Raw genomic sequence first — 230686 nt, 5'->3', positions numbered from 1 at the left:
ACCACAAGCGTGCAGGCGAGGGGGATACCGGCCCGAACACGGGGGGCATGGGAGCCTATGCGCCCGTCTCCATCGCGACGCCGGAGTTGCTCGAGCGTATCGCGCGGGAGATCCTGCGCCCGACGGTGGCGGCCATGGCCGAGGAGGGACGGCCCTTCCGCGGGCTTCTCTACGCCGGCCTCATGCTCACGGACGACGGGCCACGCGTGGTGGAGTTCAACTGTCGCTTCGGCGACCCGGAGACCCAGGTCGTCCTGCCGTTGCTGGAGAGCTCGCTGCTCGAGCCGATGCTGGCGATCGCGAGCGGAGAGGGGCTCACCGGCTGGGAGCGCGATGGTCTCCGCTGGCGCGCGGGCGCCGCGGTGACCACCGTCGTGGCGGCGGATGGTTACCCCGGCTCCTACCCGAAAGGGATGGAGGTGGTCATCCCCCCGGAAGTCACCGAAGCCGGTGACCTGCTCGTTCTCCACGCCGGCACGGCGCAGCACGACGGGAAGCTGGTCACGACGGGCGGGCGCATCCTGGCGGTGACCGCTCTGGCGCCTACGGTACGCGAGGCCGCTGCCCGTAGCCGGTGGGGCGCGGAGCGGATCCGCATCGACCGGAGCTTCTTCCGCCGGGATATCGCCTGGCGGGAGATCGAGCGAACCGGCTCTTTCTTCTGAAAGAGTTGAGGAACGTTGCCCGAGCTACCCGAAGTCGAGACCATCGTCCGGGACCTGCAGCGGCTGGTGCGCGGTGCGACCATCCGGCGCGTCGAGGTGTTCCGTCCGGACCTGGTGCGCGGAGACGCTCGGGAATTCGAGGCCGCGCTGCGAGGCCGGAAGATCAAATCCGTCTCGCGCCGGGCGAAGAACATCGTTGTGGACCTGGGCGACGACCGGCTTATCGTCAACTTGGGGATGACGGGGAATCTTCTGGCTGTTCCCGCCGACGCGCCCCTCCCCGACTACCTCGGCGTTCGCTTCGACCTGGACCGTGGCCGACGCATGCTCTATCGCGATGTGCGCCGCTTCGGCCGGCTGGAGCTGGTACCCGCCGACGAGTGGGAGAAGCGAGAGAAGAAGCTCGGTATCGAGCCGCTGGGCCCCGACTTCACTCCCGAGCTGCTCTACGAGCTGACACGAAAGTCGAACACCGCCATCAAGACCTGGTTGATGGACCAGAAGCGCGTTGTCGGCGTGGGAAACATCTACGCCAGCGAGGCGCTGTTTCGTGCCGGCATCGATCCCAGAAAGAAGGCGCGCACGCTCACCCGCCCCCGGGCGCGCCGCCTGCACGCGGGGATCCGGGAAGTGCTTCAGGAGGCGATCGATTTTCGCGGAACCACCATCCTCGACTATCGCGACGCCAACGGAGAGCAGGGGGCGTTCGCTCGTCGGCTGAAGGTGTACGACCGGGAGGGCGAGCCCTGCTTCAACTGTGGTACGCCGATTCGACGCATCGTCCAGGGCGGTCGCTCCACCTTCTTCTGTCCCACCTGCCAGCGCTAGCGCGGGCTTCCATCTGCAGACTTTCGCCCCTTCGACGGCACGTCTATCTTCGCCGGGTTCGGTTTTTCTTCACCAGGGAGCGAGAGTGTCAGCAGTCGTCGTCCCCCCTTCCGCCACCCTGCGCGAGCAGGTACGCCAGTCCGCTCGGAACCTCCCCGGAACGTACCGGATGATCGGAGAGGACGGTGAGGTCCTCTACGTAGGAAAGTCGAAAGCCATTCGGACTAGGCTGCTCTCCTACTTCCGCGCCCGAGAGGGTGAGAAGGCCTACCGCCTGGTGCGCGAGGCCAGCCGGGTCGAGTTCGACTACGAGCCGAACGAGTTCGCCGCGCTCCTCCGCGAGCTACGGTTGATCAAGCGCTACCGGCCGCGCTACAACGTTCGCTACCGGCGCGATGCGCTCTACAGCTTCCTCAAGCTGACGAGCGACGGGGCGCCGCGCCTCTTCGTCGTTCGCCAGGTCGCGGACGATGCCGCGACTTACTTCGGACCTTTTCGCGGCGGCCGTCGCATCGCCGACGGGGTGCGCGAGCTGAACGACGCGCTCGGCCTGCGGGACTGTGCCCAATCGGTGCCCATCCACTACGCCGATCAGGGCGAGCTCTTTCCGATCGAGCGGACCCCGCGATGTCATCGCTTCGAGCTGTCGCTCTGCGCCGGCCCGTGCGCGGGCGGTTGCACGCGAGCGGAGTATGCGCGCCTGGTGGAGCTCGCCAGGGCGTTCCTCGACGGGATCGGCAACGAGCCCATCCGGCGCATCGAGGAGCGAATGCGGGCCGCGGTCGAGCGGTGGGACTTCGAGCATGCCGCTGCCCTGCGCGACCGTCTCATGCGGCTGGAGATGCTCCGCGAAGAATTCGGACGGCTGCGGGAAGCACTCGAGAACCTCACCTTTCGCTACGTCCTGCCCGGCGTGAACGGAGACGACCGGCTGTACCTCGTTCGTCGCGGAACCGTCCGCGCGGAGATGCCCTATCCCCGCAGCCGGAAGGAGCGCCAACGGGCAGACCGGATCGCCCGGGAAATTCTGGAGGCGCCCGAGCCCCGCGGCACCATGGTCTCCACCCGCAAGGTGGAGGAGATCCTGCTGCTGGCGCACTGGTTCCGCACCAGGCCGGAGGAACTGAGCCGCACCGCGCCTCTAGACGGGCCTACGCCGCCCGCGCGCCGGCGTGCCATCAAGGGACTGTCCGCCCGTTCCCGAGCAGCGGAGGGTGGCATGTGCGTTGCTCCCACCCCGGCGCTCACTCTCCCATAAGGATCCTTACGCGTGACCGCGCGCCCGTGATGAATCGATTGCACCTTCTCCTGGCGATCACTGCTCTGGTCCTCGGCGGGTGCGGCTCGGAGGCCGAGCCGGCTGAAGAAACGGCGGAGGGTGGCGCCGGTCTGCCGGTCTATCCCTGGGACACGCTTCCTCCCGAATCGATCTACGGGGCCACGCCTGTGGAGAACCTCCGCGTGACCCCGGTCGAGCTGCACGTGCTCGGCATTCCGCCCGGATGGGACGGAATGCGGATCGCCGCGATCTCCGACCTGCAGCTCGACCTCTGGAGCGGAAACCGGGAAGTGGCGGCGGCCGCCATCCGCAGAGCCGTCGCGGAGCAACCCGACGTGGTAGTCCTGCTGGGCGACTACCTGGGGAACGGCACCGATCCGACCGCGCTGCGCGAGCTGCTCCGCCCACTATCCGGCGTGTCCACCTTCGCGGTGCTGGGGGATCGCGACGTGCGCAGCGACAGCCTGGCGGCGCGGATCGCCGCCACGCTGTCCGAGGCCGGAGTGCGGGTGCTCCGCAACGAGACTGCGATCCTGGAGCACGGCGGCGATTCCGCCGCCGTCGTGGGGGTTGATGCGGAGCTCCTGGGTGAATCGGTCGGCGAACAGGCCTATGTTCTCGGTCAGCTGGGATCGGGGACGCGCGTGGGCTTCCTGATCTCACACAACCCGGTGCTGGGTGCGCGGGCCGATAATGACAGGGTTCCCGCCGTGCTGGCGGGCGGGGTGTTCTGCGGCGACGTAGAGGTGCCCGGAACGCCTCGCCTGAGCTGGCTCAACTCAGAGGCGATTCCCTCGGCTGTGGTGGAAGGAGCGGAACGGCTCTACCGGATCGGCCAGATGGTCATGTTCGTGACCTGCGGGACAGGGTACGGCTTCATCCCCGTCCGCTTCGGAGCGCCGCCGGAAGTGGCCATCGTCACCCTCCGCAGCGTCGAAGCGGAAACCGCGGGCGAGGATGCCCGCGATGCAGCCGTCGATACCCTTCTGGAGCAGTACGAATCCTCCCTGGAAGACACGACGAGCAACTGAGTCGCTTCGCCGGCTCCAAGGGCGCGCCTACCGCTGCGGCACCCTGCACTCCGGCCACTCCTCGACGGCGCGGGCGCGCGACAGCTTCTCCGGATGCTCCGACGCCAGGTAGGCGAGCATGGCGACGAAGCGTGCGTTCCGACGCACCTCGTCCAGCGCGATCTTGTCGAAGGTGTCCAGCTCGGTGTGCCAGGTGTACGTCCCGTAGTCCCAGTCGCCGGAACGGAGGAAGAAGGCAGGTGCGCCTCGGCAGATGAACGAAGAGTGATCACTCGTCCCGCCGCTCGGCGTTCCCGGCGAGATCAGCTCGATCCCCTCCGCCAGGTCACCCGGCATCTGCGCGAGCCACTGCTCGAAGACCGGCGCGACCTCCGCAAACCCCTCCATGAAGATCCGCTCGATCGGGCCGGTCCCGTTGTCCTGGTTGAGCGCCACCTGAATGCCCGCCACGATCTCGGGGTGATCCGCGGCAAACGCCGCGGAGCCATGGATCCCCTGCTCTTCCCCGCTCCAGTGCCCGGCAATGATGGTCCGGCGGGGATGCGGATAGACCTCCTTCAGGATCCGCATCGCTTCCATCATCACCACCGTGCCTGTGCCGTTGTCGGTCGCACCCGAGGCGCCGTCCCACGAGTCGAGGTGCGCCGACAGGATCACGTACTCGTCGGGAAGCTCGGTCCCCGGAATCGTCGCGATGGTGTTGGCGACCTGGACCGGCCCCAGGAACTCGGCCTCGGCTTCGATCCGAATGACGGGGCCCTGACCGCGTTCCGCCAGGCGGAAGAGGAGGCCGTAGTCCTCGCACGACAGGTTGATCATGGGGATGAGGTCGCTCCCCATCCCGTGCAGCCGCGTGGCGCCCCAACCCCCCGTCCAGTCGGTGGTCAGCACAGCCGTGGCACCGGCCTCCGCGAGCATGGAGATCAGTCGAGGCAAATCGACTCCGGCGGAGGCAAGCCGAGCCTCCCAGCGGGCCTCCGCCTCCGCCGCAGCATCCTCGACGCGGGCGCTGGCCTCCTCTCCGCCCCAGCGCTCCCAGCTTTCCGCCGGACGGCAGGTGACCGGTGCCGCGTCCAGCAGTACGGCACGCCCACGGACACCCGCCAGCCACGCTTCCAGCTCCGCTTTGCGGGCCACCTCGGGAAACTGCACGACCTTGGCAGTGCGTGGACCGTTCGTCGGAGCGCTCCACGGGTGAAGCATGGCCCGCAGGGTCTTCACGCGAGGCTCCAGCAGGTCTACGTGCGTCACGCCGCGGCGCCACCCCGGCCAGGTCCCGTATGGCTCGATCCGCACGCCGATGCCCCACTCGCGGTAGCGCTCCGCCACCCACTCGTTCGCGGCCTGCATCCCCGGGGTTCCCGTGAGCCGCGGACCGATCGAATCGGTTAGTGCCTGCGCCAGCTCCTCGACGCGCGAGTCCTCCATCGCCACGCTGTCGATTGCCGCCAGGATCGGATCTGCCGCCACCCCCTGCTGTGCACCGAGCCGCGCCGGAAGCAGTGCCGCGCCCGCGAGGAGTGCCATACCGGCGATCGCCCGGAGCCCACCGGAGCCAGCGAACGGCACCATCGTCATCGCCTCTCCGCCTGCAGCAACACGAGTTCGGCGTCCGCCCCCGCCTCTCCGACTGTCGCGATCGCGACGGTCACCGGCTGCCGGAAGCGGCGCGGGCCGGCACTACCCGGGTTGATTGCCAGGGTGGAGCCGACCCGCTCGATCACTGCCTCGTGGGTGTGCCCGAAAACGACCAGCCCGGCATCCGGGTAGGCACGCGCAACGCGCGTCGGGTTCGGGGAACCGAACTGGTGACCATGGATCACCACCACCTCCACTCCCCCGAGGCTGACCCTGGCTACTTCCGGAACGCGTGCACGCAGCCCGAAGCCATCCGTATTGCCCCAGACCGCGGTCACCGGAGCGATCGCCTCCAGCTCCGTGAGAAGGTCGGGCGGGCCGACGTCACCGCCGTGCAGAATGTGATCGGCACCGCTGAAGAGCTCGAACACCTCCGGTCGCAACATTCCGTGCGTGTCGGAGATGACGCCGATCTTCACGGCTTCGCCTCCTCGCCCTGCGACCACCGCCGCGTCAACCTGTGCTCGATCCCGAGATGGTCAAGGATCCGGGCGACGACGAAGCCTACCAGGTCGTCGATGGAGGTGGGGTGATTGTAGAACCCCGGGGCCGCCGGGAGGATGGTCGCTCCTGCCCGCGCCAGGCGCGTCATGTTCTCCAGGTGGATCAGTGAGAGAGGGGTCTCGCGCGGCACCAGGATGAGCGGACGCCGCTCCTTCAGGGTGACGTCGGCCGCGCGTTCCACGAGGTCACGGCTCGTTCCGGCGGCAATGGACCCCAGTGTGCCCATCGAACAGGGGCAGATCACCATGCCGCGGGAGGGGGCGCTCCCTGAGGCGGGCGTGGCTCCGCGGTTCGAGGACTCGTACAGCTCGACCCGGCTCCAGTCTCCCGTGGCCGCTTGCAGCGCCGCGACATCCGCGATTCCCGCCTCCTCCTCGAGCAGGCGCCAGCCGTAGTTGGAGACCATCAGCCGCACCGGCACCTGGAGCTCATTGAGCGCGCGCAGCAGGCGCACAGCATAGGGCGCCCCGGAAGCGCCCGTAACAGCGAGGTGGACCGGGGCGGATGACGAAGCGCTCACGCCAGCAGACGCTCCACCAGAACGAGCACGGCGAGGACCACCGAGATCACTCCGTTCACGTTGAAGAAGGCGGCGTCGATACGCGAGAGGTCATCGGGGGCGACCAGGCTCTGCTCGTAAACGAGCATCGCGCCGCAGATCGCCAACCCGAGGGCATACAGCACTCCGAGCTCCGCGAAAAGCAGTCCTGTGGCGACGAACAAGGCGAAGCAGAGGAAGTGGAGGAACCGCGAAATGCGGATTGCATTGCGAGCACCGAAGGCGGCAGGAACCGACTTCAGGCCGTGCTCCCGATCGAAAGCCTCATCCTGCAGCGAATAGAGGATGTCGAAGCCGGCAACCCAGCAGAGCACCGCCCCGGCGAGCGTGAGGAGCCCCGGTACGGCGTCGCCCCACCCACCTGCAATGGCCAGGTACGCTCCCACCGGCGCAATCGCCAGCGCAAAGCCGAGTACCAGGTGCGCCCAGCGAGTGAATCGCTTGGTATAGGAGTAGAAGAAGACCCAGGCCAGGGCGAAAGGTGCAAGTAGCAGGCAGAGCCGATTGAGCATCCCCGCGCTCAGCAGGAAGAGCACGCTCGCGACAGCCACCGCCGCCGACGCCTGACGCACACTGAGACGCCCGGCGGGAATCTCGCGAAGCCGCGTGCGCGGGTTCAGCGCGTCTACCCGCCGGTCCACGATCCGGTTGAACCCCATCGCCGCGAAGCGCGCCGAGGTGAAGGCCAGCAGAATCCACCCGAGGTCCGCCAGGTTCACCGGAAAGCGATAGCTGGCCAGAATAGCCCCCACCACCGCAAACGGCAGCGCGAACACGGTGTGCGGCAACTTCACCAGGTTGGAGTAGTCTACGAGGCGCCCCGCGCCGCGTAGAGTCTGGCCTTCAACTATATTCTGGCGCATTCCTCAACCTTCGTGCGTTCTTCTCAAGCCGTGCCCGGCGCAGCGAACTGCGAATTACGAATTATGAATTACGAATTACGAGCTAGGAACTTCAAGCTCGTGCTTCCGAGGTGACCCTGGCGAGCCAGCTCTGTTCCACGAATTCGGGAAGCAATTGATACCGCGAGCTGTACACAACGTCGTAATTCGTAATTCGTAATTGCTACCGCCTCTCGATCCCCAGCTCCCCCCAGTATCCCGCCACCCTCTCCTTCACCGCCGGGTCCATCTCGATCAGGTCGGGCCAGCGGCGGGTGAAGCCTTCCTCCGGCCACTTGCGGGTGCCGTCGATGCCCATCTTGCTCCCGAAGGAGGGGAATTGGGAGGCGTGATCGAGGTCGTCGACCGGACCGCGGGTGAAGTACACGTCCCGCGCCGGGTCGATGTTCCCCAGGGCGTACCACCACGCCTCGGTGACGTTCTGCACGTCGATCCCCTCGTCCACGACGACGATCACCTTCGCCAGCGACATCAGCCCCATCCCCCAGAGGCCATTCATCACCTTGTAGGCGTGCCCCGGGTACTCCTTGCGGATGCTGACCAGCACGAGGTTGTGGAAGACGCCCTCCGGCGGCATGTGATAGTCCACGATCTCGGGCATGGTGAGCTGCGCCAGCGGCAGGAAGATGCGCTCGGTCGCACCCCCCAGATAGACGTCTTCGACCGGCGGACGCCCGACCAGGGTAGCCGGATAGATCGGCTCCCTGCGCATCGTGACGGTGGTCACGTGGAAGGTCGGGTACGGCTCCTCCAGGGTATAGAAGCCGGTGTGATCGCCGAACGGCCCCTCGATCGCCAGCGGCTCCGTCGTGTCGACATATCCCTCGAGCACGATCTCCGCCTCTGCAGGAATGTCGAGGTCGGCGGTGAGCGCCCGGGCGGTGGCGACCGGCTCTCGCCGCAGGAAGCCGCCGAAGAGGAACTCGCTGATCCCCGGCGGAAGCGGGGCCGTGGGGGTATACATCGTCGCCGGATCGCCCCCCAGCGCCACTACCACCGGCATCCGCTTCTCTCCCCGCTTCTTCCAGGCGCGGTAGTGTGCCGCACCACCCTTGTGCTGCTGCCAGTGCATGCCGGTGGTGGTCGGTCCGAAGACCTGCATGCGGTACATACCGATGTTCTGCGCGCCGGTCTCCGGGTCCCGGGTCATTACCATCGGCATGGTGATGAAGGGGCCGCCATCCTGCGGCCAGGTGCGCAGCACCGGCAGGAGCCGGGTGAGGTCGAATTCGCCCTCGCGCAGCACCACTTCCTGGCAGGGGGGCGAGCCGCGATAGCGTCGAGGAGGGACCTTGGCGAGCTCCAGCAGGCGTGGGAGCATCTGCACCTTCCCCCAGAGGCCCTTGGGAACCTCGGGCTTCATGAGGGTCCGAATCCGCTCCGCGTGCTCGGAGAGATCCTCAACCCCGAGCGCTGCCGAGATCCGGCCCCACGATCCAAAGGTGTTGATGGCCACGGGGATCGAGCTCTCGCTGCCGTCCTGCAGCACTGGCCTCTCAAAAAGCAGCGCCGGTCCACCCCCCGGGAGCTTCATGGTCCGGTCGGCGATCTCCGCCATCTCCAGGTCCACAGAGACCGGACGCTTGATGCGGACGAGCTCGCCGCTCCGGTCCAGGTGCTCGATGAACTCGCGCAGATTCTGAAAGATCTTCATTCCGTCCAGGCCACTCCCCACAGAGATGGCCCTCGAGGTTAGATGAAGTTCCCGACGACGATCAGGATCCCGTACGTCACGTAGGCCACGCCGCCGAGCGTGAGCATTCGTCTGGCCAGGAGCATCTGGCGCAGCCCGATCGGATCGAAGAAGCGCTCCGGCTCTCGCAGCGCCCGCAGCGAAACCGTCACGCCCGGCAGCGTGTGTCGGCCCCAGGCGCGCACCTGGAGGAAGCCGGAAGCGGCACAGCAGAAGACGAAGGAAAACAGCAGCAGCGTCGAGACAAACCGGAACAGCGCATCCATCAGGCTCGATTCCCCCAGTGCAGCGCCGCGATCCCCCCGCTGAGCCGGCGGTACCCGACCGACTCGAAGCCGGCGTCCGCCATCATCTCGGCGAGACGCGGCGGCTCGGGGAAGTTCAGCACCGATTCGGGCAGGTACGAATAGGCCGAATCGTGCCTGGATATCAGCGACCCCACGGCGGGGAGGATGCGGCGGAAATACAGAAAGTAGAGAGCGCGGAAGGGCTGCCACGACGGGGTGGTGAACTCGAGGATCACCAGACGTCCACCGGGCTTGAGCACCCGCGCCATTTCGGCCAGACCGGCATCCAGGTCGGCCAGGTTGCGCACCCCGAAGCCCACTGTGGCACCGTCGAAGGTAGCATCGGGGTACGGAAGGGAGAGTGCGTCGGCGCACACGCGCTGCACGGGCAGCCGCTCGATCTTGTGCCCCCCGAGCTGCAACATGGCAAACGTGAAGTCGCTGCCGATCACGCGACCGGCGAACCCGGGCCGGCGCGCAAGCTCGCACGCCAGATCCAGTGTTCCTGCGCAGTTGTCGAGATAGATTCCCTTCGGGGCCCGCTCCCACTGCAACTCATCCACCGCGCGGCGGCGCCAGAGCTTGTCGACGTTGAGCGAGAGCAGGTGATTCAGCAGGTCGTACCGCGGCGCGATGGACGAGAACATACGGCGAACGTGGTCCGCCTTTTCTTCCGCCGGGGGGAGCACGGAAGCTCGATCTGGGTTCGACATCGCGATGGACAAGTCGGTACGGTAAAATGAGCTGGCAAGCTACCCGCCCGCGCCGGGCGGGGCAAGCCGAGCCGCTCTTCATCGGTCGCTGAAACCTCCCGCAATGGAGCTCCGTACGGTGGGACGACTCGCGACCGAGAATGCGATCGTTGAATTTGGCACTCATCCAGGCCACCGACCACGACCTCGTCGCCCTCGCTGCCTCCGGGAGTGAGAAGGCGTATCGGGAGCTGCTCGACCGTTACCAGCGGCCGGTGTTCTCGCTCATCTATCGGATGGTGCGCGATCGGGAGAGGGCCGAAGACCTGGCGCAGGAGACGTTCGTCAAGGTCTTCAACCACATTGGCAGCTTCAACCCGAAGTACAAGTTCTCGAGCTGGATCTTCAAGATCGCGAGCAACCTGACGATCGACGCGATCCGCAAGAAAGATCTCGAGACCGTCTCGCTAGACGGCTCCCGCAACGCCTCGACGCAGGACGAGATCGACGCGACGCGGATCACGGTGGAGTCGCGTGACGAAAACCCGGAAGAGTTTCTCGAGGCGAAGGAGCTCGGGCAGGAGATCGAGCGCGCCATCGGGGAGCTGCGGCCCGAGTACCGAACGGCCATCCTCCTGCGCCACGTAGAAGGGCGCCCGTACGAGGAAATTGCCGAAATCATGGGGATCCCCCTCGGCACGGTGAAGACCTACATCCACCGGGCGCGCGGGGAGCTGAGGGAGACGCTTGCGCATTTGCGAATCAACACCTGAAACCGATGCGTAAGCTTTTCGTAGGGTTGCACATGAACGTAGCACCTCATGCCCGGGAGAGGATCCGTGCCTAACACCGTGGCACACCTGACCGACGCGGCGATCGAGCAGCTCGCCGACGGCTTCCTGACCGGGGAGGAACTGGTCAAAGCCGAGGCGCACCTGGCGACGTGCTCGCTCTGCGCCAGCAAGCTGGAAGCGTCGAAGGCGCTCATCGAAGCGCTTGCGGCGCTCCCGCGTTTTGCGCCTTCGCCCGGGTTCGCCGACGAGGTCATGGCAAGAGTCCGGGTCTCACCGCGGGCCAGCCCCGTCTTCGCCTGGGTGAGGCACTGGCGGCCGGAATCCCGTCGCGGGTGGACGCTGCTGATTACGGCGTTGCTCGCCCCGATGCTGCCGTTGTTGGGGGTTGCGATCTGGGTGGCCAACAGTCCTGTGCTCACCGCGGGCGCGGTGGCTGGCTGGACCTGGACCCAGATCCGCTCGTTCATCCTGGACATCGGCGCCACCCTGGCGACTTGGGGAACGCAGGTCGGGGTCCCGGGATGGCTCCAGGGAGTCTACCAGATGGTGCTGAGTGTCCCCGCCATCGCATTGATCGTCGCGCTCATCATCCTGGCCGTCGCGATCCCGCTCTCCGCGTGGTCGCTCGTTCGGCTGGTCCGCACGCCGACCGGAAACGTGACTTATGCGAACTGAACGCCTGAGGACGGTCATCCTGCTGGCCGCGCTTCTCGCCTGTCCTGGCCTGACGCGCGCCGCCTCCGCCCAGGAGAGCCAGGCCCCGGCACCGCCGGCCCCGTCTTCCGCTGCAATGGTCCCGCAGCAGCAGGCGGCACCCGCCCCGCTCGGGGAGGAGCGGCGTCCGAGCGCCGTGATCACCGGCGATCACACGGTCGCGCCCGGCGAGTCGGTCGATGACCTGGTGGTGGTCGGTGGCGACCTGCACGTCGAGGGAGAGATCAGGGGTGACGCGGTCGTGGTCGGCGGCGACCTGGTGCTGGAGAGCACCGGATCGGTGCTCGGCAACGCCGTGGTTACCGGCGGGGAGATCGTGCAGAACGGCGGCCGGGTGCGCGGTGAGATGAGGGTGGTGAGCGGCGATATCGAGGGGCTCGAAGAGGCTCTCGCGATCCCCGGGCCGCGAGGCAGGAACTTCGAGATTGCTGATCACGAAGGACGGCACTTCGAGCGGGATCACGACTTCGGCTTGTTCCGCTCGATCCGGCACGGCTTTGCGGGGATCCTGAGCACCCTTGCTTTCGGCCTGGTGCTCGCCGGTGTGGGATCGCTGCTGATCTTCTACGGGCAGCGTTACCTGGAGACGGTGAGCGACACGATCCGGACGTCGACCGTGCGGGCCGGAGGAGTCGGACTGGCGGCACTCTTCCTGGTCGTCCCGGCCTTCGTGGTGCTGGTGGTGGCGCTGGCCGTTTCGATCATCGGCATTCCTTTCCTCCTGGTGGCGGTGCCACTGTATCCGCTCGCCATTGCGGCGGCGGCGGCTTTCGGGTTGCTGGCGGCCGCACACGCCCTGGGGGAGCGCACCGCCGAGCAGCGGCGTGACGTCTACGACCTACGGTACCGGAACTCGTACGCCTATCTCTTCACCGGGTTGGGGATGCTGCTGGCGCCCCTGCTGGCCGCGGACCTGATCTCGATGACCGGCTTCCTCAACTTCATCGGAGTGCTGCTCAAGCTGGTGACCTGGGTGGCAATCTGGATCGCGACCACGATCGGTTTCGGCGCCGTGATTCTCTCCCGGTTCGGTACGCAACGCGGCTTCATCCAACCCGCGCCGACGGATGCGCCGCTCGAGCCGGATCCGCTCTTCGAGGACGACACCACGCCACGGGGTTCGGATGTCTGACATGCGTCGGCGCGGCCGCCTGCTGGTGGCGGCCGCGATCGCTTTCACTGCCGCCACGCACGCGGCCGCCCTGCACGGGCAGACGATGCGGACGCTCACCTCGTCGCGTCAGCTCTGGGACGAAGAGCCCCTGACGGTGGAAGTGGAGTACGGTGCTGGCACTCTGGAGGTCCGGCCGCTGCAGGATCAGGATCTACTCTATCGCATGGAGATGCGCTACGACGCGGAGCGGGTCTCCCCCGTGGCGGAATTCGATACTGCCCGGCGCGTGCTGGAGCTCGGCTCGCGCTTTCATCGTCGCGGAGGTCCGGACCACGAGAAATCGAAAGCAGAGATCGAGCTGACCGATCGGGTGCCCCTGGATCTCGGGCTACATTTCGGTGCGGGTTCGGCGGAGATGGATCTGGGCGGACTGCGCATCCAGAATCTCCAGCTCGAAACGGGTGCCAGTGAGACCACCCTGCGCATCGGCACGCCCAATCCCATCGCAGCGAGGCGGGTGGAGCTGAAGGCCGGCGCGGCGGAGCTGAACGTGGTGGGGCTCGGAAACCTCCGCGCCGAGGAGCTCGTATTTCAGGGAGGCGTGGGCTCCACGACGCTGGACTTCAGCGGTGCCTGGAACCGCAACGCGACGGCACATGTGCAGATGGGTATGGGCGAGGTGGTGCTGCGCTTCCCGCGAAGCCTCGGGGTGCGGATCGATCGCAGCTCGTTCCTGACCAGCTTCGACGCGGAAGGGTTCCAGCGTCGCGACGATGCCTACTTCAGCGACAATTGGAATAGCGCCTCCCATCAGCTGACGGTCGACGTGGAGGCGGCGTTCGGCGCAGTGGAAATCGAGTGGATCGACTGATCCCGGTGGGGACTGTCCGCCGGCAAACGGTGCAACGAAGGATCAAACGATGCTGACTGCAATTCTGACCTTGCTGGCCATCGGCCTTGTCGGGGTCGTCGCGCTGTGGATGATCTTCACGGTGCTGGGCTTCGTCTTCTCGCTGGTCTTCGGGGGTATTGCCTTCCTCCTGTTCAAGGTGCTCCCACTCCTGGTGGTCGGCTGGCTCGTGCTGAAGCTGGTCGGCCGCTCCCGGTGCCACCACCACCGGCTCAGCGCGTCGGACCAGAAGTGGTTGGATGGGGAGTGAGAGGGGGTTAGCCGTTGTACGTTATTCGTTATCCGTTATCCGTTGTCGGTTATCCGTTCGGACCTGCAATCTGGCCTCGACGCACAGTCCAGTAAGAAAAAGGACCGGTCACCGCTCCGGAGTGGCCAGTCCTTTTCTATTCGCCTGCTGTCCGACTCTCGCGGATTGAAGCCGACTCACTCGTCGGAGCGGATAACGGATAACGGATAACCGATAATGACCGATAACCGATACCGCCTCACCCCCGCGCTTCCAACGCGCTCGCCACCCGATCCGCAATCTCGCGCAGCGCCCTGCCGGCCGCGGAGTCGGGCGAGGCGAGGACGGTGGGGTGGCCCGTATCGCCCCCCTCGCGAACCGCCATCTCGAGCGGAATCCGACCGAGGAACGGCACCTCGGCGACGCGCGCGAGCTCCTCGCCGCCGCCGCGCCCGAAGAGGTCGTACTCAGTGCCGCAGCAGGGACAGACGAACCCCGCCATGTTCTCCACCACACCGAGCACCGGCGTGTTCACCCGCTCGAACATCTTGATGGCGCGGCGAACGTCGCCGGTGGAGACGTCCTGCGGTGTGGTCACCATGACGGCTCCGTCGACGTCCACCGTCTGAGCCAGCGAGAGCTGCGCGTCGCCGGTGCCGGGCGGCATGTCGACCACCAGCAGATCCAGCTTTCCCCACTCGACCTGCTCCAGGAACTGCTTCAGGATCCCGGAGATCATGGGACCGCGCATGATGGCCGGCTGCGCCTCCTCCAGCAGCAGTCCCAGGCTCATGATGCGGATGCCGTGTACCTCCAGGGGCTCGATCTTCTCCGCCCCCTTGCTCCCGGTGACGCGTGGTCGACGGTGCTCACCCAGCATGGTGGGCACGTTGGGACCGTAGATGTCGGCGTCCAGGAGGCCAACCCGGCGGCCGTTCGCTCCGAGTGCCGCCGCCAGGTTCACGGCCACCGTGCTCTTGCCCACACCCCCCTTCCCCGAGCTGACCGCGATCACCCGATCGAAGTTCGCGCGTAGCCGCGCGGCCGGCTTCGGAGCGGGCACCGTCCCCGGCTTCAGGCCGGGCTTGGGAACCGCCGGCCCGCGCCGCGTCGGACCTCCGGCGGCGGGAAGGGCCACATCGATCTTCACCTTCCGCACACCCTCGACCGCCTCCGCCGCCGCCCTGGCCGACCGGACCAGCGTGCCCGGATCCTCGGCCTGGAGGGCGAATCGGAAGCGCACCATGCCGTCTTCGCTGGCCTGGAGGTCCCGAACGCGACCCGTCGAGACCACGTCCTCGCCGCGCGCATCGCGAACCTGCGTCAGGGCGGCTGCGACACGGCGCAGGAGCTGTTCACCCGTGGGGTTCATCTATGTGATACCTTCATTCGAAAGCGAACGCGCCGACGATCGCCCGACCGTCGGGACCCCGCTGCGGTCGAGGGGAAGCTAACAGCGCTACAGGACAAAGCAAAACGCCGGCGCTCCAGAGCGCCGGCGGCAAGGTGAAGCTGGACTTGCAAAGCGGATCAGACCGCCTGGACTTCGCTCACTTCGGGGACCATCGCCCGGATCCGCCGCTCGATGCCACGCTTCACCGTCAACGAGGAGATCGGACACGCGCCACACGCCCCGGTCAGACGGAGTTGAAGGACACCATCCTCATCCAGGCTGACGAATTCCACGTCGCCGCCGTCGATCTGCAGTGCCGGGCGGATCGTGTCGAGCGTGCTCTCGATCCGATCTCGAAGGCTGGCTGGCGCTTCGGCCGGGGGAAGCGGGTTGATCATGGCGTGAAATCTAGCCTCGACAGGCCCCGGAGGTCAAGTTTACGGATCCCCGAAGCCCGTTCCTTGCAAGGTTTAGGGCCATTCGCACGAGTCCCTGAGGGCGTGCGCCCCGGGCCGACCTCTGGGGCCGCCTCTGTTCGAATGAGGAGAGCCGATGAGTAGCATTCCCAAGCTTCCGATACCGGTGAACGAGCCGGTGAACAGCTATGCGCCAGGCACGCCCCAGCGTGACGCACTGAAGGCCGCGCTGGACCGGATGGCGGGTGAGCACCTCGACATTCCGCTGATCATCGGCGGGGAGGAGGTCCGCACCGGCGATCTCGGTCGGGCCGTGATGCCTCATGCGCACGCGCACGAGCTGGCAACGTGGCACCGCGCGGGTGAGGCGGAAGCGCAGCGTGCGGTGGAAGCTGCGCTCACCGCCCAGCGGGAATGGGCGAGCTGGGGGTGGGAGGACCGCGCAGCGGTGTTTCTGCGCGCGGCGGAGCTCCTTTCCACCCGGTGGCGTCCGATCCTGAACGCCGCGACCATGCTCGGCCAGAGCAAGACGGCTCACCAGGCGGAGATCGACAGCGCCTGCGAGCTGATCGACTTCTGGCGCTTCAACGTGCACTTCGCCCGCCAGATGTTCGAGGACCAGCCGAACTCGTTGCGCGGCACCTGGAACCATCTGGATTACCGGCCGCTCGAGGGGTTCGTCTATGCGGTGACGCCGTTCAACTTCACGGCCATCGCGGGGAACCTGCCCACCGCGCCAGCTCTGATGGGCAACACGGTGGTCTGGAAGCCGTCTGACAAGGCGATGCTGAGCGGCTACTACATCGTCAAGCTGTTGGAAGAGGCGGGCCTTCCGCCGGGAGTGATCAACTTCGTTCCCGGCGATCCGGTGGCGATCACCCGAGTGCTGACCTCGAGCCCGGAGCTCGCAGGAATCCATTTCACCGGCTCGACCCGCGTGTTCCAGAACATCTGGCAGCAGGTGGGTGAACGGATCTCCACCTATCGGAGCTATCCGCGGCTGGTGGGGGAGACGGGTGGGAAGGATTTCATCGTAGCCCACGCCAGCGCCGACCCGCAGGCGCTCTGCACCGCGATCGTGCGGGGCGGATACGAGTACCAGGGGCAGAAATGCTCCGCCGCCTCGCGGGTCTACATCCCCGAGTCGCTGTGGCCGCAGGTGCGCGACATCACCGTCTCCATGCTGGAGCGCGTGCGGGTAGGCGACGTGCGAGACTTCCGCAACTTCATGGGCGCGGTGATCGACCGAACCGCCTTCGACAAGATCGTCGGCTACATCGAAGACGCTCGCAGAACGGACGGGGTGGAGATCCTGTACGGAGGCGAAGCGGACGACTCGGTCGGGTATTTCATCCAGCCGACGCTGATACGGGTGACTGACCCGGGGTACCGGTTGATGCAGGAGGAGGTTTTCGGCCCGGTGGTGGCCGTGTACGTCTATCCCGACGCCCGCTGGAGCGAGACCCTCGAGCTCGTCGATCGGACTTCGCCCTATGGGCTCACCGGCGCGGTCTTCGCCAACGATCGGCGGGCGCTTCGCGAGGCGCACGTCGCGCTGCGACACGCGGCGGGCAACTTCTACATCAACGATAAGCCCACGGGGGCCGTGGTCGGTGAACAGCCCTTCGGAGGGGGGCGGGCCAGCGGGACGAACGACAAGGCCGGCTCCATCATCAACCTGTATCGGTGGGTGAACGCCCGCACCGTCAAGGAGACCTTCGCCCCGCCCCGCGACTTCGCCTATCCGTTCATGGCGGAGGAGTGACGGCGGGCAGCCTCCCGGGCTTCCACTTCGTAAGGATTGTCGTGGTAGCCGAAGCGGAGGGTGGCCAGGGTGTAGCGGAGCGGGAAGAGGGGATCGGCGCGCCACTGACGCACGTGGGCGAGCTCGTGCGCGAGCAGCTCGGGCGTGAGCCGCGCCGCGGGGTCTAAAATGATCGTGCGCCGCAGGGTGACGGCGGCAGCGGGGTAGCGTGAGCGGATCAGCAGCCCGCCGATCCGCGGCACGAGCCGTCCGCGGCGCAATCTCACGCCGTGTGGAAGGCTGTCCGGCGGCAGCTCCGCGGGCGGCTCCATGGGGTCGCCGAAAAGCAGGTTGGTAGCCCGCCGCAAGAGCCTCATTCTCCGATTCGTTCGGGTCGATCCTGGTTCTCATCACGGACGCGGAGGGAGATCGTCCCCTCCTCGTCGGTCCTGGCCACGTCGACTCCGGTGGAGCGGAGCCTGGCCAGGACAGCCGGCGCGGGATGACCGTAGCGATTGCCCCGACCGACCGAGATGACCACGAGCTCGGGATCGACAGCTTGCAGAAAGCTCGCCGAGGTGGAGGTCGCGCTGCCGTGGTGGCCCGCCTTGAGCACGTCCGCGTCCAGGTGCGCCCCATACCTGCGAATCAGCTCCCGTTCCACGTCGGATGAGGCGTCGCCAGGGAGCAGGAGCGAGAACTCACCGTAGCGGAGCAGCGCGACGGCGCTCGCCTCGTTCGTCTCCACTTCTCCGGCGAGGAGCACTCGATCAGGCCAGAGAAAGCGTAGCTCGATTCCATCCAGGCGCAACACCCGGCCATCTCGCGCGGCAAGCCATTCCGCCCCTTCGCTCTGTACCTCCTGCAGCAACTCGAGGTAGAGCTCCTTCCCGACGGCCAGGCCAGGCTCGATGATGCGCTCCACCTCCAATGCGCGCAGAACCGCCGGTGCGCCGCCGATGTGATCCAGATCGGGGTGCGTCAGGATCAGCGCTGACAACCGGCCCACACCACGGGCTCGGAAGAAGGGGACCACCCTGCGCTCCCCTGCGTCGTATTCCCTCCCTCGCGGCCCCGCATCCACGAGCAGCCAGCGTCCCCGCGGCGTGCGAACGGCAATCGCATCTCCCTGCCCCACGTCGATGAAGTGGATCTCCAGGCCGCGAGAGGAGGCGTTGACGGCGATCGGCCAGACGATGATGGCGGTGGCCGCGACGCCGGTCGCGACGGTGGCGCGGACCAGACCGCTCCCGCGCCGCACGAGCACCAGCGTGGTGCCCGCCGCGACGGTTGCGAGACCCCAGGCAAATAGATCGGCCCGGTCGACGGTGGCGTTCGCGTAGGGAGCATTGGCGGCGACCGTGGCCACCCGGTCGAGCAGATCCAGCGAGAGCCCCGCGCCGGAGGCTAGCAGGTCCGCAAGGGGCCGCACCGGCGCAGCCACCGCCGCAGCCAGCACCCCGATGAGCGCCAGGCTGGTCAGCGGAATCGCCGGCAGGTTGGAGAGGATGGCGATCGGCGCGACAGTGCCGAAGTGGTAGGCGGTGATCGGAGCGGTGGCGAGGAAGGCGGCTACGCTCACGAGGGTGGTGTCCGCGATCCACTTCCACGGAGTACCACGGGTCATGCGCGCCACCCTGCGACCGAAGATCCGCTGCCCGGCAATGATTCCGAACACGCCTGCGAAAGAGAGCTGCAGGCCGACGTCGAGGACGGCAAGAGGGTCGATGGCCAGGAGCAAGAGCGTGGTGCCCGCCGCAATGGGCAGTACGGCCGCCGGCCGCTGCAGCAGCACGGACAGCAGCGCAAGGGTCACCATCACTCCCGCTCGCGCGGCCGAGGCGGGCGCTCCGATCACGGCCAGGTAGACGGACGTCAGGCCGATGGTGCTCCAGGTGATTCGCCGGCGGGGCATGCGTAGCGCGCTCCCCAGCACCAGCAGCACGGCGGCGAAGACCGCCACATGGCTCCCGGAGATGGCCAGCAGGTGGGAAAGTCCGGCGCGAGCGAAGCGATTGCGGACTTCCGGGTCGAGGCGCTCCCTCCTCCCGAGGAGCAACGCCTCGACCATGCCGAAGTGGCGCGGGAAGATATCGTGCAGGTGGGCCTCCGTGCGCCCGCGCAACGTGAGCAGCGGATGGCGTGAGAAGGCAGGCGGCTCGATCCGGAGGCTATCGACCGAACGGAGGTAGCCGGCGCGAAACCCGTCCACCGGCCAGGGTCCACCGTTGTCGAGGCGGCGGCTGCGCACCCAGGTCCCTTCGAAGACAACGCGGCTGCCCGCGAGGGCCGCGGGCGCCCCCCACGGAAGCAGAGTCCGCACCGGTGCCCTGCACCGCTGCTCTCCTCGACGGATGACCGCGTGCTCGAGCGGTAGGAGTGGAGGGCCGTCCGCGGCCTCCCCCGGGAAGATGCCCGCTCCGAGCACCCCCTCGACCTCCACCTTCGCCTGATCCGGTAGACTGAGCCGGCAATCGGAAGAGGCCGCGCGCAGCGCCCCCAGCGATGCGCCCGCGCCGGCGAAGGCGGCAACCAGCAGCAGCTCGTGCAGGTCCTTCCCGCCACTCGGGCGGGGCGTCTGCCTCCAGCACGCCAGCAGGATGGCAGCGGTGCTCAGCCAGAGGGGAAGGGCCGGTGGAGCGAAGCGGAGTGCGGGGAGAAGACCAGCGAGGAAGACGAGGACGACAACGACGAGGGGAGGGAGGAACACAGGTCACGGAGGATAGCGCGGTGGCGGTTCCGCGTCGCCGTCGCCGCCGGGTGGCGGTGCCTCGGCAGGTGGTGCATGGGGACGCGGGGCCGACACCCAGCCGGGGGAATCGTCGCGACCCGGATCGACTCCGTCAGCCAACCGGTCTCGCTCAACAGGCGGAGACCGCCGCGGTCGATGAGGGCTATCGACCTCCGCGAACCCCGCCTCCCGGAGGGCCCGGCGCACCCGCAGGTCGTGCCGAAGCCCCACCAGGAACATGGTGACCATTCCCAGGAGAAACGCCAGGAAGATCAGCGGAACCAGCGGCACCCGGTAGAGCGTGGTGAAGCCCAGGTCGAGCGCCACCCGTTCTCCCGTGTTGAACGAAGCGAAGAGCGCCGCCAGGAGGGCGATCAGCGCCAGCGCAGCCCAACGCCACGCGAGCCTCCGGCTCATGCCACGCGCTGCTGGCTCCCGTCCCGCACCAGCTCGCCGGTAAAGGTGGCTCCCGTCGTCTCCAGCAGACGCACGTGGACGAACTGGCCCACCAGCGACAGCGGGCCCTCGAACGAAACAACCTTGTTCCCTTCCGTGCGGCCCTGCAGGCCCCCCCGCCGGGCCTCCTTCTCCACCAGCACCTCCTCCACCCGACCCAACCGCGAGCGATAGATCTCCGTCTGGATCTCGCGGTGCACGTCGATCAGCCGCCGCAGGCGCTGGTGGGCCACCTCCTCCGACAGGAACTGGTCCGCCGGAAGCCTCGTTGCGGGAGTCCCCTCCCGCGGCGAGAACCGGTACAGGTACGCGTCGTCGAAGCGAATCTCCCGCATCAGATCGAGCGTGGCCTCGAACTCCTCCTCGGTCTCGCCGGGGAAGGCGACGATCACGTCGGTGGAGAGGGCGATCTCCGGAATCGCTTCACGTACCCACGAGATCTTCTCCCGGTACTCCTCGACTGTGTACCGCCTCAGCATCCGCTTCAGGGTGCGGTTGTGACCCGACTGGACCGGCAGGTGGAGCTGGTTGCAGACGGCCGGCTCCTCCGCCATCACCTCCACCAGCTCGCGCGTGAAGTCGTTCGGATGAGGCGAGGTGAAGCGAACCCTGCGAATGCCCGGGACGCGCGCCACCTCTCGCAGCAAACGCGGGAAATCCCACCCCTGCGCCCGGTAGGAGTTGACCGTCTGCCCCAACAGCGTCACCTCCACCACGCCGCTGTCCACCAGGGCGCGGACCTCGTGCAGGATCTCCGCCGGGGCGCGGTTCTTTTCATTGCCGCGAACGTAGGGGACAATGCAGTACGTGCAGCGATAATTGCACCCGCGCTGCACCGGGACCCAGGCGGAGACGCTCGTGGTGCGCCGCGGCACCACCCCCTCGTAGTTCTCGAACGGGTCGAAGTCGAGCACCGTGAGCCCACGCTGCCCCTGGCCCATCACCGGCAGCGACCGGGAAGCGGGAGGCGGACCAGCGGACCGGGACCGCAGGGAGGCGATCGCTTCGGGCAGGCGCCGGTAGCCGTCAGGACCCATCACCAGGTCCACCCCGCCGGAGCGGCTGAGGAGATCCTCCCCCATGCGCTGGGCCATGCAGCCGGTGACTCCGATGATCACCCCGGGGCGCCCCTCCCGGTACCGCTGTAGCTGACCCACGCGCCCCAGCACCCGCTGCTCCGCGTGATCTCTCACCGCACAGGTGTTGACCAGGATCACATCGGCGTCGTCGGGGCTTTCCGCCTCGCCATAACCGTGCTCCGCCAGAATGCCCCTCATCAACTCGGTGTCGCTGAGGTTCATCTGGCAGCCGTAGGTCTCGATATACGCCTTCATCCCGGCCATTACACTCCAGGTTCTGCCGATTCACGCACCAATATAACCCGGCTCTCGGAGAGAAGCGGTTACGCCCGGGCCCAGGATCCGAAGAGGGGGAAACGTGCGCAGATCTCGCGCACCTCGCCGCGAACGCGCTCCAGCACGGCCTCGTCGTCCGGCGCGGAGACCACGGCATCGATCATCCGGGCGATCTCCCGCATCTCCGTCACGCCCAGCCCGCGCGTGGTCAGCGCCGGCGTGCCGATGCGGATCCCGGAGGTAACGAAGGGGGAGGCAGTCTCGCCCGGTACGGTGTTCTTGTTCACCGTGATCCCCGCGCGGTCCAGTGCGCGCTCGGCGTCGCGCCCGGTGATTCCCTTCCCCCGCAGGTCGACCAGCAGGAGATGGGTGTCAGTGCCACCTGAAACGAGGTCGAAACCCAGCTCCAGCAGCGCCTCGGCCAGCGCCGCCGCGTTGGCGACGACCTGCCTGATGTACTCCTTGAATTCGGGCTGCAGCGCCTCCTTGAACGACACCGCCTTGGCGGCGATGACGTGCATCAGCGGACCGCCCTGGATGCCCGGGAAGATCTGCTTGTCTACGACGCGCGCATGCTCTTCCGTGCACAGGATGAGCCCGCCCCGCGGTCCGCGCAGCGTCTTGTGCGTGGTCGAGGTGACGACGTCCGCGAACGGGACGGGGCTCGGGTGCAGCCCCGCGGCCACCAGCCCGGCGATATGCGCCATGTCGACCATCAGCCGCGCCCCGGACTCGCGCGCGATCTCGGCGAACGCCTCGAAATCCAGCGTGCGCGGATAAGCGCTGGCCCCGGCGACGATCAGCTTCGGCCGGTGCTGGAGCGCCAGATCGCGCACCTGGGCGTAATCGACCCGGTGATCGTCGGGGCGAACGCCGTAGGCGATCACATTATACAGCCGCCCGCTGAAATTCACCGGCGAACCGTGCGTCAGGTGCCCTCCCTCGGAGAGGTTCATCCCGAGGATGGTGTCGCCGGGCTCGAGCAGCGCGAAATACGCCGCCATGTTCGCCTGGGCGCCCGAATGGGGCTGCACATTGGCATGGTCGGCACCGAAGAGCTCCAGCAGCCGCTGCTGCGCGAGGCGCTCGACCTCGTCGACCACCTCGCACCCGCCGTAGTAGCGCTTGCCGGGGTACCCCTCGGCGTACTTGTTGGTCAGCACGGAGCCCATCGCCTGCAGCACCGCCTGGGAAACGAAGTTCTCCGAGGCGATCATCTCCAGCTGGTTCTCCTGCCGGTCGGCTTCCGCGACGAGGAGGTCGTGGATCTCGAAATCTGTATCGTTGAGGGCTTCCATGGTCAGCGGATCGGGTTCGCGAGGCGGCTTCGGAAGCATGGGATTTTAACCGGATCTGCCGTCGATGTCGAGAGTTGTGTCACCTCTCCGGGCGCGCACGAATGCTCATGCGTGGCGGTTCCTTGCGAACCCGGCAGGGTTACTCTATACTTGCCCTTGGTTGAAATTGATTCTCAACACGATCACAGTACATGCTCACCGCCTGGCTTCGTCGAATCACTCCTGACACGGCCCGCGAGAGGGCCCGCTGTACCGCCTGTCCACTGTCGGTGTGCCGGCGTGGAATCCGTGCGGCGGTGCTACGGATGGATTGCGAAGGTTGCGAGGCGGAGCGGCTCCGCAACCTAGGGCTCTTCGAGGGGGCCTGCGTGCGCGTCCTCGAGTCACAGGATGGCTTGCTGCTGGACGTACGCGGATCACGGGTGGCCGTCGGTGCCGCGCTCGCGTCGGTGATCACCGTGCTCCCTCTGGGCTCCTGATCGTGTCGAGGTCGTTGGCCCGGCTGCGGCCGGGGGAGAAGGGTCGGGTTACACAGATCGACGAAACCCGGCCGGCGATGAAGCGGCTCATGGATCTCGGCATCACGCGCGGGGCCACGATCGAGGTCATTCGCGCTGCCCCGCTCGGCGATCCCATCGAGGTCCGGCTGCGAGGCTTCATGCTGACACTGCGCCGCGCGGAGGCGGAGCACATCACGGTAGATGGATGAACACGGTCGGCACTGACGTTCCTGTGTCCCCATCGCCCTCGTCGACGCGAAGCTCGCGCGGCGGGGGCGATGCGCACAGGGCCGAGGCGGAGCGCCCCCTTCGGGTTGCCCTGATCGGCAATCCCAACACCGGCAAGAGCACGCTGTTCAACGCCCTCACGGGTATGCGGCAGCGGGTGGGCAACTACTCGGGGGTGACGGTGGAGCGCGTCGAAGGGCGCTACACCAGCGCCTCGGGCCGGCGGGTGCGCGTGCTCGACCTTCCCGGCACCTACAGCCTCTCCGCCAGCTCCCCCGACGAGGAGATCGCGCTGAGCGTGCTGCTCGGCCGCGCTGCGGACGTGGAGGAGCAGGATGTGGTCGTGGTGGTGGTGGATGCGCAGAACCTAGAGCGCAACCTCTTCCTCGCGAGCCAGGTGCTGGAGCTCGGGCTGCCGACGGTGATCGCCCTCAACCAGGTCGACGCTGCCGAGGCTGCCGGAATCCAGGTGGATGCGGTCGAGCTCACGCTCGAGCTGGGGGCACCGGTGGTGGCCACGGTTGCGACCCGCGGCCAGGGTCTGGACGTCCTGCGGAAAGCGATCGAGCGCGCCCCGGAGCTCCCGCGTCCGGAGCGGAAGATGGAGCTGCCGGAGGAGCTGACCGCAGCGCTCGCGCCCGTTGAGCGCTGCCTGGTCGACGCCGGACTCTCCCCCGCCGCCGCCGCAATGGAGGCGCTCCGGCTGCTGGCCGTGACCGAGATGGAGGGCCACCTGCGCGGCATCGCCGATCTTGCTGAGGTGGCTGAGGCCGCGCGGCAGGAATTGCAGGAGAAGGGCTACCATCCGCGCGCCCTCGAGGCCGAGATGCGCTACGGGTGGATCGCGGAGGTGGTGGAGCGCACGGTGCACCGGCGGACCGCACGCGGCAACTCCCTCACTGACCGGATCGACGCGGTGCTGCTCCACCGCGTGGCGGGCCCGCTGATCTTTCTCTTCCTGATGGCGATCGTCTTCCAGTCGATCTTCAGCTGGGCCGAGCCCGTCATGGGGGCGGTCGAGGGGGCGGTCGCGGGGCTGGGCAACTTGGTGGGGGCGCTGCTCCCCGAAGGAGACCTTCAGAGCCTGATCGTCGACGGAGTGATCGCGGGAGTGGGGAGCGTGGTCGTCTTCCTTCCGCAGATCGTGATCCTTTTCCTCTTCATAGGCTTCCTCGAGGACACCGGGTACATGGCCCGGGCGGCCTTCATCATGGACCGCTTCATGCGCGGCGTGGGGCTGCACGGGCGCAGCTTCATCCCCATGCTCTCGGGCTATGCCTGTGCGGTGCCGGGGATCATGGCCACGCGCACGATCGAGAACGAGAAGGACCGGCTGGTCACGATCATGGTCGTGCCGCTGATGAGCTGTAGCGCCCGGCTGCCAGTGTACACGCTGATGATCGGCACCTTCATTCCGCCGATCACCGTCGCCGGGATCTTCAACCTGCGCGGCGTCACACTCCTCTCGATGTACCTGCTGGGCACGGTGACGGCGCTCGCTGTCGCGGCCCTCTTCAAGCGCACGCTGCTGCGCGGGCCGACCCGCCCGATGATCATGGAGCTGCCGCCCTACCGGCTGCCCGATCCCAAGAGCCTGCTGCTCACTGTGTCACACCGGGCAGGGCTGTTCCTGAAGCGCGCGGGGACGATCATCCTTGCCCTCTCGATCGTCCTCTGGGCGCTGGCGACCTACCCGAAGTCGACCCCGCCGCCGACCGCCGCGCCCGAGCTGGCGCAGGAGCAGCAGCTCGCGCAGAGCTTCCTCGGTCAGGCCGGCCAGGCGGTGGCCCCACTGGTGGAGCCGCTCGGGTTCGACTGGAAGATCGGGGTTTCGATCCTCAGCTCTTTCGCTGCCCGCGAGGTCTTCGTGGCGACGATGGGGACCATCTACGGGGTGGGCGAGGCGGACGAGACCTCGTCGGCGCTGCGCGAGAAGCTGCGGACGGAAATCAATCCGCTCACCGGAGAGCCCGTCTACACCCCGCTGGTGGCAGTCGCACTGATGGTCTTCTACGTCTACGCCATGATGTGCATGAGCACCAACGCGGTGGTGGTGCGGGAGACGGGCGGAGGGCTGAAGGGATTGAAGTGGGCCGGCTTCCAGTTCGCCTACATGCTGGTGCTGGCTTACACCGCCGCCTTCCTGGTCTACCGCGGCGGCCTGGCTCTCGGATTCGGTACCTGAGGAGGAAATCGTGGACCCACAGACGGTTCAGTCGCTGATCGTCGCGCTGATCGTAGCCGGTGCCGCGCTCTTCATGGGCCTCCGCGTGTATCGCACGATCAGCACCTCGCGAGCACGGAAGAAGGCAGGCGGGTGTGGGGGAGGGTGCTGCGACTAATTTTGGATTTCGAATTTTGAATTTTGAATTGGAGGCGCGAAGCGTTCTGCTTAGGTCGTATTTCGTAATACCAGCCGCGAGGCTGGCGCCCCCTTCAATTCAAAATACAAAATTCAAACAAAATGCGTGCTCGGCGCTACGCGCCGAGCACGCTTGCTATTGCCCATCCTCCCACCAGCAGGAAGCCGGCGCAGGAGAGCCAGAGGAAGATGTCCCAGGCGAGGCCGGGGGCGAGGCGCTCGTCCAGGCGGCGATAGCGGAAGTACAGGACGGCTACGCCGAGCATGGGAAGCATGACCGCCTGGGCAACGCCGCTGGCGAGCACCATGGCCACGGGGGCGCGCACGAAGATCAGGATTCCAACAGCCACCAGTGGCCAGAGGACACTGATGATGCGCGTCCAGCGGGCGCGGGTCTCCTCCCGTCCGTCGTGCGCACCGAATAGACCGAGGCCGTCGGCGACCATCCGAGCGTTCCCGGCTGCGGCGACGAAGAAGGTCGAATAGAGAACCGCGAACGACCCCACCAGGAAGAGGGGCTGGGACCACGAGCCGAAGATAGGTGCGTACATCTCGGCCAGCGTCCGGACCATCGTTCCGCCTTCGGGATTCAACCCTACCCTCCAGAGCACGCCCGCCCCGAGCATGTAAAAGGCGACGGTTGCGAAGGTATACACGACCATCGAGACCCAGGCGTCGGTCTGCAGCACGCGGATCCACCCGCGGGCGCGCTCGGCCCAGCTCTCCGTCGTGGCGCGCGGCCCGGTCCACACGGCGTACCCCTTCTCGAGACACCAGTACGGGTACATGATCAGCTCGGCCGAGCCCAGGCCGATGATCCCGAAGGCGGCAAGAGCGGTCGCCACCGGTCTGACCCCCGGCGCCTCCGGCGGAAGCCGGAAAGCCAGGCCGGAGAAGAACTCCGCGGCACTTGCTCCCCAGACGGTCGCCTCCAGCGCGATCACGGAGATTACCGTCATCGCGGTGAACGCCATCACCAGGATGGTGGAAACCGCCTGGATGAGCCGATAGCGCCCGACGTACAGGAGGATCGCGGTGATCACGGCCACGATCACCGCCCAGAGGTAAGCGTCATTCGGCTCGGGTAGGGCGCCGGCACGCAGGGCCAGCGAATCGGCTGCCAGCTGCAACGTCTCCACGTCGCCGGCTCCGGTGCGCTGCGCCAGCGCCGCCTCCACTCTCGCTCGCGTCGCCTCGCCCTGAACCGCCCCGTAGGCTTCCCCCGCCTCGGTCAGCGGCCAGGCGATCGCCAGCGCCTGCCCCACGCCACCGACGATCCCGCCCTGCTGGGAGACGATGAGCACCGTCATCGCCGCCCAGTACCAGACGAGCCAGTTCACCCGCAGCCTGGGCCCGGGCACCTCGTCCAGGGCGCTCAGCGGTGTGCGCCCCCAGGTGATCGCGTACCGCCCCAGCTCGACCTGGGCGAAGACCTTGATCACACACCCGAGGATGATGAGCCAGAGCAGGGTGAATCCGGCCTCTGCGCCTACCTTGGTGGTCGCAATCAGCTCACCCGAGCCCACGATGGAGCCCGCGATGATCATCCCCGGGCCGAGCTTGAGCAGGGTGGAGCCGAACGTTCTGGGCGGCGATTCGATCCCGCCGGCAGCGAGCGTCGGCGCGGTCGATGGGGACGGAGATGGCGACTGGGAGTCGGTGGTGTCGTGTGGCACGGATGCTCGTCAACCGGTCTGGTAGAGGCGCGCCTGCTCGCCGTAGCGCTGCTCCAGTTCGTGCGCGAGGCGAGGATGGTCGGTAAGGCTCGGATCGTCCTCCACCAACCGCCGAGCTTCACTTCGGGCCGCGATCAGCAGCGAAGCATCGCGGGAGAGGTCGGCGAAGCGGAAGGCGGGGATTCCGGACTGTCGCTCGCCGAAGAGGTCCCCCTGGCCGCGCAGCCGGAGATCCTCTTCCGCGATGCGGAAGCCATCCTCGGTGGACGCGAACAGCCGTAGCCGCTCGATCGCCCCGGGGTGGGCCTGCAACAGCACGCAGTAGCTTTGTTCTCCCCCTCGCCCGACCCGGCCGCGCAGCTGGTGGAGCTGCGACAGCCCGAAGCGCTCGGCGTGTTCGATCACCATTACCGTCGCGTTCGGAACATCGATTCCCACCTCCACGACGCTCGTCGCTACCAGGACGTCGATCTTCCCCGCCGCAAACTCGCGCATCACCCGGTCCTTCTCCTCGCCGGGCATCTGGCCGTGCAGCAGTCCCAGGCGTAGCTCCGGGAAGACCTCGCGGCTGAGGTGCTCGAACTCGTCGGTGGCCGCCTTCAGCTGCATGGCCTCGGACTCCTCCACCAGCGGGAATACCAGGTAGGCCTGGCGTCCGGCCCGCACCTGCTCACGAACGAACTCGAGCACCGCCGTACGCGCCGAGGGCGGCCGTAGCGCCGTTCGGACCGGACGCCGCCCGGGAGGCCGTTCGTCGAGCACTGAGAGGTCGAGGTCGCCGTAGAGAGTAAGCGCCAGCGATCGCGGGATCGGGGTGGCGGACATCAGCAGGACATCCGGCTCGGGATCCCCGTCTCCGCCGCCCATCTCCGCGAGGGTGAGACGCTGACGGACGCCGAACCGGTGCTGCTCGTCCACTACTGCTAACCCGAGCCGATGGAACCGCACCCCCTCCTGGATGAGGGCGTGGGTGCCTACGACGATCTGCGCCTCGCCGCTTGCGATCGCCCTCAAGGCCTGCCGCCGCGCGGCCGCACCCATGCGACCGGTGAGCAACTGCACGCGCACCGGCAGCTCCCCCAGCAGCGACCGCAGCGTGCGGACGTGCTGCTCCGCGAGGATCTCCGTCGGCGCCATGAGCGCGGCCTGATAGCCGTTCTCCACCGCCCGGAGCATGGCCATCAGGGCGACCACCGTCTTGCCGGCACCCACGTCCCCCTGCAGCAGACGGTGCATGCGACGATCGCTCGCCATGTCCTCGCCGATCTCGCGGAGAACACGCTTCTGCGCCCGCGTCAGCTGGAAGGGAAGGTTTCGGTAGAATGGGCGCATCAACGTGTCCCGTCGCTCGAAGGCGATCCCCCTTCGCTCGACGCTCTGTTCGTGGTGCGTGCGGGCGTGCAGGAGCTGCAGGTAGAACAACTCGTCGAAAGCGAGCCGGCGCCTCCCCTGCTCCGCTTCCACCAGGCTCTCCGGGCGGTGGAGGAACCGAAGGGCGACCTCGATCGGCGGCAGCCCGTGTCTGTCCAGCACCTCGGCCGGGATGGGGTCCCCCTCCTCGGCCAGATCGCGCAGCAAATCCTCGAGGTTCGCCCGGATCAGCTTGCGCATCTGCCACTGGGGTAGGCCCTCGGTGGCGGGGTAGACCGGGAAGACAGCGCCAACCTCGGCCCCGGCGGACTCACCCGCCCTCGCCAGAATGACGTACTCGCGCGGCTGCAGCTGACGCCCATGGAAGAAGCGCACGGTCCCGGTGGCAAGCACGAGGTCGCCAGGGCGGAAAACCCGGTCGAGGAAGGGCTGCCCTGGCCAGGCACACTCGATCAGCCCGCTGCGATCGCGCAGCACCACCTGGAAGATCCGCAGCCCCTTGCGGGTGGGGAGCACCCCCTGGGAAACGATGCGTCCGACCACTGTCGCGTCCATCCCGGCCTCCAGTGTCCGGATCGGACGGATCGTGGAGGCATCCTCGTAGCGACGCGGCACGTGATACAGGACATCCCGCGCCGTCACCAACCCCAACTTCCCCAGCAACGCCGACCGCCGCGGACCGACCCCCTTCAGGAACTGGACGGGCCGGTCGAGGGGGCGGTAGGGCAACGACATCGGAGCTCGGCGCAGATTGCAGACTCTCTGAAAAATTACGAATTACGAATTACAGACGGCGGGTCTCGGAGTTCGAGGCTCGACGCCTTCCTTGGAAGGAGCCGCCAGTAAAGACAATCACCCTGCGTTGCGAGTACGAGTTTCCCGCGGCGCCCGAAATCTTCGTAATTCGTAATTCGTAATTCGTAATTCGTAATTCAAGCCGTGAGCACTTCCTCCGCAAACTCCTCGATGTCGAACGGCACCAGATCGTCGATGCCCTCGCCGACGCCGATGAATTTCACCGGGAGGTCGAACTCCTCTTTGAGGGCGACGACCACGCCGCCCTTGGCAGTGCTGTCCATCTTGGTGAGGATGAGGCCGGTGAGGTCGATCGACTCGCCGAAGGTCCGCACCTGGGCCATGGCGTTCTGGCCGACGGTCGAGTCGAGCACCAGCAGCCGCTCGTGCGGAGCACCGGGGAGCTTGCGGGCGATGACGCGCTGGATCTTCTCGAGCTCCTGCATCAGGCCGTGCTGGGTGTGCAGCCGCCCCGCGGTGTCGATGATGGCGATGTCGGCGTTGTTAGCCATGGCGGTGTCCACCGCGTCGAAGGCCACCGCGGCCGGATCCCTGCCCGGCTCGCTGCCGACGAAGTCGCACCCGACGCGCTCTGCCCATCGCTGCAGCTGGTCGATCGCTCCCGCGCGGAAGGTATCGCCCGCGGCGATGAGCGGCTTTCGTCCCTGCTGCTTGAAGCGATACGCCAGCTTGCCGATGGTGGTGGTCTTGCCGACACCGTTCACCCCGGCAATGAGGATCACCGTCGGGCCGCCGTCGAAGTTGAAGCGCAGCGCGGTGTCGGCGCGACCCGCCGAAAGAATGGCGATGATCTCGCGCCGCACGGCGTCGAGGAATTCCTGGTGCGACCGGGCTTCTCCCCTGGATGCAAGAGTCTCGACCGCACCGACCAGCCGCAGCGTGGCCGCCACCCCGAAGTCGGCGGCGATCAGTAGCTCCTCGAGGCGCTCCAGCGACCCCTCGTCGACGCCCCCCCGCGCCAGCACCGTGACATCGGTGAGCGCGACGTCGCGGATCCGCTCCCAGAGCGACTTCCTGGATTCTTCCTTCTTCTTGAATAGCCGGGACATGACTCGAATTACGAATTACGAATTGCGGGATCTGAATTTTGAATTATGAATTTTGAATTTTGAATTATGGCCTGGTTGCCTAGGTCACGGCTTGTCACCCAGATCACGACTTTGTCATTCTGAGCGAAACGAAGGATCGCGTACAAGCACGGGATCGGCCGGGATCCTTCCTCGTTCCGGACGACATAAGAATGGCCAGTAATTCGTAATTCGTAATTTTCCTGCAACCCCCTCCGACGCCGGCTCCCAAACGAAGCCCGCCCGCGGAGGGGACACCCCGCGGGCGGATACACCCGATCGGCCGGCTCGTTCTCTCAGCTTCGCAAACGCCGGAGCGCGTCGGCCACGTCGACGCGGCCCTCGTAGATCGCCTTGCCGACGATCACTCCGGCAATGCCGCCCCGCTCGCGGGCGGCGCGTCCCACGGCCTCCACGTCTTCGAGCCGCGCAACGCCGCCGGAGACGATCACCTCCAGGCCGGTCGCCTCGGCCAGCGCCAACGAGGTCTCCAGGTTCGGGCCGGCCAGCATGCCATCCCGCTCGATGTCGGTGTAGACCACGATGCGCGCCCCGCGCGCGTGAAGCAGGCGGCCGAGGTCGAAGAGATCCATCCCGCTCTCCTCGCGCCATCCCCGCACCGCCGGCCTTCGCCCGCGCGCGTCGAGGCCGACCACGGTACGTTCGACGCCCCAGCGCTGCACCGCGCGCTCGACCAGCGATGGGTCCTCCACCGCCGCGGTGCCGATCACCGCTCGACGAACCGGTCCGTCGAGCACCTCCTCGAGATCCGCCTCCGTACGAAGCCCCCCGCCCGTCTGCACCTGGAGTGGCGTGCGCTCCGCCAGCTCGCGGATGAGCCGTCGGTTGGATCCCTCACCGAAGGCGGCGTCGAGGTCCACCACGTGGAGCCATTCAGCGCCGGCCTCGGCGAATTGCTCGGCAACCCGAAACGGATCGGTATCGTAGACCGTCTCCCGCTGCGCGTCCCCTTTCTCCAGGCGCACGCAGCGACCCTGACGCAGGTCGATCGCTGGAAGGAGCACGGGCTCCTTCCGCAACTCATTCACTGGCGCGGCTCTGGATGACGTTGCGGGCATCCGCGAGCAGGACCGGCGAGCTGGTCCTGTCCAGAGCCATGATATGCGATCTGACCACAGCGGCGAACTCCGCCCGCCGCTCCGCCGGAACCGGGTCTCCCGAGAGCTGCTGGATGCTGTTGGGATCGATGGGTTTTCCGTTCTTCCGGAACTCGTAGTGGAGGTGGGGTCCGGTGGCGAGACCCGTCATGCCAACGTAGCCGATCACGTCCTCCTGCTTCACCCGGACGCCCTTACGAATCCCCTTCGCGAAGCCGCGGAGGTGTGCGTAGCGGGTGGTGTAGCCGTTCTTGTGCCGGATCTCGACCATGTTCCCGTACCCGCCCGTTCGGCCGGCGGTGATGACGGTCCCGTCGCCCACGGCCCGAACCGGCGTACCCGCGGAGGCGGAGTAATCGATGCCGTAGTGAGGGCGGCTCCGGCGCAGAATCGGGTGGAAGCGGCTCAACGAGAAAGAGGAGCTGATCCGGCGGAACTGCAGGGGGGCCTTGAGGAAGGCGCGGCGCAGCGACTCACCGTCGCGCTCGTAGTATTCGTCCGCCCCGTTCTCGCCAGGGAGACGATAGGCCTCGTAGTCGCGCCCATTGATGTGGAACTGCACCGCCAGGACGCGCCCGGAGCGGGCCGTGCCGTCGGGGCGCACGTCTCGCTCGTACAGGATCCGGAAGGTGTCTCCCTTGCGCAGGTCGCGGGAGAAATCGACCTGCCAGGCGAAGATCCGGTCCGCGAGTAGATCGGCGACCTGCTCGCGCTCTGAGCGCGGAATGTCACCCTCGCCGTGGAGAAGGGCGGAATAGAGGGAGGTAAGCACGGTTCCCGTCAGCACCGCGGTATCCTGGTAGACAGGAACCTCCTCGATCTGGCCGGTCCAGGTGTCGCCCGTCCGCTGCATGCTGAGCATCCGGTCGGCGTCGAGCTTGAATTCCATCTCGCGGACCGACCCGTCGACGTACGAGCGACGGTAGGAGATCACCGAGCCGGGGCGCATCCGACGCGGGTCCTGGTACTCCTGCAATTCCGCCAGCAGGGCACGCGCCTCATCTTCCGCCAGCCTCACCCTCGCCAGCAGCTGCGACAGCGTTTCTCCGCTGCGGAGCGTATCTTCGACGCTCACATCCACCGGGTTCGCGTGCGCGGCCGGGAGGAGCGCCGTCGCGACGGGCTTCCGCGACAGCAGGCGGTCCGGGGCGACGAAGACGCCCCCGAGCGCCACGGCGAAAGCCGCGAACACGCAGAGCGCGAGGATTCGCTGGGGATTATTCATCGAAGGATTCGTCTGTGTAGAGCGTGCCATCAATCCATCTGGCGGCGGATGAACGTCGGAATGTCGAGGTCGCTGGACTGCCTGGGCTCGACCAACCTCGTTTCCCCACTCTGATGCGCGGGCCGCGTCGTGTCGTTGTCCGAAGCGCCCAGGCCGGGCCGCAGAGGGGTGGTCCGCACGGCCGGTCGCTCCTGACGACGGCCGAAATCGGGACGGATTATGTTGTCCCGTCGATCCATCGTCGAGCTAGACTTGTCGAACCCGGTCGCGATCACCGTGACGCGCACTTCCCCATCGAGCGAGGTGTCGTGCACGGCGCCGAAGATGATCTCGGCTTCATCACCCGCCGCCTCCTGGATGATGCTGCTGATCGTCGTCACCTCATCCAACGCGAGATCCTCCCCGCCGGTGATGTTGATCAACACACCGGTAGCGCCGTGGATGGAGATGTTGTCGAGAAGCGGACTGCTGATCGCCTCCTGGGCCGCCTCCATCGCGCGGCTCTCGCCGCGCCCGAAGCCGGTGCCCATGAGGGCAGTGCCGCGGTTGCTCATGATGGAGCGAACGTCGGCAAAGTCAACATTGACTTCGCCGGTGACGCGAATGAGATCGCTGATCCCCCGCGTCGCGTTCAGCAGCACCTCGTCGGCTTTCTTCAGCGCGTCCTTGAAGGAGGTCCCCCGGCCCACCACCGAAAGGAGGCGCTCATTCGGCACCACGATCACCGTATCCACCGCCGCCTTGAGGGCCTGTAAACCCTCCTCCGCCTGCCGCATCCGCTTCTTGCCCTCGAAGAGGAAGGGCTTGGTGACGATGGCGATGGTGAGCGCTCCCATCTCGCGCGCCATCTCACCAATGATCGGAGCGGCACCGGTGCCGGTACCACCGCCCATTCCCGCCGTCACGAAGACCAGGTCCGCCCCCTCCAGGACCTTCGCGACCTCGTCGCGGCTCTCCTCCATGGCGGCGCGACCGATCTCCGGTCGGGCCCCGGCACCCAGACCGCGGGTGAGCTTCTTCCCGATCTGAACCTTCGTGCCCGACATGTTCTGCTTTAATGCCTGAGCATCGGTATTGATCGAGATGAACTCAACCCCTTCCAGGTCTTCGTGGATCATCCGGTTAACCGCGTTTCCCCCACCTCCCCCGACGCCCACTACTTTCATTCGGGCATTCCGGGTGACCGGCTCCTCGTACTCGAAGATCATCATTCCAATCCCTCCTCCGCCCGCGTGGGGTGTGCGGCAGCGGCCAGGTGAACGCTCTGCGCGCGAGAATGCCGGCTCAGAAGAAGTCGGCCAGCCACTCGCGCATCCACTTTATGACTCCGTTAACGGAAGCGGCGCCTCCGGCCCGTCCACCCGCTCCTTCTGCGAGCTCCCGCCGGGCGCCGTAGATGACCAGTCCCGCCGCTGTGGCGAATTTTGGCCTGCGCACGGTGTCGGCGAGCCCCTTCAGCCCCTCGCCCGGAGCACCTACGCGCACCGGTCCGGGGAAGCTCGCCCCCGCCAGGTCCACGATCCCCTCCAGCGACGCCCCGCCGCCCGTCAACACCACCCCCGCGCCGAGCCGGTCGGCAAAACCGCTGCGCTCGATCTCCTGGGCGACGAGGCCGAAGATCTCATCCAGACGTTGTTCGATGATGTGTGCGAGCAGCTCGCGGGCGATCTGCCGCTCCGGCGTCCCGCTGGAGGCCGGTAGCTCGAACACCTCGCGAGGATCGACCATCGATGCCCGCGCAGCACCCCAACGCTCCTTGGCGCGCGCCGCCTCGGCATAGGGGAGCGAAAGCCCCTTGACGATGTCGTTCGTGACCGTGCCGCCGCCCCAGGGGAGTGTCGCGAGGTGGCGAATCTTTCGCTCGTGAAAGACGACCAGGTCCGTGTTCCCTCCACCCAGGTCGACAAGGGCGACACCGATCTCCTTCTCGTCGTCGGAGAGCACCGCCAGTGAGCCGGCGAGCGGCTCGAACACCAGGTCCGCAACCCGGTATCCGGCCCGATCGACCGCCTTGCGAATGTTCTGGCCGGCGGTCCGGGATCGGGTGAGGATGAACACCTCCGCCTCCAGGCGCGTCCCCGCCATGCCGACCGGGTCGCGGATGCCGCCCTGGCCGTCGACCAGGTACTCCTGCGGGATCGCGTGCAGGACCTCCCGGTCCGCCGGGACCACGATTGCACGGGCGACTTCGTGCACCCGTTCGACGTCACGCGGACTGATCTCCTGCCCCCCGACGGCAACGACGCCGGCGGAGGCGCGCCCGTGGATGTGCTCCCCCGCGATGCCGGTGTAGAGGCGGTCCACGCCGATGCCGGCCATCAGCTCCGCCTCCTTTACCGCCTTGCGCACCGACTCCGTGGTGGCTTCGATATCGGTCACCACTTCGCGCCGGATGCCAGCCGTACGCGCCTGCCCGACCCCGAGGATCTTGGCCTCAAGGGTCTCGGGAGAGTCGCCCGTGATCTCGGCGATCACGGCGGCCGTCTTTGTCGATCCCAGGTCCAGCCCGGCTACGATGTGGCTCATCACGGCTTCTGTTCGATACGCGGCAGGCGCACGACGATCTGGTCCTCGAAGCGTAGATCGACTCGAGCGATCCCGCCGACCTCTTTCCCTCTCAACCGCTCCTCCAGGTCGGCCAGCACCGCGCCCAGCTCGACGAGGCGGTCGACCTGGGTGCCAGCCGGCACGACGATGTCGGCAGCGCGATGGCGGAGAAGGAGCTCGCTGCCCTCCTCGTCACGAGCGACGATCTCCGACACCTCGGCCAGGAGCGAAGGTGCGAGCCGCGTCAGGCGCTCCACCTCGGCGAGCATCGCCGGAGGGACCTCTCCGTTCTCGTATCCCCGCGCGATCGGCAGGTCCGCGGCAACCCGCGTCGGGTCGATGGGCAGTCGCTCACCTGACGCGCTCACCGGCACGAGTACGTCGTCCACCAGATAGGCGACCGGCTCGTTCTCCACGAGCTCGACCCGCAGAGTACCCGGTAGGCGCCGCGACACGGTGGCGTTCGCGATCACCGCGTGCCGCTCGAGCGCGGCCTCCCACTGCGCGGGATCGTCCCAGACGCTCTGGTCCGCCCGGATTCCGGAGGCCTGCAGAACCTCCAGGGGACTCAGCCACTCGCTCCCCCGCAGCTCGACCCGACGCACCTCGAACCCGGGGAGGGCCGGCAGAACGCGCGGAGCCGCAAAGATCCCCCCGAGCGCGGCGGCCACTGCCGCCCCGATCAGCAGGATGCGAATCGGCCTACGCACGTCTGTCCTCCCGGCCATCGCCACCGAGAGCGGCGTACAGCTCCCGCGCAGCCTCGTTCAGATCGCCTGCGCCGAGAGTCAAGCAGAGGTCCCCCGGACGCAGCTCGCGGAGCAGACACTCCACCACCTCCGCCCGATCGGGTAGGTAGTGGACCGTAGCTCCAGCTTCTGCAGCGGTCTTTACCAGCAGCTCACCGGTGACACCCTCGATCGGCCGCTCGCGCGCGGGATAGACGTCGGTGACGAAGACGAGGTCGGCCAGGGCCAGGGCCCGGCCGAATTCCGCCGCGAAATCCCTCGTGCGCGAATACAGGTGCGGCTGGAATACCGCCACCAGCCTGCGCTCCGGGAACGCGCTACGGGCAGCGCGCAGTGTAGCGGTCAGCTCCGTGGGGTGGTGCGCATAATCATCGACCACCATCACGCCGCCGGCCTCGCCGATTCGCTCGAAGCGGCGTTCGACGCCCGCATACGACTCCAGCCCCCGCGCGATCGCCGGCCACTCGATGCCCAGGTGGCGGGCCACCGCGATAGCGGCGAGTGCGTTACGGATGTTGTGGACGCCGGGAACGCGTAGCCGCACTCCGCCGAGCAGCCTCCCCTCCTCGCGCACCGCGAACCGGCTCTCCAGCCCCGAGGCACGCACCTCCTCTGCGCGCAGCATCGACCCGGCGTTCAGGCCGTAGGTCACGATCCGCGGCCCCCCGGAGGCCAGACGAGGCAGCAGTCTACCGACCCCGGCGTCGTCACCGCAACCGACGATCAGTCCGTTTCGGGGAACGCTGCTCAGGAAGGCATGGAAGGCGTCTTCGACGCCCTGGAGGGTGCCATAGATGTCGAGATGGTCCGCCTCGAGCGTCGTGACCACCGCGACGGCGGGGCGGAGGGTAAGAAACGAGCGATCGTACTCGTCCGCCTCGACCACGAACAGCTGGTCACCACCACGGCGGAGATTGCCGCCCCAGGCGGGCACCCGGCCGCCCACGAGCCCGGTGGGCTCGAGCCCGCCAGCCGCGAGCACGGAGGTGGTGAGGGCCGTGGTGGTCGTCTTGCCGTGGGTGCCGGCAACTCCCACCACCGCGCCGCGGTTCACGATCTCGCCCAGCGCCTGCGCCCGCTTCAGGACCGGGATACCCGCGGCGCGCGCCGCCTCGATTTCCGGGTGGTCGGGAGCGACGGCGGAGGTCACGATCACGGCCCCGCAGCCGGCCACGTGCTCGGGAGCATGGCCGACCTCCACCTGCACGCCGCGCTCGCGAAGCTGCCGTGCCCCCGCGGTCTCCGCCGAGTCACACCCGGTGACCCTCCCCTGCGCCTGCAGCACGAGCTCGGCGAGCGGCAGCATGCCGGCACCACCGATCCCCACGAAGTGGATCGGCTTGGTACGGGCCAGCTGAAGCAGGTCGAGGGCGGTCAATATATCACTCGCTTCCAAGGTGCGAAAAGCAGGTCAGGCTGCCTGCGGAGCCTCGAGCAACCGGTAGAGGTCGGCCACGATCTCGGCCGCGGCGTTGGGGTGACCTCGCGCTCGGGCCCGCTCGGCGAGCTCGGCGCGCCGCGCCTGGTCGGTGGCGAGGGTGAGCAGCTCGTTCCACAGGCGGCCGGGGGTCAGCTCCCGCTCCGGGAGGAGGATCGCCGCGCCAGCCCTGGCTAGAGCGGCCGCGTTGTGGTGTTGATGGTTCGCCGCCGCCGTGGGAAGCGGGATGAGCACGCTGGGGATTCCCCACGCGCACAACTCGGCCAGTGCCATCGCCCCGGCGCGGGACACGGCGGCGTCCGCGCTCGCCAGAGCAGCGGGCATCTCCTGGATGTAGGGGACCACCCGCACCCAATCACCCAGACCGAGGTCGGCCAGTCGGCCCGAGATCGAGGCATGGTGGGCGGGACCCGTCGCCCACAGCAGCTGCAGCCCCTCCGGACGCTCGCGCAGGCGCCCCGCCGCCAGCTCGCGCAGATCCGTCAGAAGCGCCTCGTTGATGGCGCGCGAGCCCTGGCTACCCCCCACCACCAGCACGACAACTCCGTCTGTGAGCCCGAACTTCGACCGGGCCTCCTCCCTGCGAATCGAGCGGTCTGGCGGGAGGATCGGGTTGCCGTTGTAGAGCACCTCTGTTCGCGGCCCGGGCGAGAGGTAGGCCTCCGCTTCGGGGAAGGCCAGGTGGACCTGGCGCGCCCGGCGCGCGAGCAGGCGCGTGGTGACCCCGGGGTAGGAGTTCTGCTCCTGCAGCGCCAGCGGCACCCCTTTCAGCAGCGCCCAACCGGCTACCGGCCCACTCGCGTAGCCACCCGTTCCCACCACGAGGTCCGGCTGGAATTCGCGGAAGATCCGTCGCAGCCCTCCGACGGAGCCGAAAAAAGCCGGGATCAATCGCCAGTTGCGCCAGGGCTGCGAGCGATGGATCGGCTCCGACGGAAGCAGCGTGTGCGGAAGGCCGCGTTCCGGCAGCACGCGCGCCTCGATGCCCCGGCGCGCCCCCACGAAGTGCACCCGCGTCTGGGGATCGCGCGCGCGAAAAGCCTCGGCCAGTGCGATCGCCGGGTAGAGATGCCCTCCGGTACCCCCTCCGGCGAACAGGATGGCGGGTGCCCGCGGAGCCGCGCTCACCGCTCTCCCTCCTCGGCGTGGCGCGCCAGGGAGAGCAGCACGCCCACCGCCGCGAAGCTCACCAGCAACCCGCTCCGTCCGTACGACATGAACGGGAGCGTAACCCCCGTCGTCGGCAGGAGCGCCAGCGCGATGCCCATGTGCAGCAGCGCCGAGACGACGATGAGGTTGGTCATCCCGATCCCCACCAGGTACCCGAACAGGTCGGGCGCCCGCGCGGCGATCCGGTAGCCGGCGACGGCAAAGCCGGTGAAGAGAAGGACGGTAAAAGCCACACCAATGAAGCCCCACTCCTCCCCGATCATGGAGAAGAGGAAGTCGTTGTGAGGTTCCGGCAGGAAGCCGAACTTCTGCTGCCCTTCCCCCAGGCCACGGCCGGTGATGCCGCCGGACCCGATCGCGATGAGCGATTGGTGGCTCTGGTAGAAGGCGGCCGGATCCGCGCTGGGGTCGAGGAAGGCGACGATCCGCTTCACCCGGTAGCTCGCCCCGCCGACCTGGTTCCACAGCAGCGGCACCGCCACGATCCCCAGCAGGATGAAGTGGCCGATACGTGCGCCGCCGGCGAAGAGGACCAGGGAGGCCAACAGGGCGAGCAGGAGCGCGGCGGAGAAGTTGGGCTGCGCGATCACGGGCGCCAGCACGATCAGCCAGACGATCAGGAACGGGAGCAGCCCTTTTCGCAACGAGTGCAGGCGCTCCTGCTTCTTCACGGTGAGCGCGGCGGTCCAGATGATGAGCGCGAGCTTCGCCAGCTCGGAGGGCTGAACGGTCACACCGACCTGCAGCCAGCGCCGCGCACCGTTCACACGCGGGGCGATCGCTTCGGTACCCGGGAGCACCACTACAAGCAGCATCAGCAAGACGACCCCCAGAAAGGGCCAGGCGATGCGCTGCAGGCGCCGATAGTCGATGCGTGCGAGCAGGGCGCAGATCAGCACTCCGGGGGCGAGACCCATGGCCTGGCGCAGCGCATAGAAGTGCGGCGGTCGCCCCTCGCTCAGTGCCATGAAGGTGCTCGCGCTGTACAGCTCGACGAGGCCGAAGGAGACAAGGAGCAACACGATGAGCATGATCGCCCCCGGCTCCCAGCGCTCGGCGCCGCGGGCGGCGAGCGGGAACACGCCGCTCTTGACGCGACTTCCGCCGGTCGCTGGCCGCAGCCTGAGCGCCGCCTGCACCGTCTTCATCGCGCGCCTCCCCGGACGAGCTCACGGAAGCGCTGGCCGCGCTCCTCGTAATCGCGGAACATGTCGTAGCTCGAGCACGCGGGTGAGAGCAGCACCGCGTCTCCGCTGCTCGCCCGCTCCCTGGCCAGCTGAACCACGGCCTCGAAATCGCCCTCCACCCGCTCGACCGGGACCTCACTCGCCAGGTCCTGTTCGATCAGCCGGGCGGCTTCGCCGTAGGCGATCACTCGCCGCACGGTGCCGGCGCGCAGCTCCGGAAGCAGCGCCCGGTAGCTCTCTCCTTTGTGCCGCCCGCCCAGCAGGAGCACGGTCGGGCGACTCATGCTGCGCAGGGCGACGCGGGTGGAAGCGATGTTGGTCGCCTTGGAATCGTTGATCCAGAGCACCCCGTCGACCTCGGCCACGGGTTCGAGCCGGTGCTCCAGCCCGGGGAAGGAAGCCAGCGCCCGCGAGATCGCCTCCGGGCTTCCGCCGACGAGGCGCACTGCCAGCGCTGCCGCCAGCGCGTTGGCCACGTTGTGGCGCCCGAGCAGCGTGAGGCGCTCCACCGGGAGGATGCGCTCCGGCTCGCCGTCCAGGCGAAGCGTGAGCCAGCCCTCGGCATCGACCCAACCACCCCGCTCCTCATCCGGCAGAGGGGAGTCGACGCGGAAATAGAAGCGCGCTCCGGTCGCGTCACCAGCCAGCTCGCGCACCGTTGGATCCTCGCCGTTCAGCACCCAGCGGCTCGCCGTGCTGGCGTTGGCGAAAAGCCTCGCCTTATCCGCGTAGTAATCCTCCACCCGTACGTACCGGTCGAGATGGTCGGGCGCCAGATTGGTCACCACGCCCACAGCGGGAACCAGGGCGGTGCTGAGGCCGAGCTGGAACGAGCTGGCCTCCACCGCCACCACCTCCGGCGCGGGGTCCAACAGCGCCACCTCCGAAAGAGCTCGCCCAATGTTGCCGCCCGCCTCCGCGCGGAAGCCGCTCTCCAGCAGGAGGTGGTGGATCAGCGCAGTGGTCGTGGTTTTACCGTTGGTCCCGGTAACCACGATCAGCGGTGCATCGATCTGCTCGGCGGCGAGCTCCAGCTCGGGGATGATCGGCTTCCCCCGCAACGCCGGCTCGCGCAGGATCGACGCGGTGGGTGGAATGCCGGGACTGAGCACGATCCGATCGCACCCGGCCAGACGGTCGAGGTCGTGCCGTCCCACATCGGCCTCGCCTCCGAGAGAGCGGATTTCCTCCGCCGCGGCCTGCAACTCGGGAGAATCACCCGCGTCGCTCGCGTAGACCCGAGCCCCGCGGGCCAGCGCCAGCCGGGCGGCGGCGCGTCCGCTACGCGCCAGCCCCAGCACCCCGATCGTCTCGCCAGTCAGCGATCGCGTCATCGAATCTTGAGGGTGGCGAACGCGATGAAGGCGAAGATGACGCCCAGAATCCAGAAACGGATGATCACCTTGCTCTCGTGCCAGCCGATCTGCTCGAAGTGATGGTGCAGCGGCGCCATGCGGAAGATCCGCCGTCCGGTGCCGGTGCGGTGCTTGGTCCACTTGAAGTAGGCGGTCTGTGAGACCACCGAGAGCGCCTCGAGCACGAAAACACCGCCGATGATGGCCAGCAGGAACTCGATCTTGAGCAGCACGGCGACCGCTCCCAGCACACCGCCGATGGCGAGCGAGCCCGTATCCCCCATGAAGACTTCGGCCGGATGGGCGTTGTACCAGAGGAAGCCCATGCACCCCCCCGCGAGCGCGATACAGAAGATCGCCAGCTCGCCGGCGCCCGGGAAATAGAAGAGGTTCAGGTAGTCGGAGGAGTCGACTCGCCCCATCAGGTAGGCGAAGATGGCAAAGGTCAGGGCGGCAATCGCGGAGAGGCCGGCGGCCAGCCCGTCCAGGCCGTCCGTCAGGTTGACCGCGTTGGAGCTACCGGTGATGATGAAGACCACGAACAGGACATACGCCCAGGGCATGAAGAAGTCGACATGCCAGGTCTTGAAGAAGGGGATCTGCGTCCAGGTGGTCGGCACGTCCGAGAACGGTACGAGGAGCAGGGCGATGCCCAGCAGCATACCGATGGAGACCTGCCCGATGATCTTGTAACGACCGACCAGCCCCTCGGTCTTCTTGCGGACGACTTTGAGGTAATCGTCCATGAAGCCGAGCGCGCCCAGCCAGACCAGCACGATCATGGCGGTGATCGTGTAGGGGTTGGTCAGGTCGGCCCACAGGATCGTAGGGATCACCGTGGCGAGCACGATGAGCACCCCGCCCATGGTGGGCGTGCCCGATTTCCCCAGGTGCGTACGCGGCCCTTCCGTCCGCACCACCTGTCCCACCTTCAGCATGCGCAGGCGCCGGATGATCGGCGGTCCCAGGTAGAAGGCGACCAGGAAGGCCGTCACCACCGCTCCCGCCGCCCGAAAGGTCTGGTAGCGGAAGAGGTTGAAGACGATGTGGTACTCCGCCAGTGGAACCAGGAAGTGGTAGAGCAATGGTTTTCCGGCTCTAGCGTGTGACGATCGGCAACTCGCGAATCACTCCCACTCCTTCCTGAGCAGCGGCAACCAGCGCTCGAGCGCCTCGCCGCGGGAGGCTTTGAGCAGGATGGTCTCGTCGCCGTTGAGACGACCGGCCAGCGCGTGATAAGCTTCGACGGGGTCGATACAACGGATGATGCGCCCGTCTCCCGGCGCCACGCCGTCGAAGGCCGCGACAAACGCCCCGGTCGCCACCACCACGTCGATCCCCTTCCCCAGGCGGTCGAGGACCCGCTCCGCGACCTGCCGGTGGAGCGCTTCGGTGTGCACCCCCATTTCCCGCATCGTTCCCAGCACGGCCACCTTCGGTCCCTCCGCCGGAAGGGATGCCAGGAGCTCGATCGCCTCCCGCACGCTCGGGGGGTTCGAGTTGTAGCAGTCGGCGAGCACCCGCAGGCTCCCGATCCGCTGCCACTCCCCGCGGAGGCGCGCGGAGGTCACCTCACCGATGCCGCGCACCGCCTCAGCCTCCGACACCTTCAGCTCGACAGCCACGCCGAGGGCCAGGAGGGCGTTGCGCACGTTGAAACGACCGGGTATGGGGAGGTGCACCGCATGACCCCGCCAGCTCCAGCGGGTGGTGCCATCCGGTAGCACCTCAATGCCATCTGCCCCCCCGTCCGGTCGGAGCTGCGCGGTCGGACCGACTCCGGCGACGCGTACCCGATCGGGGGACAGTATCTCCCTCGCGCGGCGAGGCAGCGCTTCAGGCTCTTCTGCGACGAAGGCCATGCCCTCGGGGCCGAGACCGCGCAGCGCACTGAGCTCTTCCTCCAGGACTCCCTCCAGGCTCCCGAGCTTCTCCAGGTGCTCCTCGCCAATCGAAGTCACCACCACGTAGTCCGGACGGACGATGGAGCTGAGAATGGCGATCTCTCCCGGCTCGTTCGTGCCCATCTCCACCACCAGCACCTCGGCCTCCTCCGGAGCGGCCAGGAGCGTGAGCGGGACGCCGATCTGGTTGTTCAGGTTTCCCTGGGTGGCGTGCACCTCGTAGGTGCCAGAGAGGGCCGCCCGCAGGAGATCCTTTGTGGTCGTCTTGCCGTTGCTGCCCACCACGCCGACGACCCTCGCGGCGGTGCGGTCACGACGATGCCGGGCAAGTGCGCCCAGCGCATGCAACGTATCGGCAACGACGAAGTAGTGGAGGGAGCGGGGCGCGTCCGCCGGGATGTGGCTCACCACCGCCCCGGCCGCCCCCGCCGACGCGGCTTCTGAGAGCATGGTGTGGGCATCGAAGCGCGCCCCCTTCAGAGCCACGAAGAGGTCGCCGGCCTGCAGCGTCCGCGTGTCGGTCGAGACGCGCGGGAAGACGACCTCCTCTCCCGCCGGCGCGGGAAGGTTCAGCGCCGCGGCAACTTCCGAGGCCGGCCAGGAGAAGATACTCAACGTCGATCTCCGATCTCATTCAGGATCTCGCGGATCACTTCGCGCTCGTCGAAGGGAAGCTTTTCAGTGCCGCGGATCTGATAGGTTTCGTGTCCCTTGCCGGCGAGCAGAACGATATCGTCCTCGCCGGAGGTCTGCAGAGCATACCGGATGGCCTCGCGCCGATCGATGATGCGTTCGTGTGCCGCCCCCTCCATTCCCGCCTCGATGTCGTCGGCGATCCGCTCCGGGTCCTCGGTGCGCGGATTGTCGGAGGTAACGATGACGCGATCGGCCATCCGAACGGCCACCCCTCCCATTTCCGGGCGCTTGCCTCGGTCGCGGTCGCCGCCGGCACCGAACACTACGACCAGTCGCCCCCGGACCAGGGGGCGCACGGCACCGAGGGCGCGTTCCAGGGCGTCCGGCGTGTGGGCGAAGTCGATGAGTACGGTCGGGAACCCTTCGGGCAGCGGCACCCGCTCGAGCCGACCGGGCACCTGCGGCAGCGTGCGTAGGCCTCCGGCGATCTCATCGGCGGTCCAGCCCAGCGACCAGAGGACTGCCGCGCAACCGACAGCGTTTGCGACGTTGTACGCGCCATAGAGCGGTAGCACCACCTCGGCCTGCCCGTCGGGGAGGGTCAGGAGAAACTCCATGCCCCGCGCTCCCACCCGCACAGAAGCTGCACGCACCTCGGCTTCCCCCGCCTGCAGGCCGAAACGTACGGTGCGCACCCCGGACGGCGCGCGCACGTCGGCCCAAGCCGGATCGTCAGCGTTGACAACCACCGCTCCTCCCGGCTTCACCAGCGACGCCAGCAGCAGCTTGGCGGCGCGGTACTCCTCGAGCGTGCCGTGGTAATCCAGGTGGTCGCGGCTGAGATTGGTGAAGAGGGCGGCGTCGAACCGGACTGCAGCGGCACGCGCCTGGTGCAGCGCGTGGGAGGAGACTTCCATCGCCACTGCGTCTACGGGGGTCTCCCGCAAGCGGCGCAGCCAGCGCGCAACGTCGACCGGGCCTGGCGTGGTGAGACCCTCCGTTCCCGGCAGCACCCCTCCCTCGGGCCCCACCACGCCAAGCGTCCCGATCGACGCCGCCGGCCCTCGCGCCGAGAGCAGGTGGCGCAGGATCGAGACGCTGGTGGTCTTGCCATTGGTACCCGTAACGCCAACGAGCGTCAGCTCGGTCCACGGATCGCCGAAATGCTCCGCCGCCGCGAATGCCGCCGCCCTGCGCCCGTCGACCACCTGGACCTGAGTGAGCGGAACTGCGCCATTCACCTCCTCCACCAGGGCCGCTGCCGCGCCGGCGCGCTGAACCTCACCCAGGTACCGGTGCGCGTCCGCCGTGGTCCCGCGGATCGCGCAGAAGAGGACGTCGGGACCGGCCTGCCGGGAGTCGATGGTCACCTCCCGCACCGGCACGTCAGGGGTCGATTCCGCCTCCGATGGCACACGGAGCAGACCTTCCGCCGCCAACCTGCGGGCGATCTCGCGGAGGCGGCTCACCGGTTCCTCCCCACCAGCAGAATGGTGTCGCCGATGGCGACCGTCTCGCCCGCGGCCGGCTCGGTCCACTCCACCAGACCGGAACCTCGCAGGCGCACCAGGAGACCGGCCGCGTGACTCCGCCGGGCCGCTTCACGCAACGGCAAGCCGACCAGCTGGGGCACACGCACGCTGCGAGTCGTCGTATCGGGAGCCGTCTCTGGGATGTCGTCCAGGTCGAGCACGTACGCCGGCTCCGCGGGCCGCTCGGGCGGCGTGGTCCCCCGGATCAGCGCCGAAGCGCCGGGGGTGGCGAGTGCGGTCGTGCCAACCAGCCGGGCGAGGTGAACGGCCGAGGACCGGCTGGCGAGGATCCCCTGGAGCGTCTCGCGGGTCACGGGGGCGGCAGTGAGGCCGCCGTAATAGTCGCCGCGCGGCTCGTCGATCTTGACCAGGATCACGACCTGCGGGTCCTCCACGGGGAAGTACCCGACGAAGGAAGCGGTGTAGCTACCGGGCAGGTATCTCCCATTGGGTCCTGTGCGTCGCGATGTACCGGTTTTTCCGGCAACCTTGAAGTTGTCGATCGCGGCGCGCGTGGCGGTTCCGTCCTCCACCACTTTGGCCAGCATCTCGGTTACCTGCTCGGCGGCCCATTCGGGCAGCACGCGCCGGAGCGCCCGCGGCTCCCTGCGCTCGATCACCCGCCCGCTCGCGTCACGGATCTCTCGCACCAGGTAAGGCTCCATCAGCACCCCCCCGTTCGCTACCGCGGCGTAGGCCGCGGCGAGCTGCAGGGGGGTCACCGAGATCTCGTACCCCATGGCCAGGCTGGCGGGGCTCAGGCGCGACCACTGCTGCGGCCTGCGGAGCCGTCCCGACGATTCCGAGGGATAGGCCACGCCCGTGGGCGTGCCGAAGCCATAGTCGCGCAGATAGCGGTACTGCTCGCCGGGGGTGAGCCGCGTCGCGAACTTCACGATGCCGATGTTGCTCGACTCGCGGATCACCTCCTCGAGCGAGGCCCACTCCATCGCGTGCGTGTCTGTGATCGTTCGCCCTGCGAGCGTCCATCTTCCGTTCTCCGTGTAGACCGAATCGTGGCGCGTCGCACGGCCTTCCGCGAGGAGAGCTCCAGCGAACAGCGGCTTCAACGTGGATCCGGGTTCATACGGCTCTGTAATAGCGGTCAGGGTCCGGGCCCTTCCCCCGCGGCGAGAGGCGGCGGCGAGAATCTCGCCGGTATTCACGTCGAGCAGCACCAGGTCGCCGCCGGAGGCATTGGCCTGTTCGATGGCGGTACGCAGCGCGTCGTCCGCAATCTCCTGCAGGTCCAGATCGATCGTCAGCCGCACATCCGACCCGTCAACCGGCGGGACCACCGGCAGCGAGAGCGCGGGGTGGGTTCTGCCCCGGGCGTCGCGCCGGAGCACGGAATACCCCTGAACGCCGCTGAGCACGTCGTCGAAATACTGTTCCACCCCACCCAGCGCCCGGCCGTCCCGCGTGACCACGCCGACCAGCTCGCGCCCGACCTCACCCTGCGGGTAGAAGCGCTCGAGGTCGCGCTCGAAATAGATGCCGGCCACACGTCCGACTTTCACGCGCTGCTCGGCGGAGTAGCGACCGGGCAGCACCACCCAGCGGCGTTCCGGGTCCACCGCACGCTCCGCGACGCGGCGGGAAACCCCCAGCGCCTCCACCAGGAGGTCGCGCGCCGCCTCCGCGTCGCGAAGCTCCCGCGGTGCCACGGATACACGGTAAGTCTCGTAGCTGAGAGCGAGCGGTTCCCCATCCCGGTCGTAGATGCCGCCGCGCCGGGCAGGAAGCGGGACCCGCTCCTGCTGCTGCTCCAGCGCTTCCGCCGCCCATCTTTCGTGTTCGAGCGCCTGCAGCTGGAATGCGCGTCCCAGCACAGCACCGGCGGCGAGCAGAAAAGCGCCCAACAGGAGCCAGCGGCGCAGCCGGAAGCGTGGCCAGTTCGAGGGAGGCGCGTTGTTGCGGTGCGCGCTCATTCGGCCCCCTCCGCTGGATCGAGTTTCCTGGCGGGAGCCACCGCTCCCGCGGCGGGCAGGAAGACGATCTCGTCGCCGACCGCAAGCCTCATCCCGAGCCGCTCGCGAGCTACGCGAAGCACGCGTGCCCGGCTGCGCAGTCGCTGGATGTTTCGCTGGTGTTCGATTCGCTCCGTCTCGGCCAGCTCCCGCTGGGTGGCCAGATCGCGTAACGCTGCCTCCAGCTCCAGCCCTCGTGTCTGCCGCCAGGTAACCACGAAGAGCGCGCTCAGGAGGAGCGCTAGCCAGCCTGTCGCACGCAGCCAGGTCGGCAATCGTGGCGGCTGAACAGGACGGTGGAGCCCTCGCCGACCCGTCATGCTCGCCTCCACGCTCGCAGACGCACGCTACGCGCGCGAGGGTTGCGCTCCACCTCTTCCCGGCTCGCGACGATTGGCTTGCGCGTGATCAGCTTTCCCATCGCCTTGCCGCCGCAGACGCAGACCGGGAGCTGGGGTGGGCACACACAGTCTCGGCTCCATTCCCGGAAGGATTCCTTCACCAGTCGATCCTCCAGCGAATGGTAGGAGAGCACCACGAAGGCGCCGCCACTCGCCAGCGCGTCGCGGAGGGAGGGGAGGGCGCGCTCCAGCCCCTCGATCTCCTTGTTCACCGCGATGCGAAGCGCCTGGAAGATGCGGGCGCGATCCTGGGCGGTGGGCCGGATCAGCGATCGCTCGATCGCCTCGACCAGGTGCTCGCTGCGGGTGAGCGGCTCTCGCTCGCGCATCTCCACGATGGTGCGGGCGAGCCGGCGCGCGCGGCGCTCCTCGCCGTAGCGGAAGAAGATGTTCGCGAGCTCCTCCTCGGAGAGGCGCGCGAGCAGATCGGCGGCGGTCTCCTCGCCCCGACTCGCCGCGGCCATCCGCATGTCGAGCGGCGCCCCGGCGCGAAAGGTGAAGCCACGGGCCTCCTCGTCGACCTGGTGCGAGGAGACCCCCAGGTCCAGGAGGGCTCCCTGCAACGACCCGGGCGCAATCCCTGCAGCGGCCACCGCATCGGCATACACGGCGGAGACGAGCCTCACGCGGTCGCCGAAGCGTTCCAGCCGGCGGCTTGCAGCCGCGATGGCGTCGGGATCGCGATCGACCCCGATCAACCGCGCCTCGGGGCCACGAGTGAGCAGCGCTTCGGCGTGTCCACCGCCTCCCACGGTTCCATCCAGAAAGAGTCCGCCCGCTTCCGGCCGCAGAATCTCCATTACCTCCTCGACCAGGACCGGTACGTGGTAGGAGGTCGCGTCGCTCATCAGCTCACCCGAAGATCTGCGCCGTGAACCGATCGAACTGCTGGTCCCGCTCCGCCAGCGTCGCCTCGAAACGCTGCGGATCCCAGATCTCGATGCGGTCGATCACGCCGACGAGGAGTGCCGAGTCGGTCAACCCCGCAGCGGCAAGCAGGCGCTGCGGGACCAGGATGCGACCCTGTCGATCGGGGACGACTTCGACGGCGTTGGCGGTGATGGCGAGGACGTTGGCGCGGGCCGCAGGCTGACGTCGCAGGAGCTCGAGCAGGCGTTCCTCGACGCCCGACCAGGTGTCGGCCGGGTAGAGGGTCAGCGACTGGGCGTGGACCTGGACCAGTACCAGTGGGCGCTCGTCTGTATCGCGGCGAAATGGAGCGGGCAGGCTCAGCCTCCCCTTCTCATCGATCTGATGTCGATAGCTCCCCAGGAAGCCGCTCATCCCGCGCCCATTCGGAGTTGAACCACGTCGCCCCATTCTCCCCCACTTTTCCCCACCCGAAAGCTATGGGCCGCCTGCAAGAAGTCAACCCAAGCCTTTGCGGAGCAGGTGTGGCGGAGAGAGTGAGGCGCTGAGCGAAGAGTGGGCGACCTGAAGGCCGGATCGGGTGAAGAATTTGCACGTTCGCAACGTAACCCTCAGCACGGAGTCGCAGGTGCGCATCACCTTCATCATAAACGAGTCGAACACCGACACGCTCGAGCGGCTCAGGAACAGCATCCAGGCGCGTCGCCAGGCGGGAGACGAGGTTCGGGCGCGGCTCACCTTCGAGGGCGGCGATGCGATCTGGATGGCAAGAGAGGCGTGTGAGCAGAGCTGCGATCTGTTGATCGCGGCCGGCGGAGACGGGACCATCAACGAGGTGGTCAACGGGATCGACCAGTGGATGCGGGCAAGCGGTGCCGGCCGCGAGCCGCCCCGATTGGGCATCATTCCCCTGGGCACCGCCAACGATCTCGCCGGGGCGCTGGAGATTCCCGAGGAGGTGGAAGAAGCGGTGGAGGTCGCGGTCGGCGGAGGGGAGCGGCTGATGGACGTGGCCCGAGTGGAAGGAAGGTGCTTCCTGAACGTCTCCACCGGCGGGTTCGGTGCCGAGGCGACCGAGGAGGCCTCTACCGAGGCCAAGCGGGTTCTCGGTCCGCTCGCCTATCTGGTTACCGGTGTGCGCAAGTTCGTTGCGCTGGAACCGCTCACCGCTCGGGTGAGCACCGCCGAAGGAACGATCGCCGAGGGTCGCTTCCTGCTCTTCGCGGTCGGAAACGGGCGCCGCACGGGCGGAGGCAACGTCCTCACCCCGGTCGCCGATCCGTCCGACGGCTTGCTCGACCTCTGCCTCGTCCGGGAGATGTCGCGCGTGGAGTTCCTGCGGCTCCTGCCGCAGCTGCGCGCGGGAGAGCACCTCGGACACCCCGCGGTCGTCTACCTCCAACTCCCCGCCTTCACCCTGGAATCGGACGAGGAGCTGAGCGTGAACGCGGACGGCGAGCCGATCAGCGGACGGAAATTCAGCTACGGAGTGGCGGAGTGGAAGCTGGCAGTGAAATGCTGAGGGCGGAGGCGAAAAATTACGAATTACGAATTACGAATTACTTGTCCGGCTAGCATTCCCGCGAAGCGAAGGGTCGCGTCCGGCGACGACCGCCCCGATACGCGATCCTTCCCTCGGGCCCTGCGCGATTCAGTGACAGGTCGTAATTCGTAATTCGTAATCCGTAATCCCGGGCGCGTCAGCCGGCGGCGCGGATGATGGCTTCCTGGTTCGCGATGTACTGATCGATCGAGTTCAGGAGCTGCTCTTTCTGCGCGTTCGACCCCGCTTCGACGAGCGGACGGGCGCGCTGGAAGAGCTCGAGCGCCTGGCGCGCGGGGCCAGCCGCACCGGTGCCGTTCGCCCGGGCGATCTGGTTACCCTGCTGGAAGATCGCGTATCCCTGGAAGAACAGGATCTGGGCGCGCAGCTCGCCGGTAGCGTACTGTGCGGCCATCTCCAACAGCTGCTCGGCGTCCTCATAGCGGGTCGCCTGCATCGCCTCGTTCCCCTCGGCGAAGAGCACGCGCGCCACGTTATCGGTGTTGCCGCGCTGGGCCGCCTGCTGCAGGTCCGCCAGCGCCTCCTGCTGCTGTCCCGTCTCCAGGTAGGCCATGGCCCGACGGATGTAGACGTCCTCGTAGTCCGGATCGAGCTCGATGACCCGCGTGAACGCCGGAATGGCCTCCTGGTGGCGGCCGGCGTCGGCGAGTGCGGTCGCGTACTGGTTCCAGATCGAGGCCACCGTGTCGTACTGAACGGTCGCCTGCCGAGCCATCTCCAGCGCCTGGTCGGTGCGCCCGAGACCCATGTTCACCGCGATCGCCTGGCGGATCTGAGAGATGTCGGGCTTGACGCTGTCGCTCGAGAAAGCGCGCTCGTACGCCTGCAGCGCCGCCTCGAAGTACGGACGGGCCGCATCCTCACCGCCATCGTTCGACGCCTGCTGCCCGGCCGCGGTGGCGAGGCTGAACAGGAAGCGCTGGAACTCGAGATCGCTCTGGAACTGATCCGCGACGGGCTGCAGAACCTCATAGGCGGAGAGATAGTCCCCCGCCCCGGCGATGTCGGTCGCCGCCCTCATCCGCACCTGGGCGTTGCCAGGGTTGAGCTCGAGGTAACGGTTATAGTACCCGCGCGCATCCTCGGAGCGGCCGAGGTTGCTCGCCGCCAGACCCGCTCCGAGCAGCGCATCCTGGTGCGTATTCTCGCGCTGCAGCAGCTCCTCGTACGCCGCCAGCGCCTCCTCGTAGCGCTCCAGCTGAAGGAGTGCGGTCGCCTTGCCGTAGAGGGCCGAAGTGCTCGAAGGCACCACCGCGAGCGCGCTATCACACATCGCCAGCGCCCGCTCGTACTGCTCGCTGGCCAGCTGATCGTTGCAGGCCGCTGCCTGGCGGAGGCCCTCGATCGAGGATTCCAGCGCGCTGAAGATGGAGTCGGCCAGCTCGTTCGCGTTCGCACCGGAGACGTCATCGAGACGGATCACGTCGCCGCTGGCCACGTCGATGAACTGCGCATCGGCGGAGAGGCCCGATCCACCCTGACCCAGAACCAGGTAGAGTACGTTCTGCGCTCCGAGCTGCTGAGCAAGCTGGCGGGAGGTGGTGGAGTCCAGAGCCGCGACTCCGTACTGCTGCATTGCGGCACGGATTCGCTCCACGTCCAGGGCGACGTGCGTGGGCATCCCACTGACCTGCCGTCGAAGAAGCGCAGCGACGCGCTGGGCGTCTCGCTCCGAAACGCCACCCTGCGGCGTCGGATCGGGGATCATGACCTGGTAACGGCCCCCGGCATCCTCACTGGCGGGGCCGGAGGTCGCCGTCCCCGCCGCGCAGGCGGCCGCGCCGATCGCCAGCGCCGCGCCCAGTACGGCGCGAGGAACAAAACGTCGCATTAGCCGTTTCTCCGGTCTTGAGTGAACGAATCGGAATCAGACGGACCTCGAGGGGCATGGTGCCCCGGCATGCCTAAGCACCTTCCAACGCAGGAAAAAAGCTGCGCCCACGCCGAGGATAGTGCCCCGGCGCGCGACTGCTTCATTCAGGGGAAGCCGAACCCCGAAATCTCCCACCAAGACGAGGCCAGGACGGCGGCCTCTCGGGAGTCGCTGTGGGAATTCGCGGGCGCGAGGCCGCATCCACAGCATGTGTGGAAAGAGGTGCAGCGAGGTAATATTGAACGTAACCTCCGTCCGCGCAAGTTCGAGCGCGAGACCGTACCGCCCCGTCTTGCGCCAGGTTCCGTCTCGTGATCCTGCCTGGGGAACACCTCTTGCTCTGCCCCTCGCCACCTGAAGCAGCTACCCGCGCCGGCGCCGACGTCCAGGCGCCTCCCGACACGATGCACTCCAATGCCACGAAAGATCCTGCCTGGCCGGCGCGACCCGCTGGGCGCCACCTATGACGGAAACGGGGTCAACTTCGCCCTCTTCTCCCTGAATGCCACCAAGGTGGAGCTCTGCCTCTTCTCCGCCGGGAGGCGGCCCGCAGAGAAGGAGCGCATCCCCCTTCCCGAAGTCACGGGACACGTCTGGCACGGATACCTGAAGGGTATCAGGCCGGGCCAGCTCTATGGCTACCGGGTTGATGGCCCGTACGAGCCCGGATCCGGTCTCCGCTTCAATCCCAACAAGCTCCTGATCGATCCGTACGCTCGGGCCCTGTACGGCGAAGTCGACTGGAGCCAGCCGGTCTTCAGCTATCCCCTTGGCCACCCGGACGAAGACCTCGCTTTCGACGAGGGCGATGACGCCCCGGGTGTACCCAAGGGGGTGGTGATCGCGAACGACTTCGACTGGGAGGGAGACCGGCCCCCGCGTACCCCCTGGCACCGCACGATCATCTACGAGACACACGTGCGCGGACTCACCATGCGCCACCCCGACGTACCCCGTCGACTGCGCGGCACGTACGCAGGTCTGGCCTCGCCCCACATACTCGACTACCTCACGAGTCTCGGCGTCACCGCGGTCGAGCTTCTCCCCGTACACGCCTTTCCGGACGACAGCTACCTGCTCGAGAAGGGACTACGTAACTACTGGGGCTACAACACCATCAACTTCTTCGCCCCGCAGGCGCGCTACGCCAGCGCCAAGCGGCGCGGAGAAGAGGTGCGGGAGTTCAAGGAGATGGTGAAGGCGCTCCACCGCGCCGGGCTCGAGGTGATCCTCGACGTGGTCTACAACCACACCGCCGAAGGGAACCACCTCGGACCCACCCTCTCCTTCAAGGGGATCGACAATCCCGCCTACTACCGTCTGGTGGAGGACGATCCCCGCTACTACATGGACTACACAGGCACCGGCAACAGCCTCAACGCCCAGTCACCCGAGGTGCTGAAGCTCATCATGGATTCCCTGCGCTACTGGGTGCAGGAGATGCACGTGGACGGCTTCCGCTTCGACCTCGCTTCGGCGCTGGCCCGCGAGCTGCACGACGTGGATCGATTGGGATCGTTCTTCGACGTCATCCACCAGGACCCCGTGCTGGCGGACGTAAAGCTCATCGCGGAACCCTGGGACGTGGGACCGGGCGGTTACCAGGTCGGCAACTTCCCCGTGATCTGGACCGAATGGAACGGGAAGTACCGTGATTCGGCGCGGGCGTTCTGGAAGGGGGACAGCGGCGTGATGGGCGAGCTGGGCTACCGGCTCACGGGAAGCAGCGACCTCTACAGCGAAGACGGGCGACAGCCGCACGCCAGCATCAACTTCATCACCGCCCACGACGGCTTCACCCTGGCCGACCTCGTCTCCTACAACGAGAAGCACAACGAGGCCAACGGTGAGGACAACCGGGACGGGCACAGCGACAACCTGTCCTGGAACTGCGGGGTCGAGGGACCCACGGACGACCCGGAGACGAACGCGCTCCGCGCTCGGCAGCAGCGCAACCTGCTGGCAACCCTGCTGCTCTCCCAGGGAGTACCGATGATTCTGGGCGGAGATGAGATCGGGCGAACCCAGCAAGGAAACAACAACGCGTACTGCCAGGACAACGAGATCAGCTGGTACGATTGGGACCTCGACGACCGCCGACGCGAGCTGCTGGAGTTCACCCGGCGGCTCATACGGATCCGCCATTCCCATCCCGCGTTGCGTCGTCGCAAGTTCTTCCAGGGGCGACCGATCCACGGCTCCGAGATTCACGACATCAGCTGGCTCAAGCCGGACGGGACGGAGATGACCGAAGCGGAGTGGGATGCGGCCTGGACCCGCTCGATGGCGGTCCGTCTGGGCGGAGAGGCGCTCGGTGAGCTCGATCCGAACGGTGATCCGGTGGAGGACGACAACCTGCTCGTGCTGCTCAATGCTCACCACGAGCCGATCGATTTCACCCTTCCCAAGGCCGGAGCGGGCGCGGGCTGGCAGCCTCTCATCGACACGGCGCGGACGCGGCAGCCGGAGGATGAGGACCCGATTCCCGGTGGCGAAGTCTATCGACTGGAGGCGCGAGCGCTGGCGCTCTTCAGGGAGGTCGAGCGCCGGCAGAGCCCGAGGAAGCGCTGACGCGACGACCGCGCGGTGGTGCGGATGAGCTCGAGCGGGCGGGGGCTACCGCAGACCCACCAGCTTGGCGGAAAACATCATCATGAAGCCGCAGTTTCCGCACACCAGCGAAACGGCGGGAATGTGCTCGGCGGTCATGTCCGGACCCAGGCGGGTGCTCACCGGTTGAGAAACGATTTCTCCGAGCCCCCACTGCTTCCGGCTGCACGCGGGACAGGCGGCGTTGACTCCCTTCTCCTGGAGCCAGGCGGTCATCCTGTCGACTTCCGAGTTCGTGAGCGGCATCGAGATCTCTTCCGGTCTGAGCGTGACAACGGTCGCGGGAATGGCCCACAAGAGCCGCAAGAAAGAAGCCCCGCCCGGCTCGCGCGGGGCCAACGGGGATTCATTGGAATACCTGAGCTCCAACGCCATCCCCGAGTTACAACGCCGACCAATTCCCTTGTCAGGATTTCGAGAAACTACCCTGTCAGGATTCGTAGAGTCAAGTAAAGCAGCTTTGTGGGTATACGCCCTTGCGACGATCGTGATCGCGGGATGCTCACCCCGTACGTCGGCACGGGCGGTCGAAGCGGAGGGCTCCTACCAGCCGGCGTTCGCCTACGTGTACCGGTGTGAGGACGACATCCGTGTGGTCGTGCGTGTCGAGCCGGAGAGCGTACGGCTGGAGCGGGAACTGGACGTGCGCACGCTGCCCCAGGTGATCGCTGCCTCGGGCACGCGCTACAGTGACGGTGTGGTGACTTTCTGGAGCAAGGGCCTCAGTGCGCGCTACGAGACCCCGGACGAGAAGTTCGAGCGTTGCACTGGCACCCCCGCGCAGTCGCCGTGGGAGGTCTCTCGGCTGCTCGGTTACGATCTGCGTGCGATCGGGCAGGAGCCGGGATGGCTGGTGGAGGTGGCCACCGGTCGCCGGATGCACGTGCTGGCCGACTATGGCGAGGTCGAGTTCTTTGTGGACGGGCCGGTACGGAGCGACGGCCCGGAGCGGGAGAAGGTTTACACCGGCGCGATACAGACGGGAGAGGTGGTGCTGCGGGTGCGCGAGACTCCGTGCGAGGACGTGATGAGCGGCGAGCGCTTTCCACTCACGGCGACGCTGCAGCTCGAGGGGCGGAAGTACAGTGGGTGCGCCAGGTACCTGTAATGATGGTAGCCCTTCCTATCGCCGGCTGGGGATCGATTCGCGGGCCTCTAACCCTGCACGTCCACTACGATCGACTTCCACCGCCCTTGCCGGAAGCGCGCGACGCTGAGGACGCAGCGGACCGTGTGCCCCAGCAGGATCGCGATCCAGATATCGATCGGGTCGAGCCCCACCGTCTGCTGGATGATGAAGCAGAGACCAAGCGGCACCACCACCTGCGAGATGATCGAGATGTAGAGCGGGCTCTTCGTGTCGCCGGTTCCCTGAAGCCCGCCGGTGTAGGTGAGGGCGACGGCGATGAAGAGTCCCGACAGGCTCAGGATGCGCAGCAACTGAGTACCGATCTCGATCACCGCCGGTTCGGTCATGCCGAAGAGGCCGAGCAACGCCTCGGGCATGAGCAGGAACAGGGCGCCGATGGCCGCCGCACCGCCAACGGCGATCCGCGCCGCCACGTGCACCGCGGACACCGCGCGCTCAGGCTTCCCCGCCCCGAGACTCTGACCCGCGATCGCCGCCGCCGCCCCCATCAACCCCACCGAGGTCCAGGTCACCAGCGAGAAGAGCTGCGAATAGGAGATCGCAAAGGCCGCCTGGGCAGCCGCGCTCTGGGCGAGAGAACCGATGAACGAAAGCATCAGCACGCCGCCGACGTTCATCGCAATTCCCTGGATACCGGTCGGCAGGCCGAAGCGGAAGAGCGCGCGTATGATCCCCCAGTCCGGAGCGTATCCCTGCCCACGGGGGAAGGAGATGACCCAGCTTCCGTTCTGCAGCTTCCAGAGCGAATAGACCGCCACCAGCCCCGAAGCGATCACCGTTCCCATCGCCGCGCCGGTGGTGCCGAAGGCCGGGACCGGGCCAAGTCCGGCGATGAGGACGATGTTGAGCCCCATGTTCAGCACGGTCATGGCGATTCCCAGCACCATCGGGGTCCGCGCATCGCCGGCCGACCGCAGCGCCCCGCTCAGCATGAAGAAGATCATCATGCCGACGCTGAACAGAAACATCACCCGTAGAAACGGGAGGGCTTCGGCGCGAACGGCGGGGGCAGCGTTGACAAGGTCGAGCAGCGCCGGCGAGAGGAGGTAGCCCACCGGAGCCAGCACCAGAAGAGAAATCCCCACCGCGGTCAGGAATGCCTGGAAGACCACCCGGTCGACCTTCTCGGGCTCGTCGGCACCGGCAAAGCGGGCCACCAGGACGCTCATCCCGGTGAAGAGCGAGGTGATGAAGACGATAACGACGATGAAGATCTGCCAGGCGACCCCGATGGCAGCATTAGCCTGGAAGCCGACCAGGTGGCCGACCATCACGTGATCGACCATCCCCTGGATCCCGCCGATGATGTTGGTCAACATCGCGGGCCAGGCGAGCTTCCACACCGTTGGGGCCAGCGGGCCATCGACGATGGAGCGGTCGTAGCGCCTGCCTGGAGGCGGAGAAGCGGGGGGTACGGCCGCAAGCGGGGGCGTTACCGCCCCAGAACCGGCGGGAGCCCGACCCTCTTCGGGAGTGGTTGGGCGGTGCGAATCGGTCTCGCCGGAGCGGGATTCTTCCGGCAATTTGGCCCTGGAGGCGAGATCGGCGCGGAGGTCTGCCATCGGCATTGGCGCGGGCGAACGGCCCGCAGTCGGTGGTGGCTTTAGTGCGAGGAGCCGCCTCCGGGCCGCTCCGCCAGGATCGTCAGTCGCCGGTGCCGGTTCTCGCGGGAACCGGTAGACTCACCTCCGAGCCGGCACCGGCCTCAACGGCCGCATCCATCCTGGTGCGCAGGTCCGAAGCCAGCGCGGCGCCGAGGGCTTGCTCGATCCGCTCCTGCGCGCGCCTCCAGAGTGGAAGGGCACGAGCGACCCGGTCTCGTCCAGCGTGGGTGAGCCGGGCAATCCTGACCCGGCGATCGCGCGTCGAGCGCTCGATGCGAAGAAGCCCCTGACGCGCCAAGGGGCGCAGGTTGCGCGAGAGCGTGGTGGCGTCCATGGCGAGGATCTCCGCGAGGCGATTCATCCGGGCTCCTGCCTCCCCGCCGATCGCTACCGCGTTGAGCAGCGTGAGCTGGGTCGCCTGGATCCCCAGGGGACGCAATTCCTCATCATATATCCGGGTCAGGACCCGGGAAACTCTGCGGGCGCGGAAGCACAGGCACTCGGCGGCCATCTGCTCCGCAGCGAGTCGGTAATCCATGACCATGTATATGCACCGATCCCCGGGAGGGGGGCAAGGGCGGCCGTGGCTTCGCTCAGGATCACCGGGTCGCCCCCTCGAGCTCTGACCGTAGCTCCGGCAGTTGGTTGCGCGCTCGCACTCGGGATGATCGGGAGGCCATCGCAATGAGGGGAGGCCTCACAGCGGCTGCCCGAACCCGAGGTCGTGGCCATCCAGGTCCTGGACGCCGAACTCGCGGATGCCGTACGGCTTGTCGCTGAGCCCATAGTCGATCGTTGCGCCGCGACGCACGAACTCGTCGTGCAGGACATCCGCATCATCGACCCAGAAGTAGGCGCTCCAGAGCTGGTGCACGACCTTCCAGTGCGGCACCACCTGTGTCTGCGGCGGCACCTGGCTCAGCATGACGATGATGCCGTCCCGCTTGACCATGCAGAAGTCGGGCGGATCTCCCCAGAAGCGCTCGAAGGTGAAGCCCAGGCGGTCGCGATAGTGCTCCGCGGCAGCGACGACATCGCGCACGAGCAGAACCGGCGCGACGGAAGTGATATGTGCCATGATCGTGGAGGAGTGGGGGATCAGGTGAGGCTCTGGTACTGGCGGCGGTGGTAGAGGAGCGGCGGCGCTTCCGGCCCGAGCGTGACGGATTCCACTCGCCCGACGATGATGCGGTGATCGCCACCCGCGTATTCTTCCCACAGCGCACACTCGAGCGCCGCGGGGGCGTCGATCACCACGGGACGCTCCAGGCTCTGGAAGAGCTCCGTCATCCCCGGAAGTCGCTGGGCGACCGTCCCGGCGGCGTGTTGCTGCGCGGCGGAGAGGATGCTCACCACGAACCGCTGCTCCTCGCGGAGCATGGGCAGGATGGAGGCGTGCTCACCCACGCAGGCGAGCACGAGTGGAGGCTCGAGCGAGAGAGAGGCAAAGGCGCTGACCGTGATCGCATCGATCTCCTCCCCGTCGCTGGCGGCGAGCACCGCTACACCACTCGCCCAGTGCGACAGGGCTTCCCGCATCAGCCCGGCGAAATCCCCGCCGCTCTCCGCGGAGGAGGTACGGATCGAGGCCTGAATCGGTCGACGGTTGGGACGAACCATGGCGTTCTGGCGGAAACGAGGACGTGCTCCCGGTAAGGTGCCTCCGAGGGGCGGAGGAGTCCATAGCGGTCTGCCGCATGCCTCGTAGCCTGAGCCCCGGTCACCTTGTCACCCCGTCACGCCGCCCCTCCCCTCCGCACCCGCACCAGCGTCCCCCAGGGATCTCGCGTGACGACCTCGCCGGGAGCGGGGCGCTCGACCGGGTAGCCGGCTCGCACCAGGCTCTCGGCGGTGGCCTCGACTTGCTCCGTACGTGGGAGCTCGACCGTCCATTCGAGCAGGCGCGCATCACCCTCGCCCGCGGCGCGCTCCGAGGCCGCCCAGGTGTTCACCCCGAGGTGGTGGTGGTATCCGCCGGCGGAGAGAAAGAGCGCGCCGGGGTAGCTCCAGACGACCTTGTCGAACCCGAGCGCGTCGTGGTAGAAGCTCGACGCGGACCCGAGGTCGCCCACGTGCAGGTGCACGTGCCCGATGACCGTACCGTCGGGGAGGCCGGCCCAGGGAAGATCGCCGGCCGACGCCAGTAGCTCGTGGGCACGCAGCGGCTCGGTGCTCATCCGCAGCTCACGACCTTCAGCCCGCCATGCGGAGCGCGGCCGATCGGCGTAGACCTCGATGCCGAGCCCGTCGGGATCGTGCAGGTAGACGGCCTCGCTGACCAGGTGGTCAGAGGCGCCGATTCGCTGTCGCAGGTCGCCGACGTGGCGGAGAAAGCGGCCGAGATCTTCTCTCGTGGGCAGCAGGATGGCGAAGTGGTAGAGCCCGAGCCGCCCGCGGGGCGGCACGGGCGTACTTCCGGGCCGCTCCTTCAGCACCACCAATGGACGCTGATCCTCTGCCCCGAGGGTCGCACCACTGCCGTCCTTTTCCAGCAGACGCAGCCCGATCACCTGCTGATAGTAGCGAAGTGATCGCTCGAGATCGGCCACCTGCAGTTGCACCGGCCCGAGGCGCGTGTCTGCGGGAAGCCGGTGCCCCGCGGGCGCAATCCCCCAGCCGAAATCCGGCTGCGCCCCCCCGTTCGCTCCCGGCCGTGTAGCGTCGTTCATCGTGTCCCCCCGTTGCTTGTGGCCAGGCACAAATATGTGTTGTAACACATATATTGTCAACCCGCTCGATCGGGCTGGTCCGGATGGGAAATCGGCGTGAAGCCAGGAGAAGACTCGGCGCAGATGCAGGAGGCGTGTCGGCGCGGAGAGACCGGGAGAATCGGCGTGGAAACAGAGAGGAGTCAGATCGGACTAATTAAGGCAGCCGCTGTCAATCCGGGGGCAGCGCCGCCGGATTCCAGACGACTTCCCAGAGATGCCCGTCCGGATCGGCGAAGTACCCGGCGTAGCCTCCCCAGAAGGTCTCCCCCGCTTCCTTGACGATGCGCCCACCCGCCCGCCGTGCCTCCTCCATCACCGCATCTACCTGCTCGCGGCTGGCAACGTTGTGCCCGAGGGTGAGCTCCGTCGGAGACGGTGCCCCCTCGGACACACCACTGTCGTGCGCGATGCTCCGCCTCGGCCACAATGCGAGCTGCACCCCGCCTTCCAGCTCGAAGAAGGCCACGGCTCCGTGCTCGAACTCGGTACCCACGATGCCCGGCGTCTGCCACCCGAGACCATCGCGGTAGAAGGCCACGGCGCGCTCGAGGTCGTCCACCCCGAGGGTAAGAACTGTCACGCGGGGTTTCACCGGGGATCCTCGCGCGGCTTCCCGGACTCGTCGAAATGCCCCGGTTCCGGCGGAGACTCCGGCCCGATGCCATCCGGATCGAGATGCTTCTGGGCGCGAAGAATTCGCGAATAGGCCCAGGTGGCGAGCCCGAGCACAAAGGCCCAGCTCATCACCATGAAGACGATAGCCCCGGTGCTCATACCACCGCCTCCTTACCCGCGGGAACCGCCAGCGCCGCATCCTCGACCTCCACGAATCCGGCCCGCTCGTCGTAGTTGTTGCGCTTCCAGGCCAGCCGGATCAGGAAGAGGAAGACCACCGCAAAGAACAGGATCACGCCGCGCGACATCAGGATGTACGGCATCGCCTCCGGATCGACCGGCCCGCCCCCTGCCGAGCGCTCGAGACGAAGGATCGGAATCGCGTCCGCAATCCCCCACCACCCCAGGATCACCATCAGGTAGGCCGGGGTGATCCACGTCATCACGAACTTGAAGATGGAAGGAATGCGAATGTCAGCGCCCTGGTGGATGCTACGCCAGGCATTCTCCGGCTTGAAGACCCACATGAAAAGGACCACTTCCACCACCGCCATCAACACCAGGCCGAACGTTCCGCCCCAGTAGTCCCATTCGTCCAGGAAGCCGTGCTCGAGCCAGACGATGTGCATCAAGCCGAAGCACAGCGTGACCAAGCCCATCAGCCAGGCCACTGGCTCGCGGCTAAATCCGAACTCCTCACGGAAGAAGGCCACGATCGGGGTGAGCATCGCCACCGACGAGGTGATCCCGGCAAAGAAGAGAAGCCCGAACCACATCGCCCCGAGAATGTTGCCCAGCGGGAGCTGCTGGAAGACCACCGGCATCGAAGCGAAAGCCAGGTTGAAGGAGCCGGACTGCGCCACGGCAGTCGCGCCGCTCACACCGAAGAAGACCACCGCCGCCGGGATGGCGATCGTGCCGCCGAGGACGACCTCAGCGGTCTCGTTGGTGGCCGCGGTGGCGATGCCCGACAAAGCGATGTCGTCCTTCTTGGAGAGGTAGGAGGCGTAAGCCTGCAGCGTCCCCATGCCCACCGAGAGGGTGAAGAAGATCTGCCCCGCGGCCGCCAGCCAGACCCTCGGCTCGTCCAACCGCGAGAGGTCGGGAGCGTAGATGAACTCCAGCCCCTGGAAAGCGGTTTCCCCACCCGGACCCGCCGGGAGCAACAACACCGTCACTGCCAGGACGATGGCGAAGAGGAAGAGGATCGGCATCCCGATGCGGGCGAGCCGCTCGATCCCGCCGGAGATCCCCCGCGACAGGACCCAGATGTTGATTCCGAGAGTGACCAGGAAGAACGCGAACGGGGTGTACCACGCGTGCTGGCCGCTCCCTCCGATCCCCTGGAAGGACCGCAGGTAGTCGGTCATCGCCGCCTGCGTGGTGTTCCCCCAGTAGTCCCGCGACAGCGAGAACCAGGTGAAGGCCAGCGTCCAGCTCTCGATGTAGGTGTAGTAGATCATCACCACCAGCGGGATCACCATCCCGATGACGCCGACGTACTTGGCGGCAGGATGGTGCCAGAGGGCGGCGAACATGCCCGGAATATGTCCCTTGCGAAACCGGCCGCCGTTTCGCCCGATCCCCCACTCGATCCACATCAACGGAATGCCGAGCAGGAAGAGCGCGACGAAGTAGGCGATCATGAATGAGCCGCCGCCGTTGCTGGCGGCCTGGGTGGGGAATCGCAGGAAGTTCCCCAGCCCCACGGCGTTGCCCGCCATGGCGAGAATGAGCCCGATGCGGGTTCCCCAGGCTTCGTTGGGATTCGAAGGGTTGTGACTCACTATAGAGCGCTCCGGGTGAAGGTGAGCGAGGGGTGCGGAGTACCGAGGCGAGCCACGCGTTGGAGCGGAACGTGGCACGACGACGGGGGCACCGCCGCAGAACTCCCCCTTTGCGTACGGGCAATCGCGCCAGGGCGCCTCGGGCGGAGACGCTGGCGCCGTGGGTCAACACTCGACAGGGACATGCAACGCGAATGACTGCGGAGACCTAGTGCCAGGCCGGGACGGTGATCCCCGCCACGACTCGATCGTATCGGCAGCTGACCCTGCTTCCAACAACCCGGGGCATTCCTGGCAGCAACGGCATGATCAGCAGGGCGATCGAGGTTCGAGGCACCAGGCTCCAGGCGGGCCGATTGAGTCTAAGTGGAGAAACGACAGCGAGAAAAGATGTTCCGACCGCCCCCACGCGTCAAGGAACCCCCGCCGATTCCGGGCGAGCCACGGCGGATGCGGACGCCCCGATGTACCGTTCGGCCCAGTCCAGAAAGGTCGGCCAGTTCGGCCCGGTCGTATGCCCTCCCGCGTGCTGGCGGAAGGCAATCTCCCCGTCGACGAGAGGCGTTTCCATGGGCGGAAAGGTCGAGGTACCGAGGTCCTTCTTACCCAGGCGCCGATAGACCGGTCCAGCGTGCACCGCCGCCAGGAACATCCCGCGCCCATCGACCCACTGGCCCTCGACCTGAGGAGAGCCGACGCTGACGAACACCGGCCGGGGTGCGACCAATGCGATCAGCTCGTGAGCATCGACCGGCAGATCGTTCGCGGTAAGGGGACCGGCGTACTTGAGAAAGTTCCCCGCGAACCAGTGGTATTCGCCCGATGAGGCGAGGTTCTCCACCTGCTCACCGAAGATCCGGCGCAGGATCTTGGCGCCGCCAGCGCCGGAGGACCCGATGAAGCCGATCGCGAGACGGGGCTCGTACGCCATCGCCACCAACGCCGCCTTACCGTAGCGAGAGAGCCCCTCGATCCCCACCCGCTTCGCGTCTACCGCGGAATCGGTCTCCAGGTAGTCGAGGAGCCGGCTCACGCCCCATGCCCAGGCGCGCAACGCTCCCCAGTCGTCGGACCGTCTTGACTGTCCGCGATTCGTTAGCCCGATGATTCCTTTTGTCAACCCCGCGCCATTGTCGGCCTGGTAGCTGGTTGGCACCAGCACGGCATATCCCCAGCCGCGGTCGAGGAGCTGTTGCTGCCAGGTTGGGCCCTCCGGCGCGGTACCTGGCCGCGCCGGAGGGGGTGGCCGAAACCCCGGCGGGGGGGAGAAGCCGAAGTGGATCATCACCGGCACGGGACCCGTCGCACCGCTCGGGGTCGTGAGGGTGGCATCGATCGCCACCTCGATGTCGGGATACCCGGAGTTGTCGGCGCGGCCAACCAGCTTCTTTACCACCACCCGATGGTCGCCCACCGAATCCTCGGTGACGCTCGCCACCTCCCAGCGCACCGCCGGGACATCCTCGGGCACCCGACCGTAGACCTCCCGGTCAAACAGCTCGACGATCTCCGGCCGACGGAGCTCCCACCACTCCCGTGGTGTCGTGACGCGGCGGCCGTTCTCCAGCACGAGCGGATCGGGGAGGGTATACGGCGGAACCTTCGACTCGTCGCTGTTGGCCGCGTTCGGAGCTTCGGGATTGCCCGAGGGTCCGGGCCGCAGCGAGGTGATCCCCAGCAGATCCATCATCCGCCGGTGGTCTGCGGCGGTGGCGGCGGCTATGGCGGCCCGCTCGGCCGAATCCGGCCGCTGAGCAGCGGCGGACGAGGCGGTCGCGGCAGCCAGCAGGAAGACGGATCCGAGCCGCAGGACGCAGTGAGGGCGTATGGGAGGGATCATTGGTTGTCCAGGGCGTAGGGAGGGGAGCGTAGCGCTGCTTGCCGATGGGCGATTCCCTCACCGGCGAAGATGAGCAGGGCGACCCAGACGAAACAGAAGCCGATCAGCCGCTCGGTCGTCAGCTCTTCGTCGTAGACGAAGACGCCGAGCAGGAACTGCAGGGTGGGGGCGATGTACTGCAGCACGCCCAGGACCGTCATGGAGATGAGACGTGCGCCCGAGGCGAAGAGCAGCAGGGGGATGGCCGTCGCGGCGCCCGCCAGGGCAAGCAGGAGCGAGGTCGTCGCCCCCGCGTGGGCGAAGCTGGCGCGCCCCTCCAGCTCGAGATACAGGAGATAGAGGAGCGCCGGAAGGAAGAGGACCAGCGTCTCCAGCGCCAGCCCTTCCAACGAGCTCAGCGTCGCCGTCTTTCGCAGCAGGCCGTAGAGGCCGAAGGAGAAGGCGAGTCCCAGCGCGATCCACGGCAATCGTCCGTGGTTGACGGTCAGGTATAGCACCCCCGCGGCCGCCGTCAGAAGCGCCACCGTCTGCACAGGCCGCAGCCGCTCTCGCAGGAAGACCATCCCCAGTACCACGTTCACCAGCGGATTGATGAAGTAGCCGAGGCTGGTCTCCACCACGTGATCGGCGTTGACCGCCCAGATGTAGAGGAACCAGTTGGCCGAGAGCAGCAGCGCCGAGGCCGTGAAGGTCAGCAGCACCCGCCGATCGCCCAGCACCGATCGAAGCCACCCCCAGTGACCGCGCGCGGCGAGGAGGATGGCCACGAACCCCAGCGACCAGGTCATCCGGTGCGCCAGGATCTCGTCGGCGGGGACCTGCTGCAGGCTCTTCCAGTACACCGGCAGCAACCCCCAGGCGAGGTAGGCACCGGTCGCGAAGAGCATTCCGCGCTTTCCGTCGTTCATCGATCCCCCGGGAGGGCGCGGCTCGGTCCGGAGACCGTGAACCCCGGCAGCGATCCGCCTCGTTCCGCCCTTTGTCGGTCACCCACCGTTCGACGCCGCCGCGCGTGACGTGACCACTCCACCTGCCTGGTGAATCCGAGCCCAGGCAACCATGGCACGAGGCCGCGGGTCGCGGATCCCTCAGCCGCCGGCGGGCTGAGGGAGTGACACAAGCTGGGCGGGGCCGTCTCGAGCGACGGAAACCACGAACGCCGGCGCCATTATGGGCCGGCGTCTCTTCCGTGGAAGGTCGAACGGAATGGGCGCTGAGGGATTCGAACCCCCGACCCCCTCGGTGTAAACGAGGTGCTCTGGACCAGCTGAGCTAAGCGCCCGAAAACTTTCCTCGCACTACAGGATGATGCCCAGCGGCATCAGGATCACGTATCCGAGCACCAGCAGCAGCGGGGCCGCGATCGTCGAACCGCCCGAGAGCAGGAAGAATCCCGCCACGATGGCCACCACCGCCGCCGCGAGCAGCACCCAGTTCAGCAAGCTGAACTGAACCTGTCCTTCCCCGCCCTCCGCGGGCGCCACGGATGGATTCGAGCGTGCCATGGCTGGAAGTTAACGGGAGGATGGAGGAGCAGACAAGACAAGGAGACACGAGAAGAGGAGACAAGGAGTGACGGACAGTGGACAAGGAGACGGGGTGACGGGGCGACAAGGTGAGAAGGTGATCCGTGGCGCCGGCTCCGCGCGTGCAGGGAAGCTCTGAGCGTCGGCAGCCGACTCACCCGTTCACCCGTGATGGATCTCTCACTGGACGCACCGCGTCACAAGCTTCCTGTTGCCGGTCAATCCCGAAACTCCGATTCACCGGACGGACCTCGGGAGAGATTTCGTAGAGCTTTACGCAAACTACTTCGTAAGGGTGGATCCAGGTCTCGCTCGGAAGAACAACAAGAAGAGGTTGGAGGTGTGGACCCGGACCCTTCACTTCCCCTCAAGAGAAGAACTGAAAACGTTCAAAAACAGCGAGTTCTACAATGATTTCTGCATCCCTCAGCGATTTGAGGACGCGGCAGGGCTGACCTTCGAGCCGGGTGTCGGCATGGGAACGGCCGGGGTTTACCTCCAACGATCGACCTACGGGGCCGAGCGATTCTCCGACTTCGGAGCCACCCTGCTCAGCGTTCTTCTTCCAGCATTCAAGACAGGAGTCACAGGCTGGCTGCGCATCGGACGGCAAGGCGAAGCATTCTGGAAGGTTGATCGACGAGGTTTCACAGGGTGTTCTCATCATCACGTGCGAAGGCGTCATTGCGCACGTGAATGCCCATCTGCGCCGCATACTCGAGCGGGAGCCAGAGCGTCAACCCCTTGTTGACGCGGCAAAAGCTCTCGCGACACGAGTCGATACCCGTAGTCGTCGCCCAAAGCGATCAAAGGTTCCAGAGAATCCTGCCGAGGTCGTGACTACTTCAAGCGGAGCGTACCAATTGAGGGCAGTTTTGATCGGAGAGGCCATGATGCCTACTCCAGCGGTCCCTGTAGTGGTGGACCACCTGGCACACCAGAGTCCGTCAGTGAAACAACTTCAGGAGAAATTCGGGCTTACGAAGAGACAGGCGCAGGTTGCACTACATCTCGCGCGTGGCTCTACCAATAGAGAAATCGCCGAGTCTCTGGTAATCAGCGACCACACCGCAAAACGTCACACAGAGCAGGTTTTCCTCAAACTCGGTGTGAGCTCTCGTCGCGAGGTCGCGAAGGTGTTGCAGGAAGCGGCCCTGCGCCAGGGGCGGCGTGAGGGGATGACGAGGTGAGTAGGTGCTAGCGAGCGCCGGATACTAGCCGCGCGGGACTCTACGTCAGCGTTCGCCCGTTCACCCGCTCATTCCTTGTCCCCTTGTCTCCTTGTCCCCTTGTCACCCGTCACGCCTCCCTCACTCAACCACTCCTTGTCTCCTTGTCTCCTCTTCTCCTTGTCTGCCGTCCACCTCATCCGCCCACTCCTCCACCCACTCCTCGATCTGCATCTTCCGCAGCTTCTCGCGGTTGCGGCGGCGGCGGGGCCAGGTGAGCAGCACCAGCAGGAGGGCGACCAGGCCCCAGATCACGCCCATCTGGGAGAGGGCGAGCAGCCACCCATAGCGGCGCTTCACCATCCCGCGCCAGTCGCGCTCGAACTGGGTGAGGGTGAGACCGTAGGTGCCGCGCAGGGCGGTGTCGAAGTCGCCGCTCTGGCGCCAGGCCGCGAAGAAGGCGGCAAAGGAGTCCGGGCCGCCCCGCTGGGCCAGATAGCTCACTGCGCTGGCGGAAAGCAGGTACGCCAGCCGCGCGTCGGCCTCCTCCCCCGGCCAGCCCAGCCGCAGGCTGTCCAGCGGAGGCGCGCCACCAGCCAGCAGCGCCAGACGGATCTCCCACCCCCTACCCTGGTCCCACTCCCCGGATGCCCAGGTGGCATACCCCTCGTCGAACCAGCGCGGCACGCGGCCGGGCACCGCGGCGTTGAGTGCGAGGTGCACCAGCTCGTGCCGGAGCGCGATCAGGGGGTCACCGAGAGGCGTGCGCGCGGAGGAGAAGGCTGGAAGGACGATTCTCCGCTCTGCCGGAACCGCGACGCCGGCGCTCCAGTGAGGCGCCCCGTGCGTCAGCGAATCGAAGGCGGAAGGGGTGGGGGCCAGCACCACGGTTGCCCGCGGCGCGGGCGCAGCCGGGGTGATGCCGGGCAGCCGCAGGGGCGCCGCGGCCGCGCGGAGAGTGCGCTCGGCCAGGGGGCGGTGTCCCGGCCAGAACTGAACCTCTATGGGGCCGCTGCGTAGCGACTGCAGCGCTGGATCTCCCGACGAGAGCTGTGCGGCACCCGCATTCGCAGTGGTCGCCAGCACTACCAGCGAGGCGAGCCAGAGCCAACGCCGCGTTGACCCTACGGCCGCTCGGAGCGGGCCACGCCATCGGGTGACGATGCCGGGGCGGCCCGCTCGGCCTCCCATCCGAGCGGAAGCGGCGCACCCGCCTCCGCCCGCTCGACCGCTTCCTGGCATCGCTCTCCCCACGGGTCGAAGCGGTTCACCTCGGCGCCGCGGCGCCAAGTCTCCAACGCTTGCGTGAACTGGCCTTCAAGGTAGTACGATCGCCCCATCTCCCAGTAGGCCTCCACCAGCGAGGGCCCCAGCTCGAGCGCCCGTGCCAGGAAACCGCGGCCGTCGCGGTAGAGGGCACGGCGCGTGTAGAGCATCCCCAGATAGAGATGGGCATAGAGCACTGCCTTGCGATCCGTGGCGTCCCGCGCGGCGAGGGAGAGATGCTCCAGCGCCTCGGCGAATCGACCCTCCCGTAGAGCCACGTATCCGAGACTCGCCCGTGCCAGCGCCGCAGAGGAGTTCAGGCGGAGCACCGACTCGAGTGCCTGCCGCGCCTCCTCGAGCCGATCCAGCCGCATCAGAGCCCACCCGCGCAAAGTTGCGGCATCCTCGCTGCCCGGCACCCTCTCGAGCGCCCGGTTCACCTCGGCCAGGGCATCCTCGTACCGGCAGCTGGCCAACCGGTTCCAGGCACGGTCGAGATACGTCGACACGTCCAGATCGTCGGCCCGGGCGAGCGCGGAACCGTCCGCTGGTTGAGCGGCGTCGGTCGACCCGGATGCGGCAATCGTCACGATCGAGGCGACGGAGCTTCGGTAGCGCTCACCCAGCTCCTGCACGGACTCACGTAACTCGAGCAGGCGCGCGGCAGCAGCATCCACCTCGTGGTACAGGTCGATGATTCGTCGCCGGAGCTCGCTCCGCTGCTCGGCCGGGGTCGATCGATCGAGCCGTTCGACCTCGCGCACCAGCGTCTCGTAGCGGTCCCGCAGATAATCCGCGGCAGTCATGCCGGCTCCTCTCGGGCCGACCTCCAGGCCTCCTGAACCAGGGCCTCTCCGTCGAGCCACACCACCAGTCCACCCCCGTGCTCGATCACCCCCTTCAACAGGTGGCGCGGAAAGATCTCCGGCGGATCCCGGGCGGCGTCCGTAGCCACCTCGAGTACCTCACCGGATCGGTCGACCCGCATCAGCGCCCGTCGCCCGCCAGCCTGCAGCACCAGCACCGGGGCCCGCCCCTCCTGCCGATCCTCCTCTCCCCCATACCCGAGCCACCGCGCCAGGTCCAACAACGGCAGCCCGCGCCCCTCGACCTCCTCCCAACGCGCCACCCCCTCCACGGTGGACAGCTCCACCGCGTGGACGGTCTCCGCGAGCGAAAAGGTGAGCAGACGCATCGGCTGGAATTTAAAATTCTGAATTAGTGCGGCGGGCGGCAGGAATTACGAATTACGAATTACGGGTTATAGGTAGCGGATTATGAGTTGTAGATTACGCAACCGGAAGTTCGGCCGACTGAAAAACAGACAACGGAAGCGCGGCGACCGACTCAGGCTATGGCAAGACGACCGGGATGGCCGCTGCGTCATTCAAAATGCAAAATTGCCGCGACTAATTCGTAATTCGTAATTCGTAATTCGTAATTCGTAATTCGTAATTCGTAATTCGTAGTGCCTGCATTCTTGATTCGTCATCCCTACAGTATCACGTCTCCGCGTCGGTACGAGCTCACCACCACCCGTCCGTCGGCGGCGAAGAGGCGGACGGAGCGTCCGTGGTCGCTGCCGACCTCTTCGCCGGTGACGGGGACGCCAGCCCACTCCAGGGCATCGCGGGTCGCTTCGAGGTTGCGCGCTCCGGCCGAGGCTAGCGGGGAGCTGCGGGGGCCGGAGAACATCGAGGCACCCCCGACGATCCGCGCGGTGACCCGCCGCCGATCGGCACCGCGCGCCGACATCTCGCGCAGCAGGTGGGGGACCGCCGTGGTCGCGTACTTGGCGGCCTGGCTCTCCTCGAAGGCGCGGTGCGGAGCCGGCAACAAGACGTGCGCCATCCCCGCTACCCGGACGTCGGCATCGTAGAGCAGGATGGCCACGCACGACCCCAGTCCCACGGTAACCAGCACCTCCTCTCCGGCGGCTACCGCGGCCTCCGCGACCCCGACGAAGATGGAGGGACTGTTCACTCCGGTTTCCAGAATATCCGCTGGCGGTTGCTGACCGGGCGCAGGAGCGAGCGTGTTCGGCCCAGGAGGGTCTCCACCTTGCCCAATACCAGGAAACCGCCTGGAACCAGGGCTTCGTAGAAGCGGTCGAAGATCTTCTCCTGGATGCCGCGGTCGAAGTAGATGATCACGTTGCGGCACAAGATCAGATGCTGCTCCCGCTCGGGCTCGCCCGAGATGAGGTCGCGGTGCTCGAAGCGGACGCGCTCCTGGATGCGGGCATCGAGCTGGTAGGGCGGCCCGGGCGAGAACCAGCGCTCCCGGTAGGCGGCTGGCATCTCGCCCATGGAGAGCTCGGGAAAGCTGCCGCGCCGCGCCGCGTCCAGGCTGCGGCGGTCGATGTCGGTTCCGAGCAGGTCGAAGCGCTCCAGCTCCGCGGTGCGGCCGAATCGCGCCGCCCACTCGTGGAGGAGGATGGAAGCCGAGAAGATCTCCTCGCCGCTGGCGCACCCCGCGCTCCAGATCCGCCGCGGCTCCGGGGCACCCTCGAAGAGCCGGGGGATCACTTCCTCTTCCAGGACCGCCCACATCTCCTGGTTGCGGAAGAACTTGGTGACGTTGATGGTGAGCGCGTCCAGCAACTGCTCGTACTCTACCGCGTCCCGGTCCAGAAGGGCGGCGTACCCGGCGTACGTGCTCTCCCCACGCGCGCGCATCCGCACCGCGATGCGCCGCCGCAAGCACTTGTCCTTGTAGAGGTGGCAGTTGAAGCCTCGCTCGCGTTGGATCTTCCGCTTCAACTGCTCCAGCTCCGGATCATCGTCCTTGATCATGAGGGACTGCTCGCGAGCACACGCTGCACCAGCTCCAGGTTGGTGCGGGCGATCCCGTTCTCCGGATTGAGCTCCAACGCCCGCGTCCACAGCCCGACCGCCTCTCCGCGCTCCCCCTGCTTATAGGCGATGTTGCCGAGCTTCAGGTAGACGTCGTCGCCGAGCTCCGGTCTGAGCTCGATCGCGCGGCGGTACTGCTCGGTGGCCTCCTCGTACGCTCCCCGGCGATACAGGGCGTCGCCCAGCGCCTTCCGCGCCTGCGGGAGCTCCGGCGCCTCCTCCACGGCCCGCCGGTAGAAGACTTCGGCCTCCTCCGCCACACCCGCCCGCTCCCGCAGAGCTCCCAGGTGCAGAATCAGCTCCGGAATGTGCGGATAGAGGCGCATACCTTCCTCGGCGAGCTGTCGACCCAGCTCCGGACGCCCGACGGCCGCTTCCGCCAGGGCCGCGAAGGCGAAGAAGGAAGGGGCGGGACGATCGTGTTCACCCACCGACGCCCGGTACACGCGGAAGGCCTCTACGGCCTCCCCCAGCCGCTCCGCCTTGGCGAGTAGAATCGCTCGGGAGAGCAGTGCCGGCGGGTAGTCTGGCAGCAATCGCAATCCCTCGTCCACCGCCAGCAGCGCACCGTCCACCCGGCCGAGCATCTCCAGCGCGAGCGCCAGGTTGAAGAAGGCCGAGCCCCATCGCCCGCCCTGTTCGATCACCCCCTTGAGCTGACGGAAAGCGCTCCGCGCGTCACCCGAACGCAAGGAAATCAGCCCGATATAGAAGCGGGCCGGAAGGTCGTCGGGGAGTCTCTCGAGTACGCGCTCGAATTCCCGCCGCGCCTCCTCCAACATGCCCGTTCGGTAGAAGGCGATCCCGAGGTTGCGGTGCTCCTGGGTCCGGGTCGCTGCGGACGCCGGAGGCTTGCTCTGCTTTCGCCCGGTGGCCTGCACCAGGCCGGCCTGGATCAGCCCGAATACCGCCTTGCCGACGTCGAACTCCACCAGACCCGACTCGTCGACGATGTCCTGTACGCTGCGCGTACCGTCGAGCAGGGGCAGGATCGCGCGCTGTTCCGACGAGAAATCGATCTGGGCACTTTCCACGAGTCGGTCGGTGGGGGAGAAGATGATATCCAGTGAAGGGATCTTCTTCTCGATCAGCGACCACTCGTCGACCCGACGAGCCCCCTCCAGGAGTACGCTCTCGGGGTTGATCCAGACCCGCAGCGTCCACTCCTCTGGCTGCTGGTCCGGCTCGAAGGTGAACGCGCCCTGGGTCCAGGTGAACAGAGTGTACACCGCCTCTTCGATCTGCAGGCGGATGTAACGCTCGAGCTGCTCTCGGGTGATGGTACCGCGCTCGACCAGGATCTCGCCCAGCCGGACTCCGCTGCGCGTAGTCTGAATCTCGACTGCGGCGGCGAGCTCCTCCGGGTCCACCAGCCCATTCTTGACCAGCAGGTCTCCGAGGCGGTCCCGCCGGTTGACGATGGAGGCGTAGGTGATGTGCCCGCGCTCGAAGTAGATGTATCCGAGATTGGAGCGATCGGTTACCGACAGGCAGCCCGTCTTCTGCCCTAGCGCCAGGAGTTGCAGCACGTCCGGCAGCCCCACTTCGCGCAGGTTTCCCCGTATAGCCATCAGCGCTGCTCCTCCACGATCCGGTCATCCAGAGCGAGCCAGTCCCAGGCGAGCTTCTCGCGATCCAGGAACCAGCGATCGAAGGAATCGCGGGGCAATCCGGCCGCCGCGCGTCGGACCGCGCCGGGCCGATCGGATCCGGCTGCCGTCGGGGCGTTCTCGGCGAGCAGCCGCTCCGCCTCCTGGAGCCGATCCGGATCCCGTAAGAGGAGCGGATCTACCGCCACCCCGGGCGGGAGCTCGCGGGCGATGCGCCGGAGGCGCCCGACGTCGCGCCCGAAGGAGGTCAGCAGCGCCTCGACGTCCGGCGCGGAATCGGCATCGAGTGCGGCCTCGAGCCGGCGGGTGCAGATCCCCTCCCCCTCCCAACGGAGGATCGCTTCGGCAAGCCGGCGTCTCCACGGCGCCGTCTCCACCACCGCAGCCACTGCCGTGGAGATGTCCGCGAGGAAGTCGTCGAACTCGTCGGCCTGAACGACGTGCGGCGTCATGGTGGCCACGCGGGAGACGTCCTCCAGCCGAACCTCGCGTCCCTCGAGGTCTGCGACCGCCAGCAGGCGATCGACCGCCTCCTGAATTGCCGGCACGCTGGCGAGCGGGAGCTGCGTGAGGGCCGCGGTCACGGCCTCCGGAAATGGCTGGTCGCGATTGGCGACGAGGCGCGTGACGATGGCGCGGCGAGTCGCCGGATCGGGAGAAGCGATCTCGACATTGAGCCCGCCGCTGACCCGCTCCAGGAGGGAAGGGTGCAGGTGGGGGATCGCGGCGGGAGGGGCCTCCGAGGCGATCACCAGTTGTCGCCCACGCCCGAGCATCTCGCCCGCGAGGCGGAGGAGCTCTTCCTCAGTCCGCCCCTTACCGGCGACCTGATCGAGGCCGTCCAGGAGAAGCAGGTCCACGCTGGCCATGGCGGCGCGGAAGGCCTCGAGAGTGCCCGCCGCGAGGGCGGCGGTCACACGGTCGACGAACTCCTCACCCGTCTCGTAGTGGACCCGAAGCTCGGCGTCGAACATGCGCGCGCGCTGCCCGATCGCCATCAGCAGGTGGGTCTTGCCGAGCCCCGGAGCGCCGGCAATGACCAGAGGATTGTAGATCCGCCCAGGTGCCTCCGCTGCGCGAACTGCCGCCGCGGCCGCAACTCGATTCGCCGGGCCGACGATGAAGCGCTCGAAGCTGCAGCGAGGATCGAGAGGGGTCGGCATCGCTTGTCATCGCGCCAGGCTTTCCGGACTCTGGAACCTTGCGGCGAGCCCGGCCAGCACCAGCTCGGAAACGCACTTCAGCGTCTCGAGCACCCCTTCCCCCGTCGTAGCCGACGCCCCCAGTGACCGCACGCCCCGGTAGTTGATGGTTCGCTCCATGGTCGCGATCGGCATTGCATCGGGCAGATCGCGCTTGTTGTACTGGATGCAGACGGGCACCGCGCGCGGGTCGACTCCCTGCCGGAGCAGGTTCTCCTGCAGGTTGCGGAAGCTCTCCACATTGTCCTGCTGCCGCCCCGGCTGGCTATCCGCGACGAAGACTACCCCGTCCGCCCCCTGCAGCACCAGCCGCCGCGTGGCGTCGTAATAGACCTGGCCCGGAACGGTATAGAGCTGGAAGCGGACCTGAAATCCCGAGATCCTACCCAGATCGAGAGGGAGGAAGTCGAAGAAGAGGGTCCGGTCCATCTCCGTCGCCAGCGACACGATGCGGCCACGGGTCTCCTCCGGAAGGAGACTGTGGATGTGCTGCAGATTCGTGGTCTTGCCCGATCGACCCGGACCGTAGTAGACGATCTTGCAGGTGATTTCGCGGGTCGAATAGTTGACCAGGGACATGGTCTCAGGCGGAGTTAGGGGGCACGCCGCGGCCACCACCTGAGGCAGCCGCGTCCCGCTCTCCGTGCAACCCCAGGCCGGACGCGAGATGCGCCTCGAAGGCGGCCGCGTCTCGCGCCGAGCCCGATTGCGCAGACGTCCAGTCGTGCTCCGCGCATTCGCGCAGCATCTCGTCGAAGCGCACGCGCACGAGGCCCACGTTGGTGGATCGACCGAACAACGCCACCAGGATCAGTTCGCCGGTGGGCGTGGGTATCGGCGCCAGAAATAGCTGGCGATCCCCCTGCCCCTGGTACAGCTGCTCGAACTGTCGCTGCCCCAGCATGCGGGCAATCTCGCGTGAAGCCGACTGGATGCCGGCCCCGAGCGTGGTGAGCGCCGCCAGATCGATCCCCTCGGCGCTACCGTGCCGCGCCAGAATTCGGCCGTTGCTCTCCATCAACAGCGCCAGGCGAACACGCGCCCCCCGCGCGAAGCGATCGAGCGCCTCCTGGAGGGCGTGCGGGGCCGGCGCCGGTGGACCTTCCGCGGAAAGATTTCGCCGGGCCAGGGCTAACGCGCTGGCCAGCCGCGGATCGTGCCGGTCGTGCTCGGCGGCGATCTCCAGGTGCCGGACTGCCTCGGCCCACATCCTCCGTTCCAGGTAGAGATAGCCGAGCGCCCGGCGCGCCGAGCGATGCTCCGGATCGAGGCGCAACGCGATGTCCAGCTCGTCGCAGGCGGGCTCGGGCTCCCCCAACTCCCGATAGATGCGGCCGAGCAGGACGTGCCCCTCCACGTGATCGGGGTTGCGCTCGAGCCCGCGCACGCAGAGGCGCAGGGCCACGGCGAGGCGCCCTTCTTTCCGATAGACCTCCGCCAGGGGGAGAAAGGAGGGGCTGCCGGGGTCCCTGGCGACCTCTTCCTGCCAGCGTCGGACGCGCTGTGCCTCGATCTGTGATGTCATCGAATCTCCTCCAGCAGCGCGCTGAGCTCCGTCATGAGCTGCACCGCACGCATCGCGATCTCGACGTCCCTCGGCGGGGCATCGGGCAGGCGCGAGAAGGTGGTCAGGTTCTCCCGCCCGCGCCCGAAATCGCCCAGGCGAGCCGCGGCCATTCCCAGGTGGAAGTATCCCGCCGCAAGGAGCGGATCCAGTTGCACAGCCTCCTTCAGCGCTGCAACGCCCCGCTCGATCTCTCCAGAGGCGACCAGCGCGCGCCCGTACAGCAGCCTGGCGACGCCCGACGCCGGGTGGCTCTCGCGCAGTCCTTCTGCCCGCCGGAGCGCCTCGCCGATCCTTTCCGCACGTAGCTCCGCTTCCACGCCGTCGACGGCTGCGCTCGAGGGGTCGCGCCTGGCGCCGGGGCGCGGAGCGGAGGGACGGGTCTTCAGCTCGACCACGCCTCCCGACGCCAGGCTGTACACAGCCTTGGCCACGTCGAACTCCGCGCGCCCGATCTCTCGGGCAATCTCGCGCAGTGTGCGCGAACCGTCGATCGCGGCCAGTACCTGCCATTCCCGCGGCTGCAGGTCGAGCACCCCGGCCGCTCCGGCAGCGCTGTCGACCAACGCGGGGACCAGCGATGCGTCGGGATCGCCGCTCGCCATCTCCGTCCACTCGTCGGCACGCCGCATGGATTCCATGAGCAGCGCTTCCGAGGGGATCCGAACGGGGATTCCCCCGTTCTGCGGCCGTTCGGTCTCCTCGAAGCGGAAGTGGCCGTCGCGCCAGCGGACCAGCTCGAAAACCGCCTCCTCCACCTGAAAGCGGAGCTGGCGCTGGATGTCACGTACCGGGATGCCCTGCGTCTCCGCCAGCAGAGTGCCGATTCGACGCCCCGGTTCCCGCCGCTGGGCCTCCAGGGCGGCTTCAACCTGGCGCATGGTGGCCTTTCCCGCCATCACCAGCAGGCGACCCAGCGGACTGATCTCTCCCGCCGATCGCGCGCCGACGACAAACCCCTCGTCGAAGTGGATCAGCCCCGGGCGTGGCGCTCCCTCGCCGGTAATCGACAGCGTTCCGGTCTTACGCGAGAGGTACAGGAGCTGGATGACGTCCGTGAGCGCGAGCTCACGCAGCGGACCCTCGAAGGCCATAGGTCAGTCCCGCGCGCAGCGCGCGTCGGACCCCGGGGTGGTCGAAGTCGCCGCGACCGGCTCCCTTCCTTCCCACGTGCCCGGTGCGTCTTCTCCCGCCAGCACCTCGAGCCGCTCCAGCTCCGCTACGGCCTCGCGGAAGTTCGGATCGAGGCGCACCGCGCGTCGCAGGGCGTGGATCGCATCGTCCCTTCGGCCCCACTCCTCCAGGATTCGCCCCAGCGCGAGCAGACCGGAGAGGTGGTAGGCGTCGCGGCTGAGCAGATCGACCATCAGGTCGACCGCCTCGGGATGACGGCCCTGCCGCCGACGAACCTCCGCCAGCAGCATGGCTGCGTCGGGGTAGCCCGGCAGTACCTCGAGCGCAGTCTCGCTCATTGCCGCAGCTTCCTCTTCGCGCCCCTGTTGCAGCAGGACCTCCGCCAACTCCACCCGCGCCGCCACGAAGTCGGGATCGAGCGTGAGGGCGCGGTCGAGCGCTTCCTCCGCGCCTCTCAGGTCGCCGGCGAGCCGCAGGGCGGCGCCGAGCTCGCGCCACGGCGTGGGATCCTCGGGCCGCAGAGTGGTGAGCTTACGGAACGCCTCCACTGCCGCACCCGCCTTCCGCTCGAGCAGGTACGCCTCGCCATGGCTGCGCAGTGCTTCAGCTTCGGCGCCCGCGTATGCCTCCGCCTGCCGTGCGGCCTGATGCGCATCGGCAGCACGACCCAGACGCAACAGGGCTTCGGCGCGCCCCAGCCAGATGCGGCCCAAGCGCGGGTCGCCGGGTCGGTCCTCGAGCCGCACCAGGGCAGAGTCGTAGCGCTCCAGCGCCTCGCCGAAGTACCCCTGCCCCATCAGAATCTCGGCCGCCAGCAGGGCTGCCTCCACCGGTTCGGCGCCCTGGGCCACGAGTCGGCGAACCTCTGCGGCAGCACGGGCCAGCAACCCCTTGCTCAGGTAGTCCCTCGCCAGGCGGAAGGGATCCTCCTCCGCGGCAGCGGGTGGAGGCTCCGCCGCTCTCGGAGACTGGAGCGCGCTGAAAGCGTGTGCCAGCTCCGCGGCGTCGAAGTCGAAGGTCGGAACCGCCTCTCCGGCTGCGACCCGAGAGGCGACGTCCAGCTCCGGCGCCAACACCTCGGTGAACTCGAACTGCAGGTCGATGGCGAGGCGGTAGCGCGGCGCGGGGTAATACGGATCGAGTGCGAGCGCACGCTCCGTCTCCCGGCGCGCCGCGTCGTACTCCCCCAACCGTGCCAGCACGAAGCCCAGGTGGTATCGGGCCGCCGCGGAATCGGGATCGATCTCCACCGCTCGCGCGAGGGCATTGCGAGCCTCGGCGAAGCGGTCCATCTCGCTCAGTACCCGTCCGATCCCGATCCACGCTGCCAGTGCGTTCGGATCGGCCTCGGTACCCGCGCGGTACGCCCGCAGCGCCTGCGGGAAACGGCGAGTCTGCTCCGCCAGCAACCCCAGATTGAACCAACCGTCCATCAGGCGGGGCCTGAGCTCGACCGTGCGGGCGAGACATTCCCCGGCGGCCGCCGCGTCACCGCGGTGCATCCGCACCACCGCGAGGTTGTTCCAGGCGAGCGCGTACTCGGGATCCGCCTCCAGGGCGCGGCGGTAGCAGCGTTCCGCCCCGGCGGTGTTGCCCTGGCGATGCAGAGCCACGCCGAGCTCGTTCAGCAGCTTCGGGCTGTGCGGATCTCCCTTCAGCAGCTCGCGATAGAGGGCGGCCGCCTCCTCGACCTCTCCGCGGACAAGGCGGACCTCCGCGATGGCCTGTCGCACCAGCCCCGTGTCCTCGCCCGCCGCCAGAGCCCGCTCCAGCTCGCGTAGCGCCTCCGCGTAGAGGCCACGCTGCCGATACGCGATGCCGAGGTGGTAGCCCGCCAGGTATCCGCTCTGCACCACGTCCGGGCGGGCATCGCGATTCCCCACCAGCTCGCCGTAGTGCGCGGGGTTGTAATGGTCGAGCGAGAGATTCGTTTCCGCCCGGCTGAGCGCTGGATTCAGCTGCCGCGCGCGTTCGGCGGCCTCCGCGGCGGCTCCGTCCTCTCCCAGGTCCCCCAGCACGAAAGCCAGGAGGTGATACGCATCCGCGAAGTCGGGGAGGATGCGAATGGCCTGCTCGAGGTGCTCACGGGCTTCCGCCAGCATGCCCCGGTGATACTCCAGCTCGCCGAGGTGAAATCGAAAAACGCCGCTTCCCGGATCGAGCTCGATCCCGCGGCGGAGCCACACCAGCGCGGCGTCATACCGGCCTGCCTCCTTTTCCACCCTGCCCAGCTCCAGGAGGGTCTGGAGGTCGTTCGGCGTCTCCGCCAGGATATAGCTCAGCTCCCTCGCCGCTGCGGCGTGGTCGCCGGTGCTCAGGTAGGCGCGGGCCAGCCGTCGGCGCGCGGCGGTGTCGTCCGGTGCCGTAGCGAGCCGTTCGGACAGCTCGCGGATCAGGCGGTGGTAGTATCCGGTGTTGAAATAGGCGATCTCCAGGTTCCGCTGCGCCACCTGCATCCGCGGGTCGATCTCGAGCGCGCGCTGGAACTGGATGACCGCCTCATCCAGCATTCCCTTGTTGAAGTAGAGGACACCCAGGTTGTTGTGAGCCCCCGAGTCCCCCGGGTCGATCCTCGCGGCGAGCCCGAGCAGGATCTTACGATCCCGCTCCGACAGAGGGGGCGGAGAGACCGGCGTCGGTACAGAAGGCGGCACGTCAGGCAAGCCGGATTGACTTCAAGATGACCTGGAGCGAGGGTAGATCAGGCAGGAGCAGGAAGTGACCGGCCACCGGATCACCCTCTCCCAGGGTGAACTGCGTCTCGATGCTGAACACGAAATCCTGTGCCTGGGCGAACTCGATGTAAGCGCTGGTAAGCACCGCGCCGCACTGGTCGATGACCAGGATCGGCACGGAGAGGAGCAGCATCAGCCCCATGAAATCCGACAGGGCATTCAGATAAGCCGCGCACAGGATATTGCCAGTTTCCTTCAGGGCGGACTGCTCCACCTCGCGGAACTCCTTCACCGTTCCGGTGGCACGGCGGAGAAGGCGCTCGGAGAGACGCTGCGCGGCGTTCTCGGGGAGCACCAGCAGCGTCCGCCCGGTGACATCGCCGAGCACGTGCATGAGCACGGTGGCCACCACCGCGTCGGCCGTGCCGATCAGCTCGGGGATCTCCTCGAGCCGGGCGATCTGCAGCCGCGGCACGCTGATCATGATACGCGAAGCGGTCATCTGCGACAGGGCGGTGGCGGCATGTCCGGCGCCGATGCTCGCCACTTCGCGCAGTGCGTCGAGCTGCAGCTCCTGAAGGTCCTGGATCTCGATCATCGTTCCGCGTCCTTGCGCGTGTTCAAGCCCTGGCAGAGAGATCCGCCCGCCCCGTCGCGAACGCGACGGTCCTGGCCGGATCGAGGATGAGCGAGGGGCGACCATCCGGCAGGATGGTCGCACCACCGAAGATGGGCAGAGCCCCTTCCGGGAGATCGACCGGCTTCACCACGGCCTGATGCTGTCCTTCCAGAGCCGCCACGATCAACCCTGCCTTTTCACCGCCGAACTCAACCACCACGACAGCCACATTCTCCCGACCTGGTGAACCCGAGCCGCCCGCGAAGAGGACGCGCAGGTCCAGGGCGGGGAGCGTCTCACCGCGCACCTGGAGCGAGTGCCCATCATAGTCGACCAGCTCCGCCACTTCCACCACCCCGGAGAGCGGGACGGAATAGTACGCTCCTCCGGCCTCGAAGCGCAGCGCCCGCACCAGCGTAAGTGAAAGCGGGATGCGCAGGGTGAAGGTCGCTCCCTTCCCGGCTTCGCTGCGCACCTCCAGGCTGCCACCGAGCGCCTGCGCCCTGGTCCGGACCATGTCGAGGCCCACCCCGCGCCCCGAGACATCGGTCACCCGCTCGCTGGTGGAGAATCCTGGCGTGGTGAGCAGCGCCCAGATCTCCTGGTCGCTGAGGTGTCGATCCGGCGCCTCGATGAGCCCGCGCTTCACGGCCGTGGCCAGTATCCGCTCGCGCTGCAGCCCCCGCCCGTCGTCCGCGACCTCGATCCGCACCATCGAAGCCTCCCGGATGGCGGAGAGCCGGATGCGGCCGACGCGTGGCTTGCCCGCTCTCTCCCGCTCTTCCGGTGGCTCAATGCCGTGGTCGACGGCGTTCCGAAGCAGGTGGACGAGCAGATCCGCCACCTCGTTGAGCAGCCCGCGGTCGACCTCCTCCTCCCGGCCGCTGATCTCCAGCTCGACCCGTCGATCAAGCCGCCGCGCAGCATCGCGCACCATGCGCGGGAAGCGGTCGAACACCTCCCCCACCGGGACCATGCGCAGGCGCATGATCTCCTCGCGGAGATCGTCGATGAGGCGGGAGACGCCCTCCAGCGACTCGGCCAGCTCCGGATCCGCCTCCGCCGGTTCAGCGACCGTCCTCCGCAGACGATCCCGCGCGATGATCAGCTCGCCGACCTGGTCCACCAGCGCGTCCAGACGGCTCTGGGGCACCCGAACGATCGGTCCGAGCCGCGGCGTCCGATCTTCGCGAGGTCGGGTGCGTTCCGGCTCGCCCTCGGTCGTGGCGAGGGGATTGACCTCCACCTCCGCCACCTCACCCGCCGAGCGCACCGCCGCCTCGATCTGCTCAGGCGTCGCCTCGCCGTGGATGACGAAGGCGAACGGGCCCTGCAGCTCGCCGGCCAGGATCGAGGCCTCCGGCGGCTGGATCTGCGACACCTCGCCGAGGGAGCGCGCGGCGCGCAGGACCAGCGTCGCCCGCACGGCGGGAAGCGCTGTGTCGCTCTCCAGCCGAACCTTGACCCGGTGAGCGGGTCCAGCCGACGTGGGAGCACCGGAATCCGGAGTGGCGGCTGGCCCCGCCGAGCTCGCTGGGGCCGCAGTCCGGCTTGGGGCGCCAGCCTCTACATATGCCGCGAGCCGGTCCAGCACCACCGCCGAGGCACCCTCCTCCGGGTGCTCGATGGCCCGCTCGAGAGCGTCGGCGCCCTGCAGGAGCAGGTCGATGGTGGTGGGGCCGATGGCGAGGGATCCCTGGCGCAGTCGGGCGAGCAGCTCCTCGAGCGCATGCGCCACCTCGCTCGCCGATTGGTACCCCATCGCCGCCGAGGAGCCCTTCAGCGTGTGGACCGACCGGAAGAGCTGCTCCACCACTCCCGGGCGCTCCGGGTCGCGCTCCAGCTCGAGCAGGAGCCGCGTCAGCGTTCCGAGGTGCTCTCGTGCCTCGGAATGGAAGAGCTCGCTGTACCGCGACGGGTCCATCGTCCCCGGATACCGGGCGGGAAGCTCAGGCGAGCACCCGTTGGACCGCCTCGAGCACCCGTGAAGGCTGGAACGGCTTGACCACGAAGTCGCGGGCGCCGGCCTGGATTGCTTCGATCACCAGCGCCTGCTGCCCCATCGCGCTGCACATCAGGATCTTGGCCTTGGGGTCGTCGCGAATGATCTCGCGCACGGCGTCGATCCCGCCCATGTCGGGCATCACGATGTCCATGGTGACGAGATCGGGCCGCAGCTCGCGGTACTTTTCGACTGCCTGCTGGCCGTTCTCGGCCTCGCCAACCACCTCGAAGCCTGCCTGGCGCAGGATGTCGCCGATCATCGTCCGCATGAAGATGGCGTCGTCACAGATGAGTACGGTCGAGCTCATGTTCTTCCTTCGCTTGGTTCCCCGACGCCGTGATCCTCGCCGCCAAAGAGAGGTGCGAGCACGGATTCTACTTCGATGACGCGGAGCTGCTCGTCTCCGCCACTTCCAGCCGCGAGATCGCCGCCCGCACCACTCCCCTCCTCGACGGCGGCCAACATGCCTTCGTCCTCCAGCGCCTCCGCCTGCGCCTGACTCCACCAGTCGGTGGCAAACTGCAGGACGTCACGCACCGCCAGGCCGATCTCCCTGCCCCGGAACGCGACGACCACGACCCGATGGCCCGCCGCCGTAGTGGGCGCTCCGCCCAGGGCAACTCCCAGATCCACCACGGTGAGCATCCTCCCCCGCCGGTTTGCCACCCCTGCGACAGGCCGCGGCGCGCCGGGAATGTGGGCGTAGATACGCTCCGGGAGCACCTCGACGACCAACTCGGCGGGCAGCGCTACAACTTCTTCCTGCAGCGAAACGAGCAGGAGGCGGCGCAGGGACTCGCCGGCAAGCGTATCCTCCGCGCCCTCGTCCCACGCGTCCGAAGGCGTCGTCGACAGCAGGTCGGCCCGCGCCTGCTGCGCTTCAGTCGACGGCACGAGTCCCCCCACGCGCCCATTCCGCGGCGCGAGCCAGTTCATCAGGAAGCTCGGAAACGAACCTCATCTCCTCTCCGCTTCGGGGGTGAACGAACCTCAGCTCGGTGGCGTGGAGAAACTGCCGTGGCACCCGACGAGCGAACTCCTGCGCCCAGGCACGGGCCGGTCCCGAAAATCCCCGTTCCCGCGCGGCGCCGTAAACCGGATCGCCGACAACGGGATGGCCCAGGTGCGCCAGGTGGACGCGGATCTGGTGGGTCCGCCCGGTCTCCAGGCGCGCGCGCACCAGATCCGCGGCGCGCCAGCGCTCCAGCACCCGGAAATGGGTCACAGCACGCCGTCCGCCCTCGACCACCGCCATCCGCTTCCGATCGGTCGGGTGACGTCCGATCGGAGCGTCCGTGGTCATCTCCTCCGCGGGAAGGTGGCCCCAGGCGGCTGCCACGTAGAGCCGGATTATCCGCCGCTGCCGAAGCTCGTCGGCGAGCCTCCGGTGCGCCTCGTCATTCTTGGCCACCAGCATCAACCCGGAGGTGTCCTTGTCCAGCCGGTGCACGATCCCGGGCCGGAGCACGCCCCCGATCCCGGAGAGGTCGCCCACCTCGTGGAGCAGGGCGTTGACCAGCGTACCGCCCCGGTGTCCGGGCGCGGGGTGCACGACGAGCCCCCCGGGCTTGTCGATCACGAGCAGGTCGGTGTCCTGGTAGAGAATATCGAACGGTATGGGCTCGGGCGTGAGCGGTGAGGGTTCGGGAGGGGGAATTCGGATGGAGATCCGGTCTCCCGGAGCGGGTATGTCCCGCTTGCGAGGGACATGTCCGTTGAGCAGAACCGCCCCCTCTTCGATCAGCTGTGCCACGCGCGAGCGCGAGAGGGGAAGCCGGCCGGCCAGGTACGCATCCAGGCGCGACTCGTTCTCCCCCTCAACGGTCAACTCCGTCCAGTCCTCCTCATTTGCCATGGGCTTCGTGGCGCTGCTCCTCCTTCCAGAGTGAAATGGCCAGCAGGATTGCGCCGGTGGTCACGGCGATGTCGGCGACGTTGAAGACGGGCCAGCGCAGGGCGCCGATCCCCACGTCCAGAAAGTCGACCACGCCCTGGTGGGAGCGCACACGATCGATGAGGTTCCCGATCGCTCCGCCGGTCACGCAGGCGATTGCCACCAGCCGCAACCGATCCTCCGCTGGGGTCGCCCGGTACCACAGGTACAGGACGACCACCGCCACCACCGTCAGCGCCAGGAAGATGAATCTCGAGTAGTTCCCCAGGTGCAGTCCGAACGCCGCTCCGGGATTGTAGATGTAGGTCAGTCGGAAGAAGTCCCCCAGGATAGGCACCGGGTGGTACAGCACCAGTGTCTGCTGCACCACCCACTTGGTCAATGCGTCGAGCGCGACGATGCTCCCCACCAGCGCCACGTAGAGGGTCAGCTTACCAGTGGCTTCCCGCTCCACGGTGCTCAGTGCCCCCTCCGAATCCGCCCCGTTCACCCGGCCACCCCGGCCTGCGCGCGGCTCAGCGCGATGACAGCCGGCTCACCGTCCAGGTCGATCTCCCTGGATTCGGCATGACCGAAGCTCTCGATGCCCGAGTCCACCACCTGTAGCTCGAGCGCGAGCGTTTCACCGCAGACAAAGGCGCGGTGGGTCTCCAGGGCGTGCCTCAGCTCCTCCCCGCCCTGCACCGCCAATCGGATCCGGTCCGCGACCTCCAACCCCGCATCCTTGCGCAGGCGCTGCACCCGATTCACTACCTCACGGGCCAGACCCTCCGCGCGCAGCTCGGGCGTGATAGTCGGATCGAGCGCGACCGTATACCCGCCCTCGGCCTCCACCACCAGCTCTCCCTTCGACTCCTGGACCAGCTCCACCTCCTCGCGGCTGAGTTGCACCTCCTCGCCGTCCACCTTCACGCGCAGCGTACCGCCCGCGTGGAACGCCGCCAGCGTGGAGGAGGGCAGCGCGCGGATCGCCGCGGCCACCTGCTGCGTCCGGCTGCCGAAGCGCGCCCCGATCGCTTTGAAGTTCGGACGCGCGGTGAAGGTCACCAGCTCTTCCGCCCGCCCCATGAACTCCACCCGGTGCACGTTCAGCTCGTCGCGCAGGATCGCGAGTAGATCCGGGGTCACCAGCCCGGAATCCGGTACCACGGCGTACAGAACCTCGAGCGGCTGGCGGACCCTGATGCGAACACGGTCCCGCGCCGCACGACCGAGCGTGGCGAGGGTGCGCACCGCCTCCATCCCCGCGTCGAGCTGGGGATCACGCAGTGCCTCGTCGGCCACCGGGTAGCGACAGAGGTGCGCGCTCTCTCCGGCGGCGAGGGATCGGTGCAGCCAGTCAGAGAGAAACGGGGCGAACGGCGCCGCCAGCCGCGCCACTTCCAGCAGACAGCGATGCAGCGTGGCGAAGGCGGCGCGGGTATCCTGGCTGTCGCCGCTCCCCCAGAAACGATCCCGTGAGCGTCGTACGTACCAGTTCGACAGCTCGTCGACAATGAAATCTCCCAGCGCTCGCACCGCGTGGGTGAGGTTGTAGCTCTCCAGTTGCTCCGTCATCGAGGCGGTCACCGCCGCCAGCCGAGAGAGCACCCACCGGTCCATGACCGGGCGCTGCGAGACCGGCACGTCCTTCCAGCTCGGTTGCCACCCCTCCAGGTCCGCGTACAGCGAGAAGAAGTGGTAGGTGCTGCGCAGGGTGTCGAATACCTTGCGCTGCACTTCTCGCACGGCCGCCGGATCGAAGCGCTTCGGCAACCACGGATTGGAAGAGGCGAGCAGGTACCAGCGGATGGCGTCCGCGCCGTACTGGGACAGCGCCTCCCACGGATCCACCACGTTGCCCCGTGACTTGGACATCTTCTGGCCGTCCGCGTCGAGCACGAGATCGTTCACGATCACGTTGCGGAAGGCAGGTCCACGTCCGAGCAGGGTGGAGATCGCCATCAGGGAATAGAACCACCCGCGCGTCTGATCCACCCCCTCGCAGATGAAGTCCGCGGGGAAGAAGCGCTCGGCGGTATCCCGATTCTCGAACGGATAGTGCCACTGCGCGAACGGCATGGCCCCGGAGTCGTACCAGACGTCGATCACTTCCGGGGTCCGGCGCATGGTGCCGCCGCAGTCCGGCTCGGTGCACGTCCAGGTGTACTCGTCGATGAAGGGGCGATGCGGATCGAACGGCTCCGGCAGTCCCCCGACCCGTTCGGCGAGCTGTGCGAAGGAGCCGACGAACTCCACGTGCTCAACGTTCCGGTCGCAGACCCAGGCGGGGAGCGGAGTGCCCCAGTAGCGGTTTCGCGACAGCGCCCAATCGACGTTGTTGGCGATCCATTCGCCGAAGCGCCCGGCACCCACCTCCGGCGGGTACCAGTTGACCCGCGAGTTGTTGGCGAGCAGGTCGTCGCGCACCTGGGTGGTACGGATGAACCAGGAGTCGCGCGCCATGTAGAGCAGCGGGCTGCCGCACCGCCAACAATGCGGATAGGAGTGCGATTCCCGGCCGAAGCGGAAAACGCGCCCCGCCTCCTTGAGGGCACGCACCAGCAGGTCGTCGGCCTCCTTCACGAACTTCCCGCCCACCAGCGGCAGATCCGCCTCGAACTGGCCACGATCGTCCACCGGCTGCAGGATGGGCAGCCCGTGCGCCTGGCCGACGGCGTAGTCGTCTGCCCCGAAGGCGGGGGCCAGATGCACGATGCCGGTACCGTCCTCGGCCGAAACGAAGTCCGCCCCGACCACGCGCCAGGCCCGCTCGCGGCTCTGCTCCGGAGCCGCCACCCAGTCGAAGGGTCGCACGTAGCGCAGCCCGATCAGCTCACTGCCGGGGAAGGTTCGTACGATCTCGGCGTCCTGGCCGAACAGGGCCGGCACGCGCGTGCGGGCCAGCACCAACCGCCTCCCGTCGTGCCGCACCTCGGCGTACTCCAGCTCCGGATCCACCGCGGCCGCGACATTGGAGACCAGGGTCCAGGGGGTGGTCGTCCAGACCAGCAGCGCCACCGGCTCACCCTCGGTCGCCTGGTCTTCCAGCGGGAAGGTGACGTACAGCGACGGATCGAGGACGTCCTGGTAGCCGAGCGCCACCTCGTGGCTGGACAGCCCCGTGCCACAGCGCGGGCAGTACGGGAGGATCTTGTGTCCCCGGTAGATCAGCCCGCGATCGGCGATCTGCTTCAGGCTCCACCAGATCGACTCGATGTACGAGGCGTGGTAGGTGACATACGGCCGGGAGTAGTCCAGCCAGTAGCCGATGCGCGCGGAGAAGCGCTCCCATTCCTCCGTGTAGGTGAGCACGCTCTCGCGGCAGACTTCGTTGAACCGCGCGATTCCGACCTTTTCGATCTCCGGCTTCCCGGAGATTCCCAGGCGCCTTTCCGCCTCGATCTCGACTGGCAGGCCGTGCGTATCCCAGCCGGCGATCCGTGGCACGTGGCGGCCCTGCATCGTCCAGAAACGCGCGACCACGTCCTTGATGGTGCGCGAGAACACATGGTGAATGCCCGGTCGGCCGTTGGCCGTGGGAGGTCCCTCGTAGAAAACGTACGGTTCCCCGCCCGCGTTCTGCTCCACGCTGCGGGCAAAAGTCCCCTCCTCGTTCCACGTGGCCAGGATCTCTGTCTCGAGCTCCTCGACCGACGACGGGAGGTCTCTGTATCGCTTCATTCTTTCTCTGAAGAAGCTAGGAGCTAGAAGCTAGGAGCTAGAATGCACCCTAGCTGCTGGCTCCCAGGCTGCCAAAAGTGTCTCCGAGGCGTCGATTGGTATTCTCAAAGGGTCGGAAGGAAAGCATGCCAGCTTCTAGCTTCCAGCGTCCAGCTTCCTCAACACCCCCTTCACCAGCGCCGTCAACTTGGGCTCGGCGCTTCGCGCGGTCTCCAGGATCTCCTGGAGGCTGGTCGGCCGCAGCGCGTCGGGAAGGCACGCGTCCGTGATGATCGAAAGGCCGAGCACGCGGAGCCCCGCGTGCACGGCCGCGATCACCTCGGGCACGGTAGACATCCCCACCACGTCCGCACCGATCGTCCGAAGCATACGGTACTCCGCGGCCGTCTCCAGGTTCGGACCGGGCACCGCGACGTAGACGCCGCGCCGCAGCGGTATGCGCTCTTCCAGCGCGACCTCCTGCGCCAGACGCTGCAGCTCGGGATCGTAGGCCGCCGACATGTCCGGGAACCGTGGTCCCAACTCGTCCAGGTTGGGTCCGATCAGCGGGTTGTCGCCGAGCAGGTTGATATGGTCGGCGATCAACATCACGTCGCCGGGGGACCAGAGCGGATTCATCCCCCCGCTGGCGTTCGACACGATCAACGTGTGCACGCCCAACAGCGCCATCACCCGAACCGGGAAAACGACCTGCCAGGCCGCGTACCCCTCGTAGAGGTGCAGCCGCCCCTGCATCGCCACGACCCGCTGCCCCTCCAGCCTTCCCAGCAGCAGTCGGCCGGAATGCGACTCGACGGTCGACGGCACGAAGTGGGGGATCTCCGAGTAAGGGATGGCGACGTCGACCTCGATCTCCTCGGCCAGAGCGCCCAGCCCGGTCCCGAGGACGATGCCGACCTGCGGTGAGTCGGGGCTCCTTCCCTGCACCGCGGCAACGGCCTCCCGGAGCCGGCCAAGGTGCGTCGCGGCGTCGATCATGGCTGAGCCAGATCTTCCGCCCCTCCCCGGCTGATCTCGAGCTCCGGGTCATCGGCGGCGGGGGCCGGCTCCAGAACCGTCCGCGCTGCCTCGATGCCCTCCTCCCGCGGGCGCAGCCCGTCTTTCACCCGATCTTCCTCGGCCGCCACCTCCTCGATCTGCCGCTCCAGAAAAGCTCGATAGCTGCGCAGAAAGCGGGCGCGGGCCGCGTACACCCTTCGGGTCGCCTCGGCCGCCTCCTGCGCCGTCCGGCGAGCATCCGCGACGATCCGCTCCGCCTCCACCCGGGCTTCCCGGAGCACCGCCTCCGACTCACGCGCGCTCTGCGTGCGCAGCTCCTCGCGGAGCTGCTGCGCCGCGACCAGCGCCTCGTTCATCGCCCGCTCGCGCTCCCGGTATGCGCTCAACGATTCGGAAAGCTGAGCTACCCGCTCAGAGAGGGCGGTGTTGTCCCGGAGTAGCTCCTCCATGCGGTCGGCGACCACCTCGAGGAACTGGTCAACCGTGGCGGGCTCGTAGCCGCGCAGTGCACGGGCGAAGTCACCCTTCTTCTTGCGAACGTCCAGCGGGGTCAGGTCGATCATCTCTCGCGCGCTCCAAATAGGACCGTGCCGAGTCGCACGATCGTGCTACCCTCCTCCACGGCGATCTCGTAGTCGCCGCTCATCCCCATCGAGAGGTGGAGAGGTCGATAGCCGGGCACCTGCCGGGCCGCTTCCTCGCTCAACCTCCGGGTGCGCTCGAACACCGACCGCAGAACCGCTTCAGGCGCCTCGAAGGGGGCCATCGTCATCATTCCCTCCAGGCGGATCGCTTCCATCTCCGCGATTCTGCCGATGGCGTCGACCGCCTCCTCGCTATCGAACCCGCCCTTGGTCTGTTCGCCGGAAGTGTTCACCTGCACCAGCGCACGCACGACGCGGCCCTCTTCGCGGGCGATCCGACTCAACTCCTCCGCCAGTCGCAGCGAGTCCAGGGAGTGAAGGAGATCGAAGAGAGGCAGCGCGCGCCGTACCTTGTTCCGCTGCAGGTGACCGATGAGATGCCAACGGACGCGGGGATCGTCGACGCCCCGCACCTTCTCCTCCAGCTCCTGGACACGATTCTCCGCCAGGTCGAAAATCCCGGCTGCGAGGGCCGCCCGGGCGGCCTCGACGGGATGGGTCTTGGTAACCGCGACAATGGTCACCTCCACGCCCTCCCGCCCGGATCGCGCCAACGCCGCGCCGATGCGCTCGCGAACCTCCTCCAGCCGCACCGCTAAGTCCGCATAATTCATGGCCGGATTGTAGACCTCCCCCCTAACCGACGCAAGCAGACCGGGGCCCCGGAAGGGCCCCGGTCCGGGGTACCTGAAAAGACGGCACGCCCGCGCCTCGCCGCCGTTCCCGGGCTGTCGTGGCGTGGTCGGGGAGGTCGCCAGGTTACCGCCTTGCTGCCGCGAGGCGCTGCTCGAAGTTCGTTGCGAAATTCACCCGCAATGCCCCCGCTTCGCGCAGCTCCTCGGTGATCTGGTGAATCGTCCCGTACTGCACCGACCGATCGGAGCGAATCGAGACCACCAGCCGTCCCCCCGACGCTGTGACCAGAGGAGCGACGACGTCCGCGATCTGAGGGATCGGCACGGGGGCGTCGTTGATCCATACCGCGCCGTCCGGCTCCACCCACAAGTGCAGGATGTCCTTCCGCTTCTCGTCCACCTGTTGCGTGGCGGTCGCCTCGGCCCAGTCGATCTCCCGCGGCTCCTCCTTCCGGAAGACGGTGGTCACCATGAAGAAGATCAACAGCAGGAAAGCGATATCGGCCAGGGAACTATCCGGGATCTCGCTGGCAACCTTGGACTTGCGCTTGAAGCCACCGTGGGAGATCGCCATTGCCCCTCAGTCCATCAGCTGGATGGAGTAGCGCGTCGCGCCAGCAGATCGGATTCCGTCGAGGACGTTGATCATGTCCTGGTAGGCGGCCTCGGGCGACGTCTGAATGACCGCGACGACGTTCGGGTTCCGCACGAGCTCCTGCCGCATGATCGGCTCCACCTGGCGTGCCGTGGCGGGCTGCGTCGTGGAACTGCTCCCGCGCCTGATCTGCAGGGTGCCATCCGGTTGGATCAGGAAGAAGAGCATATTGCTCACCGGGATGTCCGTCGCCGCCTCCGGACCCGGATCCGGCAAAACCACCTGCAGCCCTATGTCCTCGTCGAAGACGGTGGTCGTCAGGAAGAAGATCAGCAGGAGGAAGGCAATATCGGCCATCGAGGCGGTTGGGATCCCCTCGGTAGCCTTCACTCTTCTGCGGATGAGGGCCATGCGAGTTCCTCTCACTCCCGCTCCTTCGGAGCGGCACTGCCGCGCGACTCCCGCTCGACTCCCCGCACACCCCGATCATCTCCCTCGAGGCGCCGCCCTGCTGGTTTCGCGGTCGGCATGGCGACACCGGCCGGAGCCCCCGCAACCGCGGCGGCTCCGCCGGTGCCCGTGAGGTCCCAGACGAGATTCAGCACCGCGGCGGTGGCCTCGTCCATCTCCACGATCAACCGATCGATCCGGGTCACGAAGTAGTTATACGCCGTGTTGACCGGGATGGCGATGATGAGCCCCGCGGCGGTTGTGATCAGGGCGATCTTGATGCCCGAGGCCACCAGACTCGCCTCCACCTGGCCGGCCGCTTCGATGGCCGCGAACGCTTCGATCATCCCCCAGACCGTACCGAGGAAGCCCAGAAGCGGCGCCACCGACGCCACGGTTGCCAGCAACACCATCCCCCGCTCGAGAAACCCGAGCTCCAGCTTACCGGCGGCGTCCATTCCCTGCTCGACTTCTTCCGCAGGGCGGCCGGCGCGTAGCGGGTTCAACCCGGCGACCAGGATGGCAGCCACCGGGCCCGGCGTTCGTTCGGCTTGCTCGAGCACCTCGTCGACCCGCCCGCTCGCGGCCTTCTGCTCCATCGCTGCGAGGAGCTTCCCGGACCCCCTCTGCGCGACCCAGAGGACGTAGACCTTGGCGATCATCACGCCGAGCCCGAGGAGCGAGGCGAGCAGCAGCGGATACATCATCCAGCCGCCGTCCTTGAAAAGCTGAATCAGGCCGTACGACGTTTCCAAGGATTGCTCCAGGTGGGAGGCGACTCAGGCCGGTGCCGCGATCATCTCCGCTCCGCCCGTGGAAAGCAACTCCATCAACCGCTCGCGACCCACCCCTCGCTCCAGTCGACCCCGCACCGCGACCGAGACCGAGCTGGTCTCCTCGGATACCACGATCACCAGGGCGTCGGTCTCCTCGGAGAGGCCGAGCGCGGCCCGATGGCGCGTCCCGATCGATCGGTCGGAGACCGGGAACTGGGTCAGCGGCAGGATGGCACCAGCCGCCACGATCGTATCACCGCGGATGATGACCGCCCCGTCGTGAAGCGGCGTGTAAGGGGTGAAGATCGTCGTCAGCAGCGGCGCAGACACCCGTGCGCGCAACGGGCTCCCCGTCTCCGCGAACTCGTCCAGGCTGATTTCCCGCTCGATGGCGATGATCGCACCGACCTTGGCACGGGACAGCTCCTCGACCGCCGCCGCGATCTCCTCCGCCACCTCGCTCTCCTCCACCGGATTCAGTATCCGCAAGCGAAGAATCCGATTCTGCCCCAGCAGCGCCAGAGCGTTGCGGAGCTCGGGCTGGAAGACGATCAGAGCGGCGATGGCGCCGAATTCGAACAGGTTTTCCAGCAGGTACTGGACCAGATCGAACTGGAGGATGCGCGCGAGGAAGTAGGTTCCGACGAGGAGGAGCACACCCAGCAGGATCTGAATCGCCCGGGTGCCGGCGATGAGGACCAGGAGCCGATAGAAGACGGCCGCGACAACCAGGATCTCGATCAGATCCTGCCAGCCCGGTGCGAGGAAGCCGAAGCGCTCGAACACGTCGGTCATGCTGGGTGGGAAGCAACGCGGATGGCCTCCGCCACGGTCAGCGCCTCTCGCGCGACCCGCACATCGTGCACCCGAAAGATGCGCGCTCCCTTGAGAAGCGCCACCACACAGGCGGCCGCCGTGCCTACCGCACGTTCGGCGGGCGCGACGCCACCCAGCAGCCGCCCGATGAACGTCTTACGCGAGACCCCGACCACGATCGGGCGGCGGAGGGCATGCAGGCGCTCCAGTTGCGCAAGGAGCTGGAGATTGTGCTCCTGGTTCTTGGCGAAGCCAATCCCGGGGTCGACCACCACCGCCTCCTCCCTGATCCCCGCGTCGCGGGCCGCTTGCAGTGCGCGCTCCAGCTCTTGGCACACCTCGCCGGCAACATCGTCGTAGTGCGGATCGCGCTGCATCGTCTCCGGCGTCCCGCGCATGTGCATCAGCACCAGACCGGCACGCGACTTCGCGACCACGCCGCCCATCGCCGGATCCCGCAGGGCGGAGACGTCGTTCACCACGTCCGCGCCGGCCTCGAGCGCCGCTCCCGCCACCTCCGCCTTGCGAGTATCCACCGACACCGGCACGCTGAGCTCGGCTTTCAGCAAAGAAATGACCGGCACGACCCGCGCGATCTCCTCGCGCGGATCTACCGGTCGTGCTCCGGGTCGGGTGGACTCGCCGCCCACGTCGATCATCCCGGCGCCCTCCTCCACCATCTCCCGCGCCCGTTGCAGGGCAACCTGTGGGTCGAGATGCTGCCCACCGTCGCTGAAGGAGTCGGGGGTCACGTTGAGAACCCCCATCAGCAGCGGCTGGGTCAGGGCGATCCGCTCACGACGAATCGCCCAGATCCCCTCCTCGGGGCTCGTCGTCGCGGATACCTCCCCGGCCGGCGGCATCAGATGTCGCGGTCGCTGCTTCCTTCCCGCGCGACCGAAGGAGAGAGATCCGAAAGCCCCGGACCGGTGCTCGGATCGCTCTTCGGAGCCGCAACGACGGGCCGCTCGGGAGCGGCGCTCGGACGATTCGTGCGCACCGGTGGCAGCGGCTTACCCTCCGCGAGCATCTCCACCTGCTCGCGGTCGAGCGACTCGCGCTCCAGGAGGGCCAGCGCGATACGCTCGAGCAGGTCGCGGTTCTCCTCGAGAATCTGTCGCGCCTGCTCGTACGCCTCGTGAAGGATGCGCTTCACTTCGGCGTCGACCTGCTGGGCGGTCTGCTCGCTGATCTGCCGGCGCTGGGCGATGTCCCGGCCAAGGAAGACCTCGGTCTCGGAGTCGCCGATTGCCATCGGCCCGATCACCTCGCTCATGCCGAACTGGGTGACCATCCGCCGCGCCATCGCGGTCGCGCGCTCGATGTCGTTCCCTGCACCGGTGGTGACCTTCTCCGGGCCAAAGATCATCTCCTCCGCGACGCGGCCACCGAACAGCATCACCAGCCGCCCGAGCAGGTAATCGCGACTGTACGAGTGGCGGTCCTCCTCCGGCAACGAGGCGGTGATGCCGAGCGCCCGACCCCGCGGGATGATGGTGACCTTGTGGACCGGATCGAGCCCCGGAAGACGAAGCGCCACCACCGCGTGACCGGCCTCATGATAGGCGGTCAGCTTACGCTCGGCCTCGGAGAGTACCAGGCTCTTCCGCTCGGCGCCGAGCATCACCTTGTCTTTGGCCTCCTCGAGGTCCGCCATGTAAACCTTGTCCTTCCCCTTCCTGGCGGCGAGGAGGGCGGCCTCGTTGACGAGGTTTGCCAGGTCGGCGCCGCTCATGCCCGGGGTGCCGCGCGCGAGGAGACCCACGTCGACATCGTCGGCGGTGGGGATCTTTCGCAGGTGGACGCGCAGGATTCCCTCGCGGCCGCGCACGTCCGGCGAATCGACCACCACTTGCCGGTCGAAGCGACCCGGGCGCAGGAGCGCCGGGTCGAGCACGTCGGGGCGGTTGGTCGCGGCCAGCAGGATCACTCCGTCGTTGGCCTCGAAGCCATCCATCTCCACCAGGAGTTGGTTGAGCGTCTGCTCGCGCTCGTCGTGGCCGCCGCCCAGACCGGCTCCGCGGTGCCGACCCACCGCATCGATCTCATCGATAAAAATGATGCACGGCGCATGGGCCTTCCCCTGCTCGAAGAGGTCGCGCACACGGGAGGCGCCGACGCCCACGAACATCTCCACGAAGTCCGAACCCGACATGGAGAAGAACGGCCGTCCGGCCTCCCCTGCCACCGCCCGGCCGAGCAGGGTCTTGCCCGTACCGGGCGGGCCGACCAGCAGCGCTCCCTTGGGAATGCGACCGCCCAGGCGGGAGAACTTCTTGGGATCCTTCAGGAACTCGACGATCTCCTGCAGCTCGTACTTCGCCTCGTCCGCGCCAGCGACGTCGTCGAAGGTCACCTTGGGTGTGTCGCCGGAGAGGAGCTTCGCCTTGGACTTTCCGAACTGGAAAGCCTTGGCGCCACCGGCCTGCATCTGCCGAGCGATGAAGATCCAGAACCCGATGATGAGCAGCCACGGCAGGATGCCCAGGAAGATCGTCCACCAATCGCGGTCCGGCAGGCGCGCGTCCACGGTGACCCCGGCGGCGGCGAGCATCTCCACCAGCTGCTCTGAGTCGCGTACCGGCAGGATGGTGCGGAAATCGGTGATGTTGCCGCGAGCGCCCGCCACAGGGGAGCGCAACTCGCCCTCCACCACCGCACCGTCCACGAACACCACACGCTCGACGTTGCCCCGCTCCACCTCGCGGACCAGCTGCGAATAAGACAGCTGCTGACCCGGCTCCTGTGTGTCCATCAACTGGAACAGGACCATCGGGATCAGGAACAGAAGCACCCAGAGGGAGGCTATCTTGGAGAAGCGTCCCCAGCGGGAGTTCTTGGATCGATTGGTGTCGCGATCAGCCATATTACTTCTTTCGTGGAACGGCCGGGCGTTGGCGCGGGCGCAGCTCGCGTCTCGAGATCAGAGGCTCGCGATGAAGGGCAGGTTTCGGAAATCCTCCGAATGATCCAACCCGTAGCCGATCAGGAACTCGTTAGGGGCGTCAAAGCCGACCCAACGTGGCTCCAGCTCCAACCGGTCCGCCAGACGCTTGTGCAGCAGGGCCACCATTTCGAGCGAGCGCGGACCTCGCTCACGCAGGAGTGGAATCAATCGGTTGAGGGTGTTGCCGCTGTCGATGATGTCCTCCACCAGCAGGACGTGACGGTCCCGGAGGTCGGCTTCGGGGTCGTAGAGCAGCTTCACCTCGCCCGAGCTGGTGGTGCCCGAGCCGTAGCTGGAGGCGACGAGGAAGTCGACCTGCAACGGCCGAGCGATCGCGCGGACCAGGTCGCCGACGAAGATGAAGGAACCCTTCAACAGGCCGACCAGCAGGAGACCCTCGTCCGCTGGATAATGGGCCGTGATGTCGGCCCCCATCTCCTCTACCCGGCGCCGGATCTCGTCCTCGTCGTAGACGACACGGCGCAGCTCGCGCCCACCCGTGCGGGCGAGGACCTGCGCCGAATCAAGCATGCAACACCCGGACGATGAAGGGATCGTGCGGTACCCCACCGCCACCCGGCCGATCCGGCGGCAACCCCGCCACCCAGAGCACTTCGCCCGAGGCATCGACGAGCAGAGGCAGGCGTCTGCGTCGCGACCTCGGTACTCGCCGCTCGAGAAAGATCTTCTTCAGACTGCGTCTCCCGCTCTGGGTCCGCATCCGGTCTCCGTCTTCCCACCCCCGAACCCGCAACGGGAAGGCCAGAGACGTGACGTCGGCACGAAAGGTCCAGGAGTCCTCAGGAAAATCGCCCCGCTCGCTCCGCCCATACCGGATGCGGTAGTCCACCCCTCCGATCCGGATCGACGCTTCGCCAGCCGCATCTGCCGAGTCGATCTGAAAGCCCCGGTCCGCGGGCCCGGGCGGCCGCGTTGTGCTCAGACGGGCCCGATCGAACTCGATCTCGATCTGCAGGCGGTCGGAAAGTGGCATCACCCGGCCACTTTCGGCCCCGGTAATAAACTGAAGCGCCCTTCGGGTTCCCATCCTTCCAGGGACCACGCCGAAGCGGCGCAACAGGTTGCGAAGCACGCGAGAAGTAACGGCGGAATCATAGAGATGAAGACGATCTCTCGCAAGCAAAGGTGCGCCGTCTTCCCAGGTCACGAGATCAGCCTCGGCAGCCTTTGCCATACGCTCGAGCGCCGCCTCCGCCTCGGCCGCGATCTCCGCCAGCGAGACCAGATTTCGCCGCGCGCCCGGCGCCACGCTCCGCTCCAGCATCGGCAGGATCTGATGCCGGATGCGATTCCGCGCCGGATCGAGGCTGCGATTGGTCACGTCGGTGCGCCAGGCCAATCCACGCTCTTCAGCGTACGCCGCCAGCTCCTCGCGCCACACGCCGAGCAGGGGCCGAACCAGGTCGCCTGCGCGAGTCCTCATTCCCGCCAGGCCTCGCAGTCCCGTTCCCCGGGCGATGCGGAAGAGCACCGTCTCCGCCTGATCATCGGCGTGATGAGCGGTGAGGATCACCTCGGCCCCCGCCTTCTCCGCGCACTGCCGCAGAAACGCGTAGCGAGCATCGCGCGCCTCCTGCTCGGAGCGAGGTGGCTGCTCCAGCCGACTGCTATGGATAGGCACGCCCCAGGCCCTGCAGAGACCGCGAACCCAGCACGCATCGGCGGCGCTGTCGGGACGCATGGCGTGGTCGAGGTGGGCTGCCTCCAGTACGAGCTGTAGTCCGGCGAGGGGAAAGCGCAGCAGGTAAAGGAGGGTCACCGAGTCGCAGCCCCCCGAAAGCGCGACCAAACACCGTCGGGGCCGCGCGCCGAACCCCAGGCTGGCGAGCTGGCGCCGCACCCGAGCCTCAACCGGGTGTTCGCCTGTCATCTTCGTGGCGATGCGGTGGGGGGCGGAATCGGAGGGGATCGGAGCTGGAAACCGAGCAGGGTGGGGTCTGCCTACTCACGCACCTCGAGCTCCGAGTGCACGCCGACGACGCCATCGACATCCCAGGCATCGTCGTTCGCATAGCGGATCTCGTCGTAGCTGGGCAGCGTTCCACGCAGGGTTACGATTCCTTCCCGCACCTCCACGCTGATCGCGTCGGCGTCCACCCAGGTGTCGTAGAAGAGGGCGTCCTTCACCTCCCGCTCGATCTCGTCATCGGGGCGGCGGCGACGGCGCAGGCGCTCGTAATAGGGACCCAGACCATAGCGCTCCGGGCCATACATCCGCTGGGGATATCCGCCGGCGAAGCCCCATCCGTCCTCGTGAGGCGTCTGGAACCGCGGACGTCGCCGGCGATATCCGGTCTCCCACTCCTCGCCGGGGAAGCCCCCTCGATCATCGTAGCGACCCATGGCCTTCCTCTTCAATGCCCTGCACGTTCGCGTCGATGGCGCGCGGCCAATCGAGCAACAACCGTTCCAGGTAGCGCTCCCTCTCCTCCGCCGACGGACCGGGCGGAAGAGGCCGCCCGCAGGTGTGATGGAGAACGAGTGCCAGACGATCCGGCCGGTCGGTGACGATGCCGTCGACGCCCGCGCGGAGCAGCCAGCGCATCTCCTCCACCTCGTCGACCGTCCATACGTGAACGGGGAGGTTGAGGCGGTGCGCATCGCGGACGAAGCGTGGTGTCGGAATTACCCGGTTGCGATGGCGGAAGGGGAGCTGCAAGGCGTCCACCTCGGGCCGGTACAACGCCGCGAGCCCCAACCGGTGCAGGAGATAGAAAGCCCGCAGCTCCTGCTCGGACGCGCTGGTGGGCGCACCGTGGGCGCCGGCGGCCAGCCGCGCGGCTCGATCCTCAGCCGCCACCAGCACCCTTCCCTCCGCCCCCGCCGCGGCGATCACCTCCCGCGCTCGCGGCCCCGCCCGGGCATCCTTGATCTCGATGTTGACGCGAACCGTTGGGAAGGCCTCCAGGACCTCTGCAAGGGTGGGGATGCGAACGCCCCGATCGCGCCACGGGTGCGTCCGCCCGCCGTCCGGCGAGTAGCGGTACCCCGCGTCCAGCTCGCGCAGGGCGTCCAGGGTGTGAGCGGCGGCCGGCCCGCGGCCGTCCGTGGTGCGGTCGACATTGGCGTCGTGCAGGACGACGACCTCCCCGTCCCGCGTCGGCTGCACGTCGATCTCCAGCACGTCGCATCCCCACCAGCGCACCGCCTGCCGGAAGGCTTCCAGCGTGTTCTCGGGCGCGAGCGCGGCGCCGCCGCGATGCGCGATCAGGAGCGGCGCGCCCGCCAGGTACGGGGCGCCCGGGCGCGGACGGATCATCGATGGCGGGGAACGGTCCGAACCGGGGTGGAAGACGGATCGAGCACGGAGCCAGGATGTGAAGCGAGCATGCGGCAAGATGTCGGCGAGCGAGGGCGCCAGGCAAGCCAGGGCGCAGGCGCGGCCGATCGTCACCCTCCGCTGGTCCGCGCGCTGGTATCGGACCTGCGGACATCACCTGCTCCCACACGCCGGCGCCGGAGCATCAGCGAAAGGAGGGCATTATGACGCGACGCTTCGATGGCCGCGGCTTCGACGAGGAAGAGACCATGGAGCAGGACCCGCTCGGCGAGGACGCGTTCGACGAGGCAGGGTTCGACGATGCGGAGGACGGCGGTCCGCGCTTCGAATCCTCCGAAACCGAGGATCAGACCCCCGAGCGGCGGCCGGGACGCCTCCCCCAGAAGGTCGCCGGTGTCCCGCGCCCGGAGCAGCACCGGACCAACACGCCGAGCGCCGATCGCCCCGATTCTTCAAGGATCGTCGTGCGTGAGCGCGGTGGTCTCGCCAAGGGCGATCCGGCGGTCGGGGGGACCCGCCCGGACTGACGTCGACGCGCGGGCGAGGGGCCCTTGACAGTCCCTGTCGCCCGCGCTAAGCTCAGCTTGAGCACGAATCGCGTTCCCGGCCGGGGGAGTTGCAATGCTCGACCTGACGGAGACAGAGAAGATCCTTGTCTTTGAGGAACGCCGCTGTGCCGAGGCGCCCACGCAGCCAAAACTGCGTGGGCGTTCGTATTTTCACTCACTGAGGGGAGGTCGGACATGCTCGATTCCGGGATGATCAACAAGATCCAGAAGGCCAAGATCTATGCCGACCAGCCTGAACGGATCCACATCCGCGAGCTGCGGGTGGAGTTCGACGGCAACCACAGCCCCCATACAGTAGAGTTCCGCAACGACCACTGGCAGTGCGACTGCAGCTACTTCCGCGGCCACCACACCTGCAGCCACGTCATGGCCCTCGACCGCGTCCTCGGCGTCATGGCGCCGCATGAGGCCTGAAGGCCTAATTTTGAATTCTTAATTTTGAATTTTGAATTGCGATCTGGCGGCTCGAGCGCCCCAATTCAAATCCAAAATTCAAAATTTGAGTGAAAGAATTTGCCTCCGCCGGCGCATTGGCCGACGGAGGCAAATAGCTGGGGGGGGATTCGAACCCCCGACCTCACGATTATGAGTCGGGCGCTCTCACCAACTGAGCTACCCAGCCGCGAAGCAAACGGCCGGCCCGCCGGGCCGGCCGTCACTATAGCGGGGGCGGGATTCGAACCCGCGACCTTCGGGTTATGAGCCCGACGAGCTACCAGGCTGCTCCACCCCGCGACAGAGCCTGAAAGGTAACTCTTTAGGGCCGGATGTCAAGGCGCGGAGGCCGAATCCATGTCGACGAAGCGGTAGAGCAGCTCCCCGTCGCGGATCATCCCGAACTGCTCCCGGGCCACCGCCTCGATCGTCTCCGGGTCGTTCTCCAGGGCCTCCTCCACCACGCGGAGGGAGTCGACCTGCCGGCGCAACTCCGCCAACTCGACCTCCGCCGCCTGCAGGCGCATGCTCAGGGTGCGGAGGTCGAACAGGGAGTACTCACCGCCCCAGACGGCGTAGTACACGGCGATCGCCACCAGCGTCGCCGGAACGGCCCGGCGGGCAATGGCGCCGCCGGGCCCGGCAGGAGGGGAGCGTCTCACCGCCACAGGGCGGCACCTGGATAACGGGCCGCCTCGCCCAGGCTCTCCTCGATGCGGAGAAGCTGGTTGTACTTCGCCACCCGATCGGTCCGGCTGGCGCTGCCCGTCTTGATCTGCCCCACGCCAGTGGCCACGGCGAGATCGGCGATGAAGGTGTCCTCGGTCTCACCGGAGCGGTGCGAGATTACCGCGTTGTACCCCGCCTGGCCCGCCAGCTCGATCGCCTCCAGGGTCTCGGTGAGGGTACCGATCTGGTTCACTTTGATCAGGATCGCGTTCGCGACGCCCCGCTCGATCCCCTCGGACAGTCGGCTGCTGTTGGTGACGAAGAGATCATCGCCGACGAGCTGCGTGCTGTCGCCGATCGCGTCGGTGAGCGCCTTCCATCCGTCCCAGTCGTTCTCGTCCAGAGCGTCCTCGATCGAGCGGATCGGGTACCGCTTCACCCAGTCGGCGTAGAACTGGACCATCTCGCTGGCGGACCGCTTCTCGCCAGACGACTTGTGGAAGACGTAAGCGCCATCGCGGTGCAGCTCGGAGGCGGCGACGTCCAGCGCGAGCACCACGTCCTCGCCCGGACGGTACCCCGCCTTCTCGATCGCCTGCAGGATCACACCCAGGGCCTCCTCGTTGGTGGCTAGATCGGGCGCAAAGCCGCCCTCGTCCCCCACCGAAGTGCTCTTCTTCTGGGAGGAGAGCACCTTCTTCAGCGAGTGGAAGACCTCCACCCCCATCCGCAGCCCCTCGGAGAAGGTGTCGGCACCGATGGGCATGATCATGAACTCCTGGAAATCGACGTTGTTGGCCGCGTGGGCGCCGCCGTTCAGGATGTTCATCATCGGAACCGGTAGCATGGTCGCCATTGGACCGCCCAGGTACCGATAGAGCGGGAGGCCGGCGTCGCGCGCGGCCGCCCGGGCATTCGCAAGGGAAACCGCGAGGATCGCGTTGGCCCCCAGACGCCGCTTGTTGGGGGTGCCATCGAGCTCGATCATCGCCCGGTCGATGAGCACCTGGTCGTACGGGTTCATGCCGCGGATGGCCGGCCCGATCGACTCCTCCACGTTGGCGACGGCATCGAGCACACCCTTGCCGCCGTAGCGCTCGTCGTCACCGTCGCGGAGCTCGACCGCTTCGTGCTCACCCGTCGAAGCGCCGCTGGGCACAGCGGCCCGACCCATGATGCCGTTGCTGAGGATGACTTCGGCCTCAACGGTCGGGTTGCCCCGCGAGTCGAGGATTTCTCGAGCGTGTACGTCGGCGATCGTGATCATTCGGCTGCGTTCAAATGCGTTGATAGAAGAGCCCGACAAACTGGCGGAAGGTAGCGGGCGCCAGTGCGGAGGGTCAAGCGGCTCTCGACCGGCGTCAGGACTTCACCTTGCCCCACCCTCAAACAGCCTCCTCCAGCTCGAGCAGGATCTCCGGAAAGTCGAGGCCACCAACCTCGACCGACTGCCCCAGCACGTTCGGCAGCATCTCGGCCACGTCTCGGGGCAGGATGGGACGGCCCCTGCCAAGCCGGTCGGCCGCAGCGCCGGCGTAGTAGATCCCGAGCCCGGCGGCGTCCGCGGGCGGTAGTCCTCGCGCCATCAGCGCCCCGATCAGCCCGGCCAGAGTGTCCCCCATGCCACCGACCCCCACCCCTGAATGGCCTGTGATGTTGGCGAGGACCGGCGCGCCCGGCGCCGCGACGAGCGTGGGAGCGCCCTTCAGGAGCACCGTGCACCCGAAGCGGTCGCGCGCGGCCTCGACCGCGCCGAAGGCGTCAGCGGTGACCTCGTGAGTCTGAATCCCCAGCAGACGCCCCATCTCTCCGGGGTGCGGCGTGAGCAAGGTGCGGTCCCGCAGGCGCTCGGGAAGCAGGGTCTGGTCACTGGCGAGCAGGGTCAGCGCATCGGCGTCGAGCAGCACAGGGCACTCGGCGGCTTCCAGCATCCTGGCGAGGATCACGCGCGCGGCCTCGTCGGTCCCGATGCCCGGCCCCGCCACCAGGGCCGAGGCAGTCCGGGCGAGCTCCGCGACGTCGTCCACCTCGCGGTCGGAGAAGAGGGCTTCGGGAATTGCCGCGGCCACGGCGACCCGGATGCCCGCATGAGAGACGATCCGCACCGTACCCGCTCCCGTCCTGAGGGCCGCGTGACCGCACATGATGGGCGCGCCGCCGACGGCGTTGTGTCCGGCGAGAACGATCAGCCGGCCGGCCACGCCCTTGTGCGCGTCGGGCGGCAGCCGCTTCCAGCGGCTCGCGGCCCACTCCGCCGTGATCACGCCCGCGCCGACCGCCTCCGCCCGCAACGGCGGGAACCCCGTCTCGACCACGAAGATGCGGCCGGCGTGTACCCTTCCCGGGTGGAGCAGCAATCCCCTTTTCGGTGCGCCGAAAGTGATCGTGCACTCTGCGCGAACCGCTTCTCCCTCGACCGTCCCCCGCGTCAGGTCCACGCCCGTCGGCCCGTCCAGCGCAACCACCGGTCGACCCGCGGCATGCATGGCCCGGATGCACTCGGCCTGTGGGGGCCGGGGAGGGCCGCTGGCGCCGGTCCCGAGCAACCCGTCGACCACCACCGCGCAATCGCGGAACACGGAGACCGCATCCGCCTCCTTCGCCACGGGGATCTCCCACCCGTGCAGCAGCTCCGCGGGCAGGGCGTCCGCTCCGACGGGCACGGCGATCGCTTCCCTCCCCCAGGAGCGCAGCGAACGAAGCAAGACCACCGCGTCCCCGCCGTTGTTGCCCCGCCCCACCGCGGCACCCACCCTTCCTCGTGGGAAGAGGGCGTGGACAATCCGAGCCGCGGCCCGCCCCGCCGACTCCATCAACACCCGCTCGGGCACCCCGAGCTCCGTGATCGCCCGGTGATCCCACTCCTGCATCTGCCGGGCGGTCACGAGGGGGAGTGGCGGAGCGGGAGAGTTGTCTCGATTCATGTCACGTTCGTCGCGGAGTGCGGCGGTTCTCCACGCGACGGTGCCCACGTCGCAGAAGCGCCGTGGGCACCGTGTTCTCCTTCCCGGGCGGTTGCCCGCTTACTTGTAACTCTGCCCGATGGAACGGCCGAAACTGATCTCTCCGTTGTCGATGCGGATGTTGAAGCCGCATTCGGGGTTCTGACAAACCCAGGCTTTGAACGTGATCGGTGCCCCGTCCCGCCCGTAGTCAGAGAGGGGTAACATTTTCCCCTCACCGCATTTCTTGCATTCCGGGAACTCGAGTTCGGGCATCGTTCATCCCCTCCCTTCCACGTTGGCGATCGGCGGAGCGCCCCCGGGCACTTCCGCGTCTGAACAGATCGCGCAACCGCAAACCCCGTTCCAGGGACAAGATCAATCCTTTCCGGAGTCAGGAGATGAGCTTCCGCAGGCCGGGCCAGGGGTAGTCGCGCTCGAAGGCGAGATGGAAGTCGAAAACGGAGTCGAAATCGTCGAGCACATCCGTTTCCTGCTTGACCAGCACGCCGCATTCGACCAGGGCGAAGACGATGGCCCCCAGGTCGCGGGTGGAACGGATCCCCCAGTACTCCAGTACGGTCCGCGCCATCAAGCCCCAGCGCTCGATGGCCAGGTCGCGGCATCCCTCGGCCAGCTCGCGCCCGGTGATGTGCCGCGGCTCGTCGAGGCGCTCGATGCTGTAGTGGAGCGCCGAGAGAATAAACAGGTAAGCGGTTTCGTGATAGCAGGGATACCGCTGTTTGAGGCGGTCCATCACGGCTTCCGCCAGCAGGATCTCGCTCATTCCTTCCTCCTCCTGGCGCAAGCCGCCGGCCCGCGGCGCGTGCCAGCAGCGCCAGATCGGAAAAGTCGCTGTACGGGGAAGGGATGGCTCATCACACGCGTACCGCTGGCGCGGAAAGAATCGCCCGGCCGCCCGGCCGCCGGGCACGTCCTGCTCGGTCCAACCTAGAGGAGTGCCGGGCGAGCGTCAAGCCGAAGTCGACCCCTGGTCCGGGGCCGCGCGGTAGATGATCGTCTCACCGATCGGCTCGGCGGCGACCTCGCCCGAAGTTTGCTCGCGGAGCAGGTCGGCGAGCGCCGCCAGCGAGCCCTCGGGCGCTACCGCGCGCACCTCCGCGGCAGCCGCGGCCTCCGAGTAGCCGTGCTCGATCCCGGTCGCCCGAGCGAATTCCAGCGCCCGCATCACCGCGGCGGTGTGGCTGTAGGGGTAGCGGATGAGGATCCGTACGGCGGGAATGGCGTGCCGGCGCGGACAGGCGGCCAGTGCCGCCTGCGCGGCCTCGCCGTAGGCGCGTACGAGGCCGCCCACGCCCAGCTTGGTGCCGCCGAAGTAGCGCACGACCACCACCGCAGCGTCGACCACGCCTGCCGCGTCGATCGCGGCGAGGATCGGCCCGCCGGCGCTGCCGCTCGGCTCCCCGGCGTCGTTTGCGCGCCAGACGCCATTGCGGAGCCGCCAGGCCGAGCAGTGATGGGTTGCGTCGAAGTAGCGGCGTTGCAGCTCGCCCAGGAGCTCGCGTGCCGCTTCCTCGGAGTCCGCCGGCGCGGCGACCCCGAGGAAGCGGGAGCCGCGGACGCGGAGCTCGGCTTCGCCGCGCTCCGCCAGCGTGAGGAAGGACCCGTCAGTCGCTGCCCACCTCCGTCGGCGTGAGGTAGTACTCGAGGCCGAGGTGGGTGATCTGCTCCTCCCCCATCATCCAGCGCAGTGTGTTCTTCAGCTTGGTGTGCTGGATGAAGAGGTCGTGCTCCGGGTAGATCCCCTCCGCGTGCATCGGGCTCTTGAGGTAGAAGGAGAGCCACTCCTGGATCCCCGACATCCCCGCACGGGCGGCAAGATCGAGGAAGAGCGCCAGATCGAGGACGATGGGCGCGGCCAGGATGCTATCCCGGCAGAGGAAATCGACCTTGATCTGCATCGGGTAGTCGAGCCACCCGCGGATGTCGATGTTGTCCCACCCCTCCTTGGCGTCGCCGCGGGGCGGATAGTAGTTGATCCGCACCTTGTGGTAGACGTCGCCGTAGAGCTCCGGATAGAGCTGCGGTTGGAGGATGTATTCCAGCACGCTGAGCTTCGACTCCTCCTTGGTCTTGAACGATTCCGGATCGTCCAGGACCGCGCCGTCGCGGTTCCCCAGGATGTTGGTGGAGAACCAGCCGTCGACGCCCAGCATGCGTGCCTTCAAGCCAGGTGCGATGATGGTCTTCATCAGCGTCTGGCCGGTCTTGAAGTCCTTGCCCGCGATCGGCACGCCGTTCCGCTCGGCGAGCTCGATCATCGCCGGGAAATCCAGCGTGAGGTTGGGCGCTCCGTTCGCGAACGGCACGCCCTCGGAGAGGGCGGCGTAGGCGTACAGCATGCTCGGCGAGACCCCGGGGTCGTCGGCGTCGATCGCGGCCTCGAACGCCTCCAGCGATTGGTGAATCGCGCTGGGCTTGATGTAGATCTCCGTCGAGCCGCACCACACGACCACCAGGCGCTCGCAGTTGTTCTCCGAGCGGAAGCGTCGGATGTCAGCGCGCAGCGCCTCGACCCACTCGCGCTTCGAATCTCCCGGGATGACGTTGGTTCCCTGCAGTCGCTTCACGTACCGCTGATCGAATGCGGCGGGCATCGGCTCGATGCGCTTGAGCTGCTCGGCGATCGGCTCGATGTGGGTGTAGCGGTCGAGGACCCCGGCCTTGAGAGCTGACTCGTAGGCGTTGTCCGGGATCGGGTCCCAGGCGCCGAATACGATGTCCCGCAGAGGGGTGAGGGGGACGAAATCCCGGATCTTCGGCGTGCGCCCCTCCGAGCGCTTGCCCAGCCGGATCGTACCGTACTCGGCCAGGCTGCCGATCGGTCGCCCAAGACTGCGGCGGGCGAGCTCTACACCGGCGATGAACGTCGTCGAAACCGCGCCAAGGCCCGGAAGGAGGATACCCAGCTTTCCGGTCGCTGGCCGCGGGGTTGGTCTGTTCATGCTCTGCGTTTGCTCTGTGTTTTGGGAGACCGCTGCAGCCGCGGTCCGGCCACCGCCACTCGATCGCGGGTGACCTCCCGGCGCGTGTGCCGATAGACCCAGACTATGCGCTGGAACGCGGTGAAGTTCGTGAGGACCGCCATCAGCAGCAAGACCCCAGTCAGCACCGCACCATTCCATGCCCCGCCGAACAGCATGGCGGCGACGCCGATCAGCACGACCCGTTCCGGCCGCTGCATCAGGCCCACTTTGCAGTCGAGCCCGAGGGCCTCGGCGCGAGCGCGAGTGTACGAGACCATCAGGGAGCCGGCCAGCGCCAGGGCAACGGGATAGACCATCCAGGGGAGCGGGAAGTCCGGGTGCCCACCCCCGTAGAGCGACAGGATCCCCAGGAAGACGACGATCTCGGAGATGCGGTCCAGAGTGGAGTCGTAGAAGGAGCCGAAGACCGAGGAGAGGCCGCTACCGCGGGCCACCTGGCCGTCGAGGATGTCGAAGATCCCCCCGATAAGGACCAGGAAGCCACCGATCCGGACGTGTCCGAGGAAGAAGGCGACACCAGCGGAAATGGTCACGGCGAACCCGACGGTGGTCACCGCGTTGGGGTGAATCCCCCGGTCGATCAGACGCTGAGGGACCGGCCGAAGGAGGTTCAGGAACCCGTTCCGCAACCACCCGGGGATGAAGCTGGTCACGCAGCGCTCCGGATCAGGGAAGGATGATCCGACTCTGATCGCCGGCCTGGATCCCCTGCGCAATCTCTTCATTGATCCGCTCCATGAGCCGATCGAAGTTGGATTGCGCCGCTACGACCCCCTGGTACACCGTCATCTGCTGCAGCGTCTCGACGAGGTCCTCGTATTCCTTCTGCTGTTCCTCGTCGGGCTGCCGTCCTGACCGTAACAGGTTGGTGAGCTCGACCTCGAGCTCGGAGAGGCGATTGATGGTCGAAACCGCCTCGCGGTCGTCGGACAGCCGCTCGTTTGCGCGTTTCAGTGCCTTGTACTCATCGGTCTGCGCGATGAGCCGCCCGACCTCACGTGCGCGCTCTCTGATCTGATCCACAATCGACTCCTCTCATGTACGGGAGCCAGAACCACTGCCCCGGTGCGCCAGAACGACACGATCACGCCCGGCCAGGTCCGGCTTCACTTCCACTGCTTCGAACCCGGACGTGGCGCGGAGCAGGTCCTGCACCGCCTCTCCCTGCCCGGCCCCGATCTCCAGCGCCAACAGACCGCCCGGACTCAGATGGCGAGGCGCTTCCTCGACCAGCCGGCGGATCACCTCGAGCCCGTCCGGACCCGAGAAGAGCGCCTCGGGCGGCTCCCAATCCGCCACTTCCGGGTCAAGCGTCGGCCGCTCGAGCTCGCCCACGTAGGGCGGATTGGAAACGACGACGTCGAAGCGCTCGCCCGGGACCGGTTCGAAGAAGGGACCCTGACGGAACTCCACCCGGGCCCCCACCGCCACGCGGTTCTGCTCAGCGACCTCCAGCGCACCGGGCGAGACGTCGGTGGCCACCACGCGGCGGAACACCTGCTCCCCCTCGGTGGCCAGAGCCAGGGCGATTGCGCCAGACCCCGTACCGATGTCCAGCACGCTCAGACCGTGCCTGCCCGACCCCCACGTCAGGACGAGGTCCACCAGCACCTCGGTTTCCGGCCGGGGGATCAATACCCGCCGGTCAACGGCGAGGGTCAGGTTCCTGAAAGCGGCGTGCCCAGCAATGTACTGCAAGGGTTCGCGGCGCGCACGCCTGCGCAGCCGCTGCTTGAACTCCGCCAGCTCCTCCGGCAAAAGCGGTCGGTCGAACTGCAGGTACAGGTCGAGACGCTTCAAGCCCAGCGCGTCCGCCAGGAGCAGCTCCGCATCGAGACGCGGCTCGGGCAATCCTTTCTCCTGGAGATACTTCGAGGTCCAGCGGAGCAGAGAGAGAATCGTCCAGGCTGCCCTCACGCCGCTCTTTCCTCCTGCGAGGCGAGGCGCAGGCGCTCGATGATCTCGTCGAGGCCGCCGTCGAGCACCTGTTGCAGGGCGTGGGTGGTGTAGCCGATCCGGTGGTCGGTGACGCGGCTCTGGGGGAAGTTGTAGGTGCGGATCTTCGCCGAGCGATCACCCGTCCCCACCTGGAGGCGCCGATCGCGCGCGCGCTCCGCCTCCTGCTCGGCAATGCGAAGGTCGAGCAGTCGCGAGCGCAGCACCGCGAGCGCCTTCTCGCGGTTCTTATGCTGCGACTTTTCGTCCTGGCAGGTCACCACCAAGCCGGTCGGAAGGTGGGTGATGCGAACGGCCGAATCGGTGGTGTTCACCGACTGCCCGCCGGGCCCGGAAGAACGGTAGACATCGATCTTCAGGTCGCCCTCGTTGATCTCCACGTCCACCTCTTCGGCCTCGGGAAGCACCGCGACCGTGGCGGCAGAGGTGTGGATTCGCCCCTGGCTCTCGGTGACCGGGACCCGCTGCACCCGGTGCACGCCGGATTCGTAGCGCAGGTCGCCGTAGGCGTCTGGACCCCGCACCACGAAGATCACTTCCTTCACGCCACCCTGCGAACCCTCCGAGAGGCTGACGAGCTCCACCTTCCAGCCCCGCGACTCGGCGTAGCGGCTGTACATGCGGAAGAGGTCGCCGGCGAAGAGAGCCGCCTCGTCGCCTCCCGTTCCAGCCCGGACCTCGACCACGGCATCCCGATTGTCGAGCGGATCACGCGGGGCGAGCAGTCGCTTCAGCTGCTCCTCCAGGCGCGCCACTTCCGGCTTGAGCCGCTCCAGCTCCCCTCGGGCCAGCTCGGCGAGCTCGGCGTCCGCCCCTGCTTCCTGCAACAGAGCCCGCGCGTCGCGCTCCTCGTCTCTCGCCTGACGCCAGCGCCGGCCCGCCTCCACCACCTCCGCCAGCCGGGCGTGCTCGCGCGATACCTCCCTCAGTCGCGGCGGATCCGCGATGGTGGCCGGATCGGCGAGCAGGCTGGAGAGCTCCTCGTAGCGCTGTTCGAGTTCGCGTAGGCGATCTTCCATGGGAGACAGCTGTGACCAGCGGGTGCTGTGATGCGAATCCTCCGCGGTCTCCTCCCGCTCGGGGCGAGAGGCACCAAGAAAAATGAGCCGGGGGCTCGCCCCGGCTCGCGATCACTTCGAGGCGGTGCCGCCGCCGTAACGCTGCCGGAATCGCTCCACCCGGCCGGCGGTGTCCACCAGCTTCTGCTTCCCCGTGAAAAACGGATGACAGACGGAACAGATCTCGACGTGAATATCCGGCAGCGTCGAGCGGGTCTCGAAGGTATTCCCGCACGCGCAGTGCACCGTCGCCTTCTGATACGTGGGATGAATGTCCGGCTTCATTCCGAGCCTCCCGTTGCAGAGGTCCCGGACGGCACGCCGGGACAGACGAAGATTTCCGATCGAAGCTATTGAATATAGTGGAAAGGGCAGCGGGATGGAAGCGCCGACGGGCCTTGCGGAGAAGACCGCAAGCGAGTCGCTCCGACGGGCATCGGCTGGTCAGAACCTGACTTCTTCTCCCCGCTCCGCGGAGGTGTAAGCCGCCTCGATCAGGCGGAGCAGGACCTCCTGCTCCCTGGGAGCCGGCAGGGTCGCTTCGCCACGCACCGCCTCGGCGAAGCGGGTCAGCTCGTTGCGATAAGAGACTGTGAAGAGGTTCTCCCGTTCAGGAGGCGCATCGGGTGTGACGTCCACCACACCGCTATCGGTCTCGCGCAGTACCCTGAGCGGGGGGAGCGAACCCGAGCCCGAAGAAGCCTGCACGTTCAGGTAGAGCCGGTCGCGATCCGAAACCAGGTCCCAGGTGACCTCGAGGTTCACCACCACCCCACCCTGCAACTCGAGGACGACCATGGCGGTATGCTCCACTTCGCTGCCCTGCTCGCGGAGCATGTGCGCCACCAATCGCCGCGGTTGAGGGTAGTCGACCAGCCAGAGGCAGAGATCGAGCAGTTGAATCCCCAGGTCCATCAATGCCCCGCCACCCGCCCTGGCCCGGCGATGCCGCCAGGTCCTGCGGATCGGCCCAGCCCGCCGGTTCAGCCATCCCGCCCGCAGGTAGCCAACCGACCCGATCCGCCCGGCCGCGACCTCGTGGCGCAGGGTACTCGCGTCGGGGCGAAAACGCTGGTTCATCCCCACCATCAACCGTCCATCGGCGCCCGGGGTGGCCAGCACGCTGCGCGCTTCCTCGGCGGTGAGGGCAAGCGGCTTCTCACAGAAGACGAACTTCCCGGCGCTGAGCGCCGCTCGGACCTGCTCCCCGTGCAGGTTGCTGGGGGTGGCGATGATCACCGCCTGCACGTCATCGTCCTCCCAGACTGCTTCCACGGAGTCGAAGACCCGCGGGACGTCCAGACGCTCGGCGAGGGTGAGCGCTTTCTGCCGGTCGGCGTCAAAGAGACCGGTCAGGGTTACCCCGGGCATGCGAGAGAGGATGGGAAGATGGGCCACCTGAGCGATGGCCCCGGTGCCCACCACGGCGATCCGGATCCCCGCGGGCGGAAGCGTCACCGCGCACCTCTTCGCGCGATCGCCGCGGGCGGTGGCGGGAAGTTCCAGACACCCCCCACGAGTAGGGTCCCGTACTGCACGTCACTGGTCAACGCCAGCCGTGCCTCCGCCGAGAACTGCACCACGAAGCCCAGGTCGAGCATCACCCCACCCAGCAGATTGATGCCCGGCGCCACGGTATCGAGCAGGTCCTCGACGAAGGTGCCGTCGATCGCCTCGCCCCCCCCATTCAGCAGATGAAGACCGACGCCGGCGCCCGCATAGGGTACGAGCACCGTGGGGACGTCGGGCACCACGTGAGCGTCGAGGCTCAGCTCGAGGTCGCTCCGACGAACCTCTCCGAGATCCAGGGAGCCGGGGCAGCTACCGGGGGCGCGCCGCGAGCAGATCTCGATGAATTGAGTGGCGAGGCGGTCGACTTCTTCGTCGCGTAGCTCCGACGTCCAGTAGCGGATCGCGGGAACGATGCGAACGTGCGGGCCCGCGAAGCCCATGTCGCCGCGCAGCCCGTAGGAAACGGTGGGCTCGATGTTCCACGGAAGCACGTAGCCCACCTCCGCGCCGATGCCCCGAAACCGCAGGTTCTCGTAGTCGTAGTCCTCCAGTCTCTGAGCCGCCGCCCGGAGAGGTACCAGCAGCAGAAGCAGACCGATCAGACCCCGTCCCATCACACGCCCCCGTATCTTCGTTTTCATGGTCTTCGGGTAAGCTCCGGGTGCGGGCCTCAGTACAGGTCCAGCAACTCTACCCCGGAGTAGTAAGCTTGAAGAATGGTGCGGTAATCCTGCCCCGCCTCCGCGCGTCCCATCGCTCCCACCTGGCACATTCCGATGCCGTGCCCCCAGCCACCTCCCGTCGCGATCACTTCGACCGGGTTGCCGCTGCCGTCGCGGACGATCTCCACATCGAAGCGCGAGCTGTTGAGAATCGCGCCTTCCGGGGTTCGGAAGATCCAGCGGATGCGGTCACCACCCACGTAGAAATCGCCGGTGGTCGTGGTGATGCGCATCCGGCGAATGCGGTCGGACTCGGTCCGCTCCAGGATGCGGATATCGCGCAGCTCGCCCACCCCGCTCACGCCGGCAGGTACCGAGTCCGCCAGGGTTTGCGCGAGGATCCGGTTGAGCTCGGCGGCGCTCCAGCGCTGCGTCCAGCGGAAGCGGCTCGAAAAGTGGTCGTATGCCTGCCCGGTGCGGGGATCGACGTCGCGCACCGCTCGCAAGTACGGGACCGGATCGGCGTCCCAGACCTCGTCGATCGCGGCGGTATGCCCGCCGCAGGTGGAGTGGTAGTACGCCTCGATAGGCTGGCCTCCGTACACCAGGATCTCGCCCTCTGTCTCTCGCACGGCGCGGGACACCAGGTCGTACTCGTCCGACATCCCTCCGTAGACCTGATCCTCGACGGAGGCGAACACATCGAATCCCAGCGATTCGCGACGCCCGAGGTAGCGGACGGCGTACGTCCGCGCAGCGACCGCCTGTGCCTTGGCGGCTTCGAAGCGCTCCGGACCCACGCGACCGATCTCCCGCGGCACCACGCCCAGGAGGTAGGCCTCGAGGTCGACCCGGTTGACGACCGCCAATCGACCCGGACCGTCCGCTCGCAGGAGGAGCTCACCGCGGTACGGTCGTCCGTTGACGGATACGGCGCCACCGTCCGCAGCTCGGGCAATCAGCATCCCTTCCGGAGCCGCCACCGGCTCGCCTCCCACCCGGAGCCGCCCCACACCATCCGCGCTCACGGTAACCGAGCCGCCCGCCTGAACGCGTCGCAGCCTGCCCCCCGACGGCGTCGACAACTCCACTCCCCGCGTTCCGCCGATCTCCGCCGCGGATGTATCCACCAGCAGTCCCACCCGCACCGTCGGCTCGGCCCGCGGGAGGGCGCGGCCAGCTTCCGGCGCGGGAGCAAGGGGAGGCTCACGCCGCACGCAGGCAGCCGACGCTAACAGGAGTAGTAAGGTAGCACCCCTAACCGAGACTCTCCCGCAACGCCTCGCGAGCCCGATCGATGGTGTCGTCGACATCCGCTTCGCGGTGTTCGGTGGACAGGAAACCGGCCTCGAAGGCGGAGGGCGCGAAGAAGACGCCCCGCCTGAGCGATGCGTGGAAATAGCGTCTGAAAAGGTCGACGTCACTGGTCCGGGCCTCAGCGTAATTGCGCACCGGGCCGCGGGTGAAGAACAGCCCCCACATCGAGCCGAGGCTGCCGCCGGAGCAGTCGACCCCCAGCTCGGCCGCGTTGGCCAGCAGGCCATCCACCAGGCGCCGGGTACGTCGCTCCAGCTCGGCGTGCGGACGAAGCTCCTGAATCAGCTCGAGCTGCGCGATCCCCGCCGCCATCGCGACCGGGTTGCCCGAGAGCGTTCCCGCCTGGTACACCGGCCCCGAAGGAGCCACCTGTTGCATGATGTCGCGCCGCCCGCCGTAGGCCCCCACCGGCAGCCCGCCACCGATGACCTTGCCGAGGGTGGTGAGGTCCGGCGCGACGCCGAAACGCTCCTGCGCGCCGCCCGGCGCCACCCGGAACCCCGTCATCACCTCATCAAAGATCAGCAATGCCCCGTGGCGCTCGGTGATCGCCCGCAACCCCTCCAGAAACCCTTCGACTGGCGGAATGAAGCCGGCGTTGCCCACCACCGGCTCGACGATCACCGCGGCGATGCGATCGCCGTGGAAGGCGAAGGCGTCCTCCACCGCGTCGAGGTCGTTGAACGGAGCCGTCAGTGTAAGGCGAGAGAGCTCAGCCGGGACACCGGGCGAGTCCGGGAGGCCGAGCGTAGCCACTCCGGAGCCCGCTTTCACCAGGAAGGAGTCGCCGTGACCGTGGTAGCAACCCTCGAACTTCAACAGGAGCGGCCGACCCGTGAATCCGCGCGCCAGGCGCACGGCGGACATGGTCGCCTCCGTCCCGCTGTTGACGAAGCGGAGGAGCTCCATGGAGGGGAAGAAGGCTCGCACCAGCTCGGCCAGCCGGATCTCGGCGGGAATCGGCGTGCCATACGAGGTCCCTCGCGCCGCGGCCTCGGTCACCGCACCCACGACACGGGGATGGGCGTGCCCGAAGAGCAGCGGGCCCCAGGATAGCACGTAATCGATGTACTCGTTGCCGTCCACGTCCCACAGGCGCGCGCCCTTCCCCCGATCGACGAAAAAGGGTTCGCCCCCCACCGCGCGAAAGGCGCGCACGGGAGAGCTGACGCCACCTGGAAAGAGCTGCTGTGCCCGGTCGAAGAGGTCGTGCGAGTTGCGCTGGCTCATTCGCTCGGCCCCCGATCAGGAGCGGAAGTTCCCGAACTGCAGCTCGATGCCGAAATCCTCCTTCTTCAGCGCGGCGATCACCGCCTGCAGCTCGTCGATGGAGGGCGATTGCACCCGCACCTGATCGTCCTGGATCTGCGCCTGGACCTTCTTGAAGCCCCCGCTCTTGATCGCCTTCACGATCTCTTTCGCCTTCTCCGACGAGATGCCCTGCTGGAGGGTGATCAACTGCCGGGCCTTTCCGGCCGCCGCGGTCTCTACCTTACCGTAGTCGAGGTTACGGATGGGCACTCCACGCTTGATCAGCTTCGACTGGAGCACGTCGATCACCGCCTTGAGTCGGTATTCGTCGTCAGCGGTGAGGGTGAGCGTGCCGGCACTCCGATCGAAGTCGATCTCCGCCGTGGCACCCTTGAAGTCGTAGCGCTGAGAGATCTCCTTGCGCGCCTGGTTGACGGCGTTGTCGACCTCCTGCAGGTCGACGGACGAAGTGATATCGAAGGTGGCGTTCTTGGCCATGGCCCTGTGTTGATGGTGATCACGCCCTCATTGATCGAAGATCTCCGCGCCCGGCGGGGGCGTGAAGCGGAACAGATCAGCCGAGAGCTCCACATTCACCCTCAGATTGCGGAGCTCGACCGTCCGCACGTTTCCGTTGTCCTCGCTGATCTCGAAGCGGCGGGCGAGTCCGTCCTGGTCGTCGATCCAGATGCGCACGCGGCTATAGCCGCGCGGCTCGCGGGGGATCAGCGTGAGCACCTGCGCCGGACGACCCGCGACGGTTTCGGCCCCCTCGAGTGTGGCGTCGAACTTCTCGGTCGGGTTGCTGAGGAACTCCCGCTGCAGATCCAGTCGACCGGCCTGCCCCATGGAGGTCCGGATCACCTGCCCGGGATCGGTGCTCGGATAGTAGAGCCAGAGGTAGCTCCCGTCGGCCACCACGACATCCCCCTGTGGGTCACTGAAGCGCATCAGGAAGAGGTCGGGCTTGCGGTGGAAGAGCTCGCCGCGGCTGCGTTGGGTGTCGTCGAGTAGCGGGACGGTGAGGTCCTGAACGAAGTCGGCGCGCAGGGTACGCACCGATTCGTACGCCCGCTCCGCCCGGAGCAGGATCTCCTCGGCGGTGGGATCTGTAGTGGAGGGGTCAGCGGCCTCGATGTCGGCCTCGGCCACCGGATCCGACGTAGTCGGGGCGGTTGCTGTGGCTGGAGGATCGGCTGTAGTGGGGGTGTCCTGCGACGGCTCCGCGTCGGCGACGGCCACCACCGGCGCCGGCTCGGCGGAATCCGGCGCCGACGGCTGGTCGGCTGCAGCTACCCGCGGGGAGTCGCTGCGCCAGACTGGCACCCTCTGATTCTCAGCAACTCGCGCGTCGTCACCGCCGCGGCACGCGGAAGCGACGACGAGCGCGGCAATCGTCAACAGGCGTGTTCTCCGCATGCTTCATCGGCTCAGGTGAGCCCGCTCGTACCCGGGCGTGCACGACGCGTTCCGGGCATCGGCGCTGCTCCGGACGATGCGCACACGGGTCGACTATCATTCGGGGGCGATCTGATCGAGCTGGATCAGATCGACCAGCACCTCGCGCGGCTTGGAGCCATCCGGGGGCCCGAGCACGCCGGCGTGATGGAGCTGATCGATGATGCGGGCCGCCCGCCCGTAGCCGATTCGCAAACGCCGCTGCAGAAGCGAAGTGGACCCTCCCTGGTGCTGGATGCACAGCTCTGCCGCCTCCCGGAAGAGCTTGTCGCGCTCGGCGATGTCGTCCTCCGCTTCGAGGCGCTCCGACTCCCCTTCCGCCGCCCGAACGATCTCCAGGATGTCGACTTCCTGGGAATCAGCGACTTCCCCGGCCGCCGCCTTCCGTAGCGCGGCTTGCTCCCGGTACCAGTCCATCAACCGCTCCGTCTCCTCGGTCGACAGGAAGGCACCCTGGATCCGCAGCGGATCACTCTGTCCGGGCGGGAGGAAAAGCATGTCGCCGTTGCCGAGCAGACTGTCGGCGCCGTTCTGATCGAGGATGGTGCGCGAATCGACCTTGGAGGAGACCCGGAATCCGATTCGGCTCGGGAAATTCGCCTTGATGAGGCCGGTCAGCACGTTCACCGAAGGGCGCTGTGTGGCCAGGATCAGGTGGATGCCGATCGCGCGCGCTTTCTGGGCGAGGAGCGCCAGCGGTTTCTCCACCTCTCCCTGCACCGTCATCATCAGGTCGGCCAGCTCGTCGATGATCAAGACGATGTAAGGCAGGGGCCCCGAGCGGTAGATCCAGCGATCCGGGTCGCCGTCCTCCCCCTCCGGGTCTGGCGACCGCATCATCTGCCCGCGCTCGAGCCGCTGGTTGAAGTCCTGGATGTTCCGCACACCGTTGTGCGAGAGTAGCGCGTATCGCCGCTCCATCTCCAGGACCGCCCATTTGAGCACCCCCGCCGCCTCGCTGTTGTCGGTCACCACCGGGTGCCGAAGATGGGGGAGGTCGTTGTACATGCTGAGCTCCACCATCTTCGGGTCCACCATCAGCAAGCGCAGGCTGCGGGGGGAGTGCCGGTAAATGAGCGAGGTGACGATGGTGTTGACGCAGACCGACTTCCCCGAGCCGGTGGCGCCGGCGATGAGCAGGTGCGGCATGCGGGCGAGATCGGCGACGTACGGCCGGCCCGCGATGTCCTTCCCCAGCGCGAGCGGGAGCTGCGCCCGGCTCGAGCGGAATGCCGGCGACTCCAACACCTCGCGGAAGTAGACCATCTGCGGCTCGGGGTTCGGCACCTCGACGCCGACCGCCCCCTTACCGGGGATCGGCGCCACGATCCGCACCGACGGCGCACGCAGGGCCAGCGCCAGATCCGCATCGAGATTGGCGATCCGGGCCACCTTCACTCCAGGCGCCGGCGCCAGCTCGAACTGCGTCACCACCGGGCCGACCGTCATCCCCACGATCTCGCTCTCGATGCGGAAGGTGGCGAGCTTGGCCACCAGCGCCTGGCCGAGCTCGTCGAGCGCCTGCCGGTTGCGAGCGTCGTCGCCAGGGGGTGGTGGGGTCAGCAGGGTGGTGGGCGGCAGATCAAGCGCATCCGGATCCCCCGCATCCTCGGCCAGCAGCTCCGACCGCGCATCGCGAGCCTTGCTCCTCGAAGCCGCGGGGGGTGCGGACGGGGCGTCGCTGGATGTAGCGGCCCTCGCGGCAGAGTCGATTGGTGGCGGAAGCGGGAGGGTGTCCTCGTCGTCGAGCCAGGTGTCCTGTGAGTCCGCCCAGCTCGGATACGCGTCCTGCTCGTTCTCGAAGGCTTCGGTGCGCTCCGGGTCTCCGTGCCGCGCGGAAATGCCCGGCCGTGGAAGGATGGCCACCCCGGCGGCCACTCCGCGCCGGGCGCCTCCCAGCGCGTTGAGCCCGCCGCGAAAGGCCGCGCGCAGCGGATTCCACCCCACGGTCACGACGGAAACAGCGGCCAGAGCAAAGGTCAGCAGCAGTCCCGCCCCGAGCCAGCCGAATATCGCGGCCAGCGGGGCTCCGAGCGCCACGCCGAACCACCCGGCGGAGGCGGGTACTCGGCCGGAGGGTGAGGAGAAGGCGAACAGCAGCGTCGGGAGCAGCAGGATCACCCCCGCCAGCAGTCCCGTTCCCCGCCAGGCGGTGGCGCGTTCCACGCGCCCGAGCACGTGCGCCGCCCAGACCGCCGGGAGGAACGGGAGCAGGAACCCGGTCACTCCAAAAAATCCCCACGCACCCGCGGCGATCGCGCGCCCCACGCGGCCGACGATGTTCCCCTCCGGGAAGAGGCGCGTCCCGGTGGAGCCCATCCAGGATGGCGGCACGAAAGAGAGGAAGAGGAGGATCGCCAGGGCGAGCAGCGCCAGCGCCCAGAGCTCCCGCTCCAGGCTGTGCGAGCCGGCGTTGGACGACTTCTTACGTGCCATCGAACTTCGGGGAGGAAGAGCCGGATCCCGAGCTGCATCCGGCCGGTTCGAGCGCCTGGCTACGAGCCGACCGGTGTCTGGGAGAGCGTGATGGTCCGGTCGTGCAGGATCGGCACGATGTCGTGGGTGTCTACCCGCGCGCAGAAGGCGAGGTCCTCCGACATTCCGGCCATCTCCACCGCCCGACCGGAGCGGGTCATGCGGAAGAGGGTCTCGTCAGGCGGGAACTCGCGAGCGAGCGCGAGCGCCGCCCGCGCGCCGTCGTTCAGGACCCAGTCGCCTGGACGGGCTTCCATCAACCGTGAGGCGAGCAGCCCCGCGCAGGAAGCATCTTCCAGCGCGAAGTGCTTCTCCCGGCCCGAGCAGACGAGCACAGGCTCGGCTTCGGCGCGCACGAGGTCCTCCACTACCGCGCGCAGGTTCAGCATCGCGGCGATGAGCACGCGCGCAGCGCCGCCCGTCATGGACATCAGGTGGGTGCCGTTGGTGGTGCTCATCACCAGGGTCTTGCCGGCCACCCGATCGGGCGAGAACTCCCGGGGTGAGTTGCCGAGATCGAAGCCCTCGATCGGCAGGCACTTGCGCTCACCGCACAGCAGAACGTCGTCGCGGCCGAAGGTGTTCGCCAGCCGCAGTGCCTCTTCGATCGAGGACACCGGGTAGATCGACTTCGCGCCGGCACTCAGCGCCTGCACGATGCAGGTCGTCGCGCGCAGGATGTCGATCACGACCACCGGCCGGTCGAGGATGTCCGCGGGAGAAAGCTCCCCGGGCGTCAGAAACACGTCCAGTCTCATGCAACTCCTGGCAGGCTATAGACCCATTCGCTCGAGGAACTTCGTATCAACGTCCCCGGCAATGAAGTCCGGGTGATCCAGCACCCGGAGCAGGAAGGGGATGGTCGTATGGACCCCCTCCACGACGAAAGAGGAGAGGGCGATGCGCATGCGCGCCAGCGCCTCCTCCCGGCTGGAGCCGTGCACGATCAGCTTCGCCAGCAGCGAATCATAGAACGGCGGTACCCGGTAGCCGGCATAGACGTGCGTGTCCAGGCGCACGCCCGGTCCGCCGGGCGGATGAAAAGTCTGGATGGTTCCCGGCGACGGAGCAAAGTTCCGGTCCGGATCCTCCGCGTTGACGCGGCACTCGATGGCGTGCCCCCGGAACTCGATTGGGTCGGACACCGAGAGCGGCAGGCCAGCGGCGGCACGGATCTGCTCCTTCACCAGATCGTACCCGGTGATCATCTCCGTGACGGGATGCTCCACCTGGATCCGGGTGTTCATCTCCATGAAGTAGAAGGAGCCATCCTCGTCGAGCAGAAACTCGATCGTACCCGCGCCCACGTACTCGATAGCGGACGCGCCGCGAACCGCCGCCTCCCCCATCTTCTGGCGCAATTCCGGGGTGAGCGCCGGGGAGGGAGCCTCCTCGATCAGCTTCTGGTGCCGTCGCTGGATCGAGCAGTCGCGCTCGCCGAGATGGACCACCCGTCCGTGCTGGTCGCCCAGAATCTGAAACTCGATGTGCCTCGGCCGGGCAAGGAACTTCTCGATATAGACGCTCTCGTCCCCGAAGGCGGCCGCTGCCTCGTTGCGGGCCATGGCGAACTGGCGGAGGAAATCCTCCGCATCCCGAGCCACCCGCATCCCTTTCCCCCCGCCACCGGCCGCGGCCTTGATCAGCACCGGGAATCCGATGTCCCGGGCTGCCTTGAGGGCCTCCTCGGGGTCGGTCAACACGTCGGTGCCCGGCACGATCGGCACGCCCACCTCCTTCATCGCCCGCCGGGCGGCGGCCTTGTCACCCATCTGCCTGATCTGCTCGGGCGTGGGTCCGATGAAGGTGATGTCGCTACGCTGGCAGATCTCCGAGAATTCGGCGTTCTCCGCGAGGAAACCGTACCCGGGGTGGATGGCGTCAGCGCCGGTGATCTCGGCGGCGGCCAGTATCCGTGGGATGTTCAGGTAGCTCTCGCGCGCCGACGGCGGACCGATGCAGACATCTTCGTCGGCGAAGCGCACGTGCAGCGACTCACGGTCTGCCTCCGAAAACACCGCCACCGTGCGTACACCGAGCTCCTTGCAGGCGCGAATTACCCGCAGGGCGATCTCGCCACGGTTGGCGATGAGGATCTTCCGGAACATATCAGATATCCCCCCGACCGGCTCCAGGCTCGAAGGTCAGGTCGGAGGAGGCTTCGATGCCCGAGGCGCGCAGAGCGAACTCGGACGGGCTGGTGGCGTAATGGAGGGCCATCTCCTGAGTGATCAACCCGTTACGGTAGAGGTCCATCAGGCTCTGGTCGAACGACTGCATCCCGTATTGGGTTCGCCCCTCGGCGATGAGATCCAGCAGCATGTGGATCCCCTCGCCGGAGCGGATGCGGTCGGATACCGCGGCGGTATTGATGAGGATCTCGGCCGCGGGGACGCGCCCACTCCCGTCCGCCCGTGGGATCAGTCGCAGCGATATGACCGCCCGCAGCGCATCGGCCAGCAGGTTCCGGATCTCCCCGTGCTGGTGCGGCGGGAAGAACGACATGACCCGGGTGATGGTCTGGCTGGTGTCGGTCGTATGAAGGGTGGAGAACACGGCGTGGCCGGTGTTCGCCGCCTTCAGCACCGTCTCCATGGAGATCCGGTCACGGATCTCTCCCAGCATGACGACGTCCGGATCCTGACGAAGAACGTGCCGCAGCGCCTCATTGAAGGACAGGGTGTCGTTCCCCACCTCGCGCTGGCTGATCATCGCCTTCACGTCACGGTGGAGGAACTCGATGGGGTCCTCGATCGTGACGATGTTGACCGCTCGCCGCTCGTTGAGGTAGCGGAGCATGGTGGCGAGGGTGGTCGATTTGCCGCTTCCCGTCGCCCCGGTCACGAGAACCAATCCGCGCGACGAGAGGGCGATCTCCTTCAGCACCGGGGGCAGAAGGAGGTCCTCGATCGATGGGATCTCGAAGGGCACGGCGCGGAAAGCGAAAGCGAGGGTTCCCCGCTGCTGGAAGAGGTTGACCCGGAAGCGACCGAGACCCTGCACGCCCACCGCGAAATCGATCTCCTTCCGCTCCGCGAATTCCTCGCGCTGCCGCGGGGTGAGAAGCTGTTCCGCGGCACGCCGCAGGTCTTCGGTGCGCAGCGGGGGGAGCGGGGTCTGGATGAGCTCGCCGTGCACGCGCACGACAGGTGGACGCCCGACCTTCAGGTGCAGGTCCGAGCCCCGGCGCCGGATCATCTCCTCCAGCGCGCGGCGGAGGCTGAACTCGCTACCGTCCGCCGGGGCGACCGGGCGAGGGTCGGCCTCGGTCCGCAGCGGGCCAGCGTTCTCGCTCACGCGTCAGGCTCGATGCGATAAAGGACCTGCCCGTACTCGACCGGCTGTCCGTTCTCGACGAGGATCTCCCGCACCACGCCGGCGACGTCCGATTCGAGCTCGTTCATGAGCTTCATCGCCTCGAGGATGCAGAGGGTCTGCCCCCGGACCACGCGCGAGCCGACCTCGACGTACGGGGGGGCCTCCGGGGAAGGAGCGCGGTAGAAGGTGCCCACCATGGGAGACTTGATCTCCACCCAGTTGTTCGGGGGCGTGGTGGGTGGAGCCGGCACCGGCGGTTCAGCTGCGGCGCCCGGCGCGGGTGGCGGCGCAGGCGGATTGGCCGGGGCCGGCGGGGGCGGATGCGCCTCCGCGGCCGGCGCGACGGAGTGGGCCGCGGTCGCGGCGCCGCCCGGCGTCTTGGAGATGCGGATACGGGTGCCGCCGCGTGAGATCTCGAGCGAGTCGATACCGCTGTCGTCCACCGCCGCGATCAACCCCCTCAGGAAATCCAGGTCGGCGATCGGCTGCGGCGCAGCGCGCAGCTGCTCCTCGCCGGACCCGGACCCGCTCCCCTCCCCCTGCGAAGTCGGACGCTGCCTTTCCGGACGATTCATCGGTTCGCGCGCTCGAGATACTTGTCCTCGCGCCGGTCGACGCGAATCACGTCTCCCTCGTTGAGGAAGAGGGGGACCTGAACCACGGCCCCGGTTTCGAGTTTCGCCGGCTTGGTCCCGCCCTGGGCGGTGTCACCGCGCACGCCGGGGTCGGTCTGGACAATCTCCAGCTCAACGAAATAAGGCAGCTCCACGGAGATGATCCGGTCGTTGTGGACCAGCCCCTCGCATTCCATGTTCTCCTTCAGGTACAGCAGCTGGTCCTCCCCGATCACGTCTTCGCTGAGGGGAATCATCTCGAAGGTCTGTTGGTCCATGAAATAGTACAGCTGCCCGTCGGTGTAGCTGTACTGGACCGGTCTGCGCTCCAGGCGCACCTCCTCGACCTTCTCACCCGCCCGGAAGGTCCGCTCGAGGACCGCACCCGTCAGCACGTTCTTCAGCTTGGTCCGGACGAACGCGCCACCCTTACCCGGCTTCACGTGCTGGAAGTAGATCAGGGTGTACAGCGTGCCGTCCAACTGGAGGGTCATTCCGTTGCGAAAATCGGCGGTCGTCGCCACGACGTCTCCCTTTGAATTACGCCGGTGGCAGTGCCCCCGGCGTGGTCCATGTTATCGCTTCAGTTCGCGCTGTTCGCGATCCGTCGCAGATACCCGACGAGACCGCGCAGCCCTAGAAGGTAACTCTCCACGCCAAATCCTGCGACCACTCCCACCGCGCGATCGCTGAGGTAGGAGTGGTGCCGGAAGGGTTCACGTGCGTGCACGTTGGAGAGATGCACCTCCACGTAGGGGCGCGCGACGCCCACGAGCGCGTCCCGCAGGGCGATGCTCGTATGCGTGTACGCCCCGGCGTTGACGAGGAAGCCGTCGACCTCCCCCGCCAGGGCGTGCACATAGTCGATCAGCGTGCCCTCTCCGTTCGCCTGGAAGTGCTTCACCTGTACCCCCAGCTCGGAGCCGAGGCTCACCAGGCGCGCATCGACCTCGGCCAGCGTGTCCGCACCGTAAATCGAGGGTTCGCGCTGGCCGAGGAGATTCAGGTTGGGGCCGTGAAGGACGGCGATGATCATCTCTTCAGGCTCCGCAACCAGGCCTGGAACGACTCGAGGTCCTCGTCGTCCGTGGCGTCGCCCGCGGCCTCCGCGCGTTCATCACGGGCCGCGGGCGACGGCTCCGCGGGCTCGGGGTGATCCGCACCGTCTTCAGCGGGAGCCGATTCGGCTTCCTCCAACCCGTACTCGGAGTGGGTGCTCGACTCCGATTCCGCAATCGGCTCCGCCTGCTCGAACGTATCGCCCTCCGGCAGCTCCCACGGGAAGGGCTCGTCGTCCGCAGAACCCGTTCCGGTGGATGACCACGGCCGCTCGACCTGCTCGAGGTAGGGAAGGTCGTCACCCTGCGGTTCGTCTCCTCCAGCCGCGGCTCCCCACGGCTCCGACTCGGCTCCGGCGTACGGCGCCGACTCACTCGAGGAGTCGATGGTGGCCGAGGTCTCCGGTGCCGGCTCCGTCTCCCCGGGGTCTGCCGTGGACGGCGGGGCGGTGGCCACTTCCCCGGCGGTGAATTCCTCCTCGGGCGCCGTGGCCTCCGGCGTTGCCGAGCCCGTGGCCGTCCTGCCCTGGCCCGGCCTCCACGCCGCCAGCCCGGCGAGGAAATCGACGATGGTCGCGCCCCCTCCGGCGCTTGCCGAAGCGGCCAAGAGCTCCGGCGAAGCCCCTTCCGCAGTGCTCACCCCGACCTCCTCGTCGCTTTCCAGCCACGACTCCTCACCCAGAGCGGTGGCAAAGCCCTCGGAGACGCTGTCGGCGAACGCATCCTCCTCTGCATCCGATTCTGCATCCAGCGATGGGGTCTCCAGTGCCTCGTCGTCCCGGAGCGTGAGCTCGGGGAGTTCCTCCTCGCCCCCTGCCTCGCCCACCAGCCGCTCCAACTCGGCGAGTCGACGCTCCAGCGTGGAATCCCCCCCACGCCGGCGGATCAGCTCGCGGTAGACGTAGATCGCCCGATCGTGCAGTCCCTGGCGCGCATACAGCTCGGCGATCGTTTCCGTGACCACCTCGCCCGCCCCCGTGCCGCCATAGCTTTCCGCATCCGGCTCCTCGTCCGAGGGCTCGAGCTCCGATTCCAGCCCCGACGGGGCGGCGACGGGCTCATCCACATCGAAGGCTCCTTCAGGCACTGGAGAGGGGGCGATGGTGGCGTCTTCGAGAGAGATGTCGCCGTAGAACAGGGGATCGTCGGCGCCTGCTTCAGCGGCTTCGCTCCCGGCGTCAGCCGGGACCTCGGCACCGGTCGGCTCGACATCGCCGGCCTGCCACCAGTCGCCGCCCGCGTGGAACTCTTCCTCCGATTCGTCCGCCGAAGCCGGGCTACCGAGCCGCTCCAGCGCCTGCCGCGCCTCCTCGTTCATGGGGTCTACGGCCAGCAGCTCATTGTACCATTCGACCGCCTCGTTGGTCCGTCCCGCGGCCGCCGCCAGCTCGCCCAGAGTGCGTAGGGCGATGAGGTTCTGGGGATCCTGGGAGAGCACGAAGCGGAACTCCTCCTCGGCCTCCTGCACCGCTCCTCGATCGGCCAGGCAGCGACCCAGCACGATGCGCGCGCTCAGGTAGTCGGGATGTCGCTCGATACCCGCGTGCAGCAGGGCTTCGGCCGTCTCCAGATCGCCGAGCTTCCGGTATGCGTTGGCAAGTGGCACGAAGAAGCGACCCTCGGGATTCTCCGCGTGCTTGCGCTCGAGCTTTTCGATCTCGAGCTGGAGCTCGGAGGGGGACTCAGCCATGGTCGGGCCCGCGCGGGGAATTGAAAAGTGACGGATTGAGGGCGTTCAAGTTACACGCTCGCTCCAGGGTGGTCAATTGAGGGAGGACGGAATCCGGGAAGCCAGGAGCCAGGAGCCAGAAGCCAGAATTTTCTTGTTCGGGGGTTCCTTGACCAAGGGGGCGATAGTTCCCGAAAGAGGCTGCCGCCTTCGCCGAGAACCCACCCCAAAGTACCGGAAGCAGCTAGTTCTGGCTTGAGTTTTCCCGTCCGACGGCCGGCGGCTGTGCGCGGGCCATGAGCCACGGCTCAAGCTTGACGTTCTGGGCTGGTGTCGACGTGAGCCAGGACGCCAGGAAGCCCGAGGAAGGGGAATTCTGGCTTCTGGCTCCTGGCTTCTGGCTTCCGAACTTGCGTCTCGCTCTTCGGATCCGCTAAATTCCGCTGTTTCCGATACATCGTGCATGCTGAACCGCCCCATCTGAGCTGGAGCCTGATCCGACCATGATGCAAGATCTGCGGGAGAAAACGAAGATCATCATGATCATCGTAGCCCTCGCATTCGTGGGCTTGATGGTCTTCGAATGGGGGATGGACATCTCCGGTCGGAGCGCGGGCATGCAGACGGGCGAGCTGGGGCGCGTCAACGGTCAGTCCATCTCCTATCAGGCATATTCGGCTGCTTACCAGGAACTCTACAACCAGGCGCGGGCGCAGGCCGGGGGTGAGCTCACCGCCGAACAGATCCGCCAGCTCGAGGATGCGGCCTTCAATCAGGTGGTGAACGACATCCTGATACAGCAGGAGATGGAGCGGCGGCAGCTGGGGGTTACCGACGAGGAGATCCGCCAGGCGGCGCTCTGGAACCCGCATCCGCAGCTGATGCAGAACGAGCTGTTCATGACCGATGGACAGTTCGACATCCAGAAGTGGCAGCAGTTCCTGACCGGGCCCACGGCGAACGAGCAGATGCTCCTCCAGCTCGAGGCCTATTACCGCAGCATCATCCCGCGCGAGAAGCTGCTGCGTCAGGTGACGGCGGGGATGTACATCTCGGACGCCGAGCTGTGGCAGCTCTGGAAGGATCGCAACGAGACGGTCACGGCGGACTACGTCGCGCTGAACGTGGCGAAGCTCGTCCCCGGCGACGTGGAGGTCACCGACGCCGAGATCCGTGCCTACTACGAGCGGAACCGCGATTCCTTCCGCCGTCCCGCGACCGCGCGGTTCACCATCGCGATGCTCTCCAAAATTCCTACGGCGGAGGACACGGCCGCCTCGCTGCAGCGAGCGCAGGCCGTGCGACAGGAGATCCTGGACGGGGCGGACTTCGCCGCGGTGGCGCAGCGGGAGTCGGCCGATCCGGGTACCCGTGATCGCGGCGGCGACCTGGGGCAGTTCACGCGCGGGCAGATGACCGAGGTCTTCGACGAGGCCGCGTTCTCCCTGCCTATCGGGGAGCTCTCCGAGCCGATCCTCTCCCCCTTCGGTTATCACCTGATCCGGGTGGAGGAACGGGAGGGGGATACGGCCCGTGCACGGCACATCCTGATCCCGATCGAGCCCACCGAGGCGGCGCTGGACCGGCTCTATGCCCGTGCAGACTCGCTGGAGACGCTGGCCGAGCAGGTCGGGGTACAACGCGCGGCGCGGGCCACCAACGCGATCGTGCGCCAGAGCGTACTGGTCTCCGCCGAGCAGTCGCTGGTCCCGGGCATCGGCTCCACGCTCGAGGCGATCGAGTGGGCCGAGGAGGAATCCGCCGCGGAGGACGGAGAGACCGTCAGCCCGCTCTTCGAGACTCCCCAGGCGTTCTACGTGGTGGAGCGAGAGGCCTTTACGCCGGCGGGGCAGATGTCGCTGCAGGAGGCCACGCCTGAGATTCGCCGGCGCCTCATCCAGGAGAAGAAGCGGGCCCAGGCGCGCGAGATCGGAAGTCAGATCGTGGCCGAGGTTCGGGGCGGCAAGACCCTGGAAGCCGCGGCGAGCGAACGCGGGCTAGAGGTGCAGTCGATCGGACCGGTGACGCGCCTCAGCCCGAACCCGGCGTTCGGTCAGGCGAATGCCGCCGTGGGTGCCGCCTTCGGTACTCCCGTGGGCCAGGTGAGCGACGTCGTCGAGACGCCCGCCGGCCTCTTCATCGTCCGTCCCACCGAGCGCACCGAAGCAGACCCCGAGGAATTCCAGAAGCAGAAGGGCTCGCTCCGCATGCTGGTGCAGCTCCAACAGGGCCAGCAGGAGATCGCCCGGTTCGTCCAGAGCCTGCGCGAAGAGGCGGAGATTGTGGACAATCGGGAGGAGGTGTTGAGGAGGACGGTGGCGAGCTAGGGGAGGAGCTAGGAGCTAGAAGCTAGAATATTCTGGGGCCGGCCTCGATGTGAGAGCGCCGGCCCCGGAGCATTCTACCTATCCTCCTTCTGCCCCCTCAGGTGCCAGACGTCTCTATCTCGGGCGTGCCGGAGCCTCACGTAATCCGAGGTTGGCGCCTGGAGCCACGGACTGCAGCCGGCCCGACGAAGTGGCTCGGGGAACAAGGGTCAGAATGCAGAATCCAGAACACGGCAATGGGCCGGCCCTAAACCTCGAGGCCGGCCCAAAGAATTCTTGCTTCTAGCTTCTGGCTCCTAGCTTCTTTCCCTTACAGCCACGCCCTCGCCGCCAGCGCCACGATCAGTATTCCCGCCACGCTGAGGGCGTTGAGGTGGAAGACCAGGGGGCCGATGGTCACGCCGACCGCGACGAGGTCGATCACCAGAGGGCCGAAGGCGGCGGCGACCGAGGTGGTGAAGAACTCCCTGGCCGCGCTCTCCGGGAGAAAACGAACGGTCAGCTCCGTCAGCAATGCGCCGAGCACCAACCCCACCAGCACGACCATCGACAAGCGACCCACCCTTCGGCGGATTGCAACGTTCATCAACCCTCCAACCGAGGCAACGGTTTATTCCCGTCAGTGGCGGCGTTCCACGACGTAGGCGATGCTCTCCCGCAGCGCCTGGAGAGCCGGGCTCATGGGCAGGCCTTCCAGCGACTCACGCGCCCTCTGGGCGAACATGAGCGCCTGCGACTTCGCATAATCCAAGCCGCCACGATCGCGCACCATCTGCACGATCGCCGCGATCTCGGCGTCGTCGGGGATCGGCTCGGCGAAGAAGGCCTCCACCCGCTCCCGCTCGCTCCTGCTCATCCGCGGGAGCGCGTACAGCAAGGGAAGGGTCACCTTGTGCTCCCGCAGGTCCAGCCCGGCCGGCTTGCCCAGCGCGGCCTCGTCGGAGGTGTAGTCGAGCAGGTCATCCACGATCTGGAAGGCCATCCCCAGATCGTGCCCGAAGCGGGCCAGGGGCACCCGGTAGGTCGGATCGCCGTAGAGGGCGCCGAGCTCGCACGCGGCCGCGATGAGCGACGCAGTCTTGCACTCGATCAGCAGGTGATAGTCCTGCTCGGTGAAGTCGAGGGCATCGCAGGAGGCGAGCTGCCGCAGCTCGCCCACCGACATGGCGTTGGCCGCCGCAGCGAGGATGCGCACCGGCTCGATGTCTCCCAGCCGGGCCAGCTCGCTGACCGAGCGGGAGTAGAGATAGTCGCCCATGATGATGGCGACCTGGTGGCTCCACATGGCGTTGACGGTCGGCATCCCCCGCCGCAGAACGGAGTGGTCGACGGCGTCGTCGTGGACCAGAGTGGAGAGATGGATCAGCTCGACCACCGCGGCGAGCGATTCCGCCTCGGGGCGCGAACGGCCGCCGATCTCGCTGCAGAGAAGGAGGAGGCTGGGACGGAAGAGCTTGCCCCGCACCTGCAGCAGGTAGTCGTTGATCTCGGTGACCCGATCGAAATCGGCCGCGACGATGCGACGGAACTCGTCGACGACCCGGTCCAGCCGATCGACGATGGGATCCTGGATCTGGGACAGCTTCGGAGGCGCGGTGCGAAGCATCTGCTCGTAGCGCGGGAAAGTTGAACGCGGGCGGGCGGGAAGCTAACCGCCGCGCGGACGACTGTCAAAACCCGGCTGTCAGCGGGATTGCAGTCGTTCGAGTCGCTGTGCCGCGTCGCGAAACGAGAGATCGACCGCCACGATGCGCTCGTACGTTCCCCGGGCTTGCTCCCGCTGACCCAGTTCTTCCTGGCAGCGCGCGAGACCATAGAGCACCCCCACCAGATCGCTTTCGCCCACTCCCTCCAGGCGGGTCGCACGCTCGAAAACGCGCGCCGCGAGGGAGGTCTGCCCCTTCAGAACGAAGCACTCACCCAGGACCTCCAGCGTGGCCAGGGGATTGGCTCCACCCCTCAACCCGCTCTGCAGGTGGATAATGGCGTCGTCCAGCAGCCCCATCTCCTTGAATGCCAGACCAAGATCATAGTGGCTGGCGGAATCCTTCGGGTCGAGACTGCGCGCGATCTTCTGGCGGAAGAGGTTCAGGATCTCCTCGAAATCGGATTCCTCGTCTCCCGTCGGCTCCAGGGCCGCCACCTGGAAACGGGTCGCCTCCTGCTGCACCCCCGACAGGATCAGCTCCCCCAGGTCCACGTACTCCCGTGCTGGTGAAAGGCTCGTGGGCGCTCCCACCACGGCTCGCGCCCGCTCGTTGTCGGGCTCGAGCTCGAGCACTCGCCGGAGCGCGTCGCGTGCGGCGTCCACCCTCCGCTCCGCTTCGAGCGCATCCGCGAGGGCGAGGTACGCATCGAGGAGAGCCTGCCGATCTCCCGCGCGCAGCGCCCGCTCGACGCGCCGCTGCTGCAGAGCCGTATCGCGCGGCTCTAGCCGAGCGAGCTCCTCCACGAAGCGCAGCGCCTCGGCCATGCGCCCGGCCTCGGCGAAGTGACGCTCGGCGTCAGCCAGGGCCTCAGCAAGTTCCGGAGCTCCGTGCGCTCGCAGCAGGGCGATCAGTTCCCGGCGCGCCGTCAGGTCACCCGGGTTGTCGGCTACGCGCGCTCGTGCGGCGGCAATCTCCTCCGCCGGGGTCGGCGCAACGGTGCCCGGCTCGACGCCGAGAAGCGGCAGGGGTTCGACCTCGGCCGCGTCGGGCTCTTCTTCCTCGGAAACCTCGCCCCCTTCCAGATCGAGCGATGCGAACACCGCCGGATCAGACGCGCCCTCGGCGGCGTCGCTCTCCAGCTCCACCTCCGGTGAGGCGTCGAAGGGCCCTTCGACGCGTGTAGGCTCGAAGCCTTCGAGTGGCTCCACCTGCGGCGCAGCGTCGGGTGCACCCGCTGATGTTTCTACCAGCTCCTCTACCCCTACCTCGTCTACCTCCGCCGGCGCGGCCCCGACGTCGGGGTCGGCCTCCAGGACAGCCGCCGGCCCGGCTTCCGTTTCCGTCGGAGCGATGCGCTCGCGCACGGACACCTCCGGCAACGACACGGGCGGGTACGGCGGCGCCTCACCCGCGAGCTCTACCAGCCGCGCGCGAACGGCCTCGTCTTCCGGGAAGAAGGAGAGACACTCCCGTAGGGCGGCAACCGCGGCGGCCTCCTCGTTCGTGGCGATCGCGCGATCGGCATACGCCAGAAAGCTGCTCCGCGCGTCGCGAGCATATCCCAGCGACGCCGCCAGGCGGGCGCTGCGCAGGAAGCCCTCCGGCCGCGATGAATCCACCTGCTCCGCACGCTGACTCTGCGCCAGGGCCAGATTTGCCAGCCCCATGCTCTGGTAGCGCTCCGCTGCGGTGGCGTAGCTCTCCGCGGCCTCCGTCTGCTGCGACAGGGCGAGGTGGAGGCGCGCCTTCCGCACCCACACACCGCCGTCACGCTGCCCCGCGGGCTCCTCCAGAATGCGCTCGTACAGCTTGAGCGCCGCAGCGTGCTGGCCGGCACTTTCCAGGCTTCGCGCCTGCACCTGCAGATCTCGCAGATTATTCATCCGTTTCCACCGTAAAACCGCTTTCGAAGGCGTACGCGGGAAGCGTGTTGCCGCCCCCGAACGAAAGTCGATCTATCCGGAAAATCCAATGGCGCCTTCGCCCGACGGGTGGCAACCAGCGGGGCTGCGAGCCGTTCGAGCGCAGGACGACCGCGGCGCCTGGCGGCATACTTGCGAATTCGCGACCGCGGCCGGAGCTTGCGCCCCCAATTGCAGAGTATCGACACACGTCCGCAATTCATGGTTCACGTTCCCACGATCCCACCCTCGGAGCGATATCCCGGCCGGCCGACGGGAGGGCGTCTGGTGGTCATCGCGCCGACACGCGCGGCGTGCGAGACGATCGAGCTCGGAGTGGGTCTCACCGGGATCCGGACGGTGCTGGAGGAGGAGCACGGGGACGACATCCGGCGGCTTGCCGCCAGCGGCCAAGGCTTCGGGATCGTTGCCGGAACGGGAACCGGCAAGACGCTGGCGATCCGGCCGATCGCCGAGGAGATCGTCGGTACGCCGTTGCGGGTGGGGGTGGTGAATCGCGAACGGGAGGCGACGCCGGAGACACCTACCTGGAACGTGGTCATCGTTACCACGGGGATCGCGCGACGCTGGCTCCAGGACGATCTCATCGTAGGCGATGACACGATCGTGGTGGACGAGATCCATCAGACCTCGGCCGAGCTGGAACTCTGCCTGGCATTGGGAAAGCGCGCCGGGTGCCGGTTCATCTGGCTCTCCGCAACGGTCGACCCCACCTTCTACGCCGAATACCTCGATTCCGCGGAGGTCATCGAGACCAGCGCCTTCGATCCGCAGAAGGCCGCCCGGGTGCGCATTTCCCGGACCACGCAGCCGCTGGAGTTTCTCAGCGACCGGTTCCTGCGGCACGTCATCAAGGAAGACCGCGGAGTCGCGGTCTTCGTACCCACCAGGGCTTCGACGGAGGAGATCGCGACCACCGTGGCCGGGCGGTGGCCGAAGATCTTCACCGCCTACTATCACGGCGGTGAGCCCATCACCAAGCTCCGCCCCTTTCTCGAAGGCGACGCTCCCCACCCCTACCTGCTGTCGATGACGGCGGCGGGACAGTCCGCGCTCAACATTCAGGGGTTGGACACCGTGGTGATCGAGGACGCGCAGTTCACCACGCTGGTCGAACGGGGCAAGGGCGTTCTGACCCGCCTGCCTCTGGGCGCCAACGAGATCCTGCAGATGGCGGGGCGAGTCCACGGCCGGGTCGAAGGGGGAGAAGTGTGGATCCTGTCGGAGCGAGACATCGATTTCGACTCGCTGCAGCCGACGGCGCCCAACTTCCAGCTCGCGGGGGATCCGGAGCGTGTGGCGATGACCTGCGCCGACATGGGGGTGAGGGCCGACGAGCTGGACCTGCCGGTTCCTCTCGACAGGATCGCGTACCGGAGGGCGGTCGAGCTGCTCGAGCGGCGCGGCCTCATCGAAGGGGATCGGCTGACGCGCTACGGGCGAGAGGTGGAGGTGCTCCCGGTCGATCGTCCCTGGGGTGAGCTGCTGGTCCAGGGTCCGTCGGAGCTCGTGCCTGTCGTCGCCACCTGCGCGTCGATCGAGTCCCTTCATCGGATGACCCGGGCCGACCGGTACATCGGGGCCTATGTCGTGCCCGGCAGCGACCATCTCACCGCGTATCAGCTCTATCAGGACGCGCTGGAGCAGTGCGGCTCGCTGGGAACCGTGTACGGACTGCCGCGGCATCTGTTCGACGAGACCGCGCTCACCGAGTGGGCCGACGAGCGGGGCGTGCTGGTCCGCTCGATCGAAGACGCGGCGCTGGGGATCGCCTCCATCTACCGGTCCATGGACCTGGAACTGCCGGCGCGCTTCCCGCGACTGACCCGCAAACTGGAGCGAGAGTGGCAGCGGCTCCTCGCGCGGGTTGCCCCTTTCGCCCTGGTGATCGACGAGGAAACGAGCTGGGGAGAGCAGGTGCGGGTGTCGCCCACCAGCGTCTGCGGCCGCTGGGGCGCGGTGATGGGAGACCTGCGCTACTTTTCCGATCGCTTTGGCCGCGCACGCGGGTCCATCGAGGGCACCCAGATCCCGTACGAGCTGCTGTGGGAGTTCGCCGAACGCGGGGAGGTCGAGGTTGTTTACGATCCCGGGCATCGTCGCGCTCCGCTGCGCGCCCGATCGGTCCGCAGCTACCAGGGCTTCGAGCTGGACTCCGAAGAGCAGCCGATCACGGAGTTCCCCGAGAATCTCGCGGAGGCGGCCCGGGGGGCGCTCGCTACGGCCATGGCGGCGGGGGTGGCATACCACCGCGACGTGCGAGAGAATCGGGAGCGGGTGCGAGAGCTCCGCGAGGTTTACCGGCGCTCCGGAGGAGCCACCCGGGAGGTGTCCGAGGAAGCGCTCCGCCAGTACTTCCTGGCGAAGCTGCAGGGGGTCGGCTCCTACGCGGAGTTCCTCGAAGCGGACCTGAAGATCGACCCGGACGAATGGGCCACGCCCGAAGAACGGCAGCGCTGGCTCGCCCTCCCCGATACCCTGGAGCTCAGCGGCGAGGAATGGCCGCTGGACTATGCAATCGAGGAAGGAACGGCGGTTGTCCGGGTGCGCGTACCCGAGAAACTGCTCCAGCGGATCGACAACGACGACGTTCCGCAGCTCGACCGGCCGCTGCACTGGACCGTTCTCCGCGGCAAGCGTGAAGCGCTGCGGGCAACCTCTCTGCAGGAGGCCAGAGAGCTCGCCGCCCGCCCACGCGTGGATCTGCGCCAGGAGGGGCTGCTCGTGCGTGAACGACCGGAGCGACGCGGGCGGGGCGGCGCGGAGGAGGGGCGCGGACCGCGCCGTGGGAAGCGATCAGGACGACGGGAGCGAGCGGGTCCGCGGCCAACAGGCCCAGCGACCGGGCGGAAGGGCACCTCGCGGGACGAGCAGGGCGAGCACGACGAGAAGGGACGCACCGAATCGAGAGGACGCAGGAGAAGGGAGCGTGGCCAAGGGAATCGCCGCCGACGCTGATCACCGGGCTAGCGAGCAGTTCCACCCCTGAACCGGGAAGAGAGATGACAAACGATCAACACCTTCATCACGAACACCATCACGACGAAGAGGGGGAAGGAACACTCGGCATGGCGTTCGGCTTCCGCACGGTCCAGCAGGGCAATCAACTCTACCTGGTCGAAGCGGAGGTCGCTCCCTACGTGGACGAACCCTCCGAGCTGGGCGCGACGCTGGTCTTCCACTCGCTGGAATGGATCGACCCGACCGGCGACGTGGAGCTCCCCGCCTGGACGATCGACATCGACCCGGACCTCGTGCGCAAAGGCTCCGACCCGATCCCGACCCAGTTCGCCTCCATCGCGCGACAACTGCACCAGCTCACCAGCGAGCAACTGCTCGAATACCTGGCGATTGCGCAGGAAGCGGAATAGGACTGCAATTATGAATTACGAATTATGAATTACGAATTACGGCAAACCGCAGAGCTCACAATAGAGGAAAGGGCGGTGTTCCGCGCGTCCGCTGGGCTTACCTTTGTGACCTCTGCCGTTCGCAACGGCTCCGTAATTCGTAATTCGTAATTCGTAATTCGTAATTCGTAATTCGTAATTCGTAATTCATAATCACACCCCGAAGATGCGCTTGTGCGCCTTCGCGTACGTGGACGCGATCCTCACCCAGGGGCCGGCGAGGGTGCGGCGGCCGATCTCGCCCCGGGCGAGGGCGGCAAGGAAGCTTTCGCGGGTGGGTTCGAAGGGGGGCATCTCGACGAAGCCGTTGCCGAGCTCGGCGGCGGTGTGGGCGTCTGAGCCAGCGCCCGGCAGCTTCCCTTTCGCGGTCGCCCAGGCGAGGGCCCGGGCGTTGGTCGCGGCGCGGAAGCAGCGGGCGTTGTGGACCTCGACCACATCGATGAGGTCGGCCAGGCGATCGGCGTGCGCCTCCCCGGCGCCCGAGCGGCCCACGTCGAAGGGGTGGGGAAGGTAGACGACTCCGCCCTGATCCCGGATCCGCTCGGCGACCTCACGGGCGGGCGTACCGCGGGGGATCAGCTCGCGGAGGAAGAGGCCGATCAGGTCGAACCCCTCGCGGGTCTTCACCTCCTCGCCGACCAGGATGAGGTCCGGCGCCCGGGCGTACATCTCCAGGGCGCCGTCAATGGCGTTGTGATCGGTGACGAAGGCGCGATGGATCCCGCGAGCTCGGAGGGCGTCGAGGTAGCGTTCGGGGGTAGTGAGGCAGTCGAAGGAGCGGCGCGTGTGGGTGTGCATGTCCACCCGGATGCGGGCCTCCCCCACGTTCACTTCCCCTCCCCTGCCCGACGCAGGATCTCGCTCCAGGCCTCGCGTGCGCGGTTTCGTAGCGCTTCCAGCGATCCGGCGTTGTCGATGATGATATCCGCGCGGGGGCGCTTCTCGGTGGCGGGCATCTGTGCCGCGATCATGCGGTCGGCCTCCACCGGGTCGAGTCCGCGGTCGCGCACCAGCCGCTCTCGGCGGACCGCCTCCGGGGCGTCGACCAGGACCACGAGGTCGAACTCCTTTTCTCGCCCCACCTCGAAGAGCAGAGGGATATCGGCGACCACCACCGGGTCGCCCTCGCGTTCCGCCGCGGCGAACTCGGCGTCGCGCGCCGCGGCGACGAAGGGGTGAATGATGGATTCCAACTCGCTGCGCGCCGCCGGGTCGGAGAACACACGGGCGCGCATCGCGGCCCGATCCAGCTCACCGGCGGCGTTCAGCACGCCTGTCCCCCAACGCTCGACGATCCGTCGCAGCCCCGGACTGCCCGGTTCCACCGCCCGGCGCGCGAGCTCGTCCGCGTCGACCACCCTGGCTCCCAGCTCTCGCCAGACATCCACCACCGTCGACTTGCCGGCCGCGATGTTCCCCGTCAGCCCGACCTTGAGCATGTCTCCTCCGTTGCAGTTGCGAGCAGCGAAGGTAGGGCGGGGCGTGAGGGGGTGACAAGGTGACAAGGTGACAGGGTGAACGGCTGAAGCGGGCTGGCAGGCGAAAGGCCTCTGGTTGGCAAACCGTCAGCATGCGGGCTGTCGGAACGCTCGCCTTCGGGCTGGGCGCTTCTAGGTGCAACCACCCCTGACTCAGATCGCCGCCCTGCCACGCCCTCCACCTTGTCACCCGTTCCGTCACCCCGTCACCTTGTCACCTTGTCTCCCCCAACCTCCCCGCCGCCTCCTCCTTCCCCACCGGGGGCGACAGGATATCGTCCTCCGTCCCGATCTGACGGTCGGGGCCGGCGGAAGCCACCTGGAGGCCGTCCGCGGTCTGGAGCAGGTGGTACGGGGTACCCCAGGGATCCAGATGGCTGTCCTTCTGGAAATAGTGGCGGCGCACGAAGTCGGGAATCGGCCCCACCATCGGAATTTCGTGGTTGGCCGCCCTCTCCGCCTCGATCGTTCGCGCGATCTCACTCACCCTGGAACGCACGGACCACTCGTAGGCCGGATTCAGGATGGGAGCGAGGTGAGGACGGATCCATGCCCGCGCGGTGGGACTCGCCACCACGACGAGCAGACCGCAGACGAGAAGGAGTCTGAGCATAGCCCCTCCCGAGGCACTGCCGAGGGAACACTGACGCGCCTTGAAGCGCGCGAAACACATACACTTCCACCCGCGGAGCGGTGGCCCGGACCTTTCGGCTCCAGGCCGTTCCGCGCACCGGGGCAGCCTGGCCGGGCCCCGCCGGCGCTGGTATACTAACCACAGCAGCCCTGACGGGACGGGAGAAAGAAACGCCTCCCGATCCCCCATGCCAGGAAAGCGAAATGGCGACTCAAACCGAGCCTCAGACCGAGCCGACCCTCGATCGGGAGACCCTTCTGGGGTACTACCGCTGCATGGTCCTGTCGCGCCGCCTGGACGACAAGGAGATCCAGCTCAAGCGGCAGAACCGCATCTTCTTCCAGATCTCCGGCGCCGGCCACGAAGCGATCCAGGTCGCGGCCGGGGGCCAGGCCATCCCGGGAGTCGACTGGTTCTATTTCTATTATCGGGACCGCGCGTTTTCTCTACAGGTGGGAATGACGGCGCTCGACCACCTGCTCCAAGCGGTGGCGGCGGCTTCGGACCCCTCCTCGGGTGGTCGTCAGATGCCCTCACACTGGGGGCGGCCCGACCTGAACATCGTCTCCACCTCTTCTCCGACCGGCACCCAGTTCCTCCAGGCCGTGGGCACGGCCGAAGCGGGCGTCAGGGCCGGCTCGCTGGGGGACGAGGAGCTGGTCCGGGCGACCCGCGCGCGCGACGACGAGGTGGTCTTCGTGAGCGGGGGCGACGGCACCACCTCGGAGGGGGAGTTCTGGGAGAGCCTGAACACCGCCTGCAACCTTTCGCTTCCCGTTGTCTACGTCATCCAGGACAACGGGTACGCGATCTCTGTCCCCGTGGAGGTCAACACGGCGGGCGGCAGCATCTCCCGGCTGGTGCGTAGCTTCCCCAACCTGCTGGTGATGGAGTGCGACGGCACCGATATCGTCGAGAGCCATCAGACGATGAAACGTGCGGTCGAATGGGCCCGCGGCAGGCGGGGGCCCGCCTTCGTCCACGCCCACGTGATCCGTCCGTACTCACACTCGCTCTCCGACGACGAGCGCTTCTACAAGACGGCCGAGATGCGTGAGGCCGAGGCGGCTCGCGACCCGATCGTGCGGACCGCCACGCTCCTGATGGAGGAGTACGGGGTCTCGCGCGAGGAGCTCGACGCGATCGAACGGGAGGTGCGCGAGGAGGTCAACGCCGCGACGGACCAGGCGCTCGCGGCCGAACAACCCGATCCCTCCACGGCGCTGGACTTCCTCTACTCACCCGACCGCCCCCCCACCGCACCCGAGTTCGACACGGAAGACGAGCCTCGCTTCCAGGGGAGCGAGACCACGATGGTCGATCTCATCAATGCGACGTTGCGGGACGAGATGCGTCGCGACCCGCGGGTAGTGATCTTCGGCCAGGACGTCGCCGACTGCTCGCACGAGGAGATCCTCGATCGAGTACAGGGTAAGGGGGGCGTTTTCAAGGTGACGGCGGGTCTGCAACGCGAGTTCGGATCGACGCGCGTCTTCAACTCGCCGCTGGCCGAGGCGAACATCGTGGGACGCGCCTACGGCATGGCGGTGCGCGGCTTCAAACCCGTAGTCGAGATCCAGTTCTTCGACTACATCTGGCCCGCCATGATGCAGATCCGGGACGAGGTCGCGACGCTCCGCTACCGCTCCAACAACCTCTGGAGCAGCCCGATGGTGATCCGCGTCACCTACGGGGGCTACCTCAAGGGCGGGGCGATCTACCACTCGCAGACGGGCGAGTCGATCTTTGCGCACTGCCCGGGGCTACGGGTGGTGCTCCCGGCCACCGCGCTGGACGCGGCGGGCCTGCTCCGCACCGCGATCCGCTGCGACGATCCGGTCATCTTCCTGGAGCACAAGCACCTCTATCGCCAGGTCTACAACAAGAGCCCTTATCCGGGGCCCGAGTACATGATTCCCTTCGGCAAGGCGAAGGTGGTGCGGGAGGGAAGCGACGTGACCGTCGTGACCTGCGGCGCCCTGGTGCAGCGCTCGTTGCAGGCCGCCCGGATGGTCGAGGAGCGTTCGGGGATATCGACAGAAGTGATCGACCTGCGCTCGCTCAACCCCTTCGACATGGAGACCATCGCGGCCTCCGTGAGGAAGACCAACCGGGTGATGATCGTGCACGAGGACGCTCTGTCGTGGGGCATCGGGGCCGAGTTTGCGGCGCGCATCGCCGACGAGCTCTTCCCCTGGCTGGACGCCCCCGTGCGCCGGGTGGCCTCTCTCGACACCTGGGTCGCCTACGCCCCCCGCCTCGAGCGAGCGATTCTGCCCGAGGCGGAGGAGGTGGCAACGGTCATCGAGGAGCTGCGCCGATACTGAGGCCCCACCTCACATCACGTGCTCTTCCACCTGGCCACAGACCATCGGCGTTCCGCCCGGGTCGTGGTAGACGACGATGTAGTTCCCGGCGAAGAGGCTATCGGCACCGAGCTCCACCGTCGTCGTCATGCTTCCGGTACCAGAGGCGTCGGCGGTGATCTCCGAGAGCGGCGCGACTACCGAGCCGACGGAGTCACAGGTACCCTGGTGAATGTGGCCGGGGTGCGTGGAGTTCGCCTCCAGCCCGTTGAGCGTCACGTTCACCTCGGTACCGGACCCGCTCGGAGTCAGGATCGCCTCGCCGGTGGCCGTACCGCCACCCAAGGCCGTCATCGCCACGGCGGTGGCCATCGCGCCCATCTGGTCCTCCGTTGTCGGGGTCGGCGCCATCCCTTCCTCCACCTGCGCGCTGTCGGCCCCAGCCATTTCGGTGTCCGCCGCGTCGCCGCCGCACGCACCCAGGAGCAATGCCAGAGCCGGTACCATCCAGGGTTTCCCGTTCAACCTTGCCTCCTTGCTCGAGGGTAAAAGGACGCCTCAACTCCGTCCGTAGACCGGAATTGCGGCGCCGTTGATCGCCGCCGAGGTTGGCGACGCCAGGAAGACGATCACGTCTGCGATCTGCTCGGGTGGCGTCCAGCGAGAGTGGTCGGCGTCGGGCATGGCGCGGCGGTTCTGCGGAGTGTCGACGGTCCCGGGAAGCACGACGTTCGCGCGCACGCCCTCCATCCCGTACTCCTCCGCGATCGCCTCCGCCAGGGTGATCAGCGCCGACTTCGCCACCGCGTACGCACCGTGATTCGCGCGGCCTCGGACCGCTGCGCGTGAGGACACGAATACGAGCGATCCCCCACCCTGCTCGACCACGCGCGGGAGCACGAAGCGCGAGACCAACCAGGCCGACTTCACATTCAGGTCCATCATCCGGTCCCACTCTTCGACCGGCGTCTCCGCCAGCCGGACTCCGCCGCTATACCCGCCAATCATGTGCGCGACGGCGTCGATGCGCCCGCCCCACTCCAACACCTGCCGTACGGCCTGCTCCGCCCCGCGTTCGGTGGTCAGATCGATCCCGAACGTGTGCAGTCTACCTGCATGCTCACGGGCCAACCGCTCGAGCGTGCCCTCCTGATCGGTTCGATAGAGCGGCACGGCCACGCGCGCACCCGCGTGCAGGAACGCGCTGGTCACGGCCCTCCCAACGTTGCCGGCGCCGCCGGTCACCAGAACCACTCGATCGTTCACGTGGGTACGCCTCCCTTACATTGTGTTCGCCGGGCGTTCCCCGACCCCGGTGCCTCAGCGATCGCGACAGCGACCCGCATCACAGGTCAGCCTGCGGAGCCGCTCGGCATCCTCGGGTCCCGGCTGTCCTTCGCGCAGGCGCCACGTCCAGTTGTTCTCGCTCGTGCCGGGCGTATTCATGCGGGCTTCGCTGCCCAGCCCGAGAACGTCCTGCAAAGGCACGATCGCGATCCGCGCCGGAGAACGAAAAACGAGGTCGATGAAAGCTTCGTGCACGGGCAGCTCGGACGATCTCCACCTCTGCCTCGCCACTTCCCGCTCGGCCGGGGAGGCGGTCGACCACCACCCGACAATGGTGTCGTTGTCGTGCGTCCCCGTATACGCGACCGTGTGCTCGGGGTAGTTCTCCGGCAAGTGAGGGTTCCGGGGATCGCCGTCGAAGGCGAACTGTACCACCCGCATTCCCGGATATCCCAGCTCCGTTCGCAGCGCGTCGACCTCTGGAGTGATGAGGCCGAGGTCCTCGGCGATCACGGGCACCGCGCCCAGCCGCTGCTGCATCGCTCGGAAGAACTCAGCGCCCGGGCCCTCCTTCCACGCACCGTGCACGGCGGTTTCTTCCTCCGCCGGGATCTCCCAGTAGGCCTGGAAGCCTCGAAAATGGTCGATCCGCACCACGTCGACCCACTCCAGCGTACGCCGGAAGCGCTCGATCCACCAGGCATATCCACTCCCCCTCATCACGTCCCAGTTGAACAGCGGGTTTCCCCAGCGCTGGCCCGTCTTGCTGAAATAGTCCGGCGGCACTCCCGACACCACCGTGGGATGGCCGTCGGAATCCAGCCGGAAGAGGTCCTGGTGCGCCCAGACATCGGCGCTGTCGTGCGCGACGAAGATGGGAATGTCGCCGATGATGGCGATGCCGTTCTCGTGGGCGTGCGTACGGACGGCCGCCCACTGGCGATCAAAGAGGAACTGCTGGAAGACGCAGCGCGCGATCTCCTCCTCGAGCTCCTCCCGCGCGGCTCGCAGCGCGTCGGCCTGGCGCCCCCTGAGCTCGGGGCGCCAGCCGGTCCACGGCGCGCCGTCGCGGTCGCGTAACGAGCGAAAGAGGGCGTAGTCCTCGATCCAGTGCGCCTGCCGCGCGCGATACTCCCGCAGCGGAAGGTGCAGCCGGTGCCAGGGCAGTGACCGCAGGCGCCGAAAGGCGAGCCCCAGCAGCTTGCCCTTCTGGCGCATGACTGCCGGGTAATCGACGGTATCCGAAGCAGGGTGATCTTCTTCCAACTCCCCCGGATCGAGAAGGCCCTCGATGACCAGCTCCTGCAGGTCGATGAGCACCGTGTTTCCCGCAACCGCCGAAAGGCCGTTGTAGGGGGAGCCCCCTTCGTCAGTATCCACGAGTGGCAGAATCTGCCAGAACGATTGGCCGGCGGCGGCGAGCCACTCTATGAAGCGATGTGCCGCGGCTCCGATGTTTCCCACTCCGCCCGGCGCGGGTAGCGAGGTCGGATGCAGCAGCACGCCGCTCAGACGGCCGTCGTCGAGCAGCGGCAAGCCGGATCGCCGGGCGCCGGAGGAGTTCATGGGCTTGCCGGAATCGTATGGAGCTCAGGCAGGGAGGACATACACGACCTCCGCGCCGGCGAGATGCACGCTCTCCGGCAGGGCCTCTCCCTCGGTCGGTCCGTCGTCCCGACATACCCGGTGCAGCCGGTGAGAAGGCCCGGCCACATCGGCGAGGCGCACGTCGAATTCCGCATCCACGCGCTTGTTCACCAGAATCCAGGCAGTGAGTGGCTCCTGGCCGGCTCCTTCCACAGTTCGCTCGAGCAGGAGCACGTCTCCGATCAGTCCCCAGGGGGTGCGCAGCGCCGGCTCTCCTTGCAGTGCGGGAGTCGACAGCTTCAGGCGGTTCACCCGGGCGATGAAGGAGCGCAGGTCGAAGCGGGGAACTTCCCAGTCCGATGGCATCGTGTGCACCACGTTCACCTGGCGCCGGAAGCCGAACTCATAGCCTACCGGCATCATTACGCCCGCGGAGAACCCTGCGGCGAAGGCGTACCGCTGCCGCTGCACGGCCTCACTTCCGCCGCTCTCCGCAGCCAGTCGCGGGGTGTCGTGGGTTTCCGGGAAGGAGATGGAGGGCGCCACGCCGCGGAAGCGCTCGTGCTGCTCGATCGCCCACCGATCGCTGAAGTTCCACCATTTGGTGGAGTTGAAGATGAAGTCGAAGCCGGCCTGACGCAGCGCGAGTACGTCTTCCACGGGAGCTCCGAGCGTCTCGGCGAAGAACCGTACGCCGGGATCGACGTCGCGCGCGGCCTCGATGAGGAAGCGCCAGAGCTCGGCGGGCACCTTGTAGGCCGCGTCGCAGCGGAATCCGCCAAAGCCGAGGCGGATCGACTCGCGCACGAGGTTCGCCCAGTACTCCCACAGCGCCTTTCGATCCGGCGAGCCGGCGTTGTCGATCTCGGCGAGATCGCCCCAGACGGTCACCTTGGATGGATCGTCCGGGTCGACCACGAACGGGCTGACCAGCTCCCCGGACTCGTCGCGGACGTACCAGGTGGGGTGCTGCTCCGCGAGCAGGGCGTCCTTGGAGGTGTGATTCACCACCAGGTCCATCATGGGCACGAGCCCGAGTGCCTGTACCGCCGCCAGCGCCTCGCGTAGCGGCGTGAGATCATACCCGTCGGATCCGGGCGGCGTGAAGAGCGGGTTGAGGCGAAAGAACTCTTTCGGCGCGTACAGGCTTCCGGAAAAGCCGGGGTAGTGCCACGGGTTCAGGTACAGCCAGTTAAAACCCATCGCCGCGGCGCGCCCGGCGTGCTCGGCCCAGCGGGTGGTGGGCCCCACGAGCCGCTGGAAGAGGTTGTAGATGACGGGCGTCAAACCATTCCTCCGGTCAGCTCGCGAATGCCCGCCACCGGGACCCAGATCCAATCGGGCCGATTGTTCATCTCGTAGCCGAGCTCGTAGATCGCCTTCTCCAGCTCAAAGACGCGGAGGATCCGACGGAGATGCTCGGAATCCTCGGGCACGAAGGGCGCCCCCTCCGTTTCCTGCCGATAGGCCGCCAGGAAGGTCGCGCGTACCTCCCGCAGCCATGCCTCGGCCCAGTTCTCCAGTGTAGACCGGACGAGAATGCTGTCGGTGAGATGATCGACGATCGCCGTCCGCACGGCGTAGTCGAAGGAGCGAAGCATTCCTGCGACGTCGCGCAGCGGGGAGTGTTTGGACCGACGGGTGGCCAGCGGTCTCCCTGGCTCTCCCTCGAAGTCCGTCACCACCCAACGCAGCGGAGATTCCCCGGCCACGCGGAGAAGCTGCCCGAGATGGAAATCGCCGTGATACCGGGTCTTCACCAATCCCGCCGCGTGGAGAAGCTCGATATCTCTGCCCAGCTCTCGGTAGTTCGGAGCCTCGTTCACCACCGCCGCGAGGGCGTTGAGGACGTGCGGCGGGAAGACACCGGGAATCGCCTCGAGCCGTCTGCCGACTGCCGAGAGGATGTCGTCGACGTGCCGGACGAACTCTTCGCTCCAGCGCGCGACATCATCCGGTCCGATCGGCTCAGGATCGAAATCGGGATCTCCTCCCTCACCCGAGGCGAGCGCCTGGTGCATCTCACCGGTCAACTCTCCCAGGTTGCGGGCCGCATCGAGGTATTCCCCACTCATTCGGCGGAGCGCCTCGCGGCCCAGCGGAGAGAGCGGGTCGGCAGCGCTCCGGCTCGCGGCCTGGAAGAAGCGATCGAGGTTCTTGCGCGTGTATGCCCAGGCATCTCCCGTGTTCTCCACGAATTCGAAGAGGCCCGCCAGCGGGGCGTTCTGCTCCCCTTCGTATCCGATCCATCCGGCCAGCGTGGGGTGCGCCTGGAAGCCTGTATGCTCCTGCAGGTAGGTCGAGATCTCGAGGTCGGGGTTGATGCCGTCCTCGAGCTTCCGGAAGACCTTGAGCAGTAGGCGCTCACCCAGGATCACCGACGTGTTGCTCTGCTCCGCCGACATGAGGCGGACGGGGAGCCGCGAGCCGACCAGGCGGTTGAGCGCCTCGGTGGGGGTACCCTGCAGCGAGCCCTTGGAGGTGGCGAGCTTGCCGGTCGACTCGACCAGATCCACCAGCATCAGGACCGAATCGGGATCCTGCAGCGCGTCATAGAATTTCACCTCCCGACTGCCCACGGAGATGGTGAGAAGCGGCTCGATGCCCGCGGCGGGAGCGCGGATGCTCAGCGCGAGCGTGTAGATCTCCGGATCCTCTTCCGCGTAGCGCACGCGGATGAAGGCGAGCAGCGTGGGAGGGCCGTTGTCGGGGCGCAAAAGCACGTGGTCGGCGAGCTCGATTCCCACGACTTCGCGCGCCTTACCGCGGAACCACCGCTGCGCACGGAGCCACTCGATGGGAATCGACCCCACGATCCCGGCAACGGAGGCGGTGTGCTCCAGCAGCTCCGCATCCTGCTCAGACCACGTCCGCGCGATGACCTCTTCTTCCTTCTCGCCGGGCGCGGGAACCCGGCGCAGCGAGAACCAGAAGAAGCCGTAGGGGCTCAGGGTGAGGGCGTAGGGCGACTCGTCGATCTGCAGGAACTCGGTGTGGCCCAGCATCTCCACGGGAACACAGCCGCGGAAGCGCGGGAGCTCCAGCTGCACCATCTGCGCGGTCCCGGCGAGGTTGTTCACCACCAGGATCGCGTCGCCTTCGTACTCGCGAACGTAGGCGAGAACGTGGGGATTGCTGGGCTCCAGGAACTCGATGGAGCCTCGCCCGAAAGCCTGGTGTTGCTTCCTGACCTGGATGAGCCGCTTCATCCAGTTCAACAGCGAGAACGGTGAGCGCTGCTGCGCCTCGACATTGATCGCCTGATATCCGTAGACGGAGTCGATGATGACTGGCAGGTAGAGCCGCGCTGCCTCGGCCCGGGAGAAGCCGGCGTTCCGGTCGGGAGACCACTGCATCGGCGTCCGCACCCCGTCGCGGTCACCGACGTAGATGTTGTCTCCCATGCCCAGCTCGTCTCCGTAGTAGATGATGGGCGAGCCCGGCATGGTGAACAGGATCGAGTTCAGTAGCTCGATCTTGCGGCGATCGTTGTCCATCAGGGGCGCGAGACGCCGACGGATCCCCAGGTTGATGCGCATCCTGGGGTCGGCGGCGTACTCGCGGTACATGTAGTCTCGCTCCTCGTCCGTCACCATCTCGAGCGTGAGCTCGTCGTGGTTGCGGAGGAACATGCACCACTGGCACTGCGGAGGGATCTCGGGCGTGCGCTCGATGATCTCCACGATCGGTCGCCGCAGCCCCTGGCGAACGGCCATGAAGATCCGCGGCATGAGCGGGAAGTGGAACGCCATGTGAAACTCGTCGCCGTCGCCGAAATAGGGGCGCACGTCGTCGGGCCACTGGTTCGCCTCCGCCAGCAGGATCCTATTCGGATACTTCGCGTCCATCCGGGCGCGAAATTCCTTCAGGATCTGGTGCGTCTCCGGCAGGTTCTCGCAGTTGGTCCCTTCCCGCTCGATCAGGTAGGGAACGGCGTCACAGCGAAATCCGTCGAGCCCGCGATCCAGCCAGTACTCCATCACCTCGAACATCCGCTCCTTCACCACCGGATTGTCCCAGTTCAGATCCGGCTGGTGGGCAAAGAACCGGTGCCAGTAGTACTGCTCTGCCACTGGATCCCAGGTCCAGTTGGACGGCTCGGAATCGGTGAAGATGATGCGGGCGCCGGAGTATCTGGTGTCGTCGTCGCTCCAGACATAGAAGTTCCGCTCTGGAGAGCCGCGGGGGGAGCGACGCGCCCGTTGAAACCAGGGGTGCTGGTCGGAGGTGTGGTTGAGGACGAGGTCGGCGATGACCTTCAGATCCCGCTGATGCGCCTCGTCGAGGAAGCGCTGGAAGTCGTCGATCGTGCCGTACTGCGGGTTGACCCCGTAGTAGTCCGCGATGTCGTAACCGTCGTCGCGAAGCGGAGAAGGATAGAAAGGGAGCAGCCAGATGACGTCGATGCCGAGGTCCTGCAGGTAATCGAGTCTGTCGATGAGCCCGCGGAAGTCCCCGATCCCGTCGCCGTTCGAGTCCTGGAATGCCTTGACGTGCAGCTCGTAGAAGACGGCATCCTTGTACCACAGGCTGTCCGAACCCGGCATGTTGGAGTCCTTGCGCGCAATCAGATCAAAAGGTGAAATCGAGTGCCGCGCGAGGGTGCAGGAAGCGTTCCCTGCCAAGCCGGGTCCGACAGCCCGGGAAAGATCAGAACACTAGTCCGCCCTGGAGGCCGAAGACCCCGTCGGCGTCACCCACTTTGGTAAAAAGCGCTCCGAAAAAGAGATTGGTAACGATCAGATTGGCGCCGGCCGTGATGCCAACGTCGTTCTCCCAGTCGCTCTCAGCTCCGTCGGCATCCAGCTTGGAAAACACGAGGCTGGGGTTCACGTACGGAGACAGCCGCGTGGAGCCGTCGCCGAGGTCGAAGGCCGTGCCGAAGCCGACGCCGAGAGGGATCGCGTAGACATTGATCTCTTCCCAGTCGGTGTATCGAACGCCGGCATTGGGGCAGATTCCGAGTTGAGGACCCTCTACTGCCAGCGGAGCGGTAAAGCTGTACCCGGCACGGACACCGAAGGTGTGCTGCGAGGGAATGTCGTCGCCGGCGTCGTCGTCGATGGAGGTGAGGGAGTAGCTCAGCCCGATCAACGCATCGTCGGTGGGCTTGTAGCGCCCGTCGACACCAACGCTGGTTGCGTTTTCGGGGAATCCGGCGGTGAGCCCGACTGCGGTCTGGCCCTTCCCCATCGGCAGGCCGGCGCAGAGCTGCGCCGAGAGCGGTGCGGCGAGGAGCGCGAGCATCAGCCCGAGCGCGCTGGCGAACAGACGGCGAGCTGTCGTCATATGGACCCTTGTGCTGGGGTGTATGGTGCGGGCTGCCTGGTGGCGCCCTGGGCCGAGTGCCCTTCCGGCCTATCGGGAGGGTCGGCGCTGAAGGACCGCTCCCGAACCGCTCCGCCTAGAACTGCTCCTCGAACAGCCCCGCCACCTTCTCCAGCCCCTTGTGAAGGAGCGGTCGGCGGCGGAACTCCTCGAGCCGGATTTCACGGGAGTGCTCGAGATCGCGGAAGAAGGTCTCGGTCACCTCGCGCGCGAAGCCGACGTCGAGAATCCCGAGCGTGTTCTCCTGGTTCAGCTCCTTCGATCGCACGTCCATGTTCGCGGAGCCGACCAGCGTCCACCTGCCGTCCACCACCGCGGTCTTCTGATGGATCATCGCCGGCTGGTACTCGTAGATGCGCACGCCTGCCTCCAGCATCGACTCGTACACGGAGCGGCTCGCCCAGCGGATGAGCTTGACATCGATCTTCTCGCCGGGCACGAGGATCCGCACGTCTACCCCCGCCCGCGCACGACCGAGAAGCACGGCGCACATGATGTCGTCGGGGACGAAGTAGGGGTTGGTGATGTAGAGGTGGTCGCAGGCGGCACGAAAGGAGAGCCAGAAGAGCGAGCGCATCGGGTGCGCCTCGCCCGACGGAGAGCTGACCACGCTCACATGCATCGATATCGGCTCGCCGCTGTCCTGGCCATCCCCTTGCCCCTCGGATCCGTCACCGTAGAACTCGGATCCGACCAGCATCTCGCCGGTCACGTGAACCCAGAGGGAGGTGAAGGCGGACTGGAGGTTGCCAGCGAGCCTTCCGGTTACCTCCACCATGCAATCGCGCCAACTCTCCTCGGAGAAGCCGTCGCCCATCCATTTGTCCATTACGGCGGCCCCTCCGGTGTACCCGATCGAGCCGTCCACGATGATGGCTCGGCGGTGATTTCGCTTGTGAAGGCGCGTCAGCATACCGAATCGCGGCGGGTGAAACCAGGCCCACTGCGCTCCTGCTTGCCGCAGCCGCTCGATGTTCCCCGCGTGTGCCTTGTGGCCGCCCAACCCGTCCACCATCACGCGCACCTGCACGCCTGCGCGCGCCCGTTCGGTCAGGATCTCGAAGAGGGTGTCACTCACCTTCCCCGGCTCCCAGATGTAGACCATGAAGTTGATGGTCTTCTCGGCCCGTCGCAGGGTCTCGAAGAGCGCGGGGTAGAACTCATCGCCGTTGTTGAGGAGCCGGGCGCGACCTCCGCGTCCGAGCGGTGCGTTCACGACGCCGGCGATCGCGTGCAGGAACTCCTCGGAATCCACCGTGCATTCCCCGCTCAGCTTCGCTTCGGCCGGCCGGTCGCCCACTCCGCTGAAGAGCGTGATGCCGACCGCGCAGATCGCGACGACGCCGATCGCCGCGAGGGTGAGCAGCCACCAGGGGTGATCGAAGAGCGCAGCCATCCGTAATCAGATGCGGGTCGGGAGGGATTGGGTGGCGGGCGCATCGCGCCGGGGGGCTGGCAGCGGCGGGATGTCAAGATTCGCGCCTTGTTCGAGAATGGCGGAAGGAGGGGCGCTTCGAGCTCGGATCCGACCGGAGTGATCAGTCGCGGACCACCACCGTGGCCGCGATCTTGTCGTGGATCGCCTGGCGGTTGTCGTCCCACAGGATCTGGAGAAAGCCCAACAAGCCTGTGGCGAAGCCGGCCGCGTAGCCGCCGAAGCGCTCGAAAGAAGCCCACCATCCGATCGGCCTGCCGGTCAGGCTGATCACGCGGATGCCAAACAAGCGCTTGCCGGGGGTCGTGCCGTGCCACATCGCGGTGGTTGCCGTGAAGTAGAGCCCGAACCATCCGAGCCCGAGACCCAGGTCTTCGATGAAGCCGCGGATAAGCGTCACGATTCCGGGTCCTTCCTCGAGCTCCTCCTCGAGCTCGTTCACTCGCGCGCGCAGGTCGTTCCGCTCGCTTTCCACGGAAGCCATTTCCCGCGACAGCACGGCGACCGTGTCGCGGGCCAGGAGCGCGACCATCGATGGTCGCAGAGAGTCCGCCGTGGCACTGTCATCGGCGGCGATCGCCGCCGCGTAGGCCGCCACCAGCGAGTTCTGCGCCTCGGTGCTGTCCGGAGCGACCTCTCCGGCCTCTTCGTCCGTCTCCGCGTCCTCGGTGAGCACGCCCTCCACGGCAGCGGCAAGCCATGGCTTCGATTCCACGTCGCCGGCCAGGTCCCGAACGGCAGCCCGCGCCTCCGACCCCGACATCCCCGCCGCGCGAAGCCTCTCGAGCAGGCCGATGACCGCTCGGCGGGCCTCGTCCTCGTTCTCAGCGGTACGTAGCGACACCACCCCGGTCCCGAACTGGACCGCCTGCATCCCGCTGAGATTCAGCCCGGTAGCGACTTCCTCCCCTTCCCGCTGGATGGACACCTCGACGCCGGGCGAAGCCTGGCGCTCCTCGTTGGCACTGATCCGGTCGCGGATGGAATCCCAGGTGCCGATGGCCGCGAGGAAGAGCACGAACGCGCCGCCTACGCGGAAGAGGAGCCGGAAGGTACGGGAGAGGTAGCCCGCGCCGGGCCTGGCTCGTCCCGAGACCCGGAACAGCACGTAGGCCGCCGCGAGGCCGAAGAGCACGCCAGGGGCGTTGGCGAGAATGGCGCAGAGCGCGCCGTCGATCGCGATCGCTCCCGCGCGCCGCCAGGGACTTGCGAGGGGGAGGCCGAGCACCCCCGGCGCCACGGAGAGCGCCTCCTGGGTAACGGCGGATCGCCGAACCCGGCGGGGTTGTGATTGCGAATCTGAGAACATGGGCGGCGGGAGTGGGGATGGCGCGAGCCCCAATATAGTCCGCGCGCCCCGCCCACCACTACATCCGCTTGTAGGAGGGCCCGCTTCCCCCTTCGCGAGGCGTCCAGCGCGGGCCGAGCACGTCCGTGGCCTTGCAGTCGATGCAGTTGGGGGCATTCACGATGAGACGCTCGCCCTGGCGCTCGTATACCCCCGCGGGACAGACGTGCTGATAGAACCGGGCGACTTCGGCGGGGATGTCACTCCCTACCAGGAGGTGTTGGGGGATGTCGTCCCTGGTCTGGTTCCCCGACTTGAAGACCGCGTCCACCTTGCTGAAGGTGAGCGATCCGTCGGGAGTGAATGGTTGCTCGGGGGCGACCCTGCGAGGAACCGCGGCGTCCGCCTCCATTTCGATCCGCTTCCCCTGAAACCGGCCGCCGGTGAGGGCCATCAGACCGGCCCGGGCACCTCCCTTCAGCAGCCCGCCCTTGAAGGCCAGCCGCATGTTCCGCGACCTGTACAGATCACGCATGATGAAGCTGTCTTCCACCGCGCGGTCATAGGCCGCCAGAGCGGCTGCGGTCGCCTCACCCTCGCGCAGCGCGCGGAAGATCGCTCGGGCGGCGAGGATGCCGCTATGCATCGCGTAGTGGATTCCCTTCAGCGAGGGCACATCGACGTATCCGGCGGCGTCTCCGACGATCACGACGCCGTCGCCGCTGCGTCGTTCAGGCAGCGAATAGTAGCCGCCCTCCGGGATCGTCTTCGCGCCCCACTCCACCATCTCCCCGCCCTCGAGGTACCGCCGGAAGTACGGGTGTGTCTTCATGCGCTGGAGGAGCTGGTGGACGTCCAGGGTCGAGTCATGGTAGTCGAGTCCGACCACCAGGCCGATCGCCACGACGGTCGGCTCGAGGGGGTACATGAAGCTCCCGCCGAACGCGTCGCTCGGCAGCGGCCAGCCGAGCGTGTGCACCACCCGATCGAGCGGGGTGCGGGTCTCCCAGACCTCCTTCACCCCGAGGGCATAGATCTGCGGGTTCGGCGAGGTGATCGCCTGCTGCTGCAGATAGGCGAGGGTGAGCGCTCCGCGCGTTCCTTCGGCGAGCACCACCGTACGCCCGATGACGTCGGTCGCGGGCTCGTGGCGCGGACCGGGCTCGCCGCTCCGAGTCAGCCCGGCAGGGACGGTGCGGACGCCCACCACGCGACCCTCGTGCATCAGCAGCGAGCCTACCGGGAATCCAGGAAGCAGATTCACCCCGGCCTCTTCGGCCCGTTCGGCGAGCCACCGGACGATCTCGCAGATTGAGGCGACGTAGAACCCCTCGTTTCGCATGCTCGGGGGCGTCGGGATGCGCTGTGCGCGCCCTTCGGTGAGGAGCAGCACCTCCTCCTTCTCGACCCGCTGACGGAAGGGCAGGTCCGCCGCTGACCGGTCGGGAAAGAGCTCGCGGAACGCGACGGGGTTGACCACGGCGCCGGAGAGGTTGTGCTCGCCCGGGCTCGCCGCCTTCTCCAGCACCGCGATCTGGAGCTCGCCCAGCGATCCTCCGCGCTCGGCGTCCAATCGCGCGAGGCGCGACAGCTCGATTGCCGTGGACAGGCCCGCCGGCCCACCTCCCACGATCACCACGTCCATCTCGATCGCTTCGGGATCCGGGCTCTCCTCCAGCAGGAAGCGATCGACCGGAAGCGGAGGCTGATGACGTGCGGGAACGAGGGTTTCGGGCATCTCGATCTCCGGACCGGAGGGTGGCTCAGTAGGCGCGCGGGAAGGGTACTACCACCTCCTCCATGAAGTAGTCGAAATCACGCTCGGAACGGACCCAGCGCACCACCCGCCAGATCCGGGCGGGATCGTGGGGCTCGATGCGCATGTGCTGGTGCGACCCGTGCCAGAGGCGCACGCCCCCGGCCAGGAGATCCTCCGCCTCCCAGGCGTCGTGCTCGCCGACGCCGATGACGTCCATCGGGAACATCAGCGTCACGTCCTGCGTCGCGAAGGGATCCAGGCTGACCGCGACGAAGATCGAGTTGGACCGATCCGGCGTGGACTTCTCGTAGAATAGCACCTGGTCGTTGTCGCACAGATGGAAGCGCAGGTTGTCGTACTCGTGCAGTGCCGGATTCTCGCGCCGGATCTGGTTCAGGCGGGTAATGATGTCGCGAATGTTGCCCGGGCGATCCCAGTCCCACGCGCGGATCTGGTACTTTTCCGAGTCCAGGTATTCCTCCTTGCCCTCGATCGCGGCTGCCTCGCACAACTCGAATCCGCAGTACATGCCCCACAGGGAGGACAGTGTGGAGGCGAGCACGGCGCGGATGATGAACGCGGGTCGCCCTCCTTTCTGCAGGAACTCCGGATTGATGTCCGGAGTGTTCACGAAGAAGTTGCCCCGGAAATACTCCCGCATCGGTCCGGCGGTGAGCTCCGTCAGGTACTCCTGGAGCTCCCACTTGAAGTTGCGCCAGGTGAAGTAGGTGTAGGACTGGGTAAAGCCCGCCTTCGCCAGGGTCCGCATCATCTTCGGCCGGGTGAAGGCTTCCGAGAGGAAGATCGTATCCGGGTGATCACGCTGCACCTCACGGATCATCCACTCCCAGAACTGCACCGGCTTGGTATGGGGATTGTCGACCCGGAAGATCTTCACCCCCTGCTCGATCCAGAAGAGCACCACCGACTTCCATTCCTCCCACTGCTCTTCCCAGTTCTCTCCGTAAAAGTTCAGGGGATAGATGTCCTGGTACTTCTTGGGTGGGTTCTCGGCGTACTTGATGGTTCCGTCGGGACGGATGTAGAACCACTCGGGGTGCTCGCGGACGTAGGGATGGTCCGGAGAGACCTGGATGGCGAAGTCCAGCGCGATCTCCAGGCCGTGCTCGCGCGCGGCGGCCACCAGCCGGCGAAAGTCCTCCAGGGTGCCGAGCTCCGGGTGCACGGCCTTGTGCCCGCCCTCCTCGCTGCCGATCGCGTACGGGACCCCGGGGTCTCCCGGCTTCGCAGCGAGAGAATTGTTCTTCCCCTTGCGGAAGGTATGCCCGATCGGGTGAATGGGCGGGAAATAGAGGACATCGAAGCCCATGTCCCGAACGTAGGGGAGCTTGCGGATGACGTCGTCGAAGGTGCCATGTCGGTTGGGATCATCCGACATCGATCGGGGAAAGAGCTCGTACCAGGAGGCAAAGCGAGCTGCCACCCGGTCCACCTGCACCGCCAGCTCCCGGTCGAAGGCGGTGAGGTCGGATCGGTCGGGGTAGCTCTCCACGAGCTGCAGCAACTCATCCGACATGGCGATGGCGACGCGCTCGATCTCGGGACCCTCGCCTCCGATCGCCGCGCTCAGCTGCTCGAGTCGGGCGCGATCGCCTCCGCTGGACAGAGCGGCGCTGCGGCGCACGATCGCGGCGCCCTCGAGCAGCTCGCTACCGACTTCCTGCCCGGCGTCGAACTTCTTCTTCAGCTCCGCCCGCCAGCTTCCGAACCAGTCTGTCCAGGCGACCACCGTGTAGTAGTAGCGAGCGTTCCGCTCCAGCGTGATCTTTCCCGCCCAGCGATCGTTGTCGACGAAATGCATCCGCGCCTCGCGCCAATCCTGCTCGTCCTCGGCGCGGTACCGGATCGCGGCGGCGATGGCGTCGTGCCCCTCCTTGAAGATGTCTGCGCTGACCTCCAGCTCGTCGCCAACCTCCCGCTTTACCGCGTAGCGACCGCAATCGAGCTGCGGCGCCACGTCCTCGATGACGATCTTCCTGCTGGCGTCGATCCGCGAGGCCATTTCCGTCTCCTGTTCCGGTTCGATTCGGGCTTCCGGGGGGCAGCAAGCGGTGCGCCAGGCTCCGCTCCCACCCAGGTCACGCCGCGCGCAACAGCACGGCAACGGGGGCCAGAAGCTGCATGGAGCCGTCGGCTTCCAGTCTGCCCCAGGCGCCGCCCCCTCCGAAGCGCAGCTCCTCGGTCGCGATCAGCGGCAGCCATCGCCTTCCCGAGGGCGGAGCCAGGTCTCCTTCAGCTTGCTGCGGAAGGAAGATCTCGCCGCGCAGGGCTACCAGGAGCAACAGCGACTCGCCGGTCGTGGCACTGCGCCGCAGTCCCAGGGCGCCCTCTCCCAGCGCGAACACCGACCAGCGATCACGGTCCGCATCGCGCATCGCCGGGTGGTCACGGCGGATCGCGAGCAGCTCCCGGTAGAGCCGCAGCACACCCGCATGGGGCGGCCTTTCCCGCTCCGACCAGTTCAGCTTGGAACGCTCGAAGGTTGACGGCGCCTGCGGGTCCGGGATCGTCTGCCGCACCGCTTCGTCCCGGAAGGCAGAGAAGTGTCGAAACTCCTCCCGTCGTCCTTCGGTCACCAGCCGCCCGAGCTCGGGTGGGTGATCGGTGAAGTATAAAAAGGGCGAGCTGGCGGCCCATTCCTGTCCCATCCAGAGGAGCGGCGTATACGGGCTGCAGAGCAACAGCGTCGACACCGCCCGATAGAGCGGCAACCCGATGTCGTGGCTCAACCGCTCCCCGAAGGCGCGGTTCCCCACCTGGTCGTGGTTCTGGAGGCAGTGCGCGAAGCGGGGCGCGGGGATCCCTTGCGCCGAAGTCCCGCGCCGCTTGGGTGTCTCTCCCGGCGACAAACCCTCGAAGAACCATCCCCGCCGCAGCGTTTCCACGATATCCCGGACGGTGCCGGAGTACGAGGCAAAGTACCCCTCGCTGTCGCCCGCTACGAGTCGGCGGATCTGATGATGAAGGTCGTCGGCCCAGACGCCGTCCAGGCCATATCCCCCCTCATCCGGAGGAAGCAGCAGTCGGCGCTCATTCCGCTCGTCCTCAGCGATCAGCAGTCGACGAGGGCCGGGAAGCCCGTGCACCGCCTCCGCCAGCTCCTGGAGGATGTGCTTGGAGGAGTCGTCGACGATGGCATGGCTGGCATCCAGCCGCAACCCGTCGACATGGTACTCCTCGATCCAGTACAACGCATTGCGCAGGACGAAATCCCGGACCGCGCCGCTGCCCGGGCCATCGAAGTTGATCGCCTGACCCCAGGGCGTGTGATGTCGATCGGTGAGGTAGTGGCCGTGGGTGATGGCAGGCAGATAGCTCCCCTCGGGACCGAGGTGGTTGTACACGACGTCCAGGAGCACGGCGAGCCCCTGCTGATGGGCCACATCCACAAAGCGCTTCAGATCCTCGGGGCGGCCATAGGCGGTCGCGGGGGCGAACAGGTCGACCCCATCGTATCCCCAGTTCCGCTCGCCCGGGAAGTTGGCCACCGGCATCAGCTCGACCGCCGTCACCCCCAGTTCCGCCAGGTAGGGAAGCTTCTGTGTGGCTCCCTCGAAGGTGCCCTCCGGCGTAAAGGTCCCCACGTGAAGCTCGTAGATCACCAGATCTTCCAGGGCAATCCCGCTCCACCCCTCGTCTCCCCAGGCGTACGCATCCGGATCGATCACCTCCGACGGTCCGTGTACCCCCTGGGGCTGGAAGCGCGAGGCCGGATCGGGAAACGCCTCGCCCCCGTCCAGACGGAAGCGGTAGAGAGTGCCTGCCCCAAGCCCCTCCACGCGCCCTGAAAAGTACCCCTCCGCCTCGAGTTGAAGAGGATATGCCTCCTGCTCCGCTCCCGACTCGATCACCACCTCCACCCTATTCGAGCCCGGAGACCAGACCCGGAAGTGAACTCCCCCTTTCTCGAGCGTTGCTCCGAGCGGCTCGGTGCCCATCGCCATCGTCACTTACCCTCGATCCGCTTCAGGACCATCACGGATCGGCCGGCCAGCGCGACCTGTTCCCCGGCGGAACGCGACCACGCCCCCTCCTGCACGCGAGGGTCCTCGGTGGTCAGCACGATCTCCCAGGAGATCGGCCGTCGGGCGGGGGGCAACCTGAACGACACCGCCTGCGGGTCCGCGTTGAACAGGATCAGAAAGGTGTCGTCGGTGATGCGGCGGCCGTGGTCATCCCATTCCAGGATCGCGTCGCCCCCCAGACGCATTCCGAACGTGCGGGTGAATTGGGTGTTCCACTCGCTCTCCGTCATCTCCTCCCCGTCGGGCCGAAGCCACGTGATGTCCTCGAGCTCCGAGCCCCGCAAGCGGCGACCCTGGAAGAAGTGGCGGCGCCGGAAGATGGGGTGCGCCTGACGCAAGCGTGCCAGCCGGCGGGTGAACTCGAGCAGGTCCCGGTCGCGCCGACTGAGCTGCCAGTTCACCCAGCTGATCTCGTTGTCCTGGCAGTAGGCGTTGTTGTTGCCCCGCTGCGTGCGCCCCATCTCGTCGCCGGCGCAGAGCATCGGCACGCCCTGCGAGAGAAAGAGGGTGGTGAGGAAGTTCCGCTTCTGTTTCTCGCGCTGCGCGATGATCTCCGGATCGTCGGTGGGGCCTTCGACGCCGAAGTTGTAGCTGAGGTTGTGGTTCTCTCCGTCGCGGTTGTCCTCTCCGTTGGCCTCGTTGTGCTTGTGGTTGTAGCTGACCAGATCGTGCAGCGTGAAGCCGTCGTGGGCGGTGATGAAGTTGATGCTGGCGTGCGGCCTCCGCCCGTCCGACTCGTACAGGTCGCTGGAGCCGGTCAGCCGGTAGCCGAGCTCCGCCACGGTCCCCGGGTCGCCGCGCCAGTACGCCCGCACGGTGTCGCGATACCGGCCATTCCACTCCGCCCAGAGCACGGGAAAGTTCCCGACCTGGTACCCCCCTTCGCCGACGTCCCACGGCTCCGCGATCAGCTTCACCCGCGAGATCACCGGATCCTGGTGGATGATGTCGAAGAAGGCGGAGAGGCGGTCCACCTCGTGGAGCTCGCGGGCCAGCGTCGCGGCCAGGTCGAAGCGGAACCCGTCCACGTGCATTTCCTGGATCCAGTACCGCAGTGAATCCATCACCAGCTTCAGGGTCTGAGGATGCATCATGTTCAGCGAATTCCCCGTGCCGGTGTAATCCACGTAGAAGCGCGGATTGTCGGGATTCAGGCGGTAGTAGGTGGGGTTGTCGATGCCCTTGAGGGAGAGCGTCGGACCCAGGTGGTTCCCCTCGGCGGTGTGGTTGTAGACGACATCCAGGATCACCTCGATCCCCGCGCGATGGAGTCCGCGGACCATCTCTTTGAACTCCCGCACCTGTTCACCGTAGTCGCGCGCCTTGGCGTAGCGACCCGCGGGGGCGAAGTAGTTGATGGAGCTGTACCCCCAGTAGTTGGAGAGGCCGCGCTGCGCCAGGAAGGGCTCGTCGACGATCTCATGCACCGGAAGCAGCTCGATCGCGGTGATGCCGAGTGACTTCAGGTGATCGATGATGGCGGGATGGGCGATCGCGGCGTACGTACCCCGGATCGATGGGGGAACCTCGGGATGGAGGCGCGTGAGGCCTTTGACGTGCGCCTCGTAGATGACCGTCTCGTGCCAGGGGATATCGGGGGGAGTGTCCCCCTTCCAGTCGAAAGAGGTGTCGATCACCACCCCCTTCGGCACGCCCGCGGCGTCGTTCTCGTCGTCGAGCACCCAGTCCTCGCCCGGCTGATCCGCGATGTAGGCAAAGGGCCAGTGGGCGTAGTCGACCTTGCCCGCCAGGGCAAGCGCGTAGGGATCGATGAGTAGCTTGAACGGGTTGAAGCGGAGCCCGAGGTCGGGCCGGTACGCCCCGTTCACCCGGTAGCCGTAGTACTGACCCGGTCCAATGCCCGGCAGATAGCCATGCCAGACGAACGCGGTCCGTTCGCGGAGGCGGACGCAGCGAACCGGGTCAGCATCGCCGGGCTGCTCGAAGAGGCAAAGCTCCACCTCGGTCGCGTTCTCCGAGTAGATCGCGAAATTGGTCCCCTCACCATCCCAGGTGGCGCCGAGCGGAAAGGGGCGCCCCGGCCACACTGTCATACGGCGCCTTCCGCGTCTCGATCCCATCCCCGCCTCGGGGCGCGCGCACACGCTCGCAGCATGAATTCGATCGTTCGGTGATCCGGATCCGGAACGGCCGGAGCTGATGGGCGCCCGGAAGCGGGCCCGGGCAGATGCGGCCGTGCCTGGTTCTTGCAACTCCCGAACCGCTCCGCCAGGGCCACCGCAGGGGGCTGTGGCACCCACTCCGCCCAGCCGTTGGACGAACGCATGAGCGATGGCTTCACTCTCCCCGCCCGGGCACCACTCTCGACGTACCGTCTACAGTTCAACAAAGATCTCACCTTCCGTGACGCGATCCAGCTCGTGCCCTACCTGCACGAGCTGGGGGTCTCCTGGCTTTACGCCTCGCCCTACCTGCAGGCCCGTCCCGGAAGCGTTCACGGATACGACATCACCAACCACGCGCGCCTCAACCCCGAGATCGGCAGCGAGGAAGAGCACATCTCCCTGAGCCGCGCCCTGCGGGCCCACGACATGGGCCAGCTACTGGACATCGTCCCGAACCACATGGGGGTCGGCCAATCCGACAACGAGTGGTGGCTCGACGTGCTCGAGAACGGGCCGAGCTCCGTGTACGCGCCCTACTTCGACATCGACTGGCAGCCGCTGAAGCCGGAGCTCGCGGGTAAGGTGCTCCTGCCCATTCTCGGCGACCAGTTCGGCCGGGTGCTCGAGAACGGCGAGCTGCGACTCGGCTTCGCGGACGGACGCTTCACCCTCACCTATCACGAGCACCGGCTCCCGATCTCCCCCAAATCGTCGACGCTCATCCTGCGCGACGTGCTGGAGCGAATGAGCCGGCGCCTCCACCCGGAGCACGATCACCTGGTCGAGCTCGAGAGCATCGTCACCGCGCTCGAGCACCTGCCACCGCGAGACCGTACCGACGAGCGCAGCGTCGCGGAGCGCAAGCGCGAGAACATCGTCTCCAAGCGCCGGCTCGCGGCGCTGGAAGCGGAATCGGAAGAATTTCGCCGGGCCATGGAAGCATCGCTCGAGGCCTTCAATGGCCGCGTGGGCGAGCCGCACAGCTTCGACGACCTCGAGCGCATCCTGGCGGATCAGGCGTACCGCCTCGCCTACTGGCGCGTGGCCGCCGACGAGATCAACTATCGACGCTTCTTCGACATCAACGAGCTCGCGGGCGTGCGAGTCGAGCGGCCGGAAGTCTTCCACGCCACCCACGACTTCATCCTCAAGCTGGTGGCCGAGGGCCGCGTCGACGGGCTGCGCATCGATCACCCCGACGGGCTCTACGACCCCACGCGCTACCTGGAGAACCTGCAGCGGGAGTGCGAGCGCCGGGCTGGCCATCCCGTTTACGTGGCCGTGGAGAAGATCCTCACCGGCGACGAGCCACTTCCTGAAGGCTGGCCGGTGGCAGGGACGGTGGGTTACGAATTTCTCAACCAGCTCAACGGTCTCTTCGTGGACCCGGGCGCCGAAGCGCGCATGCATGCGATCTACCGCGACTTCGTCGGACGGGAAGTGGACTATCACCGGCTGGTCTACCTGCGCAAGAGCCTGATCATGCGGATGGGGTTGGTGAGCGAGCTGAACGTGCTCGCCTACCTTCTCGACCGCATCTCCGAATCGAACCGCCGCCACCGCGATTTCACCCTGGGCAGCCTCAAGGACGCGCTGCGAGAGACCATCGCCAGCTTCCCCGTCTACCGCACCTACATCGACGCGGAACGGGGGCGCGTGTCGCCGGAGGACCGGCAACACGTCGAGCGCGCCATCCGCACGGCGATCCGTCGCAACCGCGCCACGAGCCGGTCGGTTTTCGATTTCATCCGGGACATCCTGCTGCTGCGCTGGCCGGACGACCTGACCGCCGAGGCGCGGGAGCGGCATGCCCGCTTCGTGATGAAGTTCCAGCAGCTCACCGGGCCGGTGATGGCCAAAGGGGTGGAGGATACCGCTTTCTACATCTTCAACCGCCTGGTTTCGCTGAACGAGGTAGGCGGCGAGCCGAGCCGCTTCGGGGTGGCGCCGGCGGAATTCCACCGCTGGGTGGAACGACGTTCGACGAAGTGGCCCCTGTCGCTCAATACCACCTCTACACACGACACCAAGCGATCGGAAGACGTGCGCGCGCGGATCGACGTGCTCGCGGAGATGCCGGAGGCTTGGGGAGAGGCGGTTCGCCGCTGGGCGGAGATCAACGCCGTGCACAAGCGCCGCTCCGAAGACGGCGATCCGATCCCCACACGGAACGACGAATACCTCTTCTACCAGACACTGATGGGGGCCTGGCCGCTGGACCCGACGAGCCCGGAGGAGGCAACGGAGCTCACCGCGCGGTTGCAGCGGTATATGGAGAAGGCGACGCGCGAGGCGAAGGTTCACACCAGCTGGATCGATCCCAACGAGGAGTACGACGAGGCGGTGCGCGGCTTCGTCGCCGCTGTGCTGAAGCCGGCGGAGAGCGGCAACCCTTCGGGTCCTTTCTTCGAGTCCTTTCTGCCGTTACAGGAGCGTGTCGCTCGAGCGGGTGCACTGAATTCGCTCGCGCAGACGATCCTCAAGCTGACGTGCCCCGGCGTCCCGGACATCTATCAGGGACAGGAGATCTGGGACTTCAGCCTGGTGGACCCGGACAACCGGCGGCCGGTCGATTTCGAGCGGCGTCGCGCAATGCTCGGCGAGATCGTAGGTCGGTTGAACGGAGAGGAGGATCGTGCGGAACTGGCGCGCTCGCTGGTCGAGAGCTGGAGGGACGGTCGGGCGAAGCTCTACCTGTTGCGGATGCTGCTGCACCTACGCAAACGCGAGCCGGAGCTGTTCCGCTCGGGGGGCTACGTCCCGCTCGGCGCCAGAGGCGAGCGGGCCGACCACGTCGTCGCCTTCCATCGGAGCGACGGGGCCACGGAGATCATCGTGGTGGTGCCCCGCCTCGGCCTGAGCCTGCTCGGCCAGGACAACGGGATCCTTCCCGACCCGTCGGTGTGGAATGGCACCGCGCTGGACTCCCCCCCGAGCCCGCTCCCCGGACCCTGGGTGGGATTGCTTTCCGGACGCCGGCTGGGAGATGAGAGCGAAGGCCCGGCAGGACTGCCGATCCGCGAGATCCTCCAGGATTTTCCCGTCGAAGTGCTGGAACGCGCCCCGCGCTGACCGCTTCTGCTGCCTCTGCTGCGCTGCTCATCCGCCTCCTCCGGGAAGGAGGAGGCGGCGCAGGGCTGCGATCGGACGAGGTCAGCCGCGGACGGCCTGAATGACTTTCTCGGCGACCGAGCGGGGGAGGTTCGCCTCACGCGCGAGCTGGTCGGGGTCGGTTTCGCGCAGCCGCCAGACATACCCGTAGCGGTCGGCGATGCTCTTCACCCGCTGCGGACCCACGCCCGGTATCCGCTCCAGGGTGAGCGCCAGCCGCTCGCGCTCGAGCATCAGGCCGATCTGGTCGCGATCGTTGATGTTGTGACCGCGTGCCTGGAGATCGTCCAGGAAGCGGAGCCAGTCGTCGTGGCCCCACCCATCGGGCCGAGCGCTGGCGAACTCGCGGAGATCCTTGCGCAGATTGACACCGGATCGGGTTCCTCCGCTGCGGCTCCCGCGACCGCCTTTGCTGGCGGCGGAGGCGCGCCCCGCGCGACCATTGCCCTTCGACGCTCCGCGAGCGCTGGTTGTCCTTCCGCTGGCGCTTCCTTCCGCCGTCGTGGCCGACGCGCGCGCGGCGCTTCGACCGCGCGGCGCCTTCGCCTCGCCCGAGCTACGAGCCCCCTTGGCCGGCGCGCTCTTCTTCGCCGGGCCCGGATCCGCCTCCGCGCCTCTCTTCTCAGCCATCGCCCTACCCTCGTTCAGATGGTTACGGCCCTTTCAACCGATCGCTCATCGCTTCACCCGCGCTCGCGCTGGAGAATGAGCATACCCAGCGGCGGCAGTGTCAGCCGCAGTGAGAAGGGGCGGCCATGGTCGGGCACCTCCTCGGCGACTACCCTGCCGGCGTTGCCGAGATTACTCCCACCGTAAAACTCGGCGTCGCTGTTGATAAGCTCACGGTACCAGCCGGCACGGGCGACGCCGATGCGGTAATCATGCCGTGGAACGGGCGTGAAGTTGCAGACCACCACCACCTCGTCCTCAGGATCGTTTCCTTTGCGCACGAAGGACAGGATGGTGTTCTCCACGTCGTGAAAGTCGATCCACTCGAAGCCCTCGTACGTGGAGTCCTTCTGCCAGAGCGCCGGAGTAGCCCGGTAGACGCGATTGAGGTCCTTGACGAAGTGCTGAAGGCCACGATGCAGCGGCCGTTCCAACAGGTACCAGTCGAGCGGTGACGATTCGGTCCATTCGCGCCACTGCCCGATCTCCCCACCCATGAAGAGGAGCTGCTTACCGGGGTGAGTCCACATGTAGCCCAGGGTGAGGCGCATGTTGGCGAACTTCTGCCACTCGTCCCCCGGCATTTTGTCGAGCAGCGAGCGCTTGCCGTGGACGACCTCGTCGTGGGACAGCGGCAGTATGAATCGCTCGCTGAAGGCATAGACCAGCGAGAAGGTGAGCAGCCCGAAGTGGTACTTGCGGTAGATCGCGTCGTGCTCGATGAACCGGAGATAGTCGTTCATCCACCCCATATTCCACTTGAGGTGGAACCCCAGCCCGCCCGCCTCCACCGCTTGCGTCACCCCCGGCCAGGCGGTCGACTCTTCGGCGATCATCAGCGTCCCGGGATGTCGCTCCCGGACGATGCGGTTGAGCGTCCGGAAGAAGTCGATCGCCTCCAGGTTTTCGCGCCCCCCGTAGCGGTTCGGCAGCCACTCGCCTTCTTTGCGGGAGTAGTCCAGGTAGAGCATCGAGGCGACGGCGTCGACCCGCAAACCGTCCGCGTGGAACTCCTCCAGCCAGAAGAGGGCGTTCGCGACCAGGAAGTTGCGGACCTCATTGCGCCCATAATTGAAGATCATCGTGCCCCAGTCGGGATGCTCGCCCTGGCGGGGGTCGGCGTGCTCGTAGAGTGGCGTGCCGTCGAAATGGCGCAGTCCGGACTGATCGCGCGGGAAGTGGGCCGGAACCCAGTCGAGGATGACGCCGATCCCGTTCCGGTGGAGCTCGTTGACGAGGTGTCTGAAATCGTCAGGTGAGCCGAAGCGGCTGGTGGGCGCGAAGTAGCCGGTCACCTGGTAGCCCCACGAGGGGTCGTAGGGGTGCTCCATCACCGGCAGAAACTCCACGTGAGTGAAGCCCATCTCGGTCAGGTACGCGGGCAGCTCGTCCGCCATCTCCCGGTAGGTGTACGGCCGCCCCTCGCGCCAGCGCCACGATCCCAGGTGCATCTCGTAGACGGACATGGCCCCATCCTCGGGACGACGCGCTGAGCGATGCCTCATCCACTCGTCGTCCGTCCACGTGTAGCCGTCGAGTCGACTCACGATCGAGGCCGTCGCCGGCCGCACTTCGGATTGGAACGCGACCGGGTCGCTCTTCAGAAAAGGGGCTCCGTGACGTGGCTTGATCTCGTACTTGTAGAGGGCGCCGGGCCCGATACCGGGGATGAAGATGTCCCAGATTCCGACGCCCGGATGGACGCGCATGACGTGGCGACGACCGTCCCAGTCGTTGAAATCGCCCACCACGCTCACCCGCTGCGCGTTGGGGGCCCAGACCGCGAAGCGGACGCCGCTGACGCCGTCCATCGTATGCGGATGTGCCCCGAGCTTGTGGTACATCCGCAGGTCGGTGCCCTCACCCAGGAGGTGCAGATCCAGCTCGCCCAGGGTGGGGCCAAAGGAGTAAGGATCGTAGAACTCCACCTCCGACCCATTCGGGTCCGTGGCGCGGAGGCGATATGGGCGTGGGAGGTCCGGGGGTGCGAGCGCGGCGAAGAACCCGGCCGGGTGAATACGCTCGAGCTCGATCGGCTCCCTCCCGTCGAACACCGCGACGAGGCGAGTCGCCCACGGCACGAAGGCGCGCACGATTCCGGTTACGGCCCCGTCGGTCAGGACGCGATGCAGCCCGAGCACGGAAAATGGATTGGAGTGTTCGCCGTGAGCGATCAGCCGGATATCGCGAGCGGACGTGGCCTCTGACATCGATCAACGAGTGGGTGGGACGGACGAAAATCGCGGCCCCGAGGATGCGAACGGCGTGCCGCCATGGGCTCGTACTGGGCCCGACCGAGCGGGCTTCAATCGCCGGCGCGGGCGGCGGCGAGAACCTCGCTGGTCACGCGCCAGAGGAGATCTCCGTGCCTGGGCCTGACGCCCTGGGCGGGAATGCGGATGGGGTCCAGCGGCCCGTACATCGCCCGGCGCAGCACACGCGCCTTCGCCGACGACGGCACCAGGAACTCGATGTGCCGGGCGGCACGCAGAACCGGGTAGGTCAGCGTCACCCGCCATTCCCCCAGCGCAGGGTGGAGAGCCGGCAGCGCGAGACGCACCCGCTCGTGCAGGGTCGTCGCGTCGAACGGGAAGAGCGACGCAACGTGCCCGTCGTCCCCCAAGCCCAGATGAACGAGGTCGAATCGGGGGTGCTCGCCGAAGAAGCGGTGCAGCTCGGCTTCGTAGCGCTCCGCGGCACGACGGGCTCCCAGCTCCCCATGGATCCGGTGAACGTTCGCCCCGGCGAGCGCGAGCGGGCGGATGAAGAGGCGGTCGGCAAGCCGGGAATTGCTGCGAGGATGGCCAGGACGAACGGCCCGTTCGTCGCCCCAGAAGAAGTGCACGCGCTCCCAGGGGATCTCGTCGGCCAACACGGGATCGGCGAGCAGGCGAAAGAGTCTCTCGGGAGAGGAGCCGCCGGTCAGGGCGACGACGCAGCGCCCCCGGCGCTCGACCGCGTCCCGGGCGATCGAGCGGAAGCTCTCCAGGGCGGCGCGGGCGAGCTCGTCTGGGTTCGAGTGTTCCTCGATGCGTCCGATCAACGGGTTCACGATCGGCCTCCCACGGACGCACCGGGATCACGCCACCGACGCCCACCCTCTTCCAGCAGGCGCACGGCTCCTTCCGGTCCCCAGCTCCCCGCCGCATAGGTCTCCAGCGGCACCACACCGGCCTCCATCGCCTGCAGAAGCGGGGTCACGATCGCCCACGCGGCCTCGACCTCGTCCTCCCGCGCAAACAGGGTCGGGTCACCCAGCATCACGTCGAGCAGTAGCCGCTCGTACGCCTCGGGCGAACGCTCCTCGAAGGCGGTCAGATAGTCGAAGTCCATGCTGACCTGGCGAAGCGGACCGGCCAGGCCGGGAACCTTTGCCTCGAACTGCAGGGAGATTCGCTCCTCGGGCTGGATCTGCAGGATCAGGACGTTCGGCGCGGGGAGGTCGCGATCTACGCGGTCCAGGATCGGGTGCGGCGCGGGGCGGAAGTGGATCGCCACCTCCGTATGTTTTCTGGGGAGCCGCTTGCCGGTGCGCAGGTAGAACGGAATTCCCGCCCACCGCCAGTTCTCGATGCACAGCCGCAGCGCCACGTACGTCTCCGTGGTCGATGACGGGTCCACGCCCTTCTCGGCGCGGTACGCAGGCACCCGTCCGGCGCCGGGCACCTCGCCCTCCACGTACTGCCCGCGCACCAGCGCCCGACTCAGGTCGGCCTCGCCGTCCACGTGGATCGAGCGGAGTACCTTCACCTTCTCGCTGCGGATCGATTCCGGGTCGTAGGAGCCCGGCGGCTCCATTGCGATGATCGCCAGGAGCTGCAGAAGGTGGCTCTGCACCATGTCCCGCAGCGCTCCCGCCCGCTCGAAATAGCCGGCCCGCGTGCCGATCCCGTCCGACTCGGCGACGGTGATCTGCACGTGATCGATGAGGGAGCGGTTCCAGAGCGGTTCGAAGAGGAGGTTGGCGAAGCGGAAGACCAGCAGGTTCTGGACGGTCTCTTTCCCCAGGTAGTGGTCGATGCGGTAGATCTGGGATTCGTCGAGCACGCCCCGCAGCACCTGGTTCAGCTTCACGGCGCTGTCGAAATCCCTTCCGAACGGCTTCTCCACCACCACGCGAGACCATGCTTCATCTTCCGGGTCCCGCAGAAGCCCGGCGCGGCCGAGGCCCTCCACCACGGTCCTGATCAGCCCGGGCGGGATCGCCAGGTAGTAGAGCAGATTTCCCTGCGTATTGCACGTCGTAGTGATCTGCTCGAGCCGCTGATGGAGAGAGAGGAAGAGCTCGGGCCTGGTGAAGTCGCCGGACTGGTAGAAGACGCGGCCCCCGAAGGCCTCCCACTCTGCGGCCGAAGGTTCGAGCGACGCGAGCGCCTCCCGCACGAGCGAACGGTACCCGGAATCGCGGATGTCTTCGCGGCCCACGCCGACGAGAGCGAAGCCCGCGGGCAGAAGCTGTTGGCGATGGAGACGGAACAGCGCGGGGAGGAGCTTCCTGCGCGTGAGGTCGCCCGTTCCTCCGAAGATGACGAGCGCGAGCGGACCCGCGGGGCAACCCGCCCGCATCCGCTGGCCCATCGAGATGGGCTCTGCCATCTGCATCAATCCCTGCCTTCGCCCGGCGGGCTCTCACGCACGGCGTGGCCCCCGAACTGGCTGCGCAGCGCGGCGATGACCTGGGCCGAGTAGGATTCCGCCTGGCGTGATCGGAAGCGGCTGAGCAGTGAAAGGGTGATGACCGGTGCCGGCACGTCGAGATCCAGCGCCGTCTCGACCGTCCATCGCCCTTCTCCGGAGTCCGCCACCCATCCCCGGATGCGCTCGAGGTCCTGGCCCTCCTCCGCGTAAGCGCGCTCGAGCAGCTCGAGCAGCCAGGACCGAACCACGCTTCCCTGGTTCCAGAGCGCGGCGATCGCCCGCAAATCCAGCGGAAACTCTGAGGCGTGCAGGATCTCGAACCCCTCGGCGTAGGCCTGCAGGAGGCCGTACTCGATCCCGTTGTGCACCATCTTGGTGAAGTGGCCCGCCCCATTCGGCCCCACGTGCAGGTAGCCGTTCGGCGGAGCGAGCGTGCGGAAGATCGGCTCACAATGGGCGAACGCGTCCGCCTCGCCACCCACCATCAAGCAGTATCCGACCTCCAGCCCCCATACGCCCCCACTGGTGCCGGCGTCGAGCATGCGCAGGCCGCGCTCGCGCAGGAGGGTGGCGCGCCGCTTGGTGTCGTGCCAGTTCGAGTTGCCGCCATCGATGAGGATGTCGCCGGGGGCCACGACGTCCGCCAGCGACAGCAGGGTCTGCTCGGTGGCATCCCCGGCCGGCACCATCACCCAGAGCACGCGAGGCGGCTGTAGATGATCGACGATCGCCTGGAGCGACTCCGCCGGCTCCGCGCCGGGCAGCTCTCCGATCGTTCGCGTCAACTCGGGGTCGAGATCGTACACCACCACGCGGTGCCCGCCTCGCAGCAGGCGCTCCGTCATTCTGCCGCCCATCCTGCCCAGGCCGACCATCCCCAGCTCCATTCCGCTCCTCCCTCTGAGTACCGCAGTTGGAATCGCCGATATTTTCGACGGCGTGACGGCCAGCGGCGCCGCAATTTCACTGCCGATGGGGGCGCCGGACGCCTCCTCAGTCGCAGCTCCTCGCCAGGCTTCGCGCCGAGGCCGAGTTGGGAAAATACCGTAGCGCGGCGCCGGCGTGTCGGCAGCGCCCTTCCGAACCCCGGCGATGATTGCGGGCCGCCGCAATCCTCACGCGGTAGTTTCCCGGGTCAAGCTTTGCGGCCATCTCCAGGCGCTCGGGGCTCGGATCGCCGACAAAGATCGTCATCGCCGAGAGGGAGCCCAGGCTACGCACCGCGGCTGCAGAGGCGCCGAGGGCGAGCAGCAACACCACGATCATCTTCAGCGCGGCCGGAGCTGAAACGCCGCGCGCCGTCTCGGGGCTCCACAGCGCACCGAGGGTAGCCCACACTAGGAGCGTGGGCCATCCCAGCAGCAGGACGGCATCGAACATCCCGGTGGTGACCGTCGCCGCCACCACCGCCACACACGCGATCGCGGCGAGTCCTTCTTCCGAGTCGCGAGCGGTGCGCAGCCTCCGCCAGGCCGCGACCACGAGCCCCACGCCGCCCAGGACCAGCAAGCCAAACCCGAGCAGCCCCCGCTCACTGACATACGCCACCCAATCGCTGCTCGGCCAGGGGTTCGCGGTCAGCCCTGCCTCCGTCCGGTCCAGCGAGGGATCGTTCGCCTCGGCATGCTCCGCGTAATGCACCTGCCAGTTCCCCGGTCCGGCGCCGAGCACGGGATAATCTCCGAGCAGCTTGAGGGAACTCCGGTACTGGAGCAAGCGCCCGCGGCCGCTACCGTCACGATAGTTCACGACTCCGCGGGCCGTCTCCAGGTAGGGCGATTCGGAACGCCATTTCAGCGCGTTGGGCAACGAGACGGCGCCCGCCACCCCTCCCAACGCGAACACCATCAACAGCGCGGTGCGCAGCAGGTATCGGCGGTCCCGCCGGACCGGACGCGAGAGCAGAGCACCCACCGCGAGCACGAGGAGTGCGACCGCCATCCCCAGCCACGCGGCGCGCGAGCGGGTCAGGATCAACGCCCACAGCGCGATCGCCGTTCCCGACGCCCCGATCACGAAGCCGAGGTTGCGCCACGCGCGCAACGTGGTCAGCAGCAGGACCGGCAGCGAGAAAGAGACGAGGTGCGCCACGAAGTTGCGATTTCCCAGCGTCCCGCCGGGCGACCGGTTCAGCGAAAAGAAGTCCGATCTGACGCCGTACGCCTGCAGCAGACATGCGATCGCGGTGATGACTGCCGCGAGGGCTGCGCCGAAGAGCACCCGGCGAGCCAGACCCGCTTCTCGCAGGGCGCGCGCACACCAGAACACCAGCACCCCCGACACGCTGATCCCGAGCGCCCTCAGCGCCGCCCACGGGTTCGTCGCCAGCGCCGTCGAGACCGCGCTCACCACCAGGAATCCCAGAAGAAAGAGGTCGACCCGCGTGACCGCGAGGGACCTCACGCTGCCCACCAGCAGAAGTCCTATCGCCGCCGCGGTGACGTGGAGCACCAGCTCCTTGGGGACGAAGAATCGATCGAGGTCGAACTCCCGGTAGGTGGCGGCGACCAACACGGCCGCGGTGCATCCGATCTGGAGCAGCCGGACGGCCGCACGTTCTGCCCGGGTCGGCTGGCGGGCAACGGCAACTTCAGGAAGTGGGGCGATCAGCATGGTTGGTCGGGCCTTCGGAGCGGCCACCGCGCACGCGTCGGCCCCGGGAAGCGAGCGCTGCCGGGGCCGATCCGCGGTGCCGCCGCGAGGGGTCAGTCGCCGGCGGCGACTTCGGTCAACTTCTCATCGATCTTCTCCAGCATATGCCGGAAGGGCTCGACGAACTTCTCCACCCCTTCGACCTGCAGCTGGTGGGTGACCCCGGCGAAGTCGATGCCCAGCTCTTCCAACTGTGAGATGACGCGGCGCGCCCCTTCGATGTCCTGGTCCACGGTGCGCTGGGCGATGCCGTGATCGGCAAAGGCCTCCAGCGTCGCCAACGGCATCGTGTTCACTGTGTCCGGGCCGATCAGCTCCTCCACGTAGAGCACGTCGCTGTACTCCGGGTTCTTGGTGGAGGTGCTGGCCCAGAGCGGCCGCTGCACCTGGGCTCCCTTCTCGCGGAGGGCGCCGAACCGCGGCGATCCGAAGATCTCCTGGAAACGACGGTAGGCGAGCTTGGCGTTGGCGATGGCACCACGGCCGAGCAGCGAGCGTATGTGCGCGCGCTCCTCGTCCGAGGTCGCGTTCGCCGCCTTCGCCTCTAGCAACTTGTCCACCGCCGTGTCTACCCGCGAAACGAAGAACGACGCCACCGAAGCGATCCGGTCCAGCGGCTGTCCCGCGCTGGCACGCCGCTCCAAAGCCGCCAGGTAGGCCTCCATCACCCTCTCATAGCCCTCCAGGGAGAAGAGCAGGGTGATGTTGATGTTGAGCCCCTCGGCGAGCAGCTGCTCGATCGCGGGCAGGCCCTCGTCGGTGCCAGGCACCTTGATCATGACGTTGGGCCGGTCGACCATCGACCACAGCCGGCGCGCCTCCGCGATGGTTCCCTCGGTGTCGTGAGCAAGCTCCGGGGAGACCTCCAGCGAGACGAAGCCGTCGGTCCCCCCGGTCTCGTCGTAAATGCCGCGGAAGAGGTCGGCCGCGCGCTGGATGTCCGCGATGGCGAGCGTCTCGTACACCTCGAGCGCCTCCGCCCCCTCCGCCGCGAGCATCTCCAGCTCGTCGTCGTAGTCATCGCTGCGGGCAATGGCCTGCTCGAAGATGGCGGGGTTCGAGGTGACCCCCCGTACCGAGCTCTCGCGGATCAACCGCTCCAGCTCGCCATTGTCCAGAATTCCCCGCCGGATGTAATCGAGCCACACGCTCTGTCCCAGGCGGGTGAGCTCCTGCAAAGGGCTAGTGGTCATGGGTCAAAGGGGGAGAGAGGGATGCTATGAATTGCGAATTACGAATTACGAATTACAGGTTGTCAATCTGGAATTGTGTCAGCCTGCCATCTGAGCGGAGCCCGGGAGCGGCGCAGCGAAGGATCGCAAACCGAGATCCTGCTCGCCCGCGCTCCTTCACTTTGCTCAGGATGACAGAGGCCGAGCTCGCAATGATCGGGGCGGCGCCGTCGGTGACAGGCACGCTGCTGCCGTAATTCGTAATTCGTAATTCGTAATTCAAAACTCAAAATTCAAAATTAAATATTAGCTCTCGTCCGTTCCGTGCCGTGTCGGCCCGGCGGCCGCGAGGCCGCGCTCGAGCTCGGGCTGGGAATCTTCGAGGCCGAGGGCGCAGCGCGCCTTGTTGACCACGTTCTCGGCGGTGAAGCCCAGTTCCTCGAAGATCTTCTTCGCCGGCGCGGACTCGCCGAAGTGGGTGAGGGCGATGATCTGCCCCTCCGGCCCCACCCAGCGGTGCCAGCCTATGGGGCCGGCCGCCTCGATCGAGACGCGGGCGCGCACGTGGCTCGGCAGCACCGATTCCTGATACTCCTTCGGCTGACGCTCGAACAGGACCCAACTCGGCATGCTCACCACGCGCGCGGCGATGCCCTGCCGCTCCAGCGTGTGGTACGCCTCTACCGCGACTGCCACTTCCGAGCCGGTGGCGATGAGGATGACCTCCGGTTCGCCGCGGCCGGCGTCGGCCAGTACGTAAGCTCCTCTCCGCAGGTTCTCCGCGCCCGCGTACTTCGTCCGGTCCAGGATCGGCAGTGCCTGACGGCTCAGCGCCAGGAACACCGGGCCCTCGTCGTACTCCATGGCGAAGCGCCAGGCCTCTACCGTCTCGTTGGCGTCACACGGCCGCAGGTCGACCAGGCCGGGAATCGCCCTCAGCGAGGCGAGCTGCTCCACCGGCTGGTGGGTGGGCCCGTCCTCCCCGAGTCCCACACTATCGTGAGTGAACACATAGATGACGGGCTGCTCCATCAGCGCCGCGAGCCGGATGGGCGGCCGCATGTAGTCGGAGAAGATCAGGAAGGTGCCGCCGTACGGCCGCACTCCCCCGTGCACCGCCATCCCGTTGAGGATGGATCCCATGGCGTGCTCGCGCACGCCGAAGTGGAGGTTGCGGCCAGCGTAGTTGCCCGCCTGGAAGCTCTCCGCGCCCTCGATGAGGGTGAGGTTCGATTCGGCCAGGTCCGCCGATCCCCCTACGAGCCAGGGGACCCGTTTGGCGATCGCGTTCAGAACCTTCGCCGAGGCTGCGCGCGTGGCCGGTGGCTTGTCCTGTGGATCGAAGCTGGGAAGGTCCGCATCCCACCCCTCCGGCAAGCGACGCTCGAGAGCCGCTCGGAGCGCGTCTGCGTCATCGGGAAAGGCTTCGCGGTACCGCTGCCAGCGCTCCTCCCAGCGGGCCTGGGCTTCGCGGCCGCGTTCAACCTGTCGGCGCATATGGGCGAGCGCCTCCTCCGGCACGAAGAAGGGCTCCAGGGTCGGCCAGCCGAGGTTCTGCTTGGTCAGGCGGACCTCTTCCTCCCCCAGCGGCGCACCGTGCGCCTTGGCCGTGCCGGCCTTGTTGGGCGACCCGTACCCGATCACCGTGCGGACCGCGATCATCGAGGGGCGGGGATCCGCCTGCGCCGCGCGGATCGCGGCATCGATCGCCTCGAGGTCGTTGCCATCGTCGACCCGCGCGGTGTGCCACCCGTACGCGTCGAAGCGCTTGAGCACGTCCTCGGTGAAGGCGAGCTCCGTGGATCCCTCGATGGTGATGGAGTTGTCGTCCCAGAAATAGATCAGCTTGCCGAGCTTCAGGTGACCCGCCAGCGACGCGGCCTCGCTCGCGACCCCTTCCATCAGGTCTCCGTCGGAGCAGATGGCGTAGGTGTAATGGTCGATCACCTCATGCCCCGGCCGGTTGAAGAGCGCGGCGAGGTGCCGCTCCGCCATCGCCATTCCGACGCCGTTGGCGAAGCCTTGCCCCAGCGGACCGGTGGTCGTCTCCACGCCGCGCGTCATCCCGTATTCCGGGTGTCCGGGAGTGACGCTCTCCCACTGACGGAATTCCTTCAGGTCCTCCAGCTCCAGGCCGTAGCCGCTCAGGTACAGCAGCGAGTAGAGAAGCATGGAGGCGTGACCGGCCGAGAGGATGAAGCGGTCACGATCAACCCATTTCGGATCGGCCGGGTTGTGCTTGAGATGCCGCGTCCATAGGACATACGCCAGCGGGGCGAGCGCCATGGGAGTGCCCGGGTGTCCCGAGTTGGCGGCCTGCACCGCGTCCATCGAGAGCGTCCGGATGGTATTGATACACAGCTGGTCCAGCTCGTTCTGGCCGGGCATCTTTGCAGGTCCTTTCTTGAAGCGTCCAGGGCTGTCCTCGAATTTCCGTCCTCGGTCTAGCGATCGGACCAGGTGGCCAGCACTTCCAGGAGTCGTTGCTGTCGTGCGGCCGCCTCACAATAGACGGCGTGACGGTCGGGATCGGGCTCCAGCCGCCGTGCGACCGGGGGGGCGAGCTCGCGCAGCCCCTCGATGAGACCCAGGCTCCGCAACGCCATCAAGGCGGCGCCGCGACTGGTGTCCTCCCGTTCGCCGGTGAGGACGACCGGTCGGTTCAACACATCCGCCAGGATCTGTGTCCAGGCGGGGGAGGAATAGAGCGCGCCCCCGCTCGCCACGACTTCGCGGACGGGGCCGCCGACCTCCTCGAGCCGCTCCGCCACCCGGGCAATGCGATAGGCCACGGCTTCCATCCATGCCCGAAGGATCTCCTCCGGACGCGTGACGTCGCTCATCCCGACCATCACCCCCTCCCGTTCCATCTGCCAGCCGGGACCCCGTTCCCCGCGCAAGAAGGGGAGCACCGTGAGGCCGTGGCCGTCCGGCGGCAGCACCCCTACCCGTGGGTCGGATTCAGCCGTCGTCCCCACGCGCAGTGTGCGGCGAAGATAGTCCAGAGCGTTGCCACCATTGGAGAGTGCTCCGCCCGCCACCCACCAGCGCCGGTCGAGACGATAGCACCAGAGCGCCTCCGGAATGCTCACCCGGCCACCGGGCTGCCAAAGCGCTCGAACCGCGGCACTCGTCCCGACGGTGACCCCGAACCGTTCCGTTCCTACCGCCCCGCTTCCAGCATTCGCGCACGCACCGTCGCCGAGCGCCGGAAACCAGGGAATATGTGCAAGCTCGGGCCAGCGCTGCGCGTACTCCGGTCGCAGGCCCGACGCCGCTTCGTGTGCATCCACCAGTGGCGACAGCTGCCGCGGGTCGATCCCCGCGACCTCGGCGGCCCGCTCATCCCAGTCGCAGCGATGGACGTCGAGCAGCCCCGACCCGGAGGCCATCGAGATGGAGCACCGCCGCACCCCGAGCAGCCGCTCTTCCAGGTATTCGGGAAATGATACCCAGGCCGCAGTCCGCGCGAAAGCATCGGGGTCGTGAGAGCGCAGCCACACCAGGCGAACGAGCGGATAGCTGGGGTGGAGGAAGCACCCGGTCCGTTCGTGGATCGCCCGCTCTTCCACCTGCGCGCGCAGTGAAATGGCCGTGTCGGAAGCACGCGTATCGCCCCACCCGAAGACCGGAGTGGACGGCATTCCGGATCGATCCAACCCCATCAGGCTGTGCCAGAAGGCGGCGATCGCAACGGCCACGATTTCGAGACGCTCCGCGCGCGCCTTCGCGACCGCGGCGTCCAGGACCTGCTCTACCTCCGCGAGCAACCGATCTGCCTCGCACTCCATCGCCCCCTCGGGCTCGGATCGCCAGCGGTAGCGCCGGCGCATCTCCTCGCCGGAGGGCAGGCTCTCTCCGGTCGCATCGAAGAAAGTCGCCCGCACGGACGAGCTACCCACGTCGAGCACCAGGACCCGCTCGGCGCCGGTTGGAGTGCGATTGTGCATCGCGATGTTTCGTTGTGGACGCCCTGCCGGAACGCCCCCGGCCTGCCGGGGGCGTTGGGATCAGGGCCCGGCGACGATGCAGCGGCTACGCCATCGGATTGCCCCGGCTCTGGCGTCGAGCCGAGTAGAAGCGGTCGGGGTCGTAGAGGTCAGAGGCGTAGAAATCCGTGTCGTCTCGCGTGCCGACGTTGTCGCGATCGTAGCGGCTCCGCAAGTCGGTTTCGTACTCTCGCGTCAGCGGCGAATGGTCATACAGGGGAAGCGCGGCGATGTCCGCGGCGCTCAGCTCATCGACGATCACCCGGTCATCCGACTCGGCCAGCCGCGCATACCCGATCGGGACCAGGATGTGCCGGTCCTCCCCAGCGTCGAAATCGCTCGTCAGGTCCACGTCCAGGTAACGAACCTTCATCGCGTCCGTATCCACGAGGAGGTCATCGACCTCGCCGATTCGCGTCCCATCGGAAGCGAGCACCTCCCACCCGCGCACGTCGGGGTCTCCCTCCGCCACCTCGAAGTCTGGAAGCTCGTCCAGAGGCACCACCCGGTCGAACTCGTCGCTCATGATCGCCTCCATGAAATCGGTTTGCAGTCAGGGGCGGAGCGACGTCGCAACAGTCGTACCGAGCGACACGTAAATCTCTGAAATGACGTAATTTGTGCGTCTAGCGGAGCCGTCCGGGCGCGAGGACTCCAGCTTCCGACAACTAGTGGGCGCTCAGCGCCGGCGCGGCGGAGAGCGCTCCGCCGGTGGCACCGAATCGGGCGGGGACGGATGGGAGATGGCGTAGACGTACGCGGCCACCGCACGGAGGTCGGCGTCGTCGAACTCTCCGCCGCCCATCGGGACCATCGGAACCGGGTAGTCGAGCGGCTGCGGAACGCCACTGCGGATGATCTGCTCGATGGACGCGAGGGACCCGTCTATGTGGACCCAGACCGTGTCCCGCAGCGACGGACCGAGCTGGTTCCCCTGGCCGTCCAAACCGTGACAGACCGCGCAGGGGAGGAAGAGCTCGCGACCGCGCTCGACCTCCTCCTCGGTCAGACCGGGCGGTATCGAGCCGGCCGCGTGCACCGGAGTCGACGGCTCCAGGTCGGCGGCGAGTCCTTCCTCTGTGTCGGCCCCCGCCCGTACCTCGCACCCGGCGAGCAGAGCCGCGAGCACCCCTGGCAGGACGAACCACCTCCCCGACCTCCTTCCAGCCACCTTACGCACCTGACCAGTTCGCTTTCGTTGATGATTTCCCCCAGGGGCACCCCTCGATGGCGGCCCCGAAACGGTGAGGGAGAAATTCGAGAATTCCGCCACGCAGAAGGCCGCGAGGCAGCGTGCGAGAAGGCGCAAGCGATGTTCCCGTCACGATGGGTCAGGCGCCTGCGGCGGGCGGGAGGGAGCGCCGGGTCCCACAGCGGATGCAGAAGCTCCACTCCGGCTGCAAGGGCGTGCCGCAGCGCTCACACGGCAGGACAGTCTGATCAATCCCGCAATACGGACAGAAGCGAAGCCCCTCGACCTCCGGAAGGATCTGGCCGCAGCGAACGCATTCGGCCTGCATGACCTGCGGACGCTGCGCGTCTCCCGAATCCCTGTCCGGAAACGGCGCAGGCGAGTGCCCCGCCACGCGAGTGGCATCGGCCGGAGCGGGTGACGGAGCCGGGTAATCGAGCGGAGGAAGCGGGCGCGGCTCACCCACACTGGCCTGGTCCGACGGGTCTTGGCGACTCCTCGCGGGCCCGCCCGCAGCATTCCCCACTCGGGGTGCATTTCGGCCGCCGACGTCGCCGGCGGACTCACGCGCCGAGACCTCGTCAGCCGCGTCGTCGGAGTCTTCCTGCAGAAAATCGGTGACCGGCCGGACCGTCTCCTCCTCGGTTCCTTTCGGCGCTGTGCCAGGAGAGTCCGCGTCCGCGGCAGCGGACGCGCGCAGCTCCTCCCCGGAGCGAAGGAGCACGACCGGGCTCGCCGCGTAGTCTCGATAGATGCCGAGGATGGGGTTGGGAGATCGGAGCTCGGCGGCCAGCTCCGACCGTACCGTCTCATCGGCCACCCGCAGGAATTCGCCTTCTCCCGCGAGCAGTTGAAGCAGGGCGTGCTCGTACTCGGCCAGCTCGAACACGCCGAGCTCCGAACGAACCGCCCGATAGGGAACGAGGTGCTGGTAGACGTCGCCGACCGTGATCTCCTGGTCGTGTCGGACGCCGCCCTGACGAAGCGCCTCCAGCAGCCGTAGGTAGAGACGCTCGGCCAGGTTCATCGCGCTCAAGCTCACGGCGCGGCGGCAGAGTCGACTGGAAGGGCGAGCCGCGGACGCAGGGCGGGCGGCGCCGTTTGCACGACCCGCTCTGCGGCGTCAGGACGCCCGTCCTCGCGCAGGGCGGTGACCAGGCCTATCCAGGCCGTTTCCGAGTCGGGATCGAGCGAGAGAGCGGAGCGGAAGCGACCGACCGCCTCGGCCGGGTGACCCGTGTCGATCAGCAGGAAGCCCAGCTCCACGAAGACGTCGGGGTCCTCGGGCGCGAGCTCGAGCGCCGTGTCGAGCTGAGCGGCCGCAAGGTCCGGACGCTCCAGCCGCCGGTGAATCCGGGCCAGGTAGAGGCGCGGGGTAGGATCTTCCGGGTTCTCCTGGGCGAAGCGCCAGAAATGCGATGCCGCGTCCTCGTACGCGCCCATGCGGAAGAGAGTGATTCCTTCCTCGAGCTCGCTGCTGTCCCCCGGCGCAGCCCACCACACGCCAAGGGCCACGAGCAACACGATCACCACGCCTGCCAGGGCCAGCTGACCCTTCGGCGGGGTGCTCGCCATGCGCCTGCGACGCCGGGGAGGGCTCGCGGCCAGGACGCTGGCCTCCTCCTCGAATTCGTCGACTGTCGGGCTGGGAGCGGGGACCGGCGGATGCGGACGATTGGCCTCCTGCTCGAGGCGGTCCGCCACCTGGTAGGCGAGGGTTGCGTCCTGCGGCGAGAGCGGAGCACCACCGCGCAGGCGTTGCCGGACCTCGAGCAGGTCGTGCACGGCAGCGGCGAGCTCGATAGAGATCTGGTCGTGCTGGCGGAGCTCGGCGAGAACCTCGTCCGCCCGCAGCTCGTCGGGCGCCAGGGCGCGCAGTCTCACCTGCAGGGCAGCGCCCGGGTAGTCGCGGAGGAGGCGCCGCAGCGACATCTCGACCGCGGCGGCTACCTGTATGACCGCCGCCCGGCTCTCTTCTTCGGTGAGCTCACCCGAACGGAGCGCCGCCGTCGTGGACGCGACATTCCGGAGCGGGCGAAGCGCGGATTCCTGATCCTCGGTTCCGGCCGCCACCCCGCCTCCTTTCAGTCGTCGATCTCGAGCAATCCCATCCGGGCGCTCTCGCGCAGGAAGCTCTCCGGATCGTCGCAGGGAATCTCACACCCGGTCAGGCTGCGAACCCGGTTCGCCGCCTGCTCCATGAAGGAGGCGACCGATTCGCCGGGTCCAGCGAGCTCGTCGGCCATCCGCGCGACGATCTCGTTCCAGGTTCCGGTGAAGAGCCGGCCGTCAGCCGTGCGGACGCGGTGGATCTCCGCCTCGGGCCGGCCCGGCGCGATCACCGTTAGCGCGGCCCCCGCGTCGTTACCCGCGTCCTCGAAAGCCGCCTCGACCTCGGCGAGCAGGTGATCCACGGCATCGGGCTCGGCCTGCAGCTCCAGCCAGCGGTCACGCCAGGGGGCGAGCGACGGATCATCCTCGGTGAGGCCGTCGAGACTGCACTTCAGCTCGATGAACCGCCAGAGCGAGAGGGGATCCCAGTGCTCAGCGGGAGGCACCCGCTCCATTTCGCGCAGCGACGACTCCAGGTCGCCCCGCTCGAAGAGCAGATGAGCAAGGTAGATGCGAACCTCGTGAAGGTCGGGATCGAGGCGAAGGGCCGCGCGAAGCTCCCGTCGCGCGCCGAGGTCATCGCCCAATGCATGCAACGTGTAGCCCAGCGCCGCGCGCACTTCCGCGGAGTTCCGGTGCTTCACCGCCAGAGCGGCCAGCCGATCCCGGGACTCGCGGAAGAGGCCTTCCCGATACAGGGCCCGGCCGATCGCCAGCCCCATCTCGCAATCGTCACCCAGCCCGAGCTCCTCCACCCGTTGGAAGGCGCGCAGCGCCTCGTCCACCTTCCCGAACTTCAGCAGCGCCTCGCCCAACCCGACCCAGGCGTCCTCGTGGTCCGCGTCGAGCAGCAAGCCCTCGGAGAAGCTCTGGTACGCCCAGACGTACTCCTCGCGAGCGAGGCGGACGTAACCCAGCCCCACGTGCAGATCCACCGCCTGCGGATACCGCTGAATCCCCTCCTTCAGCACCTCGAGCGCGAGGTCGTACTCGCCGGCATCGTAGTACTGATGCGCGCGCTCGTCGAACTCTTCAGAACTCAGGAATGAATACGTCATCCAGTCAGTCCTCGGGTGGCGAAGCACTGAAGCGGAAATCCCCAGTCGCGGGGCCGGCGGGTGGGGCTAAGTATAACGGAGGCCCGCGCTCCGTACCACCCCCGGAGAGGTGGCACGGGGTTGCGAACTCCCAGCCCCAGGACCATCTTCTCGCCGTCTCGAACCGCGAACGAAATGTTCAACTGGCTCCGTCGAAGGCGGCTCAGCGCCGAGGCACGCAGGAAGCTCCTGCTTCTCTCGGCCCGTGCCGAGGAAGCGCTCATCGAGACGCATGCAAACAATCTCCTCGACCTGCTGCAAACGCTCGGGGAGGAGGTCGACCTGGATCGAGGGATCGAGCTGTACGCGGAGATGGTCTCCCTCGACGAATCGATCGCCAACTCGGTGACGAACCGGGTGCTGACGCGCCTGGAAAGCCTGCAGGAGCGCGGCGGGCGCGAGGCAAGGCGGTTCAAGCACATCTTCCGCTGATCGCTGCCGGACGGGTGGGGATCAGGAGGGTTACCCTCCTGGGGCCCGTCATTCGTCCGCGGCGACCTCCTCCACCACCGGAGCCGCACGCGTCAGGCGCACCCGCAAGACGCGGCGATCCTCGATCTCCTCCACCACCAGGGTGACCGCGCCGTCCTGGCCGGGGGCATCGATCTGGTCTCCGGGCACCGGCACGCGGCCCAGCGCCCCGAAGATGTACCCGCCGATCGTGTCGTAGTCTTCCTCGGGCAGACCCAGTCCGTAGCGCTCGTTGACCTCCGAGAGGGAAACTCCACCGTCGATCAGCACGTCGCCCTCCGGGGTCGCCGAGAAGTCGGGCTCGGAGACGTCATACTCGTCGTCGATCTCGCCGACGATCTCCTCCAGCAGGTCCTCCATCGTCACCACGCCATAGGTGCCGCCGAACTCGTCGAGGACCACCGCGAGGTGCACCTTCTGCTGCTGGAACTCCGCCAGGATGTCGTCGACCGGCTTCGTATCCGGAACGAAGTAGGCCTCGCGCATCACCTCGCGGATGTCGAAGGGTCGATCCCGGAAGCGATCCGGGTCGGCGAGCAGCGGGATCAGGTCCTTCGCCAGCAGCACTCCGACCACGCTGTCGATGGTGCCGGAGTAGACCGGCAAGCGCGAGTGACCCTCCTCCACGACCACCCGGATCAGCTCCGGGAGGGTGATGTCGACCGGCACGGCGACGACGTCGATGCGTGGCGTCATCACCTCGCGGGCCACGGTCTGCGAGAATTCGAAGATGCCGTGGATCATCTCCCGCTCGTCCTCTTCGACCACTCCCTGCTCGTGGCCGCGCGCCACCAGAATGCGGATCTCCTCGGGCGTGCGGACGAGCGGATGGAATCCGGACTCGGTCACTCCGAAGAGACGCGCCACCGCCGAGACGAGCTTCGACAGCGGCCAGGTCACGAGGCGGAGCCCCGTCTCCAGCCAGCGCAGAGGCGGCAGGACCACGCCGGCGACTCGAGCTGCTCGGTGGATCCCCACCAGCTTGGGCAGCAGCCCGCTCAGGGCGGCGTGGAGCAGAACCGCCATAGCGAAGGCCAGGACGACCACGCCCACCCGCGTGCCCGACGCCGGCCCGCTCCATTGGAGCGAAGCTCGCGCGAGCAGGAATCCAACCAGCATGGTCGTGAGGCTGCTCCCGATCTGCGCCGTGAGCAGCAGGCGATCCGGCGAATTGATCACGGGGAGCAGGCGGTCCGCCCTGGAGTCTCCGTCACGCGCCTCCTGCTCCGCCCGCGAGCGATGCAGGGTGAGCAGGGCGAATTCTGCGGTCACGAAGTAAGCGTTCGCCGCCAGGAGTGCGAGAACGAAGAGGAAGGTGGGTAGTACTATGTCGGGGTCCATGGTGCTCTGGGGCCCCGGCGTTCCGGAGCCCCTCGGGGGTCGGATCAGGCGGCGGCCGCTTCCGACTCGGCCGCTTCGCCGCCAGCCTCCGTTTCCGCGGCCGTCTGCGAATGATCGATCACCGGGCTGCAGAAGCGGAGACCCATCGTGCGTAGCTCGCTGAGCTGGTCGCGCGTCAGGTCCGGATACCGCTCGGCGATGTACTCGATCGTGTCATCCATCCACTCCACCTGGTGCTCCGGCAAGGCCTTCAGGACGCCACACCGGTGGATGTGACTGAAGAGCTCGTCTCTTGCCCTCTCTACCACGTCATTACGTCCCGTTTGAGTCAAAAGCCCCCCTGTAGCTGGACGCGCTCTCCCGTCGGAGCGCGAAATTTGGAAATTGTTTGAACTCCAAATATAACAGTTACGGCACTTTCCGCCAACCTCTGAAGCCCCTTGGGGCTCGAGCTTTGCGAGAGGATCGCGAGCGATCACCCCGCGATTTCAGGATCGTCGTATGGCCTCGCAACCAGTTCCCGCCGACACCGGAGCCGCAGCCTGGAAGAGCAGGCGACACACGGCGTCCGCCGTGGAGCGGGCTCGGATGTCCACCCGCGTCCGGGGCTACGACATCCACTCGCTGGAAGCCGGATCCGCCGGGGACCCCCTGGTGCTCCTGCACGGCCTCTCCGGGTCCGGGCGCTGGTGGGAGCGCAACATCAACGGACTCGCCACGCGGCACCGGGTGCTCATTCCGGACCTGGTCGGCTACGGACGTAGCCCCCTGGCGGGGCGGGTCCCCACCCTCGACGCAATGGCCGATCTCCTGGCGTCCTGGCTGGACGTGCTGGAGATCGAGCAGGCCGACGTCGCGGGCCACTCGATGGGGGGACAGGTAGCGATTCACTTCGCTGTCCGCCACCCCCAGCGCCTCCACCGCCTGGTGCTGGTGGACGCAGCGGGCATCCCCCGCCCCACCACTCCTCGCCACGTCGCCCGCTTCGCCCTGGAGATCGCGCCGCTCTGGCGCTGGGGCGATCCGTCGTTCCTCCGCGTGATCGTCGGCGACGCGTGGACGGCCGGCCCGCGAACCCTCCTCCGCTCGATCGGACACATCCTGCGCGACGACGTGCGCCCCCTGCTCCCGAGGATCCAGGCTCCCACCCTCATTCTCTGGGGAGAGCGGGATAGCTGGGTGCCGCTCTCCCATGCCCTCGAGTTGCGGCAGGGCATCCCCGACTCGTCGCTGGTGATCCTCCGTGGGGCGGCGCACATGCCGATGGTGGATCGGCCGGAAGCCTTCAACCGCCTCGTGCTCCGTTTCCTGCAAGGTGAGCCGGTCGGTGCCTGACGGCCGCGTGGAGACGAGCCAGCTCGGCGCCTGCGCAGCCGAGTGGACGAAGGAACGGTGGATCACGGTGGAGCGCTGGCGCGTTCGCTATCGCGAAGCCGGGACCGGGCCGACGATCGTGCTGCTGCACGGCCTCGCCGTGTCGGCCGACTACTGGTGGCGAAACGGGCCGGCCCTCGCGGCCGCCGGCTACCGCGTGCTCGCTCCTGACCTACCCGGGTTCGGCCGCACCAACGGCCCTCCCGCGGGACTCTCCATTCCGGAACAGGCGACGGCGCTCGACGCCTGGGCGCAGCGGATGCACCTCGAGCCGGCCGTCTACGTCGGTCACTCGCTCTCCTGTCAGACCGTTCTGCAGCACGCCGTCTGGCAGCCGCGTCGGGTGGCAGGGCTGGTCCTGGCGGCGCCCACCGGTGATCCCGCGAGGCACCGCCTGTTGCGGCAGGCCATCGGTCTGCTGCGCGATGCGCCGCGTGAGTCGTGGAGGCTGAAGGTGGTGGTGGCGCAGGCCTATCTGCGCGCCGGCTTCCGCCGAGCCTGGAACACCTGGGTCGCTGCCGCGCGCAACGACGCGCTGGCCCTGGCGACAGACGCGCGCTCTCCCGGGGTCGTCTTGCTGGGAACCCGTGATCCGGTGGTGGGGAGAGACTTCGCCGCAGCCCTCGCGGCGAGCCTTCCCGGGGGCGAGCTCCGCTGGATCGAGGGCGGCTCGCACGCCGGCATCTACGACACGGCGCGCGAGTTCAACGGGGAGGTGGTGAGGTTTACGCGCTCGGTGCTTTGACCAGGCCGGGGGGTGTCGCTCCGGACGGGCAAGCCTCAGTACGCCCTCAATACCCTCCCGGCCGGCTCAACACCTCCCCCGGCTTATACGAGGTCATGTGCAGGCTGAGGGAGCCCACCAGGGGGACCTTGCTGCGCATCTGCACCATCAGGCGACGCGGATCGTCGGTGAAGTAGACCTCCGCTTCGCCCCCCTCGCCGAAAAGCCCGTCGGTCTTGATGATGGGCCGTACGACCACGGTGTTGAAGGTGCCCGCGGGTACCTTCACCGTCTCCTTGCGCAGCACCTCCAGGATGACCGGATTGCCGTCCGCCTTGAAGTAGCGGTCGAGCACGTACCGGTCGCCGACCTCGAGTGGCAGCGTGCGCGCGTAGTAGAGGAACGAGACGTCGTCCAGGGGTTGATTGGTGGGTAGCTGCCCCCGGTCGTCAGAATTCACCCGCTCGTAGCGCCGCTCCTCGGGGAAGAACTCGTAAGTGCGGTTGCGCCGGAAGCTCAGCTCGCGCTGATTCTGCTTGAAGCGGCGCGAGAAGAGCCCCTCCACGTCGATCCAGGAGTCGAAGCGGTCGTCCACGCGCATGAGGGGAAGGCCCCCCGAAACCCGCAGGCTCGCATGATAGGTCTGGTGGCCACGGACGGTGTCGAGGCCGACGACCTCCATCGATCCGCTCCCGACGGAGACCCCGCCCAGCTTGACCTGGTACTCAGCCCGCTCGCCGGTGCCGAATGGCACCACCGCCGGGCGCGGCGGTCCCGCGCTGGATTGCCACGCGCGCGACGCCTCGGGGGTTCCGCCGAGCAGGAGCAAGGCGAGCCCCGGTGCACCGAGCCATCGAACCGCATTCTGAATACTCATCACTCGTAATCATCCCGCTGCGTCGACGCCGGTGACGGAGGAAGGCGGAGTCTTTCTGCTGCGCGCGACTCCCCAGACCTGCACCAACGTGTCCCAGGCACGGAAGCGCGTCTCGCGCAACCGCCGAGGCTGCCGGTCAGCGATCTCCGCGCCATCCACCCGGCGGGCGTATGGCGCCACCGCGAGCAGCAGCTCCACGTTGGCAGCCCACCCCTCCCGCGAGAGGAGCGGATCTCCGTTCCGTTCGGCGAGGGCTTTCTTGAGCACCGCCACGCGGTAGGCACGAAACCCGGAAACCGGATCGCGTGCCCCTTCCGGGAGATCCGCGCGACGAAGGATCCACGGTAGCGTCCTGCGCACCCACTTGAGAACGCGCGGGGCCGTGGACGGGACCACACCCGAGGTCGCCTCGACCACGTCCGCACCGCCCTCGATGCGCTTGACCAGGGCCGGAATCTCCTCGGGGGGATCGCTGAAATCCGCCTGCAGCGTGACGACGACGTCACGCCGCGGGTGTGAAGCGCGGCCGACCGCCTCGCGAATCAATCGCTCGACCGAGGCCGCGTAGCCGAGCCGCTGATCGCTGCGCAGAACGCTGAGCGGCAGGACCCGGAGATAGGGCGCCAGCACATCTTCGGTCGAATCGGTGGAAAAATCGTTCAAGACGAGGAGCTCGTAATCCCGCCGGAACTCGCTCATCACCTGTCGGATCTTCCACAACAACACCCCGATGGTGGCCGCCTCGTTGTAGGCCGGTATGCAGATATAGATCAAGAACTATTTCGAATTCGATCTGCGGTGATCCGTCGAACTAGCCGTCGGGCACGCGACCGTGCGGAACTGATACGAGGACCCCGAGGTCAAAGTTCCGGAGGCGGAGGAGTCTTCCAGCGCTTGTGGAACCAGAAATACTGGCCTGGATCCTTGCGGATCTCCGCCTCCAGATGCTCCGCAAGAAGGGCCGTCAAACGCCATTCATCCGCCTCCTGGTCTCCCGTCCGCAGCAGGGGAAGCCGGGTCCCCTCCACCCGGTAGCGGCCGTCGGGGAGACGTCGGGCGATCGAGGCGAAGACGGCCGCGCCGAACTTCAACGCGAACTGAGCGGGACCGCGAAACGTGGAAGCCGGTCTCCCGAAGAACGGCACCCACACACCCTTTCCCCGGGCGTCCTGGTCGGCGACGATTCCCACCACCCCTCCTTTCTCCAGCAACCTCGGCACCTGCCGCGCCGCCTTGCGCATCGTGATGGTCCCGATCCCCAAGCGAGCCCGCGCCTCCTGCACCATCCGGTCGACCAGGCGATTGCGCTGCGGCTTCACGATCGCGGAGATCGGCACACCGCGCGCCGCCACCGACGCCGCCGCCACCTCCCAGTTCCCATAATGCCCGGTGACCAACAGCGCGCCTTTCCCCTCGGCCAAGGCCGCCTGGACCTCCGGCCAGGTAGGAACGTCGGTGAGGGCGAGCACCTCCTCGCGGCTCATGCGCGAGAGCCGGATCATGGTCACCACTTCCCGCCCCAGGTGCTCGTAGGCCTGGCGCGCCACCCGCTCGATCCACTCCTCGTCGGCCTCCGGAAAGGCAATCCGCAGGTTCTCGAGGACCGTCTTCCGCCGGATTCCCAACGGCTGCCGCACCAGCCGCCCGATCGCCCTGCCTACCGAATCGGCCGCGCCGGGCGGCAGGTGGGTGATGCCGCCCTCCAGTGCTCGCGCCAGGAGATACTCCACCCGATCCTGAACTGTAGGTCGCGCCATCTCCGTCAGCGTGCACTCCAGCCGGCGATCATCTCCGCGCTCTTCCGGTAGACTCCCTCCTGCACATGCCGCCACCATGCGGCGTTCTCCCGATACCACTCGACGGTGGCGGCGAGCCCCTGCTCGAAGTCGAAGCGCGGCGCCCAGCCGAGCTCGCCGGCCGCCTTACTGAAATCGATCGCGTAGCGTCGATCGTGACCGGGCCGGTCCGGCACGAACTCGATCAGCGATTCGGGGGCGCCCAGCGCCCGCACGATCGCCCTCACGACATCGATGTTCCTGCGCTCGCTCGCGCCTCCGAAGTTGTAGACCTCCCCCGCGCGCCCGCGCTCCAGCGCCACCAGCACCCCGCGGCAGTGATCCTCCACGTGGATCCAGTCGCGCACGTTCTCCCCCCGCCCGTAAACCGGCAACTTCCGGCCCGACATCCCATTCACGATCATGAGCGGAATCAGCTTCTCGGGGAACTGGTACGGGCCGTAGTTGTTGGAGCAGCGGGTGATGACCACGTCCATCCGGTGGGTCCGGTGGTAGGCCAGAACGAGGTGATCGGCCCCGGCCTTGGTGGCGCTGTACGGGGAGGACGGAGCCAGGGGCGAGCGCTCGGTGAAGGGCGGGTCGACGGGACCGAGATCCCCGTACACCTCGTCGGTCGAGATCTGCACGAAGCGCGACACACCGGCCGCCCTGGCGGCGTCGAGAAGCTCCTGGGTTCCGGCCACGTTGGTGCGGACAAAGGCCGCTGAGCCCTCGATCGAGCGATCCACGTGGCTCTCCGCGGCGAAGTTCACCACCACGTCCACCTCCGCGCCAACCAGGATCTCACGCAACCGATCCCCCTGCGCGATGTCGGCGTGCAGGAACCGATACCTCCCCGCCTGCTCCGCCGCCGGGGCCACGTCGGCGAGGTTCTCCGGATTACCCGCGTAAGTGAGGGCGTCCAGGTTCCAGATCTCCCACGCAGGACGCTCCTCGAGCAGCAACCGGATGAAGTTGCTGCCGATGAAGCCCATCCCTCCGGTCACCAGGAGTCTCACGAGGCGAAGTGCGGTTGGGGTTGTGGGGGTCGCATGCGAGCCACTGCTCAGCGCTTCACGGTTCGTGGGTAGCGCTCGCGGGCGCGCTCCACCCGCTCCAGAACGTCCTCGGGGCGGATGCGCTCCATCCTTTCCTGCTTCGGATCGAAGCGCGAGGGATCCGGCGCCTCACCGGGATCCGTGTATTCGTCGATCCAGAGGTCCTCGAATCGACGGTACGGCCCCACGCGCCAGGGGTTGGTATGACCGTACAGTCCGATGACCGGTACGTCCAGCGCGCGGGCGATGTGCACGGGGCCGGTGTCGGGAGCGATCACCAGGTCGCTACCCGCCAGGAGCCAGACCAGACGCCGGACCCCATCCCCGAGCGCCCACACCACCTCTGTGCGGGCGGTCGACTCGATCTCCTGCGCGATGTTCGTCTCGCGCTCTCCGGGGCCGCCTACCAGCAGCACGTGATAACCGAAATCCTCACGCAGACCCTCTGCTACCCGCGCGAACCGGTCGGGAAACCAATCCTTGCGCGAGTTGGCACTTGCCGGGACGAGTGCCGCCACCGGATCACCGTTGAAGCGCTCGAAGAAGGAGGCCTGCGCGCGACGTTCTTCGGACGTGAGCTCCAGGCGCCATTCGATCGGATTTCGCGGCACCCCCAGGTGATCGAGAAACTCCAGGAACATGTCGACCGTGTGGCTACGCGGCCGCGGAGCGAGGTGTTCGTTGACCGCGAGCCAGGTGCCGTCGCGACTTCGTCCTCGGTCGAACCCGATGCGGCGCGGGGCTCGGGACAGCAGCACCGGCCAGATGCTCTTGAAGTAGTAGTTGAGGTTCAGCGTCAGATCGAACTCGCCTCCCTTCAGGGCCTCCCGTAGCCCGAGGAGCCCGCGCACTCCCTTCTTCTTTTCGTATACGACGATACGGTCGACGGCAGGGTGACCGCGCAGGACGCCGGCCGGCATCGGCTCCGCCACCCAGGTGACGTGCACGCCGGGCACGTGGCGTTTCAGGGCGTTCGCCACCGGTAGGCCCATGACGACGTCGCCGAGCCCGGTGAGGAGGACCAGGCAGATCCGCTTCCCCGCGAGCTCAGCAATGGCCAAGGAGTCGCTGCCGCTCCGGCTCATGCCGCGGTGCGGTGGTAGAGATGGACCATCTGCAGGAAGCCGAGCTGCTGTTCCGGCGTCCAGCGGCTCTGCGCCTCCTGCCTCTTGCGGGGGTCGAGCCCCGGTTGGAAGAGCTCGGCAAACGGCGTCTCCTCGAGCGCCATGGCCGAGCGTCGGCTGTGCATGGCCGGAGTGGCGACGAGCTGCGACAGCTCGGGCCAGGGGCCCTGGACCCTGCCGCGCTCGCCGGCTAACCGGTCGCGGAGCATGCGCGCCCACTTCACGCCCAGCCCCAGCGGGACGTTGGCGATCGGGCCGAAGTACGGGTACTTCGAGCGGCCGTGTGGTACGAACCACGACGGGGCAAGGAACGGGCGCATGGCGCGATGAAAGAGCAGCCGCTCGCGCTTCCACAACTGCGGCACCGCAGCGGCGATCTCCAGGATCTCGTTGCTGACGTACGGCTCGTAGCTGCGGAACAGTCGTCGACTGCCGTGAATGTTGGAGCCGGTCGCCCGCATGCTGAAGGGCCAGAGGACAAGCCACTCCGCCGCGGAGAAGGGGCGCATGCGGCGGATCAGATCGCGGTGAGCGTCCCGCCGGCGCTCCACCTCGCGAAGCAGGTCTTCCCGCAGGCCGGCGGCGTTGGCGATGATCGGCGGGTGCCGCTCGCCCTCGAGCGGTGATGCTCGGCGGACCAGCCGACGCTTCGGCCGATGAGCGTAGTTCGCCTTCAGCAACGAGTCGGATAGGTAGCCGTCGAAGACGATCGGCAGCTCGTCGAGACGTAGCGACCGATGCAGCCCGTACCCATGGACGTCGGTGTAGCGGTGCTGCGTGCCGAGCATGGGGGCCACCAGCTCGTAAGCCAGGTAGTGGTCTGCTTGCCGCTGCCCGAAATGCAGGTGCGCTCCGTAGATCTCCGCGATCCGACGGGCTATGCGGAACTCGCGGTTTTCCCAGTCGCCGAAGATGAAGGCGTCCACCCGCACCGAGCGCGGAATGGCGCCGAGCACTGCGCGCGAATCCTCGCCCCCGCTCAGCAGCAGGCCAACCCCCTCCCTGCCCTCACAGCCGCGCTGGACCGCGGCCCTGAACGCGCCGCGCAGCGCACGCGCTGCTCGTCCGGCATAGCGGGTCGGCTGTTCCATCGGAAACCAGTAGGTCTGCTCCGGGCTCTCCCATCCCGATCGATTCCAGCGCCGCGCGGAGGCGGGCGGGAACTGCACGACCCCGTCATAGAGCGTGCGCGGGTAGGTGATGGTGGAGTGCACCGTGAAATCCGCGGCGGATACCAGATCGATATCCCCGACCCGGGCCGAGGCCACGGCGACCGCGTCCACATGCGACCCCAGCACCAGCGCGCTCTCGTCGTCTTTGGGCGACGCGTGGAAGAGGGGAATGAACCCCATGCGATCGGTGAGAACGTCCGCGACGGCCGCAGTCCTGTCGATGGTCAGGGTGGCGAAGGGGCCGTCGAGACGGGATGCCGCGGTCGTGGCGCCGCGGGTCTCCAGGAGGAGCTCATGCACCGCCTTGCGGCGCCCCGGGTCGAGCACCGGGGCGGCAGTGAACCCGGCCGTGCCATGAAGCACCGGCCAGCCGAGCAGGACGGTAATCCCGTTTTCATCGGCGACCAGCGGCTGCACGTCGTGCGGGCACGCGGCCACCGCCAGCGATCCCCACGGGCCGTGCTCCTCGATGATGGAGGCGGACACCGACTCCAGGAAGCTGTTCAGAATCGTCCGCAGCTCGCCCTGGGGGCGTGGACGCGAGGAATACAGGAAGTCGCTCATCGCGTGAGCATGGAACCGCTGGGATTCATTCCGCCGGTGAGGGCCGCCTCCCAGCGGTCCAGCAGGAGGTCGAAATTGAACTCGGAACGGGCGCGGGCGCAGGCCGCCTCACGCATTTCTGCCAGCCTGGTAGGCGAGGAGATCACTTCGTGGAGAACGGTTGCGAGCTCCTCCTCGGAGAAGGTTTCCAGCACCACGCCGGGGCGGCGGCCGTCCGGCTCGGCGTGGAGGGCGTCAGCCGCCCCGCTGACGGGTGTGCTGAGGACGGGAACACCGGCGGCGATCGCCTCCAGCATGGCGTTGCTCATTCCCTCGCGATCCGATGAGATCACCATCAGGTCGAGGGCGGCGTACACCGGCCAGGGATGTTCGCGATGCCCGAGGAAGTGGACCCGGCCGCCGAGGCCGAGGTCACGGGAGAGCTGCTCGAGCGCGGCCCGCTCCGGACCATCGCCCGCAATGACCCCGTGCACCTCGGGAGAAAGGCGCGACAGCGCGCGCAGAAACCGATCGAGGCGCTTCTGACTGGCCAGCCTCGCCACCACTCCAATCAGCGGGGCGGCGGGTGGAAGGCCCAGCTCAGCCCGCGCGGCGGCCCGCGACGGCAGCTCAGGCGGCGACGGTGCTGCGTTCGGGATCACCGTCACCCGTCCGGAATCCTCTCCGAGCAGGTCTACGAAGGGCCCGCGCATCCGTTCAGCGGTCACCACCACGAGATCCACACCGTGGCGGAGGGCATAGCGATACTTCCACGCTCGCGGGACGTCGCTCTCGAGCCCCACGCGCGCGACCACACGCGGAATGTGCCCGATCCGCGCCGCGAGAACGGCGTGAAACAGCTTCTTGTACGTCCCCACGATCAGCACGTCCGGCGGCGCGTTGCGCAGGTGGAGACCGAAACGCACGGCGTCGAAGATGGCGACGTCGCCTCCGATGTGCGCGATGCGGGAAGGCACGCCCATGCGCGCTGCTCCTTCGGCAACGACCGGCCGGTTGCAGTAGAGCAGCACCCGGTGCCCACGGCCCTGCAGGCCCGCGAGCAGACGCGCGAGCGCGAGCTCCGCGCCCCCCCAGATGCGGGCACCGTTGTGCGCCGCGACGAACATCGCGCGCTTTTCCTGTCTCGCTCAGGCGCCGAAGAAGCTTCGGATCGAATCCGCGACGTACTCCCGCTCCTCTTCCCTCAGCTCGGGGAAGACCGGAAGCGACAATACCTCGCGGCTCGCCTGCTCGGCGTGGGGGAACTCCCCTTCGCGGTGACCCAGGTAGGCGAAGCATTCCTGCAGGTGGAGGGGGAGCGGGTAGTAGATCGCCGACCCCACACCCCGTTCGCGCAGGTGTGCGACGAGCGCGTCGCGACGCCCGTCGAGCACCCGGATGGTGTACTGGTTGTAGATCGCCTCGTTCTCTGGGCGCACGGTCGGCGTCCGGACGCCCTCGAGCCCGGCTAGAGCTTCGTCGTAGAACTGCGCGTTGCGGCGTCGCGCCTCGCTCCAGGCCTGCAGCGAGGGCAGCTTGACCGCGAGGACGGCGGCCTGGAGGGCGTCGAGCCGGGAGTTGTAGCCGACCTCCTCGTGGTGGTACATCTGCCGCCCCCCGTGAACGCGGAGACGCTTGAGGCGTTCCGCCACCTCCTGGCGGGGCGTGACGATCATCCCCCCGTCGCCGAACCCGCCGAGGTTCTTCGAGGGAAAGAAGGAGAAAGCGCAAGCGTCGCCGAGGGTACCGGCGGTGATCCAGCTCCCGTCGGGGCGGCGCTGACGCGCCCCGATGGCCTGCGCGGCATCCTCGATCAGGCCGATGCCAGCCCGATCGGCGAGCGAACGGAAGGCGGTCATGTCCGCCATCTGCCCGAACAGGTGCACCGGGATCATCGCCCGGGTCGCGGAGGTCACCGCGGCGGCGGCCGCCTCGGGGTCCAGGTTGAAGGTGTCCGGCTGGATGTCGGCAAATACCGGCCGCGCGCCCACGTTGTGGATCGCGCCGGCAGTGGCGAAGAAGGTGAAAGGCGTGGTCACCACCTCGTCCCCCGGCTTCACGTCCAGCGCCCGCAGCGACAGCAGCAGCGCGTCGGTGCCGCTCGCGCACCCCACCGCGTGGTGCACTCCCAGGGTCTCCTCCACCTGCCGCTCAAAGGCCTCCACCCGCGGCCCGAGGATGAAGTGCTGGGACTTCACCACCCCCGAGATCGCCTGGTCGATCTGCGCAGCGATCGTCTGGTACTGCCGCGTCAGGTCCAGCAACGGAACTTGCATGAGCGTCCTTGATTCAGGCTTTGTAGTTCGAGTCGTGAGCGCGGATGTCCTAAGACCGTGGTGCGCAGGCGCCGGGCCGTTCCGGACGCCCGTTCCGCATCCTTGTCAATCCCGCGAGGAATTTCGCGGCGACTATGCGTCGCGGCCCCCCGGAAAACGGCACCGGACTGGCCTGTCGGGGCGCCCCCTGGTGGGCGCCCGCACGCCGACCTTGCGGCTTAATGCCGTCCGGGAACCTCAGTTTCTGCCGGCTGCTGTTCCTCGGAGGCGGCAAACTGCAAGCGGTACAGCCGGTGGTACACGCCCTCGAGCGCCAGCAACTCGTCGTGCGTCCCGCGCTCCACGATCCGCCCCCCTTCCAGAACGACGATCTGGTCGGCACGTCGCACGGTGGAGAGGCGGTGGGCGATCACCACCACGGTGCGGTTGTGCACCAGCTCCTCGATCGCCTGCTGCACCAGCAGCTCGCTTTCCGTGTCCAGGGCACTGGTCGCCTCGTCCAGGATCAGGATGGGCGGATTGCGGAAGAGTGCCCGCGCGATGGCGATGCGCTGGCGCTGGCCGCCCGATAGCCGCACCCCGCGCTCGCCGATCACGGTGTCGTAGCCGTCCGGCATCTCCATGATGAAATCGTGGGCGTACGCCGCCCGCGCCGCGGCCTCGACCGCCTCCTGCGAAGGGTTCTCGGTCCCGTAGGCGATGTTCGCCCGCACCGTGTCGTGGAACAGGATGGTTTCCTGGGTGACGATCCCGAGCTGCGCCCGCCACGTCGCAAGCTGCACCTTACGCAGATCGACGCCGTCCACGGTCACTCGCCCCGCAGTGGGATCGTGGAAGCGGGGAATCAGGTCGACCAGGGTGCTCTTCCCCGCCCCACTGGCGCCCACCAGGGCAACCACTTCGCCCGCCGGAATGGTGAGATCGATGTCCCTCAGAACCGGCTCTCCCGGCTGGTACTCGAAGGAAACCCCTTCGAAATGCAGGGCATCGCGGAAGCGCTCGACCGGGTGCGCACCCGGCCGGTCCAGCACCTCGGGGGGCGCGTCCATGATCTCGAAGGCTCGCTCCGCGGCGGCAAGGCCGGGCTGCACGACGGAGGGGAACTGCCCCAGGAACTTGGCCGGCGCCATCAGCTTCATGGCGAAGCCCAGGGAGAGCAGGAAGTACTCCGCCGTCAGCGACTCCTCCTCGAGCACGAGGTAGCTGCCGTACCAGAGCAGCGCCAGCACCGCGACCGCGATCACCATCTCGGTGGCGGGCGGGAAGAACTGCCGCCACCGTTCGTTGCGTACGAAGGCCTTGTAATGCCGCTGGGTGAGCGCGCGGAATCGCCGCGCCTCCCAGGGCTCAGAACCCGACGCCTTCACCAGCCTTATCCCCGAGACTGTCTCCTGCACGTGCGAGGAGAGCTCGCCCACCGCGTCCAGCACCTTCAACACCCCGACCCGCAAGCGCGAGCGGAAGCGCGCCCACAGCCCGACCATGGGGGGAAGCGAGAGCGCCGCCACCAGAGTCAGTTTCCAGGAGAGCAGAAGGAGCGACGTCAGAAGAAAGACGACCTGGATGAACGACGAAACCGCCTTGGCGAGGTTCTGCGTGACCAGAGAGCGAATCTGGTCGACGTCGACGGTGACCCGCGAGATGACCTGACCCGTGCGGGTGCGCTGAAAGTAGGGGAAGCCCAGGCGCAGCAGGTGGTCGTACATCGCGTTGCGCAGGTCGCGGGTCACCCGTCCCTGCACCACCGAGACCGTGTACTGCTGCACGTACAACGCGACGTTCTTGACGAGGTAGACGGCGAAGAGCAGCAGGACCACGTTGCGCAGTGCCTCCATTGGAGGCGCCTGCTCCACCATGTCCGAGACCGCCCACTGGATGAGGTCCCCGATCGCCCCACCGCCCTCCTGCAGCACCTCCACGCCCGGGGTGGTCGCCGCCGCCTCCGATCGGAAGAGCACGGCCAGGAAGGGGGCCAGCAGGATGAAGCTGGAGACGTCGAGCGCGGCGAAGATGGTCATCGCCACGATCGACGCCAGAAAGACCCCGGCGTGGGGCTTGAGAAAGCCCAGGATGCGGAGGTAGAGCTTCATCGCGCCGTCAGCAGCGCAACCGGCAGGATCATCTCCTCCGGGCTCACACCCCCGTGCAGGAAGCTACCTCTATAGCGCGCCTGGTACTGCCGCAGCTTGGTGGGATAGACGAAGAAGGCATCCTCCAGGCCGATCAGGTAGCGCGTGGCCGTGCGCCCGGCCGGGAAGCGGAGGATGCGCTCGTCACCGACGGAGAAGACCAGCGAGGGATCCTGCGCGCGCAGGTCGTCGCCGAACTTGTAGCGCAGATTCTGGGTTGCGTCGCGCTTGGCGTACACCGTCACCGGACGGTGACAGTGGATGGATCCGTGGTCGGTGGTGACCAGCACCGGCACCCCCATGCGCACCGCTTCGCGAATCGCCGTGAGCGCCTGCGAGCGCTCGAACCACTGCCGTGACAGCGCCCGCAGCGCCTCGTTGTCGCGCGCCACTTCGAGCAGGATCGCGGACTCTGAGCGCCCGTGGGTCAGCATGTCGACGAAGTTGAACACCACCGCGGTGACGCCCGGCTGCCCGAGGTAGCCCGGGAGGCGGTGGAGCATCAGCTCGCCGTCGTTGGCGCTGAAGACCTTCTCGTAGTGGATCGGGAGATCCTGTCCGACGAGGCGACGAATCTGGGCGGCGAACAGCTGATCCTCGAAGGTGTTCAATCCGCCCTCACCCTCACGGTCCCACCAGCCGGGGTACGCCTCCGCGATCTCGTCGGGGAACCAGCCGGAGAAGATGGCGTTGCGCGAATAAGGCGTCGCGGAAGGCAGGATCGAGTAGTACAGCGCCTCCTCAACCTCCGCGAAGTTCGCGAGGATCGGCAGGATCGTGCGCCACTGGTCGAGGCGGAGGCAATCCACGATCACGAAGAGGACGCTCCGATTCGATCCCAGCAGCGGAAGCAGGAAGCGTGGGACGAGATCGATGGAGAGCGGAGGGCGATTCGGCGCGCCGTTCACCCATTCGCCGTAGTTCTGCACCACGAATCGGCAGAACTCCCGGCGGAAGTCGTCCAGCAGGGTCTCCAGCGAGGAGAGCAGCCCGGTCTCGCCCGCTTCGCGCAGCCGCAGCTCCCAGTCTACGATCTCGGAGTAGGTCTCGCTCCACTCGCGCCACCCACGCTCCACGCCGCGCTGCGCGTTCAGCTCCCGGAAGCGGAAGGTGAATTCGCGAGCGACGTGCTGCTGTTGGATGGTCTCGCCCTCCAGCAGCCGGGTAACGACGGACAGGACCTGCCGTGGTGAGGTGGGTTTGACCAGGTAGTCGGCGACGCGGCGGCCGATCGCTTCGGTCATGGTGCGATCTTCCTCGCTCTTGGTGACCATGACCACCGGCACCAGCGGATCGATGCGGCGCAGCTCGTCGAACACCTCCATCCCCGAACGTCCCGGCATCTGCTCGTCCAACAGCACCAGGTCGTAGGGGTGGAGACGGATCAGCTCCAGCGCGTCGTCGCCGTTTGCGACCGCGTCAATATGATAGCCCCTCCCCTGCACGAAGAGCAGGTGGGGGCGGAGTAGATCGATCTCATCGTCGACCCAGAGGAGGCGTTTGGAATTCGCGGTCATCGTACGAGGAAGGTAGAGAAATTCAGCGACGGAAGTCAAACCCTCCCTTGGGGAAAGCGGTCCGTCCACTCTGCGGACGCCGAGGCATGCGGCAGGGTCGGCGCCAACGGATTACGTTCCCTCGCCCCGGGCGCCTGAACCGCCTAGCTTGGCAGGCATGCGATGGCGAGCCTATCTGAGCGATCCGGCGCTCCGGGACTTCGAGGCGATCGAGGTGGGCGGGTGGAGAATCCTCGTCCGCTCCGGGTTCCGCTCGTGGGCCGCGGGGGCTGCGAAGGGGGAGCTCGACGCCGCGGCAACGATCGGTGGCGGGCGGGCGGAGCATCCCGTATTCGCGCTTCCGGACGGAGGAGAGGCGGTCTTCCGGCGCTTTCACCGCGGCGGGCTGATGCGTCACCTGAACGGGGACGCATACTTCGCGGGACACCGGGCCTTTGCTGAAGCCAGGGTCACCGCGCGCGCCGCCGCGGCAGGCGTGCGCGTCCCCGAGGTGATCGCCGCGGGAGAGCGACGGAGCGGATTGGCCTATCGGGCGTGGATCGCCACCCGCAGGATCGCGCGCGCGAGCGGCCTGGAGGAGAGACTCGCCACGGCGGGGGCTGCGGGAGCCGAGCGACGCTCGGCCTTGCTGGGCGCGGCTGGCGAGCAGATCGGACGGATGCACGACGCCGGGATCATCCATCCCGACCTGAACCTCCGCAACCTGCTCGTGGTCCAGGACGGCGACGAAGCTCTGACCGTGTACATCATCGACTTCGACCGGGCGGTACTCCTCCCGGCCGCTGCTCCCTCGCGCCAGCGTGCGCGCGAGCTGCTTCGCCTCGCCCGCTCAGCGGCCAAGCTGGGCGTTCCGCTGCGCCCCGAAGATTGGGCAAGCCTGCGGGCCGGCTACGGACCCGCGTGGCCTGCGGACGAGCTACCCCTTCCATAACGCTCGAGGGCCAGCCGGACCCGGTCCATCACCGTCTCTACCTCGATTCGCTCCATCCTGCCGGGCCGGTAGAGCTCATCCACCCCGTAATCCTCCCCGGGATCCCCGAACGCGTCCACCATCAGCTCGCGGAAACGGTACGGTCCGACCCGCTTGGGGTTCGTGTACCCCATCAAGGCGACACTGGGCGTCCCGAGAGCCACGGCCACGTGCAATGGCCCGGTATCGGGAGAGACGACCACGTCCGCCCGATCGAGCAGATAGACCACCCGCCGCAGGTCCCACTCGCGCAGATCCAGCGGCGGATGCCGCGCCAGCTCGCGGATGCGAGCTGCAGCCTCCTCCTCCCGGGCCGATCGCCCTCCCACAATCACCGCCCGTCCGCCCAGCTCTTCCTGCACCCGGTCGGCGAGCGCGGCATAGCGCTCCTCCGGCCACTCCTTGGCGGGACGACTGGTCCCGATCACGATCGCCACCGTCGGACCGGGGTGCGGCGGGAGCAGCGTGGCGTAACGACTCGCCTCCTCAGGCGTGGGACCGAGGCCGCTCCAGTCGAGACGGGTGGGGATGCCAAGGTGCTGCAGGAACTCCAGGTATTGGTCCTGGGTGTGCCCGCGCGGTCGCGGCGCAACCCGCTCGGTGGTGAAGAGCCAGTTGAGGTCGCGCGCCCTCGCCCGGTCGATGCCGATCTTGCGCGGTGCCCGCAGCATCGCCGTGATCAGCCCCGCCTTGAAGTAGTCCTGGAGCGCCAGGACCACGTCGAAGCGGCGCCCGCGCAGCCTCTGGCGCAACTCTAGATAGGCACGCCACCCCTTCTTGCGATCGAAGGGGATGAGCTCGTCCACCCCCGGGTGACCGGCCACCAGACCGAGTGGTCCAGGCTGCACGATCCAGGTAATACGCCCGTCCGGATAGGCGGCTCGTAGCGAGTTCACCACCGGCAGGACGTGCACCACGTCGCCGACCGCCGTCAGCATCACGATGGCGATCTCGAGGGGCGCGCCAGGCCCGCTGCCGGAGCGCTGCTGATCAGTCATTCGTCCGCCGGCACTTCCCGCGGGCTCTCCGGACGGGAGATTCGGTAGCGTTCTCGCCAGAGTCGGACCTTCTCCAGAACGTCCTCCACGCTGACCTTCTCCAGGCCGCCGGGCCGCGTCTCCAGCGAGATCGGGTAATCCTCGCCCGGTTCTCCGTACGCGTCGACCATCAGCTCGCGAAAGCGGTAGGGTCCGGTGCGCTTCGGGTTTCGCCGGGCCATCAACCCGACCACGGGAGTGTTCACCGCCACGGAGATGTGTAGCGGGGCCGAGTTGAGAGAGATGGTCAGCGCCGCGCCCTCGATCAACCACACCATCTCTCGCAGAGACGACCCCAGCATCGACTCGATCGGATGGGTCGCTACCTCGCGAATGCGCCGCTCGGATTCGAGCTCACGAGGCGATGCTCCCCCGATGAGCACCGGCTGCAGACCGAAGTCGCGGTGGAGGGCGTCGCTCAGTTCTGCCCAGCACACGGGATCCCACTCGCGGCGCGCCTCGCTGCTGCCCACCGCGAGGCACGCGACCGGCCGGTCGTACTTTGCCAACAGCGCCCGCTGCGCCTCTCGTTCGTGCGGCCAGGGTCCCAGCTTCCACTCCACCGGTTCGGCTGAGACACCCAGATACTCGAGGAACTCGAAGTACTGGTCCTGCACGTGCTGCGGCGCATGTGGCGGAATCCGGTGGGTCGTGACCAGCCAGTTGAAGTCACGCGCGCGAGCCCGGTCGAATCCGAGCTTGACCGGCGCGTCGATCAGAGCCGTCACCACGCTGGCCTTGAAGTACACCTGCAGGTCGAGGACGAGGTCGAAGCGGCGCCGCGCGAGCTTCCTGCGCATGTCCCGGTAGGCCCCCAGACCACGGCTGCGCTCGAAGATGATGATTTCGTCCACCTCCGGATGACCGGCGATCATACTCGCCGGTCCCGGTTGCAGGATCCAGGTGAGATGAAGGGTGGGATCGTGTCGCTTAAGGGCGGTCACGACCGGCAGCGCGTGGACGGAGTCGCCGATCGCGCTCATCATCACCAGGCAGACCCGGGCGGAAGGCGGTAGGCGAACGGACATCAGATCCCCGTTGAAGCTTGCTCGAAGCGGGCGGCAGCCCGCGTGACAGGAGGCGGCAAACTGCCCGGGTCGAAGGAGTTCGGCAAGCCCGCGCTGCGGTGGCGAGGTCGCCCGGATCCACCTACCTTTGGCCAGCCGCAGGGTCGGCAACGAACACCCCCGAACGAGGAACGAGGCACAAATGAAGGAGGCGATCGGTTCCCTCGTATCCCAGCTCGCGCAGACGAACGTCGAGCTCTGGCACGAAGAGGACAAGGCGAGGGTGGACGACGATCACGTGGTCGCCGCCGCCAAGCGCAACATCGATCGACTGAACCAGAAGCGGAACGACCTCATCGAGCGGATCGATGAGGCCGTGATGGAAGCGGTTCGGACTGCCGCGGGAGGCGCGGCGCGTGGCTGAGACGGTGGGCTCGCTGGTGGACAAGATCAGCATCATGGAGCTGAAGATCTACCACATGCGCGAGCAGGTCAGGCGTGCTGACGTGACCGAGGATTTCCGCAGGGAAGCGGAACACCGGGTGAGCGTCCTGCAACAGCAGCGCGACGATCTCGCCGAGGAGCTCACCCAGCTGCTCGACGACATCGCCGCGGGCAGAGTCGTGCCGAAGGTCTATCGGCAGTACAAGATGTACAACGATCCGAAGTACCGGACCCCCCCACCTGCTAGCTGAACCCTCTCGGAGCCGCTCTTATGCCGGGGAGCGCGATGCCCCGTAGCGGTACTCCGGCGGCTAGCCGTCCGTCGGAGCCGGTAGCTTCACGATCCCCGTCGTACGGCCACCACGTTGTCGTCCCGGTTCCGGTCGATCAGCTTATTGTACGGATCGATCCCCGCCCGGGCCGGCAGGGAGTCGACGCGCACGGTGATGGTCTGCGCTCCCGGCCCGATCCAGTGCTTGCCCAGATAGAGCTCGGATCCGAGGCGCGTTCCTCCCTCGGGGTGAGCGGCGAACACCCCGATATCCACGAGATCCCTCATGGCCACCTCGGATTCGTTCCCGAGGCTGTCCGCGTGGAGCTTACGTCCCTCTACCTGCAGCGTAACCTCGTACCCGCCGCCCTCCAGCTCGGTCACCGCCGCCTGGCGCGCCCGGTTGTCGTAGAGGGTGATGTGCTCGAAGAAGTCCTCGAGCATGGGTCGAATCGAGTCGGGCGTTGCCGCCTGAAGGTGCCGGTAGAGCTCCAGTGAGGTGGTGTACGGCGGCTGCTGGAACTTCACCTCCTCGAGGTAGTCGCGCAGGGCGGCGTTGAGCGCCTCCTCGCCGATGAGGTCACGCAGGGCGTACATCACCACCGCTCCCTTGTTGTAGTGGATGTACCCCTGCCCCTCCACCCGCAGCAGCGGCAGCTCCTTCTTCTGCTCGAAGCCACGCCCCTGCAGGTATTCGTCGAGCTCGTAGGCGAGGAAGCGGCGGATCTGATCGCGACCGAACTCCTTCTCCATCACCATCAACGCCGAGTACTGCGAGAGGGTCTCGGACAGGAGCGTTGCCCCCTGCACGTTCCCACCGATGACCTGGTGCGCCCACCACTGGTGCGCGACCTCGTGCGCCGTGACATAGAAGGGGTAGTCGATGTCCTCCTCCTCGTCCTTGACGCGCGCGATGAAGCCGATCCCTTCCGAATACGGCACCGTGTTCGGGAACGACTGCGCGAAGGTCTGGTAGCGCGGGAACTCCAGAATTCGGAGCTGCCGGTGCTGGTAGGGACCGAACTCGCGCGTGAAGTAGTCGAGGGACTTCTTCACCGCGTCGATCATCCGGTCCACGTTGAATTCATGGCCGGGATGATGATAGACCTCGATGGTCACCGGCTGCGCCGTGCCGTCGGCCGGAATCCAGCGATCGCGCTTGACCACGTACCTGGCCGAGAGGACCGAGTACATGTTGAGGATGGGCGCGTCCATCTCGTAGCGGAAATACCGGCGCGGGGCGCGTCCCGAGCCTGGCGGCGGATTCTCCACCCACTCCCGCTCGAGGTATCCCGGAGCGAGGGCGATCTGATCCGGCGACGTACCGACCGTCACGGCAAAGTCGATCCAGTCGGCGTCGCGCGAGATGTAGTTGTTGCGGATCGCCAGCGTGTCCTCCAGCGGCGCAACCCGTTCCTTCGGCTCGAGCCCGTATTTGCGCCGCACCTCGTCGCTAGACAGCTCCAGCTCCGGGTCGTACCCGAAGGACGGCAACAGACCGCTGTTGAAGAAGGTGCCGTTCTCGACCAGCTCCAGGAAATCCTCGCTGTTCGCGAAGCCCTCCACCCCGAAGGAGAGCGCGAACTCGAGCCGGGCCGAGTCTCCGGGCAGCAGCGGACTGCCCAGCGTGAAGATGTGGTAGCCGAGCCTCCGGTCTCGCAGCGCTTGCTCGGCCGGTCGATCGAATTCCATCCGCTCGATGTCGACCTCGCTCGGCAGGAGGATGTGGACCGAGTCGATCGGCTGGTCCGTGCGGTTGACCAGGCGGTAGGTCCCGCTCACTTCGGCGTGCCGCTGCTCGGGGTAGAGCTCTACCTGCAGGTCGACACCCGTGACGCGGGGCTGCGCGATCCCCTCGAAGCGCTTGAACTCCCGCTCATACTCCGCCGCGGCGACCTCGCCGTCGTGGCTCGTCCGGTAGCTGTTCAGGATGTTCGTGTTGTAGAACACGAATCCCCCGAAGCCCAGGATCAACAGAGACGCCACCGCCGTGGCCACCGCGGCGGGACGCCGGAACCGCAGGCGAGCGAGGCGCAGTCTCCAGCTGGCCGTGCTCTCCTCTCCCCGTACCCAGAAAAGGTTCGAGGCTAGGGCGAGCAGGATCGCCCACCCGAGCCAGTACCCCTTCAGCCAGAAGAAGCGCTCAGGGAACGGGCCGAACCCGTTCATGTCCGAGTAGGTGCCGGTGCTCCCCGAGTTGTAGCGGTAGAGGGTGTGCTCGAGCCCCAGCTCGGGCATGAATCCGGTGAACACGAGCAGGAGCACCACGATCAGGTGGGCGACGTATTTATGGTTCGCCAGCACGTGCACCACCATCACGAAGACGCTCAGCAGGAGGAAGTTCACCAGCTCCATCCCCAGCAGCGACTTCAGGTACAGCCCCGGCTCGAGCCGCGTGTAACCTTCCGCGAGCTGAATGGCCATACCGGTCAGCATCACCACCAGCTGCAGCACGATTATCATCAACGCGAGGCCGGTCCACTTCGCCGCAAGGGGCACCCAGTCGCGCACCGGGGTAGCATCGACCACCTGGTGAATCCCCGCCTCTCGCTCCGCCCACACCAGGTCGCCGGCGTAGAGGGTGATGATGACCAGCATGAAGATCCAGAAGTTGGCACCCAGGATCTCCAGCATGGCATAGGTGACCGGCCAGGTGACCGTGCCGTACATGTCCTGGAGGATGCGCGACATCAGGATCATGAAGAGCACGCCACCACCCACGATGGCGAAGAAGTACCGGTTCCGGACGATCCCCCAGAACGACTGCCGGGCGATGGACCAGAACTGCACGAGCGCCACCAACGCTCCCCGGCGCGGGGCCACGGCAGGCACGCGCAGGGGCCGCTCTTCAGTACCGCCACGAACGGTCTCCACCGTCGTCTCGATGGCCTTCCGTCGCCGTCGCCAGCGGGGCGCGCTGGCCTCGTGGGCGAAGCGGAACCGCGCGAAAGCAACCGCCAGCATCAGCAACCCCACGCCCACCCAGACCAGCCGATTCGCCAGCAGCAGCCCCTCCAGGGGAGCCAGCAGCGTGTTTTTCTCGGCCGGCGTCCAGTAGCGCGCGACCAGCTCGTAGGGGCCAAAGCCGAAGGCGTCGAGCATGCCCACCATGCGATCGTTCTCGATCCCCTGCAGGTACTCGCCCGCCACCGTGTAGCCGATGAGCAGGAAGATGCCGCCCACATAGTTGGGCAGCATCCGGCGCGTGAGGGCGGCCAGGGCGAAGAAGATCGCGGCGGTGAAGACGAGGTTGGGGAAGAGGAAGACGAAGAACGGGTTGACGTAGGCTCCCAGATCGAACCCGCCGAAGCGTTGCCGGTCGAGGTAGGGCATGGCGCTGCCCAGCGCGAGCCCCAGGGGGATGCTCGCGAGGATGAAAGCGTTGACCAGCAGCACGCCCGTGAAGCGGCCGCCCAGATATTGAACCCGGGACACGGGGGTAGTGAAGAAGAGCGGATACGCCCCTGTATCGAAATCCCGGCAGATTGCGCTTCCCACCAGCGCGGCGGTCACCAACACCGCAAACAGCGAGATAGCGCCACTCAGCTGGGCGACCGCGTAGGGGGAGTCCACGTGGACGTTCCCCCCGCTGCCCCCGAAGCCGACCTGCACCGAATCCCAGGCGCCTCCCGCGAGCTGGACGAGGAGAAACGCGACGAGGAAGAACACCCCGAAGTAGACCCAGGTCGAGATCCGGCGCAGGTAGTAGCGGAGCTCGAAGCGTACGATCCCGGCGTACGCTCCTGTCATCCGGCCACCTCCGGCACCACCAGCTCGGCCTGAGGAAAGGGTAGCCCTTCGATCGCTGTGAAGTAGACGTCCTCGAGGTCGGGTTCGACCGCCTCGAAGCGCGGATCCGGCGCGTTCTCCGAGTACACGTGAATCACGGTGCGCCCGGCCAGCAGGCGGCTGGAGATGACCCGATAGTCGCGCTGGTAGTCGGACAGGTCCGCGCGGTCGATCATCGTGCGCCAGATCCGGCCGCGCAGCGCCTGCATCGCCGCCAGCGGCTCAGCCTCGAGCAGGATCTCACCGCGGTTGATGATGGCCATGCGGCTGCAGAGCTCAGCGACGTCCTCCACTATGTGGGTCGAGAGTATGACGATCGCGTTCTCGCCCAGCTCGCTCAGCAGGTTGAGGAAGCGGACCCGCTCCGCGGGGTCGAGCCCGGCCGTCGGCTCGTCTACGATGATGAGCTGCGGGCGGGCCAGCAGGGCGACGGCGATGCCGAAGCGCTGCCGCATCCCCCCGGAGAAGCCGCCCAGGTGCTTGTTGCGCGCCTCCCAGAGATTGGTCTGCTGCAACAGCGCCTCGACCGTGTCCTTGCGCTCCCCGCGGCGGGTAATGCCCTTGAGGACCGCGAAGTGATCGAGGAGGTCGTAGGCGCTGACCTTGGGGTAGACCCCGAACTCCTGGGGAAGGTATCCCAGCGTGCGGCGCACCTCCTCCTTCTGCCGCAACACGTCCAGCCCCTGGCCCGGGCCACCCTCGGGGTCGCCCAGGAACACGCTCCCGGAATCGGGCTCCTGCAGCGTGGCGAGCGTGCGCATCAGGGTGGACTTGCCCGCGCCGTTGGGCCCCAGCAGGCCGAACATCCCTTGGGGGATGCTCAGCGACACGTTCCTGAGCGCATGGACCCCGTTGGGGTAGGTCTTGGAAAGGTTGCGGATGGTGAGGTGCATCTGGGAATTTTGGGGAGAAGCTAGAAGTTGGGAAAAGCTAGGAGAAGAAGCTAGAAGCTAGAAGTTAGAAGCTAGAATCGGCATTCTCCTGACTTTCCATTCCATCCCGGGTTCCTGGGACGAACGGGGGAGCGCGTCCCGCGGGGAAGGAGGAATGCCACAACTTCTCCTTCTGACGCCCCCCGGTCTCCTGGCTTCCTCTCCGCGGAATCTTCTAGCTCCTCCGACCTCCTCCACTTCCACTCAAAGAATTATCTCAAACGGATACCACGCTGCGACCGGCTGCCCCCCGCGGCGGGCGGGCTCGAAGACCCAGTCGGAAACGGTCTGGCGAAGCCGGTTGTTGTAGCGGCCGTCGCTGGTGGGCGGGTCGAGCCGGGTCGAATCGGCGACCACCCGGCCGTTGGGGGTCACGAAGACCCAGACGGTGATCTCCTGACCCCTGGCGCTGGCGGGTCGGCCTGCCGGAGGGATCAGGATCCCCCTCGGCCGCGGCGCGATCAACCCCGCGTCACCGCTCTCGTCGGCGCCACCGCCGCCCTCGCCCGTCCCGGTTGCCGTCCCGGCGCCGGTCGCGGTGCCGCTCTCCCCTCCGGTCCCCGCCTCGCCCACGCCCGGCATCGACACCTCCACGCTCGCCGTCGGAATCTCCGGGGCGGGCACCTCCGGCTCGACCTCCGGCTCCGGAACGGGCTCAGGCTCCGGCACAGGAACCGGAACCGGCTCGACCGGCACGGCCGCCACCTCGGTCGGCACCTCGGGGTTGCGAATGTCGACCATCGTCAGCCCCCCATCGCCCCCCGCCGCCGCTCGATAGTCGCCCCGATTCGGCCCCGCGGCCGTAAACGGGCTCGGGGGCAACACGGTCGATCGGACGGAGAAGAGAACGGCGATGTGGAGGATGGCGGCGACTACCAGACCCACCGTGAGTGCGCGGCGCCAGCGTCGCTCTTCCCGTTCCGTGGCACGGGTGTACCCGACCGACTTCCCGGCCAACTCCAGTTGCTCAGAGACTGCCATGCCGTTTCCCCGACTCGCGATGCTCTCGCCCGCCGCGGCGGGCTGCTCGCGTAGTTGTAGCTTCGGCAGGAAGCGAAGTTCCCTCAATCGATCGCGGCGAAAACACCTTCGCGCACCATCGCCGCGGCTGTCGATATGTCCGCAGCCAGCACCCGGTCTTCTTCCAGGGGCGGGATCCTGCTGCGAAGGAGCTCGTACGCCGCCGCGACTCCGGCTCCGGGACGCAGAGGCCGAAGAAACTCGAGCGCCTGCGCAGCGCAGATCAGTTCGATCGCCAACACCGCCTCAGCGTTGGCCACGACCTGCCTCGCCTTCCTCGCCGCGGCGGCTCCCATCGAGACATGATCTTCCTTGCTCGCCCCGGTCGGGATCGAGTCGATGCTCGCCGGATGTGCCAGCACCTTGGATTCGCTCACCAAGGAGGCCGCGGTGATCTGCGCCACCATCAGACCCGAGCGCACGCCCGCCTCCCGAGTCAGGAAGGCAGGCAGGTCCGACAGGTCCGGATTTACCAGTCGCTCGATTCGCCGCTCGCTGATGGAGGCGAGGTCGGTCAGCGCCATCGCCAACAGATCGAGAGCCTGGGCGACGATCTGGCCGTGGAAGTTGCCGCCGCTCAGGACCGGACCATCTTCCTCGTCCGGGAAGATGAGCGGATTGTCGGTCGCGCTGTTGACCTCCACCTCGAGCACGGAGCGGACGTAGGCCAGCGCGGAGCGCGCGGCACCGTGCACCTGCGGCATGCAGCGGAGGGCATAGGCGTCCTGGACTCGCGGATCGTTGTGCCGGTGCGACTCGCGAATCTCGCTCCCGCGCAGGAGCGAACGCAGCCGGTCCGCGCTCGCGATCTGACCCGGGTGCGGGCGGACGCGCTGCAGCGCGGGATGGAACGCATCGGGGGTCCCGCGCAGCCCCTCGAGCGACATCGCCCCGGCCACCTCGGCGGTCTTCACCAACCGCTCCGCCCGCCGGAGCGACAGCGCTCCGATGCCCGTCATCACCTGGGTGCCGTTGTTCAGCGCCAGGCCTTCCTTGGCTCCCAGGACGATCGGCTCCAGCCCCACTGACCGCAGGGACTCACTCCCCGTGAGTACCCGTCCACCGACTTCGGCCTCCCCCTCCCCCACCAGTACCAGCGCCAGGTGCGAGAGCGGGGCGAGATCCCCGGAGGCGCCGACCGATCCCTGCTCCGGAATCACGGGGTGCACGCCGCGGTTCAGCATCTCGAGCAACAGATCGACCACCTCCGGGCGGATGCCCGAGCACCCCTTCGCGAGCACGTTTGCCCGCAGGAGCATGATGGCCCGAACCTCCTCAGTGGGCAGCGGTGGGCCGAACCCGCAGGCATGGCTACGGATGAGATTGAGCTGCAGCTCGGCGATGCGCTCCCGTGGAATGGCCACGTCCGCGAGGCGTCCGAAACCCGTAGTCACGCCGTACACCACCGCCCCCGACGCCACCGCCTCTTCCACCACCGCCCGCGAGCGCAACATCCGCTCGCGGGCGGTGGTGGAGAGGGTGACGCGCGACTCTTCCCCGCGTGCCACCCGCTCGAGTGCTTCCAGCGTCAGGCTCCCGCCGTCGATCTCCATGGGTCAGCCAACCTCCCACGCGCTGGGGGACAGAGCGAGAGTCGCGCCTCGGACTTCATCAGCGCACCGTACTGCGATCTGCCCAACGTCGATGTGCCGGCCTGCCGGCCGTCGCTCGGACCTATCAGCGCCCCGGCACGAGATCCAGCGACGGCACGTCCGCGCGGGTCTGGTAGGCCCAGTCGAAGACGAGGACCGTGCGTCCCTCGTCGTCTTCCGCCACCCCCTGTACGCGGATCTTGCCGAAATGCGTTTCACCGTCGGCGCGCACCGAGAAGACGTAGGTGTTCCCCGCGGAAACCGCTACCGGATCGCTGCCGAACTCCTCTTCGGCCGGGGCCTCGTCCACGTATTCGCAGTCCGCTTCGCTGCCGGGACCGCAGGTCAGCGAGGTGGTGAAGACTCCCTCGGTCACTCGAGTGTCACCGATCGGCACGATCTGCAGGTTGCCTCCGTTCGCCTCCAGCCGCCACTGCGCGTCGGCGGAGTTCCCCGCGACGATCGGGTTCTCTCCCTCCGATGCGCGGAAGCGGAACCCGCTCGAGGCTGCGTTCTCGGAGAGTGGCCAGATCAGCTCGGAGTGGTAATCGGGCCGCGGGATCGCACTCACGGTCTCGCTGCGGGCGCCCACCTGCCCGCTCTCCGCCACCGGGGCGATCCGATACACGTGGACCTTGCCGTTCTCCGCTCGTGTGTCCACGTAGCCGGTTCCGTCGGTCGCGCCCACCTCGATGAACATCTCCTCATCGTCCACACCTTCCAGAAAGATCCTGTACTTCTCCGCCTCCACGCTCTCCCACTGCAGGTAGACGGCATTGTCGAGCGCTACCGCGCTCAGCTCCGTCGGAGGCTCAGGCGCGGCGTCCGAGGGGACCTGCACCGATTCCGGCGCCGACTCGCCGACTTCGCGATCGGATCGCTCGTCGACGGTTGCCACCAGGTAGTCGTAGGAGCGTCCCGGCTGCACGTTCGTGTCGGTATAGGTGCATCGCCGGTCGGTGCAGGCGGTGACGGTGGCGATCAGGAGGTAGTCGCCTCCACCCGACTCGCGCGAGTAGACGCGGAACACCTCACCATCCCATTCGTCCGGCAACTCCCAGAAGAGCTGCACGGCCAGGCTCCCCACCGGTTCCAGGTCCACCCATCCCTCTTCCACCCATACCGTCTGGATAGAGGTGATCTCCGGATCGAGCTCGCCGGGCCGGACGATGACCGGGTCGTCGTCGCTTTCGCACGCCAAGGCGAGTGGCAGCAACCCCACGAGCGCGAGAACCATCAGGCGAGAGCGAGCAGTGCGCCTGTGAGGCGCGAACGTAGACCTCATCGAGATCCAATCTCCTTGGAGGGTTTCGGGCAGCGATTCGCCGCAAGTCGCTATGGCAAAGGTAGGACCGATCCGACACTCGGCGGCCGGAGGTGAGCGGCACTGCGGAAAACAAGCGGGCGCGCCACGATCTGGTCCTGGCGCGTCACCGGCAGGCGTCGATCACTGTGACAAGCGGTGGACACCTCTACCAGATCAACGCACAGGTAGCTCGCAACGCGACAATGACGCCGGCAGCGGCGTCAGCGGCGATCGATTCCCAGATTCCGCTCGCGGTAATCGAAATGGAGGTCGCGGTTGTCGACCAGCTCTACGTAGAACTGGAACCCGGTGTTGCCGGTAGCGGTCTGGAAGAAGCTGAAATTCGCCTGCCAGCGGTGCAGGCTGCGGCTGAAGTTCAGCGAGTGGCCGGCGAACTCGTTGTCGGTGATGGAGTACTGCGTCCGCCAATCGGCCGCCCAGTTGGGTGTCAGTGGAAGGCTGGCCGAAAGGTTGATCGTCTGCGTCGCCTCGTCCCGCCTCAGGTTTTGCGGATCATAGGTGCGTGAGGGCCGCGTGAACGAATAGTCGATCGTGGCTCTCCACTGGCCGGAACCCAGCGATTGCTGGTTGCCGGTCGCGGTAGTCGCGCCCGCGCGGTCGGTCGGGCCAGGCTCCTCCTCCCCGGGGATGTTACCGTCCGTTGGCGCTGTCCGGTCGCCGCCACGTCGCAGAATGCCGAGCCAGCGGAAGATCGGAGAGGTCGGCCCGAGGTGGAATCCCGTGCTGAGACGGGATAGACGCGGCGCAAAGCGCCCGAGCCTCCCTCGCTGCTCCGGATCGTTCGGGTTGATCTCGCTCTGATCGAACAGATCGTGAGTGATCTGCACGCTCAGCCCGCCCAGATAGTCGGAGGTGATGTTGTTGGAGATGCTCGTGTTGGTGAAGCCGTTACCGGTTTCCCTAGCACGCGTGAAGTCGTAAGTGAGCGCGCTGGTGGTGATCGACAGCAGCGTCACCTTCTCCGGCTGCTGCGGCTCCGCCTCGCGGGTCGCGCGGGCGGTGAGGGTGTCGCCCGCGGTGAGGCTATCCCCCGCCGCGAGGCTGTCCGCGCGCGCGGCAGCGGTATCTGCGCGCTCCCTTCTCTCCGAGGGACGCAGCTTCGCCTCGAAGGTCTGGTTCAAGTTGAGCGTGATCTGACTCCGCGTCCGGCTCTCGATCACCCCGAAAGCCGAATCCTGCGCGGCATTCTGCTGGACGGCGGGAGAGTAGGTATAGGAGATCGTCGGCGTGATCCGGTGCCGCATGGCCTCGAACGGCCCGAAGCCGCCATAGAACCCGAACAGTGCGGTGGCGAGGCTGGCGCCGAAGTTGACGCGCATCGGCGCCGCCAGGTACTCGAAGTTGGTCAGCGAATCGCGCAGTATCTGCTGGCTGACCCCGAGGGTCGGGGTTAGCGTCGTCTGTCCGATGAGCTCCTGCTGGTAGTTGATCGAGGCGCTCCAGCTCGCCTGGTCGCTTCGTCCGCCCGGTCGGACCTCGCAGAACGCCTGCGGCGGTCCGACGAAGTCGGGGAGCGGGCAGCCGGTGATCACATCGTTGCCAAAGCGGAAGCCGGTGACCTCCTCACGCTCGCTCAGGTCGAGATTCCCGCTGGTGGAGATGCTCAGCCGACCGAGGGTGAGCGAAAGGCCCCCGTCGACCTGCGTCTGGCTCTGGTCCTGCGCTCCGCTGGTGAAACTGCCCTCGCCAGTGCTTCCCCTCTTGATCGCGTCGAAATTCCAGTTGATCGTCGCGTTATTGTACCAGCGCGCGAGATCGGGAGAGGAGGAAGGGAAGAGGGTGATCGGATTCGGGCTGATCGAGAAGCGCGGGAACGTGTACGTGAGTCCCCCGTCCGCCATTGATTGACGGGCATCGGCGCCCAGCGCAACCACACCCCAGTCGAACCGCCGGCTGAGGTTGAAGGCGGAGTTGAGGTCCTGCGTCGCCTCCAGCGGGTCGATCGTCGACTCGCGGATGAACTCCGAAGAGGAGGAGTAGCTGGCGCTGGCGGAGAGATTGGTTCGCTCGTCAGGCCGCCAGCTCCCGTTTCCGTTCAACCCGAACTCGCGCCGCCCATTCTGCCGCCAGTAGCGGGTGAAGGCGAAGTTCCCTTGCAGGAACTGCCGCCGCCAGCGGAAATCCAGGTTGCCGGTGAGCGCGGTGTACGCGCCGCTACGCCAACGGCCGGTCACCTGCGCTCCCAGGTAGTCGTTGATCGCCCAGTACCAGCCGAGGTCGGAGATCTCGCGGGTATGGCCCGAGTTGCGGACGATGTCGGTGAGTGAGAAGCGCGGCGCGATGAGCCCGCTGCGGCGTCCCTGCTCGAGGCTCTGCACGAAGAAGGGAAGCACCGCCACCGGCACGCGTCCGAAGTAGAGCCGTGCCGGGCGCCCCACGAGGTACTTGTCGCGGACGATCTTGATCTCGTCCGCTTCGAAGTGATAGTGGGGGATCGCCAGGTCGCAGGTGGTGAAGTGGCCCGACGTTGCGTAGATCCGGGTATCCTCTCCCGTTTCGACCGTCACGTCGCCGGTTACGATCCAGTTGGCGCTCTGCTGCACCTCGGTGCGCGCGCCGAAGGCGGTCGCGCGGCGGGTGACCAGGTCGTAGTAAAGAATCCTCCCGGTCAGCTCCTGCGACTCACCCACCACCCGAGGCTCGCCGTACGCCTCCACCAGGTCGTCCAACCCGCGGTAGACGATGGTATCCGCGGTGAGGCGGTTCCCCTCCCGCTCCACCTGCGCCTTCCCCATGAGCCGAAGCACCTCCTCCTCCGACTCGTAGACGGCCCGCTCGCCCAGGTATTCGGTGGCGACGTATCCTCGCAGCTCACGTAGCTCCTGGATAATGGCGTCGCCCTCGGGATCGGGAGGAGCGACACGAGCGCCGGTCGAATCGGTGGACAGGGTGTCTGGCGCCTCGGCGTCGAGGCTGTCCGGAAGGGTCACCTGCACGGCCGTCGTGTCCGGCAGGTCGACGGGCACCGTGTCGGGAGCCGGGACCACGACGGTGTCCTGGGGCGGGAGCGTGTCCGGCCGCACCTGCGCGGCCGATCCCGTCACCCAGACGGTCGAGATCGCCGCTGCCGCCAGGAGCGCGCGCATCACGGCTCGCCCCCCCATGACTCAGGAATCGGCCGTTGCCGCTGCTGCGATTCGCCTCTTCTCCACGATCCGCGACAGCAGAATACTGAACTCGTACAGCGCCATCAGCGGCACCATCATCAGGATGGTCACCGTAATGACGTCACCCGGGGTCAGCACCGCCGAGAGGATGGCAATCGCGGCGATGGCGTAGCGGCGCTTCTCGGCGAGGAATTCCGGGGTGACGATGCCCAGGACCGAGAGGATCAGGACCACGACGGGCAGCTCGAAGACGAGCCCGAACGCAAGCAGCAAGCGGATCATGAACCCGAGGTGCTTGTCGATCGTGATGACGGGCGTCAGCGACTCGGTCTGGAAGCCCATCGTGAACCGCAGCGTCATCGGCACGACCACGAAGTACGCCATCACCACCCCGGCCGCGAAGAGGATCAGCCCCATGTAGAGGCTCGGCACGATCGCCCGCTTCTCGGAAGGAAGGAGTGCCGGTGAGAGGAAGGCCCAGATGTGGTAGATGATGATCGGGGAGGCCAGGATGAGCCCCACGATCACCGCCAGCTTGAGGGTGATGAAGAACGGCGTGATCGGGTCCAGGAAGGCCAGCTTGTCCCCGCTCAAAAACGGCTCGATCGGGTCGACGAGGATGCCGAGGACATCGAAGTGCACAACCAGGAAGAAGCCGATGATGGCTCCCAGCAGTGCGGCTGCCAGACTCCAGATCAAGCGCCAGCGCAGCTCCTCGAGGTGATCGAGGAACGGCATCTCTTCCCGGTTGATGCGGAAGTACTTCATCAGGACGAGCGAATTGGTAATGCGTCAGGGCGAGGCGCCCTCGGCCTCGCCCTCCCCGGGCGTCGCCGGGACCACGCCCTCCGGCGCCTCGATTCCGTCCAGGGGCAGCTCGCGCTGGTAGCGCTGCACCTCCCGCTGCGCCGTGCGGGCATCCAGGTCCTGCAACTCGTCGTAGAACTCGGTCAGGTCCTGGAAATTCCTGTACACCGATGCGAACCGAACGTAGGCGATGTGGTCCTGCGCCTTCAAGCGCTCCATCACCAGCTCGCCCAGATAGCGACTCTCCACCTCCTGCAGGTCGGACTGATCGAGAACGCGCTCGAGATCCTCGACGATGGCGTCAATGGCAGCCGGAGCGATGGGCCGCTTGGCCGCCGCGACCTCGATGCTGCGCAGGAGCTTCCGCCGGTCGTACGGCTCGATCTCCCCGGTTCGTTTGATGACCTGCAGCGGACGCTCTTCGATGTACTCGTAGGTCGTGAAGCGGCGACCGCAACGGGTGCACTCACGACGCCTGCGAACGGCACGCCCCTCCCGACTGGTGCGTGAATCCACCACGCGATCCTCGAGGTGCTGACAGTACGGGCACCTCATTGGAAGTGGCTAGCGCCTGAGCTCCGCCAGCTCTTCCCGAGCTGTTTCCGCCTCGGGACTGTCGGGGTACGCACCGATGAGCTGACTGAAGAGGTCGCGCGCTTCCTCGCGGTTGTCCCGCTCTGCCTCGATGCGGCCTGCGCGCAACAGCGCCGTGGGCGCCTGCGGCGAATCGGGATAGAGCTGCGGCACCAGGGAGTACGCTTCCAGCGCTCGCTCCGGCTCCGAGGTCTTCTCGTACGTCTCACCGATCCCGAGCTGCGCCTGGGGCGCCAGCTCGTGCTGGGGAAAGTTGCGAACCAACGTCTCGAAGCCGGTGCGCGCAGCGGTAAAGGAACCCCGCATCAGCGCCCCCTCCGCCGCAGCGTAGATCTCCTCGGGGTCACCCGTCGGGGCGCCCGCCGGCGATCCTGCGGGAGCACCGGGTGTCGAGGATATCCGGATCGACTCCTCCTGCCGGCGAAGCTCCTCGCGCATCTCCGCGAGCCGCTGCTGCCCCTGGCCGGTGAGCTCCTGGATCTGCACGAGCTGCCGCTCCATCTGGAGGAGCCGGTTCAGCAGATCCCCCCGGAGCCGCACGTCCTGGGCCGTCATCGAGTCGCGCAGCAGCTCGTTCTGCTGCACGATCTCCCGCAGCAACGCTTCCTGGCTGGACCGCATCGCCTCCACCTCCGTGCGGAGGTCGCGCAGGTCCCGTTTGGTGGCGCAGGCGCCGAGGAGGGGCGTCAGCACCAGCACGGAGAGGAGGCGCGGCCGCATCAGCGCACCTCGGGCGGTACCACGGTGATCTGACCGCCGGTGATGGCAAACTCTGCCCGTCGATTCTGAGCCCATACCGCTTCTCCCGTTCCTTCGACTCGGGGGCGCTCCTCGCCGTAGGGGATGGTGGTGATCCTGCTCGCCGCGATTCCGTACCCGGTGAGGAAGTCACGCACGGTCTCCGCACGCCGCTGGCTGAGCGCCAGGTTGTACTCGGTGGAGCCCCGTTCGTCTGCGTGCCCGTCCACCCGGATCTCCAGCGTCGGGTTCGCCCGCAGGATCGCCGCCTTGGTGCGCAGCTTCGCCTCGGCTTCGGAAGTCAGCTCGTCGCTGTCGTAATCGAAGTAGACGATGTCGGCCAGCGCCTCGCGCACGCGCGCAATGCCGGCAGCGCGATCCCGCTCCTCCGCTTCCCTGCGCGCGCGCTCGGCGGCGGCGATCGAGTCGGCGCGAGCGCGATCGGCGGCGTTCGAACCGTCCGCGGTCGCCACGGGGTTGAGCTCGGCGGGAGGCTCCTTCTTGCGACAGGCGGCGACCGTGGAGACGGCCAGCACGAGCACGAGAACCTGACGAAGCGTCATCATTCCTCTACCCAGGGTGGAATCTAGAGGCGCGGTGCGCGCCGGTTTTGCGGCCTGGAGGCCGCGATGAGAAAATCGGTCACTCTCCGGCGACCCGGTAGAGCGTCCGCGACCAGTCGGGAAGCTGATAGCCCCTACCACGCAGCAGAGGGCGAATGCGGCCGCTCACGGTGTCCAGTACGAACAGCCCGCCGCCCTCGCGGTCCGGGGAAGAGAAGACGACGTGGCGCCCGTCCGGAGCCCAGCTCGCCGTCTCGTTGTTGTACTCGTTCGTCAGGTAACGCCTCGTCCCGCGGTCCAGGTCCAGCAGGACGAGCTGGTACTGCCCACTGCGAACCTCGGTGTGGTAGACGATCTGGTTCGAGGTGGGGGACCAGTCCGGTCCGTCGTTGTAGGCCCGGCGGCCATACACGTACTCGGAGACGAGGCGGCCCTCTCCCCCCAGCTCCATCACGTAGATGTGGGGCTGACCCAGCCGGTTGGAGACGAACGCGAGCTGCGTCCCGTCCGGCGAGAAGCTGGGGTTGAGGGAGTCGAACTGCCGACCCCGCGTCTGCTGCTGAAGGCAGCAGTTCTGCTGGCGATCGTAGGTCGCGATCTCCGTATTGCCGGAGACACTGGTACCGAAGGCGATGAGGCGCCCGTCCGGCGAGTAAGCCGGCGTGCTGTTGATCCCTTCCCGGTCGGAGAGAACCCGGTCGCGGCCGGTGCGCATATCGCGCTCGTAAAGCAGCGGCCGCCCGCTCCGGTAGGAGGTGTAGGCGATGCGCTGGCCGTCCGGCCCCCACGTCGGGGTGAGCGCAATCGAGCCGTCGCTGGTGATTCGCTGGACGTTCTCGCCGTCCGAATCGACCATGTAGATCTCCTTCGAGCCCCTTCCCTCCAGCACGAAGACGATGCGCGAGGCCGACATGCCCGGATCGCCGGTGGCCCAGCGCACCACCTCGTCCGACGCGGCATGGACCGCCATGCGGAAGTTCGGGTCACCCGGCGGTGGGAGGGCGATCGCCCGCTGGTCCTTCACCCGACCGTAGACCGCGTCGTGCAGCACCAGGGTGAGTGTCAACCCGCCGCTACGCGGAGCCAGCGAACCCTGCAGCACCCAGTCGGCACCACGCTCCTTCCAGAGCGCAAGGTTGATCGACTCGCCGGTGCCACCGCCCTCGGTCACGCTGCGGAGCTGGAAGCGGTCGCTGAAATCCAGGTCCTGGGCGATGATCGACTGGATCGTCGACGCGGCGGATGCCGCGGATCCGGACGCCTCGAACGGGAGCACCACCAGTCCGGGCTGATATTCGGGCTGGTACAGCAGCCCGAGCCGAACACCCTCCTCCGGCTCCTGGGCGGAGAGCACGCCCGGCAGCACCACCAAACCGATCAGAAGCAGTCGCAGAAAGCGCATCGTCCTCCAGCACGTGCAGTGAGAGGCTCCCGGGCGAGCCTCGTGGAGCCGATCAACCTATCCCCGAGCCCCCGAAGCAGCTAGCGCGCGGGGCGGAAATAGAACGAAACCGGGAGTCGGTCGCGCTGGAACGAGCTCGGCAGCGGACCGAACGCCTTGTTCCGTCCCGCCTGCTCCACCGCTTCCAGCGCCGCGATCTGGAAGGAGTAGCTGCCGCTGCTCCGCACCACGCGCATGTCCTCCGCCGAGCCGTCGCGATTGATCCAGAAGAAGACCTCCACCGCGTCCGAGGTCGCCCCCTCGGGCGGCCGGAAGTAGCGGTAGAGCTGCCGAACGATGTTCGCGCAGTACGCGGGGCTCGGACACTGCACCCCACGCAGGCGCACGTCTATGTTCTCCCCGCCGACAGATTCCGGGTCCGGATCGTCGCCGCGCGAAGCTCCGGTCCCCTCCCCCGTACCGCCCCCGGGGCGAGCGGCAGGCGCCTCCTCCTCTTCCTCCTCCGGCTGGTCCTCCTCGGGCTCTTCGTCCGGCGGCTCCGTACGGGAGGGCGCGGGTTCGGGTGTTGTAGCCTGGGCAGGCGGAGAAGGTTCCCGCTGCGGCGGAGCTTCGGGCGGTGGCGGAGTCGGCTCGGGCGGCGCCGGGGGTTCCTCCGTTTGTTCGGTTTCCGGCTCGGGTTCAGGCTCCGGCTCGGGCGCCTCTTCCACGGCCGGGACGCCACCCCCACCCGGGTTCGGCTCCCCCGACAGCTGCGGTGGCGGCGACACAATGTCGACCGCGTACACCCGCATCTCGGGGAGCTCGTCCGCGTTCTGCACCGCAAACCACATCAACGCGACCGCCCCCGCGTGGGCGATCGCCGACACGAGCAGCCCGGCTCGCAGACGGATCGGGGGTGACCGTCTCACCCGGCTCCTCTTACCGGAAGGTCCTCGGGCTCAGCCACAAGGCCGACGTTGGCGATGTCGAGCTCCTTCATCGCGCCCAGCACCCGCAGCACGGTCCCGTACGGGACGCCTTCGTCCGCCTTGAGGTACAGGTTGCGCGCCTGCTGTTCACGGACCACGTCTCCGAGAGCAGCGGGGAACTCCTCCCACGTCGCGCTAGCGTTGCCGATGTAGATCTGCCCCTCGCGCGTGACGGTCACCACCACCCCTTCCGGCGAAGTGATCGCCTCCGCGGCTGCACGGGGAACGTTCACGTCGACACCGCTCTGCAGGATCGGAGCGGTGATGATGAAGATGACCAGGAGCGTGAACGCCACGTCCACGAGCGAGGTGACGTTGATGTCGGCGGTTGCGCGATACGAGTCTCCGCCTCCACGACGCCGAGGCATCAGACCTTCCCTTCTCGCGCGAGGGTTCCGATGAACTCGCTGGAGAAGCCCTCCAGCTCACTCATGATTAGCTGCAACCTCGCGACGAAATAGTTGTACGCCATGGCCGCCGGGATGGCGACGATGAGGCCGCCCACGGTGGTGATCAGCGCCTCGGCCACCCCGGGCGCAACCGCGCTGATGTTGGCCGACCCTGTCTCCGCCACTCCCATGAAGGAGTTCATCACTCCCAGCACAGTCCCCAACAGGCCGAGCAGAGGCGAAACGGTGGCGATGATCGCCAACCAGTGGAGGCCGTGACCGGCTTCGTCGCGCTCCTCGCCCTCCTCCTTCTCCAGCACGAGTCGCAGAACCTCCAGCTGCGCCGAGCTGAGCCCCACCGTCGCGACGCCCTCCCGGAGCCCGCCCGGACGGAGCTCGGAGAAGAAGTTCACCCCGCGGCGGAATACGCGCGTGAACGGGGATTCGGGGAGTGATAGGACGTTTCGATACGCCTCCTCCAGCCGCTGTGCGCTCTCGATCCGCTCCATGAAGCCGCTCGCCTGCCGCCACAGCTTCCGGAAGTGAAACCACTTCCAGATGATGAGTCCCCATGTGAAGAGGGAAAAGAACGCGAGGATGATCATGATGAGCTGGGTGGAGATCGTGCCGTGCACGATCATCCGCCAGGCGCTCACCAGCTCGTTGGTGGACACCTGGGCAACGGGCAGGGAAACGATCACTTCTCTCCCTCGTCTGGTTGAAGGCTTTCTCCTCCCGACCGCCCACCGGCGGACTCGGGGTCCAGCTCCGACCCCTGGTCGGCGCTGGTGTCGTCGAGGTCCTCGTCGTTCTTGTCCAGCTCGAACAGGTAGCGCGCCGTGTCGATCACGTCGAGCCCCCGCCCGTTACCCGCCGCCTTGCGCAGCCGGACGGTGGGCGCGTGCAGCAGCTTGTTCATGAGCGAGCGGGTCAGCGCCTCGACCGCATCCCGATCCGGCTCGCTCAGGTGCGCGAGCCGGCGGAGTGCACGGTCTACCTCGGCTCGGCGAAGGGATTCACCGCGCTCGCGAAGCTCGCGGATGGTCGGCACCACGGACAGACTGGTGTACCAGCTCCAGAACTCCTGCGACGCCGCCGAGATGATTGCCTCGGCCGCGGGAATCTCGCGACGCCGGCGCCCCAGACTGTCGTCGACGATCTGCTGCAGGTCGTCGACGTTGTAGAGGAAGACGTTGGGCTCTTCCCCGACCTCGACCTCCACGTCCCGAGGGATGGCGATGTCGATGATGCACAGCGGGCGTTTCGCACCGCCGGGCAGGGAGGCCCGCAGGCGTTTCAGCGTCAACACCGGGTGCGGCGCCGCGGTGGAGCAGATCACGATGTCCGCATGGGGCAGCTCCTCGCCCAGCGCCTCCCAGTGCACGGCGCGCCCTCGAAAGCGCTCCGCGAGCTCCACGGCACGGTCGTATGTGCGGTTGGCCACCACGCAACTCTGCACCCCTTCCGCGCGCAGGCACTCCAGGGTGACCGCGCTCATCTCCCCGGCGCCGAGCACCAGCGCGTGCCTTCCCTTCAGGGTGCCGAAGATCTTCTTCGCCAGCTCCACCGCGGCGGAAGAGATGGAGGCCGCCCCCATCCCCACTTCGGTCTCCGTGCGAACGCGGCCCCCCACACTGAGGGCGGTCTGAAAGAGGCGGTTGAGGATCGGCCCGACCACGGCTTCGGGACCCTTCCCCACCTCCATCGCCAACTGGTACGCCTCGCGCACCTGCCCCTGGATCTGCGGCTCCCCGAGAATCATGGAGTCGATTCCCGAGGTGACCCGGAAGAGGTGCTCGACCACGGAACGGCCCCGCCGGGCATACAGGTAGGACAAAATCGGCTGGGGCTCGCGCCACTGCTCGGCGAGCAGCTCGCGCGCGGCGGCTTCGCCGAGCGTTTCGTCGGCGGCGCTGAGATAGACTTCGGTGCGGTTGCAGGTGGAGAGGAGCACCGCCTCATCCAGCGCACCGCTACCCAGCAGACGGCGCAGGGCAGCGGGGATCTCTGCGCGGCTGTACGCCAACCGCTCCCGTACGCGAACGGGAGCGGTGCGATGGTTGATTCCTACGACCGCGAGAGACATGCTGCGATTCTCGATTCCACTTCCTCGTCGTTCCCGGCCGTGGCGAGATCCAGGAACTCCTGGGACACGAGGTCCTTCCAGAATGTTCGACGGCGCTCTTCGTCCGACGGCCAGCGGCGGCGCACCTCCTCGCGCAGCGCCAGCAACCGCTCGGCCGCCCGGCCGAGGCCAGGGGTGACGATCTCTTCCAGCCGCTCCCGGACGGCGGCCGCGAGCAGCGGCGAAGCGCCTCCTGTCGACACCGCCGCCACCACTTCCCCCTGCCGGAGTACCGCGGGAACCAGGAAGTTGGAAGCCTCGGGGTCGTCCACCACGTTGACCCAGGCGCCATTGTCCCGTGCTTCCCGTCCGATTGCGGCATTCACGGAGCGGTCGTTCGTGGCGGCAACGACGACCCGGTATCCTTGCACCGCGCCGGGCGCGAAATGGCTCGCCCGATAGGCGAGCCCGAAAGAGGCGACCAGCGCCTGCACCGGCGCGGATAGCTCCGGTGAGAGGACGTCCGGGGTCGCCCCACCGGCCAGCAGGCCTTCGAGCTTGCGCAGCGCGACGCGCCCTCCGCCCACCAGCAGGGTCGGAACGTCGGTGAGGTCGAGGAACGCCGGATACGTCGATCTCACAGGAACGCCCCTCCGCGCGCCGCCTGCACTCGCAGCACGAGGTAGGCGACGACCACGACCACGAAGCCGATCACGCTCGCCACGGCGCCCCGTCGACTCGGCCGCCCCCCGCCGAGGCGCGCGATCAGCGCCGCCAGGAAAACCACCCAGGAGACCACCACCCAGACCAGCTTCGGATTGCCGGGAAGCTCCGCCACGTCGAATCGGGCGGTCCAGGCCCAGCCGACCAGGACCGAGAGGGTCAGAAAGGGGAACCCGAACACGATTCCGCGCCTTCCCAGCCGATCCAGACTCTCCAGCGGGGGGAAGAATCGAAAGATGGCACCGAAGTGCTTGCTCTTCAACTCTCGGAACTGCAGCAGGTACATCACCCCCGCCGCGGCCGCGACCGTCAGCCCGGCGTAGCCGAGGAAGGCGAGGATCACGTGCAGCGCGAACCAGATCCCGCGGAATTGCGTTGCCTCGCCCTGCGGTGCCACGCCCACGGCGCTTGCCACTGCACCCAGGACTACGACCAGTGGGATCACCAGCAGCCCGACCGTTCCTGCATGCCCCGGGATTGCGGCGACGAGGCTACCGAAGGCGATCAGGAAAGCGAGGGTGGAGAGGGAGGGTCCGAGTCCCACCAGAGGGAGCTCCCCCCAGGTCGAGGTGAAGACGGCGAGCGCCGCCGCATGGGCGAGGAGGGCGGCGCCGACCGCGCCCGCGGCGAGGGGCGGAAGTCCGCGCCCGCCACGCGCGAAGGAGATTCCCATGATCGCCGCTCCCAGGCAGTAGAGCGCCAATGCGACGATGTGAAGCCCCTCGATCATGCGGTTCGCTCAGCGTGCATAAAGAAACGACGCCCTCTCCAGGCGGGGAGGGCGTCGCGGCACCGGCGATCCGAGAGGGAAGAAGCTCAGGGCATCTTCCCCACCAGCCGCACCACCTGCCCAGCCTCGAGGGCCGGCTGCTGCAGGCTGGTAACGCGCGCGGCCGAGGTCCGGTCGCTGACGCGCACTACCTGCAGACGGGCGATCTCCATCTCGGGGCGGATCCCGTACTCGGTTCGCTGTCGCGGCGTGACGACCACGAACACGTCCCCCTCGACAACGCCGGAGCTCGCGCCCACGTCCAGATAAGCGATGTCTTCGACCGAGAACACCGCCTGTCGGGTGGCAAACGCCACCACCCGACCCTCCAGGCCCGCCGCCGGTCGGGGAATCACACCCCCGGGAACCGCGAACTGTTCCACCGGCAGTGCCAGATCACCCAGCAGAACCGGAGCGAACAGCCCCTCGATGGAGACCGTGGCCACGTCACCGTCCAGCGCCACCACCCGGGCGGTGCCGGTCGGCTCGTAGATGCGCCCGTACGGACGGATCTCCTTGCCCGGACGCCAGAGATGCAGCTCGTCCCCCACCTGCAGGCTCGCGCCGGGCTCGAGCTTCAAATACACCCGGGTGTGGGGATGGATCTGCCGCGTCTCGCGAAGATCCACCGCGCTTGCCTCGGCCACCTCGACCAACCGACCGAGCGGCCGCATGGTCCCATCCGGAACCAGCCGCCCCGCTCGGTAGAAATCGCCCGGCGTCACCACCGGCACGTCCTGCCTGTTGGCGGCGGAGATCAGTGCGCCGGCGTTCGCCGAAGGGCTCACCGGGTAGAAGACCGTGCGCGCAGGAGGCGACGCGGGCGCCGCGGGAACGTATCCATCCGCGGGCGCGCCCGCCACCGCCGGAGACGACCCGCCCCGTCTCGGGATGCGCAGCCGCTGCGCCGGGTAGATCCAGTGCGGATCCGCCACCACCTCCCGATTCACACCGTAGATCTCCGGCCAGCGGAAAGGATTGGAAAGGTATTGTTCGGAGAGGTCCCACAGGGTGTCGCCCGGCCGCACGACATGGGTCCGGGCCGTGTCGCCGGGAAGCTCCTGCGCCGCCAGCGGACTGGCCACCAGCATCGCCACGACCGGGAAGAACAACCGTTTCATCGTAAGGAGGAGTCTGGGTTCTCGAGCACCCCCTCCGGGGAAGAGAACGGGGGAAGCCCCCGGAAGGGTCCTCCCCCGTTATTCTCGGCTGTGCCGGCGAGCCGCTTGAGCAGGCTCGCCCCCGCCGTGACGGCCGCGCCGACTAGAAGGGAAGGTCGTCGTCCTCGGGGAAGCTGCCCCCCTCGAAATCGTCGTATCCCCCCTTGTCCGCCGGCTTCCCCGCCGGGGCCGGCTGCCGCGACTCGCGGAAATCCGATCCTCCCTCCCGCGCACCTCCGAGCATGACCAGGTCGCGGGCGCGGATCTCCGTTATGTACTTCGTCACCCCGTCCTTATCCTCGTAGGAGCGATACTCGATCTCCCCCTCCACGTACACCCGATCCCCCTTCTTGAGATACCGCTCGGCGATCTCCGCCAGCTTGTCCCACGCCACGATCCGATGCCACTCCGTCTTCTCCTGCGGCGTGCCGTCGCGGGCGGTCCAACTCCGACTCGTGGCCACGGAGAAATTCGCGACCCGGGTGCCGGTCGCGGTGGTCCTCACCTCCGGATCCGACCCCAGATTGCCAATGATCATGGCCTTGTTCAGGCTGCGTGACACTGATCCCTCCCGCGGTTCGAGTCGAGTTTCCGATCACCGGCATGGAATATCGGGCTCGGTCCAGCGCGGTGCAACCGGACCATTTGCCGGCAAAGTCACAGAAGAGGGCATTAGAACGTCGGCGCCGGACCGCTCCTCTTACCCATGCCCCGCCCGGCCGAGCTCGATCCTCATCACCAGCGCGTCCTCCACCGGATGCGAGTAGTATCGCCGCCGGCGACCGATGACGGTGAAGCCCAGGGTTTCGTAGAGCCGCCGGGCGACGTGGTTCGACTCACGCACCTCCAGGAAGCATTCCCGCGCACCCCGCTGCCGCACCCGTTGTAGGGAAGCCTCCACCAGCGTACGGCCCAGCCCCCGCTGCCGAACCTCCGGACCCACGGCCACGTTCCCCAGCTCCGCCTGGTCGAGGATGGTCCAGCTGATGGCGTATCCCACCAGCCGTCCCTCGAGGGTGGCTCCGATCAGGTCGGCGTCAGCCCGGCGCAGCAATCCCTCGAAGGTGCTGCGACGCCAGGGGGTGCTGAACGACGCCTGTTCGATTTCCAGGATGCGCGGGAGATCGTCGATGCGGAGGTCGCGGAGAAGGAAGATCGCGGTCGGCTCGGTGGCGGTCATGTCTATCCTCCTCGTTCCGCTCGCGCCGCGGCGATGCGCTCGGCACCCGAAGCGCGCAGATACTCCGGCTCCCAGCGGGCTGGATCCTCCACTCGCCCCATCTCCGGTACGGTCACGGCCAGCCAGAGCAGCGCAGCGGCCCTCGGCTGCGCCAGGTGCGCAGGCCCGACCCGCCCACCGGTTTCTCGCTCCAGCTCCTCGCGGTGGAGGCTCGCCCCCTCGCCCACGAACAGCGGGACCGCACCGTCGCCACCCCTCGCCCGCTCCAGCAGCAGGTCGAGCGAAATCGCCTCGGGCGGCATCAACACCTGTACGCCCTGTGCGAAGCGATAGCAAGCGGCAAAGACGTCCCGCCGCCGGGCGTCGAACAGCGCCCAGACCGGCCCCTCATGACTCCAGGCCGAAGCCGCGGTGGCGAGGAGCCCGGAGTACGCGTAGAGGGGGATGTCGAGTCCGCGGAGCATCCCTTTGGCAGTCGCCCCGGCGATGCGCAAACCAGTGAAGGATCCGGGTCCCTCCCCGACCACCACCGCGGCGAGATCCCGGGGGCGGAGTCCGGCCGATCGCATCACCTGCTCGACGGCGGGAAGCAGCGACGCGGAATGGCTCCCAGCCACGCTCTGGATCACTTCAGCGTAGACACCCTCCTCTCCCCCCACGGCAACAGAGCCGACCGCGGTGGAGGAGTCGAGCGCCAGGATCGGGCGGCGGATCATCCCGCCTCCTCCGGCAGGGGCAGCGGCCCAGGGTTCCCGACCCGGCGAAACTCGACGTCGCGCGCCTCGCCCGATTCGGTCTCGACCAGCTCGATCTCCCAACGGTCCGGCGGAAGCAGCACCTCGGCGCGCTCCGGCCACTCCACCATCACGATCTCGTCGGGGGCAGGCAGCTCCGCCCAGCCGAGCTCCCACACTTCCTCGGGATCGTCGAGGCGGTACAGATCGATGTGCACGATCTGCGCGCCTCGCGGCACGGGATAGCGGAAGAGGAGGTTGAAGGTCGGCGAAGGGATCTCTCCTTCCACTCCGGCTCCCCGCGCGATCGCCCGAGCAAACGTCGACTTTCCCGCTCCGAGGTCTCCACGCAGCGCCAGGAAGAGGGGTGGACTCACCTCGTGGCCGATTCGCTCCCCCAGGGCGATCAGCTGCTCCTCGTCCAGCCGCGCGTAAATCAACCTGCGCTCCAGCGATCCCGCACCGGGGCCCGATCCGGACCCGCTCACAGCTTCATCCGGCGCAGCCCGCCGATCGCTTCGATCCGCTCGCGAGCGAGCCGATCGGCGGCCTCGTGGGGCGGCACCGAGTCTTCGCGAGAGCGCTCGAAGAGGCGCAGCAGCGTCGTGTAGATCTCGCCTGCCTGCCGCATCGCCCGCTCGTGGGTCCACCCCTGTAACTCGCCATACACGCTGATCAACCCGCCTGCGTTGATCACGTAATCGGGTGCGTAGAGGATCTCCCTCTCATGCAGCTCGTCTCCGTGGCGGGGCTCCGCGAGCACGTTGTTGGCGCCGCCGGCGACGATTCGCGCCCGTAGCCGGGGCAGGGTCTCGTCGTTCACGGTAGCGCCCAGAGCGCAGGGAGAGTACACGTCCGCCTCCACCGAGAAGATCTCGTCGACGCCGACGCTGCGGGCACCGAACTCCTCCACCACCCGCTGCACCCGCGACGGATCGAGATCGGAGACGATCAGCTCGGCCCCGGCGTCGTGCAGGTAGCTGCAGAGGTGGTATCCCACGTGCCCCAACCCCTGCACGGCGACCGTCCGTCCCTGCAGCGAGTCGACTTCGAAGACCTCGCGGACGCAGGCCTGGATGCCGCGGAACACGCCGAACGCGGTCACCGGCGAAGGATCCCCGGAAGCCCCCGGAAGGCCGGTCACGTGCCGCGTCTCCATCCGCACGTACTCCATGTCCGTCTCGGAGGTGCCCACGTCCTCCGCGGTGATGTAGCGTCCGCCCAGGCTCTCGATGAACCTGCCGTGCGCCCGGAAGAGTGCCTCGCGCCGCACCGTGTGCGGATCCCCGATGATCACCGCCTTCCCGCCCCCGAGGTTCAGCCCCGCCACCGCCGCCTTGTAGGTCATGCCCCGCGAGAGGCGCAGCACGTCGACCAGCGCCTCGGTCTCGGATGCATAGTTCCACAACCGCGTACCGCCCAGCGCCGGCCCCAGGGTGGTGTCGTGAATTGCAATGATCCCCCGGTACCCACACGAAGGATCATGGCAGTAGACCACCTGCTCGTGGCCCTGGGATTCGATGAGATTGAATGGGTTTACCATTAGCAGCTGGTCGGCGCAGTTCCTGACGGATAGCGGATAACGGATAACGGATAACCCCAACGGATAACGGATAACCCAACGCACGGCCCGTAGCCGACAGCCAGCTCTAGTACTTGTAAAACCCCTCCCCACTCTTCCTCCCCAAGCGTCCAGCGGCCACGTACTTCCGCAGCAGGGGGCAGGGGCGGTACTTGTCGTCGCCGAGGCCGGAGTGAAGCACCTCCAGGATCGCCAGACAGGTGTCCAGCCCGATGAGGTCGGCGAGGGCGAGCGGGCCCATGGGGTGGTTCATCCCCCACTTCATCACCGTATCGATCGCCTCGGGTTCCGCCACTCCCTCCATCACACAGTACACCGCCTCGTTGATCATTGGCATCAGGATCCGATTGGAGATGAACCCCGGGTAATCCTGTGCCTCCGCCACGACCTTCCCCAACGACTCGGCGATCGCGCGCGCGGCCCGGGCGGTCTCGTCGGAGGTGGCGAGTCCGCGGATGAGCTCGACCAGATCCATCACCGGAACCGGGTTCATGAAGTGCATCCCGATCACCTGCTCGGGCCGACTGGTGCGCGCGCCCAGCTCGGTGATGGAGATGGAGGAGGTGTTGCTCGCCAGAATGGCCCCTTGGTCCGCCACCGCGTCGAGCTGGCGGAAGAGCTGGAACTTCAGGTCCCGGTTCTCGCTGACCGCCTCGATGACCAGCTCCGCGCCGGCGGCGTCCGCGAGCTCGGTGGACCCTGCGATGCGGTCGAGCGCAGCGGCCTTCTCCGCTTCGGTTACCGTCCCCTTCTTGACCTGGCGATCCAGGTTGGCCGCGATAGTCACCCGCGCACGCTCCACCGCCTCTTTCTGCACGTCGATCATCCGCACGTCATAACCCCGCAGGGCGAAGACGTGGGCGATGCCGTTGCCCATCGTGCCCGCCCCGATCACCGCGACCCGCCGCACTTCAGGCATGTGTGGCCCCCCAGACGACGAAGTAGATGGCGATGAGCAGCAACCCGGTGACGATCAGCCACCAGGCGAAGTTCTGATGGAAGGATCCCTCGCGCCGCGCCCGGCGCCGCGCTTCGATGGCCTGCATGAGGGAGCCCGCCTCGGCGACCTCCTTGAAGCCGATCGGGCTGACGTAGCCCAGCAGCCCAGCAGCCCCGAAGCAGATCGACATCACCCCGGAGGTCCACAGCGTGAGCAACCAGGCCCGCCCCCGCGCCGCCGCGGACTCCAAGCCCAGCGCCTCGTAGGGCAGCACCAGCGGAGCGATCACCGCCCACGCCACCGCCACCGCCACCGCGGATCCCCAGAAACGCAGAGCCTCGCGCTTCATGGCCAGCTCGCGGGCAGACGCCGGTCCACAATCGGTCCGAGCGCACGCACGTGCGCGGACTCCCTCGGCAGGGGTCCGCGGATCAGCAGCCAGACCCCTACGATCAACACGAGAGTCCCCGCTACCCCCGCCTCCGGACCGAAGGCTCCACCCGTCCACCAGTCACGACCCACTTCCACGGCGTCGTAGAGCGGGGTGTCGATCATGGTCAGGCCGCTCACCGGGAAGGCGAACAGGCTCGCCATCGCCCAGTTCCAGCCGGCGTGCACCGCCGTCGCGAACCAGAGCGAGCGTGTCCGCAGGTAGGCCAGGGCGAGCAGAACCCCCGCGAGGAAGATGTTCACGAAGGCCGCAACGCCGAAGTTCGGATTGGCCGCGTGGAGTAGGGAGAAGAGGGCGGAGGAGGCGATCACGGCCGGCCAGGGGCCGACGCCTTCCACCAGCGCCTGGAAGCCGTATCCCCTGAACCAGATCTCCTCGTAAGCAGCCGCGAGCCAGAAGTAGAGGAGGGTCCAGCCGAGGGAGGAAGCGTAATCGAGCGCGGATCCGGAGTCCACGACGAAGATCGCGCTCCCGGTCAGCAGGAGGAGGAGAACCGCGAGGGCGATCAGGGCACCGCCGAACGCGGTGCCCACCACCGTCTCGGTGATCGCTTCACGGGAGAGGGCGAACCCCAGGGCCCCCGGGGGACGCCCGTCCACCCGGACGAGCACCGCCCAACCCGCCATCAAGCCCCCGGCAGAGAGAACGAGGTACGCCGCCCACCCGAGCGGCGTACGGGGGAGCAGACTCACCGCATACTGGCCCGCCAGGTAGAAGAGCAGCAGCAGGACCAGCCAGAGGAGGATGCGCCAGACGACGCCGAGCCGCCGCCCCTCGGCGGCCTCCTCCCGGCGCGACACGGACGTCTCCGCTTGCGGGCTCAGCGCCCCCCGAAGAGCCTCAGCGTGGTGGTCCGGAACTGACGCACGACCGCCGTCCCCACCACGACCTTCACCAAGTCCGCCAGGACGAAGGGGGTGAGCCCGAGCGCGAGCACCGCCCCGGTGCCGTAGAGCGCCGCCAGCCACAGCAGCCCTCCCGCGTAGATGACCGCAACGCCCGCCAGCATTCCACCGAATATCCGCAGCAAGCTCCCCCCGACGAGCGCGCCGGCCACCGCCGCCGCCAGCGGATACGCCAGCAGGTAGCCACCGGTCGGCCCCAGCAGGTATGCGGCTCCGCCCCCGAAGGCGAAGGCCGGAACGCCCAGGATCCCCGCGGTCAGGTAGAGCACCTGGCTCGCTGCCCCCAATCGGGCCCCGAGCAGCGCTCCGGCGAGGACCACCAGGAGCGGCTGGAAGGTGAAGGGCACCGGCGTCATCGGCAGGATCACCTGTACCTTGGCGCTGACCGCGGTAGCGATCGCAAAGACGATGGCCCCGATCGCCATACGGAGCGTCCGGGAGGGAGAGAGGGCCAGAGACAGCGTCTGCTGAGTCATTCGTGCGCTTGGAGATGGGTTATGGGTTGCGCCAATCCCTAAGAGACTCGTTCCACCGCCAGGGCCACGGCGTCGCCGCCGCCGAGGCAGAGGGTGGCGAGGCCGGTCTGCGCGTCCCGGTCCGCCATGGCGTAGAGCAGCGTCGTGAGCACGCGCGCGCCGCTCGCGCCGATCGGGTGGCCGAGGGCAATCGCCCCACCGTGAACATTCACCCGATCCCAATCCCAACTCAAGGCCTGTCCGTTGGCGAGCGCCTGCACGGCGAAGGCCTCGTTGGCCTCGATCAGGTCGTAGTCCCCGATGGTGGTCCCCTGCTTCCGCATCAGGTTGCGGACTGCCTGGATGGGGGCGAAGAAGAGCTCGCGCGGCTCCACCGCCCCGGTCGCATAGCCCGTGATGCGGGCCATGATCTTCAGCCCATTGGCCCGGGCGTACTCTTCCGAAGCGATCACCAGCGCGGACGCCCCATCGTTCATGGAGGAGGCGTTCCCCGCGGTCACCACCAGTTCGTCCACGTCCGGAGGAGCATCCTGCGTGAAGGCCGGCCGTAGGCGGCTCAGGGACTCGAGGCTGGTATCCGGCCGTGGCCCCTCGTCCGCATCGACGATGGTGGGACCCTTACGGCCAGGCACCTCCACGGGCACGGTCTCCGCGCGGAACTTCCCCTCCCTGGTCGCCGCGACTGCCCGGCGATGCGACTCGAGGGCGAACTCGTCCGCCATCTGCCGGCTGATCCCCGCCTTCTTCGCGGTGTACTCGGCGTGCCCGCCCATGTGGACATCGCAGAACGAGCACCACAGGCCGTCCCGGATCACTCCGTCCACCAGGGTCTGATCACCGAACTTCACGCCCTGGCGCGCGCCGTAGAGGTAGAAGGGGGCGTTCGACATCGACTCCTGCCCGCCGGCCACCGCCAACGCCAGGTCGCCCGCGCGCACGGCCTGGGCCGCCAGCATCACGGCCTTCAGCCCCGAGCCGCACACCTTGTTGATGGTGAGCGCCGATACGGTGGGAGGGAGCCCGGCCCCGATCGCCGCCTGCCGGGCGGGGGCCTGTCCGGTGCCCCCCTGCACCACGTGGCCGAGGATCACCTCCTCCACTTCCCCGCCGTCGATGCCCGCCCGCCGCACCGCCTCCCGCACCGCGATCGCCCCGAGCTGCGGCGCCGTCAGCGGGGCGAGCCCACCCAGGAACCGGCCGATTGGGGTGCGCACCGCACTCACGATCACCGCCGTGGTGCTGGCGCTGCGTGAACCGTTCATCGTTCCTCCTGCTCGGAGCCGTGCGCGCCGGCCGCACGAGATGCGGGCGGCTCATCGCGCAGAACGAGCTTGCCGCTCTCCTGCTGGAGATAGCCCCATGCCGTCACCGGATCGTGCGTGGACACCAGCAACCAGCCCTCCTCCAGCGCGCGAGCCAGGGTTCGCCGCTTCGATTCCAGGGTGACCAGTGGCTCCACATCGTACCCCATGATCCAGGGAAGCGGAAGGTGGGCCATCGTGGGCACCAGATCACCCAGATAGCAGGCGGTCTCCCCGCCCGAACGCAGGATGACCGACTGGTGGTGAGGGGTGTGCCCGGGAGTAAGGATCACGGAGACTCCCGGAATCACCTCCGTCTCTCCGTCCAGAAACCGAGTGGCTCCGGCCGCATGAACCGGGTCGAAGTCATCCTTAATATAGCTCGCCCGCGTTCTCTCGTTGGTGTTGTGGGCATACTCCCACTCCCCGCGCTGGACCACGTAGCGGGCACGGGGAAACGATACCCGAATCTGCCCCTCGGGGTCGCGGAAGGTGTTCCCGCCGGCGTGGTCGAAATGGAGGTGGGTGTTGATGACGAGCGTGATGTCATCCAGCGAGAAGCCGGCTTCCAGAATGCCCGCCTGCACCCGGTCCGCGGCCCGTGAGGTGTCTTCCGGCAGGGAGTCGATGCCGTAGATCTCGATCGCCTTCTCGTCTGACTTGTTGCCGAGCCCGGTCTCGATGAGGATCAGCTCGTCGGGCGTCTCGACGAGGAGCGAGCGGACTGCCAGGGGGATGCGGTTCCGTTCGTCAGCGGGAATGCGGCGCTCCCAGAGCACCTTCGGCACCACACCGAACATCGCCCCTCCGTCCAGCCACTGCAGTCCCCCGTCGATGGCGTGTATGCGGAGATCCCCCAGCGTGCGCGTCCGCAGCAGGGGCAGGTCGGCGGCGCGGGTCGGCAGCTGCGCACTCACGCGGAATCCATCGATCGAGGCATCGCCCGCCGGCGCTTGCGCCGGCGAACGGGACGCCGGAGCAGCCGCTGCACCTGCTCCCACTCCTCGATCTCCATTTCCTGCAGACGGTCCAGCAGGTGGATGAAGACCTGGGCCGTGGCGACCGCGTCGTCCAGGGCACGGTGGCGCGACTCGATGCGCAGACCGAAGTAGTAGGCGAGCGAGTCGAGCGATCGTGAGGGAAGCTGGGGAAGCAGCTTACGGGCGAGCCGGACCGTGCAGAGCTGGCGGCCTTCCAGCCGCCCGCCCACCGCCCGCTCCATCTCGCTACAGAGGAAAGCCCAGTCGAAGGCCGCGTTGTGGGCGACGAAGATGCGCCCCCTGAGCACCCCCTCCAGCTCATCCACCACGTCGCGGAAGCGCGGGGCGTCGCGCACCATCTCGTCGGAGATGCCGGTGAGGGCGGTGATCATCGAGGGAATGCGGCGCTCCGGGTTCACCAGCGTGCTGTAGGTCCGCCGGATCCGGCCGCCAGAGACACACACCGCGGCGACCTCGGTGATCCGGTGTCCGCGCCGGGGCGACCCTCCGGTGGTCTCGACATCCACCACCACCCACTCCTCTTCCCGCAGCCTGCGCAGCGGACGCCATCCGGCCGAGGGGTCAGCCAGCCGCCAGACTCCCTGTCGATCGACCACGAAGCGGGGATCGGACCCGAGCAGTGTGAACACCGCCGTGGCCGCCGCGGGTGGGGCTCCCTGGATGCCCAGCACGATGCGGGCAAGGGCGTGGGTGTGCTGCGGCCCTTCTCTCAACGCCGCAATCGCCCGGTCGATCAGCCCGCCGGAAGGGCGCACGTCCAGTCCCGGGAGGGTGTACTGCGCGTCGCCGATCACCAGATATCGTCCCGCTTCACAGGAAGAGTCATGCACCGGCCACCCCCGCCACCGCGGACCAGCTCGGCCCCCTCGAATGCGATCGCCACCCGCTCACCCGGCGGCAACGCTTTCTCGAGCAGGAAGTCCACCGCGTCCATCACCCGGTAACCCGCCTCGTGCTCCAGCTGCCGCAGCGTCTCCTCGTTGCGTGAGTACCCCAGCACCACGCCGGGCCGCACCGCCACGAAGTTGCAGCCGCTCGCCCACTGCTCCCGTTCCTGGATCACCGGGTGGTGCCCCCCGCAGAAGACCGGCTCCAAGGGAAGGCCCACGTCGCGTAGCGCGGTGAACAGGTCTGGACGCTCCTTCACGGCGGCGGTCCCGCGATAGTGGAGCACGGGGAGGCGGCCGGGCCCCACGAAGTACGGCGGGTACACCACACAGTGCGCCTCGTCCACCATGGTGAGGATCATGTCCAGATGAATCGCGGGGCTCTCCGTAGGCAGTACCACGATGAGCACGTCTTCGATCCCCGCCTTGTCCCGCAGCCCCTCCACCAGCGACTCGATCGCGGCCGGGCTGGATCGCTCCGACAGGCCGATCATGGCGAGATCCGGCCGCAGGATCAATACGTCGCCCCCCTCGAT

General features: G+C 67.4%; 211 protein-coding genes and 3 tRNA genes (1 of these 214 cut by a window edge). 30 read left to right on the top strand and 184 right to left on the bottom strand.

Features of this window, described 5'->3' with window-relative positions:
* The 4 genes from purD to VF167_12255 all read left to right on the top strand — a co-directional run.
* A protein-coding gene (gene purD / locus VF167_12270) for a phosphoribosylamine--glycine ligase (protein HEX6926187.1) crosses the window boundary here: on the top strand, positions 1 to 665 show its 3' portion. It extends 634 nt beyond the left edge of the window; only the last 665 of its 1299 coding nucleotides appear in the window; its start codon lies off the left edge, out of view; it ends in the stop codon at positions 663 to 665.
* A 15-nt stretch (positions 666 to 680) separates the two neighbouring features.
* Positions 681 to 1493 carry a bifunctional DNA-formamidopyrimidine glycosylase/DNA-(apurinic or apyrimidinic site) lyase gene (mutM, locus tag VF167_12265; GenBank protein HEX6926186.1) on the top strand — a complete coding sequence of 271 codons (813 nt, stop codon included), beginning with the start codon at positions 681 to 683 and terminating at the stop codon, positions 1491 to 1493.
* A gap of 85 nt (positions 1494 to 1578) precedes the next feature.
* Complete coding sequence (locus tag VF167_12260; GenBank protein HEX6926185.1) at positions 1579 to 2751, top strand: GIY-YIG nuclease family protein; 1173 nt, start codon at positions 1579 to 1581, stop codon at positions 2749 to 2751.
* Positions 2752 to 2780: 29 nt separating this feature from the next.
* Positions 2781 to 3803 carry a metallophosphoesterase gene (locus VF167_12255; protein ID HEX6926184.1) on the top strand — a complete coding sequence of 341 codons (1023 nt, stop codon included), beginning with the start codon at positions 2781 to 2783 and terminating at the stop codon, positions 3801 to 3803.
* Positions 3804 to 3830: 27 nt separating this feature from the next.
* On the opposite strand, the gene VF167_12250 is transcribed toward VF167_12255, so the two are convergent.
* From VF167_12250 to ubiE, 7 genes are all read right to left on the bottom strand, one after another.
* Entirely contained in the window at positions 3831 to 5375 is a 1545-nt protein-coding gene (locus VF167_12250) for a M28 family peptidase (protein HEX6926183.1), read from the bottom strand.
* Positions 5376 to 5377: 2 nt separating this feature from the next.
* The gene (locus tag VF167_12245; protein ID HEX6926182.1) at positions 5378 to 5860 is read right to left on the bottom strand and encodes a metallophosphoesterase family protein; all 483 of its coding nucleotides are present in this window, start codon (positions 5858 to 5860) and stop codon (positions 5378 to 5380) included.
* The gene (locus VF167_12240) at positions 5857 to 6465 is read right to left on the bottom strand and encodes a flavin prenyltransferase UbiX (GenBank protein HEX6926181.1); all 609 of its coding nucleotides are present in this window, start codon (positions 6463 to 6465) and stop codon (positions 5857 to 5859) included. The genes VF167_12245 and VF167_12240 overlap by 4 nt, the downstream gene beginning before the upstream one ends.
* Complete coding sequence (locus VF167_12235) at positions 6462 to 7367, bottom strand: UbiA-like polyprenyltransferase (GenBank protein ID HEX6926180.1); 906 nt, start codon at positions 7365 to 7367, stop codon at positions 6462 to 6464. Before VF167_12235 ends, VF167_12240 begins: the two co-directional genes overlap by 4 nt.
* 202 nt (positions 7368 to 7569) lie before the next feature.
* A complete protein-coding gene (locus tag VF167_12230) occupies positions 7570 to 9060 on the bottom strand; it encodes a menaquinone biosynthesis decarboxylase (GenBank protein HEX6926179.1) in 1491 nt (496 codons plus the stop codon).
* A gap of 38 nt (positions 9061 to 9098) precedes the next feature.
* Positions 9099 to 9365 (bottom strand): hypothetical protein, encoded by a 267-nt coding sequence (locus VF167_12225; GenBank protein ID HEX6926178.1) that lies wholly within the window; start codon positions 9363 to 9365, stop codon positions 9099 to 9101.
* Positions 9365 to 10099 carry a bifunctional demethylmenaquinone methyltransferase/2-methoxy-6-polyprenyl-1,4-benzoquinol methylase UbiE gene (ubiE, locus tag VF167_12220; protein ID HEX6926177.1) on the bottom strand — a complete coding sequence of 245 codons (735 nt, stop codon included), beginning with the start codon at positions 10097 to 10099 and terminating at the stop codon, positions 9365 to 9367. The genes VF167_12225 and ubiE overlap by 1 nt, the downstream gene beginning before the upstream one ends.
* A gap of 149 nt (positions 10100 to 10248) precedes the next feature.
* Between ubiE and VF167_12215 the strand changes: the two genes are divergently transcribed.
* The 5 genes from VF167_12215 to VF167_12195 all read left to right on the top strand — a co-directional run bounded on the left by VF167_12215 (position 10249) and on the right by VF167_12195 (position 13860).
* Positions 10249 to 10851, top strand: coding sequence for a sigma-70 family RNA polymerase sigma factor (locus tag VF167_12215; protein ID HEX6926176.1), 603 nt, complete (start codon positions 10249 to 10251; stop codon positions 10849 to 10851).
* A 66-nt stretch (positions 10852 to 10917) separates the two neighbouring features.
* Positions 10918 to 11547 (top strand): hypothetical protein, encoded by a 630-nt coding sequence (locus VF167_12210; protein HEX6926175.1) that lies wholly within the window; start codon positions 10918 to 10920, stop codon positions 11545 to 11547.
* Complete coding sequence (locus VF167_12205) at positions 11537 to 12718, top strand: hypothetical protein (protein HEX6926174.1); 1182 nt, start codon at positions 11537 to 11539, stop codon at positions 12716 to 12718. The genes VF167_12210 and VF167_12205 overlap by 11 nt, the downstream gene beginning before the upstream one ends.
* The gene (locus VF167_12200) at positions 12711 to 13571 is read left to right on the top strand and encodes a hypothetical protein (protein HEX6926173.1); all 861 of its coding nucleotides are present in this window, start codon (positions 12711 to 12713) and stop codon (positions 13569 to 13571) included. Before VF167_12205 ends, VF167_12200 begins: the two co-directional genes overlap by 8 nt.
* A gap of 49 nt (positions 13572 to 13620) precedes the next feature.
* Positions 13621 to 13860: a hypothetical protein gene (locus VF167_12195; GenBank protein ID HEX6926172.1), complete on the top strand. Its 240-nt coding sequence runs from the start codon at positions 13621 to 13623 to the stop codon at positions 13858 to 13860.
* Between the two features lie 238 nt (positions 13861 to 14098).
* Here the strand turns inward: VF167_12195 and VF167_12190 are convergent, their stop codons facing one another.
* The gene (locus VF167_12190) at positions 14099 to 15211 is read right to left on the bottom strand and encodes an Mrp/NBP35 family ATP-binding protein (protein ID HEX6926171.1); all 1113 of its coding nucleotides are present in this window, start codon (positions 15209 to 15211) and stop codon (positions 14099 to 14101) included.
* A gap of 158 nt (positions 15212 to 15369) precedes the next feature.
* Entirely contained in the window at positions 15370 to 15630 is a 261-nt protein-coding gene (locus VF167_12185) for a NifU family protein (GenBank protein HEX6926170.1), read from the bottom strand.
* A gap of 154 nt (positions 15631 to 15784) precedes the next feature.
* Here VF167_12185 and pruA point away from each other — a divergent pair, with 154 nt between their 5' ends.
* The gene (pruA, locus tag VF167_12180; protein ID HEX6926169.1) at positions 15785 to 17413 is read left to right on the top strand and encodes an L-glutamate gamma-semialdehyde dehydrogenase; all 1629 of its coding nucleotides are present in this window, start codon (positions 15785 to 15787) and stop codon (positions 17411 to 17413) included.
* On the opposite strand, the gene VF167_12175 is transcribed toward pruA, so the two are convergent.
* The 5 genes from VF167_12175 to glyA are packed head-to-tail and all read right to left on the bottom strand — an operon-like array spanning position 17389 to position 23232.
* Positions 17389 to 17769 (bottom strand): DUF4157 domain-containing protein, encoded by a 381-nt coding sequence (locus tag VF167_12175; protein HEX6926168.1) that lies wholly within the window; start codon positions 17767 to 17769, stop codon positions 17389 to 17391. The two genes, pruA and VF167_12175, sit on opposite strands and share 25 nt — an antisense overlap.
* Positions 17766 to 20102 carry a DNA internalization-related competence protein ComEC/Rec2 gene (locus VF167_12170; protein HEX6926167.1) on the bottom strand — a complete coding sequence of 779 codons (2337 nt, stop codon included), beginning with the start codon at positions 20100 to 20102 and terminating at the stop codon, positions 17766 to 17768. Before VF167_12170 ends, VF167_12175 begins: the two co-directional genes overlap by 4 nt.
* Positions 20103 to 20105: 3 nt before the next feature.
* The gene (locus VF167_12165; GenBank protein ID HEX6926166.1) at positions 20106 to 20540 is read right to left on the bottom strand and encodes a LapA family protein; all 435 of its coding nucleotides are present in this window, start codon (positions 20538 to 20540) and stop codon (positions 20106 to 20108) included.
* The gene (gene miaB / locus VF167_12160; protein ID HEX6926165.1) at positions 20537 to 21922 is read right to left on the bottom strand and encodes a tRNA (N6-isopentenyl adenosine(37)-C2)-methylthiotransferase MiaB; all 1386 of its coding nucleotides are present in this window, start codon (positions 21920 to 21922) and stop codon (positions 20537 to 20539) included. The genes VF167_12165 and miaB overlap by 4 nt, the downstream gene beginning before the upstream one ends.
* A 59-nt stretch (positions 21923 to 21981) precedes the next feature.
* A complete protein-coding gene (gene glyA, locus VF167_12155) occupies positions 21982 to 23232 on the bottom strand; it encodes a serine hydroxymethyltransferase (protein ID HEX6926164.1) in 1251 nt (416 codons plus the stop codon).
* A gap of 191 nt (positions 23233 to 23423) precedes the next feature.
* Here glyA and VF167_12150 point away from each other — a divergent pair, with 191 nt between their 5' ends.
* The 4 genes from VF167_12150 to VF167_12135 are packed head-to-tail and all read left to right on the top strand — an operon-like array spanning position 23424 to position 26302.
* Positions 23424 to 23711, top strand: a complete 288-nt coding sequence (locus VF167_12150) for a FeoA family protein (GenBank protein ID HEX6926163.1) — start codon at positions 23424 to 23426, stop codon at positions 23709 to 23711.
* Between the two features lie 2 nt (positions 23712 to 23713).
* Positions 23714 to 23941 carry a FeoA family protein gene (locus VF167_12145; protein HEX6926162.1) on the top strand — a complete coding sequence of 76 codons (228 nt, stop codon included), beginning with the start codon at positions 23714 to 23716 and terminating at the stop codon, positions 23939 to 23941.
* On the top strand, positions 23938 to 26145 hold the full coding sequence (feoB, locus tag VF167_12140) for a ferrous iron transport protein B (GenBank protein ID HEX6926161.1): 2208 nt from the start codon (positions 23938 to 23940) through the stop codon (positions 26143 to 26145). Before VF167_12145 ends, feoB begins: the two co-directional genes overlap by 4 nt.
* Positions 26146 to 26155: 10 nt before the next feature.
* Positions 26156 to 26302 carry a hypothetical protein gene (locus tag VF167_12135; protein ID HEX6926160.1) on the top strand — a complete coding sequence of 49 codons (147 nt, stop codon included), beginning with the start codon at positions 26156 to 26158 and terminating at the stop codon, positions 26300 to 26302.
* A 136-nt stretch (positions 26303 to 26438) separates the two neighbouring features.
* Here VF167_12135 and VF167_12130 read toward each other — a convergent pair whose 3' ends face one another.
* From VF167_12130 to mraZ, 19 genes are all read right to left on the bottom strand, one after another.
* Complete coding sequence (locus tag VF167_12130; protein HEX6926159.1) at positions 26439 to 27998, bottom strand: Nramp family divalent metal transporter; 1560 nt, start codon at positions 27996 to 27998, stop codon at positions 26439 to 26441.
* Between the two features lie 9 nt (positions 27999 to 28007).
* The gene (gene recG / locus VF167_12125) at positions 28008 to 30104 is read right to left on the bottom strand and encodes an ATP-dependent DNA helicase RecG (GenBank protein HEX6926158.1); all 2097 of its coding nucleotides are present in this window, start codon (positions 30102 to 30104) and stop codon (positions 28008 to 28010) included.
* A 197-nt stretch (positions 30105 to 30301) separates the two neighbouring features.
* Complete coding sequence (gene ftsY / locus VF167_12120) at positions 30302 to 31234, bottom strand: signal recognition particle-docking protein FtsY (GenBank protein ID HEX6926157.1); 933 nt, start codon at positions 31232 to 31234, stop codon at positions 30302 to 30304.
* Positions 31235 to 31548: 314 nt separating this feature from the next.
* Positions 31549 to 32277, bottom strand: coding sequence for a 1-(5-phosphoribosyl)-5-[(5-phosphoribosylamino)methylideneamino]imidazole-4-carboxamide isomerase (gene hisA / locus VF167_12115; GenBank protein HEX6926156.1), 729 nt, complete (start codon positions 32275 to 32277; stop codon positions 31549 to 31551).
* Positions 32278 to 32293: 16 nt separating this feature from the next.
* On the bottom strand, positions 32294 to 33595 hold the full coding sequence (locus tag VF167_12110; protein ID HEX6926155.1) for a peptidoglycan DD-metalloendopeptidase family protein: 1302 nt from the start codon (positions 33593 to 33595) through the stop codon (positions 32294 to 32296).
* 29 nt (positions 33596 to 33624) lie between these two features.
* On the bottom strand, positions 33625 to 34806 hold the full coding sequence (gene ftsZ, locus VF167_12105; protein ID HEX6926154.1) for a cell division protein FtsZ: 1182 nt from the start codon (positions 34804 to 34806) through the stop codon (positions 33625 to 33627).
* Between the two features lie 73 nt (positions 34807 to 34879).
* Complete coding sequence (ftsA, locus tag VF167_12100; GenBank protein HEX6926153.1) at positions 34880 to 36121, bottom strand: cell division protein FtsA; 1242 nt, start codon at positions 36119 to 36121, stop codon at positions 34880 to 34882.
* Complete coding sequence (locus VF167_12095) at positions 36121 to 36852, bottom strand: FtsQ-type POTRA domain-containing protein (protein ID HEX6926152.1); 732 nt, start codon at positions 36850 to 36852, stop codon at positions 36121 to 36123. The genes ftsA and VF167_12095 overlap by 1 nt, the downstream gene beginning before the upstream one ends.
* On the bottom strand, positions 36845 to 38269 hold the full coding sequence (gene murC / locus VF167_12090) for a UDP-N-acetylmuramate--L-alanine ligase (GenBank protein ID HEX6926151.1): 1425 nt from the start codon (positions 38267 to 38269) through the stop codon (positions 36845 to 36847). The genes VF167_12095 and murC overlap by 8 nt, the downstream gene beginning before the upstream one ends.
* 33 nt (positions 38270 to 38302) lie before the next feature.
* Positions 38303 to 39457, bottom strand: coding sequence for an undecaprenyldiphospho-muramoylpentapeptide beta-N-acetylglucosaminyltransferase (gene murG / locus VF167_12085; protein HEX6926150.1), 1155 nt, complete (start codon positions 39455 to 39457; stop codon positions 38303 to 38305).
* The gene (locus VF167_12080; protein HEX6926149.1) at positions 39454 to 40647 is read right to left on the bottom strand and encodes a putative peptidoglycan glycosyltransferase FtsW; all 1194 of its coding nucleotides are present in this window, start codon (positions 40645 to 40647) and stop codon (positions 39454 to 39456) included. The genes murG and VF167_12080 overlap by 4 nt, the downstream gene beginning before the upstream one ends.
* Positions 40644 to 42020, bottom strand: a complete 1377-nt coding sequence (murD, locus tag VF167_12075; protein HEX6926148.1) for a UDP-N-acetylmuramoyl-L-alanine--D-glutamate ligase — start codon at positions 42018 to 42020, stop codon at positions 40644 to 40646. The genes VF167_12080 and murD overlap by 4 nt, the downstream gene beginning before the upstream one ends.
* Positions 42017 to 43126, bottom strand: a complete 1110-nt coding sequence (gene mraY, locus VF167_12070) for a phospho-N-acetylmuramoyl-pentapeptide-transferase (protein HEX6926147.1) — start codon at positions 43124 to 43126, stop codon at positions 42017 to 42019. Before mraY ends, murD begins: the two co-directional genes overlap by 4 nt.
* Before the next feature lie 42 nt (positions 43127 to 43168).
* On the bottom strand, positions 43169 to 44560 hold the full coding sequence (gene murF / locus VF167_12065) for a UDP-N-acetylmuramoyl-tripeptide--D-alanyl-D-alanine ligase (GenBank protein ID HEX6926146.1): 1392 nt from the start codon (positions 44558 to 44560) through the stop codon (positions 43169 to 43171).
* Positions 44557 to 46050 (bottom strand): UDP-N-acetylmuramoyl-L-alanyl-D-glutamate--2,6-diaminopimelate ligase, encoded by a 1494-nt coding sequence (locus VF167_12060; GenBank protein HEX6926145.1) that lies wholly within the window; start codon positions 46048 to 46050, stop codon positions 44557 to 44559. Before VF167_12060 ends, murF begins: the two co-directional genes overlap by 4 nt.
* Positions 46047 to 48044, bottom strand: a complete 1998-nt coding sequence (locus tag VF167_12055) for a penicillin-binding transpeptidase domain-containing protein (protein ID HEX6926144.1) — start codon at positions 48042 to 48044, stop codon at positions 46047 to 46049. The genes VF167_12060 and VF167_12055 overlap by 4 nt, the downstream gene beginning before the upstream one ends.
* Positions 48041 to 48403 carry a hypothetical protein gene (locus tag VF167_12050; GenBank protein ID HEX6926143.1) on the bottom strand — a complete coding sequence of 121 codons (363 nt, stop codon included), beginning with the start codon at positions 48401 to 48403 and terminating at the stop codon, positions 48041 to 48043. Before VF167_12050 ends, VF167_12055 begins: the two co-directional genes overlap by 4 nt.
* Positions 48400 to 49332 (bottom strand): 16S rRNA (cytosine(1402)-N(4))-methyltransferase RsmH, encoded by a 933-nt coding sequence (rsmH, locus tag VF167_12045; GenBank protein ID HEX6926142.1) that lies wholly within the window; start codon positions 49330 to 49332, stop codon positions 48400 to 48402. The genes VF167_12050 and rsmH overlap by 4 nt, the downstream gene beginning before the upstream one ends.
* A 4-nt stretch (positions 49333 to 49336) precedes the next feature.
* Entirely contained in the window at positions 49337 to 49768 is a 432-nt protein-coding gene (gene mraZ, locus VF167_12040; GenBank protein HEX6926141.1) for a division/cell wall cluster transcriptional repressor MraZ, read from the bottom strand.
* 166 nt (positions 49769 to 49934) lie between these two features.
* On the opposite strand from mraZ, the gene VF167_12035 reads away from it, so the two are divergent.
* A complete protein-coding gene (locus VF167_12035) occupies positions 49935 to 50876 on the top strand; it encodes a diacylglycerol kinase family protein (protein ID HEX6926140.1) in 942 nt (313 codons plus the stop codon).
* A 178-nt stretch (positions 50877 to 51054) separates the two neighbouring features.
* Here VF167_12035 and VF167_12030 read toward each other — a convergent pair whose 3' ends face one another.
* The gene (locus tag VF167_12030; protein ID HEX6926139.1) at positions 51055 to 52749 is read right to left on the bottom strand and encodes a tetratricopeptide repeat protein; all 1695 of its coding nucleotides are present in this window, start codon (positions 52747 to 52749) and stop codon (positions 51055 to 51057) included.
* A gap of 456 nt (positions 52750 to 53205) precedes the next feature.
* Here VF167_12030 and glgX (VF167_12025) point away from each other — a divergent pair, with 456 nt between their 5' ends.
* A complete protein-coding gene (glgX, locus tag VF167_12025) occupies positions 53206 to 55362 on the top strand; it encodes a glycogen debranching protein GlgX (protein HEX6926138.1) in 2157 nt (718 codons plus the stop codon).
* A gap of 45 nt (positions 55363 to 55407) precedes the next feature.
* Here glgX (VF167_12025) and VF167_12020 read toward each other — a convergent pair whose 3' ends face one another.
* Positions 55408 to 55647 (bottom strand): hypothetical protein, encoded by a 240-nt coding sequence (locus VF167_12020; GenBank protein ID HEX6926137.1) that lies wholly within the window; start codon positions 55645 to 55647, stop codon positions 55408 to 55410.
* A gap of 241 nt (positions 55648 to 55888) precedes the next feature.
* Here VF167_12020 and VF167_12015 point away from each other — a divergent pair, with 241 nt between their 5' ends.
* Complete coding sequence (locus VF167_12015) at positions 55889 to 56509, top strand: MliC family protein (GenBank protein HEX6926136.1); 621 nt, start codon at positions 55889 to 55891, stop codon at positions 56507 to 56509.
* A 47-nt stretch (positions 56510 to 56556) separates the two neighbouring features.
* Here VF167_12015 and VF167_12010 read toward each other — a convergent pair whose 3' ends face one another.
* From VF167_12010 to VF167_11795, 44 genes are all read right to left on the bottom strand, one after another.
* Entirely contained in the window at positions 56557 to 57870 is a 1314-nt protein-coding gene (locus VF167_12010) for an MATE family efflux transporter (protein ID HEX6926135.1), read from the bottom strand.
* Positions 57871 to 58195: 325 nt separating this feature from the next.
* Positions 58196 to 58693 carry a MarR family transcriptional regulator gene (locus VF167_12005; GenBank protein HEX6926134.1) on the bottom strand — a complete coding sequence of 166 codons (498 nt, stop codon included), beginning with the start codon at positions 58691 to 58693 and terminating at the stop codon, positions 58196 to 58198.
* A 159-nt stretch (positions 58694 to 58852) separates the two neighbouring features.
* Positions 58853 to 59233: a VOC family protein gene (locus tag VF167_12000; protein HEX6926133.1), complete on the bottom strand. Its 381-nt coding sequence runs from the start codon at positions 59231 to 59233 to the stop codon at positions 58853 to 58855.
* Positions 59234 to 59253: 20 nt separating this feature from the next.
* Complete coding sequence (locus tag VF167_11995; GenBank protein HEX6926132.1) at positions 59254 to 59775, bottom strand: flavin reductase family protein; 522 nt, start codon at positions 59773 to 59775, stop codon at positions 59254 to 59256.
* Between the two features lie 116 nt (positions 59776 to 59891).
* Positions 59892 to 60824: a VOC family protein gene (locus tag VF167_11990; protein ID HEX6926131.1), complete on the bottom strand. Its 933-nt coding sequence runs from the start codon at positions 60822 to 60824 to the stop codon at positions 59892 to 59894.
* Between the two features lie 211 nt (positions 60825 to 61035).
* Positions 61036 to 61446, bottom strand: a complete 411-nt coding sequence (locus VF167_11985; GenBank protein HEX6926130.1) for a VOC family protein — start codon at positions 61444 to 61446, stop codon at positions 61036 to 61038.
* 8 nt (positions 61447 to 61454) lie between these two features.
* Positions 61455 to 61640, bottom strand: a complete 186-nt coding sequence (locus VF167_11980) for a hypothetical protein (GenBank protein HEX6926129.1) — start codon at positions 61638 to 61640, stop codon at positions 61455 to 61457.
* Entirely contained in the window at positions 61637 to 63268 is a 1632-nt protein-coding gene (locus VF167_11975) for a sodium-dependent transporter (GenBank protein HEX6926128.1), read from the bottom strand. Before VF167_11975 ends, VF167_11980 begins: the two co-directional genes overlap by 4 nt.
* A gap of 412 nt (positions 63269 to 63680) precedes the next feature.
* A complete protein-coding gene (locus VF167_11970; GenBank protein HEX6926127.1) occupies positions 63681 to 65108 on the bottom strand; it encodes a hypothetical protein in 1428 nt (475 codons plus the stop codon).
* A complete protein-coding gene (gene rarD, locus VF167_11965) occupies positions 65105 to 66016 on the bottom strand; it encodes an EamA family transporter RarD (protein HEX6926126.1) in 912 nt (303 codons plus the stop codon). The genes VF167_11970 and rarD overlap by 4 nt, the downstream gene beginning before the upstream one ends.
* 299 nt (positions 66017 to 66315) lie before the next feature.
* Positions 66316 to 66390, bottom strand: a tRNA-Val gene (locus VF167_11960).
* Positions 66391 to 66406: 16 nt separating this feature from the next.
* Positions 66407 to 66613, bottom strand: a complete 207-nt coding sequence (locus tag VF167_11955; protein HEX6926125.1) for a hypothetical protein — start codon at positions 66611 to 66613, stop codon at positions 66407 to 66409.
* Between the two features lie 388 nt (positions 66614 to 67001).
* Complete coding sequence (locus VF167_11950; protein ID HEX6926124.1) at positions 67002 to 67301, bottom strand: hypothetical protein; 300 nt, start codon at positions 67299 to 67301, stop codon at positions 67002 to 67004.
* A gap of 643 nt (positions 67302 to 67944) precedes the next feature.
* The gene (locus VF167_11945) at positions 67945 to 68889 is read right to left on the bottom strand and encodes a hypothetical protein (GenBank protein HEX6926123.1); all 945 of its coding nucleotides are present in this window, start codon (positions 68887 to 68889) and stop codon (positions 67945 to 67947) included.
* 38 nt (positions 68890 to 68927) lie between these two features.
* Complete coding sequence (locus VF167_11940) at positions 68928 to 69875, bottom strand: tetratricopeptide repeat protein (GenBank protein HEX6926122.1); 948 nt, start codon at positions 69873 to 69875, stop codon at positions 68928 to 68930.
* Positions 69872 to 70264: a chemotaxis protein CheW gene (locus VF167_11935; GenBank protein ID HEX6926121.1), complete on the bottom strand. Its 393-nt coding sequence runs from the start codon at positions 70262 to 70264 to the stop codon at positions 69872 to 69874. The genes VF167_11940 and VF167_11935 overlap by 4 nt, the downstream gene beginning before the upstream one ends.
* 299 nt (positions 70265 to 70563) lie before the next feature.
* Positions 70564 to 71052: a chemotaxis protein CheD gene (locus VF167_11930; protein HEX6926120.1), complete on the bottom strand. Its 489-nt coding sequence runs from the start codon at positions 71050 to 71052 to the stop codon at positions 70564 to 70566.
* Entirely contained in the window at positions 71049 to 71864 is an 816-nt protein-coding gene (locus tag VF167_11925; protein HEX6926119.1) for a protein-glutamate O-methyltransferase CheR, read from the bottom strand. Before VF167_11925 ends, VF167_11930 begins: the two co-directional genes overlap by 4 nt.
* The gene (locus tag VF167_11920; protein ID HEX6926118.1) at positions 71861 to 73495 is read right to left on the bottom strand and encodes a DUF4388 domain-containing protein; all 1635 of its coding nucleotides are present in this window, start codon (positions 73493 to 73495) and stop codon (positions 71861 to 71863) included. Before VF167_11920 ends, VF167_11925 begins: the two co-directional genes overlap by 4 nt.
* Positions 73495 to 74697 (bottom strand): DnaA/Hda family protein, encoded by a 1203-nt coding sequence (locus VF167_11915; protein HEX6926117.1) that lies wholly within the window; start codon positions 74695 to 74697, stop codon positions 73495 to 73497. Before VF167_11915 ends, VF167_11920 begins: the two co-directional genes overlap by 1 nt.
* 6 nt (positions 74698 to 74703) lie before the next feature.
* On the bottom strand, positions 74704 to 75315 hold the full coding sequence (locus VF167_11910) for a GTPase domain-containing protein (GenBank protein HEX6926116.1): 612 nt from the start codon (positions 75313 to 75315) through the stop codon (positions 74704 to 74706).
* A gap of 4 nt (positions 75316 to 75319) precedes the next feature.
* Positions 75320 to 76261 (bottom strand): tetratricopeptide repeat protein, encoded by a 942-nt coding sequence (locus VF167_11905; GenBank protein HEX6926115.1) that lies wholly within the window; start codon positions 76259 to 76261, stop codon positions 75320 to 75322.
* Positions 76258 to 77394, bottom strand: coding sequence for a DUF4388 domain-containing protein (locus VF167_11900; GenBank protein ID HEX6926114.1), 1137 nt, complete (start codon positions 77392 to 77394; stop codon positions 76258 to 76260). Before VF167_11900 ends, VF167_11905 begins: the two co-directional genes overlap by 4 nt.
* A gap of 3 nt (positions 77395 to 77397) precedes the next feature.
* Complete coding sequence (locus VF167_11895; GenBank protein HEX6926113.1) at positions 77398 to 80088, bottom strand: tetratricopeptide repeat protein; 2691 nt, start codon at positions 80086 to 80088, stop codon at positions 77398 to 77400.
* Position 80089: 1 nt separating this feature from the next.
* Positions 80090 to 80707: a chemotaxis protein CheC gene (locus VF167_11890; GenBank protein HEX6926112.1), complete on the bottom strand. Its 618-nt coding sequence runs from the start codon at positions 80705 to 80707 to the stop codon at positions 80090 to 80092.
* 22 nt (positions 80708 to 80729) lie between these two features.
* Positions 80730 to 82652, bottom strand: a complete 1923-nt coding sequence (locus tag VF167_11885) for a chemotaxis protein CheA (protein HEX6926111.1) — start codon at positions 82650 to 82652, stop codon at positions 80730 to 80732.
* 25 nt (positions 82653 to 82677) lie between these two features.
* A complete protein-coding gene (locus VF167_11880) occupies positions 82678 to 83040 on the bottom strand; it encodes a response regulator (protein HEX6926110.1) in 363 nt (120 codons plus the stop codon).
* Positions 83037 to 83669 carry a chemotaxis protein CheW gene (locus tag VF167_11875; protein ID HEX6926109.1) on the bottom strand — a complete coding sequence of 211 codons (633 nt, stop codon included), beginning with the start codon at positions 83667 to 83669 and terminating at the stop codon, positions 83037 to 83039. The genes VF167_11880 and VF167_11875 overlap by 4 nt, the downstream gene beginning before the upstream one ends.
* Positions 83614 to 84588, bottom strand: coding sequence for an RluA family pseudouridine synthase (locus VF167_11870; protein ID HEX6926108.1), 975 nt, complete (start codon positions 84586 to 84588; stop codon positions 83614 to 83616). Before VF167_11870 ends, VF167_11875 begins: the two co-directional genes overlap by 56 nt.
* Positions 84578 to 85117, bottom strand: coding sequence for a signal peptidase II (gene lspA / locus VF167_11865; protein HEX6926107.1), 540 nt, complete (start codon positions 85115 to 85117; stop codon positions 84578 to 84580). Before lspA ends, VF167_11870 begins: the two co-directional genes overlap by 11 nt.
* Positions 85114 to 88290, bottom strand: a complete 3177-nt coding sequence (gene ileS / locus VF167_11860) for an isoleucine--tRNA ligase (GenBank protein ID HEX6926106.1) — start codon at positions 88288 to 88290, stop codon at positions 85114 to 85116. The genes lspA and ileS overlap by 4 nt, the downstream gene beginning before the upstream one ends.
* A gap of 135 nt (positions 88291 to 88425) precedes the next feature.
* The gene (locus VF167_11855; protein ID HEX6926105.1) at positions 88426 to 89268 is read right to left on the bottom strand and encodes a purine-nucleoside phosphorylase; all 843 of its coding nucleotides are present in this window, start codon (positions 89266 to 89268) and stop codon (positions 88426 to 88428) included.
* Positions 89265 to 89852 carry a DivIVA domain-containing protein gene (locus VF167_11850; protein HEX6926104.1) on the bottom strand — a complete coding sequence of 196 codons (588 nt, stop codon included), beginning with the start codon at positions 89850 to 89852 and terminating at the stop codon, positions 89265 to 89267. Before VF167_11850 ends, VF167_11855 begins: the two co-directional genes overlap by 4 nt.
* Positions 89849 to 90547: a YggS family pyridoxal phosphate-dependent enzyme gene (locus VF167_11845; protein ID HEX6926103.1), complete on the bottom strand. Its 699-nt coding sequence runs from the start codon at positions 90545 to 90547 to the stop codon at positions 89849 to 89851. Before VF167_11845 ends, VF167_11850 begins: the two co-directional genes overlap by 4 nt.
* Positions 90548 to 90692: 145 nt before the next feature.
* The gene (locus VF167_11840; protein HEX6926102.1) at positions 90693 to 91142 is read right to left on the bottom strand and encodes a biopolymer transporter ExbD; all 450 of its coding nucleotides are present in this window, start codon (positions 91140 to 91142) and stop codon (positions 90693 to 90695) included.
* 6 nt (positions 91143 to 91148) lie between these two features.
* Complete coding sequence (locus VF167_11835; GenBank protein ID HEX6926101.1) at positions 91149 to 91574, bottom strand: biopolymer transporter ExbD; 426 nt, start codon at positions 91572 to 91574, stop codon at positions 91149 to 91151.
* Positions 91575 to 91585: 11 nt separating this feature from the next.
* Positions 91586 to 92368 (bottom strand): MotA/TolQ/ExbB proton channel family protein, encoded by a 783-nt coding sequence (locus VF167_11830; protein HEX6926100.1) that lies wholly within the window; start codon positions 92366 to 92368, stop codon positions 91586 to 91588.
* Positions 92369 to 92392: 24 nt separating this feature from the next.
* Positions 92393 to 93184, bottom strand: a complete 792-nt coding sequence (gene cdaA, locus VF167_11825) for a diadenylate cyclase CdaA (protein ID HEX6926099.1) — start codon at positions 93182 to 93184, stop codon at positions 92393 to 92395.
* Complete coding sequence (folP, locus tag VF167_11820; GenBank protein HEX6926098.1) at positions 93181 to 94068, bottom strand: dihydropteroate synthase; 888 nt, start codon at positions 94066 to 94068, stop codon at positions 93181 to 93183. Before folP ends, cdaA begins: the two co-directional genes overlap by 4 nt.
* Positions 94068 to 96071: an ATP-dependent zinc metalloprotease FtsH gene (ftsH, locus tag VF167_11815; GenBank protein ID HEX6926097.1), complete on the bottom strand. Its 2004-nt coding sequence runs from the start codon at positions 96069 to 96071 to the stop codon at positions 94068 to 94070. The genes folP and ftsH overlap by 1 nt, the downstream gene beginning before the upstream one ends.
* A gap of 57 nt (positions 96072 to 96128) precedes the next feature.
* Entirely contained in the window at positions 96129 to 96683 is a 555-nt protein-coding gene (gene hpt, locus VF167_11810) for a hypoxanthine phosphoribosyltransferase (GenBank protein HEX6926096.1), read from the bottom strand.
* Positions 96676 to 98043 (bottom strand): tRNA lysidine(34) synthetase TilS, encoded by a 1368-nt coding sequence (tilS, locus tag VF167_11805; GenBank protein ID HEX6926095.1) that lies wholly within the window; start codon positions 98041 to 98043, stop codon positions 96676 to 96678. The genes hpt and tilS overlap by 8 nt, the downstream gene beginning before the upstream one ends.
* 71 nt (positions 98044 to 98114) lie before the next feature.
* Positions 98115 to 98516 carry a BON domain-containing protein gene (locus tag VF167_11800; protein HEX6926094.1) on the bottom strand — a complete coding sequence of 134 codons (402 nt, stop codon included), beginning with the start codon at positions 98514 to 98516 and terminating at the stop codon, positions 98115 to 98117.
* Positions 98500 to 99432 (bottom strand): glycerophosphodiester phosphodiesterase, encoded by a 933-nt coding sequence (locus tag VF167_11795; protein HEX6926093.1) that lies wholly within the window; start codon positions 99430 to 99432, stop codon positions 98500 to 98502. The genes VF167_11800 and VF167_11795 overlap by 17 nt, the downstream gene beginning before the upstream one ends.
* Before the next feature lie 224 nt (positions 99433 to 99656).
* Between VF167_11795 and VF167_11790 the strand changes: the two genes are divergently transcribed.
* Complete coding sequence (locus tag VF167_11790) at positions 99657 to 99980, top strand: hypothetical protein (GenBank protein HEX6926092.1); 324 nt, start codon at positions 99657 to 99659, stop codon at positions 99978 to 99980.
* A gap of 216 nt (positions 99981 to 100196) precedes the next feature.
* Positions 100197 to 100436 carry an SWIM zinc finger family protein gene (locus VF167_11785; GenBank protein ID HEX6926091.1) on the top strand — a complete coding sequence of 80 codons (240 nt, stop codon included), beginning with the start codon at positions 100197 to 100199 and terminating at the stop codon, positions 100434 to 100436.
* A gap of 134 nt (positions 100437 to 100570) precedes the next feature.
* Here the strand turns inward: VF167_11785 and VF167_11780 are convergent.
* The 28 genes from VF167_11780 to VF167_11645 form a co-directional block, all read right to left on the bottom strand.
* Positions 100571 to 100644, bottom strand: a tRNA-Met gene (locus VF167_11780).
* A 39-nt stretch (positions 100645 to 100683) separates the two neighbouring features.
* Positions 100684 to 100757: transfer RNA gene (locus tag VF167_11775), tRNA-Met, on the bottom strand.
* A 35-nt stretch (positions 100758 to 100792) separates the two neighbouring features.
* Positions 100793 to 101125, bottom strand: coding sequence for a septum formation initiator family protein (locus VF167_11770; GenBank protein ID HEX6926090.1), 333 nt, complete (start codon positions 101123 to 101125; stop codon positions 100793 to 100795).
* Positions 101116 to 102393 carry a phosphopyruvate hydratase gene (eno, locus tag VF167_11765; protein HEX6926089.1) on the bottom strand — a complete coding sequence of 426 codons (1278 nt, stop codon included), beginning with the start codon at positions 102391 to 102393 and terminating at the stop codon, positions 101116 to 101118. The genes VF167_11770 and eno overlap by 10 nt, the downstream gene beginning before the upstream one ends.
* 118 nt (positions 102394 to 102511) lie before the next feature.
* Positions 102512 to 104050, bottom strand: coding sequence for an NAD(P)H-hydrate dehydratase (locus VF167_11760; GenBank protein ID HEX6926088.1), 1539 nt, complete (start codon positions 104048 to 104050; stop codon positions 102512 to 102514).
* A 99-nt stretch (positions 104051 to 104149) separates the two neighbouring features.
* Positions 104150 to 104344, bottom strand: a complete 195-nt coding sequence (locus tag VF167_11755; protein HEX6926087.1) for a hypothetical protein — start codon at positions 104342 to 104344, stop codon at positions 104150 to 104152.
* Between the two features lie 118 nt (positions 104345 to 104462).
* Positions 104463 to 104855 carry a Minf_1886 family protein gene (locus tag VF167_11750; protein ID HEX6926086.1) on the bottom strand — a complete coding sequence of 131 codons (393 nt, stop codon included), beginning with the start codon at positions 104853 to 104855 and terminating at the stop codon, positions 104463 to 104465.
* A 186-nt stretch (positions 104856 to 105041) separates the two neighbouring features.
* Positions 105042 to 105680, bottom strand: a complete 639-nt coding sequence (locus VF167_11745; GenBank protein HEX6926085.1) for a YigZ family protein — start codon at positions 105678 to 105680, stop codon at positions 105042 to 105044.
* A gap of 16 nt (positions 105681 to 105696) precedes the next feature.
* Positions 105697 to 107034: an inositol-3-phosphate synthase gene (locus VF167_11740; protein HEX6926084.1), complete on the bottom strand. Its 1338-nt coding sequence runs from the start codon at positions 107032 to 107034 to the stop codon at positions 105697 to 105699.
* Entirely contained in the window at positions 107031 to 107729 is a 699-nt protein-coding gene (locus VF167_11735) for a CDP-alcohol phosphatidyltransferase family protein (GenBank protein ID HEX6926083.1), read from the bottom strand. The genes VF167_11740 and VF167_11735 overlap by 4 nt, the downstream gene beginning before the upstream one ends.
* 13 nt (positions 107730 to 107742) lie before the next feature.
* Entirely contained in the window at positions 107743 to 108099 is a 357-nt protein-coding gene (locus VF167_11730) for a YlbF family regulator (protein ID HEX6926082.1), read from the bottom strand.
* A gap of 12 nt (positions 108100 to 108111) precedes the next feature.
* On the bottom strand, positions 108112 to 108993 hold the full coding sequence (gene prmC, locus VF167_11725; protein HEX6926081.1) for a peptide chain release factor N(5)-glutamine methyltransferase: 882 nt from the start codon (positions 108991 to 108993) through the stop codon (positions 108112 to 108114).
* Positions 108990 to 110060, bottom strand: a complete 1071-nt coding sequence (prfA, locus tag VF167_11720) for a peptide chain release factor 1 (GenBank protein HEX6926080.1) — start codon at positions 110058 to 110060, stop codon at positions 108990 to 108992. Before prfA ends, prmC begins: the two co-directional genes overlap by 4 nt.
* Positions 110061 to 110162: 102 nt before the next feature.
* Positions 110163 to 110375, bottom strand: a complete 213-nt coding sequence (gene rpmE / locus VF167_11715; protein ID HEX6926079.1) for a 50S ribosomal protein L31 — start codon at positions 110373 to 110375, stop codon at positions 110163 to 110165.
* Positions 110376 to 110534: 159 nt separating this feature from the next.
* Positions 110535 to 111548: a Gfo/Idh/MocA family oxidoreductase gene (locus tag VF167_11710; GenBank protein ID HEX6926078.1), complete on the bottom strand. Its 1014-nt coding sequence runs from the start codon at positions 111546 to 111548 to the stop codon at positions 110535 to 110537.
* Positions 111545 to 112243 carry a hypothetical protein gene (locus tag VF167_11705; GenBank protein HEX6926077.1) on the bottom strand — a complete coding sequence of 233 codons (699 nt, stop codon included), beginning with the start codon at positions 112241 to 112243 and terminating at the stop codon, positions 111545 to 111547. Before VF167_11705 ends, VF167_11710 begins: the two co-directional genes overlap by 4 nt.
* Positions 112244 to 112272: 29 nt before the next feature.
* A complete protein-coding gene (locus tag VF167_11700; GenBank protein HEX6926076.1) occupies positions 112273 to 113412 on the bottom strand; it encodes a SpoIID/LytB domain-containing protein in 1140 nt (379 codons plus the stop codon).
* A 109-nt stretch (positions 113413 to 113521) separates the two neighbouring features.
* Entirely contained in the window at positions 113522 to 114811 is a 1290-nt protein-coding gene (gene hemL, locus VF167_11695; GenBank protein HEX6926075.1) for a glutamate-1-semialdehyde 2,1-aminomutase, read from the bottom strand.
* A 15-nt stretch (positions 114812 to 114826) separates the two neighbouring features.
* Entirely contained in the window at positions 114827 to 115330 is a 504-nt protein-coding gene (locus VF167_11690) for a YajQ family cyclic di-GMP-binding protein (GenBank protein HEX6926074.1), read from the bottom strand.
* A 27-nt stretch (positions 115331 to 115357) separates the two neighbouring features.
* Positions 115358 to 116251 (bottom strand): outer membrane lipoprotein carrier protein LolA, encoded by an 894-nt coding sequence (locus tag VF167_11685; protein ID HEX6926073.1) that lies wholly within the window; start codon positions 116249 to 116251, stop codon positions 115358 to 115360.
* Positions 116252 to 116347: 96 nt separating this feature from the next.
* A complete protein-coding gene (locus tag VF167_11680; GenBank protein HEX6926072.1) occupies positions 116348 to 118726 on the bottom strand; it encodes a DNA translocase FtsK 4TM domain-containing protein in 2379 nt (792 codons plus the stop codon).
* Positions 118727 to 118785: 59 nt separating this feature from the next.
* On the bottom strand, positions 118786 to 119523 hold the full coding sequence (locus VF167_11675; GenBank protein ID HEX6926071.1) for a 2-phosphosulfolactate phosphatase: 738 nt from the start codon (positions 119521 to 119523) through the stop codon (positions 118786 to 118788).
* Positions 119524 to 119538: 15 nt separating this feature from the next.
* Positions 119539 to 120873 (bottom strand): acetyl-CoA carboxylase biotin carboxylase subunit, encoded by a 1335-nt coding sequence (accC, locus tag VF167_11670; protein HEX6926070.1) that lies wholly within the window; start codon positions 120871 to 120873, stop codon positions 119539 to 119541.
* A gap of 1 nt (position 120874) precedes the next feature.
* Positions 120875 to 122062: a PilT/PilU family type 4a pilus ATPase gene (locus VF167_11665; protein ID HEX6926069.1), complete on the bottom strand. Its 1188-nt coding sequence runs from the start codon at positions 122060 to 122062 to the stop codon at positions 120875 to 120877.
* Positions 122059 to 122658 (bottom strand): acetyl-CoA carboxylase biotin carboxyl carrier protein, encoded by a 600-nt coding sequence (gene accB / locus VF167_11660; GenBank protein HEX6926068.1) that lies wholly within the window; start codon positions 122656 to 122658, stop codon positions 122059 to 122061. The genes VF167_11665 and accB overlap by 4 nt, the downstream gene beginning before the upstream one ends.
* On the bottom strand, positions 122655 to 123221 hold the full coding sequence (gene efp, locus VF167_11655; protein HEX6926067.1) for an elongation factor P: 567 nt from the start codon (positions 123219 to 123221) through the stop codon (positions 122655 to 122657). The genes accB and efp overlap by 4 nt, the downstream gene beginning before the upstream one ends.
* A gap of 59 nt (positions 123222 to 123280) precedes the next feature.
* Positions 123281 to 123733, bottom strand: coding sequence for a type II 3-dehydroquinate dehydratase (gene aroQ, locus VF167_11650; GenBank protein HEX6926066.1), 453 nt, complete (start codon positions 123731 to 123733; stop codon positions 123281 to 123283).
* Positions 123730 to 125445, bottom strand: coding sequence for a tetratricopeptide repeat protein (locus tag VF167_11645; GenBank protein HEX6926065.1), 1716 nt, complete (start codon positions 125443 to 125445; stop codon positions 123730 to 123732). Before VF167_11645 ends, aroQ begins: the two co-directional genes overlap by 4 nt.
* Positions 125446 to 125927: 482 nt before the next feature.
* Between VF167_11645 and VF167_11640 the strand changes: the two genes are divergently transcribed.
* Positions 125928 to 127751 carry a peptidylprolyl isomerase gene (locus tag VF167_11640; protein ID HEX6926064.1) on the top strand — a complete coding sequence of 608 codons (1824 nt, stop codon included), beginning with the start codon at positions 125928 to 125930 and terminating at the stop codon, positions 127749 to 127751.
* 310 nt (positions 127752 to 128061) lie between these two features.
* On the opposite strand, the gene VF167_11635 is transcribed toward VF167_11640, so the two are convergent.
* From VF167_11635 to VF167_11625, 3 genes are all read right to left on the bottom strand, one after another.
* Positions 128062 to 128337: a hypothetical protein gene (locus VF167_11635; protein HEX6926063.1), complete on the bottom strand. Its 276-nt coding sequence runs from the start codon at positions 128335 to 128337 to the stop codon at positions 128062 to 128064.
* 33 nt (positions 128338 to 128370) lie between these two features.
* Positions 128371 to 129357 carry a polyprenyl synthetase family protein gene (locus VF167_11630; protein ID HEX6926062.1) on the bottom strand — a complete coding sequence of 329 codons (987 nt, stop codon included), beginning with the start codon at positions 129355 to 129357 and terminating at the stop codon, positions 128371 to 128373.
* 78 nt (positions 129358 to 129435) lie between these two features.
* A complete protein-coding gene (locus VF167_11625; GenBank protein HEX6926061.1) occupies positions 129436 to 131283 on the bottom strand; it encodes a tetratricopeptide repeat protein in 1848 nt (615 codons plus the stop codon).
* Between the two features lie 240 nt (positions 131284 to 131523).
* On the opposite strand from VF167_11625, the gene VF167_11620 reads away from it, so the two are divergent.
* Together VF167_11620 and VF167_11615 are read left to right on the top strand one after the other, a co-directional pair.
* Positions 131524 to 134280, top strand: coding sequence for a hypothetical protein (locus VF167_11620; protein ID HEX6926060.1), 2757 nt, complete (start codon positions 131524 to 131526; stop codon positions 134278 to 134280).
* Positions 134281 to 134324: 44 nt separating this feature from the next.
* Positions 134325 to 134693 (top strand): hypothetical protein, encoded by a 369-nt coding sequence (locus VF167_11615; protein ID HEX6926059.1) that lies wholly within the window; start codon positions 134325 to 134327, stop codon positions 134691 to 134693.
* 192 nt (positions 134694 to 134885) lie between these two features.
* Here VF167_11615 and VF167_11610 read toward each other — a convergent pair whose 3' ends face one another.
* From VF167_11610 to VF167_11600, 3 genes are all read right to left on the bottom strand, one after another.
* Positions 134886 to 135563 carry a PHP domain-containing protein gene (locus VF167_11610; protein ID HEX6926058.1) on the bottom strand — a complete coding sequence of 226 codons (678 nt, stop codon included), beginning with the start codon at positions 135561 to 135563 and terminating at the stop codon, positions 134886 to 134888.
* Complete coding sequence (coaE, locus tag VF167_11605) at positions 135560 to 136171, bottom strand: dephospho-CoA kinase (GenBank protein HEX6926057.1); 612 nt, start codon at positions 136169 to 136171, stop codon at positions 135560 to 135562. Before coaE ends, VF167_11610 begins: the two co-directional genes overlap by 4 nt.
* 253 nt (positions 136172 to 136424) lie before the next feature.
* The gene (locus tag VF167_11600) at positions 136425 to 136823 is read right to left on the bottom strand and encodes a type II secretion system protein GspG (protein HEX6926056.1); all 399 of its coding nucleotides are present in this window, start codon (positions 136821 to 136823) and stop codon (positions 136425 to 136427) included.
* A 224-nt stretch (positions 136824 to 137047) separates the two neighbouring features.
* Between VF167_11600 and VF167_11595 the strand changes: the two genes are divergently transcribed.
* Positions 137048 to 139171, top strand: a complete 2124-nt coding sequence (locus tag VF167_11595) for a dehydrogenase E1 component subunit alpha/beta (protein ID HEX6926055.1) — start codon at positions 137048 to 137050, stop codon at positions 139169 to 139171.
* A gap of 9 nt (positions 139172 to 139180) precedes the next feature.
* Here the strand turns inward: VF167_11595 and VF167_11590 are convergent, their stop codons facing one another.
* The 12 genes from VF167_11590 to glgX (VF167_11535) all read right to left on the bottom strand — a co-directional run bounded on the left by VF167_11590 (position 139181) and on the right by glgX (VF167_11535) (position 157934).
* On the bottom strand, positions 139181 to 139675 hold the full coding sequence (locus VF167_11590) for a hypothetical protein (protein ID HEX6926054.1): 495 nt from the start codon (positions 139673 to 139675) through the stop codon (positions 139181 to 139183).
* Positions 139676 to 139708: 33 nt separating this feature from the next.
* A complete protein-coding gene (locus VF167_11585) occupies positions 139709 to 140416 on the bottom strand; it encodes an SDR family oxidoreductase (GenBank protein HEX6926053.1) in 708 nt (235 codons plus the stop codon).
* Positions 140417 to 140470: 54 nt separating this feature from the next.
* The gene (malQ, locus tag VF167_11580; protein HEX6926052.1) at positions 140471 to 142003 is read right to left on the bottom strand and encodes a 4-alpha-glucanotransferase; all 1533 of its coding nucleotides are present in this window, start codon (positions 142001 to 142003) and stop codon (positions 140471 to 140473) included.
* A 24-nt stretch (positions 142004 to 142027) separates the two neighbouring features.
* Positions 142028 to 143311, bottom strand: coding sequence for a hypothetical protein (locus tag VF167_11575; protein ID HEX6926051.1), 1284 nt, complete (start codon positions 143309 to 143311; stop codon positions 142028 to 142030).
* Positions 143308 to 146571, bottom strand: coding sequence for a maltose alpha-D-glucosyltransferase (treS, locus tag VF167_11570; protein ID HEX6926050.1), 3264 nt, complete (start codon positions 146569 to 146571; stop codon positions 143308 to 143310). Before treS ends, VF167_11575 begins: the two co-directional genes overlap by 4 nt.
* Before the next feature lie 103 nt (positions 146572 to 146674).
* Entirely contained in the window at positions 146675 to 147313 is a 639-nt protein-coding gene (locus VF167_11565; GenBank protein ID HEX6926049.1) for an outer membrane beta-barrel protein, read from the bottom strand.
* Between the two features lie 115 nt (positions 147314 to 147428).
* Positions 147429 to 148748, bottom strand: a complete 1320-nt coding sequence (locus VF167_11560) for a phospholipase D-like domain-containing protein (protein ID HEX6926048.1) — start codon at positions 148746 to 148748, stop codon at positions 147429 to 147431.
* Between the two features lie 142 nt (positions 148749 to 148890).
* Complete coding sequence (locus VF167_11555; GenBank protein HEX6926047.1) at positions 148891 to 150096, bottom strand: RDD family protein; 1206 nt, start codon at positions 150094 to 150096, stop codon at positions 148891 to 148893.
* A gap of 58 nt (positions 150097 to 150154) precedes the next feature.
* On the bottom strand, positions 150155 to 151813 hold the full coding sequence (locus tag VF167_11550) for an electron-transfer flavoprotein:ubiquinone oxidoreductase (GenBank protein ID HEX6926046.1): 1659 nt from the start codon (positions 151811 to 151813) through the stop codon (positions 150155 to 150157).
* Positions 151814 to 151838: 25 nt separating this feature from the next.
* Entirely contained in the window at positions 151839 to 153857 is a 2019-nt protein-coding gene (locus tag VF167_11545; protein ID HEX6926045.1) for an alpha-1,4-glucan--maltose-1-phosphate maltosyltransferase, read from the bottom strand.
* Between the two features lie 76 nt (positions 153858 to 153933).
* Complete coding sequence (treZ, locus tag VF167_11540) at positions 153934 to 155799, bottom strand: malto-oligosyltrehalose trehalohydrolase (GenBank protein ID HEX6926044.1); 1866 nt, start codon at positions 155797 to 155799, stop codon at positions 153934 to 153936.
* A gap of 2 nt (positions 155800 to 155801) precedes the next feature.
* Positions 155802 to 157934 carry a glycogen debranching protein GlgX gene (glgX, locus tag VF167_11535; protein ID HEX6926043.1) on the bottom strand — a complete coding sequence of 711 codons (2133 nt, stop codon included), beginning with the start codon at positions 157932 to 157934 and terminating at the stop codon, positions 155802 to 155804.
* 231 nt (positions 157935 to 158165) lie between these two features.
* On the opposite strand from glgX (VF167_11535), the gene treY reads away from it, so the two are divergent.
* Positions 158166 to 161078 (top strand): malto-oligosyltrehalose synthase, encoded by a 2913-nt coding sequence (gene treY / locus VF167_11530; GenBank protein HEX6926042.1) that lies wholly within the window; start codon positions 158166 to 158168, stop codon positions 161076 to 161078.
* Between the two features lie 81 nt (positions 161079 to 161159).
* Here the strand turns inward: treY and VF167_11525 are convergent, their stop codons facing one another.
* From VF167_11525 to VF167_11460, 14 genes are all read right to left on the bottom strand, one after another.
* Complete coding sequence (locus VF167_11525; GenBank protein HEX6926041.1) at positions 161160 to 161747, bottom strand: hypothetical protein; 588 nt, start codon at positions 161745 to 161747, stop codon at positions 161160 to 161162.
* Between the two features lie 53 nt (positions 161748 to 161800).
* Positions 161801 to 163996, bottom strand: coding sequence for a 1,4-alpha-glucan branching protein GlgB (gene glgB, locus VF167_11520; protein HEX6926040.1), 2196 nt, complete (start codon positions 163994 to 163996; stop codon positions 161801 to 161803).
* 95 nt (positions 163997 to 164091) lie between these two features.
* A complete protein-coding gene (gene pgl / locus VF167_11515) occupies positions 164092 to 164838 on the bottom strand; it encodes a 6-phosphogluconolactonase (protein HEX6926039.1) in 747 nt (248 codons plus the stop codon).
* The gene (zwf, locus tag VF167_11510) at positions 164835 to 166382 is read right to left on the bottom strand and encodes a glucose-6-phosphate dehydrogenase (protein HEX6926038.1); all 1548 of its coding nucleotides are present in this window, start codon (positions 166380 to 166382) and stop codon (positions 164835 to 164837) included. Before zwf ends, pgl begins: the two co-directional genes overlap by 4 nt.
* 5 nt (positions 166383 to 166387) lie before the next feature.
* On the bottom strand, positions 166388 to 167311 hold the full coding sequence (gene gnd / locus VF167_11505) for a decarboxylating 6-phosphogluconate dehydrogenase (GenBank protein HEX6926037.1): 924 nt from the start codon (positions 167309 to 167311) through the stop codon (positions 166388 to 166390).
* 106 nt (positions 167312 to 167417) lie between these two features.
* Positions 167418 to 169037, bottom strand: a complete 1620-nt coding sequence (locus tag VF167_11500; GenBank protein HEX6926036.1) for an O-antigen ligase family protein — start codon at positions 169035 to 169037, stop codon at positions 167418 to 167420.
* Between the two features lie 92 nt (positions 169038 to 169129).
* Positions 169130 to 170269 carry a transaldolase gene (gene tal, locus VF167_11495; protein ID HEX6926035.1) on the bottom strand — a complete coding sequence of 380 codons (1140 nt, stop codon included), beginning with the start codon at positions 170267 to 170269 and terminating at the stop codon, positions 169130 to 169132.
* Positions 170270 to 170554: 285 nt separating this feature from the next.
* Positions 170555 to 172636, bottom strand: coding sequence for a transketolase (tkt, locus tag VF167_11490; protein HEX6926034.1), 2082 nt, complete (start codon positions 172634 to 172636; stop codon positions 170555 to 170557).
* A 56-nt stretch (positions 172637 to 172692) separates the two neighbouring features.
* Positions 172693 to 174198, bottom strand: coding sequence for a gluconokinase (locus VF167_11485; GenBank protein HEX6926033.1), 1506 nt, complete (start codon positions 174196 to 174198; stop codon positions 172693 to 172695).
* 85 nt (positions 174199 to 174283) lie between these two features.
* Positions 174284 to 174763 (bottom strand): PRC-barrel domain-containing protein, encoded by a 480-nt coding sequence (locus VF167_11480; GenBank protein HEX6926032.1) that lies wholly within the window; start codon positions 174761 to 174763, stop codon positions 174284 to 174286.
* A 153-nt stretch (positions 174764 to 174916) separates the two neighbouring features.
* A complete protein-coding gene (locus VF167_11475; GenBank protein HEX6926031.1) occupies positions 174917 to 175408 on the bottom strand; it encodes a c-type cytochrome in 492 nt (163 codons plus the stop codon).
* Positions 175409 to 175568: 160 nt separating this feature from the next.
* Complete coding sequence (locus tag VF167_11470) at positions 175569 to 176471, bottom strand: zinc ribbon domain-containing protein (GenBank protein HEX6926030.1); 903 nt, start codon at positions 176469 to 176471, stop codon at positions 175569 to 175571.
* A complete protein-coding gene (locus VF167_11465; protein HEX6926029.1) occupies positions 176468 to 177502 on the bottom strand; it encodes a tetratricopeptide repeat protein in 1035 nt (344 codons plus the stop codon). Before VF167_11465 ends, VF167_11470 begins: the two co-directional genes overlap by 4 nt.
* A gap of 11 nt (positions 177503 to 177513) precedes the next feature.
* Entirely contained in the window at positions 177514 to 178599 is a 1086-nt protein-coding gene (locus tag VF167_11460; protein HEX6926028.1) for a tetratricopeptide repeat protein, read from the bottom strand.
* A gap of 174 nt (positions 178600 to 178773) precedes the next feature.
* Here VF167_11460 and VF167_11455 point away from each other — a divergent pair, with 174 nt between their 5' ends.
* A complete protein-coding gene (locus VF167_11455; protein HEX6926027.1) occupies positions 178774 to 179070 on the top strand; it encodes a hypothetical protein in 297 nt (98 codons plus the stop codon).
* A 48-nt stretch (positions 179071 to 179118) separates the two neighbouring features.
* On the opposite strand, the gene VF167_11450 is transcribed toward VF167_11455, so the two are convergent.
* Positions 179119 to 180450 carry a hemolysin family protein gene (locus VF167_11450; GenBank protein ID HEX6926026.1) on the bottom strand — a complete coding sequence of 444 codons (1332 nt, stop codon included), beginning with the start codon at positions 180448 to 180450 and terminating at the stop codon, positions 179119 to 179121.
* A 44-nt stretch (positions 180451 to 180494) separates the two neighbouring features.
* The gene (locus tag VF167_11445) at positions 180495 to 180758 is read right to left on the bottom strand and encodes a hypothetical protein (protein HEX6926025.1); all 264 of its coding nucleotides are present in this window, start codon (positions 180756 to 180758) and stop codon (positions 180495 to 180497) included.
* Between the two features lie 280 nt (positions 180759 to 181038).
* Between VF167_11445 and VF167_11440 the strand changes: the two genes are divergently transcribed.
* Together VF167_11440 and VF167_11435 are read left to right on the top strand one after the other, a co-directional pair.
* Positions 181039 to 181785 (top strand): alpha/beta fold hydrolase, encoded by a 747-nt coding sequence (locus tag VF167_11440; GenBank protein ID HEX6926024.1) that lies wholly within the window; start codon positions 181039 to 181041, stop codon positions 181783 to 181785.
* Positions 181778 to 182569, top strand: coding sequence for an alpha/beta hydrolase (locus VF167_11435; GenBank protein HEX6926023.1), 792 nt, complete (start codon positions 181778 to 181780; stop codon positions 182567 to 182569). Before VF167_11440 ends, VF167_11435 begins: the two co-directional genes overlap by 8 nt.
* Positions 182570 to 182615: 46 nt before the next feature.
* Here the strand turns inward: VF167_11435 and VF167_11430 are convergent, their stop codons facing one another.
* From VF167_11430 to VF167_11385, 10 genes are all read right to left on the bottom strand, one after another.
* Positions 182616 to 183425 (bottom strand): DUF3108 domain-containing protein, encoded by an 810-nt coding sequence (locus VF167_11430; GenBank protein HEX6926022.1) that lies wholly within the window; start codon positions 183423 to 183425, stop codon positions 182616 to 182618.
* Positions 183426 to 183434: 9 nt separating this feature from the next.
* Complete coding sequence (locus VF167_11425) at positions 183435 to 184199, bottom strand: glycosyltransferase family 2 protein (GenBank protein HEX6926021.1); 765 nt, start codon at positions 184197 to 184199, stop codon at positions 183435 to 183437.
* A gap of 86 nt (positions 184200 to 184285) precedes the next feature.
* Positions 184286 to 185182 carry a lysophospholipid acyltransferase family protein gene (locus VF167_11420; GenBank protein HEX6926020.1) on the bottom strand — a complete coding sequence of 299 codons (897 nt, stop codon included), beginning with the start codon at positions 185180 to 185182 and terminating at the stop codon, positions 184286 to 184288.
* A 5-nt stretch (positions 185183 to 185187) separates the two neighbouring features.
* The gene (rfbB, locus tag VF167_11415) at positions 185188 to 186219 is read right to left on the bottom strand and encodes a dTDP-glucose 4,6-dehydratase (protein HEX6926019.1); all 1032 of its coding nucleotides are present in this window, start codon (positions 186217 to 186219) and stop codon (positions 185188 to 185190) included.
* A gap of 47 nt (positions 186220 to 186266) precedes the next feature.
* On the bottom strand, positions 186267 to 187343 hold the full coding sequence (locus tag VF167_11410) for a glycosyltransferase family 9 protein (GenBank protein HEX6926018.1): 1077 nt from the start codon (positions 187341 to 187343) through the stop codon (positions 186267 to 186269).
* Positions 187340 to 189118, bottom strand: coding sequence for an asparagine synthase-related protein (locus VF167_11405; protein ID HEX6926017.1), 1779 nt, complete (start codon positions 189116 to 189118; stop codon positions 187340 to 187342). Before VF167_11405 ends, VF167_11410 begins: the two co-directional genes overlap by 4 nt.
* Entirely contained in the window at positions 189115 to 190224 is a 1110-nt protein-coding gene (locus tag VF167_11400; protein HEX6926016.1) for a glycosyltransferase, read from the bottom strand. The genes VF167_11405 and VF167_11400 overlap by 4 nt, the downstream gene beginning before the upstream one ends.
* 21 nt (positions 190225 to 190245) lie before the next feature.
* Positions 190246 to 191373, bottom strand: a complete 1128-nt coding sequence (locus tag VF167_11395) for a DegT/DnrJ/EryC1/StrS family aminotransferase (GenBank protein ID HEX6926015.1) — start codon at positions 191371 to 191373, stop codon at positions 190246 to 190248.
* A gap of 218 nt (positions 191374 to 191591) precedes the next feature.
* Entirely contained in the window at positions 191592 to 193463 is a 1872-nt protein-coding gene (locus VF167_11390) for an ABC transporter ATP-binding protein (GenBank protein ID HEX6926014.1), read from the bottom strand.
* Complete coding sequence (locus tag VF167_11385) at positions 193460 to 195019, bottom strand: bifunctional response regulator/alkaline phosphatase family protein (protein ID HEX6926013.1); 1560 nt, start codon at positions 195017 to 195019, stop codon at positions 193460 to 193462. Before VF167_11385 ends, VF167_11390 begins: the two co-directional genes overlap by 4 nt.
* A gap of 157 nt (positions 195020 to 195176) precedes the next feature.
* Here VF167_11385 and VF167_11380 point away from each other — a divergent pair, with 157 nt between their 5' ends.
* Positions 195177 to 195950, top strand: a complete 774-nt coding sequence (locus tag VF167_11380; protein ID HEX6926012.1) for a lipopolysaccharide kinase InaA family protein — start codon at positions 195177 to 195179, stop codon at positions 195948 to 195950.
* On the opposite strand, the gene VF167_11375 is transcribed toward VF167_11380, so the two are convergent.
* Entirely contained in the window at positions 195908 to 196987 is a 1080-nt protein-coding gene (locus tag VF167_11375) for a glycosyltransferase family 9 protein (protein ID HEX6926011.1), read from the bottom strand. The genes VF167_11380 and VF167_11375 overlap by 43 nt on opposite strands.
* On the bottom strand, positions 196984 to 198054 hold the full coding sequence (locus VF167_11370) for a glycosyltransferase family 9 protein (protein ID HEX6926010.1): 1071 nt from the start codon (positions 198052 to 198054) through the stop codon (positions 196984 to 196986). Before VF167_11370 ends, VF167_11375 begins: the two co-directional genes overlap by 4 nt.
* A gap of 181 nt (positions 198055 to 198235) precedes the next feature.
* On the opposite strand from VF167_11370, the gene VF167_11365 reads away from it, so the two are divergent.
* Together VF167_11365 and VF167_11360 are read left to right on the top strand one after the other, a co-directional pair.
* Positions 198236 to 198457, top strand: a complete 222-nt coding sequence (locus VF167_11365; GenBank protein HEX6926009.1) for a DUF4254 domain-containing protein — start codon at positions 198236 to 198238, stop codon at positions 198455 to 198457.
* Complete coding sequence (locus tag VF167_11360) at positions 198450 to 198728, top strand: DUF4254 domain-containing protein (GenBank protein HEX6926008.1); 279 nt, start codon at positions 198450 to 198452, stop codon at positions 198726 to 198728. Before VF167_11365 ends, VF167_11360 begins: the two co-directional genes overlap by 8 nt.
* Positions 198729 to 198814: 86 nt before the next feature.
* On the opposite strand, the gene VF167_11355 is transcribed toward VF167_11360, so the two are convergent.
* The 31 genes from VF167_11355 to VF167_11205 form a co-directional block, all read right to left on the bottom strand.
* On the bottom strand, positions 198815 to 202498 hold the full coding sequence (locus tag VF167_11355) for a M1 family aminopeptidase (protein ID HEX6926007.1): 3684 nt from the start codon (positions 202496 to 202498) through the stop codon (positions 198815 to 198817).
* Positions 202495 to 203430, bottom strand: a complete 936-nt coding sequence (locus VF167_11350; GenBank protein HEX6926006.1) for an ABC transporter ATP-binding protein — start codon at positions 203428 to 203430, stop codon at positions 202495 to 202497. Before VF167_11350 ends, VF167_11355 begins: the two co-directional genes overlap by 4 nt.
* Before the next feature lie 243 nt (positions 203431 to 203673).
* A complete protein-coding gene (locus VF167_11345; protein HEX6926005.1) occupies positions 203674 to 204450 on the bottom strand; it encodes a hypothetical protein in 777 nt (258 codons plus the stop codon).
* Between the two features lie 83 nt (positions 204451 to 204533).
* On the bottom strand, positions 204534 to 206042 hold the full coding sequence (hutH, locus tag VF167_11340; GenBank protein HEX6926004.1) for a histidine ammonia-lyase: 1509 nt from the start codon (positions 206040 to 206042) through the stop codon (positions 204534 to 204536).
* Between the two features lie 124 nt (positions 206043 to 206166).
* On the bottom strand, positions 206167 to 207318 hold the full coding sequence (locus tag VF167_11335) for a hypothetical protein (GenBank protein ID HEX6926003.1): 1152 nt from the start codon (positions 207316 to 207318) through the stop codon (positions 206167 to 206169).
* Between the two features lie 290 nt (positions 207319 to 207608).
* On the bottom strand, positions 207609 to 210494 hold the full coding sequence (locus VF167_11330) for a putative LPS assembly protein LptD (GenBank protein ID HEX6926002.1): 2886 nt from the start codon (positions 210492 to 210494) through the stop codon (positions 207609 to 207611).
* Between the two features lie 21 nt (positions 210495 to 210515).
* Positions 210516 to 211283, bottom strand: a complete 768-nt coding sequence (tatC, locus tag VF167_11325) for a twin-arginine translocase subunit TatC (protein ID HEX6926001.1) — start codon at positions 211281 to 211283, stop codon at positions 210516 to 210518.
* A gap of 24 nt (positions 211284 to 211307) precedes the next feature.
* Positions 211308 to 211877: a transcriptional regulator NrdR gene (gene nrdR / locus VF167_11320; protein ID HEX6926000.1), complete on the bottom strand. Its 570-nt coding sequence runs from the start codon at positions 211875 to 211877 to the stop codon at positions 211308 to 211310.
* Between the two features lie 9 nt (positions 211878 to 211886).
* The gene (locus VF167_11315; GenBank protein HEX6925999.1) at positions 211887 to 212636 is read right to left on the bottom strand and encodes a tetratricopeptide repeat protein; all 750 of its coding nucleotides are present in this window, start codon (positions 212634 to 212636) and stop codon (positions 211887 to 211889) included.
* Positions 212636 to 213220, bottom strand: a complete 585-nt coding sequence (locus tag VF167_11310; GenBank protein ID HEX6925998.1) for an OmpA family protein — start codon at positions 213218 to 213220, stop codon at positions 212636 to 212638. Before VF167_11310 ends, VF167_11315 begins: the two co-directional genes overlap by 1 nt.
* 76 nt (positions 213221 to 213296) lie before the next feature.
* Positions 213297 to 214619: a hypothetical protein gene (locus VF167_11305; protein HEX6925997.1), complete on the bottom strand. Its 1323-nt coding sequence runs from the start codon at positions 214617 to 214619 to the stop codon at positions 213297 to 213299.
* A gap of 80 nt (positions 214620 to 214699) precedes the next feature.
* On the bottom strand, positions 214700 to 215527 hold the full coding sequence (locus VF167_11300) for a TonB family protein (protein HEX6925996.1): 828 nt from the start codon (positions 215525 to 215527) through the stop codon (positions 214700 to 214702).
* Positions 215524 to 215955: a biopolymer transporter ExbD gene (locus tag VF167_11295; GenBank protein ID HEX6925995.1), complete on the bottom strand. Its 432-nt coding sequence runs from the start codon at positions 215953 to 215955 to the stop codon at positions 215524 to 215526. The genes VF167_11300 and VF167_11295 overlap by 4 nt, the downstream gene beginning before the upstream one ends.
* Positions 215955 to 216677 carry a MotA/TolQ/ExbB proton channel family protein gene (locus VF167_11290; GenBank protein HEX6925994.1) on the bottom strand — a complete coding sequence of 241 codons (723 nt, stop codon included), beginning with the start codon at positions 216675 to 216677 and terminating at the stop codon, positions 215955 to 215957. The genes VF167_11295 and VF167_11290 overlap by 1 nt, the downstream gene beginning before the upstream one ends.
* A complete protein-coding gene (gene hemA, locus VF167_11285) occupies positions 216674 to 218062 on the bottom strand; it encodes a glutamyl-tRNA reductase (GenBank protein ID HEX6925993.1) in 1389 nt (462 codons plus the stop codon). Before hemA ends, VF167_11290 begins: the two co-directional genes overlap by 4 nt.
* The gene (locus tag VF167_11280) at positions 218044 to 218682 is read right to left on the bottom strand and encodes a bifunctional precorrin-2 dehydrogenase/sirohydrochlorin ferrochelatase (protein HEX6925992.1); all 639 of its coding nucleotides are present in this window, start codon (positions 218680 to 218682) and stop codon (positions 218044 to 218046) included. Before VF167_11280 ends, hemA begins: the two co-directional genes overlap by 19 nt.
* Positions 218679 to 219494, bottom strand: coding sequence for a cytochrome c biogenesis protein CcsA (gene ccsA / locus VF167_11275; protein HEX6925991.1), 816 nt, complete (start codon positions 219492 to 219494; stop codon positions 218679 to 218681). Before ccsA ends, VF167_11280 begins: the two co-directional genes overlap by 4 nt.
* A gap of 86 nt (positions 219495 to 219580) precedes the next feature.
* Positions 219581 to 220654, bottom strand: coding sequence for a LysM peptidoglycan-binding domain-containing protein (locus VF167_11270; protein HEX6925990.1), 1074 nt, complete (start codon positions 220652 to 220654; stop codon positions 219581 to 219583).
* A 142-nt stretch (positions 220655 to 220796) separates the two neighbouring features.
* Entirely contained in the window at positions 220797 to 221255 is a 459-nt protein-coding gene (locus VF167_11265) for a single-stranded DNA-binding protein (GenBank protein HEX6925989.1), read from the bottom strand.
* Positions 221256 to 221393: 138 nt separating this feature from the next.
* Positions 221394 to 221873, bottom strand: coding sequence for a ribosomal protein S18-alanine N-acetyltransferase (rimI, locus tag VF167_11260; protein HEX6925988.1), 480 nt, complete (start codon positions 221871 to 221873; stop codon positions 221394 to 221396).
* A gap of 2 nt (positions 221874 to 221875) precedes the next feature.
* Positions 221876 to 222589 (bottom strand): tRNA (adenosine(37)-N6)-threonylcarbamoyltransferase complex dimerization subunit type 1 TsaB, encoded by a 714-nt coding sequence (gene tsaB, locus VF167_11255; GenBank protein HEX6925987.1) that lies wholly within the window; start codon positions 222587 to 222589, stop codon positions 221876 to 221878.
* Positions 222586 to 223095 (bottom strand): tRNA (adenosine(37)-N6)-threonylcarbamoyltransferase complex ATPase subunit type 1 TsaE, encoded by a 510-nt coding sequence (gene tsaE / locus VF167_11250; GenBank protein HEX6925986.1) that lies wholly within the window; start codon positions 223093 to 223095, stop codon positions 222586 to 222588. The genes tsaB and tsaE overlap by 4 nt, the downstream gene beginning before the upstream one ends.
* Positions 223092 to 224150, bottom strand: a complete 1059-nt coding sequence (locus VF167_11245; GenBank protein ID HEX6925985.1) for a Glu/Leu/Phe/Val dehydrogenase dimerization domain-containing protein — start codon at positions 224148 to 224150, stop codon at positions 223092 to 223094. The genes tsaE and VF167_11245 overlap by 4 nt, the downstream gene beginning before the upstream one ends.
* 106 nt (positions 224151 to 224256) lie before the next feature.
* Entirely contained in the window at positions 224257 to 225108 is an 852-nt protein-coding gene (locus VF167_11240) for a 3-hydroxybutyryl-CoA dehydrogenase (GenBank protein ID HEX6925984.1), read from the bottom strand.
* On the bottom strand, positions 225101 to 225478 hold the full coding sequence (locus tag VF167_11235; GenBank protein HEX6925983.1) for a hypothetical protein: 378 nt from the start codon (positions 225476 to 225478) through the stop codon (positions 225101 to 225103). Before VF167_11235 ends, VF167_11240 begins: the two co-directional genes overlap by 8 nt.
* Positions 225475 to 226380: a CPBP family intramembrane glutamic endopeptidase gene (locus tag VF167_11230; protein HEX6925982.1), complete on the bottom strand. Its 906-nt coding sequence runs from the start codon at positions 226378 to 226380 to the stop codon at positions 225475 to 225477. Before VF167_11230 ends, VF167_11235 begins: the two co-directional genes overlap by 4 nt.
* A gap of 20 nt (positions 226381 to 226400) precedes the next feature.
* Positions 226401 to 226961: a biotin transporter BioY gene (locus tag VF167_11225; GenBank protein HEX6925981.1), complete on the bottom strand. Its 561-nt coding sequence runs from the start codon at positions 226959 to 226961 to the stop codon at positions 226401 to 226403.
* A 38-nt stretch (positions 226962 to 226999) separates the two neighbouring features.
* Positions 227000 to 228223: an acetyl-CoA C-acetyltransferase gene (locus VF167_11220; protein ID HEX6925980.1), complete on the bottom strand. Its 1224-nt coding sequence runs from the start codon at positions 228221 to 228223 to the stop codon at positions 227000 to 227002.
* Positions 228220 to 229179: an MBL fold metallo-hydrolase gene (locus VF167_11215; GenBank protein HEX6925979.1), complete on the bottom strand. Its 960-nt coding sequence runs from the start codon at positions 229177 to 229179 to the stop codon at positions 228220 to 228222. The genes VF167_11220 and VF167_11215 overlap by 4 nt, the downstream gene beginning before the upstream one ends.
* On the bottom strand, positions 229176 to 230057 hold the full coding sequence (locus VF167_11210) for an exonuclease domain-containing protein (GenBank protein HEX6925978.1): 882 nt from the start codon (positions 230055 to 230057) through the stop codon (positions 229176 to 229178). The genes VF167_11215 and VF167_11210 overlap by 4 nt, the downstream gene beginning before the upstream one ends.
* Positions 230054 to 230686, bottom strand: a 633-nt coding sequence (locus VF167_11205; GenBank protein ID HEX6925977.1) for an arginine deiminase family protein, incomplete at its 5' end; no start/stop codon positions are given. The genes VF167_11205 and VF167_11210, both read right to left, overlap by 4 nt.

It is taken from the genome of Longimicrobiaceae bacterium, assembly GCA_036375715.1.
GTDB lineage: Bacteria > Gemmatimonadota > Gemmatimonadetes > Longimicrobiales > Longimicrobiaceae > DASVBS01.
This window is presented reverse-complemented; position numbering and strand designations above follow the sequence as displayed.

Coding starts and splice junctions, on each gene's coding strand:
- ccsA (HEX6925991.1), bottom strand. CDS start 219,494: ATGATCGAGGGGCTTCACATCGTCGCATTGGCGCTCTACTGCCTGGGA.
- tal (HEX6926035.1), bottom strand. CDS start 170,269: ATGACCACTAGCCCTTTGCAGGAGCTCACCCGCCTGGGACAGAGCGTG.
- VF167_12005 (HEX6926134.1), bottom strand. CDS start 58,693: ATGGATTACCGACTCGCTGCGGAGCAGATGGCCGCCGAGTGCCTGTGC.
- VF167_11935 (HEX6926121.1), bottom strand. CDS start 70,264: ATGCGTCTGCTCACCTTTTCGCTCGCGGAGACCGTCCACGCGGTGGAG.
- VF167_11910 (HEX6926116.1), bottom strand. CDS start 75,315: ATGTCCCTGGTCAACTATTCGACCCGCGAAATCACCTGCAAGATCGTC.
- VF167_12150 (HEX6926163.1), top strand. CDS start 23,424: ATGCTCACCGCCTGGCTTCGTCGAATCACTCCTGACACGGCCCGCGAG.
- VF167_11940 (HEX6926122.1), bottom strand. CDS start 69,875: ATGACTGCCGCGGATTATCTGCGGGACCGCTACGAGACGCTGGTGCGC.
- nrdR (HEX6926000.1), bottom strand. CDS start 211,877: ATGAGGTGCCCGTACTGTCAGCACCTCGAGGATCGCGTGGTGGATTCA.
- VF167_12200 (HEX6926173.1), top strand. CDS start 12,711: ATGTCTGACATGCGTCGGCGCGGCCGCCTGCTGGTGGCGGCCGCGATC.
- VF167_11955 (HEX6926125.1), bottom strand. CDS start 66,613: ATGGCACGCTCGAATCCATCCGTGGCGCCCGCGGAGGGCGGGGAAGGA.
- VF167_11400 (HEX6926016.1), bottom strand. CDS start 190,224: ATGTTCGTCGCGGCGCACAACGGTGCCCGCATCTGGGGGGGCGCGGAG.
- VF167_11405 (HEX6926017.1), bottom strand. CDS start 189,118: ATGAGCGACTTCCTGTATTCCTCGCGTCCACGCCCCCAGGGCGAGCTG.
- VF167_11565 (HEX6926049.1), bottom strand. CDS start 147,313: ATGACGACAGCTCGCCGTCTGTTCGCCAGCGCGCTCGGGCTGATGCTC.
- VF167_11365 (HEX6926009.1), top strand. CDS start 198,236: ATGAAGGAGGCGATCGGTTCCCTCGTATCCCAGCTCGCGCAGACGAAC.
- VF167_11835 (HEX6926101.1), bottom strand. CDS start 91,574: ATGGCCCTCATCCGCAGAAGAGTGAAGGCTACCGAGGGGATCCCAACC.
- VF167_11270 (HEX6925990.1), bottom strand. CDS start 220,654: ATGAAACGGTTGTTCTTCCCGGTCGTGGCGATGCTGGTGGCCAGTCCG.
- tsaB (HEX6925987.1), bottom strand. CDS start 222,589: ATGATCCGCCGCCCGATCCTGGCGCTCGACTCCTCCACCGCGGTCGGC.
- VF167_11890 (HEX6926112.1), bottom strand. CDS start 80,707: ATGATCGAGATCCAGGACCTTCAGGAGCTGCAGCTCGACGCACTGCGC.
- glyA (HEX6926164.1), bottom strand. CDS start 23,232: ATGGAAGCCCTCAACGATACAGATTTCGAGATCCACGACCTCCTCGTC.
- VF167_12000 (HEX6926133.1), bottom strand. CDS start 59,233: ATGGCACATATCACTTCCGTCGCGCCGGTTCTGCTCGTGCGCGATGTC.
- VF167_11905 (HEX6926115.1), bottom strand. CDS start 76,261: ATGACATCACAGATCGAGGCACAGCGCGTCCGACGCTGGCAGGAAGAG.
- VF167_11870 (HEX6926108.1), bottom strand. CDS start 84,588: ATGGCAAATGAGGAGGACTGGACGGAGTTGACCGTTGAGGGGGAGAAC.
- VF167_11375 (HEX6926011.1), bottom strand. CDS start 196,987: ATGACTGATCAGCAGCGCTCCGGCAGCGGGCCTGGCGCGCCCCTCGAG.
- hpt (HEX6926096.1), bottom strand. CDS start 96,683: ATGCTTGATTCGGCGCAGGTCCTCGCCCGCACGGGTGGGCGCGAGCTG.
- VF167_11625 (HEX6926061.1), bottom strand. CDS start 131,283: ATGAATAATCTGCGAGATCTGCAGGTGCAGGCGCGAAGCCTGGAAAGT.
- VF167_12010 (HEX6926135.1), bottom strand. CDS start 57,870: ATGTTGACCAACATCATCGGCGGGATCCAGGGGATGGTCGATCACGTG.
- VF167_11485 (HEX6926033.1), bottom strand. CDS start 174,198: ATGCACAATCGCACTCCAACCGGCGCCGAGCGGGTCCTGGTGCTCGAC.
- VF167_11460 (HEX6926028.1), bottom strand. CDS start 178,599: ATGACGTATTCATTCCTGAGTTCTGAAGAGTTCGACGAGCGCGCGCAT.
- VF167_12190 (HEX6926171.1), bottom strand. CDS start 15,211: ATGAACCCCACGGGTGAACAGCTCCTGCGCCGTGTCGCAGCCGCCCTG.
- VF167_11630 (HEX6926062.1), bottom strand. CDS start 129,357: ATGCTTCGCACCGCGCCTCCGAAGCTGTCCCAGATCCAGGATCCCATC.
- pruA (HEX6926169.1), top strand. CDS start 15,785: ATGAGTAGCATTCCCAAGCTTCCGATACCGGTGAACGAGCCGGTGAAC.
- VF167_12020 (HEX6926137.1), bottom strand. CDS start 55,647: ATGCCGCTCACGAACTCGGAAGTCGACAGGATGACCGCCTGGCTCCAG.
- VF167_11395 (HEX6926015.1), bottom strand. CDS start 191,373: ATGCAAGTTCCGTTGCTGGACCTGACGCGGCAGTACCAGACGATCGCT.
- VF167_11845 (HEX6926103.1), bottom strand. CDS start 90,547: ATGAATTATGCGGACTTAGCGGTGCGGCTGGAGGAGGTTCGCGAGCGC.
- VF167_11635 (HEX6926063.1), bottom strand. CDS start 128,337: ATGAACGTTGCAATCCGCCGAAGGGTGGGTCGCTTGTCGATGGTCGTG.
- VF167_11875 (HEX6926109.1), bottom strand. CDS start 83,669: ATGAACTGGCTCGCGCCGCGGAATGGGCGCGTGGGGGGACTCGTGCCG.
- gnd (HEX6926037.1), bottom strand. CDS start 167,311: ATGGAGCTGGGGATGGTCGGCCTGGGCAGGATGGGCGGCAGAATGACG.
- VF167_12205 (HEX6926174.1), top strand. CDS start 11,537: ATGCGAACTGAACGCCTGAGGACGGTCATCCTGCTGGCCGCGCTTCTC.
- VF167_11240 (HEX6925984.1), bottom strand. CDS start 225,108: ATGCCTGAAGTGCGGCGGGTCGCGGTGATCGGGGCGGGCACGATGGGC.
- VF167_12055 (HEX6926144.1), bottom strand. CDS start 48,044: ATGAGCGCGCACCGCAACAACGCGCCTCCCTCGAACTGGCCACGCTTC.
- ftsH (HEX6926097.1), bottom strand. CDS start 96,071: ATGGCTGATCGCGACACCAATCGATCCAAGAACTCCCGCTGGGGACGC.
- VF167_12230 (HEX6926179.1), bottom strand. CDS start 9,060: ATGAAGATCTTTCAGAATCTGCGCGAGTTCATCGAGCACCTGGACCGG.
- rimI (HEX6925988.1), bottom strand. CDS start 221,873: ATGACCGCCACCGAGCCGACCGCGATCTTCCTTCTCCGCGACCTCCGC.
- eno (HEX6926089.1), bottom strand. CDS start 102,393: ATGATCACGATCGCCGACGTACACGCTCGAGAAATCCTCGACTCGCGG.
- ftsY (HEX6926157.1), bottom strand. CDS start 31,234: ATGTCCCGGCTATTCAAGAAGAAGGAAGAATCCAGGAAGTCGCTCTGG.
- VF167_11995 (HEX6926132.1), bottom strand. CDS start 59,775: ATGGTTCGTCCCAACCGTCGACCGATTCAGGCCTCGATCCGTACCTCC.
- rarD (HEX6926126.1), bottom strand. CDS start 66,016: ATGAACGACGGAAAGCGCGGAATGCTCTTCGCGACCGGTGCCTACCTC.
- VF167_11885 (HEX6926111.1), bottom strand. CDS start 82,652: ATGGACCCGTCGCGGTACAGCGAGCTCTTCCATTCCGAGGCACGAGAG.
- VF167_11880 (HEX6926110.1), bottom strand. CDS start 83,040: ATGAGCTCGACCGTACTCATCTGTGACGACGCCATCTTCATGCGGACG.
- tilS (HEX6926095.1), bottom strand. CDS start 98,043: ATGACAGGCGAACACCCGGTTGAGGCTCGGGTGCGGCGCCAGCTCGCC.
- VF167_12235 (HEX6926180.1), bottom strand. CDS start 7,367: ATGCGCCAGAATATAGTTGAAGGCCAGACTCTACGCGGCGCGGGGCGC.
- VF167_11785 (HEX6926091.1), top strand. CDS start 100,197: ATGCTCGATTCCGGGATGATCAACAAGATCCAGAAGGCCAAGATCTAT.
- VF167_11920 (HEX6926118.1), bottom strand. CDS start 73,495: ATGGCTATACGGGGAAACCTGCGCGAAGTGGGGCTGCCGGACGTGCTG.
- VF167_11345 (HEX6926005.1), bottom strand. CDS start 204,450: ATGGCAGTCTCTGAGCAACTGGAGTTGGCCGGGAAGTCGGTCGGGTAC.
- VF167_11840 (HEX6926102.1), bottom strand. CDS start 91,142: ATGGCGATCTCCCACGGTGGCTTCAAGCGCAAGTCCAAGGTTGCCAGC.
- tatC (HEX6926001.1), bottom strand. CDS start 211,283: ATGAAGTACTTCCGCATCAACCGGGAAGAGATGCCGTTCCTCGATCAC.
- VF167_11480 (HEX6926032.1), bottom strand. CDS start 174,763: ATGAGCGACGAGTTCGACCGGGTGGTGCCTCTGGACGAGCTTCCAGAC.
- aroQ (HEX6926066.1), bottom strand. CDS start 123,733: ATGATCATCGCCGTCCTTCACGGCCCCAACCTGAATCTCCTCGGCCAG.
- VF167_11295 (HEX6925995.1), bottom strand. CDS start 215,955: ATGCCTCGGCGTCGTGGAGGCGGAGACTCGTATCGCGCAACCGCCGAC.
- VF167_11220 (HEX6925980.1), bottom strand. CDS start 228,223: ATGAACGGTTCACGCAGCGCCAGCACCACGGCGGTGATCGTGAGTGCG.
- VF167_12165 (HEX6926166.1), bottom strand. CDS start 20,540: ATGAGCCGGAGGCTCGCGTGGCGTTGGGCTGCGCTGGCGCTGATCGCC.
- glgX (HEX6926138.1), top strand. CDS start 53,206: ATGCCACGAAAGATCCTGCCTGGCCGGCGCGACCCGCTGGGCGCCACC.
- treZ (HEX6926044.1), bottom strand. CDS start 155,799: ATGGCGATGGGCACCGAGCCGCTCGGAGCAACGCTCGAGAAAGGGGGA.
- miaB (HEX6926165.1), bottom strand. CDS start 21,922: ATGGCCGGGATGAAGGCGTATATCGAGACCTACGGCTGCCAGATGAAC.
- VF167_11410 (HEX6926018.1), bottom strand. CDS start 187,343: ATGAGCCGGAGCGGCAGCGACTCCTTGGCCATTGCTGAGCTCGCGGGG.
- VF167_11330 (HEX6926002.1), bottom strand. CDS start 210,494: ATGCGCGCGCTCCTGGCGGCAGCGGCGATCTCGACCGTCTGGGTGACG.
- VF167_11545 (HEX6926045.1), bottom strand. CDS start 153,857: ATGGCCTCGCGGATCGACGCCAGCAGGAAGATCGTCATCGAGGACGTG.
- VF167_11500 (HEX6926036.1), bottom strand. CDS start 169,037: ATGCTGATCGCCCCACTTCCTGAAGTTGCCGTTGCCCGCCAGCCGACC.
- VF167_11380 (HEX6926012.1), top strand. CDS start 195,177: ATGCGATGGCGAGCCTATCTGAGCGATCCGGCGCTCCGGGACTTCGAG.
- VF167_11900 (HEX6926114.1), bottom strand. CDS start 77,394: ATGGCCTTCGAGGGTCCGCTGCGTGAGCTCGCGCTCACGGACGTCATC.
- VF167_11690 (HEX6926074.1), bottom strand. CDS start 115,330: ATGGCCAAGAACGCCACCTTCGATATCACTTCGTCCGTCGACCTGCAG.
- ubiE (HEX6926177.1), bottom strand. CDS start 10,099: ATGTCGAACCCAGATCGAGCTTCCGTGCTCCCCCCGGCGGAAGAAAAG.
- VF167_11685 (HEX6926073.1), bottom strand. CDS start 116,251: ATGCGGAGAACACGCCTGTTGACGATTGCCGCGCTCGTCGTCGCTTCC.
- murD (HEX6926148.1), bottom strand. CDS start 42,020: ATGACGCGATCGCTGACTGGCGAGACGATCGGGGTGCTGGGGCTGGCG.
- VF167_11350 (HEX6926006.1), bottom strand. CDS start 203,430: ATGCACCTCACCATCCGCAACCTTTCCAAGACCTACCCCAACGGGGTC.
- VF167_11600 (HEX6926056.1), bottom strand. CDS start 136,823: ATGCTCAGACTCCTTCTCGTCTGCGGTCTGCTCGTCGTGGTGGCGAGT.
- VF167_11370 (HEX6926010.1), bottom strand. CDS start 198,054: ATGTCCGTTCGCCTACCGCCTTCCGCCCGGGTCTGCCTGGTGATGATG.
- VF167_11915 (HEX6926117.1), bottom strand. CDS start 74,697: ATGCCGACCCCTCTCGATCCTCGCTGCAGCTTCGAGCGCTTCATCGTC.
- VF167_11225 (HEX6925981.1), bottom strand. CDS start 226,961: ATGACTCAGCAGACGCTGTCTCTGGCCCTCTCTCCCTCCCGGACGCTC.
- treS (HEX6926050.1), bottom strand. CDS start 146,571: ATGCCGGGTTCGGACAGCCTGTGGTACAAGGATGCCGTCTTCTACGAG.
- VF167_11440 (HEX6926024.1), top strand. CDS start 181,039: ATGTCCACCCGCGTCCGGGGCTACGACATCCACTCGCTGGAAGCCGGA.
- recG (HEX6926158.1), bottom strand. CDS start 30,104: ATGTCGTTGCCCTACCGCCCCCTCGACCGGCCCGTCCAGTTCCTGAAG.
- VF167_11390 (HEX6926014.1), bottom strand. CDS start 193,463: ATGAAGCTCTACCTCCGCATCCTGGGCTTTCTCAAGCCCCACGCCGGG.
- tkt (HEX6926034.1), bottom strand. CDS start 172,636: ATGCCCGGCCAGAACGAGCTGGACCAGCTGTGTATCAATACCATCCGG.
- VF167_11980 (HEX6926129.1), bottom strand. CDS start 61,640: ATGAGCACCGGGGCTATCGTCTTCATGGTGATGAGCTGGGCCTTTGTG.
- VF167_11640 (HEX6926064.1), top strand. CDS start 125,928: ATGATGCAAGATCTGCGGGAGAAAACGAAGATCATCATGATCATCGTA.
- VF167_11555 (HEX6926047.1), bottom strand. CDS start 150,096: ATGTTCTCAGATTCGCAATCACAACCCCGCCGGGTTCGGCGATCCGCC.
- VF167_12250 (HEX6926183.1), bottom strand. CDS start 5,375: ATGGTGCCGTTCGCTGGCTCCGGTGGGCTCCGGGCGATCGCCGGTATG.
- coaE (HEX6926057.1), bottom strand. CDS start 136,171: ATGCTCAAGGTCGGGCTGACGGGGAACATCGCGGCCGGCAAGTCGACG.
- VF167_11420 (HEX6926020.1), bottom strand. CDS start 185,182: ATGGCGCGACCTACAGTTCAGGATCGGGTGGAGTATCTCCTGGCGCGA.
- rsmH (HEX6926142.1), bottom strand. CDS start 49,332: ATGAGCGACGCGACCTCCTACCACGTACCGGTCCTGGTCGAGGAGGTA.
- treY (HEX6926042.1), top strand. CDS start 158,166: ATGAGCGATGGCTTCACTCTCCCCGCCCGGGCACCACTCTCGACGTAC.
- VF167_11315 (HEX6925999.1), bottom strand. CDS start 212,636: ATGCGGCCGCGCCTCCTCTCCGTGCTGGTGCTGACGCCCCTCCTCGGC.
- VF167_11740 (HEX6926084.1), bottom strand. CDS start 107,034: ATGAACAGACCAACCCCGCGGCCAGCGACCGGAAAGCTGGGTATCCTC.
- VF167_11950 (HEX6926124.1), bottom strand. CDS start 67,301: ATGATGAGAACACCCTGTGAAACCTCGTCGATCAACCTTCCAGAATGC.
- VF167_11680 (HEX6926072.1), bottom strand. CDS start 118,726: ATGGCACGTAAGAAGTCGTCCAACGCCGGCTCGCACAGCCTGGAGCGG.
- VF167_12195 (HEX6926172.1), top strand. CDS start 13,621: ATGCTGACTGCAATTCTGACCTTGCTGGCCATCGGCCTTGTCGGGGTC.
- VF167_11620 (HEX6926060.1), top strand. CDS start 131,524: ATGGTTCACGTTCCCACGATCCCACCCTCGGAGCGATATCCCGGCCGG.
- VF167_11355 (HEX6926007.1), bottom strand. CDS start 202,498: ATGACAGGAGCGTACGCCGGGATCGTACGCTTCGAGCTCCGCTACTAC.
- VF167_11450 (HEX6926026.1), bottom strand. CDS start 180,450: ATGGACCCCGACATAGTACTACCCACCTTCCTCTTCGTTCTCGCACTC.
- VF167_11800 (HEX6926094.1), bottom strand. CDS start 98,516: ATGGGTCGCTACGATGATCGAGGGGGCTTCCCCGGCGAGGAGTGGGAG.
- VF167_11705 (HEX6926077.1), bottom strand. CDS start 112,243: ATGAAAACGAAGATACGGGGGCGTGTGATGGGACGGGGTCTGATCGGT.
- VF167_11675 (HEX6926071.1), bottom strand. CDS start 119,523: ATGAGACTGGACGTGTTTCTGACGCCCGGGGAGCTTTCTCCCGCGGAC.
- VF167_11560 (HEX6926048.1), bottom strand. CDS start 148,748: ATGGCTGCGCTCTTCGATCACCCCTGGTGGCTGCTCACCCTCGCGGCG.
- VF167_12030 (HEX6926139.1), bottom strand. CDS start 52,749: ATGCGACGTTTTGTTCCTCGCGCCGTACTGGGCGCGGCGCTGGCGATC.
- feoB (HEX6926161.1), top strand. CDS start 23,938: ATGAACACGGTCGGCACTGACGTTCCTGTGTCCCCATCGCCCTCGTCG.
- VF167_11305 (HEX6925997.1), bottom strand. CDS start 214,619: ATGCGCTTTCTGCGACTGCTTCTGATCGGTTTGGTGGTGCTGCCGGGC.
- VF167_11970 (HEX6926127.1), bottom strand. CDS start 65,108: ATGATCCCTCCCATACGCCCTCACTGCGTCCTGCGGCTCGGATCCGTC.
- VF167_11595 (HEX6926055.1), top strand. CDS start 137,048: ATGGCGACTCAAACCGAGCCTCAGACCGAGCCGACCCTCGATCGGGAG.
- VF167_12225 (HEX6926178.1), bottom strand. CDS start 9,365: ATGGATGCGCTGTTCCGGTTTGTCTCGACGCTGCTGCTGTTTTCCTTC.
- VF167_11750 (HEX6926086.1), bottom strand. CDS start 104,855: ATGAGCGAGATCCTGCTGGCGGAAGCCGTGATGGACCGCCTCAAACAG.
- VF167_11430 (HEX6926022.1), bottom strand. CDS start 183,425: ATGAGTATTCAGAATGCGGTTCGATGGCTCGGTGCACCGGGGCTCGCC.
- VF167_11335 (HEX6926003.1), bottom strand. CDS start 207,318: ATGGTTCTCGCGCTCGTGGGGTTGCTGCCACTCGCCTTGGCGTGCGAA.
- VF167_11850 (HEX6926104.1), bottom strand. CDS start 89,852: ATGATCGACCTGACCCCGCTGGACGTTCGCAAGAAGAAGGGTGACTTC.
- VF167_11235 (HEX6925983.1), bottom strand. CDS start 225,478: ATGAAGCGCGAGGCTCTGCGTTTCTGGGGATCCGCGGTGGCGGTGGCG.
- cdaA (HEX6926099.1), bottom strand. CDS start 93,184: ATGACCGACGTGTTCGAGCGCTTCGGCTTCCTCGCACCGGGCTGGCAG.
- folP (HEX6926098.1), bottom strand. CDS start 94,068: ATGCCGCCGGCCGGGGAGGTATCCGCGACGACGAGCCCCGAGGAGGGG.
- VF167_11990 (HEX6926131.1), bottom strand. CDS start 60,824: ATGAACGACGCTACACGGCCGGGAGCGAACGGGGGGGCGCAGCCGGAT.
- VF167_11525 (HEX6926041.1), bottom strand. CDS start 161,747: ATGGCTGAGAAGAGAGGCGCGGAGGCGGATCCGGGCCCGGCGAAGAAG.
- VF167_11790 (HEX6926092.1), top strand. CDS start 99,657: ATGACGCGACGCTTCGATGGCCGCGGCTTCGACGAGGAAGAGACCATG.
- accB (HEX6926068.1), bottom strand. CDS start 122,658: ATGAATCGTCCGGAAAGGCAGCGTCCGACTTCGCAGGGGGAGGGGAGC.
- VF167_11550 (HEX6926046.1), bottom strand. CDS start 151,813: ATGCCCGAAACCCTCGTTCCCGCACGTCATCAGCCTCCGCTTCCGGTC.
- hemA (HEX6925993.1), bottom strand. CDS start 218,062: ATGTCTCTCGCGGTCGTAGGAATCAACCATCGCACCGCTCCCGTTCGC.
- VF167_11310 (HEX6925998.1), bottom strand. CDS start 213,220: ATGATGACGCTTCGTCAGGTTCTCGTGCTCGTGCTGGCCGTCTCCACG.
- VF167_12050 (HEX6926143.1), bottom strand. CDS start 48,403: ATGACGGGTCGGCGAGGGCTCCACCGTCCTGTTCAGCCGCCACGATTG.
- ftsA (HEX6926153.1), bottom strand. CDS start 36,121: ATGAGCCACATCGTAGCCGGGCTGGACCTGGGATCGACAAAGACGGCC.
- VF167_12185 (HEX6926170.1), bottom strand. CDS start 15,630: ATGATCAACCCGCTTCCCCCGGCCGAAGCGCCAGCCAGCCTTCGAGAT.
- hemL (HEX6926075.1), bottom strand. CDS start 114,811: ATGAGCCAGCGCAACTCGCACGACCTCTTCGACCGGGCACAGCAGCTC.
- VF167_11385 (HEX6926013.1), bottom strand. CDS start 195,019: ATGACCGCGAATTCCAAACGCCTCCTCTGGGTCGACGATGAGATCGAT.
- VF167_11760 (HEX6926088.1), bottom strand. CDS start 104,050: ATGAATCGAGACAACTCTCCCGCTCCGCCACTCCCCCTCGTGACCGCC.
- glgX (HEX6926043.1), bottom strand. CDS start 157,934: ATGACAGTGTGGCCGGGGCGCCCCTTTCCGCTCGGCGCCACCTGGGAT.
- VF167_11615 (HEX6926059.1), top strand. CDS start 134,325: ATGACAAACGATCAACACCTTCATCACGAACACCATCACGACGAAGAG.
- ileS (HEX6926106.1), bottom strand. CDS start 88,290: ATGAAGCGATACAGAGACCTCCCGTCGTCGGTCGAGGAGCTCGAGACA.
- VF167_12175 (HEX6926168.1), bottom strand. CDS start 17,769: ATGAGGCTCTTGCGGCGGGCTACCAACCTGCTTTTCGGCGACCCCATG.
- VF167_11645 (HEX6926065.1), bottom strand. CDS start 125,445: ATGGCTGAGTCCCCCTCCGAGCTCCAGCTCGAGATCGAAAAGCTCGAG.
- VF167_11795 (HEX6926093.1), bottom strand. CDS start 99,432: ATGATCCGTCCGCGCCCGGGCGCCCCGTACCTGGCGGGCGCGCCGCTC.
- VF167_11855 (HEX6926105.1), bottom strand. CDS start 89,268: ATGATCGACGCCGCGACGCACCTTGGCCGGCTCCGGGAGGCCGTTGCC.
- VF167_11245 (HEX6925985.1), bottom strand. CDS start 224,150: ATGGTAAACCCATTCAATCTCATCGAATCCCAGGGCCACGAGCAGGTG.
- hutH (HEX6926004.1), bottom strand. CDS start 206,042: ATGGAGATCGACGGCGGGAGCCTGACGCTGGAAGCACTCGAGCGGGTG.
- mraZ (HEX6926141.1), bottom strand. CDS start 49,768: ATGAGCGGCTTCCTGGGGAGCTATCGACATCAGATCGATGAGAAGGGG.
- VF167_11455 (HEX6926027.1), top strand. CDS start 178,774: ATGTTCAACTGGCTCCGTCGAAGGCGGCTCAGCGCCGAGGCACGCAGG.
- VF167_12080 (HEX6926149.1), bottom strand. CDS start 40,647: ATGAAGACGGTGCAGGCGGCGCTCAGGCTGCGGCCAGCGACCGGCGGA.
- malQ (HEX6926052.1), bottom strand. CDS start 142,003: ATGAACTCCTCCGGCGCCCGGCGATCCGGCTTGCCGCTGCTCGACGAC.
- glgB (HEX6926040.1), bottom strand. CDS start 163,996: ATGTCAGAGGCCACGTCCGCTCGCGATATCCGGCTGATCGCTCACGGC.
- VF167_12255 (HEX6926184.1), top strand. CDS start 2,781: ATGAATCGATTGCACCTTCTCCTGGCGATCACTGCTCTGGTCCTCGGC.
- accC (HEX6926070.1), bottom strand. CDS start 120,873: ATGTTCCGGAAGATCCTCATCGCCAACCGTGGCGAGATCGCCCTGCGG.
- VF167_11925 (HEX6926119.1), bottom strand. CDS start 71,864: ATGATCAAGGACGATGATCCGGAGCTGGAGCAGTTGAAGCGGAAGATC.
- rpmE (HEX6926079.1), bottom strand. CDS start 110,375: ATGAAGCCGGACATTCATCCCACGTATCAGAAGGCGACGGTGCACTGC.
- zwf (HEX6926038.1), bottom strand. CDS start 166,382: ATGGCAGAGCCCATCTCGATGGGCCAGCGGATGCGGGCGGGTTGCCCC.
- VF167_12110 (HEX6926155.1), bottom strand. CDS start 33,595: ATGAATAATCCCCAGCGAATCCTCGCGCTCTGCGTGTTCGCGGCTTTC.
- VF167_11755 (HEX6926087.1), bottom strand. CDS start 104,344: ATGCCCGAACTCGAGTTCCCGGAATGCAAGAAATGCGGTGAGGGGAAA.
- ftsZ (HEX6926154.1), bottom strand. CDS start 34,806: ATGATGATCTTCGAGTACGAGGAGCCGGTCACCCGGAATGCCCGAATG.